The following is a 230686-nucleotide window of genomic DNA, read 5'->3' as shown; positions in this document are numbered from 1 at the left end:
TCTGGAGAGCCGGTACTTCACTCACCCAAAATGCCAGCCAAACTGAAACGACTTCAGACACTGATTACGAAACCGAAAACTACCTCGTTTCTTTTTTCGGCAGGTTGAATTACACGTTTAAAGAGCGTTACCTCGCCACATTTACAGTGAGGCAGGACGGATCATCGAGGTTTTCGCCCGATACCCGCTGGGGGCTTTTCCCATCGGTTGCACTGGCCTGGCAAATTGCCGAAGAGTCGTTTCTTGCTGATTCAGAAACAGTTTCCGACCTCAAACTGCGTCTCGGTTACGGTGTGACAGGTCAGCAAAACATTTCAGATAATGATTATCCGTACATGCCACGTTATACTTACAGTGGTAATCAGGCACGCTATCAGTTTGGCGACCAGTTTTACACTACAATCAGACCCGAAGGTTACGATGCAAACATCAAATGGGAAGAAACAACTACCTACAATATTGGTTTGGATTACGGATTTTTAAACAACCGTATTTCCGGTGGCATTGATGCTTATTACCGGGTTACTGACGATTTGATTAACTTCATTCCGGTTCCCGCAGGTACAAACCTCACCAACCAGATTTTGACCAACGTTGGTGATTTGGAAAACAGGGGGATTGAATTCAGCATCAACGCCATTCCTGTTTCGAAAGAAAATTTTAGCTGGGATATTGGATTTAATGTTTCGTATAACGAAAATGAAATTACCAAATTAACCGCTTATGACGATCCTACATATATTGGTGTTGAAGTGGGAGGAATTTCCGGTGCGGTTGGAAACAATATCCAGATTCACAGTGTGGGTTACCCGGCCAATTCATTTTTTGTTTACGAACAGGTTTACGATCAGGCAGGATCGCCAATTGAAGGTTTATACGTTGACCGGAACGGTGACGGCGTAATTACCAACGATGACAAATACCGCTACAAAAAACCAGCTCCCGATGCTTTTTACGGTTTTTCTTCAAAAATAAATTACAAAAACTGGGATTTTGCATTTAACGGACGAGGCAACATTGGTAACTATGTGTACAACAATGTATGGTCGGGGCAGGCCACATTTAATAATCTTTACAACTCAGCCGGTTATTTAAATAACCTCAACGAAAGTGTTTTCGATTCAGGGTTTGAAAATCCAAAATACTGGTCCGACTATTATATTCGCAATGCTTCTTTTGTTCGACTCGATAACATCAGCCTGGGATATACATTTTCAAATTTTTACCAGGAACGGATGAATATCAGGCTATACGGTACAGTGCAAAATGTATTGGTTATTACCGACTACGAAGGACTCGATCCGGAAGTTGGAAACGGGATTGACAACAACATTTATCCCCGCCCGCGTACATATATGATGGGGGTAAGCATCAATTTTTAACCAGTAAATAAAAAGTAAGATGAAAAATAAAATTAAAATAACAGGCATCTTTGTAATTGCAGTTCTTTTTGCATTTACATCATGCATCAACGATTTAGATACGGTGCCACTCGACAAAGATGTGGTGACATCGGAAAATGTGTATGCCAATCCTGATAACTATAAAAATGTACTGGCAAAATTGTATGCCGGTCTCGCACTGAGTGGACAGGAAGGGCCTGCAGGTGCCAACGATTTGAGCGGCCTCGATGAAGGGTTTGGCCAGTACCTGCGTGCCTACTGGTATGCCCAGGAATTGACAACCGACGAAGCAGTAGTTGCCTGGAACGACGGTAACCTGCGCGATTACCAGGAAATGGATTGGGGCTCGAATAACGAATTCATTGCCAACATGTACTACAGGGTATTTTACCAAATATCGCTCACCAATGAATTTATTCGTGAAACTACTCCGGCTAAACTCGACGAGCGGGGAATCGATGGGACCATCCGTTCCGAAATTGAACTTTACAGATACGAAGCCCGCTTTTTAAGGGCCCTCAGCTACTGGCACGCCATCGACATGTTTGCCAATGTGCCTTTTGTTACCGAAGCAGATATTGTAGGATCATTTTTTCCGGAGCAAACCAACCGGAACGACCTGTTTGCCTATGTTGAACAGGAGTTGCTCGATATTGAACCAAATTTAACGGCTCCCGGAGAAGTTGAATACGGCCGGGCCGATCAGGCAGCCGTCTGGACCCTGCTGGCCAAATTGTACCTGAATGCAGAGGTTTATATCAGTCAACCTAAATATACGGAATGTTTAACCTACTGTAATAAAATTCTGAATGCCGGTTACTCACTTGAACCCGAGTACCAGCATCTTTTTATGGCCGATAACCACAGATCCAATGAAATTATTTTCCCTATTACCCAGGATGGAAACAATACCAAAACTTATGGAGGTGTTACTTTCATTATAAGGGCTGCTGTTAGTGACCATATGGATCCAGATAAATTCGGCATTGACGGGGGGTGGGCCGGCACCCGCGTGACCAAAGAATTCGTGGGCAAATTCCTAGACCTTGAAACGTTGAAAAATGCCCGGATTCCTTATAAAAGTGCAGTGGAGTACCCGGTGATTTATGTACCCGGCGGATACCAGGCAGCCAGTGGTTACAGCGAAGGCGACTGGGCCCCGGATGCTGCTCCTAACCTGGCATCTGTAAACTCCGACAATAATTACGAGGGATATATCTGGTTTGCTGATGCGAATTCAGAATATAAATTTACCGAAGGACCTAACTGGGATGTGAATTGGGGTGATGACAATGCTGATGGAACACTGGAAGCCAACGGTGCCAATCTGGTAGCTCCCGAAACCGGAATGTACAAAATTAATGTCAATCTGAATGACATGTTGTACACTTCGGTAAAAACGGACTGGGGACTGATTGGTGATGCCACTGCCGGTGGATGGGACAACAGCACTCCGATGGAATTCGATGCCGAAAGAAAAGTGTGGACCGTTGTTGCTGAACTCGGTTCAGGAGCTTTTAAATTCAGGGCCAATGATGGCTGGGACATTAACCTGGGGGATAACGATACCGATGGAATTCTGGATTACGGTGGAGCTGACATCCCGGTTGACGAACCAGGAAAATATAAAATTGAACTTTACCTGGGTACGCCGGATTATACTTATACTATGGAACAATTCAGTTCCGACAGTCGCGGTATGTTTCATACCGATGGGCAGACACTTGAGATTGAAGATATGTTTGAGTTTACAAACGGCTATGCTGTTACTAAATGGAAAAACATTACTTCTGACGGAAATATCGGGTCGGACATTGAATATGTGGATACCGACTTCCCGCTCTTCCGCCTGGCCGATGTGTACCTGATGTATGCAGAAGCAGTTCTGCGCGGTGGAACAGGTGGCGACGAGGCAACTGCGCTCGGCTACATTAACATGCTGCGCGAAAGAGCTTATGGCGATGAAAACGGAAATATTGCTTCCGGCGATCTGACACTCGATTTTATTATCGATGAGCGCGCACGCGAATTGTACTGGGAAGGCCAGCGCCGTACCGACCTCATTCGTTTTGGCCTGTTTAGCGGAGGCGATTACCTGTGGTCGTGGAAAGGTGCCGTGAAAGAGGGACGTTCTATCGATGCCAAATTCGATATTTTCCCGATTCCGGCAGCAGATGTAATTGCCAATACAAACCTGACCCAGAATCCGGGGTATTAAAAAACTGAGAAAATTTAAAAAATATAAACAGATGAAAAAATTTCAAAATATATTTCTGATTCTTCTTTCCTTTTCGCTGCTGTTTGCCTGCGAAGAGATGGAAAGAGACCCGGTAATAAATCCGGGCGATTCGCCTGCTTTGAATGAACCGGCTTCAGGAACTCAGGTAGTATTTCAGAAAGTGAATGCAACCGAAGAGTCGGTCACTTTCTCCTGGACTGAAGCTGATTTTGGTTTTCCAAGTGCTACAATGTACAACCTGCAAGTTGATGTGGCCGGTAACAATTTTGCCAGCGCAATGGAACTGGCATCCACATCCGATTATTCGGTGAGCATTACGCATGCCACTTTGAATGAAAAACTGATGACACATGGTTTGTCAGGAGATGAACCTACCGAAATTGAATTCCGGGTAGAAGCTACTGTTAGCCCTGAATACTCACTGTATTCGGAACCCGTGAATATGACGGTTACCCTTTATTCTGCTTCGTTCCCGCCCATTTACATGATTGGCGCCAGCGTTGGCGGATGGGATCCGGCCAAAGCGGTTGAAGTGGTCTCAACCGGTGAACCCTTCGAGTACATCACTATCTGGAATTTTGACGCGACCAACGGATTAAATTTCAGGTTCTTCAGCAATCCTGCATGGGATGCATCCATTGGCGGATACGATGTATTCACCACTTATCCTGAAGATTTGCTCGAGCCGGCAACCGGCGACGATGATCCGAACTTCAATTTTGTGGGAGAAAATGGCTGGTACGAAATTTTTGTAAATACCGAAACCGGAACCATTGAGATGACAGCAACAGACGAACCCGGAATGTACCTTACCGGTGACGCCACACATGGCTGGGGCTGGGATGAGCCTGTAACTGCCTTGCAATATGTAAGCTACAAAATCTGGGAAGGCGACGTTAACTTTACCCAGGACGGAGCTTTCAGGTTGTTTGGCCAGAAAGACTGGGGGCCAGCCAGCTACGGTTACGATGTGGTGGTAAATTACGACATCGATTACATTGATGTGGCTGAAGGACATGACGATCCAAACTGGTTTTTTCTGAAACCTTCGGGGACTTACCACGTAGTTGTAAATCTAAGAACGAATACAATAGAAATTAGTGAACTGTAAAAGCTGGTTTTACAGTATCATTAAATCAGGGAAAGGTTAGTTTAGTTAACAAATTAAGAGTCATCGGATTCGCTTTCCGGTGGCTCTTTTTTCTGAAAAATATGGCAGCAGTAAACATTTTCGCTGCTAATGAATTTTTAAACCGAAGGCAGGTTTCGATTAACATTGAAAATTAATTTTACATACATGAATCAACTAAAATATTTCTTTCTGACATTGATGCTGGCAATTCCTTTGTTTGTTGAAGCCCAGGTTACTACGGAACCCGAACTTCCGGTGGCCTCGCAAAGTGTGACCATCACTTTCAACTCTGCCGAAGAATCGCGATTGGGATACTATACCGGTGATTTGTATGCACATACCGGGGTTTTTATTGAGGACAGCACCGGCTGGCAGCACGTTATTGGCGATTGGGGTGTGAACGCAGAACAACCACAACTCACACACCTTGGTAGTGGTATTTACGAACTTGAAATAACACCCAACATTAACTCATTTTATTCTGTGAAAGAAGGTGAAAAAGTACTTCGGATGGCCTTTGTTTTTCGTAAAGAAAATCCCACTCAGCACAGCGATCAAACTGATGATTTGTTTGTGAATGTGTATGAAGAAGGCCTTGTGGTTAATATCTCGCAACCCACAGATGGGCGGATTTTGCCCCTGGAACAGCCCGTAACTGTTTCTGCCAGTTCATCGCAGGAAGCTGATTTGACATTATTTCTAAATCAAACTTTGCTCGCCGAAAATACCGGAACTCAAATTTCTGCCAATTATACTTTTGTTGAAAGCGGAAATTACTGGCTCATTGCCGAAGCGGTTGCTGATGAGGAAACAGACCGCGATTCTGTTTCAGTTTATATTCGTGAAGTAACGGTTGCCGAATCCAAACCCGCTGCGTACCGGAAAGGAATTAACTATCCGGATGACACATCGGCTGCGCTTGTTTTGTGGGCACCCCAAAAAGAGTTTGTTTTCGTTTTGGGCGATTTTAATAACTGGCAACCCGCCAGCGAGTTTCAAATGAAAAAAGACGGTAACTTTTTCTGGCTCGAAATCCCGAACCTCGAAGCCGGAAAAGAATACGCCTTTCAGTATTTAATTGACGGCGAAATACGAATTGCTGATCCGTACACCGAAAAAATTCTCGATCCGTGGAACGACCAATACATTGAATCAGAAACTTATCCTGATTTGATGGCTTATCCCGAAGGAAAAACCGAGGGAATTGCTTCGGTTCTTCAACCCGGACAGGAAGAATTCAATTGGCAGGTGATCGATTTTCAGCCGCCAGCAAAAGAGAAAATGGTGATTTACGAATTGCTGATTCGTGATTTCACCGAAGAACACAGTTACAAAGCCGTGCGCGAAAAATTGGATTACTTAGAAGATTTGAATATTAACGTGCTGGAGTTGATGCCCGTAAACGAATTTGAAGGCAATGAAAGTTGGGGGTACAATCCATCGTTTTATTTTGCCCCCGATAAATATTACGGCCCCAAAAACGAGCTGAAAAAACTGATTGACGAATGCCACCAGCGCGGCATTGCCGTGGTAATTGACATGGTGCTGAACCACAGCTACGGGCAAAGTCCGTTTGTGCAAATGTACATGGATAACTGGACCATCACACCCGATAATCCGTGGTACAACGAGATGTCGAATTTTGATAATCCAAATTTAAGGTGGGGTTACGATTTCAATCATGAATCGGAAGCGACAAAAGAGCTGGTGGACAGCGTGAACAGCTTTTGGATGAACGAATACAAAATTGACGGATTTCGTTTCGACTTCACCAAAGGTTTTTCCAATACTCCTTACAGCGAATCAAGCTGGGGAAGCGAGTACGATGCGGCGCGCATTGCAAATTTGAAACGCATGACCGATGAAATTAAAAGCCGCAAAGAGGATGCAATAGTTATTTTTGAACACCTGGCGTATAATTCGGAAGAGAAAGAACTGGCCGATCACGGAATTTTGATGTGGGGAAATATGCATGGGCGATATCTTCAGGCGGCCCGTGGGAATGTGTTGGAATCCGATTTGAGTGAAGCCATTTATTCTGAACGAAACTGGAACGGGCCTAATTTGGTTTCTTATCCCGAAAGCCACGACGAACAGCGGATCATGTATCAAATCAAACTTGATGGTTTTTCCAGTGGTGATTACAACATCAAAAACCAGCAAACGGCGCTCGACCGCATCGAGCTCAATGCACTGTTTCACCTGCTGTTACCCGGGCCAAAAATGATTTGGCAGTTTGGTGAACGTGGTTACGACCTTTCAATAAACCGATGCGAGGATGGCATTGGAAACGATTGCCGGTTAGATCCGAAACCTCCCTACTGGCACTATCTGAACAATTCCAATCGCACCGACTTGTTTCGGGTAATGGCAAAACTCAACCACCTGAAACAAACCTATCCTGTTTTTTCTTCTACCGATTTTCAGCACGATTTGAGCGGCACTGTTAAATCGTATGTTTATGCTGATGAAAACAACTACGTGCTTGCAGTCGGTAATTTTGGAATCGAAGAGGAAGAAACCGAAATCACTTTTCCAACCACAGGAAAATGGCACCGGTTTTTTACCAAAGATTCAGTTCAGATAGAAAATACAATACAGTTGCTCACACTGGCTCCCGGAGAATACAGGTTATATTCAACCCAAAAACTTGCGCAACCTGATATTTCCACTGAAAACGCAGCTAAAAAATTCCAGAAAGAAAACATAAGCATCTATCCGAATCCAGCTGAGGATGTGGTAACTGTTTCTTCTGAAAAACCCATTTTTAAAATTGAAATTTACTCGGTTTCCGGAAAGCTGATGAAACAAATGAATAAACCCGGATCGCAGCTTAAGGTTTCAATCGGTGATTACACATCCGGAATTTATTTTGTTCACATTTTTCAGGGGAAAAACCGGATTACGAAAAAGTTGGTAGTAAAATAATGTAGGGTTGTCCCAATGCATTCATGGATACAACTAATAATACAATTACAAGATTACAGATTTTCATTTTAATTGATTTTTAGTTTTTTAAATATGGTCTTTAACAATTTCAACAACTTTGATTTCTTTTTTATTAGGAGGCTTTTTAATGACGGCGTGATATTTTGCACCCGAAGCCACGGTAGCATCGTTTTTTGAAAAGTTAATGTGTGCACCTGCCCGGTGATTATTCAGGGAATATTGCAGGGCATCAAAAACGAAAATACTTTTCAGCAAATAAAAGAATCATTACTGGCTTTGCCGGTTTTAGTAGTCGATCAAACAGAAGCTGCAATTGGGGCTGCGCAAAAAAGGAATTACAATCCGGAAATCGAACGATTGCCTCATTGCATTTTACGCTTTGAAAAACGGGGCAGAAGTTGTTCACCGCGATCGCGACTTCGATCTTATTTTCAAAAACCTGAAAATGTCGGACGTCAAGTCACAGCCTCACTCGGAGTGTGATTGCATTACTCACCCCGATTTCGACTTTGTCGAAATCACCCCTCTCTGCGCGCAGAGAGGGGCAGGGGAGAGTCTAAAAACCGTATAATGTTTTTTCATCGTGTTCGCGATTTCGATCTTTCATATCCCGATTTACTTTTCATTAAAACCCACGCTCCCCTGAAAAATTTCTATATTTGCATGTTTTTTTAAATCAGTACCGGAAACAACATTATTTATGGCAAACAGGTTTCAGGAATACAAGCAGTTAGATCTGTCGCAAATCAATAAAGACGTTTTAAAACGCTGGGAAGAAGACGATACTTTTCACAAAAGTATCACCACCCGCGAAGGACGACCGACCTTTGTTTTTTACGAAGGCCCGCCTTCGGCCAACGGGATGCCCGGCATTCACCATGTGATGGCCCGCGCCATCAAAGATATTTTCTGTCGCTACAAAACCATGAAAGGTTTCCGCGTGCACCGCAAAGCGGGCTGGGACACCCACGGTTTGCCGGTGGAGCTGAGCGTGGAAAAATCGCTTGAAATCACCAAAGACGATATTGGTAAAAAAATTACGGTGGAAGACTACAACGCCGCCTGCCGCAAAGAGGTGATGCGTTACACCCGCGAGTGGGAAGAACTCACCCGCATCATGGGCTACTGGGTGAACATGGACGATCCTTATATTACTTACGATAACAGGTACATTGAAACCGTGTGGTGGCTGCTGAAACAGATTTACAACAAAGGATTGATTTACAAAGGCTACACCATTCAGCCCTACTCGCCTGCTGCCGGAACGGGTTTGAGCTCGCATGAGTTGAACCAGCCGGGGTGCTACCGCGATGTGAAAGACACCACGGCAGTGGCGCAGTTTAAAGCCATTCGCAACGAAAAATCGGAATTTTTGTACGAAGGCACCGATTCGGATGTTTTCTTTTTGGCCTGGACCACCACACCGTGGACATTACCATCGAACACCGCACTGGCGGTGGGGCCCAATATCAGGTACGTAAAAGTAAGAACATTCAACCCGTACACCGGAATGCCCGGTAGGATTATTCTGGCCAAAGATCTGCTTCACGTCTATTTCGATGAGGAAATGGAAGGAAAAGGTTTTGACGAATACCAGCCTGGCGATAAAAAGATCCCGTACGAAATTCTTTCCGAATATGCCGGGACCGAGCTGGCCGGCGTGCAGTACGAACAACTGATTGAGTGGGTAAAACCCAAAGGGAAAGCATTTGAAGTAATTACCGGCGATTTTGTAACCATCGAAGACGGAACCGGCATTGTGCACATTTCGCCGACCTTCGGTGCCGACGATGACCGCGTGGCCAAACAGCACGGAATTTCGCCACTGGTGGTGGAAGACAAAGACGGCAAAATGCAGGCACTGGTCGATAAAAAAGGCCGGTTCTTCCCGACCCAGAATTTGTCGGAAGCGTTTGTAAAAGAATATGTAAATACCGAAAAATACCACGACTTTGCCGGCCGTCCGGTAAAAAATGCCTACGACGATAAACTCGACGAGGACGCACCCACGGTCGATATCGATATTTCGGTGATGCTGAAACGCGAAAACAAAGCCTTCCGGATTGAAAAGCACGTGCACAATTATCCGCACTGCTGGCGCACCGACAAGCCGGTGTTGTATTACCCGCTCGATTCATGGTTCATTAAAACCACGGCGGTAAAAGAACGAATGGTGGAACTGAACAACACCATCAACTGGAAGCCGCAATCAACCGGAACGGGTCGTTTTGGCAACTGGCTGGAAAACCTGGTGGACTGGAACCTGAGCCGCTCGCGTTTCTGGGGAACGCCGCTACCTATCTGGCGAACCGAAGACGGTTCAGAAGAAATCTGCATCGGCTCCACAGAAGAGTTGACTAAAGAAATTGAAAAAGCAATTGAAGCCGGTTTCATGGAGGTAAATCCGTACGAAGGATTCAAGCCCGGCGACAATTCAAAAGATAATTACGACATCATCGACCTGCACAAACCCTACATCGACAAAGTGGTGCTGGTTTCGCCATCCGGACAGAAAATGTTCCGCGAGCCGGATTTGATAGATGTATGGTTTGATTCAGGATCGATGCCCTTTTCACAAAATCACTATCCATTCCAAAACAAGGATAAATATGATCCGGCCTCCGGCAAAGGGGTGTTCCCGGCTGACTTCATTGCGGAAGGAGTTGACCAAACCCGTGGATGGTTTTTTACACTGCACGCCATCGCAACCATGGTGAGTGATTCTGTCGCTTTCAAAAATATTATCTCAAACGGACTGGTGCTCGATAAGAAAGGAAACAAAATGTCGAAACGCCTGGGCAACGCCGTCGATCCGTTCAATGCCATTGAAACGCATGGCTCCGACCCGTTGCGCTGGTACATGATTACCAATGCACAGCCGTGGGATAATTTGAAATTTGACATTGCCGGTGTGGAAGAAGTGAAACGTAAATTCTTCGGAACACTTTACAACACCTACAACTTTTTTGCGCTGTACGCCAATGTGGATGGTTTTAATTATTCAGATGAGGAAATTCCGCTGAACGAGCGCCCCGAGCTGGATCGCTGGATTATTTCGTTGCTGAATTCGCTGGTTAAAGAAGTGGGAGAGAGCTACGAAAATTACGAACCTACCCGCGCCGGCCGTGCTATTTCAGATTTTGTAACCGAAAACCTGAGTAACTGGTTTGTGCGCCTGAGCCGGAAACGTTACTGGGGTGGTGAATATTCAAAAGATAAAATTTCGGCTTATCAGACGCTCTATTCGTGCCTGGAAGCAGTGGCGAAACTGATGGCACCCATCGCACCGTTTTATGCCGACATGCTTTATTTCGACTTGAATAAAGTAACTCAAAAAGAGGCTGACCAGAGTGTGCACCTGGCTGATTTTCCGTCATTCGATGAAAAACTTATCGATAAAGACCTGGAAGAAAAAATGGCGATTGCACAGAAAGCTTCTTCCATGATCCTGGCACTTCGCCGCAAGGAAAAACTTAAAGTGCGGCAGCCGCTGGCAAAAATAATGGTGCCGGTGCTCAATCCGCGTTTCAAGGAACAGTTTGAAGCGGTGAAAGATATCATCCTGACGGAGGTTAACGTGAAAGAGGTGGAATTCCTCGCAGATACGACGGGTGTTATTAAAAAGAAAATAAAACCCAATTTCAAAACACTCGGTCCGAAATACGGGAAGCAAATGAAGCAGATTGCCGGAGCAATTGCCAAATTTTCGCAGGAAGATATTTCAAATCTGGAACAAACCGAACAAGCTGAAATTCGGGCAGGAGATAATAAGATTGTATTGTCGAAGGAAGATGTTGAAATTCAGACGGAAGACATTCCGGGATGGACCGTTGCTACCGTAGGCCAGATGACTATTGCGCTCGATATTCATATCACTGAAGAGCTGAAACAGGAAGGAATTGCCCGCGAATTTATCAATAAAATTCAGAACTTGAGGAAAGACAGCGGATTTGAGGTAACCGACCGAATTAATATCACCATCTTAAAACATAGTGAAATAGATGATGCAGTTTTAAAGCATAAAGACTATATTTGCGCGCAAACGCTGGCAAACGATCTTCAACTGGTTGATAAGCTGGATGATGATTCGGCCAGTGAAGTGGAAATTGATAAGGGAGTAGATACAAAAATAATTGTTGAAAAACTGAATAATTGATATGTTGTAAGGCCTAATTTGAATTGCAAAAATTTATTATTTTAGGGCAATTTTGAAGGAACCTGGCAGTTTGAGAATGGTAAGAGGTTTATAAGTTGAAATTGCTGAAGGTTTCGGGATTTAAAAATAATTTAAACCCTTTTATTATGGGAGAAAAGACCAGATATTCGGATGAAGAGTTAATGGAATTTAAACAAATCATACTTAGCAAGCTGGAAAAAGCGCAGGAAGATTATGAAATGTACCGTAATTCCATTACTCATGGCGACGGGAACGATACACAGGACACATCGCCAACGTTTAAAGTTCTTGAAGAAGGTGCGGCAACCCTCTCGAAAGAGGAGGCCGGTAAACTGGCTCAGCGTCAGTTGAAATTTATTCAACACCTTCAGGCTGCTTTGGTGCGCATCGAAAACAAAACCTATGGAATTTGCCGCGAAACAGGCAAGCTCATCTCCAAAGAAAGGTTGCGCGCCGTTCCGCATGCTACCCTGAGCATTGAAGCCAAAAATGGTATGGGATAGTTGGTTGACAAAAAGATGTTTTACATCCCGGATTTTTCAATAAGCGGAAAACATCCGGGTTGTTTTTTATCAGGAATAATGAAGAATAGACATATAAAACTGCTCGGGATAATATTTTTTATACTACTGGCCGACCAGGTGCTTAAGATTTGGGTGAAGACCAGTTTTTCACTGGGCGACGAAATTGTTGTTTTTAAAAATTGGTTCATTCTCCATTTTGTGGAAAATAACGGAATGGCCTTCGGTTTTGAGTTTGCCGGCGAATACGGGAAAATGATCCTCAGTATTTTCCGTATCGTGGCCGTAATTGCCATTGGCTGGTACCTGTTTAAACTGGCGAAAAACAAAGCAATCCCGTTTGGTTTTTTGGCAAGCATAGCCCTGATTTTTTCCGGGGCAATCGGCAATATTATAGACAGCTTGTTCTACGGGATGATTTTTAACCACAGCTACGGGCAGATTGCCGACATTTTTCCGGATGGTGGCGGCTACTCCAGCTTTTTGCATGGCAGGGTAGTCGATATGTTCTATTTCCCAATTCTGCAGTTTCAAATCCCGGAATGGTTCCCGGTTAGAGGGGGCACTGATTTCATATTCTTCCGCCCGGTTTTTAATATTGCCGATTCATCAATTACTGTGGGCATTTTTTCTATCTTGCTTTTTTACCGCAAACAGTTCAATAATGAAACCGAAGAGGAAAATGAGGCGGAAACTGAAGAATTAACTGATTCAGAATCTGCGAACCGTTCGGAAAGTGATATTGATACTTCCGACGGAACAAACTAACCTGAAATCATTAATCGGTGAGTCAAACGATTAAATTTCACAATTTTCCTTCATTTTATTTTACCTTTGTAACTCCTGATTAGTAAAGGTTATGGAACATCAATTGGTTATTTACAATACATTAACACGTAAGAAAGAAGTTTTTAAACCGCTGGTTGAAGGGAAGGTGGGATTATATGTTTGCGGGCCAACAGTTTACAGCGATTCGCACCTCGGCCACGCCCGTCCTTTTATTACTTTCGATTTGCTCTACAGGTATTTGATACACCTGGGGTACAGCGTTAGGTATGTCCGGAATATTACTGATGTGGGCCATCTCGAAAATGAAGCAGATGAATCGGGAGAGGATAAGATCTCGAAGAAGGCCCGGATCGAACAACTGGAACCAATGGAAGTGGTACAAAAGTACATGAACTCTTTTCATGAAAATATGAAGGAGTTAAATGTATTGCCCCCCAGCATCGAACCACGTGCTTCCGGGCATATCATTGAACAGGAGGAAATGGTAAATTCCATCATGGAAAACGGATTTGCCTACGAAGTGAACGGATCGGTTTATTTCGATGTGGAGAGGTACAACAAAAAATACAATTACGGAAAATTATCGGGCCGTAATCTCGACGACATAAAAACCAACACCCGCAAGTTGGAAGGCCAGGATGAAAAACGGAACCCGTTTGATTTTGCCCTTTGGAAAAAAGCAACGCCGGGACACATCATGCGCTGGCCGTCGAAATGGAGTGACGGTTTTCCGGGCTGGCACCTCGAGTGTTCAGTAATGAGTACCAAATATTTAGGTGAAATTTTTGATATTCACGGCGGCGGAATGGATTTGACTTTTCCGCACCACGAATGCGAAATTGCACAATCCACTGCCAGCATTGGAAAAGAGTCGGTACGCTACTGGATGCACAACAACATGATTACCATCAACGGCCAGAAAATGGCGCGTTCGCTGGGGAATTTTATAACGCTTCAGGAATTATTTTCGGGCAGCCACGAAATGCTCGAAAAGGCGTATTCGCCCATGACCATCCGGTTTTTTATTTTGCAGGCCCACTACCGCAGCACCATCGATTTTTCGAATGAAGCTTTGCAGGCCTCCGAAAAAGGGCTGGAACGATTGATGGCTGCCGTAAATTCGCTGGAATTGATTACCACTTCACCTGAAACGACCGTGGATGTTGTCGGCCTGAAAGAAAAATGCTATGCAGCCCTCAACGACGATTTGAACAGCCCAATTGCCATAGCGCATCTTTTCGATGGTGTCAGGATGATCAATTCGCTGAAAACAGGAAGCGAAAAAATTTCAGCCACCGATTTGGATGACCTGAAGTCATTTTTCAAAACTATGGTGTTCGATATTTTAGGATTGAAAGATGAAGAAGCTGCCGGTTCCGGGGATGATGAAATTTTAAAAGGCGCTATTGAATTGTTGCTGAACATCAGGCTGGAAGCCAAGCAAAACAAAGACTGGGGAACCGCTGATAAAATCCGCAACGAACTGAATGCGCTGGGTATTGAAATAAAAGACTCCAAAGAGGGATTTGAATGGAAACTAAGCCCCTCCTAACCTCCCCAAGGGGGAGGGATAGAGAAGGCCAGCGCAAGGAGAAGCCATGAATGTTGGTTAAGTAATAGATTAAATTGATAACAAAACATATATAAATATTAACGAATTTAATCCCCCTTTGGGGGAGATAGGGGGCTACATGTTTTCAGGAATAGTAGAAGAATTTGGAACGGTTGTAAAAATTGAAAAAGAGCAGGAAAATGTGCATTTTACGCTCACCTGTTCGTTTGCCGATGAGTTGAAAGTGGACCAGAGCCTGTCGCACAACGGCGTGTGTTTAACTGTGGTGGAAGTGAATAAGGCAGAAAAAACCTACAAAGTAACTGCCATTAAGGAAACGTTATTGAAGTCGAACCTCGGCTTGCTGGAAGAAGGTTCGAGAGTGAACCTCGAGCGCAGCATGGTGATGAACGGCCGCCTTGACGGGCACATCGTCCAGGGGCATGTCGATCAAACAGCTAAATGCACAAAAGTGGAAGAAGCCGACGGAAGCTGGTACTACACTTTTGAGTACGATTTTGATATTGAAAAAGCAAAGCAAGGCTACATGACTGTTGAAAAAGGTTCGGTTTCGGTAAATGGCGTGAGTCTCACAGTGGTCAATTCTAAAGATAATTCATTCCAGGTGGCCATCATTCCGTTTACTCAGGAAGTCACCAATTTTCATACGTTTAAAGAGGGTACCGTAGTGAACCTCGAATTCGATATCATCGGGAAATACCTGAGCAAGCTGAATACTTACAACCAGTAAGTTAAGGATTGCATAAATGACGCAAAAATGACGCAGGCCTGGCGTGTGGGCATAAAGAGACGGAAGTTACTTTTGTTTCCAACTTTTAAAAAAGCATAAAAATGAAGAATCAAGAGTTGGCAAAAAAAGTAAAAGAGTTAAGAACCCGGAAAGGCATGTCACAAGAAATGCTGGCAGAAAATGCAGGATTAAGTTTAAGAACAATTCAACGTATTGAAAATGGAGAAACTGAGCCACGCGGAGATTCACTTAAACGGCTTGCTTCAGCATTAGGAATTACTCCTGATGAAATAGTTGATTGGGCTCCCGAAGAGAATAATGGTTTTCTCGCAGCATTAAATATTTCCGTTCTGACATTCATTGTATTTCCGTTGCTTGGGTTGCTGGTTCCTCTTATTTTATGGATTTCAAAAAAGGATAAAATCAAAGGACTCAACGACGTGGCCAAAAAAATCATTAATTTTCAAATAACCTGGAATATTCTGTTTTTTGTTGGCTACGGTGTAATTATCTTAAGTGCGTTTATCAGGTTCAATGCCTCTCACGTAGTTGATGCAGGGATTATCCAGTCAGGAGTTTTCACTAAACTTATATGGATAGTGGTTTTATATGTGTACAACATTATTCTTGTTATCATAAATGCATTCAGGATCAATAACTATAAGAAGATTGTTGCATTTCCCGCAATTCGGTTTATCAGATAAAGGATGCCAGAGCACTAATTCCTACACAAAATGTTTAACTCTTCAATCTGTTTTCTAAAACAATTTTAGGTAAAACGTGTTTTGTTCAGTACAGATTTTATAGTTTTAACAAAACGTATTTTGAATGAACAAAACAGCACTCATTACCGGTGCGTCCAAACGAGTGGGGAAAGCAATTGCTGAACACCTTGCCGAAAAAGGATGGGGTGTGGTAATTCATTTTAATTCTTCAGAAAAACCTGCACAAGAATTGAAAGATGAGCTGGACCGAAATTTTCCGGGACAGGATTTTCAAACCATTCATGCCAACCTGGCCAACGATTCACAGGTTGAAAAGCTGATTCCGAAAATTATTGAGAAATCTGGCAAATTTGAGTTGTTGATAAATAATGCCTCGGTTTTTAATCCGGGATACATTTCGAAAACGAATCCTGAACTTTTTAATAGTCAGTTAAATGTGAACCTAAAAGCACCGTTTCTGTTAATCCGCGATTTTGCAAAACACTGCCAAACAGGAAATATCATCAATTTTGTGGATACCCGCATTACGACAAATAAATCGAATTTTGCAGCCTATTCGCTTTCAAAAAAAGGATTGTGGGAACTGACAAAAATGGCCGCACTGGAGCTCGCACCCGAAATCAGGGTGAATGCCATTGCACCGGGAGTTACACTGCCTCCGGAAGATAAGGATGAGTCGTACCTGGAAAATCTGGCTCAAAACATCCCCATGAAAAAGCCTGGAGGACTGGTTCCGATTCTGAAAAGTGTAGATTATATCCTTGAAAATGAACACCTCACCGGCCAGCTGTTATTTGCCGACGGTGGTGAAAATCTTGGGAAGAACGATTAAATCAAAAATAAATGGCCCGAATTAAAGTCAAAGACCTTTTACTACGAACTTACATCGGATTCAATCCTGATGAGTTGGTAAACAAGCAGGATGTGATTATCAATTTTGAAATTGAAACTGAAATCTCGAAAAAGGCGATGGAAGCCGATGAGCCGGTTGATATTCTTGATTATAAAACCATTACAAAAAGGGTGATTAAGTTGGTTCAGGAAGGGCGTTTTAAGCTGCTCGAAGTGCTCACTCAAAAAATTCTCGACCTCATAATGGAAGATGAAAAAGTGAAATGGGCGAGGGTGGAGGTAGATAAACCGCACGCGTTGCGTTTTGCAAAGTCGGTTTCACTATCGATGGAAAGTAGTCGGTAAGTCATGGTCTCACTCAAAGTGAGGCTATGACTATAAAATAAACAAAATGGATTTAACTGCTGGATATTATTACCATGTATTCAACCGTGGGAATAATTCAAACAAAATATTCTTCACCCGGGACAATTATTTATTTTTTTTGCGGAAAATGAATGAACTCATTTCTCCTTATGCGTCTTTTCTGTCCTGGTGTTTAATGCCAAATCATTTTCATTGGGTAATTTATATTCGCAGGGAAAGTCATACCCTCACTCAAAGTGAGGGTATGACTAAGCAAAGAACGATAAATCAGTCTATCGGAATTCTTTTAAGATCATATACAAGGGCAATTCAAAAACAACAAAACTTATCAGGTTCACTTTTTCAGAAGCATACAAAATCTAAAGCACTCATTGATGAGATTGAAATTGAGCCTTCCTATTGGGACAGTGCATTTGGAACAATTATTAATATACCAGAAGGAAAAAACTATCTTGAAACTTGTATCGAGTACGTGCATCAGAATCCTGTCTATTCCGGATTGGTGAATAACGCTGATGAATGGGAATTTTCTTCATTCAGGGATTATATTGGCTTGAGAAAAGGGAAGCTAATTGATTATGATTTACTAAGAAAGGAGAATATTATTTTTCATGCGCAGGAGAAAAGTCATACCCTCACTCAGAGTGAGGGCATGACAACCAACACCTCAATAATCAGCATCGGCTCCAACATCGATGCCGAAATCAACATTTCCAAAATGCTCGAAATTTTGGGGAATGAGGTGGAAATTATAAAGGTTTCGTCGATGCTAAAAACAAAACCCATAGGTATTGAAAATCAACCTGATTTCACTAACGGGGTCGTAAAAATCAGCACCTCACGAAGTAAAAAAGATTTAAAATCTCTTTTAAAAGCGATTGAAAATCAGTTGGGACGCAATAGGAAAGGGCCAAAATTCGGGCCGCGAACAATGGATCTCGATATTGTAGTGTGGAATGGCAAAATTGTGGATGAAGATTATTACACCCGCGATTTTCTCCGTCAATCAATTGATGAAATCGGGGGCTACTGATTTTCTTTAAATAATTTGTTTAATCCTGCCAGGCCATGAATTTCTTCCAAATCTTCAACCACCACATCAGCACCGTTTTTGCGGAGATCTTCCGTATTGTCTTTGCGGGCAATTCCCAGGGTGAGGCCAAAATTCCCTTTTGCCCCGGCCTGAACACCGGAAACTGCATCTTCCACAACAATTGAATTTTCGGGTGTGCTTCCCAGTATTTCGCAGGCTTTGGTAAAAATATCGGGTTCCGGTTTTCCGTTTAACCCAAGCTCTGCAGAAACAACACCATCAACTCGGGCACCAAAATATTTTTCCAAATCTACAGCTTGCAGCACCGCTTTGCAGTTTTTGCTCGATGATGCTACGCCCAGCTTAATTCCTGCCCGGAAAAGTTCTTCAATCAACTCAGCTGTTGAGGGATAAGTATCAGCACCTTCATTTTTCAGCACTTCCATGAACGCTTTATTTTTTTGGTTTCCCATTCCGCAAACTGTTTCTTTCCCAGGGGCATCCCCCGGGCTTCCCCACGGAATATCAATGTTTCGGGATTGGAGAAAGGAGGCTACTCCGTCGTAGCGTGGCTTTCCGTCAACATATTCCAGGTAATCTTTTTGTGTAAATTCTTTGAATGGTTCGCCGTGCTTTTTTTCTCTTTCTTTCAGGTATCCGTCGAACATTTTTTTCCATGCTGCGGAATGTGTTTTTGCTGTTTTGGTAATAACCCCGTCCAGGTCAAAAACTACTGAATCAAATTCCGGTTTCATTTGCTGACTCTTTTATTTTTGGCAGAATAAATATACAATTCACATTGGGCAGTTACTAATAAAATCTAAAGTTTATTGAAGCGTTCCAAAATCAATCCTGGTTAAGCTGGTCTTGAAAATGCCGTATAAATTGCTGATAATCCATTGGGTATTTTTCACCAAGTGTTTCACGGTATTTTGTGCAGAATGACTCGAAATGAAATTTAGCAAGATTGCTGTTTTTGCTCTGCTGAAAGGTCCAGATTTGCAAGTAAATGGCTTCTTCGTTCAGTTCGTCGTATTCCAGAATTCTCCGGGCAATGGCATCAATCAGCTCGGGTTTGTTCTCTTTTTTGTAAACAGCTGCCAGTTTTAACAGGTTGTCAATTACCTGGTTACCTGTAAACCCACGTATTTCATCGACCCAGGGCCAGTTGGTGCCTTTCAGAAAACGACCTTTTTTCACCAGCATAAAAAATGTTTCAAGTTGTTGCTTATCCATTCCTCCTGTGGTTTGGCAAAGTTTGAACGCTTTTTCATAGTTGCAGAAGAAAGGCTCAGTTATTTCCAAAATTAAAAATCCGTTGGATGAAATAATTTTGGCTCCGTCCATTTTTGCCAGTATTTTTCGAAGTTTGTTCAACGTAACTGCCCGGTTATTGGTGACTTTCTTTGCCGACAGGCTTTGCCACAGTTGCTCATTAATTTCAGAAACAGAAGCACCGCTTTGGTTTTTCAATGTGCCAAAAAGTATGAACAGAAACAGCTCTTTTATTTTTGAAGTAAACAGCCGGGTGATATCGTTGCCATCTTTATCAATTGCCTTGAAACTGCCAAAAAGGTTAATCTGGTTGGCATCGTTTTTATCCGGAAGTTTTATGGATGAATGCAGATTGTTGGTTCTTGACTTTCTGAAAATCAGCAAAAAAATGATAACCAGCAAGAATAGCCCGGCGAATATAAAAATGAAAAGCTGCTTATCTGACTTAAGAAAAACTGGTTGTGAATTTTCATCCTGAATTAAAATTAACTCGTCGAGCGCCAGCCGGCTGATTTCTTCTGAACCAAGCGGCCTGTCCCAAAAGTATAAATTATCGATGTAGCCGCGCAGGCTGGCACCCTGCGAAAGCGCGCTGCCAAGGTGGATATCACCCGTGCCTGAAAAAGGCGGATGCCCGGTGGAGCTGCCAATATTTCTTCCGTTCAGAAAAATGGCCTGCTCGCCGGTTTCAATAATGTAGCGCCATGCCAGATGGTACCAAATATTAGGTTTTAGTTTAACATCAGCACTAAAATCGTTGGCCCACAGCCCGAAGTATGGATTTCCGGATCGTAAGATCAGGTGCAGTCCACGCCTGTATTCACTTTCGTAATTTCCCAGAATGGCATTGTCGCCGTAGTCCAGGATCTCATTAAATTTCACATAGCAACCAACAGTAAAACTGCTGTTACGCAACCCGTAATTTTCAGGGGATCCTAAGTTCACGCTTGAACTTTCAGGAAGTTTGAGCACGGTTCCGCGTTCAATATCCTGTGAGAAAGTATAGTTGTCGCCAGTGAAAGTGGTTCCCGGGTTTATGGTATCGCTGATTGCACCATCAAAACGAAAACCGCTTACCAGTCCATCGCCAAGCTGAAGTGGAGTTGCTGTTATGGTATAATTTTCTGGAATTTCCATTTCGCTGGTTACAATAATATTCTGGGGTGACATTTCGTACCCGGGGGCAAAAGGTGAAATTGAAATTTCTTCACCTCCTCTGAACGGGAAACTGAAGCGCCCACCGGTAACAGCAACATCGGGGCTGCGCCAGTACAATTTGTCCATAATTTTTCCTGCTACCTGAACTGTACCGGTTACCCAAACGAAAGATTCTAATTGCGAAATGATGAAGTCGAAGTTAAAAATGTCTTTACCCACAAAAATAAAATTGGGGCGTTTCCCGAATTTTGTCCAGTTTTCGAGCAGAAAGTTGATATAATCAGGCACCAGGTTACGGCTTAAACTACTTGGGGGAGTTTGTGTAGGCAGATCCTGGAGTTCGTCAACCATAAACAGTTCGTGGTTTATTTCGTTGTTCCGGATATCGTAGGAACTGGAACCGATGAAATTTCCGGCTGAAATTTTTAAGGCATAATTTTCAGTATTGTGAAGTATCTGGCTTTGGTTTTCAATTTTACCGGTAACGAAGAAGAGTACGCGACGATTGGCCTGGATTAAATATTCGATTGAAGGCCAGGCTTCGCCACGCGGCAGATGAAAAATATAATCTGCTACCGCCGACTGCTGAATAATTGAATCGAGTAACTGGGGATCCCCGTCATAACGGAGGAACACCGGAATCAGTTTTGAGGAGTCATTGGTTGCCATTGAGTAAATCTGATCCAGAATAATGTCAAACTTTTGGGTGCTGTCGCGGATAATAACTTCATTATTGTTTTTGGTTAAACCAACTTCAATTCCGGTTTGGTTATTGGAGTGAATAAAATTCCAAAATTGTTGGTTGTTTACATTCGAACCATTTATTTCGGCAATAAGAAAAGAGGTCTCGGTAAATTCCCTTGCATTAGCTTTTGGGCTTATTGATAAAAAGCTGATAGCAAGCACCCAGAGCAGGTATTTAATTCTGAAATGCATCAAGTGATTTATTCATTATTAATTTTCAAACCTACTTAATTTTTTTGTTATTTTTATTAATAAAGATGATTTTTTGTACAATTATTTAAAATAATGATAATATCTGAATATTATTTATAGTGCATTAAATCAATATTTTATATTAATTGTTAATGCAGAATTAATCAGTTATTAATAGGTTTTTGGGTACTTGGTTAAGCATATACTAAGTACAGCCGGTTATACTTGTATTTTAGATTATAGCTGCAATGGAAAACAATCGAATTTCGCGACGGGGATTTTTGGGTAAATCGGCGCTTTTGGGAGCGGCAGGTTTTGCCGGATTAAGTGCAGTTAGCTCTTGCAGTAACTCTAATAAAGTTGACTACCAATTTCCACCACTCCATGAAAAAGCACCTGACGGGAAACCTTTGCGTGCCGGTTTAATTGGATGTGGGAACAGGGGAACCGGTGCTGCACTCAATTTTCTTTCGGCCGGAAACGGTTTAGAGCTTGTTTCTTTGGCAGATATTTTTGAGGATAAATTACTGGAGTGCCGGAATAAACTACAAAAGCAACATATTCAGCTATCTGATAATAATTGTTTTAGTGGATTTGATGCATTCAAAAAATTGCTCGAAGTTGATTTGGATGTGGTAATTCTTGCTACGCCACCACACTTCAGGCCACTTCATTTTGAAGCAGCCATCGAAGCCGGGAAACATGTCTTTATGGAAAAACCTGCTGCTGTTGATTCGTTTGGTGTCCACCAGGTGATTGCAACTTCAGAAAAAGCAGTTGAAAAAGGATTAACAGTAATCACCGGCACACAGCGCAGGCATCAACGCGATTACCTGGAGACCTACCGAAAAGTGGCCGCTGGCGCAATAGGCGAAATTACTTCAGCAAAGGCATGGTGGCTGAGACCGCACAGCTGGTTTCGAACACGGCATGAAAACTGGAGCGACATGGAATATATGATCCGTAACTGGAATAATTTTTGCTGGTTGAGCGGCGACCATTTTCTCGATACGCATATTCATAATATTGATGTGGTGAATTGGTTTTTGGGGCGCCACCCCGAGAGTGCAATGGGATTTGGAGGACGCGTTCGTCGGATGACCGGCGATCAATATGACTTTTTCAGTGTTGATTTCGATTTTGGAAACGGAGTGTCGTCTCACAGCATGTCGCGTGAAATTGATGGATGCACCAATTCACTTGGCGAGCAGGTTACAGGCACCGAAGGATATACGAATTGCAAAAACACGATATATTATCCGGATGGTACAATTAAATGGCAGTACCAATATTCTGAAAACAATGGTGGAACATCAACCGGAGTTGTTAAAGTTTCGCCTTATGTACAGGAACACATTCATCTGGTAACAGCTATCAGAATGAATGAACCCATTGTTGAATCCCGGCGAATGGCTGAATCTACCCTGACAGCAATTATGGGGCGCACCGCTGCTTATACCGGGCAAAAAATTACATGGGAAGAAATGATCCAATCAAACGAACGATTGGGGCCTGATAATTATGAACTGGGACCGGTGGAAATGGATTTTCCTGTACCTGTGCCCGGAGAAAAAATTAAAATTTAAAAGCGCAAGTTATGATATCTGTCGTTATCCCATTATTGAACGAAGAACAACTTGTTGAGCGGCTGCTCGATGAAGTTTTTCACTCACTGGAGCAAACAAATGAGAATTTTGAAGTCGTTTGTGTTAATGATGGAAGTACAGATTCAACTTTGCAAAAGCTTATTGAAATCAGGGGAAATAGAGAGGAATTGAAAATAATCTCACTCTCACGGAATTTTGGTTTACAGGCGGCATTAACAGCTGGTTTGGAATATGCCCGGGGCGACAACACCATAATTATGGATGGCGATTTTCAGGATCCGCCCGAACTGATTCCGGTGCTATTCAATAAAATGAAAACTACCGGTGCCGATATTGTTACTGCGGTGCGTGAATCGCGCAGCGAAAAATACTCACGGAAAATTTACATCAATATTTTTCACCGGATTTTTGATAAAATTTCAGATGAACAGCAGGTTGCAAAAACAGGTAACTTTTGTATTTTGAATAAAAAAGCGCACCAGGCAATTCTTCAGTTTACCGAGCGCAACCGCTACCTGCCCGGGATACGTAATTTTATAGGTTTTAAACATGAATTTGTGTTATACGATCGGCCCGATCGGCTGGTGGGTGAAGCCAAAATGAGCCGAAAAAAATTGTTTTCGCTGGCCGCCGATGCCATTTATTCTTTCTCAAAATGGCCCATTAGAGCCTGTTTGTATCTCGGAATTTTAGGCGTGTTCTTTTTCCTGGTTGCCATTATTTATACGCTTGGCTCAAAATTTTTAGGTTTTGCACCCATTGGCTGGTCATCCATGTTTCTGACCATTAGTTTTTTTGGTTCGGTGCAGCTCACTTTTTTGGGTTTAATCGGCGAATACGTTTACCGCATTTTTAAAGAAGTGCAGGGACGTCCACATTATTTTGTTCAGGAGGTTTATGAATAAAGCTTTCCACATATTATCGGCACAAAATGGCTTTGCAGCTATTCTCGTTTTAGCAGCAATCCTGTTGGGGTTTATGGCTCCCAAAGCTGCCGTAAATGTGGACGAACAGCTCCATTACCCACACGCCAAAAAAGTAGTTAACTGGTATTTTACCTTAGGGGAAGACCGATCCTGTCTTGACACCCCAAAATCGAATCTCAAATATTACGGGCAGTCGGTTGATAATTTAACGGCATTAATTAACCGGGTATTTTCCATCGAGAATGAATTTCTGCTCAGGCATTATGCCGGTGCATTCTTCTTCTGGTTATTGCTATTGTTTTCAGGTATGATTGCCAGAAAAGTAACAGGCTCATATCAGGTTGCTACCATAACTGTACTCACATTACTACTGATGCCCCGGCTTTTTGGTCAGGCGTTTGGAAACCTGAAGGACATTCCTTTTGCTACAGGATACACGGCCGGTGTATTTATGATAATTAAGTTTTTAAAAGAGATGCCACGCCCCCGCTGGAGAACTGCTGTTTTTCTTGGTCTGGCCATCGCCTTTACCGTTTCGGTGCGGGCAGGTGGTTTTATCCTGTTTGGATACCTGGCGCTGTGCATTTTCACCTTTTTATTTTGGAAGCCTTTTTACCTAAATAGTGTTTCAACTAAACCCGTTTTTGTTAGGCTTACGGGCCAGGTAACAGTAATTCTTTTTATTGGCTATTTTGCCGGATTGCTGTTTTGGCCCTTTGCCTTGCAAAACGTTTTTTCTCATCCGCTGGAGAGCCTGAACCTGATGGAACATTACAGTGTGAACATCCGGCAGATTTTTGAGGGCGAACTTACCTGGAGTGCACAATTGCCCTGGTACTATGTACCCAAATGGCTACTCATTTCTACTCCTGAATTTATAATGGTCGGGTTGCTGTTTTCTTTATTTTTTGTCGTCCGTGAATTTATTGATAGAAAATATAGTTGTGAAAATTGCTTATATACAATTTTTATACTTTTTGTTTTTGTCTTCCCTGTAGTTTACGTTATTGCAATTGGTTCAAACCTGTACAGCGGAATAAGGCAAATGTTGTTTGTTCTGCCATTTGTAGGAATACTGGCAGCTATCGGAATCTGGAAGTTTGTTAAATGGTTGGCCGGCAACAATAAAAAATTATTTTTTCCTTCAATTACAATTTTAATTGCTTTGGCTTTTTTACCAGTTAAACACCAGGCGGCTACTTTCCCGGCCGGTTATGTGTATTTCAACTCAATATCGGGCGGCAACAAAAAAGCCTGGAGCAATTATGAATACGATTACTATTTTCATGGCATAAAACAACCGGCAGACTATTTGATTAATTTGGCCGGCAACGATGATATTAAGGTGGTAATGAATTGTAACCTGACGAACTATTTCAGCACATACCCTAACATCGAAGTTGGTTATTCGCGATATCTGGAGCGGAGTTCAACAGATTGGGATTATGCCATTTTCGGCATCAATTATATTCATCCGCACCTGTTGAAAAACTACAAATGGCAAACAACTGAAGTTATAAAAACGTTTTATCACAAGGGAAATCCTTTGGCTGTGGTATTGAAGCGTGTGGACAAGAATGATTTTTATGGAATTGAAGCGGTTGAAAAAGGTAATTTTACTGAAGGACAGGAATTAATAAAATCTTCATTGCAAAATAATCTGAATAATGTGTGGTTATATGTACAACTTGCAAAGGCGAACTTGCTGGCTGGTAATGCCAGTGAGTTTAAAAAATACCTTAATGAAGGCAAAACAATTCACCCTTTTTATGAACCGCTTTTTATGCTGGAAGCCCAATATTATTATAATGAAGGGCAGTATGTGAAATCGATGAATATTTTAAAAGAATTGGTTGAAATAAATCCTTTGTATCCGAATGCACAGGCATTGAAAAATGATATTGAAAACAAGAAATTACATTGAAAAGTTTAACTGAAATTATTTGAGACAATGGAAAAAATTAAAAAAGTTATTGCATCGCTAACTGGAATTTTGTTAAGCATCCCCTACAGGCTGATGGCACAGGATGAAGGCAGCTACATTGAAAATTTGGGAGTACAGGATAGTTCATACATGGAAGAGGGGAATCCAATTCCCGCCGGTTCTGCGGCTGAGCAAGCTTCCGGTTCCGGCAACACGGTAATTATTATTGTTGTTGCTGCTGTTTTAGTAATTGCAGCGGTTGTGTTTTTTATTCTCCGGAAGAAGAAAAAGTAATGTGGGTTGGCAAAAAATTGGCATAAAAAAAAGGCAGCTTCAATAAGCTGCCTCAAAGCCATGAAAACAATTAAACAATGTTCAGAAAACAGAAAACTAGAAACAATTAAATAGTCATAATATCTTTTTCTTTAGCTTCCACTAAAGCATCTACTTTCTTTCCGTGGTCATCGGTCATTTGTTGAACCTCCTCTTCGGCATCTTTCTCCATATCTTCCGACAAGCCGTCTTTCAGCATTTTTTTCAGTTGTTCTTTGGCATCCTTACGGGCTGTGCGGATACTTACTTTTGCCGTTTCACCTTCCTGGCTAACTTGTTTTACAAGTTGTTTCCTTCTTTCTTCAGTGAGTGCCGGAATGTTTATCCTGATAATTTCGCCGTTATTGTCCGGGTTAAAACCAAGATTGGCCGCCAAAATAGCTTTTTCAATGACCGGAATTAAATTTTTCTCCCAGGGTTGAATAGCAACTGTTCGTGCATCGGGTGTGCTCACATTTGATACTTGATTGAGTGGAGTCATTGTTCCGTAGTATTCAACCATGATTCCATCAAGCATCGAAGGTGTAGCTTTTCCTGCCCTTATGTGCACCAATTCCTTCTCCAGATGCGTAATTGCAGCATCCATTCTTTCTTTACTTTCTTCTAAAACAAAATTTACTTCTTCTTGCATTGGTCAAGCACTGATTTTCCAACCGTGGATTGTTAGCAAATATAGAAAAAAATAAAAGAACCGAAAATTTTTTGAATTTTTTTTATTCTTTAAAATCAAGTTAAATGTCACTTGTACACAATTGTACCAATTGGTTCCCCGCTGATTACCTTTTTAAGGTTTCCTTTTTTATCCATATTGAATACCAAAACCGGCAGGTTGTTTTCCCTGCATAAAGCAGTGGCAGTGAGGTCCATTACTTGGAGGTTTTTGGCATAAACTTCATCAAAACTAATTTTTTCAAAACGGGTTGCATTTGCATCTTTTTCCGGATCGGCTGAATAGACCCCGTCAACACGGGTGCCTTTACACATGATTTCAGCCTCTGTTTCAACTGCACGCAAAGCACTGGCTGTATCGGTTGTGAAATAGGGGTTTCCGGTCCCGCCAGCAATAATTGTAACCTCTCCTTTTTCGAGTGATTCAATGGCCTTTTCTTTGGTGTAGTATTCGCCAACCGGTTCCATTTTGATGGATGTAAAAACACGTGCTTTAACTCCAACACCTTTCAGTGCAGAGCTAAGTGCCAGGCTGTTAATAACAGTAGCCAGCATGCCCATCTGGTCGCCTTTTACCCTGTCGAATCCCTTGGCGGAGCCGCTCAATCCGCGGAAAATATTGCCGCCCCCAATTACAATTCCGGTTTGCACACCCATTTTCGTTATCTCTGAAATTTGTTCAGCGTATTCATTCAGGCGTGTTTCATCGATGCCGTATTTTTGGCTTCCCATCAGCGATTCGCCGCTTAGTTTCAACAGGATTCTTTTGTATTTAGTCATTCAATTGATTGTTTTAGTTACAAATTTATTTATAAATTGAGCATTAAAAAATATTGGTGACTAATTTTTATACATAAGTTATATGCCAGCTTGAAAGAAGAACAGAATACATAAATTTTCCGCAATCAAAAAAGAAAAACCAAAATATGAGCCTGTTTCAAAAATCAGTTGAAAAAAAATATTTAAACGACCTCGGTTCGACTTTAATCGACAAAAAATACACTGACTTTCAAGATTTTTTTGGCAGTCCCGAAATTCAGGAAAACATACGAAATTCAAAAGAAGAGCAATACCAGGGAGAATTTCTAATCGATTTATTTGTAAATATTTTAGGTTACACTAAAAACCCGACACCAAACTTTAACCTAATAACGGAATTAAAAAACATAACGAATAGCAAAAAAGCCGATGGCGCAATCCTGAAAGAAACAATTAAACAAGGGGCTGCAGCCCCTTGTCATGAAGCCATTGCGATAATAGAACTAAAAGGAACCGACACTACGGATTTAGATAAAATTGAAACGCAGGCGTTCGGGTATAAAAATCACCACCCGAAATGCAAATATGTAATTACTTCGAATTTTGAGAAACTCCGTTTTTACATTCAAAATGCGGTTGACCATGTTGATTTTGATTTGTTCAACCTGACACATGAACAGTTTTCGTTAATGTGGCTTTGTCTGACAAAAGACAATTTGTTAAACGATTTACCTTTAAAAATAAAAGAATCATCCGTTTTACAGGAAGAAAATATTACGAAAAAATTGTACGCCGATTATTCAAAATTCAGGGAAGCGATTTACAACAACCTTGTAAAAAACAATCCTGAAACCGATAAACTTCTTCTTTTCAAAAAAACGCAAAAACTGTTGGACCGTTTTCTGTTTATCTTTTTTGCCGAGGACAGATTGTTGCTTCCACCCAATTCAATCAGCGAAATTGTAAAACAGTGGGCTGACTTAAAAGAAAAATACGACGAATATTTCCCGTTGTACTCCCGTTTTAAAAAGTATTTTGGGTACATGAACACCGGTTACAATGGGAAGAGATATGACATTTACGCCTACAATGGCGGACTTTTTAAGCCCGACGAAGTTCTGGACAACATTACGATTGACGATGATATTTTGTACGAACACACGCTGAGGTTGAGCAATTACGACTTTGAAACGGATGTGGATGTAAATATTCTCGGGCACATTTTTGAACACTCGCTGGGCGAAATTGAAAATATACAGGCAACAATAGCAGAGCAGCCTGCAACCCAGGAGCACTCTGGCAGCAATCTACTACCAAAAGGGGAGCATGCAACCCCGGAGCCTGCTCCGGGGCGGTTGCAGGCAATCACTCATGGAATAGGGGAGCATGCTCCCCATGTGTCAAAACGCAAAAAAGACGGTATTTTTTATACACCTAAATATATTACCAAATACATTGTTGAAAATACGGTTGGAAAACTTTGCGAAGAAAAGCGGGTTGAACTCGGAATTGTTGACGAAGAATATGCAAAAGGAAGGAAAAACCGGAAAAAGGAAATTGTACGCACGCTCGATAAAAAACTGGAAGAATACCGAAACTGGCTTTTAACGTTAACGATTCTTGACCCGGCTTGTGGTTCAGGGGCGTTTTTAAACCAGGCGCTGGAATTTCTGATAAACGAACACCGGAAAATTGATGAGTTGCGCGGACAACTTTTGGGCGGGGCAATTATTTTCTCCGACATTACAACAGATATTTTAGAGAAAAACATTTACGGCGTTGACCTGAACGAAGAATCGGTTGAAATTGCCAAACTCTCGCTCTGGTTGCGAACCGCACAAAAAGGACGAAAACTAAACACACTTAGCAACAACATAAAGTGTGGAAACTCGCTGATTGACGACCCTGAAGTTGCCAAAGCAACACGGGGTTATAACCCCGTGTTTAACTGGTACAAGGAGTTCCCGAATATTTTTTACAAGAAAAAGAAAAAAGCATGGCATGTTACCACCGCCACTCATAATTCGCGTTACTCGCAACGCATGTTTGATAATCATGTAAAAAAAGGTGAGGCGGTTTGGCTATCGGAGAAAGAAGAAATAATTGTTACAGAAACTATTTCGGAAATTGTTGAAAAAGATAGGCTAAATATTGTTGCATATAACATTTGTGGCGACCATGCTCATATAATAATTTCATGCACAGAAGAAGAGCTTCCTAAAATAGTGCAGAAAATAAAAGCAATGTCGGCACGTGCCTGTAATATAGCCATGGGGCGTACTACTCCAATGGCAGGACAAAGGGAGCATGCTCCCCGAAGAGATTCAGAAGCAGATGCCAGAACGCGGGAGCCTGCTCCCGCGCACCTGGCAGTAAACACAGAAGAAAATGGGGAGCAGGCTCCCCGTGGAAAAACACAATTTCACCTGTGGGCCGAAAAGTTCGATGCCAGGGAAGTTACCAGCAACGAGCAATTGGATAACACCATTGCCTACATCAGGAATAACCGCAATAAACACAAACTGCCGGAAAACAAAATCTTGCAAAAAATTATTGCAGAAATGACCTGCACCCGCCGGCACGCTTTCCGAACCGAGTACGATGGTGGTTTTGATGTAGTAATTGGAAATCCGCCGTATGTACATCTCGAAAAAATAAAAGAAACATCAATCGCACTTAAAAATGCAGGTTACGAAACCTACCACAGTCAGGGCGACATTTATTGTGTGTTTGTTGAAAAAGGAATTAACCTGTTAAAATTAAACGGATTAATTTCGTATATAATGCCAAATAAATGGTTGCAGGCGGGTTATGGCAAACCATTGCGCGAGTATTTCCTGAAATACAAGATGTTTGAGCTGATTGATTTTGGCGATATTCAAATTTTCGAAGGTGCAACAACATACCCCTGCATTTTTACTGCTCAAAAATCAGCTCCACAGAAAGAAATATCGGTTTCAGTTTTAAAAGAATCCAGTTCTTTCGATTTTAAAACTAACGTACTGGAAACAGCAGAGATTTTTCAAACAGATTCGTTTAGTGGTGAAACTTGGGTAATCTCATCGCAGAATGAACAGGCTTTTTTGGAGAAATTGAAAACTAAATTTACCAAACTTTCTGATTTTGTTGGTGGTCAATCGTACCGAGGAGTTTTAACCGGGTTAACCGAAGCTTTTCTAATTGACGAACAGACAAAACAGGAAATTGTAACAAAAGACCCGAAGGCCACAGAAATAATAAAACCATTTTTACAAGGAAGAAATTTAAGCAAATACAATACGATAATCCCTAACAGTTATTTAATTCTTTTTGAAAAAGGAAATACCAACAAAAAAATAAAGAATGATTTCGAAGCTGAAAATTGGCTGCCGATAAACTATCCTTCAGTTTACGAATGGTTAAAACCTTTTGAAGAACGAGCAAAAAAACGGGGAGATAAAGGCGATTACTGGTGGGAATTACGAGCCTGTGATTATTACCAAAAGTTTTCCAAACCCAAAATAATGTACCAAAAATTTCAGGTGAAACCCTGTTTCATTTATGATGAGCAGGGCTTGTATTGTAATGATTCAATGTGGATTATTCCCACTGAAAATAAAGCACTACTTGGAGTTTTAAACTCAAAAATGGGCTGGTGGCTGATTACAAAATATTGTACGCAAATCCAGAACGGTTGTCAATTAATTTGGAAATACTTTGGTCAAATTCCGGTTCCCGAGCTAAACTCTCCCGAATTAACAGCTTTGGTCGAAAAAATGCTTTCGCTTACAAAAAATCAACAAACGCTAACTTCAAAATTCATTAAATATTTAAAATCTCAGTTTGCCATAGAAAAACTAAGCCGCAAATTAGAGAACTGGCAGGAACTTGATTTCTCCAATTTCATAAAAGAACTAAACAAAGCGATTAAAAAAACAGGCGGAGAAAAACTTTCCAAATCGGATGAAATGGAATGGATGGAATTGTTCGCGAATAAAAGAGCCGAAGCCCAAACCAACAAATCCGAAATTGAAAAAACCGACCGTGAAATTGACCAAATGGTTTATGAGTTGTATGGTTTGACGGAGGAGGAAATTAAGATTGTGGAAAACTCGTAAATCTTGAAATGAATTACAAAAAGAGCAAAATAGGAAGAAATGATATTTGTCCATGCGGTAGTGGATTAAAATACAAAAAGTGCTGCATGAATAAAGCGGAGAATTCCAAGATTGAAGATAAAGAGTTTTCTATTCCTGAAATTCTTTCACTTCTTAAAACTGCTCTTCAAAACTTAAACATAGTAGATAAGGAAGTATCAAATGTTGCAGTAAAAAAAGTTGATTTATTGAATAATAAAACTTTAGAATGTCAATTTTACGCAAATTCGAATAATTCAATTGATGTAAAAATTGAAGCTGGTGCTGTCATGGGAGCAATACATGGATTCTTCAAAGACGATTCTTTTAAAAATATGCAACTTAACTATTATGCTATTCGTGCTTTTGACAAACAAGACTCAGAATTAATGTATGTTATTTCTTCAAAAGAGGTAGCTGCTTTAATTGGACAAGGCGATTCTATGAATTGGATGAAAAGTTCAATCTTTCAGGAAAACACAACGGATTACAGATTAAGTGTGGCAAAGAAACAAATTTCTGAAATTGAAAATGCTCTAAGAAAAGTAATCGTTGATAGATTATCAAAAAAACATGGAAAAGACTGGTTTATTAGCTGTGTTGGGAAAAAACTTAGAGAAAGCGTAATTAGTACTTATTATAATCAATTTGGCATTGAGACTGAGGAAGGTGATGTTTTAATTAATTACACTTTTGTTTTACAATTAAAAAAAATCATCTGTACTAACTGGAAAGACTTTTCTGACTTATTTCCCAATAAAATTAGATTTGAAGAATTAATATTAGAACTTAATTCAATTCGAAGAGAAGAAGCACATAATAGAGATATATCGACTGTAAATTTAGAACAGCTAAAAGAAATATACGAATTCATTCTAATTGTTATTTCTGAAAAATATCAAGACATCCTGCCTCATTTTCTAATTGATAATTGGAAGATTCAAATAAAAGAAATCATGTTAAGCAATAAGCTTGAAATGGTTTTCTCTGATGATGAAATTCAATCTGAAACAAACAATGGACTAAAGCTTGCAAAAACAGTATTGAATCTACAAAAGCTTATTAATCACATAACGGACAAAGAATTAAAATTGAAGAGTGTTGTCGTTCCAGTACAAAAACGGACTACGCATAATGAGATGATTGGAGTTTTCGAAAAATATCGTTTTTTGCATGAAGAGTTACTCGAATCTGGAAAAACAGGAGTTTTGATTCAAGTACAAGAGAAACAAAAAGAAATTAAAAAATACAAAAAGACGATGGATGAGTTTGTGAAAAAATTTCTTTTATATGAATCATAAAATAATTATTCGAGAATTAGAAAAGTAAAGTGATGAATAACTCAGAAATACTTCTCTATCAAACCGAGGACGGACAAACTAAAATTGATGTTCGGTTGGAGGATGAAACAGTTTGGCTTTCGCAAACACAAATGGGCGAACTTTTTCAGAAAGAACGCTCGGTTATTACCAAACACATAAATAATGTTTTTAAAGAGGGCGAACTGGAAGAAGAAAAGGTATGTGCAAATTTTGCACACACCACTCAACACGGCGCTATCAAAGGGAAAACTCAAATCCAAAACTTGAAGCTTTACAACCTCGATGTAATTATTTCGGTAGGTTACCGGGTAAAAAGCCATCAGGGAACAAAATTCCGTCAGTGGGCAACCGCACGTTTAAAAGAATACATTGTGAAGGGTTTTACCATGAACGATGATTTGCTTAAACAAGCAGGTGGTGGAAATTATTTCGATGAATTACTGGCACGTATCCGGGATATTCGCTCGTCGGAAAAAGTATTTTGGAGAAAAGTACTTGACATTTATGCAACCAGCATCGACTACGACCCATCGTTGGAAATGTCTGTTTTATTTTTCAAAACAGTACAAAATAAAATGCACTGGGCAGCACACGGACACACCGCTGCCGAGATTATTTATAAACGTGTAGATTCGGGAAAGCCTCATTTGGGATTGAGCAATTTTAAAGGGAAAAAACCTACAAAAGAGGAAACAGCAATTGCCAAAAATTACCTCACCGAAAAGGAACTTGATATTTTGAACCGAATTGTAACTGCATACCTCGAACTTGCGGAAATCCAAGCACTCAACCAGGAACCCATGTATATGAAAGACTGGATTGATCAGCTTGAATCATTCCTGAAAATGACAAGGAAAGAAATACTAAACCACTCCGGGAAAATCAGTCATGAGCAGGCATTACAAAAAGCTCATGCAGAATATGAAAAATATAAAGAGTTAACTAAAAATGAGTTGTCGGAAGTCGAAAAGCATTTTTTGGAACAAATAACAGACACGACCAAAAAATTGAAAAACAAAAAGTGACCGTTCAATGTTAATGTTTTTCATGTAATTTCAATCCCTTTGTCTTTACAGATTTTTGCCCCCAGCTCGCTGAGTTTGAATTTTTGAATTTTACCACTTGCGGTCATCGGAAATTCATCCACAAAAAATACGTATTTTGGTGTTTTAAACCTTGCAATCTGTCCGCGGCAAAAATCGAAAATATCTTCTTCTGAAAGCGACTGGCCTTCTTTAACTTTAATAAATGCTGCCACTTCTTCACCATATTTAGGACTGGGAATTCCGGCCACTTCCACTGTTTCAATTTGTGGCATATTGTAAAGAAAGTTCTCAATTTCGCGCGGGTAAATGTTCTCTCCCCCGCGAATAATCATGTCTTTTATGCGTCCGGTAATCCGGAAAAAGCCGTCTTTGGTTTTTACGGCCAGGTCGCCCGAATGCAGCCAGCCTTCGCTGTCGATTGCTTTTTTTGTGGCTTCTTCGTTTTTATAATAGCCTTTCATAACATTATAACCCCGGCAACAAATTTCGCCCTGTTCTTCAATGCCGCACTCTTCGCCGGTTTCAGGATTTTCAATTTTTACTTCCACATTGGGATATTCGAAACCAACGGTAGTGGAGCGTACTTCAGGCGAGTTGTGCGTGCGGGTTGCGGTCATTCCCGGAGATGATTCGGTTTGCCCGTAAACGATAATCACATCTTTCATGTTCATTTTTGTCATCACCTGCTTCATGGTTTCGATGGGGCAGGGGGCACCGGCCATTATTCCGGTACGCAACGAACTTAAATCGAACATGTCGAACATCGGGTGGTTGAGTTCGGCAATAAACATGGTTGGCACACCATACAAGGCAGTGCATTTTTCTTTTTGAACTGAAGCGAGCACCATAACCGGATCAAAATCTTCGGTGAAAACCATGGTGGCTCCGTGGGTGATTATTGCAGAGAGTCCCAAAACACTGCCAAAGCAGTGAAACATGGGCACACATACCAGCAAACGCTCGCTTGAAGTAAATTTTTGGCACTGCCCGGTGGCATAACCGTTATTTATAATATTGTGGTGCGAAAGCATTACTCCCTTTGGAAAGCCGGTGGTGCCCGATGTATATTGCATATTAATAACATCGTGGCAGTTAAGCGACTCTTTTATGGTTTCCAGGTCGAGGTCGTCAACATGATTACCGAGCAGAATCAATTCATTTGTATTGAACATTCCGCGGTGTTTTTGCTGGCCGATAAATACCACATTTTTAAGTTCGGGAAACCGGGAGCTTTTTATTTCGCCACGGGGCTGATTTTTGAGTTCGGGGACCAGTTGAAAAATCATTTCCACGTAATCGCTGTCGCGGAAACCGTCAACCAGAAATAACGTGTTAATGTCGGCATCTTTCAGCAAATACTCCAGTTCCGATAACTTGTAATTGGTGTTGATGGTAACCAGCACAGCACCAATTTTAGCGGTTGCAAACATCACGGTTGTCCAGTCGGGAATGTTTTTGGCCCAGATGCCAACTTTGTCGCCCGGTCTCACGCCAATGTACAACAGCCCTTTGGCCATCGCATCAACACGATCGTTGAACTGTTTGTAGGTAAACCGTAAGTCCCTGTCGGGGTACACAATAAATTCCTTATCGGGAGTCTCAAATGCCCATTTTTCCAGAATTTCGCCGAGCGTATAATCAAGTAGTTGCATGGATTTTCGTTCAGAATAGTTGATAAAATTGAAAATTAAACCGGTGTGTAAACTACTGCCAGAATTTTTGCCGGTTGTTTTCCGGCTGCGTGTACATTGTGTGCAACAACCGAATCGAGGTAAATGGTGTCTCCTTTGTTAATTCGGTACAATTCTTTCCCGTAATTAATTTCGATGCTTCCTTCCAGCACATAAATAAATTCTTCGCCCTCGTGGGTCGATAATTTATAATCCGATTCTTTCGAGGGTTCAATTTCAACAATAAACGGCTCCATGTGCCTGCCGGCTTTGTCCTGAGCCAGCGAGAAAAAGTTCAGGTGCTCGCGTGTCGATTCGTCTTTTGTTGAAAAGCTGTGGCTTTTTTTCTCTTCGCCGGCTTTCACGATCACGGGGCCCACCTGGTCCTGATCATCGAGGAAAGTGCCGATTCGAACTCCCAAAGCTCTCGATATTTTAATGAGGTGACCCAGTGAAGGGAATGCTGCTTTTTCCTCGATTTCTTCAAGTTGAGTTATATCGAGATTGGCGTTTAATGCCAGATCTTCTCTTGAAATTTGTCTGAATTCGCGGAACTGCTTTATTTTTTCACCAAGATTTTTTTTCATCGCCATCTGATTTTTTTAAACAAAAGTAAGAGTTTGAACAGGAATGTAAAAATAAAATCTGTTTTCGGATAAAATTCAAATAAATTGTAAAATCTTTTTCAATAAAGATTTCAGATTGAAAAAGCGGACAAAAAAAGGTGCCCTGAGTGAGGCACCTTTCCAGTTTGTTATAACCATTTTACGTAGTTAAAGTCTTGTTTATGCGGTAATCCTTCGTTTTTAGGATATAACCTGAGGCCGTAGTTGAACGACCCCGGATGCACCGGATGAAAGTTGAGTTTAAAACAGCATACCGAACCGTTGCATTCTTCCACCTCAAAGTTAAATGTTTCTACAATGCGAGGTGGGTCTTCTGTGCCATTTTCGGTAATAATCATTTCAAGCCCCACTTCGTTGCTCAAGAGTCCTTTTAAGTCGATTTCAACCCTAAAGGGGTATTCCTGACCCACTTTCATATTCTCTTTGATACCGTTGCTGGTGTCAGAAGACTTAATTTCAATTGAGTCCCAAACAGTGCTTACTTTTTGTTTCCATGCAGCCATCTCTTTTGCCCATTTGAAATTTTCATTGTTAATGCTGGTTGCGCGCGTGAGCTGAGGTTTATAGTACCTGTCGTGATAATCTTGCATCATCCTTCCGGTAGTAAATTTCGGAGCAACCTGTGCGATGGTGTTTTTAATGTAGTCGATCCATTCCACTGGGATGTCCTCTTCGTTGCGGTCGTAAAAAATGCGGGTGATTTCGTCTTCAAAAATGCCATAAATGGTTTGTGCATCGAGTTCATCCTGAAAATCCTGTACATCGTAAGCCCGTTCGGCAGGCAATGCCCAGCCTGCATTTTCCTGGTAGCCTTCAACCCACCATCCGTCGAGCACCGAGAAATGGAGTGTTCCGTTCATTACTCCTTTTTGGCCGCTGGTGCCGGAAGCCTCCAGCGGGCGGGTTGGCGTATTCAGCCAAACATCGACACCCTGTAGCAGCATTTTTGCCAGGTTGATGTCGTAATTCTGAACAAAAAGGATTTTCCCCCTGAACTCGGGGCGTTTTGAAATTTCAACAATGTGTTTGATCAATTCCTGGCCCGCTTTGTCAGCCGGGTGTGCTTTCCCCGCAAAAATGAATTGCACCGGTTTTTCAGGATTATTTACAATTTTTGATAAACGTTCCAGGTTTCTGAACAGCAGGTACCCTCTTTTATAAGTGGCAAACCTGCGCGCAAAACCAATGGTAAGCGCATTTGGATCGAGTTTGTCCAGTACTTCGGTGACGAGTTGCGGATTTTCGTTGCGTTTAATCCAGCTGTCAGAAAAACGCTCTTTAATGTAATTGATTAACCTTGTGCGGAGGGTTTTTCTGATTTCCCATATTTTTTCATCGGGCACGCGGTAAATTTTATCCCAAACATCAAAATCGAGTTGGGTTTGAGGAAATTCAGGACCAAAATATTCTTTATGAATGTTTTTCCATTCCTGTGCTGTCCATGTAGAATAATGCACTCCGTTGGTGACGTACCCAATTTCGAGTTCTTCTTCCAGGAATCCCGGGTACAGTGGTTTTAAAACGGTTTTGCTAACATCGCCATGCAGCTTGCTCACACCGTTTATTCCCTGTGATAGATTACAGGCCAGGTAACTCATGTTGAAATGATCTTCTTCCGGGGTTGCTTTTCCCAGGAGGGTAAATTCTTCCCAGCTGAGTCCGGTTTTATTGTAGTACCCCTCCATGTAATATTTAAACAAATCGTCGTGGAAGGAGTCGTGCCCGGCCGGAACGGGAGTGTGCGTTGTAAATATGGTCGATGCGCGTACCACTTCTTTGGCTTCGGAAAAATTTAACTTGTATTTTTCGATGATACTGGAAACACGTTCGAGCCCAATAAATGCGGCATGGCCTTCGTTGCAATGGTAAATTTCAGAATTGTAGCCCAGTGCATTCAGGGCTTTGATTCCACCAATTCCGAGAAGCATTTCCTGTTTCAGCCTGTTTTCGTTATTGCCGCCATACAAATGGTGGGTTACCGAGCGGTCCCCTTCCTGGTTTTCAGGAAGGTCGGCGTCGAGCAGTAAAAGTTTTACCGAGCCGATATTTACCTGCCATATTTTTGCAAATAGTTGGCGACCGGGATAATCGATACTTATTTTAACAAATTCGTTATTTTCATTCAGAACGGGGTTTACCGGTATTTTGGAGAAGTTTTGGAATTCGTAATTTGCCATTTGTTCCCCATGCAGGTTAAGGGCCTGTTTAAAATATCCGTAGCGGTAGAGCAGTCCAACGCCTACCATGTTAACTTTCATGTCGCTGGCCTCTTTCAGGTAGTCGCCGGCCAGCATGCCCAGCCCGCCGGAGTAAATTTTTAGTGAATCGTGCAAGCCGTATTCCATGCTGAAATAGGCAATTTGCGGGCTTCCCAAATTTTTTCGTTCTTCAAGGTATTGCCTAAAATCGCCGTAAACTTTATCCATTCTGGAAATAAAGCCTGAGTCCTTTTCAAGTTCCTTGAATCGCTTGTAGCTCACCTGGTCGAGTAGCACAACCGGGTTGTGGTCGCACGCCTCCCAGGTTTCGTTATCGATGAAGCTGAACAGCTCCCTTGCTTCGGTATTCCAAACCCACCAAAGGTTTTTGGATATTTCGCGAAGCGGAGACAATTTTTCGGGGAGGTGTGATTTTACTATTATTTTTTTCCAAACCGGTGTGTTATTTTGTTGGTTTGGATACGAGTTTGCTTTTTCTGTCTTCATGTCTAAAATCTGTTTTTTGTTTTCCTTATCGGGGTGCAAAAATACACTTTTATTTTGTTGTAAAAGGGGTCTGAAAATTAATTTGGAATGAGTGATAATATGTTCATTTTCAATATTGTTAAATTACTTCTTTTTTTTTGTTGTTTTTTTTCTTGTACGTGGTTTCTGCAGGCGTGTGAGTTGTTTTTCCAGCTTGGTTATTTTTTCATCTTTTTCGTTAATAATTTTATGCAAGGCTGCAATTTCCTGCTCCTGTTCATTTTTGGGGAACATAGAATTTAGCCTGATCTGGAAGTCGCTAAGTACATTCATGTAATTTAAAAATGCTTCGTAGGGTGATTCAAACGGATTGAAATAACTGTGAACTTCGCCACTGGAGAATAATTTGGTTGACATGTAATAAAAATGGTCGCTTACCTGCAGGTAGTTCCAGTCTTTACGCAATTCTTCATCGGTACATCGCCCCATTCGCGGGCTCATTTCGTATAACTTTTCAAAAGCCTCTTTTTGCATTTCGTTTCCCAGCCAGGCAGTGAGGTCGCGTTCTTCGTCGGCCCACGAAATAGGGTGGGGTACGCTGATTACTGATACAGGCTGAACTTCGGCCAACACTTCGGCGGGTGTTGCAAATTTTAATTCCGGGTGTTTGACTATTCCCCTTGCCAGATGTTCGAAAAAATTGAATATGCCGCTCTCTTTGGGCTGCCGGCCTCCCAGCGATTCGTAGTTCAAGAACAGGTTAACAACCTCCTCTTTTCGGTTTAGCTGAGTAAGCCAGCCAATAAATTTTTCTGCAGTGAGCGGATATTCTGACCAGTTGCTGTTTGAAAAGCGAAAAGAGATATCGTCGCTGAGTTTGTAGTTGCGCATGAACACTTTCAGGCGCGGATTGGCAGCATTCACGTACAGGAAGTTGGGGCTTTTCCAGCCCAGCACATGGCGCGCGCCTTCGGTAAGCATGGCTTTGTAACCCATTTTTGCCACACAATCTCCAATTTCGTCGGAATAGATCATTTCGGTATTCCTGAAAACTTTGGGTTTTTGCCCGAACAGTTCGAAAATTTTCTGTTCGTGCTGTTTTACCTCCTGCTCAAAAATAGTTTTGTCTTTTAATGCCGAAAGCGAATGGGAATAGGTTTCCGATAAAAACTCCACGCAGCCTGTTTTTGCCAGTTGCTGAAAAGATTCAATAACTTCTGGGGCATAAAGCTGAAACTGGTCAAGTGCAGTGCCGGTAACCGAAAAAGCCACTTTAAATTTACCTTCCAGCTCGCCGGCCAGCTTTAACAGAAGCTCATTGGCCGGCAGATAACTGGTTTCGGCCACCTTCCGGAGGATGGTTTCGTTGGCATAATCGTCGTAATAATAATGGTCATTGCCAATATCAAAAAACCGGTACCTCCGGTACCTGAAGGGTTGATGAACCTGGAAAAACAGTGCTATTGACTTCATACTTTAACATTTGATTTAATTAACACATCTCTGTAGATTTTACTTACTTGCTGTGCCGAATTATCCCATTTCATTTTGCCGGCTTCTATTTTGCCGGCTTTTTTCAGATGTTTCGACATGGAAGGATATTTCAATAGTCCGTAAATTGAATCGGCCATGGCGTAGGTGTCCCAGAAATCAATTTTAATGGCATGGTCCAGGATTTCGGACACACCCGACTGATTTGAAATGATTACCGGAACGCCGGCCTGCATGGCTTCGAGTGGCACAATGCCAAATGGCTCAGAAACAGATGGCATCACGCAAACATCGGATAAACGAAACATTTCAGCAACAGCATCTTCTTTTAAAAAGCCGGTGAAATGAAATTTATCGGCAATTCCAAGTTCAGCTACGCGTTTAATCATGGTTGTCATTTTATCGCCGCTGCCTGCCATTACAAAACGCACATTCTCCATTTTTTTGAGCACCAGGTAGGCCGCTTCAACAAAATATTCCGGGCCTTTTTGCATGGTGATGCGCCCCAGGAAAGTCACAATTTTTTCATTTTCGTTTTTCCTGAAATTCAAGTTGTGTTTCCTCGGAGAGGAGTCAACCGCATTGTAAACTATTTCAATTTTTTCGGGTGGAATATAATATTTTTCGATAATGGTATTGCGTGTTAAATTGCTTACGGCTATAATTTTGTCCGCCATTTCCATGCCTTCGCGCTCAATGGAATAAACCACGGGGTTTATGTTTCCACCGCTGCGGTCGAACTCGGTGGCATGTACGTGAATTATCAGTGGCTTGCCTGTTTTGTTTTTGGCTGCTATGCCTGCCGGATAGGTGAGCCAGTCGTGTGAGTGAATGACATCAAAAGTGTTTTCGGTGGCGATTAGTTCTGCCACGAGCGCGTAATTTTTAATTTCTTCAATTAATCCATCACCATACTTCCCGCTGAAGTTTATCTTGAAACCATTATCGGTTTGTATAAATCTTGTTTTTGCCGGAAACCGTTTTTTCTTGAGCTCCCAGAAATCTTCTTCACTCAGGTAGGGAACAATATCAGATTTAATTTCAATGGTTTCCATTTTTTTCTGTGTGCCTTCAAATTCAATTTGTGTTTTTGAAACAGGCACAGTATTGGCACCTTTCAGCTTGATTATTGACTGGTCTTCGTCGCCAAACATTTTGGGAACCACAAAAAGCACATCAATATTTTTCAGGCCTGCCAGGCCTTTGGTCAGTCCGTAACAGGCTGTTCCCAACCCTCCTGAAATATGTGGCGGAAATTCCCACCCAAACATTAATACTTTCATTACCCCAACAGTTTATACTTTATAGTTCTGCACCAAATCAATAGCGTAATACACCCCTGCCACGTTCCATGCCTGCGAAATGGCTCCTTTGGCATTGTGTGGCGGGTTTCCGTCATACATTTCCGAAAGGGTTCCAATGCAGTGTTCTGTCATTTCTTCTTCAAAAAACTCCATGAACTGTTTCACAAATGGCAAGCCTCCCGCCTGGTGGATGTTCAGGTACGCTTCAACAAAAAACGGCATTAACCACGGCCAAACTGCTCCCTGGTGGATTGCAGCTTCGCGTTCCCCGGGGTTTCCTGAGACCGTTCCTTTGTATCTTAAATTATCGGGCGACAAGCTGCGCAACCCTCTTTTAGTCAGCAATTTCTTTTTGGCAACACTTAGCACCAGCTTTTTTTGTTCCTTTGATAATGGCGAAAAAGGCATTGCCGCTGCAATTACCATATTTGGGCGAATGGCCCAATCAGTGCTTTTATTACGTGCAACGTCGGCAAGGTGATTATGTTCTTTGTTCCAGAATGTTTTTAGAAAAGCAGCTCCAATCTTTTCGGGCATCTTTTCCCATTGTTTAGTGAACTCATTGTCGCCTGCTTTTTTTGCGAGTTCAAGTGCAAAGCATACGGCGTTGTACCACAATGCATTTGTTTCTACTGTTAACCCGTCGCGCTGAACTACAGGCACGCCATGTACGTAAGAATTCATCCATGTCAGTGCTGTGTTTTCTTTTTCGGCGTAAATCAAACCGTCTGGAGTGATGGATAAAAACAGCGGAGTGGAGGTGTTGTAATTTTCCAGAATTTCTTTGATGGCCGGGCCGTATTTATCCCATATTGCGGTTAACCTTTTATGGTTTTTTGCATATTGCTGAATGGCCCAGATAAACCACAATGACAAATCAGCAGCGTTATAAGTGTGTGTGTTTTCGTAAATGAAATCGGGGAACAGGCCGTTATTCAGGTAGTTGGTGTAAGTGTCCAGCACTTCTTCGTACAGCTGGTTGTTGTTTTGTGCCAGTGCCAACCCGGGGAGCGAAATAAAAGTTTGCCGTGTAATGCTGTTGTACCAGGGGAAACCTGCAATTATATCGGTTTCATTTTTTTTATGAAGCACAAATTGTTCGCTGGCATTCCTCAGTGAGGAGATGAAAGTGTACCGGCGGGTCCGTTTGTTCAGCTCTTTGGTAAACCGCTGCTTTAACGAAACCGGGTTTGCGACTTCGGTGCTTGCTGAAAAAACAACCGATTCACCCTGTTCCAGCTGCAGTTCGAAATATCCGGGGGCAAACAAATCTTCCAGGTACTCGTAGCCCCGGTGCAGTTCTTTCAGGTATTCCACATCGTAATACCAGTCGGGCACCGGAACAAATTCTGCCTCATGGCTGAACTGCATGAACAGTTCGGGGTAGCCGTCGTACATTTTTGTGCCAATGCCGTTTGTTACGTTTTTATACCGCGTATCCACAAACATATTGGCTTTGCTCAACGCGTGAATATTGCGATATGCCAAAAACGGCCTGAACCGGAAAGTGGTTTGTTCCGGTGCTTTTTCGAGGGTGTACCGGATGAGGATTTGTTCTTTTTTTTCTACCAGGATCCGCTCCACGATAAGGACTGTATTGCCAATGCGGTAGCTTATTTTTGGAATATGATCGAACTCGATGTGGCGAATATATTTGTGGCCTTTGGGCTCGTAAACGCCGCCTTTGTAGCGGTGAATCCCCAGGTTGAACTCTTCTTTTTCCTGTATCAGGCTCACGTCGAGCGAGGAGAGTAAAACATGTTTTTCTCCGCCGAAGTTTTCAATGGGACAAACAAGCAACCCGTGGTATTTTCGTGTGTTGCACCCGTTTAGTGTAGTACTGATGTACGAACCTGCGCGGTTTGATCTCAGAATTTCCCTGTTTAGTGAATACTCGAGGTTTATTAACTGTTCCTTGTCAAATTTCAGGTAGCTCATAATTCAATAAATTGATAATAATGAATAACGCAATTTGCGTAAGGTTTAGCCGGTTTCAGCGTTACGCGAAGTTAATCGGTTTGAATTATAAATATTTCAGTTTTGCTTCAATATCCTTTACCTGGTCTGCAAAAAAATGCTTTTCATTGGTCAGCTTAATATACGGATATTTATCCTGAAGTTCGTCGGTTTTATTTAAACATTGTTTCAAAAACCGTAGGTGTTCATTAGTAAACTTATTAAACGGTTTATGGTTCATGGCATTCGCAATTTTTTGTACCTCTCCCGAAATATTTTGGCTTTCCAAATCGATTAAACTGTGTTGGAATTTTTCCCAAATATGTTTTACGGCCACCTCTGAAAGGTGAATCATGTCTTCGGCATAAAACCGGTAATCGCGCAGTTCGTCCATTACTATTTCGTAGGAAGGAAAATAGCCGCATCCCTCACCGTCAAATTCTTTTGTCAGCTGGTCGATGGCAAGCAGCAGTGTGGCTTTGCTTCGTTGATTTTCAACGGCACCATCTTTCCAGTGGCGAATGGGGCTTACCGTGAAAATGAATTTTATGCCGGGATTAATTTTTCGGATGCTGTTGATTAAGGGAATAAATTGCTGTGTAATTGTATCAGCTGCCAGGCGGAACCTTTTGAATTTGGCTGCCGGAATTTTATGGCAGTTCGAAACGGTTTGTCCTGTTTGAATATACTCATAAACCCAGGCGGTGCCAAAAGTAACAAAAAGGAATTCCGCTTTTTCGAGATATTCAGCAGAAGTTTCAATGCGGGTGTTTATGTTTTCGAGTGCAACATTCGCATCGGACGAAGAAAACCGGCTGTGATGATAAAAGCTGTGCCACAATCCGTTGTGTTGAAATAAATCTTCGTGCGTGAATTTTTTCTTTTGCAAAAGCAGCTCCAGTGCGTTGGCCACTGAGAGCGGGTTGTACAATATTCCAAACGGATTAATATCCACATCGTATTTCAGTGCGGCCATTTTTCCGCCAATATTTTCAGTAAAACAGGACCCCATAAAAAGATTGCGTTTGCGGTAGCCTGTCTGCCATTCGAAATCTGGTATTTCAACTTCTGTCTGAAACTTTAATGCCATACTTACTTCACTTTTGGAAAGTCGATTTTTTTGAATACCAAAGCTGTTCGGGCAGGCAGGTAGAGCCGCAAATAGTGCTGGCTTGTGTTGCCTCCGCTCGGAATTGTATAATAAGGTATATCCTCATCAACAAGGTCATTCCCGCCAAACCGTCCCGAGTCAGTATTGAGTTCAACTTTGTACTTTCCGGGGCCTAACGGAATTCCGTAATCGGTAAACGACTGCGTGGGATTGAAATTGAAAACAAAAAGGAACAGGCCGCGGTGATATGCCAAAACTTTATCGGGTTTGTTTTCCATAACAAAATCAACCGGCGGAATGCTGAGCAGCTTGTGTTGGCTCATGAATTGAATCATCTCCTTGTCAAAATCGTAAAGCCAGTGGTATTTCAGTTCCGGGTCTTCGGAAATGCTCCACAGCCTGCGGCAATGTTTAAACGACCAGCCGTTTCCTTCGCGTGGGAAGTCAATCCACTCGGGGTGGCCAAATTCGTTTCCCATAAAATTGAGGTAGGCACCTCCGGCGGTTGTGGCTGTTATGAGCCGAATCATTTTGTGCAGTGCAATTCCACGGTCAACAATCAGGTTGGGCTGGTCTTTCCGCATGCTGTAATACATCTCTTTATCGATGAGTCGGAAAATTATGGTTTTGTCGCCCACCAGTGCCTGGTCATGCGATTCAGCGTAGCTCACCACTTTTTCATCCATCCGTTTTGACGTGAGGTTGTAGAAAATATCGCCTACTTCCCAATCGTCGTCCGATTTTTCCTTAATAATTTTTATCCAGAAATCGGGTACGCCCATGGCCATGCGGTAATCGAATCCTATTCCGCCATGCGATTGAGGCACGGCAAGTCCGGGCAAACCGCTCATGTCTTCGGCAATTGAAATGGAATGGGGTTTAATTTTTTTGATGAGTTTATTGGCCAGGGTTAAATAAGTGGTGGCTTCAAAATCGAGGTTGGGACTGTAATAATCGTCGTAGCCTGAAAAAGCCTTACCCAGTCCGTGGTCGAAATAGAGCATGCTGGTCACCCCGTCGAACCGGAAGCCATCGAACTGAAATTCCTCGAGCCAGTATTTCAGGTTGGAAAGTAAAAAATGAATGACCTCGTTTTTGCCGTAATTGAAACAGTAGGAATCCCAGGCCGGGTGTTCTCCTTTAGCACCCTCATGAAAAAACTGGTATTGGGTGCCGTCGTATTTTCCGAGTCCTTCGATTTCGTTTTTCACGGCGTGCGAGTGAACAATGTCAATAATTACAGCCATGCCCATTCCGTGCGCTTCGTCAACCAGTTGTTTTAGTTCCTCGGGTGTTCCAAATCGCGATGAGGGTGCAAAAAATCCGGATACGTGATATCCGAAACTGCCGTAATACGGGTGTTCCGGGATGGCCATCAGCTGAATGGTGTTGTATCCGTTGGCTTTTATCCGGGGCAGCATGTGTTCCCTGAATTCATTATAGGTATGCACGCGTTCTTCCTCTCCGGCCATGCCAATGTGGGCTTCGTAAATTAAGGGCGGTTCATTGGTGCCTGAAAATGAATTGTTTTTCCACTGGTAAGGTTTTTCAGGATTCCAAACCATGGCGTTAAATATTTTGGTCTCTTCATCCTGAACCACATAATTGGCCCAGGCCGGCACTCGTTTCCCGAAATCAACTGCCCAGTGCAGCGAAAGCGCGTACAAATCGCCATGCCGGAGTGCATCTTCATTGAGCCGGAGTTCCCACACACCGTTTTCGAGCAGCTTAAAGGCATATTCCTTTTTTTCTTCCCAGTTATTAAAATTGCCAACCAGGTAAATGTGCGTTGCATTGGGCGCCCATTCTCTGATTACCCAGCCGCCGGGAGTTTTGTGCAGACCAAAAAAGAGGTGGCCGCTGGCAAATTCATACAAGTTTGAGTTGTCTGCAACTTCTTTCTCTTTTGCCTTTGCAGCATTAATACGGTTATTTATAGCACCGGAATAGGGCTCCAGCCATTTGTCATCTTTTATAAGTTGTGGTAATTTTTGTGTCATATTGTTTTTTCATAAAGATAAGAATCACCGGAGAATGTTGACGCAATTTGGATGAAAAAATAGTGAATGATATAAATTCCCGAAAATCAGGTAAATCTTAAAAATATTTAAAATCACACAGGCGTTCCATAAAAAAAATTAAATTGTTTCTGTCCTGATTTCTTTGGTTTCTATCCTGATTTATTTAGATTTGACAGATTTTTACAATTAATAATTTGCTTATTTAAATTTTCAAATAGATTAATTGTTTAATTAATTTAAAAAGTTTAACGGATTGATAATGAACAAAAGGTCGAACTGTGTTGGTTTTGTTTGTGGCCAAAACAAAATAACAAAAGTTCAAAATTAGTTGCTGTTTTTGTTTATTTTAAAAGGTACGTATTAAGAAAAAAAAGAGAAAGTGAGTAACCAAATTGATGTGTGTATATTTAAAGTATGCATGTGAAATTTTTTTGGATTTTAATTAATAACTAAAAAGGATTATTTATGAAATTATTATTTATGAAGTATTTTTTAGAATGAATTGGGAAGCTCAATTCATTCAAGTTGAAATTTCCAAACCACTTATTATTAGTCAAATTATATAACCAAATTTTTTTCTATGAAATTGAAATTTATTGGAACTGCATTTTTGTTATTCCTGTATTGTGTGGTTTTCGCACAAACAAAAACAATTTCGGGAATTGTTGAAGATGAAGACGGACTTCCTCTTCCCGGGGTTTCGATTGCAATTAAAGGCACTACAACCGGAACGGTAACCGATGGCAATGGCGAATATTCGCTTGGAGCTGCGGTTGGAGACACCCTGTTCTTTTCTTTTATTGGGAAAACACCCGTTGAAAGAGTAGTGGGGGAGGGTAATGTTATTAACGTAGCGCTTTATGCAGACGAAACAGAGCTCGAAGAAGTACAGGTTGTGGCATTTGGTGTTCAAAAGAAAGAGAGTGTAATTTCTTCAATTGAAACCGTGAGACCAGGCGACTTGAAACAGTCTTCATCCAACCTTACTACTGCACTTGCCGGAAAAATTCCGGGTATTATTTCCTACCAGACAACCGGTGAACCCGGTGCCGATAATGCCCAGTTCTTTATCCGCGGGGTTACTACTTTCGGGTACAAAACCAACCCATTGATTTTGATTGATGGTTTCGAGGCTTCTTCAACTGATTTAGCACGCCTGGAGCCCGACAACATCGAAAGCTTCTCGATTTTAAAAGATGCCTCGGCAACTGTTTTATATGGTGCACGTGGTGCAAATGGTATTATTATAGTTGAAACAAAACAAGGGCGCGAAGGGCCAACAAAGATTAATGTAAGGCTCGAAACGCACATGGCAACACCAACTAAAATGAATGACCTGCTTGACGGGGTTGACTATATGCGCCTTTACAACGAAGCCCGCGTTTCGCGTAACCCACTGCTCGGTACCTACTACAGCGAACAGAAAATTCAGTCCACTGCCGATGGTACGAATCCGATGATATATCCCAATATTGATTGGTACAATGAACTGTTTAATCAATCGACCTGGAATAAAAAAGCCAACTTCAATGTTTCCGGTGGTGGTAGAGTGGCAACTTATTTTGTTGCCGGTACCATGGAAAACGAAACCGGGTTATTGAAAGTGGATCCGCAAAATAATTTTAATAACAACATTGACATTAACCGCGTTCAGATAAGAAACAATGTTGTATTTAAATTGACCCCGACTTCAACACTGGATGTGAAGTTACAGGGGCGCTTCGAAAGATATACCGGCCCACACGCCGGAGCTTCCGATATTTTCCACATGGTAATGAATTCCAACCCAGTTGACTTTCCGGCAGTTTACGAACCGGATGAAAAACATGCTTTTGCCGATCATATTTTGTTCGGGAATACCTTTGTAACCGGGTCATTGAAACAAAACCCCTATGCCGAAATGGTTCGCGGGTACGAAGACCGGAACGAAAGTTCTATTACCGCCAATGCCACTTATTCGCAGGAGCTGGATTTTATAACCGAAGGGCTTAGTTTTCAGGGAAGAGCTTCAATGAATACCTGGAGCCTTTATTCCAGCCGACGTTCTTATAATCCGTATTATTACGATTTGGAAACGTACAACCAAATTACCGGAGAATATACACTGTATGCGCTTAATCCTGAAAGCGGCCAGTCTTATTTGGGTGATGTGGATCCCGGACGCGATGCAAGCGCCCATTACTATTACGAAGGTCGTTTAAACTGGGCCCGCGAGTTCAACAAGCATAGTCTGAGCCTGATGACCGTAGCTATGTGGGAAGAATATCTGCTTACCGGCGGTAACAGTCTTTCTATTTACGAAACCCTGCCCGAAAGGAATATGGGTAACTCGGGACGTTTTGCCTACGATTACGATACACGTTATTTCTTTGAATTTACTTACGGATACAATGGTTCGGAAAAATTTGCCGGTGAGAAACGTTTTGGATTCTTTCCTTCATTTGGTGCCGGTTATTTAATTTCGAACGAAGCTTTCTGGCAACCGCTGGAGCGGGTTTTTAATACCGTGAAGTTTAAAGCTACCTACGGTAAGGTTGGTAACGATGCAATTGCAGAGAGACAAGACCGGTTTTTTTACCTCTCAGATATTTCAAAAGGAGATGGTGGTTACCGCTGGGGATCGACATTCATGAATGATTACGGTGGTTACACTATTTCGAGATATGCCAACCCTGATATTACCTGGGAGATTTCAACCAAATTAAACTTAGGTATTGAACTTGGGTTCCTCGATGATGCATTGCAGGTACAGGCCGATTATTTCAGGGACAACAGGAGCCAGATTTATCTGCAAAGGCAAAACTTTCCGGCCACAGCCGGTCTGGAAGCTTCTGTGAGCGGAAACGTAGGTGAAGTACTCTCCCATGGTTTTGAGGGGTCAATTGATTATCAGTATGCATCTACCGAAAACTGGTGGCTTACCGGAAGGGCCAATTTCACTTATGCAACCAACGAGTATGTGAAGCTCGACGAAAAAGATTACGCCGATGAATACCTGAAACGCAAAGGACATTCCATAAATCAATGGTGGGGCTTAATTGCCGAGCGCCTTTTTGTGGATGAAGCTGAAATTGCAAATTCTCCGAAACAGGACTTTGGCACCTATCAGGCCGGCGACATCAAATATAAAGATGTGAACGGCGATGGCGTTGTAAACTCAAACGACCAGGTACCATTAGGGTTACCAACGGTTCCTGAGATACAATATGGTTTTGGTTTGTCGGGAGGTTGGAAAAATTTTGATGCTTCCTTCTTCTTCCAGGGTAATGCACGTGTTTCTTTATTTATTAATCCGGGTGTGGGTGATATTAATAACCCCGGGATTGCCCCTTTTGCCAACCGGAGAAACGCGCTGACGATTATTGCTGACGACTACTGGACAGAAACCGATCCAGATGTCCACGCATTCTGGCCGCGTTTGTCAGCCGAACCGTTAAACAACAATACTCAAACATCTACATGGTGGCTGCGAAACGGTGCATTCCTTCGTTTAAAAACAGTTGAATTTGGTTATAATCTTCCTGATGGTACTTTCAGCAGTATAGGGTTGCAAAACAGCCGGATTTACTTTAGCGGAGAAAATTTATTTGTAGCAAGCCCATTTGACCTTTGGGACCCGGAGATGGGACGTAACGGATTAGGATATCCACCAAACAAGAGGTTTAATTTTGGGGTTCAGTTATCATTTTAATACCTAAAAATAGTACAAGATGAAAATATTGAGAAAATTATTTATACTGATTTTTATTCTTGCATTAATGCCTTCGTGTAACGAATACCTGGATGTTGTTCCAGACAATACCGTTACACTGGAAGACTTATATAAATCGCAGGAAGAAGCATGGGATGCACTGGCAAAAGTATATAGTTATATGCCGCGTATCGATAAAACACACGAATCAATCTGGACCTGCGGCGATGAGTTTCTGGGCCGCTTGGACCTTAATGAAGATTCATGGAACCTCAGAGGAATACGAATTATGCGCGGGCTACAATCTCCTACCGATCCGTTAATTGGGTCATGGTCGGGTACGAGTGCCGGTTCGCCTTTATATACAGGTATAAGGCAGGCAAACGTTTTTCTGTCTCTTATTGACCAGGTGCCGGATATGACCGATGATGAAAAGAACGAATGGGCAGCACAGGCTAAATTCCTGAAGGCTTATTACAGCTTTTTGCTGGTAAAACAATACGGCCCCATTGTTATTTCAGAAGAACTGATTACTCCTGATGCCTCAGAAGAACAGCTGTTTCTGAAGCGCTCGACAGTGGAAGAAAGTTTTGATTACATTATTGGAGTTATGGATGAAGCCATTCCGGATTTGGCGGAAAGAAAAACGGGAACACTTTTAGGCCAGGTTGATCAGGTTATTGCCAAATCAATAAAAGCCAGGGTAATGCTTTTCAGGGCCAGCCCGTTTTTTAACGGTAACCAGGAGTATTTTGGCGATTTTTACAACGAAGATGGTGAACCGTTTTTCCCGTTAACCTACGATAAAGAAAAGTGGAAAGATGCCATCGATGCCATCGACGTGGCTATCGATGCCTGCCAGGCCAACGGTATTGAGTTATATACCTATGACGATCAGGTTTACACCTTCGACCGTGAAGTGTATGCTGAAAATCCGGAAAATGTGCAGCGGATTTACGATTTGAGGTTTGCCGTTACCGACCCCTGGAATAACGAACTTATTTGGGGTTTTTCAGACCTCGACTACTACAACCAGGGCGAACTGGCCCATTCCACCAATATGCGTTTGCCCGAAGGATACGGTGGCGGTATTACCAACACTCCATCGTACTCATGGCAATGGATGGCTTCTACCTACCGTATGGCCGAGCGTTATTACACCGAAAACGGTGTGCCCATTGAAGAAGACATTACTTTTGATGCGGATAACAAATGGGAACTTATGCAAACGCCGGGAGCCGATGAACCTGAATACAGGGAACTGGCCGGAATTATGCAGCCCGGTGCCGAAACCATTAAATTATACATGAACAGGGAACCCCGTTTTTATGCCAACCTGGCTATTACCGGCGGTTACTGGAGGGGCCACAGTGTGCGCATCAATACCATGATGTATGCCGGCGAAGATGGTGGCTTTAATTCATCACAACACAGTACCGACTATTTTGAAACCGGTATTGGCATCAAAAAACTGGTCCACATGGAATCGAAATCAGGTCACTGGGCCCGTACGATTAAATACCCGTACCCGATTATTCGCCTGGCCGATTTGTATTTGATGAAAGCCGAAGCATTGAATGAATATCTCGATGCACCTAACCAGGAAGTTTACGATGCCATAAACAGGGTTCGCGAAAGAGCCGGCGTACCAAATGTGGAAACAGTTTGGGCCGATGCAGGTATTGTACGCACGGTTAACAAGCATAGAACAAAAGAAGGCATGCGCGATATTATTTTACGCGAGCGCGGCATCGAACTGGCTTTTGAAGGCAGTCGGTTTTTTGATATGATACGCCATAAAAGAGCAGTTCAGGAATTTTCAACTCCTATTTGGGGATGGGATTACAGAGGAACTACTGGTGCTGATTTCTTTAACCTCGAGGTGAAGCAATCCAGAAGATTTACAATTACTGATCACCTGTGGCCAATCGACCTGAATGAGATCAATACCAATTCAAACCTGGTTCAAAATCCGGGCTGGTAGTTGTTTAATTTTAAATTTTAAAACGATAAATAGAATCGTATGAAAACAACAATAAATTATTTGTTCATATTTGCAGCACTCCTGCTATTTGCAACTTCCTGCGAGGAAAAAAACGGTGCTGAATCCGATGATACTGTTCCACCGGCACCTCCTTCAAATATTACTTACGAACCATTATACGGTGGTGCCAGGTTCTTTTTCGATGTGCCTGATGATGAAGATGTATTAAGTGTTGAGGCAAGATATACCAATGCCGACGGCAATTCATTCACTTTCTCATCATCTTATTTTGTTGATTCGCTCGACGTGTATGGCTTTGGAGACACCATAGCATACACTGTTGATTTGTATGCCCGCGACAGGGCCGGTAATATTTCTGATTTAGTCTCTGTTGAAGTAACACCTCTGGAATCGGCTATTACTCGGGTGGTGGAGTCGCTCGAATTGAAACCCGGCTTTAGCTCCTTTTTTGTGGACTGGGAAAACGAACTCGAGCAAAGTATCAACGTGTATATTGACTTTACCTACACCCAAAACGGTGAAGAGCGATCACTGACTTCGGTATTTTCTTCCAACCTGGAAGAAGACCGTCGGTTTGTGGAAGACCTAGATTTGGGACCCGATGATCCTGTAAATGTGAAAATCCGGGTTTCAGATATTTATGGTAACATGTCAGAGCCAGTTGATATGGGAACCATCAACTTACTTGAGGATATGGAACTTCCGAAAGAAGAATGGTTTTTACCGGCTGCCAACGATTCGGTAGGTGGCGTGCCTCAGGCTTTCGGAAATGAGAACGAAGGACGGTTGCGTTATGTTATCGATGGTAATATTGACGAAGGTGAAAACCTCAACTTTATGCATACCGGCGGCCGCGGGCGGACTGGCGATTCCGATGACGGAAACATGCCCTGGAATGTGATCATCGACCTTGGTGCCCATTACGAACTGAGCCGGATTGTTACCGTGCAAAGGCATACCAATTTCTGTGGTGAGCTTTGCCGCGGGCAATACTATCAGTCCGAGAACGTAGGTATTTACGAAATGTATATTTGGGACGACGATACCGAAGAATGGGTATATGTTTCTGAAAACAAAATCGAGGTTCCGGAAGGGTTGAGCGAACTCGAATTTGTGAAAAGAGGACGCAAAGGAGATATGGCTTACATGTATCCGGATGAGCCTCAATATACCAAGCCTACACGCTGGTTCAGGTACAGGGCCATGAAAAGTTTCAACGGCAATTATACCCTGGATAATGCAAACTGCTTGTCGGAAATAACGCTCTATGGCAGAAAAGCAAATTAAATTCTTTTAAGTAAACAGAGATTTAAAGCTATAACTTTATGAGAAATATATTATTATTTACAATAATGGTTGTCACCACTTTCATGTGGTCATGCGATAGCATGTACGACAAACAGGAACAGTTTGAAGGGGAAGTTGTATATCCGGCTAAATACGATACAGTTATCGGACATATCGGTTTCGAACGGGTAGAAATTGACCTGCTTAAAGCCGGACGTATCCCCAGCGAAGAAATCAATCTTGGAAAAGCCCAAAAAACCCGCATTGAATACGATGACCAGGTGATTACAATCGACTCACTGGTTTCTTACGTAAACATTACCGGGCTTACCCAATCGAAACTTTACCGTTTCCGAATTTTTACAATTGACCAGTACGGAAATGAATCGGTGCCGCAGGAAATAGCACTGATTCCTTATACAAACACCGATCTGAATTCGCTTGCTGTAGCTCCGCCCAGGATTATGGCATCGCCTTCGGCAGCCGTTGTTGACTGGCCAAGTGGTATCTCTTCGGTATTGATGGATTACTACGGACTGAACTTTGAATACACCGACAAAGACGGTGAAGTACAATCCGGTGAAAGAGGTGAAGACTCAAGGTTTTTTATTGGAAACGTTGAAGCCGGAGAACCGGTACAGCTGGATATGGAATATAAAATTGTTCCGAAAGTAAACCGCGAACCCATTTTGGATACGCTACTTTTCGAAGACCAGCTCACCATTAACATGCCAACTACCTCTTCTACTTTTGCCCCGGCTGAAAGGGAAATTCTGGAGGCAAATGGGGCCACTACTTTCTCTGCCGACGGGCTGGCCGAATTTGAACACCTGGTTTATCCGGTACATGCGAATTCGCTTCAGGATATCTTTTATTTCCCGAACCTGAAAAGCCTTGATTTGACCGGTGGCGATCTATTTACAACATTACCGGTAACCGTTTATAACGGAGGTGTAACCGATGAAGTTGGAGGTGGTGAATATGCACCGTTCGTACGTAAAGCGGGTGATATTGCTTCAGGTAATGTGCAGGCCCTGAAAGACTTGCTTGAATCTGGAATACTTGAGAAGGTTTACTATCGCCCCCACTCAATGGGACTGGATGATTTGCTCATGCCTTATGTGGAAAGCGGTGTAGTGGAATTGGTCGAAGGACCCGAGAGTGTGTTGATGGACAACCAGTTCCATCTCGACGGACTTGTGCAGGACGGCAACTGGAATATGGACGTAACCTATCCGGCAGATGACGCACCGGAAGGCGAAGGCATTGAAAATGTGTATAAGGTGGTAAGCCGGGCAACAAGTTCATCCTTTGTTCTTGCTCTTCCGCAAGGATTCCAGTTTAATGCTGAAGAGTACAGGTACTTAAAAATGGATGTATATGCTCCACCAAAGAGTGCATTTGAAGGTATTTATGAACCATTCCAGTGCTTCTGGCCCCGGATTATGAATAACCTGTGGTCGTTTGGCCAGTTTAGTAGTTTTGGTCAGGAATATTGGGATATGGGACATATCTGTATGGATGATGCTGATCTTCAGCAATGGACCGAAGTTACTTTCGATATGCAGGAAGCCGTTGGAAGGCACAACAGGGTATTTGTACTGAACATTGGTACTGAACCATGGATTGACTTCGACAGTGATGAAATTGTTTATTATCTGGCCAATATCAGATTTGAAAAGGAGTAAATTTTAAGTTCGACAAATAAATTAAAAAAGTCCGTCCTGTAAAGGATGGGCTTTTTTTTTGGTTCTATTTGTCCTTCTTCTTGAAAATACTTTTTATCGATTTCCACAAGCCTTTCTTCTCTTCTTTTTTCTGTTCGGGATTCCGGGTTTCGTTCAGTTTTTCTTCTTTCGATTTTCCGGCAAAAAGCCTGTCGAGCAAGCCATCGCGGCGTTCCATTTCAAGCATTTCCCTGTAGGGTGGAATGTCTAAATCGGCCAGCAATTGGTTATCAAGGTTGGGGAATTGGGTATTTTTAAGGTTTTGGTAGCGCGAACTGCCGTATAGTTTATGATAAAACTTACCCACTATGGGTAGTGCCATGTAGGAGCCCTGCCCGTAAGTAATGGTGCGGAAATGAATTCCTGGTTCTTCTCCGCCAACCCAGCACCCTGTAACCAAATGCGGGGTTAAGCCCACAAACCATCCGTCGGAGTGGTTTTGTGTGGTGCCGGTTTTTCCTGCAAAATCGCCGGGGACTTTGTAAACTGTCCTGATTTTTGTGCCGGTCCCCTCATTTACAGCTGATTCCATCATGTGGGTAACTAACCGGCAGTTCACCGGATTTAACTCGGTTAGCTTGCCGGCAGGGCGCTTAAACTCTTCAAGCAATTTGTCTTTACTGTTCGAAATGGAAACAAGGTAATAAGGTTCAACCTGCATGCCGCGGTTCAAAATTGTAGCGTATGCCAACAGTAAATTTTTCAGGCTGATTGATGCCACACCCAAAGCCAGCGACGGAACCTTTGGCAGGTCTGATTTTATGCCCAGGTCGCGGACAGTTTCAATTACGTTGTTAATCCCGGCCTGCATTAACACATCTACTGCAATAGTGTTAACCGATTCAGAAAGCGCCCCTTCCATGGTGTAAAAACCGGTGTATTCGCCGTGGGAATTAGATGGCGACCAGTTATCGTAGTCTTCGTAAATTTTTTTCTCGTTGGGAATATACTCAAACGGGCTGACACCATTTTCGAGAGCGGCGAGGTAAACAAAAGGTTTAAAAGTTGAACCTGTCTGTCTTTCAGAAATGACATGATCGTATTGAAAGAATCGAAAATCGATTCCTCCCACCCAGGCTTTTAAAGCGCCCGAGGAAGGTTCGAGGGCCAGAAAACCGGCATTGAGGAAGCGCAGGTAATGTTTTATGGAATCGAGTGGTGTGGTTTCAACTTCCTGCAATCCATCCCATGTAAACAGGCGGGTGTTAATTTTTTGGTTGAAGGCAGCATCAATTTTTTCGTCGGAATAACCGGCTGCAACCAAACTTTTATACCGGTCCGAACGCCGGATGGCCCGTTCAAGAATTTGCGGATTGCCACGCCAGGGATCTGCATTTTTCCAGTGGTTATCGAACACATTTTGCAGGTTTTGCATGTATTCGGTTACCGATTGCCGGGCAAAATACTGGTAATCGTAGTTGATGGTTGTTTGTATCTTCAAACCGTCAGTATAAAGATTATACGGTTTCCCGTTTTCTTTCACATTATTGGCGCACCATTCCAGCAGTTCAGGTTTCAGCATTTCAATAAAATAGGGTGCCGGTCCTTCGTTATACGAAATCCGCCTGTAGTTAATTTCCAGGGGGAGTGTCATTAATGAGTCACCGGCAGCTTCCGAAAGGTATTCGTTTTTCACCATTTGGGCGATAACCACGTTGCGCCGCTGTTTCGATTTTTCGGGGTTAATACGCGGATTGTACCTGTTATTTGCCTTCAACATTCCAACCAGAACGGCTGCTTCATCAACTGTCAATTTGCCCGGGAGTTTATTGAAATACCGTTCGGCCGCCACTTCAATTCCAAAAATGTTTTCGCCAAAAGGAACAGTGTTTAAATAAAGCGTTAAAATTTCTTCCTTACTGTAAATGCGTTCCAGCCGGTAAGCAATAATGGCCTCGCGCAGTTTGTTTACCGGCAAGGAGAGTATTCCTACATCGTTGCGGGGGAACAGGTTTTTGGCTACCTGCTGGCTTAGTGTGCTTCCTCCTCCCGAACTTCGGTCTTGCAGTAAAATGGTTTTTACCAGCACCCGCATCAGCGCAATTTCATCAATCCCGCGGTGTTCGTAAAATCGTGCATCTTCAGTTGCAATTAGTGCGTTTATTACATTGGGCGAAATTTCATCGAAGCTTACATTGCTGCGGTTTTCAACATAGTAACGGCCAAGCAGTTTGCCCTCTTCTGAAAAAACTTCAGAGGCTTGCGGATTTATAATTTCGTTGAGCTGGCGTGTGGAAGGCACGTGCCCGGTAAAGCCAAAATAAACCAGCAGAAAAAAGAGAAAGAAAAGGATGAGCCCTACCGCTGCTGTTTTCAGGGTAACCATGAAAATGCGCCTTCCGGTGCTTTTCTTCTGTTTTTTTCTTCTTTTTTTCGCCGGAGTTTTTTTTACAACCGATTTATTTTTTGTTTTCTGTGTTGCCATGTTTTTTGAATAAAAGGCAAAATTATACATTATAACGGATAAATGGAACCGATGTTTTATGTTGTTGCTTTTTGAAAGGTAAATGGGGTGTTGGTTTTCAGTGATTTGCTTTTTTTATAAATTTGCTGGCCAAATAAAAAAGTGATGGAAATAAAAGGTTTTACTACACGGGCGCTGAATATTCCCTTTGCAAAAGCTGATCCGCACAACAGCCTGCAAATGCCGCTTTACGAATCGGTGGCTTTTGAGTTCGATTCGGCAGAACAAATTGAAGCCAGCTTTAAAGGAGAATATGCTGCCCACGTTTATTCGCGTTCATCGAACCCAACGGTGGAATATTTTGAGCAAAAACTGAAATCACTTACCAAAAGCCATGGAGTGCTGGCCGTGAGCTCGGGCATGGCAGCTGTTTCTAATACAATTATGGCTGTTGCCAACGCTGGTGAGAATATAATTTCGGGGCATCAATTGTTTGGTCACACTTATGCACTTTTAAGCCAATCGCTGCCCGGATTTGGTGTGGAAACCCGTTTTTCGGATTTAAAAAAGAAAGAGAAAATTGAAAAACTGATTGATGAAAACACCCGTGCCATCTATTTTGAAACAGTAACCAATCCGCAACTGGAAATTGCCGATATTGAAATGCTTGCCGAAATTGCCCGGAAACACGACCTGCTTTTAATTGCCGACAGTACTTTAACTCCGCCCAATACTTTCAATGCATCAAAATGGGGAGTAAACATCGAGGTTGTTTCCACCACAAAATACATTTCGGGCGGGGCCACTGCTTTTGGCGGGGCCATAATTGATCATGGCAATTTTAACTGGAATGAAAATCCCAACTTTTCAGCTTATACTGAAAAATTCGGGGACAATGCGTTTATCGCAAAACTTCGCAAAAATATTTACCGGAACACGGGTGGCAGTATGGCTCCGCAAACCGCCCGGTTTATGATTAATGGGCTCGATATTCTGGAACTTCGTGTTGAAAAATGCTACCGGAATTGCCTGGCGCTGGGTGCTTTTTTTCAGTCGCATCCCAAAGTGAAAGCGGTGGAGTATCCCGGGTTAAAATGTTCGAAAAAATTTGCACTGGCCAAAAAATACTTCAGTGGAGTTCCGGGTACTATTATGACTTTCGACCTGGAATCGAAAGAGGCCTGTTTTTCATTTATGAACAGGTTGGAAATCATCCGGCGGGCCACCAACCTGAACGACAACAAAACGCTGGTAATTCATCCGCACTCCACAATTTATGCTGAATTTTCGGAAACTGAACGCAGCGGGGCAGGCATTCGCGATACCATGCTGCGCCTTTCGGTGGGCATTGAAAATGTAGAGGATTTAATCACTGAAATTGAGCGGGCGCTGAACTGGTGAATTCAATTATCACTTGTTATTTTTCCACGCCACTTTTTGTTCCGGTTGGTTTGCCTTTCCCAGAATTTCCCTGTACAAATCCGGTCTTCTGGCTTTGACGTAACGGCTACCACCGGCCTTTTCCAGTTTCCAGGGAGTAATTGTTGTCGTAACCACCTCGTTGCCCAGTTCCCGGCACTCGGCAATTACATCACCAAAAGGATCGATAATCATGGAACATCCGTTTTTCAACTGGTCGTCGTCCATCCCAATGGGGTTGGCAAAAACGGCATAAATGGCATTGTCGTAAGCTCTTGCCGGTAGCCATTTCATCAACCATTCGCGTCCTTTCATGCCGTCAAATTCCAGCCGCAGCGAAGTGGGATCGTTTTCGCGGTTTTCCCAAAGCCTGGGGTCGCAAAATCCTGCGCCGGGTCGTGGCGACGGGGTGCACATGGTAACGTGGGGCATGAAAATAATATCGGCACCCAGCAGTTTGGTTGCCCGCACATTTTCAACAATGTTGTTGTCGTAGCAAATCAATATTCCGCATTTCCAGCCCATGAGATTAAAAACGGTGTATCCATTTCCGGGTGTGATGTGTGGATTAATAAACGGGTGGAGCTTGTGGTGATTGGCCACCAGTCCGTTTTTATCGACACACACGTAGGCTTTAAAAATATTGTCGTTTTCATCTTTCTCAAAAAGACCGGCAAGAATGGCCATGTCGTATTTTTGGGCAATCCGGGTAAGCTCAGCAATACTTTCGCCTTCCGGAACCGGTTCGGCCAAATCGAGCATTTGCTTTTTTGAAAGACGCTGCGCAAAAGTATAGCCGGTAATGGAACACTCGTGAAAGGCAATAACCTTCGAGCCTTCGGCTGCTGCTTTTTCGGTAAGCGATTCAATTACTGAAAGGTTATACTTTTTATCTCCGCTCTTATTTTCGAACTGGGCAGTGGAAATTTTCAGTTTGTCCATTTTGAATAGTTTGCATTTTGAGGGACTAATTTACATATTTTATTCAGCCCGGAGAGCCTGAACATATCAAATCCTACTTCTGTTCTTCAACAACAAACTGAGCTTTGCCCAGGCAAATTTCACCTTCTTCATTAATTCCTTCCACAAAAATTTTGTAAGTACCGGATTGATCCGAGGAAGAGAAAACGTATTCAACGGAATCATTTTTCAGTGATATTTCGGGCTCCCAAAACAATGTTGTCCGGTAGTCAGGTGTTTCCCAATTTTTATTTTCAGGCGTGTATTTTGGGACGTAAAATTTTTTTGCAGGAGCATATCCGGAAATGCTTTTTTCAATCATTCCTTTTACGGCACGTGCTGGAATATCTTTATCGCCGCGCCGTGTATAAATGGCAATTACCCCGTTTGAGCCCTCGGTGCCGAAAGTGGCCAGGTTTTGCGACGATTTCAGTATCTCCACTTTATCGATATCTCCCATGGGAATCGATTTCACTGTTTCAATTACGTGTTGATCCGGCTGCTCTTCCTCGTTGCTTCCCGGGCCAGTTCTGGCAGTGTTATTTCCTGTTAGCAAAGGAACACCGTCAATCAGAAACAGCGGGGTGGAATTTCCGTCGAAATTGCTGGTTCCTCTGATGCTAACCTGTTCGCTGTTAATATCGAGCCCGGGAACTTTTCCTGAAAGAAAATCCAGGATATTGCCCGACGATGCCTCATTTTGGGGAACCTGCACCACATGATCGGCATTTTCGTAGATCCGGAAATGGCTGTCGTTTTCCACCGGCGAACGAACCGGCTCAGAGGTGTGTAAACGTTCAGCTTTTGCCCGTTGTTTCGCATCAAACCTGTTCCATTCCTGAACGGCGGTGTATTTAATTCGATGCAAATCTGCAGGTACATCGGGGAACCCGGCTGCCTGCATCAAATCACTTTTTTGTGGTGTAATTTTTTTCAAAACCGGGTTCAGCATTATCGCTGTATTTTGACGTCCTTTTTCATTTTTTGCCTGAACGAGCACTTTTGCAGTGTCGTTAAAAACCAGTCCGGGGAATGTGAATTCTCCCGTTTTGCCGGTTGTATCAGTAAGGAAAGCCATTTCTGCATCTTTTTCAATAACAAGTGAAATTTCGCCTTCGTCGATAGGTTGGCCGGTAATCACATCTGTGGCCACGCCTTTCAGATCGATTCCCGCAGTTTGTTTAAACTCCAGCGGTTTGTTCATGGGAGGCACGTTGTTCCAGAAATAACTGCTCCATCCGCTGGTGAGCATCAGCAGCCTGAGTTTTGATTCGGAGGGCAAGCCGGCATCGGTAAAATAATCAGCTGACGGGCCTGCGAAACCATTTAATTCGGAATCGATTAAGAGCGATGATAAAATGTGCTGTGAAACGCCGCTTTCGGGGAACGCATTTTCATGAACCACGGTCAATGATAAATGGCCTTCTTTTTGGGCCGATGAAGAATTCTTCCCGGAAATATTCAGCTTTATTTCGCTTCTTTGTGCGTATGAAACCGAATCAGTTGTTACTTCCAATTCATTCATTTTGAAGTTTTTTGAGAAAAGCAATCTTTCTGAAACCGGTTTGAGATTGCTGTTTAACAATACCAGCCGGTTTATGCCACCTTTCAGCATTTTGCTGTCGAATTTAAGGACCTGGTCTTCAGTTTCAATTTTCACGGGGCGGTAAAAAAGTACTTCGCCCCTGTGCATATTGGCAATGTAAAATGTTTCGCCATTAAATTTACCGGAGTTTTCTTTGGTGTTGATAATGAGTTTGTTGCTGGTGTGGTTAATTAGCTGAATTTTTGTTCCTTCTGTTGAAACCAGGGAATCGAAACTGAAGCGAAAGGAAGGAAACCCATTGATTGTGGCGTGGTATGATTTTCCCCGCTCAGGTGTAAGGAAGAAAATTCCCATGCCCCGGTAGTCGGTTTTGAAATCAGTAACTGTTTCGCCTGTCTGGTCGATAACCGCACCGCTCGCATCAATTCCATATCCGTTTTTGTCAGTTATTTTAAAAGCAACCAGGTTGGAAGTGTTTTCGAGCAGAACGCCTCCTTCGGGCAGAAATGAAGCATCGGCCGCCATTTCGCGCGAGGCGGCTGAGCGTTCAATTCTGTCGATTGCCCTCAACGAGCCGGCCGGGTGTGCAATTTTTAACGGTTTTTGAAAAAAGGAAGCTTCGCCAAAATTGAGCAGGTAATTGGTAAAAGCCTGTAAAATGTAGCCTCCCTCTTTCAGCGTATCGGGGAGTGTGATGCCTGAATGTGACTGGCCGTTTAAACTTAACAAAATTGTTTCGGAAACGATGGCACCGCTTTCGTGCACAAGGTTGATGTAGATGTTTTCGGCTCCGGGGATGAGCTTTCCTGAGCGGCTGTCAGTCAGATAACTTTTAAACCGAATGGTTTCGCCGGTAAAATAAAATTCCCTGTCGGTGTGCAGGTAAATTTTTTCAACCGGTACTTTTTCGCTTGAGTCCACCCAGGTTTCAATACTCTGAGCCATTGTGCCTGTCAGGCTGCCCAGCACGAATAGTACAAACAGTGCAATTTTTGTTTTCATGAAAAAATTATTCAGCGTGAACCAAAGCTATTTACGTTTCTTGTTTCTTTAAGTTTAAGACAAATCAACTGGTTTTTTCCCTGAATTGCAGTGAGTAAAAGTTTAAAGCCGGTTTTTCCAGGTGGCTCACTCATCCGTATTTGTTTGAATAAATTCAAGATTTCTTTTCAGGCCTTTAAAACCTGTACGTTTAACTGCTGATTTTTTAAAGAGTTGATTAAACTGCGGTTTTTCCATTTTGTACCACTCTTCGCGGGTGAGTTCAAGTAGTTTTGGGGCGGGTTTCAGGTGTGGTTCGTCGTGTGGTTCGGGTTTCAGGTTCCAGGGGCAAACATCCTGGCAAATGTCGCAACCGAAAACCCGGTTTTCAAACTGTCCTTTCAGATTTTCGTCAAGGTCGCCTCTCAGTTCAATGGTTTGGTACGAAATGCATTTCCGGGCATCAATTACGCGATTGTCCACAATGGCGTTAGTGGGACAGGCATCGATACAGCGCGTGCAGTTTCCGCAATGGTCACTGACAATTTTGGGCTGGTCAAACGGGAGTTCGATGTCGAGAATGAGTTCACCGATAAAAAAGAAGCTGCCGTGTTCCACCGAAATCAGGTTGCTGTTTTTGCCTACCCATCCGAGGCCGGCCCGGCGTGCCCAGGCGCGCTCCAGCACCGGTGCCGAGTCCACAAACGGCCGTCCGTTGCAGGGGCCAAATTCATTGTTTATAAATTGCAGCAAACTTTTCAGCTTGTCTTTCATTACAAAATGGTAATCGGTGCCGTAAGCGTATTTTGAAATCACCGGGGCATCGGGGTCTTCCTGTGTTTTGTGGGTGTGGTAATTTTGAAGGACAATCAGGATGGATTTGGCATTCTCGAAAAGTAGTCGAGGGTTGAGGCGTTTTTCTTTGTTGCGTTCCATGTAGCCCATTTTGCCATTCATGTCGGCATCGAGCCAGTTCTGAAAATGCTCTTTTTCTTCAGTGAGCTCAGTAGCCGGGAGGATGACACAATCGAGAAATCCGAGCTCTTTAGCTTTCGATTTTATTTTTTCTGATATGTTATTTTGGTTTTGCATCTTCTTCCCATCCCTTTATCCCTAAGGGTTACGCAGTTCCCTTAGGGTATTTTTGTTGTTTTCTTTATTTTACTGTTCATCCAGATTTTTAATGAAATATTTTATCATATCTGGTTATTCAATTTTTTTTAAACCCTAAGGGAGTTTCGCAACCCTTAGGGTTTGCAACTAACGTAAATTAAACTTTTCCCTGTAAATATCATCCGCATTGCTTTTATGGTAAAAAATAAAATTTTCCCGGTTTTCAAACCATGATATTACCTCGTCCCGCTCAATCTTTGTAACTCCTTTTCCGATTATTGATTTGTATGAGCTGAATTTCCAGTTTTCCGGAGATGCACTGAAACCATGTTTCACGGGGTTGATATGAATATAAACAACAGCCATTTGTCGGTACTCTTCAGAATTAATAAGATTTCGATCAACCGACTGGCAAAATAAACCTCCCCTTGTTCCTCTTTTGTAGTTAATTTTTTTTGAATAGGTGTTTTGGGTATTTCCCCACTGGTGAGCGATATAATCGTTTTCATTTTTAAACTTTTCCGGGATTGTAATTTTTTTTATCCGAACCAGAAAGTGGAAATGATTAGGCATCAGTGAATAGGCATAAATGCCAGCAATTGGGAGTATATATTTTTCGATTAACTGGAGGAAAGTATTATAATCGGATTCTGAAGAAAATAAATTATCTTTTCCACGCGCATGGTTGAAAACATGATACCATCCTTCCTGTTCAAATGGTTCGCGCGGTGTTGACATTGTTTATTATTGTTTGAATTAGCTGCAATTAATTGCGAAACCCTAAGGGAGCTTCGCGACCCTTAGGGGTTTTTAAAAGAACCCCAATTCCAACCGGGCTTCCTCGCTCATCATCGACTTGTCCCACGGCGGATCGAAAGTTAAATCTACATTTACATCTTCGATTCCTTCAACGGCACGAACGGCTTGGGTAACATCGTCCATTAAAATATCCACCACCGGGCACCCGGGCGCGGTAAGTGTCATCACAATCTGGGCATGGTTGTTTTCATCCACATCCACGTTGTAAATCAGCCCTAAATCATAAATATTTACGGGTATCTCGGGGTCATAAACTTCTTTCAGGTTCTCTATTATCTGATCTATTCTTTTATCCATTTTGGGTTCCTCCTTCTTTTTCCATCCTGTCATAAGCAACAGCGTACAACCGGATTTGTTTTACCATGGCCAGCAGCCCGTTAGAGCGGGTGGGCGACAGGTGTTGCTTCAGTCCAAGATCGTCGATAAAATGTAATTCGTTCTCAATAATTTCTTTGGGTTTCCGGCCCGAAACAACTCGTAAAAGCAGCGCCACCAAACCTTTAACTATAACGGCATCGCTTTCGCCCCTGAAATAGATTTTCCCGTCCTTTTTTTCGGCCACGAGCCAAACCCGCGACTGGCAGCCTTTTATCAGGTTTTGGTCATTTTTTTCTTCCGGGGGAAGGTCCGCCAGTTCGTTCCCCAGTTCGATGAGGTACGAATATTTATCCATCCAGTCTTCGTAAACCGAAAATTCTTCAATTATGTCTTGTTGAACTTTTTCAATTGTCATATTTCAAATAAAAATGTGAAATTAAGGATACAAATGTCGGAAATTTTTATCTCCATACAAATTTATGCCGCATTTTGCCGGAATTGTTACCGATGTTTTAATTTATTCAGGGTCAGGGTTGTTTTGATATTTTTCGTGCGCGCATGCTAATGTAAAACAACTGAAAACTGTGGTAAATCATAATGGGCAGCAAAAAAATTCCTGCACCGGTGATACCGTTGAACAACACACTGGAAAACACCGAACCGTGCATCAGCGATTTTTTTGTTCCGGCAAATTGAAGTGTTATTCGATCTTCGCGTTGAAAATGCATTTTTCCTGCCAGCCATCCTGTGAAATTCAAAACAATAAAAAAAAGCAGGATAACTGCTGCGAAAAGTCCGCCAAGCGTCAGCCAGCTCACGGATGAAAATATTCCCGACATAAATGATCGGCTGAACGATTCGTAAACAATGAGCAGGATGATAATTTTATCGAATGTCGCCAGTTTGGACAGGTGACGGTTTACCCAGTGTACAAAATACGGATGCAATAACAGTCCGGCAACCACGGGAACTATAATTTGTGTGATGAGTTGAAGTAGTACATGTGAAAAGTCAAACCCGGTTGACTGGCTTGTTAGAAAAAGTCCCATCCAGAATGGGGTCATTACAATGCCAATAATGCCTGAAAGGCTCGCATTGAAAATGGCACCGGGAATGTTACCGCCCGCGATGGAAACCATTACCACCGAGGACGAAACTGTGGATGGAAGAGCTGCCAGAAAAAACATACCCATCCAGAAAATTTCAAGGTTGGTTGCTCTAAGCAGTGGATAAAATGGTAAAACAAGCAGCGGGAAAAGCAGGAATGTGGTGAGCTGGATGGCCACATGCATTTTCCAGTTGCTCATGCCGGTTTTCAGCCTGGCCGGGTCGAGTTTAAGGCCGTAAAAAAAGAAAATAAGTACTACCCCAATGTCGATGACCAACCCGAGATGAACCGGTTGAAGATTCATGCCAATGCCGGGTTTCAACCAGGCTGCCAAAATCATCATGAACAATCCGGAAATAAACCAGTCGGGTAAGCCCGCCTGAATGATTCTGTCGGGCAGGTACTTCTTCATTTTAAGCAAACATTTGCACCACTTTTTTCAGGGCATGTAAAAATTGGTCTATCTCTTCTTTGGTGTTGTACAGACCAAATGAAGCCCGCACAGTTCCGGGGATATTGTAATGCTGCATCACCGGGTCGGCACAGTGGTGACCGGTGCGAACAGCAATTCCCATTTTGTCGAGCATTGTTCCGAGGTCAAAAGAATGAACTCCTTCTATATTAAAGGAAATAACGCTTGATTTTTCGGGCGCTTCGCCGTAAATTGTCATCCCCTCAATTTCTTTTAGTCCGGCAGTGGCATATTCAAGTAATTCGTGCTCCCATTCCCAAATGTTTACAAGTCCGATATCCTGAAGCATATCGATGGAAGCCCCAAAAGCGATGACACTTGTTATGTTGGGCGTTCCGGCTTCAAACTTGAAAGGAATTTCGCTGAATGTTGTTTTGTCGAAAGAAACTTCAGCTATCATTTCGCCACCTCCCTGGTAGGGAGGCATTTCGGTGAGCCATTTTCGTTTTCCGTAAAGGACGCCCACTCCGTTGGGACCGTACATTTTATGGGCCGAAAAAGCATAGAAATCGGCATCGAGTTCCTGCACGTCCACCGGGATGTGCTGCACTGCCTGCGCTCCGTCGATAAAAACCGGAATGTTTTTGCTGTGGGCGGTTTCAATAATTTGTTTCACCGGGTTGATGGTGCCCAAAACATTGGAAACATGTGTTACAGCCACCAGTTTTGTTTTGGATGATATTAAATTCTGAAGGGCACCCGATTGCAATATGCCGGAATCGGAGAAAGGCAGTTTAACAATTTTGGCGCCTTTGTTTATAGCCTGTATTTGCCAGGGCACAATGTTGGAGTGATGCTCCATTTCAGAAACAATTATTTCGTCTCCTGATTTAATAAACTGTTCGCAAAACGATGCGGCCACCAGGTTGACACTTTCGGTGGTGCCTTTTGTGAAAATGATTTCTTCCCTTGCTCCGGCATTGATGAATTTTTGCACTTTGTCGCGTGTCTCCTCAAAATCGGCAGTGGATTTGTCGGCCATGTAGTGTGCTGCCCGGTGAATGTTTCCGTAATAATCGTTATGAAGCTTTTCCTGAGCCATTAACACTTTAACCGTTTTTTGGGTGGTAGCTGCATTATCCAGATATACCAGCGGTTTGTTGTAAACCTGCTGTTTTAAAACCGGGAAATAGCTCCTTATTTTGTTGATGTCGTAGTTCATCGTATAAAAATTTAACTGGGTTTAAAGGTAGAAAAACCATCTTTAAAAAAAGAAACCCGCAATTTCCGATGTGGTATAAAGGAAGCTGCGGGCTATTATTTTTTGCGCGGTGCAGTACTTCAGCACTCGCAGTTATAGGCGCATTCGTGGCAGCGTGCCACTTCACCTTTCAGTCGTTTGTCCACCAGCTCGTCAATACGGTCGCGCAGTGGCTCTACTTTTATTTGCTGAATGACTTCGTGCGCAAACGCGTTCATCATCATTAGTCGTGCTTTTTTATCGTCAATTCCGCGGGCCCTTAAATAGAACAGCGCTTCCTCGTCGATTTGTCCCACTGTGGCACCGTGGCTGCATTTTACATCATCGGCATCGATAATGAGCTGTGGCTTGGTTTGCATGGTGGCACTGTCGGTAAGCAACAAATTGTTGTTTCGCTGAAATGCGTTGGTTTTTTGTGCATCGCGAACAACGTGGATGCGACCGGCAAATGCTCCGGTGGATTCATCGTCGAGCACATTTTTATACACCTGGTTGCTCATGCAGTTCGGTTTGGCGTGGATAACCTGCGTGAAATTATCGACATGCTGCTTGCGATCGATAAAGGCCATTCCAAACAAATTGGCTTCTGCATTTTCACCATTAAGAATAAATTTCAGGTTGTTTCTGATCAATCCACCGTGAAGCGAAGAATTTAGCGTTGTTGCTGTTGAGTCTTTTTCCTGGTGAATGAAAACCGAATTTAAACTTGTGGTTTTGTTGTGCTGGTTTTGCAGAGAGTAGTATTCCAAGTGCGCATTGGCCCCCAAAAAGATTTCAGTCACTGAGTTGCTCAGGTATGAATTCAAATTCAGGGTGTGATCACACATAATCATTTTCACATCGGCGCCTTCTTCAATATAAACAAAGTTGCGCTGTGTTGAAAAGGCATCTTTGTCGGCCTGCAGGAAATTAATCAGCTGAATGGGCTTCTCTATTTTAGTGTTTTTGGGCACATATAAAAAATAGCCGTCTTTGGCGAATGTTGTGTTTAGAGCAACCAAAGGGTCTTCTTCGGTATTTGCCAGCTGGGCATATTTTTCGAGCAGCTCCGGCTTCTCAATGGCAATTTTTTCAAGGCTTTCAAGAATTACACCTTCGGGCAGCTGCCCCACCGAACGGTTTTCTTCGTAATACCAGCCGTTAAAAATAAATGCCAGGTGGGTATCCAACTGTGGGACATCGCACCGGAAAGCCTGGTTCAAATCCAATTCAGTTTTTTCCCGCTGATGGATGAATTTATAATCGGGCGAAAACTGTGGCTGCAGGTTGGTGTATTTGTAATTTTCGTTCTTACGAGTGGGGATGCCCTGCATTACAAAATCCTGAAAAGCTTTGTTCCTTTTGCTGTTCAGAATATCCGAAGAACCTTCAGTCAGAAGATCTTTTACATCGTTGTAGTGCCCTGTATATTTTAGTGATAAATCTGCTTTTTCTACCAATACACTCATGTTACACTCCGTTTTCTTGTTTAATCCAGTCGTAGCCTTTTTCTTCCAGCTCCAGTGCCAGTTCTTTCCCCGATGATTTTACAATTTTACCATTGTACAATACGTGCACATGGTCGGGAACGATGTACTCGAGCAGACGCTGATAGTGGGTAACCACAATAGTTGCATTTTCAGGAGTGCGCAGTGCATTTACTCCGTGAGCAACGGTTTTCAGCGCATCGATGTCGAGACCGGAATCGGTTTCATCCAAAATACCCAGTTTGGGCTGGAGCAGCGCCATCTGAAAAATTTCATTCTTTTTTTTCTCTCCACCCGAGAATCCTTCATTAACAGAACGGTTGGTCAGGTGCGCGTTCATGTCGAGCAATTGTTCTTTTTGGCGCATCATTTTCAGGAATTCCCCTGCTGTAAATTCTTTTTCTCCGCGGAATTTGCGGTGTTCGTTCACTGCAGTTTTCAGAAAATTAACCATCGGTACGCCGGGAATTTCCACCGGGTACTGGAAGCTGAGGAAAATTCCTTTTTTGGCACGATCTTCAGGCTCCAGCTCAAGTAAATCTTCCCCTTCGTAAATGATTTCACCTGATGTAACTTCAAATTCTTCTTTTCCTGCCAGCACATTTGCCAGCGTGCTTTTCCCTGAACCGTTGGGTCCCATTATGGCATGAATTTCGCCGGGTTTCACTTCAAGGTTGATTCCTTTCAGGATTTCTTTTCCTTCTACGGAAACATATAAATCTTTAATTGTTAGCATAATATAAGACAGCCCTCTACGGCTCCCCCAAGGGGGAGAGAAAAGAGCGTTTTTTTAATTGTTATTCTTTATTTTATTCATTCTCGATTTTTTCTTTTTCTTATCTCCTCTCCGCCAATTGGCGGAATGTTGGGAGGGGCACTATCCCACGCTGCCTTCGAGGCTGATTTCAAGTAGTTTTTGTGCTTCAACAGCAAACTCCATCGGCAGCTTGTTGAGTACCTCTTTGGCGTATCCGTTCACAATCATGCCGATTGCTTTTTCGGTATCGATTCCCCGCTGGTTGCAGTAGAAAATCTGGTCCTCGCCAATTTTTGAGGTAGTTGCCTCGTGTTCCACAATCGATGATTTGTTTCCCACTTCGATGTAGGGGAAAGTATGTGCGCCGCAGGTATCGTTCAGCAGCAACGAGTCGCACTGTGAGAAATTTCGCGAATTTTTTGCACCGGGCAAAACTTTCACCAAACCACGGTAGGAATTGTCGCTTTCACCTGCCGAAATCCCTTTTGAAATAATGGTGCTTTTGGTGTTTTTGCCAATGTGTATCATTTTCGAGCCGGTGTCGGCCTGCTGGTGGTTGTTAGTAACAGCTACCGAGTTGAATTCGCCAATGGAATTATCGCCAATCAGAATGCAGCTGGGGTATTTCCAGGTTACTGCCGATCCGGTTTCCACTTGTGTCCAGCTGATTTTGGACGATTCGCCGCGGCAAATTCCTCGTTTGGTTACAAAATTGTAAACCCCGCCCTTTCCGTTTTTGTCGCCAGGGAACCAGTTTTGTACCGTAGAATATTTCACTTCTGCGCGGTCAAGCGCAATAATTTCAACTACTGCGGCGTGCAACTGGTTTTCGTCGCGTTGCGGAGCGGTGCAGCCTTCGAGGTAACTCACGTAGCTGTCGTCGTCGGCTACAATAAGTGTCCGTTCAAACTGGCCGGTGTTGGCAGAATTAATCCGGAAGTAGGTCGATAATTCCATCGGGCATTTCACGCCTTTGGGAATATAGCAGAACGACCCATCGCTGAAAACTGCTGAATTCAGCGCTGCAAAAAAGTTGTCGTTCACCGGTACTGATTGACCGATGTATTTGCGCACCAAATCAGGATGCTCCTGCAATGCTTCGCTGAACGAACAAAATATAATGCCTTGTTCTGCGAGCGTTTCTTTAAAAGTAGTTTTTACTGAAACGCTGTCCATTACAGCATCTACGGCTACTCCCGCCAAATGTTTTTGTTCTTCGAGCGGAATTCCCAGCTTGTTGAATGTTTCGAGCAATTCCGGATCAACCTCATCCAGGCTTTCATACTGCGGTTTTTTCTTCGGAGCCGCATAGTAGCTGATATTCTGGAAATCGATGGGAGGTACTTTCAGGTAGGCCCAATCGGGCATTTTCATTTTCTTCCATTTCCTGAATGCCTCCAACCGGAATTCAAGCATGAAATCGGGCTCGTTTTTCTTCTCCCAAATTGTACGGACTACATTCTCATTCAAACCTTTATCTATGATATCGGTTTCAATATCGGAGAAAAATCCGTATTTATACTCACTCTGCGTTACTTCAGATAATATTTTGTCCTGGTCTGTCATATTTAATTCACTTTTTTGAATTAACAATCCTTTATCCAGACTGTTTACCAAATACAATTGCAAAGATATAAAAGTATAGGTATTTTTGTGGTTTGGATTGATTATTCCATACCAATTTGTCTTTAATTAACAATGAGTAAAGAAAAAGAACATACACGGATTTCGGAACTGGGAGAATTTGGTTTGATAGACAGGCTGACCAAAAATATTCAGTTAAAAAATGAGAGTACCTTAAAAGGCGTTGGCGACGATGCCGCAGTTTTAAATTATGGCGATAAGTGTGTGGTGTTTTCCACCGACCTGCTTACCGAAGGCATACATTTTAACCTGATGTATGTTCCACTGAAACACCTCGGTTACAAATCGGTGGTGGTGAATCTTTCCGATATTTTTGCAATGAATGCACAACCCCGGCAAATTACCGTGAACATTGCTTTGTCGAATAAATTTTCGGTGGAAGCTGTGGAAGAATTGTACTCGGGCATTCATCTGGCCTGCGAAAAATACGGAATTGATTTGGTAGGAGGAGACACTACCAGCTCGCTCACTGGTTTAACTATTAGCGTGAGTGTACTGGGCGAAGCAGCCAAAGATGACCTGGTTTACCGGAGCGGGGCAAAAGAGGGCGATATCCTTTGTGTTTCCGGCGATTTGGGAGGTGCCTACATGGGGCTTCAACTGCTCGAGCGCGAAAATGAAGTGTTCAAGGTAAACGATAATATGCAGCCTCAGCTCGAAGGGTACGATTACATTTTGGAGCGGCAGCTGAAACCCGAAACTCGTCCCGATGTTATTGCGGCTTTCAAAAAAATTGGCATCAAACCCACATCGATGATTGATATTTCAGACGGGCTTTCTTCCGAAATCATGCACTTGTGCAACGGATCAAAAGTGGGGTGCAGGTTGGATGAATCAAAAGTACCAATGGACAACCAAACCAAAAAAATGGCGGAAGAGCTGAACATCAATCCGTTGGTTTCGGCGCTGAATGGTGGCGAAGATTATGAACTGCTTTTTACGGTTTCGCCGGAAGATTACGAAAAACTGAAAAACGATCCCGATTTTACCGCGATAGGTGAGATGGTGAATGAATCGGCAGGAGCACACCTTATTGCAGCAGGTGGCTCTGAAATTCCTTTGCAGGCGCAGGGCTGGAACCATCAGAAATAAAATATTTAAATCAGAAAAAATGAATAGAAGAGCAATTTTACTTTTTGTAGTGTTATTTACAATCCCAGTTTTATCCATATCGGCCACTAATTTGGCAGAAGAGGAAAATTATATTGAAAAAGATTCCCTTACCCGCGATGGATTCACATTAATTTTCATCAATAAAGATTCTGATTTCAGTGATGCAATTTCTGAAAAATTGAAAGAAACTTTTTTTGAAGTTTACCCGGAACTTGTAAACCGGTTCAATCAGGAAGCAGCACCTAAAGTTGTTTTTGTTATTGAACCAAAATACGAGGGTGTGGCAGCCACCTCCGGCGGCAGGGTGGTATTTAGCCCGGCATGGTATGAAAAAAATCCTGACGATATTGATGTAGTAACCCACGAAGTGATGCACATTGTGCAGGATTACGGTAGGACTAACGGCCCGTGGTGGTTGACCGAAGGCATTGCCGATTATGTACGTTACAGGTATGGGGTAGGCAATGAGGTTGCAGGCTGGAAATTACCCGATGTAAATCCGGACCAAAATTATACCAACTCTTACCGGATAACAGCGCGGTTTCTTGCATGGTTAGAAGAAAAAAAAGATGAAAAGATTGTTGACAAGCTGGACAAGGTGATGCGGGAACACAAGTACCGGGATGAAGTTTGGGTAGAATTAACCGGGAAATCGGTGGATGAATTGTGGAAAGAGTACATTACAAATCCGGTACTTTTGTAAGTTAAGGGTCAATTGAATTGTATTGTTTTTCCGGAAACAAAAATGGCAATGTATTTACATTGCCATTCAATTTTTAAATATTTCAAGTCGAAATTAATCCGGGTAATAGCCCCTGATAATTCCACGTTTTGAGTCTTTTACAAAAAGCAACACTTCATCGCGCTCCTGGGTGGCGGGCATTTCGGTTTCAATAATATCGATGGCTTGTGCAGTGTTCAGTCCTTTTTGGTAAATGTACCGGTAAATCTCCTGAACTTCCCTGATTTTTTCGTTGGTGAAATTCCGGCGCCGCAGCCCGATAGAGTTGATTCCAACATACGAAAGTGGCTCGCGGCTGGCTTTAATAAACGGGGGCACATCTTTACGGACAAGTGAACCACCGCCAATCATCACATGCGAGCCTACTCGGCAAAACTGGTGAACACCGGTCATCCCCGAAATAATTGCCCAGTCGTCAACTACTACTTCGCCGGCAAGCTGGGTGTTGTTGCCAAGAATGACATGATTTCCCAGGGTGCAATCGTGTGCTATGTGCACGTAGGCCATCAATAAATTATTGTCGCCCAGTGCGGTTTTTCCCTTCGATGCCGTTCCGCGGTTGATGGTTACATATTCGCGGATAACGTTATTGTCGCCAATTTCAACGGTTGTATATTCCCCTTTAAATTTCATATCCTGTGGAACTGCTCCAATAACAGCTCCCGGAAAGATATTGCAGTTTTTTCCGATTCGGGTTCCCGATAAAATAGTTACGCTGGAGCCAATATGTGTGCCTTCTCCTATTACCACATCTTTGTCAATAGATACAAAAGGTTCTATTACTACATTTTCAGCAACTTTTGCTTCAGGATGTACGTAAGCCAGTGGTTGTTTCATATTTTTTCTAATTCTATTATTCTTCAGTTTGCTTTACTATTTGTGCCATGAATTCGCCTTCGGCAACAATTTTATCGCCCACATAGGTAACACCTTTCATAATTGCAATGCCTCTGCGAATTGGCGAAATTAAATTTATTTTAAAGATCAGGGTGTCTCCCGGCACAACTTTTTTCCGGAACTTAACATTGTCAATCCGGATAAAATAGGTTGAATATTTCCCTTCAAGTCCGCATAATACCAGCAATCCACCGGTTTGTGCCATTGCTTCAATAAGTAAAACTCCGGGCATTACAGGTTCGTTGGGGAAATGTCCCTGAAAAAAGTGTTCGTTGGCAGTTACGCTTTTCACCCCTACTACCTCTTTTTCGGTAATCGATAAAACTTTATCTACCATTAAAAGTGGGTACCTGTGGGGTAGGTATGTTTTTATTTGATTTACATCGAGCAACGGCTTTGCATTTGGATCGTATTCAGGAGGGCCTGCCTGTACCTGTCTCCAGGTATCTTTCAGTGCCTGTGCAAAAAGTGTATTGGGGCGATGCCCGGGTTTTGAGGCGATTATCCGACCTTTTATGTGTTTGCCGCAAAGGGCCAGGTCGCCAATTACATCGAGCAGTTTATGCCGTGCGCATTCGTTATCGAAATGCAGGTCGAGGTTGTTTAAAATGCCCTGTGGTTTTACTTCTACCCTGTCGTGGTGGAACAAATCGGCAAGGCGATCCAGTTCTTCTTGCGTAACTTCTTTGTCGATAATAACTATCGCATTGTTTAATTCGCCTCCTTTAATAAGGTTATTGTTGAGCAAAAATTCAAGCTCGTGCAAAAATACAAATGTGCGGCAGTTGGCTATTTCTTCTTTAAATTTACTTATCGATTCGAGGGTTGCATATTGGTTGTTCAGCACTCTCGATTTAAACGATATCATTACATTAATATGATAGTCGTCGTCGGGTAGTGCAATAATTTCAGCCCCTGATTTTTCATCGAATATTTCAATTTTTTCTTTTATCTCGAAATATTCTCGTTCTGCATCTTGCTCAACGATTCCGGCATTTTCAATGGCTTCGACAAAATATTTCGAACTCCCGTCCATAATGGGAGCTTCTTCGTTGTTGACTTCTATCAGCACGTTGTCGAGGTCCATTCCAATGAGTGCTGCCAGTGCATGTTCGATTGTTCCAATCCGGGCACCGTCTTTTTCAAGCAGGGTGCCTCTCGAAGTGTCCACCACCAAATCAACGTCGGCATCTATTATCGTTTGTTCTTCAAGGTCAACTCTTTTAAATTTAAATCCGTGGTTTTCGGGGGCCGGCAAAAAGTTCATGACTACATCAACTCCCGTATGCAGGCCTTTTCCTTCAATTTTAAATGAATTTGCTAATGTTTTTTGCTTTACAACCATATGCTTATGTTATTTCTTCGAATCAGTAGAGGTGCTGTTTTGAAGTGATTTTACATCTTTCCGAAGTTGAATAACTTCATCTCTGAGTTTGGGCAGGTTTTTGAAAACAATGGCTGTACGGACCGCATCTTTTATATTGTGAGCCGGTGTAAGAAGAACTGTTTCGTTATCTTTTATTGAATTGGAAACACCTGATTGTGCACCAATGTTTACATTGTCGCCAATTTCTAAATGTCCTGCCAGGCCAACCTGTCCTCCAAATTTGCAATTTTTACCCACTTTGGTTGTGCCGGCCAGTCCTGTTTGCGCTGCAATAACTGTGTTTTCGCCAATTTCGCAATTGTGCGCTACCTGTACCAGGTTGTCAATTTTTACTCCTTTACGTATAATAGTTGACTCAAAAGTTCCGCAGTCGATAGTAGTATTGGCACCAATATCCACATTATCTTCGAGAATAACATTTCCGATTTGCGGAATTTTTTTGTAGGTGCCGTCGGGTTGCGGGGCGAAGCCAAAACCATCGGAGCCGATAACCGCCCCGGCATGGACAATGCAATTGTTGCCTATTACACAGTCGTCGTAAACTTTGGCTCCGGCATAAAAAATGCAATTGTCGCCAATGGTCACATTGTTGCCAATATGCACCTGCGGAAACAGTTTTACATTATTGCCGATTTTAACGTTTTTACCCACGTACCCAAACGCCCCGAGGTAAAAATTATCGCCGGTGGCAGCCGTTTCATCAATAAAACTGGGCTGTTCTATCCCTTTTCTGGTGTCTTTTTTGGTGAGCTGGTACAGATCGAGTAAAGAGGAAAATGCCTGGTAGGCATCATCAACTTTTATAAGTGTGGCAATAACTTCTGATTTTGGTTCGAAGCTTTTATTCACCAGCACAATTGAAGCATTTGTATTGTAAACGTAACTTTCGTATTTAGCATTGGCAAAAAAAGAAAGTGTGCCAGGTTTACCATCTTCAATTTTCGATACATTTGTAACAACAACATTGCCGTCACCAACAACTTCTCCTTTCAGAAATGCAGCAATGTCTGTAGCTTTAAATTCCATTCAACTTTTTTTAAGCGGTGCAAATATAGTTTTAAACTAATTAATGTCCAATTCTTTTGGATAACAGGCGAAAAATTTCCGCACGGTTTTGGTAAAAGCTGCCAGGTTAATATCCGACGCTTTTTCCATATCTTTTACTTTTCCGTTTTTGAAAAGTATTTTAATATTCTCAGTATTTCGGTTGTAGGCATTGTTTGTAATTTCCCCTGTCATCAGGAAATATTTGGCCAGTTCCGGGTCGCCGGTTATTTCATCGGTAATGTGTTGTAGCATTTTTTCTTTCCATTTTTTTGAGACGGGTTTCTTTTTCAATTTCACTTTGAATAATCTTCTTTGTATAAGACTTTTAGACAGCGAGGAAAGAACAGGATCACTATGAAACTGCCACTCCTTTACCGACGAAATGATGTCGTTATCATCGAGCTGGGCAAACCATTCCAAAACGGTCTTTCCTTCAACATTCAGGTTGTCCCAAAAGTTTTGAGAAGTAAAATTGTTTTTCAGGAAGACCTCGAGAGTAGGAGTTGCAAACAGCTGGTGCCCTGCCGAAAACAAATCTTTTGCCCTTTTTAAAATACCTATGAGCAGAAATTCGGCCGAAACAACCGTTTTATGAAGGTACACCTGCCAGTACATGAGGCGCCGTGCAATCAGGAATTTTTCGATGGAGTAAATTCCTTTTAAATCGACTGCCAGTTGGTCGTCCCAAACGTTAAGCATTTTAATGATCCGGTCAATTCCAACCACTCCCTCTGCAACGCCTGTAAAAAAGCTGTCGCGGCTCAGGTAATCCAGCCGGTCCATGTCGAGTTGTCCTGTTACCAGCTGGTGCAAAAATTTCTTTTTGTACTTGTTCTGAAAAATCTCGATGGCCAGGGTCAGGCGGCCGTTAAACTGCCGGTTCATTTCATTCATTAAAAGCAACGACAACTCTTCGTGGGCGACTTCAACCAGTGAGTTTTCGAGCACATGCGAAAACGGAGCGTGGCCAATGTCGTGCAACAAAATGGCAATGGTAACCGCATCGGCTTCTTCCTCCGTAATTTCATGGCCTTTCAGCCTCAAAACCGATATGGCCTGACCCATTAAATGGCTTGCACCCAGCACATGTTCAAAACGCGAATGATTGGCGCCGGGGTAAACCATAAATGAAAACCCCAGTTGCTTGATCCTTCGCAGCCGCTGCATGTAAGGGTGTTCCAGTATATCAAAAATCAATTCCGATTGTAAAGTAATGAAACCGAAAACCGGGTCGTTAATGATTTTTTTCTTATTGATATTGTTTTGATCCACAATTGTTTTTTTGAAAGGGCAAAACTACAAAACTTTAATTAATTCGTTATAAGGCATTTATCATCTTTGTGAATTTTTTGCTATTTGGGCTTTTTATTGATGAAACCGCTATTTTGGCTGCGGAAAATAGTAAAACATTTTTTATTCTTTAAAATCAGTGGTTTATAAACTTTCTTTTTTTGTGTTTTAATGAAGAAATTACTATTTTTGCGGAGATTTTTGGAAAAGCCTGAAATAGGGGACCGCCGGTTCCCTATTTTGTTACTGGTTATTAATGGTAGATAAAAAGAAAATAACAGCGTTTGTAAAGGAGCAACTGGATGAAAACATGTTCCTGGTAGAGGTGAATGTGAATGCTTCGAATGTGATAAAAGTTTTTATCGATAGTTTCGAAGGGTTAACAATCGACCAGTGCGTGCAAATTAGCCGCGGACTCGAACAAAAGCTTGATCGCGATAAAGAAGACTTTGAGCTGCAGGTTTCTTCACCCGGCCTTTCAGAACCCTTCAGGGTAAAAGAACAATACCTGAAAAATGTGGGCCACAATGTTGAAATTGTAACTGCCGAAGGCATCAAACTCGAAGGCGAGTTGCTGGATGCAGGCGACGAAGAAATTGTATTGAAAACGGCCAAACGCGAACGGGTAGAAGGGCATAAAAAAAAGCAGTTGATAGTAAAAGAACATCAGTTAAAATATGGCGAAATAAAAAGCGCAAAAGTTGTTGTTTCATTTAAAAAAGCGAATTAAAGATGGAAAATATTAATCTGATAGATACTTTTGCCGAATTCAAAGAATTGAAGAACATCGACCGGGTAACCATGATGAGTGTACTCGAAGATGTTTTTCGCAGTGTGCTGATTAGGCAGTATGGTACCGATGAAAATTTTGATGTAATTATCAATATTGATAAAGGTGACTTTGAAATTTGGAGAAACCGCGAAGTGGTTGAAGATGGCGAGCTGGAAGATCCAAACCTGCAAATCACATTGACCGATGCCCAAAAAATTGACACTGACTACGAGGTGGGCGAAGAGGTAACCGATGAGGTGAAGTTAATTGACTTTGGCCGCCGGGCCATTTTAACCCTGCGGCAGAACCTGGCCAGTAAAATTCTGGAACTTGAAAAAGATCACATTTACGGAAAATATAAAGACAAAATCGGCGACATTGTTACCGGCGAGGTTTACCAGGTGTGGAAAAAAGAAATCCTGATTCTTGACGACGAAGGCAATGAATTGATCCTGCCCAAGTCAGAACAGATTCCATCCGATTATTTCCGCAAAGGAGATACCGTCAGGGCAATTGTATATAAGGTTGAATTGCGAAACAACAACCCGCTTATTATTTTGTCGCGCACTGCACCGGTTTTCCTCGAGCGTTTGTTTGAATTGGAAATACCCGAAATTTTTGATGGCCTCATTACCATTAAAAATATTGTAAGAGTGCCGGGCGAGCGAGCCAAAGTTGCCGTAGAATCGTACGACGAGCGGGTTGACCCGGTTGGGGCCTGTGTGGGAATGAAAGGTTCACGCATACACGGCATTGTGCGCGAGTTGCGTAACGAAAACATTGATGTAATCAACTATTCTGCCAACACGCAGCTCTACATTAAACGGTCACTGAATCCGGCAAAAATTCTCGATATTAAAATAAACGAGGAAGATAAAAGAGCTGAAGTGTACCTGAAACCCGACGAAGTATCACTTGCTATCGGGAAAGGTGGACTAAACATCAGGCTGGCAAGCCAGCTTACTGGTTACGAAATTGATGTGTTCCGCGAAACAGAAGAGGATGACGAAGATGTGAACCTCGATGAATTTACCGATGAAATTGAAGATTGGGTTATTGACGCATTGAAAGCCATTGGTTGTGACACAGCTAAAAATGTACTCAATATTTCGCGCAGCGATTTAATTAAACGCACCGACCTCGAGGAAGAGACCATCGACAATGTGCTGAATATCCTCAAGTCGGAATTTGAGTAATTTTTAAAAAATAAGCTAAATTTAAAACTACTGTAAAAGCTTTTGTTTAAACTTGCAGAGTACTTTAGCTATAGGGATACGAAAAGAAAATAAAAAATTTATATGACAGCAGGCAAGACAATAAGGCTTAGTAAACTTGCAAGAGAATTCAATGTGGGGATTCACACTATTGTGGAATTTCTGCACAAAAAAGGGTTTGATTATGATACAAATCCTAATACTAAAGTTTCTGCAGAAGCGGTCGAACTTCTTGAAAAAGAATATAAGATTGATTTAAACCTGAAAAAAGAATCAGAAAAAATAATTCTTAAAAGTCATCGTCCGAAGCAGGAAGTTATTTCTATTGACAACGAAGAAGAAGAGCTCGAAGAAGAAGAGGAAGAAGAGGAGATTGAAGAAGAGGAGGTTGAAGAAAAAGCTGAAGAAAAAACCCCTGAAAAACCAGGTGAGCCTGAACCCTCAAAAGCTGAAAAGGAAGAAGAGGAAGAAGCCCCTGTTGAAAAACCGGCTCACGAGGATAAAATAAAGGTTGTAGGAAAAATTGATTTGGAGGCTTCAAAAAAAGCAGCTAAGAAAAAAGCTGAAAAAGAAGCAACCGAATCGAAGAAAGAGAAAAAAGCTGAATCGAAAGAGAAACCTAAAACCGAAGAAAAAACGGAGCCACCAAAAGAGGAACAGCCAGAAGAAATTAAAGCTGAAAAAGAACAACCTCAGCCTGAAATACCTGAAGAAAAGGTTGAGAAGGAAGAGGAAAAAGAGGAGAAAAAAACACATGTTGACGACGTTAAAGTTGTTGGCCGCATAAATCTCGAAGCCTTAAATCAGAAAACAAGGCCTTCGAAAAAATCGAAAAAAGAGAGGGAAAAAGAAAGGGAAGAAAGAAGGCGCCAGAAAGAGGCCGCCCGTGGAAAAGCCCGCGAACAGAAAAAAGAAACTACGGATAAGGAACAGGAAAAAGACGAAACTATAAAGGCACAGAGGAACAAACTGAATGGGCCTACTGTAGTTGGTAAAATCGATCTTCCTGAAAAGAAAGCGAAAAAACATAAAGATTCTTCTGAAGGTTCTTCACGGAAGAAACGCCGCAAAAGGATTAAAGATCCAGGGAAAATACGGTTTGAAGATAAGCCGCAGGAAGGAAGAAAAAGAACCACTCAGAAACTCACCAAGCAAGGCGCCAAAAAGAAAAAACCACAACTTAAAAAAGAGGTTGACGAGGAAGAAGTACAAAAGCAAATTAAAAACACGCTGGCCCGCTTAACTTCAAAAGGCAAATCAAAAGGTTCAAAACACCGCCGCGATAAAAGGGCTGCCGTAAGTGAAAAGAAACAGGCCGACCTGGAAAAATCAAACCAGGAAAAGAAAATATTGAAAGCTACCGAATTTGTGTCGGTGAGCGAACTGGCCAACATGATGGATGTAAATGTAAATGAAGTTATTTCCACATGTATGAGCCTGGGCTTGTTTGTTTCCATAAATCAGCGGCTCGACGCAGAAACCCTTACAGTGGTAGCCGATGAGTTTGGATATAAAGTTGAATTTGTAAGCGCTGATATACAGGAATCGATTGATGATGCCGATGAAGAAGATTCAGAAGAAAATCTTGTTCCGCGTTCGCCCATTGTTACTGTAATGGGGCACGTTGACCACGGTAAAACTTCGCTGCTCGACTATATTAGGAGTACCAACGTAATTGCCGGTGAAGCCGGTGGAATTACTCAACATATTGGTGCTTACCATGTAACACTCGACGAAGGGAAAGACATTACGTTTCTGGATACTCCAGGCCACGAGGCTTTTACGGCAATGCGTGCCCGTGGTGCACAGGTAACTGATATTGCAATTATTATTGTTGCTGCTGACGATAACGTGATGCCGCAAACAGTTGAAGCTATCAACCACGCATCAGCAGCTGGCGTGCCAATTGTATTTGCTATTAATAAAATCGACAAACCAGGCGCCAATCCCGAAAGGATTAAGGAAGAGCTGGCCAATATGAACTACCTTGTTGAAGAATGGGGTGGTAAATACCAGTCGCACGATATTTCGGCCAAGCAGGGCAAGGGAATTGAAGATTTACTGGAGAAAGTACTGCTGGAAGCCGAAATGCTTGAATTGAACGCAAATCCGAAGAAAAGAGCAGCCGGTACCATTATTGAATCTTCACTTGACCGCGGACGCGGTTATGTGGCTACCGTACTGGTTCAGTCGGGCACCCTGAAATCAGGCGATATTGTGCTGGCGGGGCAATATTTTGGGCATATAAAAGCTATGTTTAATGAGCGTAACCAAAAGATTGAAGAGGCCGGGCCGGCCCAACCGGCAATTATTCTGGGACTCGACGGAGCACCGCAGGCAGGCGATAATTTCCATGTGATGGAAAATGAACGCGATGCCCGGGGCATTGCCAATAAACGCGAACAACTTGCACGCGAACAGGGGCTGCGCTCACAGAAACATATTACGCTCGACGAGATTGGCCGCAGAATTGCCATTGGTAATTTCCAGGAATTGAACCTGATTATTAAAGGTGACGTGGACGGTTCAGTTGAAGCACTTTCCGATTCACTGATTAAACTTTCTACCGAAGAGATTCAGGTAAACGTGAAACACAAAGCTGTTGGCCAGATTTCAGAATCTGACATTTTGCTGGCAGCAGCTTCCGAAGCCATTGTAATTGGTTTCCAGGTAAGGCCGTCGCTTAGTGCACGCAAACTTGCAGAGCGCGAACAAATCGATATTCGTTTGTACTCTATTATTTACGATGCAATTAACGAAATCAGGACCGCTATGGAGGGCATGCTTTCGCCCGATATAAAAGAGGAAATTACCGGAACAGCCGAAGTAATGGAAGTATTCAAAATTACAAAAGTTGGTTCTGTAGCCGGCTGTATTGTCCGCGACGGCAAAATAAACCGCAATTCAAAAGTAAGAGTTATTCGCGATGGTATTGTCATTTATACCGGGAACCTTGGTTCGCTGAAACGCTTTAAAGATGATGCGAAAGAAGTGAAGAACGGTTACGAATGTGGATTGAACGTTGAAAATTTCAACGATATTAAAGTGGGCGACCATGTGGAAGCCTTCCAGGAAGTTGAAGTGGCCAAGCATTTGTAATTTTCCAAAGAGCAAATTTTTCAGGAATAATTAATTTTTGATATAGTAAAAAGCCGGTATATTCAGGCTTTTTTTATTTTGGCCCGATGAAAATCGGTTTTATTAACATTAAATGTCTCATTTCTCATCACAATTTGGCAATAATCAGCGTTTTCAAATTTGTACCTTTGAATTTGCTCCGGTAGATTATTATTTTTAAAATATTGCTTAGAATGAAGAAAGGTTTATTAATTGTCGTAATTGTTATTCTGGCCATAGCTGCAGGATTCCTGTATTTTTCGAGAGAAGAAATAATTTTTCCGAAAGACACCACGCTGTATAAAGCCGTGCCGGTTACTTCACCTTTTTTCCTGGAATTTAATTCGCTTAAAGCTGTCCCCTTCGGGAATCCGGCAATTGACGAACTTATAGAAGCAGAAATCTGGACCCGTTTTTTTCAGCTCACTCAAAACCTCGACACGCTCATTCAAAACAGCGACAATTTCCCCGCTAATCTGCGAAACACATCTTTTGTACTCTCATTTCCTTTTGCCGGAAGGAATGATTTAGTGCCCTTGATTATTACCGGGGCAGAAGGCAATAACCGCAAAAAAGCACTCGAAAATCTCATTCATCATTTATATCCTTCAGGAAAATTTTCTTATTCAGAAAAAAAATACGGGAAACATACCATTACTGAAATAGGCAGTGCAATTAATAATGAGCCCCTATTCTATTCGTTTGCAGGCGATGTTTTTTTGATTGGCTCAAAGTCAATTTCAGTTGAACAATCAATAAGACAACTGGTTACCGATGGGATTCTTAACAACCAGTATTTCCGGGCGGTAAATAAATCTGCCGGCTCGCAGGCCGATGTGGCTTTGTATATTAATCATCAGTATTTTACTGATTATGCAGGCCAGCTCCTTAATGGAGAAACCAAAACAGAGGTAGATGAATTTGGGGAAACTCAACGTAAAAACATACGCCGCCAGTTGGAATCGTTTAAAAGTTTTGCGGAGTGGACTGAATTTGATTTTCAATTCAATGACGATCACATATTACTAAATGGCACCGCAGCAGCCGATGATTCTCTGGGGCATTTCCTTTCGGTTTTCAACGGCCAGCAAACAGTGCGGTTTCAGGCCGAAAACGCGCTACCTCAAAATACTTCTTTTTTCTGCAGTTATGCGTTTTCTGATAAAGATGAGTTTTTCAAACGCCTCGACAATTATTTCAGCCATACCGATTTTTATTACACCCGCGAAGAGCGCATGAAACGATTCGACCGCGGAACCCGCTCAAATTTTAAAAATGAATTGCAGGGCATGGTCAAAAACGAAATAATTGTAGCCACTACCACAATCCCGGTTGATCCGGAAAATAAAACGGTTTATTTTATGCTTCAAACTGAAAATCAACCAGCAGCAGAAGAGCGGCTGAATAAATTACTCTCCAATTACGCAACGCGTAACAATATTGAGCCGGCTGAAATGGGAATGCAATATGCAGTGAATGAAGAAATTAGCTATCCTGTTTACCGGTTTCCGTATCCGTCGTTTCCGGGTATTTGGCTGGGGAGCCCGTTTGGAATTGCCAAAGCAAACTACGTTGCATTCTATGGTGATTTTATGGTTTTTAGCAATACTGAGCGTGGACTGGGGGAGTATTTGCGTAGTATGGAACTGGGGGCCGGATTAACAAAAAATACTACTTTTCAGCGGGTTAAGCAAAAAAACGCAAGCCGGGCAAATATTAATGTGTATGCGGATTTAAACCGAGCCTTTGGCTTTGGAAACGAATTACTTTCCGGTAAAATGGTGGAGATCCTGGAAGAAAAGAGCGAAAGCCTGCGGAAATTTGGATTTGTAAGCTGGCAGATAAAACAGGATAAAGAGTTGTTTGCCAATTCAGTAGTTATTGATTACAACCCCAATGCAAGAGACCAGGCGCAAACGGTATGGCAAAGTACAATTGGGCAAAACATCAGTTTAAAACCCCGGTTGGTTACCAACCACAACAACGTGGCCAATCGCGAAATAGTTTTTCAGGACAAACAAAACAATTTGTTCCAGTTAACCGGCGAAGGAAGGATCCGATGGAGCATTCCGCTTTCGGAGCCTGTTTTGGGCGAAATTCACCAGGTCGATTATTACGAAAACGGGAAGCTGCAATACCTTTTCAATACAAAAGAAAAATTGTACCTAATTGACCGGGAAGGAAACAACGTGGCGCATTTTCCGGTTGAATTTGAATCGCCGGCCACCAATGGGGTAAATGTGTTCGATTACCACAACAACCGCGACTACCGCTATTTTATCGCCCACGAAGACAGAAAAGTGGTAGCCTACGATAAGTCTGGAAGTGCTTTATCAGGCTGGGTTTTTGAAACCACTGAGAGCACAGTAACAACACCAGTTCAGCATTTCAGAATCGATAACCGGGACTACATTGTTTTTAAAGATGAAACGAAAGTGTACATCCAGAACCGCCGCGGCGAAACGCGGGTTGAAACTTCAGCCTGGTTTGAAAACTCGAAAAACCCACTTTTTCTGGATTTAAACGGAACACCCAAAATTGTTACTACCGATGTTACCGGGCAGGTGCATTACATCTATTTTAGCGGGGAGCACGAAGAAAAGAAAACGGACAGTTTTGGCAAAGAGCACTTTTTTATTGTGGATGATTTGGATGGAAACACTGTTCCTGATTTTGTTTTTGTTGATGACAACCAGCTGGTTGTGATGGATGAAAACGGTAAAAAACAGTTTTCAGAAAAATTTGATAATCCGTTAACTTATCCTCCTAATATTTACACGTTTGGCCCTGAACTTAAAAAAGTGGGTGTTGTGGAAGCCACTGCCAATAGAATTCATCTTTTTAATCCGGAAGGAAAACAGCACGAAGGATTTCCGCTCCAGGGAAATACCGAGTTTAGCATTGGCAAACTATCGGATAACGACACCGGACTGAGCCTGATTGTGGGGAGCGAAGGTGGAAAATTGTACAATTATTCGCTGAACTGAAAAACTACAGCTCCAGTATCATATCAATCAGGCTGTCATCGTGTTCCAGCCCCATTTTTTTGCGCAACCGGTAGCGGTGGTTTTCAACTCTGCGCACACAAAATATTTTAATCTTATTGTTTCGGAATGATTTGTCCGTAATGCAATTTTTGTATAATTTTGCATTATTGATAAGTGACTATGCAGTTGTTTTTGCATTGTCGATAACGCAATTTTTTATAATATCTGGTACTATGGATACGCTTCGCGAAATTTCGGATTTTAAAATAAGAAATATATCCAGCCATTTCGAACGTTTTTTACTTCAAAAAATTGACTGGAATAACCGACTGACAGGAATTAGTGGAGCGCGTGGAGCTGGTAAAACTACGCTGCTGCTGCAATACCTGAAGAAGACCCATGGCTTTAGTACCGATACCATATATTTGGAACTGGATCATATCTATTTTGCGGAGAATTCACTATACGATTTTGCAGTTCAGTTTGAGAGGGAAGGAGGAGAATTGCTTTTACTCGATGAAGTACATAAATATAAAAACTGGTCGCACGATCTGAAATTGATATACGATAACCTTCCCCGACTGAGAGTTGTATTTACAAGTTCCTCTGCATTGGAGGTTTATAAAGGCTCGCATGATCTGAGTCGCAGATTGGTTCTATATCAGTTGCCTGGGCTCTCGTTGCGTGAGTTTGTCCTTCTGAAATATAACGCCCCGCTACCTCTGTTAACCCTTGAAGACATTATTTCCAATGCCAGGGGGATTACATTAAATATTCCTCCGGAGATAAAACCTTTAAAATATTTTAAGGAATATATACATAGTGGGTATTATCCTTTTGTTATTGAAAGTGAAACCCACTACCATGAAAAGTTGTTAAATGTTTTAAATATTGTTTTGGAAAGCGACTTACCTATCATTTTTAATATCGATTTTAATTCTGTAGTGAATTTGAAAAAACTAATCGCTGTACTTTCCAGGCTTGTTCCATACAAACCGAACATCAAACGGCTCTCCGAACAAATTGGTGTTACCAGGGAAACCCTGCTCAGGTATTTGTTTTATCTCGAGAAAGCGCAAATTGTTAATTGCTTGAGAAAAGACAGTCACGGTATTAATTTTTTGAATAAGCCCGAAAAGCTTTACCTTCAAAACACCAACCTTGCTTTTGCATTAGGCAGAGATTCAATAAACGAGGGAAATACCAGGGAAACATTTTTTCTTAATCAATTGAAGGTTGGAAATAGTGTTGAATATCCATCAAAAGGAGATTTCATGGTAAATAATAAATTCATTTTTGAAGTAGGGGGCAGAGGAAAGTCACAAAAACAACTGAAAGATTTGTCCAATGCATTTATTGTAAAAGACAACATTGAAATTGGATCCGGAAATACAATTCCTTTATGGTTGTTCGGATTGCTTTATTAACTAAAATTTTACAGCTCCAGTATCAAATCAATCAGGCTGTCATCGTGTTCCAGCCCCATTTTTTTGCGCAACCGGTAGCGGTGGTTTTCAACTCCCCGCACCGAGATGCCTAAAAGCGGGGCAATTTCTTTTGAAGTCAGGTTCATACGCAGAAAAGCGCAAAGTCGTAAATCTTTGGAAGTTAATTCAGGGAATTTTTCCTTTATTTTATGCAGGAATTGTTCGTGTGCCCGTTCAAAGTTAGTTTCAAAAAGATGCCAGTCTTCGTGACTTGAAATATTATCGTCTATTTTTTTTATGAGATGCAAATAGTATTTGTCGGGATACCGCGTTCCCAGTTGTTCTTTCTGGTTGGTCACCGACTGTTTCAGTTTTAACAGGAACTCGTTTTTTTTCACAATTGCCATTGTGGAGTTGGCCAGCTCTTTGCTTTTGTGTTCCACCTCGTTGCGGAGTTTTTCGTTGCGGAGTTTTATCAATTCCTGTTCTCTTTTTTCAAGTCGGCGGCGTTCTTTTTTGCGTGTCCGCCTGACTCCCCAAACCTGTAGCCCGAGCACCAGGAATATGAATGCCAAAATATAACCCGCTCCTGCGTAGTTGCTTAAATACCAGGGAGGAAGAATATTAATATTTATGCTGTGCTGCATACTTTCATTTCCCCACGCATCAACAGCCTTAACCAGCAGTTGGTATTCGCCGGCAGGCAGCCTGTCGAAACTAAAAACCGGAACTTCTTTTTTCTCCGACCATGTTTGGTCAATTCCTTTTAAAAATGCCTGAAATTGAATTGGCCGGTGCGTAAAATGCGGGAAAGCATATTTTACTTGTATGTTGTTAAATTTGAATTTAACTTCCAGGTTCGATTTGATGCTTTTCGTTTGTTGTACTCCCTGGTTATCAGTCAGTTTGATTTTCCGTAGTTGCGGAGCATAATTTTCTATTTCAGTCAGCGAATCGGTTTGGGAAAAATCGAACCAGGCAATGCTGTTCTCGAAACAAATGATTGCTTTAGTGGCTGTGAGTGGTACTATGTTTTCAAAACCATCAATCATCTCGTGCGGGGCAAAAACCTGGTTGGGAATAGATTTTATCAATTCTGCTTCATTTTCACGGATTAGAAACAGCCCGATTTTTTCTTTGGTAATAAACCAGTAATGGTGATTGGGAGCCGGGACAATCCGGTGCGCCGCTGTAAATTCTCCGAGTTTTTCATTCAATAAGTGGTAGGGAACGATGGAGTCATTTAAATCATTATAGGTGAAAAGTTGTTCTTCGGTAGTGAATACAATGCGGTTTTCAACTTTAAAAACATGGATGGAATGGTCTTTTTCAAAAGCTGAATTCTTTCCGTAATATTGAATACTTACAGCACTGTCGCGCGAACTATTTAACTGAAGCTTGTAAACTCCGCGGTGCATGTGGCTGGCCCACAAATTCCCGCGATGATCGAATTCTATGTACCGGATAAGATCATAAAAACCGTTGATTGTGCCCTTTTGCCGGTATTCAGAATTAACTTTGTCAAAAATTACCAGGTTCGAATAAGTTGATTGAATTAACCTGCCTGGTTTTAAGGGATCTTCGGTTATTGAAAAACCACCCGCCTGGCTGGATATCAGGTTGATTTCGTTGTTTTTAATGCCCAGCACCCCTTGATTAAAACCTACAAATAACTGGTTGTCCATTTCGCTGATATCCCAAACCTGCCCGCTCGTTTCAGGAGCAAGGGTATAATCGGCACTGGCGTTCTGTCGTTTTTTGTGAAATAATCCCCGGTTGGTTCCCAGGTAAATTTTGTCTTCAAAAACAGCTACATCGTAAATACTGCCAATTCCCGGAATGGGGTCATATTTAATGCCACTGCCCGTTTTGTAAGAAATAAAATCAATCCCGCTGTCCAGCGCAAACCAGTCATTTCCATATATATCGTTAGCAATATCCAGAATGGTATTGTTCTGAAATCCGTTGGAGGTATTATAGCTTGAAATTTGTTGCCCGTTTTCATCGAAAACAACAATTCCGTCAATAATAGTTCCGATAATCAAATGTCCGTTTTTGTTGATATGTGCCCGGTTCACCTCATTTCTTTTGAAATAATCACTCCACTGCTGATTCCATTCCTTCAGTTGTAGTCCATCCCACATGAAAATTCCATCCGATGAAGTGCCGATAAGGATTTGATCGTTTGGGTAGGGAATTATAAACCGGATAATTGCGTTTTCAAGTTGAGGATCAGTAATAAACGGTTCCGTTTTTTCGTCTGAAATGGTGTAAATCCCCTTGTCTCTCACCCCAATCAGAATTTTATCCTCCACGCGGTTCATTGATGTTACAAAACCGGGTAGCTCAACGGATGTAATTTTATTGTTTTTATACTTTAATATTTTGGTGAATGAATGAAAATAAACAGTATCATTTAAAAAGCAGATATTCCAGAATTCGTCATTTTTGCCAAGCAATTCATCCGCCAGCAGGTTAAGTGAGTTATAATTCAGTTTTCCATTCCGGTCTGCTTTCCAAAATCCAATTTCGCGATAGCCGCCTGTAAAAATTGTGCTGTCGTTGAAAACACTTACTGAGCGGAGAATGGTTTGGTTTGGCAAACGGTAAAGCTCCCAGCTGGTACCGTCAAATTCGAGCAACCCGGCATGGTTGGCAAAATACATAAACCCGTTGGGGCTGGCATCAACCGACCAGTTTTGGTTGGCTGCCCGGTACTCTTTTTTGCTGAAATTTTTAATGTGCCACTCCTGCGGGCGGGCCAAAAGAGATGAGCTCCATATAAAAACGGATAACCATAAGAAACAAAATATGTAAAGCCATTTTTGCATGGTTAAATACAATCTTTACTAAAAGTTGCAGTTCAATTCATTAGCCTGGCACTCATCATTGTATCAAAAGTAATGAGTTTTTCTGTCTTTTCTGAAATATACCGCACTTTTTAGCTTGAAACCTCTTGGTTGTTTGATACGTAATCTTAAAAGAGTTGGGTTTTTAAAATGCTGGTTTCCAATGAATAAAATGAATCCTGACAAGGGGGTATGAGTTAGTTGTGAGGTGCCCAAATTGCTTCATCACGCAAAGTGAAATAGTAGTGAGGCAGTTTTTTTTCCGTTGGTGTGAACATCCCATAAATTGTACTCAGGATTTCAACTGATAAAAATTAAAATATGAGCTATGAAAAAATTATCATTTCTTTTCTTACTGATTTTTTCGGTTACATCGTTAATGGCACAACAAACTGTTGTTGTAACAGGCAAGGTAACCGATGAAAGCGACCTGGGGCTACCCGGGGTAACAATACTTGAAAAGGGGACTCAAAACGGAACAATTACCAATTTCGACGGTGACTATTCCATTGAGGTTCCGCCAGATGCAACGCTTTCCTTTAGTTTCGTGGGTTTTATTACCAAAGAGGTTAGTGTTGATGGTTCAACAACCATCGACGTTGAGCTGAAGGAAGATATTATTGGATTGGAAGAAGTTGTGGTAGTGGGCTACGGAGAACTAAAGGTGAAAGACCTCACCTCTTCCATTTCCACAATTGAATCGGCAGAGTTGGTAAAAACTCCATCAGGGCAGGCCATGCAGGGATTGCAGGGCAAGGTTGCCGGAGTGCAGGTGGTAAGTGCCGGTTCGCCGGGAGCGGAACCCACCGTGCGTATTCGTGGAGTCGGTTCGTTTCCTACAAGCAGCAACTCATCACCATTGTATGTAGTGGATGGAATGTATTTCGACAATATCGATTTCCTGAACCCTTCGGATATTGAAACACTCTCGGTATTGAAAGATGCATCCGCATCGGCAATTTATGGTGTAAGAGCTGCAAACGGAGTAGTTCTTATCACTACAAAAGATGGCTCGCTCAATACTGAAACTACTATTACCTACGAAGGTTACATTGGAATGCAGGTGCCGCAAAATGTGTTGCAAATGGCCAACTCGGAGCAATTTGTAAATTACATCAATCAGGTAGGCGATCCGGCCGACATCAGCTTCATCCAGAATGCCATGCAGCGCTACGGAAGAAGCCGGATTAACCCCAATGTACCCAATGTAAATACCGACTGGTATGCTGAAATAATGAAACCTTATGCACAACAGCAAAACCATTCGCTGTCGATTTTGGGAGGAACCGAAAAAACTTCTTATTCAATTGGCATTAGTTATTTTGACCAGGAAGGGCTGCTTGAAACTGAAAATTCATTCACCCGGTTAAACCTGAGAACAAAAATTGACCATCAGGCCAATAACTGGCTTAAGGCTGGAGTTAATTTTAATGTGAGCAACGGTACCAGGTATATTGCAAACGATGCCGCCTGGTTTAGTGCATACCACGCAGTTCCTATTCTTCCGGTTTACGACGATCAGAATTACGAACAGCTGGTGAATAACGAAACCCCAAATCCGAGCCGGTATTCCAGTGCACAACTCATTGGTTACCGCGGTTCGCAGAATCCCTTTCTCAGCCTCGATTTTAATGAAGACAGGCAGGATATAAGAAAAGCGCTTTCCGGGATTTATACTGAAGTAGATATATTGCAGGATAAGCTGAAATTTAAAACCAATTACAACGTTTCTCTAACGTTTATTAAAGGGCGGAATGTGGGAATACCATATTATATAACAAATTCTACAAACAGGCCGCTTTCTACAATCTCATCTTCCCGTACAACTATTGTAAATCAGTTTTTGGACAATACACTTACATACACCGATAGTTTTGGCGACCATAATTTAACGGCCATGGCCGGTACTTCCTACCGCGATGAATGGTACGATTACTTAAGCGGTTATGCAGAAGACATCCCACTGAATGAAAATTCCTGGTACATTGGCCAGTCCCGGGCTCAGTGATCCAAAACAGCTGACGATAACGCAGAAAGACTTTATGGGGTTTCCTATTTCGGAAGGGTTTCCTATAATTTTAAAAACAGGTACATTGCTTATGTTACCCTCCGCCAGGAAGGTACATCAAAATACCAGGAAAAATGGGGCACTTTTCCGGCGTTTGGTTTAGGCTGGGTGGTTTCTGAAGAAGATTTTTTTCAGGGTGTTGATTTAATTGAGTACCTGAAGCTGCGCGGTGGCTGGGGACAATTAGGAAACGATAAAATTGCCCGGCAGGACGGTGCTAACACAACCAATCCGGTTTATCTGGCTATCGACGATACTCAGGTGAATGGTTCGGTTACTACCAGCACTTTCGGCTACCTGGGTTGGGAAACTGTAACAGGTACCAATGTTGGGTTAACCGCTGAAATGTTCGATGGTCGTTTAAGTATTGAATCGGACTACTACGTTCGCGATACTGAAAATGCTGCCATTCCGGTAAGCCTTAAACTTCAGGCAGGTAGTGTGTTAAGAAATGTGGGAACCATCCGTAACCAGGGGCTTGAAATGGTGTTGAACTGGAAAGGGAAAATTTCCAGTGATTTTTCCTACACCATCGGCGCCAATTTTTCAACTTTAAAAAATGAGGTGCTCGACCTTTACGGGCAATCCTATATCAACGGAGGTTCAGCGGAGTTCCGCCAAAGATCACAGGTGGGCGAACCGCTAATGTCATTCTATGGCTACGAGGTAGAAGGAATTTACCAGAATCAGTCCGAAATTGATAATGATCCCATTGCCTCTGCAAACGGCCTTGTTCCCGGCGATTTCAAATTCAGGGATCAGGATAGCAACGATGAACTGAACGATGACGATAAAGTATTTCTGGGTTCATACATTCCTACCTTCAACTACGGAGGTTCTTTGGGGCTGACCTACAAAAACATCGATTTTTCCATGAACATTATGGGGCAGGCCGGGAACAAAATCCTGAACCGCAAGCGTGGAGAAATTATCTGGACCAACGATACAAACATCGATGCCGACCTGGCCGATGGTTTGTGGAATGGCGAAGGCACTTCCAATAAATACCCTTCAGCTTCCGGGCTGCGCAGGGGCTGGAACCAGAATTTCAGCGACTACCTTTTGGAAGACGGCGCTTTTTTCAGAATTCAGAATGTGCAGTTAGGTTATAACCTGAAAGGAGCAGAACTGATTGGTGAGGGCATGCCGGATGCAAGAATCTATTTTACAGCCGAAAGGCCGCTGACGCTGTTTAAATATAACGGCTTTAACCCGGAAGTACCGAACGGAATCGACCGTCAGTTTTATCCCGTACCCGCAGTTTATACGTTAGGGCTTAATCTTAAATTCTAAAATTGATAAAGATGAAAGTAAAAAATAGTTTCAAATATAGTGTGCCTGTAATTATTGCAGCGCTTTTAATGGCAATGGTTTTCGGATGTACCGAAAAGCTGGATGCACCCTTTGAAGATGAAACATTTACAAGTGATGTCGATTATTCAAATGGTGAAAATATGGTCCTTCCTTTACTCGGGGCTTATCATGGATTATATACCCGCGGCTGGGAAGAGCCTTTAACCCTAGGAATCCGCGGTGATGATGTAAATGCCGCCGGCGATCAGGTTCCCATGCAGGAACAGGATGAATTTAAATATTTCCCCAGCCAGTGGAACTTAAATGCATTGTGGCAGGGGCATTACAACGACATTGTGAATGTGTTTACAGCAATGGATGAAATTGAAAAGTACAGGCCGGCTGCAAATAACGATGCACTGGCAGATCAATATCTGGCCGAATGCAGGGTAATCCGATCTTATTTGTACCTGAACCTGGCCCGCGCTTTTGGAGGTTGTATTGTAATTGATGAACTGGACAATATCCAGAATACTCCGTTGAGTAACAAAGCGGAAGTAATGCAATACATTGTGGAAGAAATGGACGAAGTCATTCCCAACCTGCCGGGTGTAAACCCAAACAAACGTCCTGATATACCTGGAGGAATTACCAGTTACACTGCTTATGCGCTTCAGGCGCTGGCTTATCAGGAGTTGGAAGATTACCAGGGAGTGGCCGACGCAACCTCTGAAATCATCAGTTCCGGTGAATATCAACTGGCAGATGATTTTTACCACCTCTTTAAAAAAGCCGGGAAACTGGATGACGAAATCATCCTGGAATTTCAGTTTTCTGACTTTGACCAGGGTGAAGGCGATCGTTTCGGACATAATTTTTCTCCTTTCGGAATTGGCGGCTGGACACCCAAAGTTGAAGGGGCCGGAGCCGGTTGGGGATTTTACGAGCCAACCATGAAATACATTAAATTTATGCTCGACCGCGGTGAAACCGTACGCCTTGAGACTTCTGTAGTGTTTACTCCCGATGGAATTACCGAAGTTCAAAATGAATACGGCGAAATCCCGGAATGGATTACCAATACAAATCGCGAAGGCGACGTGTTTAACAACAATGCCCGCCTTAATTTTGCCAGCGGTAAATTTATTCAGCCTTCCACTGAGCTGATTCCTGGAAGAACTGGTTTTGGCAGCAATAAAAATCTCATCGTTATCCGCTATTCAGAAATCCTGCTGATGTATTCCGAAGCATTAACAAGAGGTGCCTCGGGCAACTCATCCTTGTCGGCGGACGATGCCGTTAACCTTGTTCGGGCCAGAGCAGGGTTGACTGATTTGACCGATGTGTCAACACAGGATGTGCTGGACGAAAAACTGGCTGAGCTGGGAACCGAATGGGGCATTCGGTATTACGATATGGTAAGAACTGAAAACACTGCTGAATTGAGCCATGCTGGCAAAACATTTACAATGGACAAAGCTTATTTCCCATTTCCTGCAGATCAGATTGCTGAATTACCACAACTGGAAGAAGGAATTGACTAAAAAAGATAAGATATGAAAACCTTAAATAAAATTATAGTTTTTGCACTGGCACTTATTGTTTTAGGTGCGTGCGATCAGAATTATATCGATGATTTATCGAAAGTAGAAGTGGGATCCGATGAAACTGCGCCCGCAGTGACAATCAATTCACCGGCCGATGGGTATCAGATAAAAGTGCCTGAAGCAGTTGCTCCTGTTACCATCAGTTTTGAAGCAACCGACGATATTGAACTAAGCACAGTTTCAGTAAAAATAAACGGCACTGAAATTCAGAGTTATACTGATTTTAAAGATTACCGTCGCCTGGTGGATGAACTGGTTTACGACAATGTAACCAACGGAGCCCATGTGCTGGAAATTACCGCCACCGACCTGGATGGTAAAAGCACCACCGCTTCAATTAATTTCGAAAAAGTTTCACCCTACACTCCAAAATATGCAGGTGAAACATTTTACATGCCATTCGATGGCGACTACATGGAGCTGATAAGTTTTCAGACAGCTGCGGAAGTGGGCAATCCCGGTTTCGCCGGAGAAGGCGTTTTGGGTGGAAATGCTTATCAGGGAGCAACCGATTCCTACATTACGTTCCCGTTTGAAGATTTGAAGAGTGATGAATTTAGTGCCACGTTCTGGTATAAAGTCGATCCTTCACCCGATCGTGCCGGAATTTTAAGTATAGGCGCGGAGCCTGAAAACCGCCAGCAAGGTTTCCGTTTGTTCCGCGAGGGCGGTGCTGAAAGTCAGCAGTTAAAACTGAACGTGGGAACCGGAAGCGGCGAAAGCTGGAACGACGGCGGAGTCCTCGATGCAACAGCTGGCGAATGGGTGCATGTGACTATTACTATTACGCCAACTGAAAATGTGATGTATTTTGACGGGGTGCCTGTGAGAACATCTGCTATGGAAGCTCCGGTTGACTGGACTGGCTGCGATGATATTACCATTGGCGCAGGAGGGGAAACATTCAGCTACTGGAACCACCTTTCTGATTTAAGTTTTATTGATGAATTGCGTTTCTACAACCGTGCGCTTTCAGGTTCCGAAATTCAGCAGATCATTTTTGACGATATGCCTTACGAACCCAAATACGATGGGGAAGTTTTCTATATGCCGTTTGAAGGAAGCAACAAAGACCTGGTTTCCGACACCGAAGCCACCGAAGTCGGTTCACCCGGTTTTGCTGAAGGAAAAGTTGGTCAGGCCTATGCAGGAGCAGAAGAATCATACCTCACTTTCCCAACCGATGATTTTCTTGGTGACGAATTCAGTGCGGTTTTCTGGATGAAAATTAATGCAGAGCCAAACCGGGCAGGAATTCTTGCTGCAGGGCCGGAGGACACTGATCATGCGGAATATCCGGAAAAACAAAACGACCGTACCAAAGGATTCCGGTTCTTCCGCGAAGATGCGGCCGGAAACCAAAGGTTTAAGCTGAATGTTGGCACCGGCGATGGTGAATCCTGGTTCGACGGCGGCGAAAATGCCGACGTTGATCCGTCAACCGGGGAATGGGTGCATTTTGCATTCTCCATTGCAGCCGATCATAGCACTGTTTATATTGACGGAGAAGTGGTGAGCGAAGGTGATTTTGGTGGAATTGACTGGACCGGTTGCGATATTCTTTCCATCGGTTCGGGCGCTCCGCGATTTTCCGAATGGGGCCACTTGTCAGATTTAAGCCTGATGGACGAACTCCGATTGTTTAATAAAGCACTCTCGCAAACAGAGATACAGGCCATTATTGATGCAGAGAATTAAGATTCTTTGCGAAAAATGGTCGGGGTAGTTTAGTTAGTTAGTTTTATGAAGTAGGTTGAAAGGCTGCCTGGCAAGTTACGGGCAGCCTTTCTTTTAAAGTTGAAATGATGAAAAATTTTATACTGATTGGTCTGCTGCTGGTCGTGGCAGCTTGTTCCAATTCAAAACAAAATAAAAGCGAAGAAGAAATAAAAAGCGCAGTTTCTTTAACTGATGAGCAACTGCTCGACTCGGTGCAGTACCACTATTTTCAATATTTCTGGGATGGCGCGGAACCCAACTCCGGAATGGCCCGCGAACGGTTTCATGAAGACGATGTTTATCCGCAAAACGATAAGCATATTGTAACTACCGGAGGAACAGGATTTGGCCTCATGGCCATTCTGGTGGGCATTGAACGCGGTTTTATTACCCGGCAGCAGGGCTTCGAACGCTTTCAGCAAATTGTGGATTTCCTGGAAAAGGCCGACCGCTTCCATGGGGTTTGGCCGCACTGGCTCAATGGCGAAACCGGAAAAGTGAAACCTTTTTCCCAAAACGACGATGGCGGCGACCTCGTGGAAACTTCATTCCTCGTTCAGGGACTTCTCGTAGTAAAAGAATATTTTAAAAGCGGAAATGACGAAGAACAGCAACTGGCAGCCAAAATCGACCGGCTTTGGCGCGAAGTGGAATGGGACTGGTACACCCAGGGCGAAAATGTGTTGTACTGGCACTGGTCGCCCAACGTGGGTTGGGAAATGAACCACAAAATCACAGGTTACAACGAATGCTTGATTACCTATATTCTGGCCGCCGCCTCGCCAACGCATCCCGTTAAGCCCGAAGTTTACCACGAAGGCTGGGCGCAAAACGGCGATATTTCTGTGGAAAACACCACATGGGGCCATACGCTGCGGTTAAAGCACCATGCCGACCCCGAAAAAGGCGGGCCGTTGTTCTGGGCGCACTATTCCTACCTCGGGCTCGATCCACGCGGCCTGACCGACCAATATGCTGACTACTGGGAACTCAACGTTTCCCACACCATGATTAACCGACAGCATTGCATCGAAAATCCGAACAATTACGAAGGTTATGGCGAAAACTGCTGGGGACTTACCGCAAGTTATTCGGTACCGGGAGCAGCCCGCTACTTTAATGGCCAAACCGATGAAAAACCTGAAACAGGCAATTCGGGCCAAACAGGTTACGCCGGGCACCGTCCGTCATTCGATTTGGGTGTGATTTCGCCCACAGCGGCACTCTCATCATTTCCCTATGCACCCGAAGAAGTGATGCCGGTTATTCGCCATTTTTACGAAGATCTAAGTGATAAAATCTTGGGTGAATACGGTTTTTACGACGCCTTCAGCGAAGAATATGAATGGTATCCGCAACGTTATCTGGCCATCGACCAGGGGCCGGTTCCGGTGATGATTGAAAACCACCGTTCCGGATTACTGTGGAATTTATTTATGCAGAATGAAGACGTGCAGCAGGGATTGAAAAAACTGGACTTTAGCAGTCCGCATTTTGAATAATCATGTTAAGGTCGCTGTTTTTAACCGGAATTTTAGTTTTTGCGCTTGTCTCGGTCTGGGCGCAGGAAGCATTCTTTTTCACCGAAGGAACAGATGAAACGTTTTATGACCAGGGCATTGTCAACGTGGAAAGCATGGGCGAGAGCAGTTTCGAACATACTAACCCACCGGGGTTGCCGCAATACAACGATAAAATTCCCTGTTCAACAAATGCCTGGAAAGGAAACACTTCCCTGAAATTCAATTATACTTCAGCCGAAAACGGAAACTGGAGAGCCACTGTTTATCGGAATGATTGGTCAACGGTTGATATTACCGGGCTGGATACGCTTTCGTTTTATATTTACGCTGAAGAGACGCTTCCAAAATCTGCTTTGCCGCTGATTGGGCTCACAGCAACAAACAATGATTTTACAGGCGACCTCTTCTCTAATTTTTATGCATTAGCTGATTTTAACGAGGATATTTCTGCAGATCAGTGGGCAAGGGTTGTCTTCCCATTAAACAAAATTACAGATGACAGCGATAACAACCTTCTCAACTTTTCTTCTGTAAAAGGCGTGGTGTTTCGCCAGTCGGAAACCAACGGAACATCGCGGCTGATTTTGGTCGATGAAATTTCAGCATTCAAAAGCCTTTCTGAAATTCCTGCCGTGGAGAATTTTGTAGCAACCGGTTACGACAGTCACGCCGAACTCAACTGGGAATTTCCCATGGAAGATTTGACCTATCGGATTTATGCTTCATTCGACCGCGGAGCGAATTTTGAACTTCGCGCTGAAACGTCCGAAAATTATTACCTCGATTTTGTTCCTGAACAGGCACGAAACAGCGAAGTGATTTACCGGGTGGTTTCCGCATTTCAGGGAAACGAATCGGAACCGGCAGAAGCATCTGCCCAAATCCGCGATTTTTCGGACGACGAGTTGATGGATATGGTGCAACGCTCCTCCTTCCGTTATTTTTGGGAAGGTGCCCACCAGGCCACCGGAATGGCATTGGAACGCTCCAACGGGAATGGCCGCACTGCTGCTTCGGGTGCCACCGGAATGGGATTGATGGCAATGATTGTCGCTTACGAACGCGAATACAAACCACAGGAAGAAATCAAAGACCGGATTCTGAAAATTCTGGAATTTCTGGAAAATTGCGAGCGTCACCACGGTGCGTGGTCGCACTGGTACAATGCCGATACCTCCGAAACGCAGCCGTTTATGGAAGACGATGATGGAGGCGACATTGTGGAAACGTCGTTTGTGGCGCAGGGGCTGATCGCCCTGAAAAATTATTTTGCCGGAACCGATGCCAAATCGGTGCAGATCCGTGAAACAGCCGACCGGCTTTGGCGCGGCATCGACTGGGACTGGTACCGCAACGGACAAAATGTGCTGTTCTGGCACTGGTCGCCCAACTTCAACTTCCAGAAAAACATGAAAGTAACCGGCTGGAATGAGTGCCTGGTAACCTATGTAATGGCCGCTTCATCGCCAACGCACGGCATTTCCAAAGTGGTTTACGACCAGGGTTGGGCGGGCAACGGCGCCATGGTGAATCCGCGTACATTTTACGGCCACGAAATCCGGTTGTCACCCGATTGGGGCGGCCCGTTGTTCTGGATTCACTATTCACATCTCGGCATTAATCCACACGGGTTATCCGACAAATATGCCGACTACTGGCAGGAACATGTGAACACGGCAAAAATTCATCATGCCTATGCGGTGGAAAATCCGGAGGGACACACCAATTACAGCGACAAAAACTGGGGGCTCACAGCCAGCGACGATCCTGATGGTTACACAGCCCACCAGCCGGTACACAACGACAACGGGACCATCAGCCCGACCGCGGCGCTGGCCAGCATGCCCTACACACCCGAAGAATCGATGAAAGCACTCAAATATTTTTACCGTGAACGGGGTCAGGATTTGTTTGGGAAATTCGGCCCCTACGATGCGTTTAACGACAACCTCGGTTGGGTGCAAAAAGCGTACATCGGCATCGATCAGGGACCGATTGTGGTGATGCTGGAAAACCACCGTACCGGTTTGCTGTGGAATACAGTGATGAAAGATGCCGATTTGCAGGCGGGCCTCGACAAACTGGGGTTTGAATATGAAGTTTCAACAGAAGCGAAAGAAATTCAGGAAAATGTCCAATTTAAAGTTTATCCAAATCCTGCAGAAGGCTATTTCTATGTCAACCTGAATTCATCTTTTCAGAACAAAACAATTACAGTAAAAATAACAGGTCTCGACGGGAAGTCTGTATTTACAGAAGAATTTATCTGGCCTGTCACGAATTTTAAAATAGATTGTTCGGGTATTGATTCCGGATTTTATGTAGTTGAATTGTCCGGCGGAGATTCATTCTTCAAAACGAAACTGCTGATTCAAAACTAAATAGATGATGAAACGAATACTTGCTGCACTTTTAATAATCATAAGTTTTTCTGCTTACACGCAGGAGCCAATTCCGCAAACCTACTGCAATCCGCTCGATATCGATTACACTTACATGGTTTACAATTCAAGCCGGAATATTTCCTACCGCTCAGGGGCCGATCCGGCAGTCATTGAATTCCGGGGCGAATATTACATGTTTGTCACCCGCTCGTTTGGATACTGGCATTCAACCGATTTGGTCAACTGGCAGTTTATCAAACCGGCGCAGTGGTTTTTTGAAGGAAGCAATGCGCCAACAGCTTTTAATTACAAAGATTCGGTGATTTACTTTGCCGGCGATCCGGCCGGGTATGGGAGCATTCTTTACACCGACGATCCCAAAAGCGGAAAATGGACACCCACCGCTTCCATCACCAACAATATTCAGGATTCGGAACTATTCATCGACGACGATGGCAGAACCTGGTTGTACTGGGGGTCGTCGAATGTACACCCCATTCGTGTGAAGGAATTAAATAAAGACGATCGATTCCTGGAAACCGGGGTGCAAAAAGAACTAATAAATCTGGTGGAAGAAGAGCATGGCTGGGAGCGTTTTGGCGAAAACAATTTTCATCCCACGCTAAAAGAGGGTTACATGGAAGGCGCGTCGATGACGAAACACGATGGGAAATACTATTTGCAGTATGCCGCGCCCGGTACACAATTCAATGTTTATGGCGATGGAGTTTATATTGGGGAAACACCGCTCGGCCCGTTTACCTACATGAAAAACAACCCGATGAGTTTTAAGCCGGGAGGTTTTACCAACGGCGCCGGCCACGGGGTAACCGTAAAACAAACCAACGGGCAGTACTGGCATTTTGCCACCATGGCCCTGGCCTCCAATTCGCACTGGGAGCGCCGCTTGTGCATGTTCCCAACTTATTTTGATGATGAAGGCCTGATGCACTCCGATACGCATTACGGCGATTATCCGCGGTTTGCACCCAGCCATCCCACAAAAGCCGGACAACATAACGGCTGGATGCTGCTTTCCTACAAAGGAAAAACCACGGTTTCCTCCTCGCAAATGCAGATTCGGAAAAGTACATCTACCGATGATGATTACGATATTACGGAAATGCCACTGGAAAAAAACAGCGAAGGCAAAATTACTTCGGAGGTGCTGACCGATGAAAGTCCAAAATCCTACTGGGTGGCAGAAGCCAATGACCATAAGCAGTGGGTGGAAATTGAAATGTTGAACCCGGGAAAGATTTATGCCGTCCAACTCAATTACCATGATCACGAAACAGGCATTTACACCCGCACAGATGGGTTGCGCCACCGGTTTACCATAGAAGTTTCAGAAGATGGCGGAACATGGGAAACGGTGGTTGACAGAAGCAACAGCTGGAAAGACTCGCCAAACGCCTACATTGTGCTCAACCAGCCGGTTGAAGCGAAATTTGTACGATACAAAAATATTGAAGTTCCGGGCCCAAATCTGGCCATGTCCGAAATCAGGGTGTTCGGATTGGGGGCCGGTGAAAAACCAGCCCAGGTGAAAGGATTCAATGTTAATCGTGAATCCGACCGGCGAAATGCCACTTTTTCATGGAACCCAGTAAAAAGTGCGCAGGGCTACAATATCCGGTGGGGAATTGCTCCCGACAAATTGTACCATTCGTGGCTTGTTTACGATGACAACGAATTGCTAATGCGCAACCTGGATAAAAACACAACTTATTATTTCACCATTGAGGCGTTTAATGAAAACGGCATATCAGAAAAAACGGAAATTATAGAAATTGAATGAATGAATAAGTTATTTTAATCCAACGGCAAATAAGAAAATCATTTTCACCCCTTGGGGCGGGGTAAAAAAAATGATTTTCTGCATGTTGAAAAATAGGTTTAAAAAGACTTTTGAAATTAAATAAAAATCAGATAACTATGAAGAAATTATTGTTTTTGGCAGCCGCTGTTGCATTGTTTATTTCGTGCGGTCAGCAGGAGCAAAAATCGGAAATGGACACATTTATCGGTGACCTGATGAGTGAAATGACCATCGAAGAAAAAATCGGGCAACTGAACCTGATAACACCCGGAGGTGGAATTCCTACCGGCTCGGTGGTGAGTACCGATGTGGAAGAGAAAATTAAAACCGGCAGGGTTGGCGGAATTTTCGGAATTTATGGTCCCGAAAAACTGCGGCAGGCACAGAAAATGGCCGTCGAAGAAAGCCGGTTGGGAATTCCGATGATTTTTGGTGCCGACGTGATTCACGGGTACAAAACCACATTTCCAATTCCTCTCGGGCTTTCAGCAACCTGGGACATGGAGTTAATCGAAAAATCAGCTCAGGTAGCCGCAAAGGAAGCCACTGCCGACGGTATTTTCTGGAATTTCTCACCAATGGTCGATATTGCGCGCGATCCGCGTTGGGGGCGCGTGGCCGAAGGTGCCGGGGAAGATCCATACCTCGGTTCACGCGTGGCCGAAGCTATGGTCCGCGGATATCAGCAGGATGATTTGACCAGGGAAAATACCATGATGGCCACCGTGAAACACATGGCATTGTACGGTGCTTCCGAAGCCGGACGCGATTACAACACTGTGGATATGAGCCGGATGCGGATGTTTAACGAATATTTGCCACCCTACAAGGCGGGAGTCGAAGCAGGGGCAGGTTGTGTCATGTCGTCGTTTAACGATGTGGACGGCGTACCAGCCTCCGGAAATAAATGGCTGCTGACAGATCTTCTGCGCGAAAAATGGGGATTCGACGGATTTGTGGTTTCCGACTATACTTCCATAAACGAAATGATTGCCCACGGACTGGGCGATTTGCAGGCCGTTTCGGCACTGGCACTCAAAGCCGGGCTCGACATGGACATGGTGGGCGAAGGTTTTTTAACCACGCTGGAAAAATCGCTCGAAGAAGGAAAAGTGACGGAAGCGGATATTGACCTGGCCTGCCGTCGCATTTTGGAAGCGAAATATAAACTGGGATTGTTTGACGATCCTTATCTTTATTTTGACGATGCCCGTCCGGATCGCGATATTCTTACAGATGAAAACCGACAGTTTGCCCGAAAAGCTGCGGCTGAGTCATTTGTTTTGCTGAAAAATGCCCGCCTGCCGGGGCAGGAGAACCAGACACTTCCGCTTGAAAAATCGGGTACTGTTGCACTGGTGGGGCCGCTGGCCGACAGCCAAAACAACATGCTGGGAACCTGGGCGCCAACCGGGGAACACAGTCTGGCGGTAAAAGTTATCGATGGTTTTAAAAATGTGGTAGGAGAAGAGGTTGAAATATTATATGCCAAAGGTGCCAATATTGTTGACGAACCGGAATATGCTGAAAAAATCAATGTTTTCGGTCCGAAAGTGGAAATTGACGAACGATCGCCGGAAGAAATGATTCGCGAGGCGCTAACTGTTTCAGCAAGAGCGGATGTGATTGTTGCTGTGGTTGGCGAAGCCAGCGAGATGAGCGGGGAATCGGGTAACCGGACAAACCTGGATGTGCCTGAAAATCAGAAAAAGCTCATCCGTGCCCTGGCCGAAACCGGGAAGCCGCTGGTGCTGGTGACAATGAGCGGCCGCCCGTTAACGCTGGAGGAAGAAAATGAACTGGCGGATGCCATTCTGCAGGTTTGGCACCCGGGTGTGGAAGCCGGAAATGCCATTGCTGGTGTGCTGTTCGGAGAAACCATTCCTTCCGGAAAACTGACAGCCACCTTCCCGCGAAATGTGGGGCAGGTGCCCATTTATTACGCGCACCGTTTTACCGGTCGTCCGCAGGAAAGCGATGAATTTCAGAAATTCAAAACCAATTACCTCGATGTCGAAAATTCGCCGCTGTTTCCGTTTGGCTACGGGTTGAGTTACACGCAGTTTGAATACGGAAACGTGACCCTCAGCAACAGTGAGATTGCGTTGGATGACGAACTTGAAATTTCGGTTGATGTGACCAACACAGGCGATTTTGATGGCGAGGAGATTGTGCAGTTGTATGTGCGCGATGTGGTGGCCACAGTTACCCGTCCGGTAAAAGAGTTAAAGGGCTTCAAAAAGGTATTTTTTGCAAAAGGTGAAACCAAAACGGTAACGTTTACACTGAAAGCTGAAGACCTCGGCTTTTATCATCCTGATATGAGTTTTTATGCAGAACCGGGAGATTTCATTGCATTTGTGGGCGGAAATTCCAATACCGAAAACAGTGTGGAGTTTGTCCTTACCGAATAAGGGAACTATTATGGTACTGTCATTTCGACGACGCAGGAGGAGAAAACTGCTGAATTAGAAGAGATTTCTTCTTCCGGGTCCTCGGGATTGAAATGACAGCAGAATTAAACTTACGATAAATTATGAATAGGATGAAAACGACCGCAATATTATCCAAAATTGTACTACTGACAACCTTTTTGGGGTTGCTTTCCTGCAGCTCAGAAAAGCAGGAACCCAATCGTCCCAACATTATTTTTATCATGAGCGACGACCACGCGTACCAGGCCATCAGCGCGTACGATGATAAACTGATTGCCACTCCCAATATCGACCGGATTGCCGATGAGGGAATTTTGTTTACCAACGCCAGTGTCACCAATTCCATCTGCGCCCCGTCGCGGGCCACTATTCTCACCGGAAAACATGCGCACATTCACGGTAAAATCGACAACATCCATCCGTTCGACACCACCAATGTGACGTTTCCGCAACTGTTTCAGGATGCCGGATATCAAACCGCCATGTTCGGCAAACTGCACTTCGGAAACAATCCGAAAGGCGTGGATGAATTTATGATTCTGCCGGGGCAGGGCGATTATTACAACCCCGATTTTATTACGGCAGATGGCGATACCAGCATCGTGGGATATGTGACCGATGTCATTACCGATTTAACACTGGGATGGCTTCAGAATAAACGCGATGAGGAAAAACCGTTTCTGCTGTTTTATCTCCATAAAGCGCCGCATCGCGAGTGGTTGCCGGCACCGCGTCATTTTAAGGAATTTACCCAAAAAACGTTTCCCGAGCCGCCAACATTGTTCGACGATTATTCGGGCCGCGGAACGGCCGCCAAAGAAGCTGAGATGAGTATTTTGAAGCACATGACCATTTCGGCCGACAATAAAATTTATCCTGACGTGGCGGATGATCTGGGAATCCATGAAAAATCGGACTGGGGGAAACGGGTTTTTAACCAGAAATACGGTCGGTTTACCGATGAGCAGAAAGCTGCGTGGGATGAAGTTTACGGTCCCATAAACGAGGAGTTTGCCGAAATGTACCCGGAGATGGACAGCACCGATCTGATGAAGTGGAAGTACCAGCGCTACATGCAGGATTACCTCGGCTGCATTGCATCGGTGGATGAAAATGTGGGGCGCGTGCTGGATTATCTCGAAGAGAGCGGGCTGAGCGAAAATACGATTGTGGTTTATACTTCCGACCAGGGGTTTTACCTCGGTGAACACGGCTGGTTCGATAAACGGTTTATTTACGACGAATCGTTTAAAACGCCTCTGCTTGTGAAATGGCCCCGAAAAATTGCTTCGGGAACAGTTTCCGATGAGATGGTGCAAAACCTCGATTTTGCACAGACATTCCTCGATGCGGCCGGAATCGAAGCACCGGACGATATGCAGGGTGAAAGCCTGATGCCGCTGCTTACCGGGAATACCGATGAGTGGACACGCGACGCTGTGTATTATCATTACTACGAATACCCGGGATTCCACATGGTAAAACGCCACTACGGAATGGTGACCAGGGAGTACAAACTGGCGCACTTTTATTACGATATCGATGAGTGGGAACTCTACGACCGGCACGCCGATCCGCTGGAGCTGAACAATGTGTACGACGATCCGGAATACGCAGATGTGGTAAAAGAACTCAAAATGCAGTTGGAAGACATTCGCAAAAAATACAAAGATTCCGATTCGCTTGACCAGCAATTTATCCGGATGTACGAAGAACGGGGGATTACAAATCCGGTGAATTAACTAACCTGATTATCACCTGTGATTTTAGATCATTTTAAGAAAGGCCGATCTTTATATATTCTGTTTTACAATAAAAGGTAACCCTTCGTTTTTATTGTTTTATAACATGTTTTTTGTTCTCTCTCTCTCTCTCTCTCTGGCTTTCAGTGGTTTTTGTGTTTTTTAACATATTTTATTTTACATCTGGCCTCGCTATTTTAGTTGTCGTAAACTCCCGGTTCCTCGTTAACCGGCCAAAAATAAGACATAATGGAAGTACCTCAATTAATTTCTGATTTTACTACCCACATATTTTTCCGTCGGGCATAAACTAAAACTTAAACGAAACTAAATTATTTTAATAAACTGACAACCAGCTAAATGAACAACCAGCTATTTTGCATATTGAATTCACGTTTAAATATTGTCAATTAAATTTTAACTAAAATGAAAAAATTTGGAATAATAGTGCTGTGTCTTTTTATGGCACAAATGGCAAATTGCCAATGGATTGAATTTGGGAAAAAACAAGGTGATCAGAATGAAATTATTACATTTCTGAAACAAGATAAAACAGATATTCGAAAGAATGCCGATGGGACACCATTTTTTAAAACGGCCTACAAATTTGAAGTAAAAACAGGCGGTAAGGAATTAAAAATTAAACTGAAGGACCAACTTTACATTGACCCCGAGAATCCGGAAATGGTACCCAGCCTTTATGTTGATGATGAAATGAATAGGGTGTATATTTTTATTTGGGAAAAAGATGAAGAATTCATGCATTATGGTATGAACGGATATATTTATGAGTATAACATCAAATCAAAAAAAGTTGACAAGAAGATTCTTTTTGAGAAAGCCAATTTCGGTTGGTTTCCTTATTTTACAAAAGGGGATGATGGCCAACTCTTCCTGCGTCATTTTTCTTATGCAGGAAGAGTGGACATGATAAGTTTTAAAAATAAAAACGGTAAATGGATAACACGTCCTTTACAAAATATTACCCCGGAAGAGGCAAAAGAACGGTATCTAAAACAGATTTAGGTTAAGCAATTGAACCATTGCCGGAATTTTTTCTGGATGTTTGCCAGGTTATTGTTTCTAAAGGGATAAATTTAAGTAGTACAAAAACAAAAAATGGCACAGTCGGCTGATGAAACGTTGATAATTCGCTGCTTTAACTAAAACTATTCAAAAAATGAAAAACAGAATCTTTTGGGGATTAATGTGTTCCCTTTTTTTAATTACTTTACTTTCAGCTAAGTTACCCGCAAAAAAACAAAGTATTTATGGCCGGTGGCAAATGGTTTCCGGAAAAACAAACGGCCTGCCGAATCCTCAGATGGCAACGGATCGTGACTGGAAGTTCAATAAAGACAACACTTTTAAAGGGGAGGTTTACGTTAATGATATGCCACGTCCGTTTAACCAGGGCGTTTTTATGCTGCCAAACGATACTACGTTGGTAACAATCCACGCAGACAATTCCGGGAAGCTATCGAATTTGGCGTACACCTATAACTATCGTATCAAAAATGATACACTTCATTTATATGGGTTTTACACAACAAATGTAAAAGACAAACCAGGGTTACTGCAGTTAATGCATATCGATGAAAAATGGGTGAAGGTTAAATAGAAAAGAAAAAACCGAAACCCTTACCCCGGTAGATTTAGGGGACAACTATTTGATAAATAAATGAATCTTTTTTACAGGAGATTACCGTGGTATATTGAACTATTGTTACTGACAATAGGGATTTTAGGCATAAATATTTCCGTTGTTCATATTGGTTATATAAATATTTGGACAATATTTTTGTGTCAATTAATTAACTTAACTGGTTTTGCGGGGATATTATGGCTGGCAAGGAATCATTTAATCCGGCAAAACCAAGACAAAAAAGACTGTTGGTTTTGTTTTCTTAGAAGAAAATTAAAACCTGAGGATATCCTTTGGATTATTCTGATTGTTGTCCTGTCCAAAATTACTACTTCTCTGGTTTCGGAAATTGACTTTCTTACATATTTTGATTTTAAAATATTTAAAAGATTTTCAATAGTACATATTTCTGAGAAGGAACAAATAATTTCCACTGTTATTTTTGGACTGGTTTTAACACTTGGAGTATTTGCTGAAGAATTTTATTTCAGGGGATATCTTTTTGAGCTTCAGTACAAAACTTTCAAGAAATATACCTGGATGATAAATGGGGTTTCCTGGAGTTTTTTTCACCTTTTTTCGCCAACAAATTTTATCGTCATTTTACCACAATGCCTAATCTATTCCTACGTATATCAAAAAAGACGAAATATCTGGATTACCATAATTGCACATTTAATAAGCAATTACCTTGTTTTGTTTTCAAGGGTGAGATATATGATATAAGGCATTGTTAGTCTTTGAATTTAAATTAAAGTCAAAGCCTGAGTTTTGTCCATCCTTAATTTCAAATCAATACAACATCCGCGCCTTAATTGTATGCGGCACTTTTTTGAGTTCCCGCAGGATGGTTTTGCTCATGTCGCTTTCGGTGTCCACAATTACATAGCCGATATCCGCATCGGTTTGCAGGTACTGCGAGGCAATGTTGATGCCTTTGTTGGTGAACACATCGTTGATGTCTTTCAGCAAGCCCGGCACATTTTTATGAATGTGCAGGAAGCGCTGTTTTTCGCGGTTGGGCAGCAGTGATATTTGCGGGAAGTTTACCGCACCGATGGTGGAACCGTTGTCGCTGTAACGGATGAGTTTTTCAACCACTTCCTTCCCGATATTTTCCTGGGCTTCCGAGGTGCTTCCGCCAATGTGGGGCGTGAGAATAACATTGTCAAACTCCTGGAGTTCTGAATGAAATTTCTCGTTGTTCGAAGCCGGCTCTTTCGGGAAAACATCGGCGGCTGCACCAGCCAGGTGGCCGCTTTTAAGCGCTTCTGTCAACGCCGTGTAATCCACAACCGTTCCGCGCGAAGCATTAATCAGCAGCGCACCTTTCTTCATTTTTGAAAGCTGATCTTTGGAAATCATTTTGCGCGTGTTTTCTGTGTCAGGAACGTGCAGCGTAACCACATCCGAAATTTTCAGCAGATCGTCGAGCGAATGGCAGGGATGCGCTTTTCCCAGGCAAAGTTTCTTCTCGATATCGTAAAAATAAACATTCATCCCCAGCGACTCGGCCAGGATGGAAACCTGCGAACCAATGTGTCCGTAACCGATAATCCCAATGTTTTTATCCCGGACTTCATACGAATTTTTGGCCGATTTCAGCCATTCGCCCCGGTGGGCTGCTGCGTTTTTTGAAGGTACGCCGCGCATCAGCAAAATGGTTTCGGCAAGCACCAGTTCGGCTACCGAGCGGGTGTTGGAAAACGGAGCGTTAAAAACCGGGATGCCTTTTTGTTTGGCAGCGGTCAAATCCACCTGATTGGTGCCAATGCTGAAACAACCCACGGCAAAAAGTTTACGGGCTTTTTTCAGTACCTTTTCAGTGAGCTGCGTCCTGGAGCGGATACCAATTACATGCACATCTTTTATTTTTTCTTCTAACTCTGCTTCATCGAGCGCCGTTTTCAGGTATTCCACATTGGTGTAACCAGCCGCATTCAGGCTTTCAACCGATGAAGGGTGGATGCCTTCGAGCAGTAAAATTTTAATGAATTTTTTGTCGAGCGAAAATTTTTTTGCCATGGTTTTCGGTTTTTTTCAAAAATACAATTGATGTTGAATTAATTGCGTGATTAACTGGATTTTTTTATGATTGGTTTTGTTAAATTGCACATGCATAAAAAACCGTCGGTGTCGCTCAAAGCGACGCCGACGATGAACGGAATTGTTGATTTCAAAATTAAACTATTTTAACCATGCAATTTGAAGATGGACACATTTATCACATTTATAATCAGGGCAACAATCGCCAGAAAATTTTCTTCGACCGCGAAAATTACCTGTACTTCTTACGGAAAATGAGGATTTACCTGTTGCCTTATGTCGATATTTTTGCGTGGTGTCTTTACCCTGTCAAATAATTTTAAATTTTACAAATGGAACAATACTATTACATTTATGTGCTGCACAGTAAAAAAGATGGAAAAAACTATACAGGCTACACAAAAAATTTAAAATTAAGATTGCATGAGCACAACTCAGGACAAGTGGAATCAACAAGGAACAGGCTTCCTATGATTTTAATCTATTTTGAGGGATGCTTGAATCAGCAGGATGCAACCAAAAGAGAAAAATATTTGAAGACTCACTATGGTAAGATGTATTTAAAAAACAGGTTGAAACAATGGTATAAAGAAAGCAATCTTATTTGACAGGGTGAATGCCCAATCATTTTCATTTTATGGTGTTGGGAAACAAGATTACCGTCGGTGTCGCTCGAAGCGACGCCGACGGTGGTGAACTGATGCGAACCTTGAACGATTCAATTGGTATTATGTTACGTTCCTATACAAACGCAATAAATAAAAAATACAACAGAAGTGGAAAACTTATCCGCGAGAAAACAAAAGCCGAATGCATCACCTGCTCAGATGGAATTACTCCATCATTTTACAATACAAGTTCAGGCACGCAAATAAACATTACGAATCCCGAAAAGCAGTATCCCGAAATGTGCTTTCACTATATCCATCAAAATCCGGTAAAAGCGGGTTTGGTGCAGAAAGCAACTGACTGGGAGTTTTCTTCAGCGCGTGATTATGCCGGTTTTAGAAACGGGAAGTTGGTGAATAAGGAAGTGCCCCGGCAGTATATCATTAATATTAAAGGTGATTAAAACTCATCCGATGACTCCAAGTCATTGGATGAGAGGCTCAAAAAAGCGAGGGCTTCGCTTGTGGCGAAACCCTCGCTCGTTGTTGGCTGACCGTCGGTGTCGCTCAAAGCGACACCGACGGTAGTTTCAATAGGTTTTATACCGTTCTTTCAATATTCCAGACAAAAGCGCGAACTCCGACTTCCTTATTAATTTCGTCGAGTCTTTTCACTGCTTCCAGTAAAATGTCCACTTTTTCATCGGGAATCATTGTAATTGCGGCTGAGTTCATTTCCGGCCAGGTATGAGTGCCCATTCGGGGCTCGCCGGTTTCGCTTCCCTGGCCCATTACGTCTTTCCACCAGGTGTAACCTCTGATTTCCAATTTTTCGAGCATGTATTCCACGCGCTCGGTGTTGGCCTGGTTGAATATTATCATTACTGCTTTCATTTTTAATAACTAATTTTTTGGTTCCAGTCCATTCATGAAACGGAATTGTTTTTTAACTGTGTCTTTCTTGTTTCTTTCGCCGTGGTGAGCGAGTAAGCCGTACATCACCGGTACAATAACCATAGTTACCAGCGTTGAAAATAGCAGGCCACCGATTACTGTAATTCCCATCGGACGCCATATTTCGGCTCCTTCGCCTGTGCTGAGTGCCAACGGCAGCATTCCCAGAATGGTGGTGGCAGCGGTCATAAGTACCGGGCGCAACCTTGATTTGCCGGAGATGGCAATAGCTTCGTAAAGTTCAATTCCCCGGTCGCGCATCAGGTTGGTAAAATCGATGAGCACAATGCCGTTCTTCACCACAATCCCAATCAGCAATACTGCGCCAAGTGCAGCCACCAAACTTAATGTTGTGTTGGTGATAAAGAGCGCCAGAATTACTCCGGTAAAGGCAAATGGTATGGAGAACATAATTACGAAAGGCATAGCAAATGACTCAAACTGCGAGGCCATAACAATGAATACAAGTATTAAACTGATAACCATCAGCAGCCCGAGATCCATGAACGATTCCTGTTGATCTTCGTAAGCCCCGCCAACATTGATTAAAACTTCCTGTGGGATTTCAATATCTTCAATCTCACTGTTAATCCGGTTGGCCAGTTCACCCAGCGCAATACGGTCGGGTTTGGCCGAGACGGTTACGATCCGTTCGCGGCGTTTGTGTTCAATGTTTGGCGGCGACCAGTACTCTTTCACCTCTCCCAGCTCTTTGAGCCGGACCCTTGTTCCTGCCGGAGTTACCATCGAAAGTTCTTCTATTTCGGTGGTTGAGTTTCTGAACTCTTCTTTCAATCGCACGCGGATATCGTACTCCTCGCCTTCTTCTTTATATTGAGAGGCAACCATTCCACTGATTCTGTTGCGGATATTGGTTGAAACCTGCGCTGTGGTAAGTCCGTGGAGAGCCAGCTTGTCGCGATCGAGTACAAACTGTAGTTCCGGTTTGTCGTTTTTGCGGCTTACCTGAACGTCGATGGCTCCGGGTACATTTTCCATTTTCATGCGAAATTCTTCCGCCAGCTCATTGGTCACGTCAAAATCGTACCCGTAAATTTCAACATCAACAGTATTGGAAGTGCCGCCAAGACCCTGCCCGGCTGTTTCTACCGAAAAGTTTACTACTTCGGGGAGAGCTGCAATTTCCTGGCGAAGGCCATCTGCAACTTCCCAAACCGAACGTTCGCGGTCTTCGATGTCAGAAAGGCGCATCATAAAGTTAATCATGTTTGAACCGGTTGTGGTAAACAGCGAGAACATGCCGCCTTCGTCGTCAGAGCCTGAGGATGCTGCCATGATTTCCACTTCCGGAAATTTCTCCTGAATTACATCTTCGAGGTAACGGGTGGTTTTAATGGTTTCTTCCACACGGGTACCGGTTTGCAGTTCTACTTCGGCTGTAATACGGCTTTCATCGGTTTCCGGCATAAAATCGGTGCTGATGAACTGCAGTAAAAATATTGAACCTACAAAAATGATTAACGCTGCGAGCAAGGTGAAAACTTTGTGCCGCAGTACCCAGCGAAGTGTCCTTTCATAAAAATTATCGAGAGCTCCCAAGCCTCTTTCAATAGTGCGTTCGTAACTTAAAGCCGGAGCTTTTTTCTTGCGTTCGCGCAATTTCAGGAATTTTGATGACAACATGGGAGTGAGCGAAATTGCAGCCAGCGTGGAGGTTACAACGGTAATGGTTACAATCCAACCGAGCTGATTGAAGATAACCCCTGTCATGCCGCCCACAAGTGTAAGCGGGAAGAAAACGGCTACCACAACAAGTGTAGTAATAATTACCGCGAGCCAAACTTCGTTGGTGGCATAAATGGCAGCTTCGCGCGGAGTTGCTCCGCGTTCCACGTGGCGGGTAATGTTTTCGAGCACTACAATGGCATCGTCAACCACCATACCAATGGCAATGGACAATGATGTGAGCGAGATAACATTGATTGAGCTTCCGGTAATAAAAAGGAAAAGGAAGGCTACAATCAGCGAGATAGGGATGGTGAGCACAATAATGAAGGTTGCCCGCCACCGGCCTAAAAAGAACAGCACTACCAGCATCACAAAGAGCAGGGCCCACATAAGAGTTTGCGACAGGTTGTTGATGGACCCTTCAATAAATTCGGAGGTGTCCATTATTAGGTTTATTTTCACATCGGGCGGAAGTTCCTTCTGCAGGTCAACCATATTTGCTCTTACCTCACGTGCCACTTTCATTGTATTGGCTCCCGATTGTTTCATCACAAAAAGGCGCAGACCTGTTTCCCCGTTGATTTTTTCATCGAGCGAAAGGTCTTTAATTGAATCACGTACCGTTGCCACATCGCGCACATAAACCGGTTTGCCGGCCAGGTTGCCAACTACCAGGTCCTTGATGCGCGAACTGGTATTGAATTCGCCCTGGATTCTCAACTGGTAGTCGAGTTTACCCATTTTTACGTTTCCCGAGGGCAGGTTCATGTTTTCGGAAGCAATGGTGTTGCCAATTTGCTCGATGGTAAGATTGTGTGCCTCCAGCTTGTATGGATCCGCTTCCACATAAATAACCCTGTTTGGAGCGCCCATTATACCAATTGAACCAATTCCTTCAATACGGTTCAATGGGTTGATAATTTTCTCATCCAGTATTTTTTCCAGGCCCGGGTAACTTTCATCGGCCGTTACTGCATAAAATACAATGGGCATCATACTGGTGTTGAATTTGAAAATTTGCGGTCGTTCTGTTTCCTCTGGTAAAACATCAATGACAAGGTCAACTGCATCGCGAATGTCGTTGGTGGCCTCGTCGAGATTGGAGCCCCATTCAAATTCAAGATTAATTACCGAAAGGTTATCAGATGATGTGGAAGTAATTTCTTTCAGGTTATCAACCGAGTTGAGGGCATCCTCAATGGTTTTGGTCACATTCGTTTCTATGTCGCTGGCATTGGCTCCCGGGTAGGTAGTCATTACCGAAATGAATGGCGGATCCATTTCGGGATACAAATCCACAGGGATCTGTACCAGCGAATAGATTCCCATTACCACAACGGCTGTGAAGATCATTAATGTGGTAATCGGTTTGTTTACAGCACTTTTATATATACTCATATTATTTTTTTTTAGATGATGAGGTTCTTCCAGTTTTTAGTTTTTAACCTCAACGGCCACTCCATCGAGTAATCGGGACTGGCCGGTTATGATAACATTGTCGCCCATTTCCAGTTCGTCGGATATCACCTCAATGTTGTCATCGAAACGGTCACCTATTGTTACAGAAATCCGGTGAGCCTTGCCATCTTTTTCCACATAGAGGTACCGGTTATTTGATCCCTGCATTTTCAGTACTGCCATTGATGGCAAAAGCAGTGCTTCTTCTTTATCGAGTTCAAATTCGATGCGGGCAAACATTCCCGGGCGCAGCAACCCTTCACGGTTATTTATAACCATTTCTACATTGAAAGTCCGGTTGGCAGGGTCGATGGTTGGATGGACACGTTCGATACGACCTGTAAAATCTGTATCCGGATAAATATCAACCTTGATATTTGTTTCCATCCCTTTTTCTATTTGGGGGAAATGTTTTTCTGAAACCGGGACGATGGCTTTTAAACGGTTGATTTGAACAATGGAAAGTACCGCGGCTTTCCCGGTCGTTGTGGTGGGTGTACCGGAATACATTTCGCCGGGTTCGAAATAACGGCCTGATACTACTCCGTTAAAAGGTGCCAGCAACTGCGTATTTTCTTTCAGAAATTCTACGTTTGATTTGGCCACTTCGTATTGAGTTTTTACCTGGTCGTATTGTTGTTGCGCAACACTTCCGTACTGTTTCAATGTATCGAGGCGATTGAAATCAGCTTTCAGGTTTTGTAGTTGTACTTCGGCCTGATGCAACTGGGTTTTATCCATTTGTACCAGCGGAGTACCTTTGGTTACCCTGTCGCTAACCTCAACAAAAATATCCTCGATGCGACCGGGTTGGGCCGGTACCAGGTGCACTTCTTCGTAAGCTTTTAATGTTGCCGGGTAGTCAACCGAGCGGGCAATAGTTTGAGGTTGCAGTTTTATAACTTCAACCGGTTCTTTTTGCTGCTCATTGCCGGCAGCTGAAGTCTCTTCCTGCGTGCCTTGCGAGCACGAAGCAAGCACGGCAACTGCCAGGGTGAATAAAATTGTTAAAATACGATTCTGTTTCATCTGATTATTCTTTAATTGTTAATTACTTCTCCGGTGAGTGTATTGAGTGCATTTTGTGCCTGCAGTACTTCCAGCATCGAGTTCAGGTATTCGGTTTCGGCCTGCAGGTAGTTGTTGTCGGCAGTGGTAAGTTCAATTCCTGAAATCATACCCTGCTCATATTTTCGTTTTATGTTTTCGTAAACCCTTCTTGCAACTTCCACATTTTTTTGTTGTGTTTCATGACTTTCGTATGCGCTGCGCAGGTTAAACTGAAGTTGTTTGTACTGGATAGAAAGCTGGTCTTCGAGCAGGGCTTTGTTGTTTCTCGTGGTTTCCAGATCAATTTTTGCCTGCCGTACTTTGGAGCGCCTTTCGCCACTTGCAAAAATGGGAATGTCCATTTGCAGGCCAACCATGTGTTTTGGCGACATGTCGAATGCCGGTTTCAGTATTTTTTCAGTGTAATTGTAATAACCTGAAAGTGTGGGCAAATAATTGGCTTTCTGCATTTTTATCTGCTTTTCGGTCATCTCTTCCTGAACGTCCATTAATTGATAGTCAATGTTTTCAGCCACGTCGAATGAAGTTTCCATTAGCAGTTCGGCTGTGTTTTTTTCATCCATTACTTCAGCAAGCGTTTCGGTGAGCTCCAGTTCGGTTTCTGCTGTAACTCCCAGCTGTACCCTCAGCAGGTTTTTGGCCATTTCGTATTGGCGTTCGGCCGATTTCAGCGCATTGTCGAGCGAATTTACCTGAACCGACAGCTGATCGAGCTCCAGCTCCTCAATCATTCCCACTTTTACCATGGGTTCGGTTTTGCGGTAAATTTCGCGCAGGTTGGCAATATTGGTTTCCAGTATTTTTAACGATTCTTCTGAAAGCAAAACAAGGTAGTAACCTTCAATGACTTGGCTCACGATGTCCTGTTTTGTTTTCGACTGGTTTTTTTCAGCGAGTTTTTCGGCAAGTTTTGCCGTTTGTATTCCCACAATGTAGCCGCCGTTAAAAAGCAGCTGGTTTACATTCAGGTTAAAATTACTGGTGGGCTTAATCGGAATTGTCGATGGTGGTGCGTTCTCGTCGAACTGAATGCTGATTTCGGCCCCCAAAGCATTAGAGTAATCGGCCGAGGCATTTATGTGTGGCAGCCCGGCCGAAATGGCTTCCCATAATTGTTGCTGCGACTGGTCAACTGCCAGCCCCGAATTTTTTATGGTGAGGTTGTAGTTGAGGGCATGCTCTTTGGCGGCTTCCAGGTCGAGCGTCAGCTTCTCCTGGGCGGAGGTTGTGCCCCACATCAACAACACTAAAATTACGGTTACAATCTGTTTTCTTCTCATGGTAAATTGTTTTATCTGTAATGTTAATTTATTCAAGTATTTTATCGATGAGGTCAATTCCTTTTTGGGTTGAAATGCCCCGCATAAAGTTAATAGTGAGGTTTTGGAATACGTCAGTGTAATTGAATTCATCGCGTGGAAAAATTTCTTCATTGGCCAGCAGGTTTATCTGCTCATGGAAAAGTTTTGAAACAATCTGGATGTTAATATCTTCTCTGAACAGCCCTTCTTTGATTCCTTTCTTTAGCAATTCAGTTGTCAGCATGAAGCCTTCTTTTTCATTTTCTTCCTTAAGTTTTTTCCAGGTGCTGTTGTAAAATTTTTCCATATCCCGAAAAAACACCGGATTAATGGCGTTCATGGATTTAATTCCTTCCTGCATAAAAGAGAATATGGTTTCAATTACATTGGTTGATGTAGTAACTATTTCCTGATTTTTTGCATTGTGTTTTTGTTTTATACTTTTAAGACATTCGTGTACTAATTCGTTTTTGTCCTTAAATATTTCGTAAACAGTGCGTTTTGACATGCCCAGCCCGGTGGCAATTCCATCCATTGTAACATTTCGTATGCCATACTGGAAATATTGGTGTGTGGCTTCCTCTATAATTTTTTCCTGTAATTCCATTCATTTTGAATTTGGCACAAATTTAGGGGAAAACTTAAAAAACGCTGAAAGTTTTCTACAAAAAGGGTGATTTTATCGGTGAAAGCAGAAATACATAACATGAAATTAACTAACAAGTGTAAGGGTGGTAACAAAAATGCTCCAGATGCTGATTCCATTAATGAAAAGCATTTCAGTTACTCCGTTAACTCCGGTTTTAATTACGGAAAAAGCGGTAAGCAAAACGGTTCCGCCAATAATTGCCAATCCGGTTACTCCAAGAAACCATAGCTCAGGTAAAATGGCCGTTTGAAATAAAACAACAAGTGTTGGCAACGAAAGAAACACAATAACAGCCAGTAAGTTATGAATAATGCGTTGCAGGTTGGTTTTCAGGTTTTCCCGTTTAAACGGGTAAATATTGTGGGGAACAAATGCCAGCAGGGCCAAAACCGCAAAGCTGTAGTCGATTTGCTGCATGAAACGCTCATATTCACCTAAATCGTAAAAAAGAGAAAGCAGCCAAAAGAAGAGATAATTTAAAATAGCTGTACCAAATAAAAGGCGCTTATACGCGCGAACATATTTTTTACCGTAAAGATTTTTGTTGCTTAAAAAGCTGAGTGTGTATTTTTTTAAATCGAAATTAATGTGTTGAATACTGCGCTTTACAGCATAAGGTAAAACTCCTGCATAGGTGAAGCCTACCAGCAAAATCCCAAGTTTTATGAGCATTGTTTCAGGCACTGTTTTTTAAAAAGAAAGATATTTGTTTTACAGCAATTGCGAAAAATAAAAATAATGTAATTTTAGGTTAATGTAGCAGTAACGGGGGAAGATTGTAGCAAAGTTCTCATTAAAAGGTATTTTATCATGAAACAAAAAGTGGCACTTGCACTTGGGAGTGGCGGGGCGCGTGGCCTGGCACATATTGGAGTTATTGAAGAACTGGAAAATCAGGGTTTTGAAATTACCTCAATAAGTGGTTGTTCGATGGGCGCACTAATTGCCGGTTTTTACGCCATGAACAAACTCAATGTGTATGCCGACTGGATTTGCACCCTCAAAAAAAAGGACGTTTATAGTTTGATGGACATTACTCTGAGCCAGAGCGGTTTGCTGAAAGGTGACCGTGTTTTCAATAAAATGAAGGAACTGATTCCGGATATGCTCATCGAAGAGATGCAAATTCCGTATTCAGCCGTTGCAACAGATGTTATCAGCCGGAAAGAGGAGGTGTTCATTAGCGGTAGTTTTTACACAGCCGCACGGGCCTCCATTGCAATCCCGGCAATTATTACACCTTATTCTACCGGCGACAGAATATATGTGGACGGCGGCGTGCTGGATCCGGTGCCGGTAGGCCATGTGAAACGTACTGATGGTGATATTCTTGTGGCCGTTAATTTATACGACGATAAACAAAACACCGCCGAACATGAGGATGAGAACAGGAAAGTTTTATCGGGCGAGAAGAAAGTCAGCGAGCACAGGTGGATAAATGTGAACAGTAGTATTGAATACCTGCAGCAGAAAATTCAGGAGCTCATCCCAAAATCGGATAACCAAAACCAGGGCTATCTCACGCTTTTGCAACTCACCTCTTCCATGATGCTCACCCGCATTTCAAATTTAGTGCTGGAGCTGAACAAACCTGACATTGTCATCAATATTCCGGCCAACTCGGCCAAAACATTTGAGTTTCATAAAGCATCAAAACTGATAAAAACAGGCAGAGAAGTTGCAAATCGTCAGATTCGTGAATTTTTATTTCAGCAAAAAAAATAACAGGTGAATTTTAAATCAACTGTTTGTTTTGGAGTTTTTTAAGCTGCTGGAGCTGTCGGCTAACTCACCCATAAAATAATCCATCATTTTACACAGCGAATGTTTTGTGATTTCGTTATTTTCTGAAATCATAATTTTATCCAGGTTTTCATGCGCAAACTGCAGGTTAATTCCGGTATATTTTCCGGTGAACGACATTCCAACCGCAATCATCCTTTCCAGTGAATTCATGCTCGTTTTTTGCAAGTTTTTGTCCAGGATAATTTTCATGGGCAGGTTCCTGTTTATGCACTCAGCAATGGTTTCGTTTTTCACACCTTTTTTTGCAGTTAAATTAATTATCTGTGGCAAGTCGTTTATCTTCAGTAGATTCATCAATGCTTCAACTACTTTGTCAATTGCAATGAGGTTTTGCGTGCCATCGGGGTCCACCTTTATCCGCAGGGTGTTGTTGGGATGCAAGCTGGAAATATTATAGAGGCGTTTGGCCAAATCGAAAATGCCATAATTAGTTTTGGTCACACCGGTTTTATTGTTTCCAACAACCTGCGACAACCTCACCACATGCCCGTTTAACCGGCCGGATTCAATGTGTTCCATCATCACATTTTCGGCAACCCGTTTCGATTGTTCGTAATAATTTCTGAAGTGTGATTTCTCTTCCTCCGGGTAGAATTTTTCTTCAAATACACCTGAAAATTTGCCACAGGAATAAGCGGTACTCATGTAAATAAACCGCGAATCAGGCTTTGCATATTTTTGAAAAAACTGAACTGAATTTTTCAGTCCGTCCACATTTGTTTCAAAGATTGTATTCTTGTCCTTTGCGCTGAATTTCAGGCTGGCAGCAAAATGGAAAAATTGAATATTGCCATCAAAAATAGTATCAATCTGCTCCTGGGTAAGCGAATAATTTTCATCAAACAGTGAATAGCTATAAACTTTTAATTTGGAGAAATCCACTCCTTTCTTTTCGCTGATTTCTTCCAGAACTTGTTGCATTCGTTGCTGTGCTGAAAGATTTTCTCCATTTCGCACCAGGGCAATTACCTCAAAGTTTTGTTCCAAAAGTTCCCGGATAAAATGCGAGGCAACAAATCCGTTGGCTCCATTGATGACTATTTTTTGCATTTGCTGTTTTTTGTTGACGATTTCGTGTCAAAAATATAAATTCAACTCTTAAAGAAAAATTATCTGTTCGGTAACCACCATAAATCAACACTTCGCATTTCACCCCCCAATTTCATCACTTCAGTGAATCTTTTCAAAAATTATCTTTGTGTAGCCCCTAACTTTAGGCTGATTTTTCAGAAATCAAGCGAAAATTCAGTTTAAAGATTAACACAAAATAAGCTATGAAACGTTTAAGAAACAACACATTTCTTCTATTTTGCCTTGTTTTGCTGGCCGGTTGTGCCGGCAACAACAACGGGCAAACCGAAATTATCCGCAAAATAAAAATTGAACCGGTTCAACAGTCCGATTCCCTCGTGGTCAGGACGTATTCGGGAATGGTGAATGAGGCCAACCAGGTGAATCTGGCGTTCCGCGTGGCAGGCCCCATTCAGAAAATTTTGGTGAAGGAGGGCGATTATGTGCGTACCGGGCAGGTGGTTGCCCAAATGGACACCCGCGATTACGAAGTGCAACTGGCAGCCGCTCTGGCGCAGTATGAACAGGTAAAAGCCGAAGCTGACCGCGTGATTGAACTGCACAACCGTGAAAGTGTTGCCGGAAACGACTACGACAAAGCAGTGTCTGGTTTAAAAAGGGTGGAAGCGCAACTCAAAAACGCTAAGGACCAGTTGAACGACACCAAACTCACCGCGCCGGTTTCGGGCTACATTCAGCAAGTGAATTTCCTGGAAAACGAACTGGTGGATGCCGGCATGCCCGTGGCTTCACTGATTGACGTGGGGCACTACCAGGTGGAAGTGGAAATCCCGGTTGCACTGTATGTTGATCGGGAAAACATCACCTCCTTTTCGGGCCTGCAACCAGCAGTTACTGCCGGTGAATTTCCGCTTCAGTTGCTGAGCTACAGCCGAAAAGCCAACAACAATCAATTGTACAAAGTGCAACTGCGCCTCAATCCGGCCAGTCAGCCCAAACTGGCGCCGGGTATGGACATTCAGGTGAACATCGTTCGGAAAAATCCTGCCGGTGCGCAGTCGTGTGTTCCTTTGAATGCTTTATTTAACGATGGAGGTAAAACGTACGTTTGGGTTTACCAGGCAAACGGCAGGGTGCAAAAACGTGAAGTAGTTACCGGACAGCTTACCGGCGACGGCAGAATCCGAATTTCCGGCGGACTTAATGTGAACGAGCAGGTAGTTGTTGCCGGAGTGAACCAGTTAAATGAAAACGAACAGGTAAAACCGCTGGAACCAGTTGCTGAAACCAATGTGGGAGGGCTGTTGTAATGAACATCACTGAAATGACTTTCCGCAGAAAGGCCATCATCTGGTTTATCCTGTTTTGTATGGTGGCCGGCGGCATCCTGGCTTTTCGCTCCATCAGCAAGCTGGAAGACCCGGAGCTGGTGGTCATGCAGTCGCAGATTGTAACGGTTTACCCCGGCGCTTCGGCACACGAGGTGGAAATGCAGGTGACCAATATTATTGAAGAAGAATTGAATACGCTGGGCGATGTGGAAACCATCCGTTCGAAATCGATGCCTAATATTTCCATCGTGTCGGTGATGCTGGAGCTTACCGTTCCGCAGGATGAAATTGAGCAACGCTGGGATTTCCTCCGCCGCCGAATGAATGAAGTGGTGGCCAAACTGCCGGCAGGTGTGCAACCGCCGATGGTTTACGACGATTTTGGCGATGTATATGGCATGTTTTACGCCATGACCGGCGACGGCTATTCCTATAAGGAAATGAGTAAAATGGCACGTTTTATCCGGCGTGAATTGCTTGCGGTTGATGGCGTTGCCCGCGTGGAAACTTACGGCGTGCAGGAACCGGTTACCGAAATTGTTTTCACGCCCTCGAAGATGGGTGAGCTCGGCGTCTATCCTTTCCAGGTACTGTCCGCGCTGAGTGGCGAAAATTCGATGGTCTATCCCGGCGCACTGCAAACCGGCAACAAGCTGCTCCCGGTTTCGGTAAACGGGAAAATAGCAAGTGCCGATGATGTGGCCAACGTGATGTTAAAAGGCCTCGACGGCAGCCTGTTTAAACTTTCGGATATTGCCGAAGTAAACGAAGTTTATCCTGACCCGCCACGCAATACCATGCACCTGAACAACAAAGAAGCCATTGCCATTTCGCTTTCCATGGAATCGGGCGAAAACATTGTGGAGGTGGGCCGGCGCGTGGAAAAAAGGCTGGCCGAACTGCAAAAAAACATTCCGGTGGGCTACGAATTTGAAAAGGTGTTTTTCCAGCCCGACCTGGTGAACAATGCCATCAACGGATTCATGAAAAACCTGATTGCCTCAGTGCTGATTGTTATTGTGGTGCTGATGGTTTCCATGGGGTTACGCAGCGGTTTGATTATTGGTACCGGACTGGTGCTCACTATTCTGGCCACATTCCCCATTTTGCTGGCAGCGGGCGGAACCTTGCAGCGCATTTCACTGGGAGCTTTTATTGTGGCCATGGGAATGCTGGTTGACAATGCCATTGTGGTTATCGACGGAATTCTGGTAGATTTAAAAAAAGGGGTGAAATGGAAGAAAGCGCTCATCCACCCGGCCACGCGAACGGCCTGGCCGTTGTTTGGCGCCACGTTCATTGCTGTGGCTGCATTCCTGCCGGTTTTCCTGTCGCAGGATGCCGCCGGAACGTACGCCCGCGACCTGTTTGTAGTGCTTTGCATTTCGCTGTTTATAAGCTGGGCACTGGCTATGACCCAGGTTCCGCTATTTGCTGAAAAGTTATTGAAAAGAAGAAAGAAGAAAGATAACGAAGAACTGTATCACAGCTGGGGATACCGGAAATTCAGAAATATACTGGGCTTGCTGCTCCACTACAAATCCGTTACATTGATTGTTGCTGTTTTGCTGCTGGCGCTGGCAGGGCTTAATTTCAACAACATCAAAAAAACCTTTTTCCCCGATTTTAATTATAACCAGGTTTACATTGAATACCGGCTCCCGGGAGGTGCCGGCCCGCAAAAAGTGCAGGACGATTTGCATGAGATTACCGATTATCTGCTCTCACTCGACGAGGTAAAACAGGTGGTTTCCAGCCATGGGCAAACGCCCACACGTTACTGCCTGGTGCGGCCCATGGGCGAAGCAGCCGACAACTATGGCGAGCTGATTGTGGATTTCGAAGACTACGAAACCATGATGCGGATGAAATCGGTACTGAGCGATTATCTGCACAACAACTATCCAGACGCCCGCTCCCGCATCAAAAAATACAATCTCTCCATTAAAGCATCGCACACGGTGGAGGTGGAATTTACCGGTCCCGACCCGGAAGTGCTGCGCGATTTAAGTAGCCAGGCCCAGGAAATTTTCAGAAACAATCCGTATGCAGATCCATATACCATTGAGGATGACTGGGAACCGATGGGGCAGGCGCTGACAGCAAATTATGCGCAACAATCGGCACGAAGAGCCGGAACTACCCGCTCCGATGTGAGTAATGCCATTTTATCTGCCACCGAAGGATTGCCTATTGGCGAATATTTCGAAGGGCAGACCCGCGTGGGTATTGTTATGAAACTGCGCAACAACGATGGTTCACGCATTGAAAACCTGGAGGATATTCCGGTGTGGAGCATGATGCCCAACCTTTCGGGGGTGGATGAAAGCACGGTGCAGGAGTTGATGACCGGAATAAAATCGGTGGATGAACTGACTGGCGAATTGGTTCGTCCTGTTCCGTTGAGTGCCGTAACACAGGGCGTTGACCTCGACTGGAGGGAGCAGGTGGTTCGCCGGGTAAACGGCCAGCGGGCTATCCAGGTTCAGTGCGAACCACTGGAAGACTATAGTCCGGCACTGGTGCGCAAAACCATGCTGGAAGACATTAAAAACATCCCGCTTCCCGATGGGTATAAAGCAGTTTGGGTAGGCGAACATGAACTGCAGGGCGATGCGCTGCACAACATTTTCAGGTACCTTCCCATTTCCATTATGCTCATCATCCTCACGCTTATTTTACTTTTCAATGATTTCAGAAAACCCCTGATTGTACTGAGCTGTATTCCCATGGCATTTATCGGGATTGTACCCGGAATGATTCTGGCCGGACAACCGTTTACCTTTATGGCTATTATCGGTTCTTTTGGTTTGATGGGGATGATTGTAAAAAATGCCATTGTGCTGCTCGATGAAGCTGAAACGCTCATTGCCGCGGGAGCTGAAAAATACCACGCCCTTATCGATGCCACCATTTCGCGTACCCGCCCGGTGCTGCTGGCATCGTTTACCACTATTCTGGGAATGATTCCGCTGTTGGGCGACCCCATGTACGCCAGTATGGCAGTGGCTATTATCAGCGGGTTGCTGGTGGGAACACTCATCACTCTGGTTTTTGTGCCCATTTTGTATGCGGCATTTTATGGTGTAAAACGAATTAAAGAACCTGAAACAACAGAATTACCATCATGAAGACAATTAAATATATAACACTTATTATTTTTCTCATTTCCTGGTTGCCTGGAACAAGCCAGGAACAAATGACTTTGCAGCAGGCCCGGGAAATGGCGCTTCGGAAAAATGAGAATCTGAAAGTTGCCGCAAAACAAATAGAGAAAGCTGAAGCACAAAAAGCTGCTGCCCGCACATTGCGCTTGCCCTCGCTTTCGGCAACCGGCATGGGCATCTATCAGAATAAAGATTTTGAGATGGAGCTGACTTTGCCTACTCAAAAACCCAATCCGATGACCGGCGAACTGGAACCCAATATCATGACAAATCCTGAAACGGGCGAACCGGTGATTGGACCCGACGGTAACCCGGTTTTTAACATGTATGCCTGGCTGCCGCTGAATGTGAGTCTGAGTGGGGCTTACCTGGCAGGTGTTGCATTGGAGCAACCCGTTTTTACCGGAGGGAAAATAAGCGCCGGCAACAAAATGGCCGATATCGGCATTGAAATGGCCGACGAAAACAAAACACTTCAGCAGATGAACACTATCGCTGAAGCCGACAATGCCTACTGGACCTACATTTCGGTAACCCAAAAGGTGAAACTGGCGCAACAGGCGGTGGACATGCTGGAAGAGCTGGTGGAAAAAGCCCGGGATGCGCACGAAGTGGGCATGTCGAGCCGGAATGATTTGCTGAAAGCGCAGGTGGAATACAACAATGCAAAACTCAATCTGCAAAAAGCCAAAAACGGCCTCGAACTCAGCCGCATGGATTTGTGCCGCGTAACTGGACTGCCGTTTGGTACAGCAATTACTGCGGTTGATACAACCGTTTCGGTAAACCGACCGCTGGATTTGGCAGCAGAAAATGAAACGGTGAACCAACGTCCGGAGTACCAGTTGTTGCAAATGAACATCGATCTGCAGGAACAACAAATTAAGATGACAAAAGCCGATTTTTTGCCCACCGCCGGAATTCAGGCGGGGTACAATCATATCGGTGGAATTGATTTTGGCGGAACCGATTTTTCAAACACCAGTCTGAATGTGCTGGCTTCGGTGAAGATTCCCATTTTTCACTGGGGAGAGGGAGTGAAAAAAATCAATGCTGCCAAAATTGACAAGGAAATCCAGGAACTTGAACTGGAAAAGAACAAACAATTGCTGCAACTGGAAACCGAGCAGGCCCGGCTGAACCTGCAACTGGCCTGGGAGCGCATTCAGCTAAATGAAACCGCACTGGAACAAGCTGAAGAAAACCTGCGGGTAACCCGCGATAATTACGAGGTGGGAATGGAAACCATCACTGAATTTCTGATTGCGCAAACCCAGTGGCAGGAGGCTTTCAGTGAGCTTATCGATTCCAAAGCTGATATCAAAATGAAAGAAACTGCCTGGCTGAAAGCCACGGGAAATTTGGCTATTTCACCAGCTGACTCGAAGTCAGCTGGTGAATAAAGCAGCGTACAAAACTATTGAGCAGGTGATCCGCCGGCTGGCAGACACCAGCTCAACAAAAAAACAGTAATTTTGGACAAAAGCAGAAATAAAAATATGAAGCACAGCGAACTCCACTTTTTAAGCCGGCTTTCGGCTTACACCTGGCAAAGTGTGCTCATCAGGCTGATGCTGGTGAGTGGTGTGGGATTACTGTTCTTTTTTCTGTCCGTTAAAATTGCAGGCAACACTTCCATTCAGGTTACCACGCTGGAATATTTTCAGGTGGTGCTCATTTTTAATATTATAAGCGAAATGAACGTACTCGTTGACCATCTTGCTGAGCGGTTCCTGCCCATTCCCGAAAAATTCACCTCGCGTGTGGTGTTGCATTTTTTTGTCAGTCTGCTGCTCGCTGTTGCCGTGGTTTTTTATTTCTCAAAAATTATAAAAGAGACCTATTTTTTCTCGCATCCCATCGTTCAACTGATGATGCTTTTGGGCCTGATTTTCATTTTTATCCTTATCCTGGTTTCGGTAACGCTCCGCATCATCGAAAAGTGGATTTATTCTGTACGGCAACTGGAGGAGCTGAAAAGCATGAAACTGAAAAGCGACTACAATTCTTTGCAAGCCCAGTTAAATCCGCATTTTTTGTTCAATAATTTGAGTGTGCTGAAATCGATGATTACGTTCGACCCGGATTCTGCCGTTCATTTCACCCAGAATTTTACTGATGTTTATCGCTACGTGCTGCAAAGTAAGGACAAAGAAACGGTGAAATTGTCGGAGGAACTGGAATTTCTTGAAGCCTATTCATCCCTTCATAAAGAACGGATGGGCGAGGCATTTGATGTAATTACCGAGGTGAGCGAAACGGCTCTGAAAAAAGAGATCCCGCCGCTGGCCCTGCAACTGCTGGTTGAAAATGCGGTGAAACACAACATTGCGGTTAAAGAAGAACCGCTTGTTATTCGAATAAAATCGAATGTTGAAACGCTCAGTGTCAGCAATAACGTGAATTTGAAGGAATCTGTCTTTTCCGAAAAAACCGGCCTGGAAAACCTGAAAAAACGTTATGCCCTGCTCACCGACCAACCGGTGAAAGTGATTTCGTGCGATAAAAAATTTGAAGTGGAAATTCCTTTGCTATGAATCAAGCCATTAAAATAATTCTGATTGAAGATGAACCCTACAACCTCCGGCTGTTACAAGAGATGATAAAAATGCTGCGACCCGGCTGGGAAGTGGTGAATACTTTTGAAAGTGTTAAAAGCAGTGTGGACTGGCTACGCAAAAAACCGCATCCCGACCTGTTTTTCATGGACATCCAATTGGCCGACGGGCTCTGTTTTTCCATTTTCGACCAGGTGGAAATAAAAAGCATGGTGATTTTTACCACTGCCTACGACAATTACGCCATCCGCGCTTTTAAAGTGAACAGCATAGATTACCTGCTGAAACCGTTTAAAGAGAAGGATTTACAAGCCGCCATTGAAAAATTTGAGAATTTCAAAAAACTAACCGGCGAAGACAATATGAATCCGAACTATTCAGAAATTTTGGAAGCCATTCGGAGCGGAGAAAAAAAATACCGCAAACGGTTTCTGGTTTCCAAAGGAGCTGCTTTTTACAAACTCCCGGTAGAAGATATTGCGTACTTTTTCAGCGAAAACCGCATTACCACCTCCGTTACTTTCAACCGGCAAAACCATGTTGTTGATTTTTCGCTGGAAGCCCTGGAGGAACAGCTCGACCCCGAAACTTTTTTTCGCGTGAACCGGCAACTGATTGTCAATATTCAGGCTATCGAAAAAATTGAAAACTATTTTGGCGGAAAACTCAAAGTGCGCCTGAATCCGCCATTTACCGCGGAAGTTGTGGTGAGCCGCATGAAAGCCATGAATTTCAAGGATTGGGTAGGTCGGTGAATCTTTTTCAGCATAATCCAGTTAATTTTTTTCATAAAAAACATCCAACCCCAAAAGTTCTAAAATAATCAGAACTTTTATTTATCTTTGTAATTAAAAAATGCAGTGTTAGGTTTTGAGAGTCATCAATAAACATATTTTAGCGAAACTGGTTCGTAAAAACCGTGGCAATAAAAAATTGATGAATGCCGTACTTCAATTGATTGATGATATTGAGAACGCCCAGTGGCAAACACCTCATGATTTAATTGCAAACAGGCCAGATGCCGACCACGTTTTTGGCGGCGAATTTTATTTTTTTGAAATTGAAATTCACAGAACGCTGATTTTAATTGAGTTTGAAGAGAACGGCGAAGCAACAATTGTTTGGGCGGGGAGTCACGACGACTATGAACGCACTTTCAAAAATAACCGACGGATAAAAAAAAATGGCTGAAAGCAAACAGTTGGATTTAATCAACAAAACGGAAAGCGATGAAAGATATAATGAACATCAAAGAGATTGACAATATTGCACGGTTGGAAAACGAATATGATTTACAAAAAGCATCACTGCTTGAGCGCAAGCTTCGGCTGATGGCTGATGAAAATCCGGAATTAAAAGCCATACGAAAGAAACTACGCAGTTTAATTAAAGACTACGAAGACAGGAACTGGTATGATTTTGAAAAAGTTACTGATCCACAAATTGAATCGTCTGATAAAGCTGAAGAAATCGTTCAAAATGAAGAAGCTTTCATCAGAAGAAGAAAAGCTGCTATTCGAAAAAAGCTTAAAGAATTCGATATGACACAACAGGAACTCGGTGTTTTACTGGGTCATCCTAAATCTTATATGAGTGAGCTGATTAATGGTGTTTCTCATTTTACACTGAAAGATTTAATTATCATCCACCGAATTTTTGGAATCAGCTTAAAAACATTGATTACAACCTATTTACAATCGGGAACCAGAGAAAAAGTGAGGGAGTCTATCAACAAACTGAATAAGCCAAAATTAAAATTGAGAAAAAATGAAATGGCCTGATATCATTTTCTAAACACATAAATCATCGAACTGCATCTTTTCTTATTCACCAAACTGTTCAGCCACGAAATTTTTCCGTGCATCAAACCTTTGAACAAGGCAAGTTTTGATTTTTTGTATTTTTCGCTGAGGAGCGAAACATAAAAAGAATCGAATGGCATGCTGTGTACAGATTGGAGCCGGAACCCGTGTTTTTCACCAAAAAGTTTCATCTGCTGCGGGCCGAAATGCCAAAGATGGCGGGGCACATCCCAGGCAGCCCAGAATTCTTTGTAATGGCGGGCATCGTATGATGTGTGGTTCGGAACGGCGATTATCAATTTCCCATTAGGTTTTAAGAGGCTGGAAAAAGTCTGCATATTTTCATTCAGCCGGTGAATGTGTTCCAGCACGTGCCAAAGCGTAATGGCATCAAAACTTTCGTTTTCAAACTGAAAAAGCTGCTCCGGCTCATTAATCTCCAGTCCGAATTCTTTTTGTGCAAAAGCCCGTGCATCGCTACTTTTCTCGGTTCCGGAAACCTGCCAGTCGTGGGTTTTCATCTCATTCAGGAAAAAACCGGTGCCGGTTCCCACATCCAAAATGTGACCGGCTTTCAGTCCGGTTACTTTTTCAACCAGCCGGCTTTTGCGGCCGAGCATGTAGTTGCGCACCTGGTGATAAACGGAATTTACAAGGCCTTTTGAGGTGTTGGAATGGGAGATGTATTCTTCGCTCTGGTAATATTTTCCTATTGATTTTTCATCCCCGGCATTGACTGTAAATTTAAATTCGCAGCCTGAACATTCCCGGATTTCAAACTGCTCACCTGACACAAAAAAATCGGTGCAGGTGATAAACGATTTAAATTGATTACTGCCGCAAACCGGGCATTGCTGAATGTTATAAACTGCCATTTCGAAAATTTTGGCGAAAGGTAAATAATATTTTCCCGCTGAAAGCGCAGATAAGCGCTGATTCTTCAGCAATTCTATCTGCGATAATCAGCGGCAACAAAAAATAATGAAGGGATCTATTTGATCTTGAAACGTGCCGTAATCTGATACGAAATGGTGATGTTTTGCACCTCCTCCACACTTTCGTACGCCCTGTCGGCAGCCATCATACTTTTGACCATGTAGGGGCGGACAGAACCGTCATTCAGTTCGGTGATGGAAAGTACTTCGCCCAGTTCCTCACCCAGACTTTCAACCAGATAGGCCGCTTTTTTACGCGCATTTTTCAAGGCATCGGTTTTTACCTGTCTTCGGAACTTTTCGATTTCAGAGTGGCTCATTTGCCCCACATTCAGCGAGCGGATTCCTTTGGCATCCACCAGCGAGGTGAGTTGGTTTACTTTCGAAAAATCGGTAATTTTTACTTCAAGGTTTTTGCTGAATAGAAACTCTTTACCCTGCTGCCGCCAGTAGTTGCCCATTCCGCGTACCCTGATATCTTCTTTTTCAATTCCGGCTTTGCGCAGGCTTTTAATCAGGTCGTCTTCAATTTTGGCAAGTGGTACTTTGGTTTTGTAATCTTCAGGTTCTTTATTTTTCTGAAATTCTTCCTCAAAATATTCCTGAATTGTAATCGAGAGCACCATTTCATCGGGCTGCACTTCCATTTCGGCACTGCCGCGTACTTCAATAAAACGATTTTCTTCGGTGTTCTGTGCTGAAACCGAGAAGGCAAAAAACAGAATAGTGATTAAAAGTAAATTTTTCATGACAATATGATTTAAAACAGAAACAGCTGTCAAAAACAATACCAGTTTTCTGACAGCTGCTGAGAATTTATAGTCCCCGCACCTGATTTGTGGCGGGCTAATGATTTCTTAGATAATTAACATGGCATCGCCATACGTACCAAAACGGTAATTTTCTTTCATGGCTACGTCGTAGGCTTCCATCACAAAGTCGTAACCTCCAAAAGCGGCCACCATCATCAGGAGGGTGGAGTAGGGCAGGTGGAAATTGGTAATCATGCTGTTGGCTACGCTGAACTCATAAGGAGGGAAGATAAATTTATTTGTCCATCCTTCGAAAGGTTTCAGGAAACCTTGTGTTGAAACTGAACTTTCGAGTGTGCGCATTACCGTGGTTCCTACAGCGCAAACATTTTTGCGGTTTTCTTTTGCATGGTTTACTGTCTCGCAGGCTTCTTCTTTAATCCAGATTTGTTCCGAATCCATTTTATGTTTGGTAAGGTCTTCCACATCAACACTGCGGAAATTACCAAGCCCAACGTGAAGCGTTACAAATGCAAATTCGGCTCCTTTAATTTCGAGGCGTTTTAACAACTCGCGGCTGAAATGCAGACCCGCAGTAGGTGCAGCCACAGCTCCCTCGTGTTTGGCAAAAATAGTTTGGTACCGCTCTTTGTCTTCCGGCACTACCGGGCGGTTTATGAATTTGGGAAGCGGTGTTTCACCCAGGCTGTACAATGTTTGTTTAAATTCATCATAGGGCCCGTCGAACAGGAAACGCAGTGTGCGACCACGCGAAGTAGTGTTGTCGATTACTTCTGCCACGAGGGCGTCGTTTTCGCCAAAATAAAGTTTATTGCCAATTCTTATTTTGCGTGCCGGGTCAACCAGTACATCCCACAACCTCATTTCACGATTAAGTTCACGTAGCAGGAAAACCTCGATTTCGGCTCCGGTTTTTTCTTTATTGCCGTATAAACGTGCCGGAAATACTTTAGTGTCGTTAAAAACAAAAACGTCTTTGTCGTCAAAATAGTCGAGAATATCTTTGAAACTTTTGTGTTCAATAGTGCGTTTTGCCCTGTTTAACACCATTAACCTCGATTCATCTCTGTTATAGGCGGGGTGTAATGCAATTTTTTTCTCATCTAAGTTGTACTTGAATTTCGATAACTTCATGGGCAACTATTTTTATATTTCTTTGATTTATAATTTATTAACTTTCAAATTTTTTGTTCAGGCAAGGTTTTCCTGGTTTTAAGGAGTCACCTTATACGCAGTAACTTTTAATTTGTTACAAATGAATTAATGTTTTTCAGGAAATAATCAATGTTTAGTGCATCTTCTACTTTAAAATCACCAATTTTTGTCCTTCTTAATTCTGTTAAATAAGCTCCACATTTTAACTCTTCTCCAATGTCTCTTGCAAGGGCCCGTATATAAGTTCCTTTGCTGCACTTTATCCTGATTGTGGCAAACGGCAAATTAAATGATTCTGTAACAATTTCAGTTATAACAATTTTCCGGGGTTGAAGTTTTAGCTCTTCGCCGTTCCTTGCATAGTTAAAAGCCCTTTTCCCTTTTACTTTTATTGCGGAATAAATGGGGGGAATTTGTTCGGTCTCTCCGCTGAATTTCTGCAACGTATCTTCAAATTGACTGCGTGTAATATTTTCATAGCTTTTCGAGCTGTCTTCTTCGGTTTCTTTGTCGAATGAGGGAGTGGTTGCTCCCAGTTTAATTGTGGCCAGGTATTCTTTTTCTTTGTCCTGAAAAGATTCGATTTGCTTGGTAGCTTTGCCGGTGCAAAGTATCATTAATCCGGTGGCCAAAGGATCGAGCGTGCCTGCATGGCCGACTTTCATTTTTTTGATTCCCATTTCCCGGCACAGGGAATTGCGCACCCGTTGAACAAGGTCGAAAGAGGTCCATTTAAGGTCTTTGTCGAACAGCAAAACTTCGCCGCCCAAAAAATCGTACGTTTTTTTTAGGTGAGTCATGCGCAATGCGTTAACTTACAGTGTTTTGTGAAAATCCCTGAAATCAGGCTGCAAAGATAGCAATTAGCCCGATAATTAAGCAATAAATGGCGAAATAAATGAGTTTCCCTTTTTTTACGACTTTAATCATTAGCGAACAGGCCAGCAGACCGGAAATAAAGGCAGCCAAAAATCCAATAATCAGGGGGCCTGCCCCGGTAGCCAGTCCTTGTGATAAATCGCCATCTGCAATATCCAGCACAGCAGAGCCCAGGATTGGAACTAATACCATCAGGAAAGAAAACCGGGCCACTTCATCTTTTTTTGTTCCCAGTAACAAGCCGGTGGCAATGGTAGCGCCACTGCGCGAAATTCCCGGCATCACGGCCATTGCCTGTGCAATGCCAATAATAAACGATTTGCCCCAGGTAATCTGTTTTTCATGCTTTTTTGCGTAATGAGCGAAAGTGAGCAGGCTTGCAGTTACAAGCAGCATACTGCCTACCAACACCAGGTTTCCGGTAAAAAGCTGTTCAATTTGTTCGGCAAAAAAAAGGCCCAGTATAAGTACAGGAATTGACGAGAAAAGCAGTTTGGAAATGTACTTGGTCGATTCGTTCCACTCAAAGGCAAACAGGTCGGTGAGTAAATTCCAGATATCTTTCCGGAAAACTACCAGCGTACTCAAAACCGTTGCTACATGCACTACCACAGCAAAAAACAGGTGGCTTTCGGCATGAATGCCTAAAACGGCATGTCCGATTTCGAGATGTCCGCTTGAGCTAACAGGTAAAAATTCAGTGAGACCTTGTAGTAAGCCCAGGATTAGGGCCTGGATTTCATTCATCCTCAGAAAATATTAGTCGTTGTCTTTCGGTTTTTTCAGAATGGCGTAAATTTCGAAGATAAAACCGAACAGCAAAAGGAGTGGTGCCAGTGTAATTCTTCGGAAGCTGAATATTTCGGGATTGAAAACTTCAGGATCGTCGCTGCCGCCTCCTGTCATTAAAATAAAACCAACCACTATTACTGCGAAACCGATGGCCATAAGTTTGTAGTTTTCTTTGCCCAGAGCGAAACCGGTTTCTTTTATGTTATCTTTTTTTGCTATTTTTTTCTTCATAACAGGCGTAAAGATAATTAATAAAATTATTCATCAGGTTTCTACTCCGAAAATTTGTTTTGGGTACTGTTTGGGTTAAATATTATTTTGAGGTGCTATGAGTTTTGGCTAATTTTATTCCACGCAAAATTCGCAAAATAAAAGAATCGCTAAAATCGCAAAGAAAAAACAAATGACTGAGAATGACATTACTCAGTTGCTCACTTATCTGAAATTATCAGAAATAAAACCGGGACAACTAATAAATTTCAACTCTAAAACTTTGAAGGATAACATTCATCGGGTGGTCAATAATCTTTAAACTTCGCGTTTTTTGCGCAAATAATTTTGCGTGTCTTTGCGTGGACGATTTTACCAGTACTCAAAATAATATATAGCCATTGTTTGGCAGAGTTCTCCAAAAAGCAGTTTTGCCGCCACTAATTTTTGCAGTGGCACGAAAAGCTGACCTCAACTTCCGGGAAATAACCGGCAATGATTTTATTCCAGGTTTTTGTTCGTATTATTCTACCCTCAAACCTTCATGTATAAGTTATAGAGTTGGGTAATCGATTTTGGTTCGCCAATAATGGTCAGTACGTCGTTTTTGAGCAAACGAGTATTCCCGTTGGGAGCGAACGTGGTGCCGTTGCGTTCAACAAGTGCAACCAGCACATCCGAAGGATATTTTATTTCCTTGAGTTGTTTGCCAATCATATCTTCCTGTTCGGTGCCGGGCAACAACTGGAGCGTGATATAGCGTTCGTTATGCAGCAGGTATTCTTTAATTTTCCGTTGGCTTTTAAATGCAAGCATTTCAGATACAAAGTTATCCCGCTCAATAACATCAACAAGTCTGGACAACATGCGGAGTTGCTGCCGTGGTTCTTTCGACGGATTGACCAGGAAAAAGAATATCCGGATGGTATCTTCTGAGGTTATGCCATTTTTTGAAACCGGTTTAACTATGCCTTCATCAGAAATAACAATGTGCAGCGACGGGTGGTCGATTCCCTTCTTTTTGGCGAAAAGAATGGATATTTCAGGGATTATGAGAGCAGGTTCTATGCTGGAAGCCTGGAGGAATTCACTGACCAGTTCAGATTTTGTCACATGCATTTCTGCCGAAAAAATTCCGGAAACATAGTTGAGCAGGTGATCGAAGTCGGTTTTGTTTTCCGAAAAAGTAATGCGTGACCTGATGATAGTTTCGTCGAAAGGATCGCCTTTTCGCAGGCCTTTTTCTTTTATAATGCTCATGAACTCATTTTCAATTCCGGCATACTGGTATTTCCCAAGCAGGGCAAACCAGTGGAAAATGGCTCCCTCGCGTTGTACCCGAACGCGGGCGTAATATTTATACCATAAAACGCCGGCCAAAATAATGGCCGATGTGAAAAGAATAGCCATCCAGCCCATATAAACAACAAGTACCAGCGAAATTACCATTCCGGCAATTTGCATGTAGGGGTAAAATGGGGTTTTGTAGCCAGGATCGTACGATTCAATATTGCTTTTTCTGAAAACAATTACTGAAAAGTTGATAAAGAAAAATATAAGCAGCTGAAAAGTACTGGCCAGTTTGGCAATGCCCTCTTCTGACAAAACAAGGATAAACAGCAAGATGAAAACAGTGGTAAGTAAAATGGCATGCACCGGAGTGCCCGTTTTTCCAACTTTTGAAAACATGGGCGGGAAAAGTTTATCGCGGCCCATGGCATAAGGGTAGCGCGAAGAGGAGAGCAGCCCGGCATTTCCGGTTGATGCAAAAGCTGCCATGGCGGCTCCGGCCATGAGGTAAGCGGCTGTGTTGCCAGGCATCCAGGTAAAGAGTTTCTTTACTGCTGTGGCGGCCGGTGCCAAATCGTTGGCAAAATCGTCGGGCGGAATAACCGATACCATTATAAATACCCCCAGAAAATATACGAGACCTGTTACCAGCAACGAGAGTATCATGCCAAGCGGGATGTTGCGCTCGGGGTTTTTTATTTCTTCGGCCACACTGGCAATTTTTGTTAACCCCAGGTACGAAACAAAAACAAATCCGGCAGTTACAATGAGGCCTTCGAAACCATTGGTGAAAAACGGCCGAAAGTGGTCGTTGGAACGCGGAATATCAATTTTGTCGGACAGAAAAACATTGTACAGCCCGTCGATGATAAATGTTCCCAGCACTACCATCAGGAAGGTAACGAAAAATTTTTGGAGTCCGGTTGATTTTTTAGCTCCGAAGAGGTTCAGTGCCATAAAAAACAGGGTGGCCATAATGGCAATGGTTTTTATGGGCACATCCCAGAAAATGGCAGCGTATGCACCAATACCAATTATGGCAAACGCCGATTTCAACATCAGGGCAAAGTAAGTTCCCAATCCGCCAATGGTTCCAATTAACGGCCCCAGGCTGCGATCGAGAAAAAAATAGGCACCACCCGAACGTGGCAGTGCAGTGGAAATTTCGGCAATGCTGAACATAGCAGGTAGAATTAGCAATCCGGAAACCAGATAAGCTAAAAAGACCGAGGGACCTGTGTATTGTGACGCGAGACCGGGTAAAAGAAAAAATCCGGAGCTGAACATCGCCCCGGTGCTGATGGAAAATACATCGTAAAGTCCCAGCTCTTTTTTTAGTTTGCTTTTTGCCATATACCGATAACAGCTAAAATCCCATTTCGTTTATATCAGAATACTCAGAAATGGATTTATAAATATACATTTTTTAAATTTTGGTGTTCAGTACTTGCGGTTTTTTAATTCGCTGATTATTTTTTCCACAATATCTTCCAGTTGTTTCAGTTCGTGTCCTTTTTTCAGCTTTACTTTTTTATTAAAACCTTTTTCATACACCTCTTTCAGTTTCCAGGTAAGATGGTCGATGGGGCGAAGCAGATAGAGCGGTAAGAAAATTAACAGCGCGCACAACAAGGCGAGCCCAGTAATTCCCACATTTTTCTGAAGAGACAAAACCCGTTCTGCATGTTCTCTGATGTCGTCGTTTTTTTCTTCAAGAGATTCCGCATTCATTTGGTAAATATCAAGAATTTCTTCGCGTACTTCCCTGAAAAGTCGATTGTATTCATTCCAGAAAAAGGGTTGTTCCCTGGCCACAAGGTAATGCCGGTAGGCATCGAATGATTCCCTAAGGTCATTGGTAAGCTGCAGTTCTCCGGGTTCGGTAATATTGTCAACTTGCAGGTCAAGCGGTTCTTCAAAGGCTTCCAGTTTTTCAATTATCCGTAGCGTTTGGCCTGCTACCGAATCTTCGCTCAGGCCTTGTGCAACAATCACATTTATATCATTTAGCAGCCTGAGCATGTGGAATGTATGTTTTAGTGAAGCATAATTGCTCGTTAATAATGAATCAGATTTTTTTACGATACTCTGATTGGTGCCCATGTTCACCATCATTATGCTGTATGAAATCAGAAAAATTATTCCGATCCCAATCATCAGCTTGGTTTTAATTTTTCTCATGGTTGCAATTTTTATTGTAATATACCATTTATTCTTTATTCCTTATTCACCAAAACGATAGCCAATTCCCGATTCGGTAATTAAAAGTGAAGGTTTTGATGGATTGTCTTCGATTTTTTTTCGCAACTGGGCCACAAACACCCGCAAATACTGGGTTTGCTCTATGTACTTGTATCCCCAAACCTCTTTAAGAATATACTGGTGGGTGAGTACCCGTCCCCTGTTTTTGGCCAGCAAAAGCAGCAACGAAAACTCCGTGGCGGTCAGTTTTAACATTTCATTGTTTTTCCGCACCACGTGGCTGGTGCAGTCGATGGTTAACGAACCGAAGGTAATCACTGCAGAATCGGCCATTTCGTTTTCCGACCTTAGCGCTGCCCGGATGCGTGCCAGCAGCTCTCCGGTTCTGAATGGTTTGGTCAGGTAATCGTTGGCTCCGTTATCCAAAGCTTTTATGATATCTTCTTCCGAATCGCGTACCGAAAGAATGATGACCGGTTTCTGATACCATTCCCGCAGTTTTTTCAAAATTTTCTGGCCGTCGGTATCGGGTAACCCCAAATCGAGTATAATTAGCGAAGGTCGGTGTGTGGCAGCATCAATCAAACCATCCCTGCCGTTTATCGACTGAATGACTTTATAACCACTTGCCGAAAGCGTGATTTCAAGCAACCGGCGGATTTGTTTTTCGTCGTCAATAATCAGTATGGTATCTTCTTCATTCATTGCCAGTCTCCTGTAAATTTTTAATGTCGGGTTCTTCTGTCGGAATCCTGATGGAAAACTTAGCGCCGCCCTCATCGCGGTTTTCAATGGAGATTGTTCCGCTATGCGCTTCAACAAAACCTTTGGCAATGGATAATCCCAGGCCCAGGCCTCCGGTTTTATTCTCGTTCACCCTGAAAAATTTCTTAAAAACCAGGCTGATCTCTTTTTCGGAAAATCCAGGTCCGTTGTCGCTCACTTCAATTAGCATGGTTTGGCTGGAGTAGCTGATGGAAAGCAGGATGTCGGATGCCGGTGGTGCATATTGAGTTGAATTAATCAGCAGGTTGTACAACACCTGTTCCATCAGGCCAAAATCAATTTTCACCAGCGGCATTTCTTCGGGCACATCAATTTTGAGGGTGAATGATTTAAGTTCATTTTTCAAATCATCGGCAACTTTGTTAACGAGGTCGTTCATATCGTACCAGTCGAGCCGTGCCGAGATGTGTCCGCTTTCGAGCCGTGAAATATTCAGCAGGTTTTCAATTAACCGGTTCAACCGGAGCGAAGCCGTGAAAATTTCGTTGCTAAGTGCCGACTGCATTACGGAAGAGTTGGATGAATTCAGCATGGAATCGGATGCGCCCATGATGGTTGCTACCGGAATTCGGAGTTCGTGCGAAATGGAGTTGAACAGCGTTTTATACAGCCGGTCCGATTCGTCTAAAAATCTTACCCGCTGGGCCATTTCCCCGAGGAACTCGCGTTCCAGCGCATTGGAAATTTGTACAAGAAAGGTGTCCCAGTACGATTGCTGGTCGGTTGTAAATTCATTTTCAAGCTTTACGATTACCACACCCGGGCTGACCCGGTTTCCTTGCAACGGGTAGATGGTGAAATCAATTCCCATCGGATGAGGCGAGAGCGCGCCGGCTTTTCTTGCATTCTTAAAAGCCCATTTGGCTGCATTGTATTCTTCAGGTGTCAGTTGTTTTTCTTTTTGCAAGCGGCCTGAATTTCTCAGGGTGTTTTCACCATCTTGTAAAATAAATAATGAATCGATATGAAAATGGTTTCTGATTTCATTAATGGCCACCTTCAATACCTCGTTTATTCCACTGGCTTTCGAAAGTTCTTTGGTTAACTGAAACAGTGCATTGGTGCGCTTTTCGCGGTCGCGTACCAGTTTTTCCTGTTTGCGTACGCGTGTGGTTAACACACCGTTTACCAGTGCAATTATAAAAAAGAGGCCAAAAATTAAAATGTCTTCAGTTTTTTCAATATGAAACGTGTAGTGAGGCGGAATGAAAAAGAAATTCCAGAAAATAGCACTCAGCGTGGAAGCCAGCAAAACGGGGCCGGTCCCCATAAAAGTGGCCAAAATGGAGACTACAAAAAGCAGGATAAACGAAACCACATGGTAGTTTTGCGTATTGGCCAGCGGGGCACACAGCAATGCTGTTCCTCCGGTAATTAACGCCGCCAGGAGGAAGTGGTTAATTTTTTGCTTTTTGTTCCTGTTTAGTTCCATTCTTTTTCTGACTGAGGACACTAAATTTTATCAAATGTAATTATAGCAACCGTTAAATTATTATTCTTTCCAAAAATTCGGGGTAAATAGAATGAGTACGGTATAAATTTCCAATCGCCCTAAAATCATCAAAAAAGTCATCGTTAATTTTGCAATTCCTGTTAAATGGGCAAAATTGGCTGCTGGCCCCACCGTTCCAATTCCCGGCCCGATACCCGCCATGGCGGTTGCGGCAGAACTTGCTGCAGTTGCCCCGTCAAGTCCGGTTAAGGCCAGCACGGCGGACCCAATTGCAAAAACAGCAAGGTAGGTGAATAAAAAGGACTGAATGTTTTGATTGGTTGATTCTTTAATCACATTTCCATTCAGCTTCAAAGGGATAACCGCACGGGGATAGGCAGATTCCCGGAAAAATCGCCGGATGTTTTTAAAGAACAACAGGTGCCGTGCCATTTTTATGCCACCGGCGGTTGAGCCTGTACTCCCGCCCAGGAACATGGCAAAAAAGATGATTAACCAGGCAAACTGTGGCCAAAGCAGATAATCGGCTGTGGCATATCCGGTGCAGGTTACAATGGAAATAACCTGAAAAAACGATTCGCGGAATGATTCTTCAATCGGTTTGCCGGCTTTAAAAAACAGCGATAGTGTAATGATAAAACCTAAACCAAACACTACCAGCAGGAAAAACCGGATCTCTTCGTTCGCTTTAATTTTTTTGAATTCCCGTTTTACCAAATAATAGTGGATAACGAAATTCATTCCTCCCAGGAGCATAAATAGCATCACCACATACTGAATGTAGGGACTGTAGCCTCCAATGCTGGTGTTTTTGGGTGAAAAACCTCCTGTGGCTACTGTGCCAAAGGCATGGCAAACACTTTCGAACAGGTTCATTCCGCCAGCCAGCAAAAAAACCGTTTCTGCAGCGGTCAGGGTTACATAAATGTACAGTAGCCGCTGTCCCACTGATTTTATTTTTGGCTGGATTTTATCCTGGAAAGAAGATTCAAGCGTAAACAAGTGGTAGCCTCCTTCCTGGAGTGAAGGCATAACAACTATAAACAACACCACAATACCAATTCCGCCAATCCAGTGAGTTAAACTGCGCCAGAACAAAATGGATTTTGGCAGCGATTCAATATTGGTTAAAATAGACGATCCGGTGGTGGTAAACCCGGAAGCTGACTCAAAAAATGCATTGATAAATGAAGGGATGGCCCCAGAAATAATGAAGGGCAGGCTGCCTGTCAGGCTAATATAAAACCAGGCAACAGTTACGGATAAAAATGCTTCTTTGCGGGTGATCACTTCATTTTTACCCAGGTTTCTGCTGAGAAAATACATAATCAACCCAACCGCAATAGAAAACAGGGAGGTGATTACAAACGGCCCGGCGTTCTCATTGAACAGAAATGCTATTCCCACAGTGATAAGCAATGCACCTGAAACAATGAAAGAAATCCGGCTTGCTACTTTTGCTATCAGTTTGATATTTAAGACCTGGGCCATTTATTGTCTTTTCAATTTTACCTAAAGCAAATTTGAAACAGATTTCATAAACACTACATAAAATATTGGCCGGCGGGTATAAAGATTTTATAAAGATTATGAGGGAGAAGTACACTGCATTGCTCGATACACATTTTTTGTACATTTGCTATTCAGCCGATTTAAAACCAGTTTATAGGAGCGAAAAATGGATTCCAACGAAAGACGACAACAGGTGGAAGACCTTCCCATTTACAAAAAGGGGGAAGAGATTTATCAAATGACCCGGAAAATCTGCGATTTATTTCCAGAAGATAACGAACACCTGCAATTTATTAAAGGGCAAATACTTTCGGATGCCGGAATGCTCACGGCAAAAGTTGCTGGCGCCGAGGGCGGTGATTTGTATGACCTACGAATGGAAGCGGCGGCAATTATCCGCAAAGCCGCCCGCGACCTGATGGTTTCCAACCATTCGCTGGAAATGTTCGGATTTGAGGAAGTGGAATATTTCGACATTGTGCGGGATTTGATTGAAGAGTACCGCCTGCTGTTTATTGACTGGGTGGCTGGTTTCGACCAGTGGAATTACATTATCGACCGCTGGGGGCTGTTTAACCCGCCCGGAGTTGGCCCGTTCGACAAAGATCCCGACGACGATATTCCGTTTAATCCCGATGACTTTTTCGGTGAAGATGATTAATTTTTAAAATGAGAAAAAATAATGATAATCGCCACACGTAGATACAATAGTGTGTTTTTTAAATTATTTGCCCAATTGTTTTCATCGGGAGGAACATTTTTTCACTATCCGGAAGCTGCTCAAAACCATATTTTTTATAAAATGCAACAGCTTTTTCATTAATTGGATCAACCACCACAGCCATTGCTCCAATGCTTTTGTTCGACAATTTATAACTCCTGAACAGTGCATCCAAAAGGAGGTGTTCTCCAAGTCCGGCTCCTTTTACCCTGATATCTCTTGCAAGCCGACCTAATAAAATAACCGGAGCATTGTAGTTTTTAGGTACCCGTTTTAAGTATTTATCGGGGATTAATTCCCGGCCAAGACTTTCACTTGTTAATGTGTAATAACCTATTACATTATAATCATTGTCAACTGCAACAAAACAGATTACAAGCCTTTTTCGAATATCCTGACTAACCTGTTTCCTGATATATTCAGTCAAGGTATCTTCTTCACAAGTGAAGTCTTTTCTGTTGTGCTTTTTTTTTAAAAGTTGAATTTTCACAATAAATCCGCCTGAGATTTATATTTTTCAGCTGCTTCAATTAATTTCGAATTTGGCTTGCTATCTCCAAACACAGTTTTAAAAAAAATATTCCTGTCTCTTTCACTTGCAATTACCGTGTCATTTTTAGCAACAATTTCTTCAGCTTCCTTTTTAACAACGCGGACAATAAAACTGCTAAAAGATTTATCTCCACTTAATTTTTGAGCTTTTTGAAAAATTCGTTTATCATGGGGAGATATTCTTATTTCAATTCTTTCATCTTTATTTAGTTGTGCTTGCATAATAACTTTTTTTACAAATGTACGGCAATTTGTCGTACAATCCAAGTTTTTCTAAGTACACCACAACAGGATAATGAAATGAAGCCAGTTTAAGAAATTTTTTTTGACTGAATTAAACAGGGTGGATAATCAATGGGAATTATTTGTTTCAGTTCACTGTCCATTCATGCAGTCCTGTAGAATATTCCTCCTGCAACTGTACTTCCAGCTTCATGGCCGAGGTGGTAACCGGCGAAAAAACAACCCGGTTCAATTCATCTTCCATGAGCGGATAAGGCGTTTCGGCATCCACTTCCACCCATTTTTGTCCGCGTTTGTAGTAGAGTTTGTACCACTCGGGCAGGCCGCAACCGCCATTTGGGATATCTTTCAGCCAGTACAACCCGCATTCCGAAATGGTTGCCGGTGCTTTAAAATTGTAAATTACCCAGTGGGTTTCGTTTGTTGCCGGCCACCAGTGGTAAAGCGTGTGGCTTTTGTCGGCCGAATGTTCTGGCAGAAGCTGGTCGTTAATCCCGCGCAGCGCATTGGTTGCCAACGAGGCTTCAACATCACTTTCGGAGGCGATGGAAGGCAATGGCTTGGGAAGGGCCGATTTTTCGGATGTGGGAATCCAGACGGCCATTTGTCCTTTTCCGCGGTGCGCCCAGGCATAATAAGGAATGGCTTTGAATTCACGTGGGTAAGTTTCAGTTTCTCCTTCACTGCTTACTGTTTTTGTGCCCAGTGCATCACCCAAAATTATATTTACTCCACCCAGTTTTTCCGGTTGAAAGGCATACGAAAGTTCTGCGTTTTCCTGCAAAACCAGGCTTAAAATATCCGGGTCATCATAATCGGCCCATTCGGTACAATAAACCAGCGGCCCCAGCTGAAGTGCCATTTTTTCCCAATCGTCTTCAATATTCGGGTGGGCTATTATTTTCCTGATTTCATACGGAAATTCGATTTCAATTTTGTCGCCTGCTTCCCAGTTTTTTGCAATTTCAGCATACCCGTTTTTTGTTTCAGGCGAAACTATTTCGCCATTCACCTTAAAAACGGTGGATGAGGATGGTTGATTCATAAATGAGTACAAATCGCCCGGGACAGGATTTTTGGAAGCCCAGCCCGGAATGCGGATCAGTAAATTTGCTTTGGTGTTATTTTCGGGCTCAACCGCAATTGTCACCTCTCCGTTCCAGGGCATGTTACTTTCCTGCGAAATTTTTAGTTGCCCGTTTTGCGTTTCAAACGTTGTGGAGCCGGGAACAAAAAGGTTAACATACAGGTCGCTTCCGTTTTGGGCGTAAATGTAGTTGGGCATCGACGGGATAAATCGCGAAATATTCGACGGGCAGCAGGCGCATCCGAACCATTCGCTGCGTTCGTGCTGGCCCCTCGATTCCAGCGGGTTGGGGTAAAAGAAATGGTCGCCGCTGAGCGAAACGCCCGACAACACATTGTTGTACAGCGACCGCTCCAACACGTCGATGTATTTGGCATCGCCGGTCATCAGAAACATGCGGTGGTTCCAGAATACGTTGGCAATTGCCGCGCAGGTTTCGCAGTAAGCACGTCCGTTGGGCAGTTCATACTCTCCGCCAAAACCTTCGTGGCCACCCTCGGCACCAATTCCGCCGGTGATGTACAGCTTTTTATACACCACATCTTCCCAGATACTGTTGATGGCATCAATGTACTGTTGGTCGCCGGTGAGTGCCGCCACATCGGCCATGCCGGTCCACATGTAAGCCCCGCGCACCGAGTGGCCAACTGCTTCGGTTTGTTCCACCACCGGCAGGTGCGACTGGTTGTAGGTGGTTTTTTCACCGATCCCTTTTCCGCGGATGTCGAGAAAAAATTTGGCTAGGTCGAGGTACCTTTTTTCGCCGGTAACGCGGTAGAGTTTCACCAGCCCGATTTCAATCTCCTGGTGGCCGGGGAAGTTTTCAATTTTGCCGTACCCAAACTCCCTATCGACCAAATCGGCGCTTTTTATGGCAATATCCAAAATTTTTTGTTTGCCGGTTGCCTGGTAGTATGCCGTTGCTGCCTCATAAAAATGGCCCAGGTTGTAAAGTTCGTGGCTCAAATCATCCACCTTTTCCCAGCGTTCTTTTCCAATCCAGTCGTGGCCGTTTTCGCCCATAATTGTGCGGTTGGTAAACAGGTAACCATCGTCTTCCTGTGCATCGTAAATCAGGTCAATCAGCGAGTCGATGGTGCTTTCCAGTTTTTCATCAGGGAACATTTGCAGCGAGTAAGCAGCGCCTTCAATAATTTTAAAAACGTCGGAATCATCAAAAGGGTAGGGCGAACAAAACTCCCCTTTCATATGGCCGCCGGCAATGGCAAAATTGTCTATGCGGCCGGTTTCATCGCTTTTTAGAATGGCAATGGGAATGGTTACATCGTGGTTGGTTTTTATGCGTTGCGACCAGAAATTATCCTCCACATTCACTTCGGTAAATGGGACAGGAGAAATGGGGTACTCCTTATTTTGTTGGTTTGAACAGGCGTAAAAAAGAATAAAGACAGCTATGAACAGAAACAGTTGGCGCATGATTTAATTTTATAGATTGAAAAACAAATTTAATTATTTCTTTTTAGGTAATATCAGTTTGATTATCTCATAATAAATTTTGTATCTTTATATAAAGACATGTGATGAGGAAAAGAATATACGTTGACACTTCAGTTATTGGCGGATGCTTTGACAAAGAATTCAAAATTTGGTCGAATCAATTGTTTGATGAATTTATAAAAGGAGAAAAGGTTGCTGTGATATCTGACACAACTTTAAGAGAACTTGAGCTTGCTCCTGATAATGTTAAAAGCAAAATTGAAGAAGTCCCAGAAAGTAATATTGAGTACTTGTTAACAGAAATTGAAGCAGAAACATTGGCTGAATTATATATTAATGAAAGAGCCATTACCAGAAGATTTTATGAAGACGCTTTACATATTGCGAATGCAACATTACAAAATGTACATGTTTTGGCAAGTTGGAATTTCAAACATATTGTAAATCTTGACAGAATAAAGAAGTATAATGGTGTAAATTTGAAACATGGATATACTCTTCTGGAAATACGAACACCAAGAGAAATTTTAAAACCTGAAGAAAATGAAGAATAATGAAAAGGATTTTGATGCAGTAAAAATGATGAGAGATATCAGATGTCAGTTACATGAAGAATACGAAAGGAATCCTAAAAAGCGAAAAGCTGATTTGGAAAGAATCAGGAAAAAGTATATGAGAACAACCATTAGCAGGTGACCCATTATAATATTTTTAACAAATTTACGCGGTTATTCTTTCAATCCTGCCACTGCATGGTATGCATTTTTGGGGTTTCTTTCGCGGTCGAACAGCAGCGGATAATTTGTGCGGCCACGTACCGGAAAATTATTTTTCCACGATTGGGCGTCGGTTGTTCCCCAAAAAGTAACCCTGTCGATTTTATCGCGGTGTTTCAGAAATAGTTTGAACAAATCCTCGTACCGCTTTGTGAGTTTATCGTCAATTTTGGGTGGTAAACCTTCGGTGTACGGATTAAGTTCTTCAGAATAATCTGCCCTGTTGGAAATTTCGGCCGAGCTCGACCATCTACTGGGGAGCACGTCCACATCGAGTTCTGTGATATGCACCCGTAACCCTGTTGAAGCAAAGGCTTCAATGCTGGCTTCTATTTCAGTAATGTCAGGTGAGTCCAGGCTGAAATGTCCCTGCATTCCTATGCCATGAATGGGTACCCCTTTTTTCTGAAAATCTTTTACCATTTTCACTACAAAATCACGACGTTTGGGATTAACCATTCCATAATCGTTATAGAGCAGATGACAATCGGGGTCGGCTTCATGGGCCAAATGAAAAGCTTTGTCCATAAATTCAGGGCCTGCGATTTCGAACCAGGGACTTTTACGCCAGCCATCCTCAGGCGTTACCGATTCATTTACCACATCCCAAGCATTTATTTTTCCTTTGTATCGGTCAACCAGTGTTGAGATGTGGTTTTCCATCCGTTTGAGTAATATGTTTTTACTTACGGCGTTCCCGCTCTCATCCTGGAAAATTGTGTGGGGCACCTGGCTGTGCCACACCAAAACATGACCCACTATTTGCATGTTGTTTTCCAAACCGAATTCCACAAACCGGTCGCCAATATCGAACCGCCACTCGTTTTCAGCGGGGTGTACCCGCGACCATTTGAGTGCATTTTCGGGGGTAATAGAATTGAATTCGTGTTTAACAAGGTCAAGCAGTTCGGTGTCGTTTTGTGAAAATGTCCAGCCACTAACAGCTGTTCCAATTGTGAAATCGTTTTCGTACAGTTTGCCCAATCCTGTGTTTTCTGCTGCTTTGTGCCATGCTGCAGCTTTTAAGGTTGCCAGGCCACCCAGGGCTAATGATGTAGTTCCGATAAAACGTCTTCTTTTCATTTTTAGTTCGGTTTCAATTTTTACTCTGCCATTATAAAATTGCTACAAGTTATTAATTTATACTAATTCAAATATGCTTGATTTGATTAAATCAAAAAGAAAAACCCGCTGGAAACGCGATTGAAAGTTGTGGTTCAGTATTTTATTGGGCAGGTTATAACTTTTAACACCCCGTAACCGGTCGGTGGTAATCAGCAGCCAGTAGTAATTCAGGCGTTGTTTCTGGTAGAGCATCAGTTTTTTATCTTTTTTCTGAATCGCTTCCCTGATGTCGGCCACTACATTTTTCGATACGCCGAGGTTATTTGAGCGTTCCCAAAAAGAATTATTCAGGGCAGGGTGATTGACAATCAGTGTGGACTCAATTCCCCGGGGGAGTGAACTGGAATCCAGTGTTTCCCTGAAAAATGAGGCTGGCTTTTTATTTTCAACCGATTGCCGGATGATATTTGCCAGCTGAACTGCCAAAATGAGTTTTCGCTCATCTTCGATGGTTTCATTTCCGGAGAACAGAAATTTTACAAACAGCCGAAAGGGTGAATTACTTTCAAAAATTTGCCGTGCGGTTTCAATAATATCTTCTTTTAATTTTTGCTGTGAAAGTTCCTGCTTATCCGGCGTTTGGGCATTTAGTGGGTTCAGCCGGGTAAGTTCAATTCCCAGGTTATTGCGGCTTTTCAGTGTCACAATAAAATCCGGCGACTCCGTCGGCATCATTTTCCCTTTTGGAAACCCGGGATAACATTCCCGGAAATAATGCATCAGTAAAATTTCCAACTGTTTTTTATCCGGCTGCATCAAATTAAATTTTCCGAAAAATAGACATAAAAAGTACTAATTTTGAAGAATTCATTTATTAAAAGTTCATAAAAAAAGCTACCCGAAACCGGATAGCTTTTAAAATATTGTTCAGGATGAAATTAACCGTCGAGCGAATAACGTTCGAAAGCAGTAACTTTCAAGTCCTTGTCGTTTTGAACCAGGTAATCTTTAACGGTAATTTTACCGTCTTTAATAAACGCCTGGTTAATTAGAGTAACTTCTTTAAACCATTTGTTAAGAGACCCTTGTGCAATTTTGTCGAGCATTGCTTCGGGTTTTCCTTCCTGGCGGTATTTTTCTTTGGCAATTTCAAGCTCTTTATCGATAGCTTCCTGCGGAATAGTGTCTTTGTCGATTGCAATTGGCGACATGGCAGCTGCCTGCATAGCCACATCTTTAGCAACTTGTGTTTCAACACCATCTTTATTGAACCCTACCAAAGTAGCCAGTTTATTCCCCGGGTGGATATAAGCCACAACAGTTTCAGCTTCTATTTTTGCGTAGAAAGAAAGCTCGAGTTTTTCACCAATTACCCCAGTTTGCTCAGTCACTTGTTTTTCAATGGTTCTGCCATCCAGTTCAAGTTGTTTGAGCGCTTCCAGGTTTTCAGGTTTTTGTGCAAGTGCCACGTCCAGGATACTTTCGGCAAATGCCACAAAATTTTCATTTTTGGCTACGAAGTCGGTTTCGCAATTCAGGACTACCATCGCCCCCAGTTTTTTATCTTCTGTTGCTTTTGCAAGAGCAACACCTTCAGAGGCTTCCCTGTCAGCACGTTTGCTGGCAATTAATTTTCCTTTTTCGCGAATGATTTCGAGTGCTCTGTCAAAATTACCATCGGCATCTTTCAGGGCGTTTTTGCAATCCATCATCCCTGCACCTGTTAATTTGCGTAACTTGACAACGTCGCTTGTTGTGAAAGACATAAAGCTAAATTTTAAATCGATTTATTATTGAGTAATCTTACAAACTAATTAATTCTTTTCTTCTTCTGCTCTGGCCTTTTTCGGCTTTTCTTTCCTCACCTTTTTTTTCTTTTTGAGTGTAGGTTCATCTTCGTCTTTGCCTTTTTCGGCTTTTCTTTCTTCGAGGCCTTCTTTAACTGCATCAGTCATTGCACCCACAATCAGTTTAATGGATTGTGAAGCATCGTCGTTTGCCGGAATAACAAAGTCGATATCATCCGGATTAGAATTGGTGTCAACAATAGCAAATACCGGAATACCCAGGCGTTGTGCTTCGCGGACGGCAATTTTCTCCTTCATTACGTCAACAATGAAGAGTGCTGCGGGCAGGCGGGTCAGGTCGGCAATACTACCCAGCATTTTTTCGAGCTTGGCACGCTGCCTTGTAATTTGCAGTTTTTCTCTTTTTGAGAGGTTGTCCCAACTTGAATCTTTCATCATCTTATCGATGGAAATCATTCTTTTTACCGCTTTGCGGATAGTAGGGAAATTGGTGAGCATACCACCGGGCCAGCGTTCGGTAACGTAGGGCATGCCCACGCTTTTTACCTGTTCGGCTACCAGCTCTTTTGCCTGTTTTTTGGTGGCTACAAACAAAATTTTACGGCCTGATTTGGCTATTTGTTTAAGCGCTGCTGCAGCTTCATCAATTTTTACTACTGTTTTTTGAAGATCGATAATGTGAATCCCGTTTTTTTCCATGAAAATGTAAGGTTCCATGTTCGGGTTCCACTTCCTTTTCAGGTGGCCAAAATGGGCACCTGCATCTAATAATTCCTGAAATGATACTTTTGGCATCTGTTTACTTTTTTTATGACTCTAAAAGCAACAGTTGAGTAGTCCCGAGTCCTCGGGAATCTCAACCATTTTAGATCCATATAATTTGACAATAAAAATATTAACGTTTTGAGAACTGGAATTTTTTCCTTGCTCCCGGTTGACCTGGTTTTTTGCGTTCAATTTCGCGCGGGTCTCTGGTAAGCAATCCAGCCGATTTCAAATCTTTTCTTAATTCGGGGTCAATTTTTATCAGCGCACGTGATATAGCCAGGCGCAATGCTTCGGCCTGTCCTTTAATGCCACCGCCGTCTAAATTAACTTTAATGTCGTATTTTTCTGCTGCTTCAGCAATGTTTAGCGGCTGCTTCACAATATATTGAAGGGTAGTGGTAGGGAAATATTCGCTTAGCTCGCGCTTGTTAATGGTGATGTTCCCTTTACCGTCATTTAAATATATGCGTGCAACTGCCGATTTTCTACGCCCTATTGTGTTAACTACTTCCATTTTTATTAATTATTCGTACTTAAATCAACAACTTTTGGTTTCTGAGCCTGGTATTTATGTTCCGGTCCTACAACTACATGCAGGTTGCGAAACAACTGACTTCCCAGCTTATTTTTGGGTAACATTCCTTTTACCGCTTTTTCAACAAGCCTTTCCGGATACTTTGCTAAAATATCTTTTGGAGACTGTTTACGCTGGCCGCCAGGGTAACCTGTGTGACGGAGATAAACTTTATCAGTCAGTTTTTTACCGGTGAGCTGAACTTTTTCAGCATTTATCACAATTACATTATCACCACAATCAACGTGCGGTGTAAATTCGGGCTTGTTTTTGCCCCGGAGGATTTTTGCTACCTCGCTGGCCAAACGGCCCAAAACTACATTTTCAGCATCAATAACCACCCACTCTTTGTTGACGGTTGCCTTGTTTGCCGAAACAGTCTTATAACTTAATGTATCCACTTGTACTAAATTTATTTATTCAACATTCAGGATTTTCTATGGTTTCCCAGATTTGCCATGCATCATTGACAAGCTGTTACTTCAAGAAAATCAATATTTTACACTGCCTACAAGTACGGACAATAATCGGGACTGCAAAAGTATTTTCTTTTTTTGTAAATCCAAAATATAATACCTTTTTTTTCTTCCTGTTAATTAATTGTTTAGACTTTTGTGAATTGTTGTATTTTTTCGAATTTTGGAGGGTATATTTGAAACAATTTATTTTGAAATTCGCCATAAAAAAAATTTTATCCAGTTTAAATATGGGGAATGAATTCAAATACCTTATTTAATTTTAATTTCAACAAGATGACAAAACCAGAATTGAACCGCAGGAATTTTATCACAAAAACTGCGTGGGGCACATTAGGTGCTGCCGGAATTTTAACTTCCTGTTCAGGACCATCAACAAAAAAAGAGGAAGTTCAATTACCTGAACTGCTCGAGCAGGCACCGGATGGAGAGGTGATTAGAGCCGGATTAATTGGTTGCGGTGGCCGTGGAACCGGCGCTGCCCTTAATTTCTTGGATGCAGGTCCAAATCTTCAAATCACTGCACTTGGCGACGTTTTTCAGGATAAAATTGACAACTGCCGGTCAAAATTAAAAGCAGAACGCAACGTGGAAATTGCCGACGAAAATTGCTTTATCGGGTTCGATAGTTATGAAAAAGTGATTGACTCGGGTGTTGATGTAGTATTGCTTTGCACGCCGCCACATTTCAGGGCCGAACACGTGGAAGCTGCCGTAAATGCGCGCAAACACATTTTTATGGAGAAACCCATTGCGGTTGATCCTGTGGGCGCCCGCTCCGTAATGGCTTCTGCCAAAAAGGCGGAAGCTGCCGGTTTGAGTATGGTTAGCGGAACAATACGCCGGGTTCAGAAAGATTACATGGAAACGCAACGCCGCGTGGTCAACGGTGAAATTGGTGAAATAACCGGTGCCAATATAATCCGTAACGGCGGAGCGCTTTGGTACCGTACACGCCAGCCCGAATGGACCGAAATGGAATATATGCTTCGAAATTGGGTGAATTTCTGCTGGTTATCGGGCGATCATATCACCGAGCAATTTATTCATGAGGTGGATGTAATGAACTGGTACATTGGGCAAAATCCGCTCCGTGCAGTGGGCTGGGGTGGCCGCCAGCGCAGGATTACCGGAGACCAATACGACTTTTTTAGTGTTGAATACGAATATGAAAACGGGTTGCGTACACACTGTGCCGCCCGACAGATAAACGGCTGCACCAACAAAAAAGTGCAACAGATTAACGGCACAAAAGGATATGCTGATGCCGCCGGGAAAATTTATGATTTAAAAGGAAACGTGGTTTGGGAATATCCCTACCCGGAAGAAGGTGACACTGATTCGGAATGGAAAGTGACCAATCCTTATGTACAGGAGCACATTAATTTGGTAACAGCTATCCGCACCGGAAATCGATTAAGTGATGCCGAAGCGCAGGTAAATTCTACGTTGATTACAATTATGGGCCGGATTTCTGCCTACACAGGCAAGGATGTTTCCTGGGAGGAAATAATGAATTCAGATTTATACCTGGGGCCGAAAACCTATGCTTTTGGGCCGGTTTCTGAAGTAAAAGAAGAAATTCCGCTTGCAGGAGTTTCAAATGCATGAGGATAAACTGTAGTTAAAATTATTGCCGAAGGTGTCCCTTCGGGAAAAGTCAAAAAAGATGAAACAATTTGTAATTATATTTTCAGTATTAGTCCTGTTTTCGTTTAAACTAAGCGCACAGGATTTGGTGGCAACTTTTGGCAAAGAAATCCAGTGGCAAAGTGTTGTTGGCGTTGAGAATGAGGAAGTAAATTCCATCAAATGGTTTCAGGTGAATACCGAACCGGAAACCTGGCGGGTGGAAGATGATATTTTGGTTTGCAGCGGATTGCCAATTGGCGTTATCCGGAGCGAAAAAGAGTACGAAAATTTTATGATGCACATCGAATGGCGGCACATGGAAGCCGGCGGAAATTCGGGTACTTTTGTGTGGAGTAAAGCTGAACCTGGTGAAAACCGGTTACCCGACGGGGTGGAAGTACAAATGCTGGAACTCGACTGGGTGAACCAAAATGCCCGAAACGGGGAAAAGCCACCCATTGCCTATGTGCACGGCGAATTGTTCGGTGTTGGCGGCGTGGAAATTGTGCCCGATAATCCGCGCGGTGTGCGCAGCAAATCAATCGAAAACCGCTGCAAAGGGAAAGGCGAGTGGAATACCTACGACGTGGTATGCGTGGATGGTACGGTCAAACTATCGGTAAATGGTAAGTTTGTGAACGGTATCAGCAAAGCATCCCAAAAGAAAGGTTACATCTGCCTGGAAGCTGAAGGGGCTGAAATACATTTCAGAAATATAAAGATTGTGGAGCTGCCGTAATCTATTCAGAATTTGAGCTGGTGGCTTTAAGTCCACCTGCTCAATAACCCTGACTATTCATCTGAACCAAAGTCAGCAGGTGAATTACCATTCAATCGGCTCGGGGTGAACAGTGGAAACAAAACCGAATTTGTCAAAAATAACATTTTCCACTTTCGTGCAGATTTCATGGGCTTCGTCAAGAGGCATGTCGGGCGGAAGTTTTATATGGCAGCTTAGCTCGGTGTGGTTTCCATAATTGTGAAGGTGGATGTGATGCAGATGAAGTGGTTCCTCAAAAGCTTTTTGGGTGGTTTCGCGAATGGAAAGTAACATCTCATCCGAAGGCCTTTCCCCAAGCAGTGAAGTAATTTCTTTCGACAAAATTTTATAGCTGACATAACCTATCATCATTGCCACTATAAAACTTAGCACGGCATCGGTCCACCAAAAATAATTACCCACCGCGATCCCCACAAGGATAACTACTGACGAAAATGCGTCGGAACGGTGGTGCCAGCCGTCAGCTTTTAAAATGGATGAGTTCGTTTTTTTAGCTGCCCAGAATGCATACTGGGCCATACCTTCTTTTGCCAAAATTGAAACGATGGTTGCCACCCATGCAAAAATCCCAAATACAGTTTGTTCGCCTTTACTGAATTTATCAACGGCACTCACTGCAAAATCGAACGCCACAATGGCCAGTAAAACTCCAATTATTACTGCGGCAACGTGTTCGGCCCGGCCATGTCCAAACGGATGGTCGTCGTCGGCAGGTTTGCGCGAAATTTTTCCCCCAACTAAAACAATTACTGATGAAACAGAGTCGCTTAAAGTGTGCCAGGCATCGGCAATCAGCGCCAGCGATCCGGTTACAATTCCGGCCCAGTATTTCAACCCGAAAAGAAAAAGATTTCCGAAAATGGAGAGCCATCCTTCACGGTTGATATATTTTTTACTGTCTGGCATAATTCTTTGCTAAAGATGCAAATGTAATAATTCTATGAATTATTGTTTTGTAACAACTTTGAAAGTTCAGGTTTATAGCTTCTTCCAACCGGAAGTTTCTTTTTGTTGATTTCCACAAATCCGGGTCCCACCGATTCAATTTTTGAAATGGAAACGATATAGCTGCGGTGAATTTGCAAAAAACTGCCGGCAGGTAAAGATTCTGCCAGGTGGCTGAGTCTTTCTTTCGTTACAATCTTTTTATCCTGGGTGAAGGCCATCACATAATCGCCCAGACTTTCGAAGTACAAAATATCATCGAGGTTTACTTTATAATGTTTTTTATCGGCTTTCAGAAATAAATAGTCAGAAGTGGAATTTGAATTTTCTTGTTGGAATTTAACCTGATTCGGCTGATGCGATTCCATTTCCATGAATTTGTTAATGGCTTGGGTAAACCGTTCAAACGAAATGGGTTTAAGCAGGTAATCCACCACGTTCAGTTCAAATCCTTCAATGGCATATTCGCGGTAAGCTGTGGTAAGGATTATTCTGGGAGGGTGGGAGAGCGAACGGATAAAATCGATGCCGGTAATTTGCGGCATTTGAATATCGCAAAACAACAGGTCGATTTTTTCATTCGATAAAACCGGCATGGCCTCAATGGCGTTGTTGCATTCGGCCACAATTTTAAAATCAGGAAAAGCCGCCAGGTGTTTTTTTATCACCCGGATGGCAATGGGCTCATCGTCTATAATCAGGCAGTTGTACATGTTTACTATTCCAGTTGCAGCGTTAAATTTACGGAAAATGTTTCCTCTGTTTTGTCAATTTTCAGCATATATTTTTCAGGGTAAATCAAATCGAGGCGCTTTCGAACATTTTTTAACCCGACACCTTTGCTGTGCTCAGCGTCTTTATTTATTGCCGGATTTTTCGAATTCTCAATTTTGAAAATGAGGGTGGTTTCAACAATGTTAGTTTTAATATTGACAAAAGCAAAACCCGGGAAATGACTCACTCCATGTTTAAACGCATTTTCAACGAATGGCAGGAGAATTAGTGGCGCAATTTTCAGGTTACCGGTTTCTTGCGGGAAATTTGTGTTCAGTTTCAGCTTCCCGGAATACCTGATTTTTTCAATTTCAATGTAGTTTTTCAGGTTGGCCAGCTCTTCACCAAGTGACACCAACTTCTCATCACAACGGTATAAAATGTAATCCAGTATTTCTGAAAGTTGCAGCACCAGTTTGGGCGCGTCGTCCGATTTTTCAATTGTTAATCCATAGAGATTGTTGAGGGTATTGAATAAAAAATGTGGATGCACCTGCGCTTTCAATAATTTTAATTCAGCTTCTTTTAATTTCAATTCGGTAGTAAGTTGATTTTTTTCGAGTTGATTTTTTTCCTGCTGCATGAAAAAAGAACGTTTCAACTGTTTTACGGCAATGGCAAAAAACACAACAAAGTGCAGTGTAATCACCTGCCATTCAGGGTGAATAACCGAAGGGTCGATATACGCTTTTTGTGTTATAGCATAAATTAATGCAAAAAACACAATTAAAAACGAGAGCCAGGTGGAAACAAGCAATGTGTAAAAACTGAACAGGAAAAAACGTGCGTATCGTTTTCTCCACAAGTATTTGGGCACCAACACATAATTAAAAAAATAGGTAACTCCCACAGCCACTGGCATCAAGCCAGCAGAAAGAATCAGCGAAACTTCGCGCGATTCACTATTCCGGCTAAAAAGAAGGTAATAAAACACAACCACTATCAGCCAGAAAAAAAGGTGTGATAAAACACGCACCAGGCGCGAGTGATACATTACTATGTTGGTAATGAAAGTCAATGGTTGAAATTTAAATTGGAAAATTAAGAATGATTTGGATAAAAGAAAAATTCCGTTGTTTAATTGCAGGAATTCATCGCCGAACTCCATAAAAATGATACAGAACGTATATTTTTATTCAAATATGCTGTTCGAAAACGAAAATTTACAGTTGAACGATTAAATAATGCGCTGAAATAAATTTGGTTGTAGCTTGCAGACATAAATTTTAAAACAAATTATCATGAACGTAATGGAATTTTACCGCGCCGGTGGTCCTTATATGAACCTCATTTCATTAATGGCCATTTTAACTTTAGTGATTACCATTTGGAAATCAGTAGATATTTTTTCGAAAAAGGCACACAACTTTAAACTCCTCGATTTGATATTACTTGGAGGATCGGTTGCACTTGCTTTGGGACTACTTTCGCAAATTGTTGGAATTGTGCAGGCACTAAATGCAATTATTGAAGCAGCCGATGTTTCACCTGAAATTGTTATGGGAGGCGCTAAAGTAAGCTTTTTTGCACCCATTTGGGGATTCATCGTTTTTATCTTTTCGATGATTTTCTACTTCGTGCTCAAAGAAATTATAAAAGCCAAAATAGAATAGATTCTGATTCCCGGAAACCAAAGTAAAAAAATTGTTATGAAAAAAAGAGATGTATTATTCTTACTGGTCTTTTCTGTGGAACTGGTCCGGGTCTCAACTGCCTGTACCATATTTACTGCCTCCTCGAATAATGTAGTTTTAACTGCAAATAACGAGGATATGTGTACTACCAACACGGTCATTCATATTCTACCTCCTTCCGATGAAAAATATGGTTGCATTTTTTGGGGTTTTAAAGGAGACCACAATTACCAGGGAGGAATGAATGAGCATGGCTTATTTTTTGACGGTGCCGGCACTCCGCCAGTAGTAATGACAGGCTGGGATTTACCCGAATTTGATGGGCGCTACATTTTCGAAACTGTGTTGAAAAAATGCAAGACTGTTACAGAGGTCATTGAACTCGTAAAGAAATATTCACAACCCTACCTGAAGTTTAGTCACATTCTTGTTGCAGATGCAAATGGCGACGCTGTCATTTTTGAGTGGGGCAACAACCAAATGAATTACATCAGAAAAGGGGAAAACGATTTTCTGATTGCAACGAATTTCAATCTTACCGAAACACCTGATCCTGAAAAGGAATGCAATCGGTATGCGAAAGCCAAAAAAATGCTCTCGGAAAACGGTCCCTCTATTTCTCTTTTCGAAAAAATATTGTCGGTTACGCATGCCGAAGGGAATTTCCCAACGGTTTATTCTAATCTTTGCGATTTGAAAAACCGTAAAATGTATCTGTATAACTTTCATAATTACATGTTCAGAAAAGAATTTGATTTGGCAAAGGAATTTGAAAAGGGTGAAAAAGAATACATGATTCGCTCATTTTTCCCTGAAACCAATTCAGAATTACTATTCAGATACATGAACGATTGCATCGACAATTTCGAAGATTTGCCTGTTCATGAAATATCATTTAAAGTGAATGCCAATAAGCCATTTGAAAACAATAAGATTATTATAAAAGGAAGTGCAAAAGAACTCGGAGATTGGGATGATTCGGGAGTTGAAATGGAAGAACAATCTGAGAATACATTTCAAAAATCAGTTATGATTAAAGAAGGAAAGTTATTTGGATTTGCTGTTACAACCCAAAAAGAACAATACACTCCGGTTGATGACCGGAATCAGAAAACGGGTGAAGGAGTAATTGAAGTAAAATCAGATACAACGATTTTTGTGAATGTATACGATTGGAAGAAGAATGAATGAGTTTATTTTGTCAGGCAGTATAAAAGGTCAATTCTAATATGAGTTGGCCTTTTATTTTATTTTATCCGAGACTTTCTGAATCAGCTTGTTAATAAAAGGGATATTATTCAGCCTCGAAAAAAGGCTTCCTTTTCCCAAATGCAGCAAAATGTTGCGTACATAAATAAAAAGCCCCAAACTGTGTGCTGCAAAAAGTACCGGGTCGAGGCGGTAAATGGCGTAAGTGAAAATCATAAGCGAACCAATGGTGCTGATAACCCAAAATCCGAGCGGCAAGAAGGAATTTTTTCGCCTTTCAGAATAAATCCACTGGTAAATAAAACGAAAGGTAAAAATGACTTGTCCGGCAGAACCCCAAATCATAAGCAAAAGCGGGACATTTTCGTTTTTCAGAATGGAACTGAAGTTATGGGTGCTGCTAAACATCAGCCAGCCAATGTAGCTTAGCGGAATTACAATTGCCAGAATGCGTGTAGCGGGGTGCATCAGTTTCCATGCTTTTTTGAGCTGGAGGTTGCGGATGTAAATCATGTAAACGATAATTTGACCCAGCACAATGGCAAAGTCATTCCGCAAAATCCCGTAGGTTAACATCAATATGGAAGCTGCCAGGCTGATTTGCCAGTAAACCACCGGTGAAATTACTTCTCCTTCTTTTTCAGATAAAAACCACTGGGCAATATTCCGGGCAAAAAAAAGGATTTGAGATAAAAAGCCGATTGCGTAAATTAGAATGTCGCTCATCTGTTATTTTTCGGGGTGCAAATATAGCAATTATAAGTGCGAAAGCCGTTTCGGAGCAAGGGCTAATTTTTTAGCTTATTCAATGTTTCGTGCGCTGCGTTTTGCTGCGCTTCTTTTTTTGAGGTTCCTGTTCCCTTGCCAAAAACTTTATTGTTAACTTTTGCCACGGCCACAAAAAGCGCGGGTTTTGATTTATTTTTCGCTTCCTCTTCAGTGGTTTCAAATACAACTTCTTTTTTGTTTTTCTGGCACCACTCAATCAGCTGGCTTTTAAAATTGGAATCTTTCTGTTCAATTTCATTAAGGTTGACAAATTGCGAAAGAATTTTTTTTGTGACAAAGTATTTGGCATCCAGGTATCCTTTGTCGAGGTAAATTGCACCTATTAATGCTTCCAGGGCATCGCCGTAAATGTGGCTTTTGTCAATGTTTTGGGTTGTGTTAGAGTTGATGTAAATGTTCAGCCCCATATCGAAAGTGAGCCGGGTTAAAAAAGAACGGTTTACCAGTTTCGATCGGGTTTTGGTTAAAAAACCTTCGTCTTGCTGCGGAAACCGGTTGTATAAAAAATCGGCAATAACAGCCCCTAAAATGGCATCTCCCAAAAACTCGAGCCTTTCGTTATTCACCATGTTGCCCTGCGAATCGAAAACCGATGCCGACTTATGAATAAATGCAAGGTCGTAAAGTTTCAGGTTGGCCGGGTAAAATCCAAGTAGTTCTTTTAAAAACAAATAAAACTCTTTTCGAGGAGACGAAAAGAGCTTTATTCGTTGTGCTATTCTTCTAACCACAGATTTTTAAAATTTTTTAAAAACCATTGTTGCGTTGTGCCCTCCAAAACCGAAGGTATTACTTATAACCACATTTATTTCCCTCTCTTTGGCAACATTAAATGTAAAATCAAGGTTGTTGTCAATTTCAGGGTCGTCGGTAAAGTGATTAATTGTAGGCGGAACCAGGTTGTCTCTAATGGCCAGGATGCTGGCAATTCCTTCAACTGCTCCGGCTGCGCCCAGTAAGTGGCCTGTCATCGACTTTGTAGAACTGATACTTAATTTGTACGCATGTTCTCCAAAAGTTTTAATAATAGCTTTAGGTTCTGCAATGTCACCCAGCGGAGTTGATGTTCCGTGTACATTGATGTAATCCACATTTTCGGGATTCATTTCCGCATCTTCAAGAGCCCATTTCATAACCAGGTTGGCACCGCGGCCTTCAGGATCGGGAGCTGTCATGTGGTATCCGTCGGCCGACATTCCTCCGCCTGCCACTTCGGCATAAATTTTTGCTCCCCTGCGTTTGGCGCTTTCATATTCTTCAAAAATGAAAGCGCCCGCACCTTCACCCATAACAAAACCGTCTCTGTCCAAATCAAACGGGCGGGAAGCGGTTTTGGGGTCGTCGTTTCGGGTAGAGATTGCCCGCATGGAGTTAAATCCGGCAACACCCGCTTCGTTGATTGCGGCTTCTGAGCCTCCGGTAATCATTACTTTTGCTTTACCGAGCCGAATCATGTTGAAGGCTTCAATCATGGCATGGGTTGCCGATGCACAAGCGGTTACTGTGGTGAAGTTCGGCCCTCTGAATTGGTATTTGATGGAAATTAATCCACCTGCAATGTTGGCAATCATTTTTGGAATAAAAAAAGGCGAAAAACGTGGGTTGTCCACGTTGTAATTCCGGGCTTCTTCAAAAAATGTCTGGAGTCCTCCAATTCCTGCACCCCAAATTACACCGGCACGGTCGTGGTCAACTTTTTCCAAATCGAGCCCCGATGATTCCATTGCCTGCTTAGCCGCAGCAAGTGCATACTGTGTGTACAGGTCGTACTTGCGTGCTTCTTTGCGATCCAGGTATAAGTTCGGATCAAAATTTTTTATTTCGCAGGCAAACCGGGTTTTTTGTTTCGATGCGTCGAAATTGGAAATTTCATCGGCTCCGCTAACACCTTTTTTCAGGTTTTCCCAAAACTCATCGACTGAATTGCCTAATGGGTTTATGGTGCCTACTCCGGTAATTACTACCCTTTTAAATTCCATAAATGAATTTTCTCTCGATTACTTGGTTGCTTCTTCGATGTGCTTAATGGCTTCCCCTACGGTTGAAATTTTTTCAGCCTGGTCGTCCGGTATTGCAAGATCAAATTCCTTTTCAAATTCCATAATCAGCTCAACAGTGTCGAGTGAATCTGCACCAAGGTCGTTAGTGAAAGATGCTTCGTTGGTTACTTCACTTTCGTCAACCCCTAATTTATCTACAATAATTGCTTTTACTTTTGCTGCAACGTCAGACATAATTCTAAATTTTGGTTAATACTAAATTTGACTTTTTAAATAATTCGCTGCAAAGTAATACATTTACGGTTTATATTTCAAAGAAAAAATATAAAAAAGATGTTATAATGTTTGAATGATAAAGTTGCAATATCCTAAATTTGAACGAATTATTCAAATGTTCCAGTGTAAAAAATGAATATAAAATGAATGTTAAGAAGATAGCCATATTCGCTTCGGGGTCGGGCACAAATGCCGAAAATATTATTGTTTATTTTTCTGAAAATGAATTGATTGAAGTTGATTCGTTGTGGAGTAACAAGCCTGGTTCAGGCGCACTTGAGCGTGCTGAAAAATATGGTGTTGAAACCTTGGTTTTTAACCGGCAACAGCTTTACGAAAGCGAAGAAACAGTTCAAAATTTAAAAGAAAGAGGCATCGATTTAATTGTTTTGGCCGGTTTTTTATGGTTGATTCCCCGGAATTTAATCGATAATTTTAAAATCGTAAACATCCATCCGGCGTTACTGCCTGAGTATGGGGGCAAAGGAATGTACGGCATGAATGTTCACCGGGCAGTTGTGGAAAACAAAGATCCTGAATCAGGGATTACAATTCATTGGGTTAATACGGTTTACGACGACGGGAAAATTATTTTTCAGGCCAGGTGCCCGGTGTTGCCTGACGATACGCCTGAAGACGTGGCGCAGAAAGTTCATGAACTTGAATACAAATATTACCCTTCAGTTATCGAAGATATTCTGAAAAAAGAGGATTGATTTTTTGATTGCATTTTCAAAGCTTAATAAAAATTACAATTCGGGGGCTCCTGTTAAATATTGTTAATGGTGTTTCATCCAGCCTTTTATTAAATTTATCTTTGCGGCATGAGCAAAAAGATGTTAGTTACATTAATTGTCTTAATGGCAATGGTGCTATCAGGGTTAATTGTAATACAAACCAACCTGATTAAGACAGCATCTGAGATTCGGGAGGAGCAATTCGACCGGATGGTAACGAATGCGCTCAAGGGAGTGGTGGATCAGCTTGAACTCGATGAGCAACGCCTGGCACGCGAAAGTGCCCGCACAGGCCAGCTTCCGGGTTTCGACAAATCGCCCGGTAATTACAATATTTTTCCACGGAGAGGCTCTGGCCAAATGTCTGGGAGTTTCCGGTTTCGTTATTCTGAGCAGGGGATTTTCGGAGGTTTCCAAGAGGAATTGCAGATTGTAATTACTGATTCAACGCAGACTTCTTCCGGTTCAATTTCGCCTGATGATGAGAATGAAACTACTTTCATGGACAGGTTGCATGAATTTAATCTTGACCTCGAGCGAAGACGGGAACGCTTCCTTCAGGACATTAATTGGTATAACTATAAAATTATTTTAGAAGGAAGGTCGCTTGAAGAGCGGATAGATTCAACCGTTTTGAAGCAACTCATCGAGAATTCATTCAATGAAGCCGGAATTGAACTCGATTATAAATTTGCAGTTCGTTCATCAAGTCAGGGGCAGGACCGGTTTCTTTTGGGCAGTGCCGATTATAACCCCAAGCGAAAAGAAGAGTACCACAGCCTGCTTTTTCCTTACGACTACGACGGTAAACAACCCAATTACCTATATGTATATTTTCCGGAACGCTCAGGTTATTTGTTGAGGGCAACCGGGCTAACCATTATCCCAACCATAATTTTAACCGGACTGCTCATTGCGATATTTGCTTATGCCATCATGGTGATTTTCAGGCAGAAAAAGTTGTCGATGATTAAAAACGACTTTATCAATAACATGACACACGAACTGAAAACGCCGATTTCTACCATATCGCTGGCCAGTCAAATGCTTGAAGATGGGAGTGTTGCCAATACACCCAATACCATAGAACATATTTCAAGGGTTATCAGTAAAGAAAGCAAAAGGTTAAGTTTTCAGGTTGAAAAAGTATTGCAAATGGCCGTATTTAACGAGGGCAGGCTAAAGCTGAAGTTCAAAGAGTTTGATATTAATGCCACCATAAAGAATGTGGTTAATAATTTTGAGCTCAGGGTGAAAAATAAAAACGGCACCCTCAAATCGGAACTAAATGCCGAAAATGCAATGATTAAAGGTGATGAAGTCCACCTTACCAACGTGGTATTTAATTTGCTCGACAATGCTGTGAAATACAGCAACGGCACCCCTGAAATAATGGTTGCAACCGAAAGCAAAAATGAACATGTAACGATTAGTATTCGCGATAATGGAATTGGAATATCGAAAGAACACCACGCCCAGATATTCGACAGATTTTACCGCGTGCCCACCGGAAATGTGCACGATGTTAAAGGTTTCGGCCTGGGATTAAGCTACGTGAAAAAGATTGTGGATTTGCACAATGGTAAAATTAAAGTGGATAGTGCTGTGAATAAAGGCACGAAATTTAGTATATTGTTACCTAAAATAAATAAATAACCATGGAACAAAAGACAAAATTACTTTTGGCAGAAGACGATGAAAATCTCGGGTTACTCCTGAAAGAATACCTGGTTGCCAAAGGTTTCGAAACTGACCTCTATCCCGATGGCGAAGCCGCTTACAAAGGATTCATGAAAGAACATTATGATATTTGCATTTTAGACATCATGATGCCCAAAAAAGATGGTTTTTCGCTTGCTAAAGATATCCGGATTGTAAATGCTGATATTCCAATTATATTCCTGACAGCCAAAAACCTGAAGGACGATGTAATTGAAGGTTTTAAAATGGGCGCCGACGATTATATTACAAAGCCTTTCAGTATGGAAGAGCTGATTTTCAGGGTTGAAGCCATCTTGAGAAGAACCGCACAGGAATCGCAGTCTTCTTCGCAACCGGTTTTTACGTTGGGGAAATATACTTTCGATACGCGCAAACAAATTTTAACCGACAACGAAAAAACGGTTAAACTCACCACCAAAGAATCAGATTTGCTCAAGCTGCTGTGCCAGAATGCCAATAAAGTTTTGGAACGCAATTATGCGTTGAAATCAATTTGGATTGACGACAATTATTTTAATGCACGAAGCATGGATGTTTACATTACAAAGTTGCGTAAACATTTAAAAGATGAGCCTTCGGTAGAAATAATAAACGTACACGGGAAAGGCTATAAGTTAATTTTGTAACGGGAACCGGACTTTTTAAGCCCGGTACTTCCATTCACCTGGAGAGGGGTGAGATTCAACTTCGTTAATCCATTTTCAGCACGGCTAAAAATGCATTTTGCGGAACTTCTACATTCCCTACCTGCTTCATGCGTTTTTTGCCTTTTTTCTGCTTTTCAAGCAGCTTGCGTTTTCGGGTAATGTCGCCGCCGTAGCATTTTGCCGTAACGTCTTTCCGCATCGCCTTCACTGTTTCACGTGCAATAATTTTCGACCCCACAGCTGCCTGAATCGCAATGTCGAATTGCTGGCGGGGGATCAATTCTTTTAGTTTCTCACACATCCGGCGGCCAAACGGGTAGGCATTATCAAAATGAATCAAAGTTGAAAGGGCATCCACCATTTCGCCGTTTAAAAGAATATCGAGCCTCACCAGTTTGGCTTCTTTATAGCCGCTAACGTAGTAATCGAGTGAAGCGTATCCCCTTGAAATGCTTTTAAGTTTGTCGTAAAAATCAAAAACGATTTCACCGAGTGGCAGATTGAAAATTAACTCGGCGCGTTCGGATGTCAGGTAGTTTTGATTCACGAGTTCGCCTCTTTTGTCGAGGCAAAGGTTCATAATAGGGCCAATATAATCGGCAGCGGTAATAATACTTGCCCTGATAAAAGGTTCTTCAATATTGTCGAGTGAAGTGGAGGGAGGCATTCCTGACGGGTTGTAAACTTTTAGCGTTGACCCGTCGGTCAGGTGCGCCATGTACGAAACGTTAGGAACTGTGGTAATCACGTTCATGTCAAATTCCCGTTCCAGCCGTTCCTGTATGATTTCCATGTGCAGCAGTCCCAAAAATCCACAACGGAAACCAAACCCGAGTGCTGCCGATGCTTCGGGCTCAAAAGTCAGCGACGCATCGTTCAATTGCAGTTTATCCATTGCGGCACGCAAGTCTTCGTAGTCATCGGCATCAACAGGATAAATACCTGCATAAACCATCGGTTTTACTTCCTCGTAACCAGAAACTGCTTTGGGACAAGGATTTTCCACATGGGTTATGGTGTCCCCCACTTTAACTTCTTTGGCGGTTTTTATTCCTGAAATGATATAACCCACATCGCCGGCTGAAAGCATATCCCGGGGGTTTAAGCCCAGTTTGAGCACGCCAATTTCATCGGCATTGTATTCTTTGTCAGTGTTTACAAATTTTACCAAATCTTTTGTCCGCAGCTGCCCGTTAATAATTTTGAAATAGGCAATTACTCCGCGGAACGAATTATATACTGAATCGAAAATGAGTGCCTGCAAAGGAGCGTTGGGGTCACCTTTTGGAGGCGGAACTTTTTCAATAATCCTTTCAAGAATGGTCTCGGCCCCCATTCCGGTTTTTCCACTGGCGTGGATAATATCTTCGCGTTTGCAGCCAATCAGGTCGATTATCTGGTCTTCCACCACCTCGGGTATTGCATTCGGAAGGTCCATTTTATTTAAAACCGGAATAATTTCAAGGTCGTGTTCAATGGCCAGATAAAGGTTTGAGATGGTTTGTGCCTGGATGCCTTGTGTGGCATCGATAATCAGGAGTGCGCCTTCGCAGGCTTTAATCGATCGGGATACTTCGTATGAAAAGTCAACATGCCCGGGGGTGTCAATGAGGTTCAGTTTATATTCTTCTCCGTTGTAAACATGGTCCATTTGTATGGCATGACTTTTAATGGTAATGCCTCTTTCCTGCTCCAGCTCCATGTTGTCGAGCACCTGGTCGCGCATTTCCCTGTCGCCAATTGTTTTGGTGCGAACCAGCATCCTGTCGGCAAGGGTACTCTTCCCATGGTCGATGTGAGCAATAATGCAAAAATTCCGTATCCTGTTCATGTAATCTGTTTTCATATAATCTGTGCCCATTTTTATGCTTGCGCAAAGATATTCAATTTTTGAAATATTAAATTGAAATCTAATCTTTTGGGGCAGGGTTTTTATTGAATTAACCTTAGAATTTCCTGTACTATTTCCCGGGCAGTTTTGTAGCCTTCGGGCCATTCGCTCTCCCTTGGTCCGGCAATATTTAAAATTTCAATTTTATTAGTGCGAAGCCATGCCTTAACTTCAGAAAATAATGACGAATTGATTTGATTTGTGGGGTGAATCACCAAAACAGGTTTTTGTCTTTCAATAGCAGTTTGGTAGGTGAATTGGGTGCCACCTGAAAGATTTTCAGGTGAAATGATAATTGTGCCGTCGGAATCTATCACATTTTTTATTGTTCTGAAACTGTATTCTGCCTCGTTGGTTTCTGTAAGCGGGTACTCCCTGTTTATAACGCCATCTTCCGCCAGTCGTCCTTTAGGGCACCAACCGCCGGACGGAAATTTTCGTTCCATGCATACATCCAACGCAGCGCGATCGACTCCTGTCTGTCCACCTGAGATTATTTTTTTTGGCATATTATTTGTAAGTTATTTAGTAGCTATGAAAACAGTTAAAATGAAATTTTTAATCCACATATAAAACACCATTACAGTCAGAACGCAATTTGCTGTTTTTTCATAAGTTTGGTTTAGTTAGGTTTAGTTTTGATCCCGGGGCAGAGGCCCCGGGATTTTCTTTTGTACTAACACGCGAAAGGCACATTGTTCGTATTTTTTTGTGATTTATTGCATCATAAAACTGAAAACACTGCCCGAATTTACTATTTTCGGGAAATTAACAGCTAAAATTATTCAACGATAAAAACCAGCTAGAATGAAAAAATTATTTATACCAATCCTATTGTTGTTTTTTGCAATTCAACTAAACGCACAGAAGTATCAGCCCACCTGGGAATCAATTGACAGTCGGCCAGTGCCGCAGTGGTTCGAAGATGTGAAATTTGGCATTTTTATCCACTGGGGAGTTTATGCTGTTCCGGCCTGGGCTCCTGCCGATGCCGATATTGGCATTTATGCCAAATATTCGGAATGGTATTGGTGGCGGAAAAATGAAGACAGTGAAGCTGGTAAATTTTTCCGCGATTACCACAACCAAATGTATGGAGAGGATTTCAAATACCAGGATTTTGCGCCCATGTGGAAAGCGCAACATTTCGATCCCGGCCATTGGGCGGATGTGTTTAAAAAAGCTGGTGCCAAATACGTGGTGCTCACCTCGAAACACCACGAAGGATTTACCCTGTGGCCCAGTGAGCAAAGCTGGAACTGGAATAGTGTGGATATTGGTCCACACCGCGATTTGTGTGGCGATCTGACCACAGCCGTGAAAGATGCCGGCCTGCACATGGGATTTTACTATTCGCTTTATGAATGGTACAATCCGTTGTATCACAACAATCTCGAAAAATATGTGGACGATCATATGATTCCACAGATGAAAGATTTGGTTAACCGCTATGAACCCGATATTTTTTGGACCGACGGTGAATGGGACCATCCCAGTGAAAAATGGAAAAGCACTGAGTTTTTGGCCTGGCTGTATAATGAGTCGCCGGTAAAAGAAACGGTTTGTGTAAACGACCGCTGGGGAGAAGAAACCCGTGGCGTACACGGCGGATATTTCACCACTGAATATGATTTGGTACACGACCGCGAAGGTGTGGGCGAAGCGGAACGTCCGTGGGAAGAATGTAGGGGAATTGGAACTTCTTTCGGGTACAACCAGGTTGAAGACCTCGACAACTACATGACTTCGGATGCGCTTGTGGACCTGCTTATTGCAAAAGTGGCCGGCGGCGGCAACCTGCTGCTCGATATTGGTCCCACTGCCGACGGACGAATTCCGGTGATCCAGCAGCAACGTTTGCTTGATATGGGTGCCTGGCTAGATGTGAACGGCGAAGCCATTTACAAAACCCGCAAATGGGAAGGTGCTGGTAACAACGATGCAGAAAATGTTTATTTCACCAAAAAAGGAAATGATTTGTATGTTCTCTGCACCAAATTTCCTGAAAAACCGTTTACCGTAAACGGAATTAAAAATGCAGGAAAAGTTTCCATGCTGGGTTTCGATGGGAAAGTCGATTTAAAAAAGTCGGGAAATACAGTCACCATTACTCCACCGGCTTTAACGCCTGTAACAAATCCCAGTCCGTATGCATGGGTATTTAAAATTGAAAATTCATTATAAAAATTTAGTAACATGAATAAAACTCAAGAATTTTTAAAGAAACACAAATTGCATTCATCGGAAATTGACATTAAATCGATTACCGATGATTTTATTTCCGAAATGAAAAACGGTTTGGAAGGAAAAGCAGGATCGCTGCAAATGATTCCAACCTATTTGGGAGCGGAGGGAAAAATTAAACCCAACGAGCCGGTTGTAGCCATCGATGCGGGAGGTACCAATTTCAGGGCGGTGAAGATGACATTCGACAACAACCTGAATCTGGTTACTGAAAACCTGCAGCAACGTAAAATGCCTGCCATCGATGAGGAGTTGTCGAACAAGGAATTTTTTGCCACGCTGGCTGCTTATCTTACCAGTTATAAGGATGTTTCAGAAAAAATTGGATTTTGTTTTTCCTATGCAGTTGAGATGTTTCCCAACAAAGACGGGAAACTGCTGGAATGGAGCAAGGAGGTAAAAGCTCCCGAAGTGATTGGTCAGATGGTAGGCGAAAACCTGCTTGAGGCAATGGGCACACCAGAAAAAAAGATCCTTTTGATGAACGACACGGTTTCCACGCTTTTGGCCGGTCAGGCTGCTACAGCGGGGCGTAAGTTCGATACCTACATTGGTTTTATCCTGGGTACGGGAACCAACGCATGTTACATCGAGAAAAACAAAAATATTTCAAAAACGGCTGATCTCGCCCCGAAAGGGAATATGATTATTAACATCGAATCGGGGAATTTTAGTATGATGCCGCGCACCGACATCGATATTGCATTTGATGACACTACAAAACAGCCCGGACGTTACACATTCGAAAAAATGATTTCCGGCGGCTATTTTGGCGGACTCTGCACCACTGCGTTGAAAATGGCTGCTGCCGAAGATGTTTTCAGTTCCGAAACCAGGGTTAAAATGAAAAACATGGATGAACTGACTTCTGTGGAAGTTAACAATTTCGTTTGTGGAATCGATTTGCCAGCAAATACGCTTACAACAGTTCTTTTAAGCAAGGAGGACAAAGAGGCTGCTGTTGAAATTATCAACGCATTGATAACACGTGCTGCAAAACTAACAGCTGCAAGTCTGGCTGCGGTTATCCTGAAAACCGGCAAGGGAAAATCGGCCGATAAACCCGTGCTCATGACCATTGAAGGAACTACGTTCTACAAAATGAACAACTTCCAGGTAATGTTTGAAGCCTTTTTACAGGGATTCTTCTCGGGCGAAAACCGCCGTTTTTATGAGATTGTGGAAGTACCCAATTCGAGCCTCATTGGAGCCGGAATTGCCGCAATTGTAAATTAAACTGAATTTTAATCCTGGTGGTGTTAACAGCACCGCCAGGGTTTTTCCTGCAATTGCTATTTGAAAAACTTTTCAATCACCGAAAACAAATCCTGTTTCATAAGTGGTTTGGCCAGATAATCGTTGCATCCGGCGGCCAGGGCTTTTTCTTTATCGCTTGCCAGTGCATAAGCCGTTTGGGCAATAATTATGGAGTTTTTATTCAGTTCTTTAATTTTAATTGTTGCCGTGTAACCATCCATTACCGGCATTTTAACATCCATTAGCACCAGGTCGATGTGGCCGTTCGATTGGTACTGTTCCACGGCCTCTTTGCCATTTTGTGCAAAAAGAATTTTTTTGCACTTTCCTTTTAAAAGTTTTGAGAGATAAATACGTGCAATTTCATCGTCATCAGTTACTAAGACAGTAAGCTGACTGAGGATTTCGTTTGAGCTTTTCCCTTTTTGTTTTTTTCCGGCTGCAAGTGCTGAATTTAACCGCTCATTACTCCTCGATTCCCGGGTTTCCTCCATCAGGTTCTGTTCCAGTTTTTTTTCTTTTGATACATCGAAGAAAATAATTTGAAACAGTGTATCATCTCTGTCGATACCTGAAAATGGTTTGGCAAAAAGCCGTATGAATATGGAACCATCCTTTTTCTCTAATTTCAGGTCACAATCGATATCAATTTTACCCAACTGAATTTCTTCCATGAAATTGTTGAAAATAGTATGGTATCCATCGTCAAACAGCTGGAGAAAATCCATTCCAAGCAATGTGTTTCTTTCTTTTCCGAGCAAGCGGCTGGTTGTGTTATTCACTTCTTTAATCCGGTAACCGGTATCGATGATAATGTTCCCAACCGGGGCCTCACGAAAAAAGCCTGCAAAATATTCTTTTTCATGATAAAGTTTTTCAACTTCCTGCTGAAGTTCTGATTTCAATTTTGGGGATCCGGCTTGCAATGAATTTAAATTCTCAATAATCGCTTTCAGGTTATTATCGTAATCTTTCATAGTTGAACAGGTAACAGTACAACACGAATATATTCATTTTTAACAAAAAAAAGAAGCCACTTTATTTTAAAGGAAATTTTTAAAGACGGGAAAATAATGAAAAAGAAAAGGGCAGCTCAACAGCTACCCTTCTTATTTTAACCCCCAAACACACAAGCAATACAGAACGTATTGCACTTCAAATATAGTGATATCTTTTTTAGTACCAAACCTGAGAGGTGTTTTTTTGAAAAAAATCAGCAATTGCAACTAATGAAATAATGAATCAGGGATGCCAGCGCAGCTCCTGTAACCGGTCCCAGTGCCGGAATCCAGGAATATGCCCAGTCGGTATTATCTTTTTTGTTCCTTACAGGAAGTAGCCAGTGAACAATCCGCGGTCCCAAATCTCGGGCAGGATTAATGGCGTAACCGGTCGTTCCTCCCAAACTCAATCCTATAGCGAAAACCACCAGTGCAACAGGGAGAGCTCCCAGCGAACCAAGCCCAACTTTGGTACTCCCAAAACTTTCATACTCGAGTTGGGGCATGGTTATTAGCAACACGGCCAGCACCAGGATAAAAGTTCCAACTACTTCCGAGAAAAAGTTACTGGTGTAGTTTCTGATGGCCGGTGCCGTGCAAAAGCAGGATTTTTTTACCCCTGGTGTTTCCGTGGTGTCAAAATGGTTTTTAAAGAAAATGTAAACGGTTAAGGCACCCAGCATTGCACCCAGCATTTGAGCCAAAATGAATGGTGCTACTTTGGCCCATTCAAACAAACCGCTGAAAGCCAGCCCCAGTGTAACGGCGGGGTTGATGTGTGCCCCGCTTAAATCGGCAGTTGACAGAACGGCTACGAAAACAGCCATTCCCCATCCGGCAGTAATAACTATCCAACCTGCTCCATGACTGTGTGTTTTATCGAGGTTTACGTTGGCCACTACGCCATTTCCCAGGACAATTAAAATGAATGTGCCCAGAAGTTCTCCAAAAAGTTCAATCATCATTTGTTTTCGTTTTTGTCTTCAAAGAAGTAGTTTTTAGCTATATTTTTGAAATCTTCAACTTGTTGCTGCTGCCATTTTTTATCTTTTCCCAGTTCCTGCGCCATTAATTCAGCAACATCGGGAGCAAGCTTAACACTCTCGCGGGCATCGAGGAAAAGTGCCCGGGTGCGGCGAGCCAAAAAGTCTTCCACGGTGCGTGCCCACTCTGTTCGTACAGCCCATGCCACCTGCGCTTTTCGGATTTTCAGTTTTTCGCTCAACCAGCCATCCCACGCTTTATCTTCTTCGCCAATGGAAAGCACTTTTTCTTTGTCAATTCCATAGGGTGACATCGGGTCGGTGTAGGGATCGATGTCCATGCGAAACCCGTGAATGGGCAGGTGTTTGGTCACGCATTCCCTTTCGGGTAGCCCTGCCAGCATGATTGCTTTTTCAATGGTGTCTTCGGCCATTTTCCGGTAGGTGGTCCATTTGCCGCCAATTATAGTGATTAAGCCTGAAACGGATATTAAAACCTTGTGCCCGCGCGAAATTTCCTTGGTTGCTTTCCCTTCTCCTTCGGGTTTTGCCAGCGGACGCAACCCGGCAAAAACACTCAGCACATCTTCCCGTGTTGGTTTTTTCATGAGGTACTGGCCGGCAGTTTCGAGCACAAAATCAATTTCCGAATTCAGTGCAACCGGCTCGAGCGAATAATTATCGATGAGCGTATCGGTGGTTCCCACCACAATATGATTATGCCACGGAACGGCAAACATTACCCGGCCGTCGGAAGTATGTGGAACCATAATGGCAAAATCACCGGGCAGGAAACTTTTGTCGAGTATCAGGTGAATGCCCTGGCTGGGGGTAATCATTTGCGGTTTTTCCGGTTCGTCCATGTGGATAATTTCATCGGCAAAAACTCCTGTGGCGTTGATCACCACTTTCGATTTAATATTGAATTTTTCACCGGTTTCTTCATCAACTGCTTCAACGCCGTTTATTAGCTCACCATCCTTAAGTAGATTGGTTACTTTGCAGTAGTTGAGCAGTGTGGCACCGAAGTCACTGGCTGTCATAGCCAGGCTAATGGCCATGCGCGAATCGTCGAACTGTCCATCCTGATAAATCACTCCACCGGTAAGTCCTTCTGCCGAAATGGTTGGCAATGCTTCCAGGGTTTCTGCCCGCGAGAGGTGTTTCGATGGCCCGAGCCCAAGTTTGCCGGCCATGAGGTCATAAACTTTCAGACCAACGGTGTAAAACGGCCCGCCCCACCATTCATAATTGGGGATAACAAACGACTGGTTGGTAACCAGGTGCGGGGCATTTTTAAACATGAGGCCGCGTTCTTTCAGCGCCTCAAACACCAGCGAAACATCACCTTGTTGCAGGTAGCGCACTCCGCCATGCACCAGCTTGGTGCTGCGGCTCGAGGTTCCTTTTGAAAAATCAACCTGTTCGAGCAACAATGTTTTGTAACCGCGTGAAGCTGCATCTACGGCGCACCCCAGACCGGTTGCCCCACCGCCGATTACTAAGATGTCCCACTCGTTCTTTTTTATTTGTTTCAGCAATAAATCTCTTTCCATACCCTTCATTATTAATCAATATAATTATTATGACTGAATTTTCTTTAATGTGATTCGTACCAGCCTTTGCTACGTTCCACAGCTTTTTTCCAGTTTAGGGTAACCTGCCTGAATTTTTCCGGATCTTCCTGCGGCACAAAAGTGCGGTCGATTTGCCACTGTTTTTTTATTTCTTCCAGGTTTTTCCAGAAACCCGTGGCCAGGCCAGCGAGATACGCGGCTCCCAAAGCGGTTGTCTCAATAGTTTTTGGGCGTGCCACTTTATTGCCAATCGCTTCTGCCTGAATTTGCATTAGAAGATTATTTACCGCTGCTCCGCCGTCCACGCGCAGTTCATGCAGTTCAATTCCGGAGTCGTCCACCATGGTTTCCATTACTTCCATCGACTGAAAAGCGATGGCATCCAGCGCGGCGCGAGCAATATGTGCTTTATTGGTTCCGCGGCTTAATCCAATGATTGTGCCTGTGGCGTATTGATCCCAGTGTGGGGTGCCAAGTCCCACAAAACCGGGCACAAATGAAACGCCGTCGCTGTCATCTACCTGGCTGGCTAATTCTTCAATCTCTGCCGATGACTGAATAATGCCTAACTCATCGCGCAGCCACTGAACTACTGCGCCGGCAACAAAAATGCTTCCCTCAAGCGCATATGTGGTTTTGCCGTTTACCTGCCAGGCAATGGTTGTAAGAAGTTTATGTTTCGACACAATGGGTTTGCTGCCTGTGTTCATTACCACAAAACAGCCGGTTCCGTAAGTGTTTTTTACCATTCCTTCATCAACGCACATTTGTCCGAAAAGCGCTGCCTGCTGGTCGCCGGCAATACCGGCAATGGGAATTTCTTCGTCAAAAAAATCCTTGCTCGTGGTTCCGTAAATTTCGCTGCTCGATTTTACATCGGGAAGCATGCTTTCCGGAACTCCCAGGATTTCCAGCAGTTCTTTGTCCCACTTCAAAGTGTGGATGTTGAAAAGAAGGGTGCGGCTGGCATTGGTGACATCTGTAATGTGCAGTTTCCCTTTTGTCAGTTTCCAAATGAGCCAGGTGTCAACGGTGCCGAATGCCAGTTTGCCGACTTCTGCCATTTCGCGTGCGCCTTCCACATTATCGAGAATCCATTTTATTTTGGTGCCTGAAAAATAGGCATCGATAACCAAACCGGTTTTTTCAGCAAACGTTTTTTCCAGCCCGCGATTTTTTAAATTATCGCAAATGCCGGCGGTGCGGCGGTCTTGCCAAACGATTGCATTGTAAATCGGTTCACCGGTTTCGCGGTTCCAAATCAGGGTGGTTTCGCGCTGGTTGGTTATGCCAATTCCTGAAATTTCAGCAGGCGAAACCTTTTGCTTTTTCAGGACATCGCGGGCAACTTTCAACTGGCTTTCCCAAATGTCGGACGGCCGGTGTTCCACCCATCCGGGGCGCGGATAAATTTGTTCGAATTCCTGCTGGGAGGTATCGGTAATTTCTCCCAGGTGGTTAAAAAGAATTCCCCTGTTGCTTGTTGTGCCCGAGTCGAGTGCGAGAATAAATTTTTGCATAAAAAATCTTTTTTTTACGGTTTAAACCACCGTGCTTTATAAACATGAATATCAGGAAAAGAAAGATTGGCAGTAGGATTATGAAAATTTACATGATAAGTCCACCAACTTTCCTCTGGTACAGTAAATACAAATTGGCCAAGATTATTTTGACTAATACTTTTAATATTTTCAGCATCGGGAAAATTGTCTATTTTGCTAAATTTTTCATTTTCTATATTAAAAATCCACGCACCTGTATGTTCAGTAATAAACAAATTATTTCCATCAGGTGTCATTTGTAAATCATGTCCACTAATTCCCGGGATTTCCCACTCTTCAAATAATTCAAGTTTAAAATTCTCTATAATTTTATATTCTCGCAGAACATCATATCCCAGAGCAAATAACGAATTTCTTTTGTCATCCCATTCAACTCCATGGGCAGAATAAAGGCTATCAGAAAATAATAATTTTTCAGGATTATTGATATCAAAAACCATTAGTCTGTTTCCTCTCTCGGCTGTGGAGGCTGCTGCTACAATTTTATCGTCAGGTAAAAGTTCTATGGAATGGGCGTTAGGAACTTCAGTATAAAAAAGAACTTTTTTGTCTTTTTTGTTCAGGATTGCAATTGCTCCGGATGAAGATGAGATCAATATTTCTTTACCACCTTTAATTGCTTTGCAATCATCTATCGAGTTAAACTTTTTCATTCTATAGTCTGATGGTAAATCAGTGGCATTATGGGCATCCCAATTCCATACAACTGAAGGTGTTGTGTTATTTTGATTTGAAAAATCTACAACTAACACCTTGCTGTCTCCACAGACCAAAACTAAGTTTTCAGGTTCGGTTGTTTCTTTACTACTTAAATTACTACAGGATGACAAATTAAGTAGTAGCAGTATGCCTGTTGATATAATTGCTACACTTAAAACACTTTGATAATTGAATTGCATGATATCCTATTCTCAAATTTCAATAAAAAAATAAGTACTGTAAATCTTGGTTATTTTCCCAAATGTCGGACGGCCGGTGTTCCACCCATTCGGGGTGCGGATAAATTTGTTCGAATTCCTGCTGGGCGGTATCGGTAATTTCTCCCCGGTGGTTAAAAAGAATTCCCCTGTTGCTTGTTGTGCCCGAGTTGAGTGCACGCATGTATTTTTGCATGGTTCAGATTTTATTAATGATTTAGGGGGATGAATTTACAATAAATCCTTTGAATTTAAAGAATATTTAACAATACACTTTCATAAAAATAGCAAGCCTAACCAAAATTGGCGGTATTTTAAAATGAGCTTAAATAACCAAAGCCTGCTGTAAAATTGTTACTATTTTTGTCGCTTAATTTTTTTTTGTATGAATATCAAAACAAGCACTGCAGGGATAATTGGAAGCGGGAGCTGGGCAACGGCCATTGCCAAAATGTTGTTGGAGAATGTGGGGCAAATCAATTGGTTTTTTCGGAAAACGGAAACCATAGAAAGTTTTAAAGAGCTGGGTTACAATCCGCGCTACCTGCAAAGTGTGGAATTTGAAACGGAGCGGATAAATTTTTACAATGATGTGGATGAGATTGTGCATGATTCAGACATTATTGTTTTGGCCGTTCCTTCGGCTTTTTTGCCGGAGATATTGAGCGGATTGAAATCAGACCTCAGTACAAAATATTTTTTATCGGGCATAAAAGGAATTGTAACTCATGAAAACCTCCTCGTAGTTGAATACCTGAATAAGTATTTCAATGTGCCTTATGAAAATGTTGGAGTAATTGCCGGCCCCAGCCATGCCGAAGAGGTGGCGCTGGAAAAACTTTCATATCTCACTGTGGCAAATATCGACGAACCGAAAGCAGCCAGGTTTGCCCGGCTGATTGAAAGCAGCTATATTTTTACTTCCACTTCCGATGATATTTGGGGAACTGAATATACATCGGTGATGAAAAATATCATTGCCATTGGTGCCGGTATTGCCCACGGACTTCGGTACGGAGATAATTTCCAGGCAGTGTTGGTTTCCAATGCAATCAGGGAAATGAAACGGTTTGTGGATGCAGTTCACCCCATTACCCGCGATATCAAAGATTCCGCTTATCTTGGCGATTTGTTAGTCACGGTTTATTCCCAGTTCAGCCGTAATCGGTTACTGGGGACACTCATTGGCAGAGGTTATTCTGTTCGAAATGCATTTCTCGATATGAATATGGTGGCCGAAGGGTATTATGCATCAAAATCCATTCACGAAATTAATCAAAATTACAACGTTGACATGCCTGTTTGCGAGATGGTCCACTCGATACTTTATGAAAACCAACAGGCAAAAAAAGCAATGATTCGTTTAACTGAAAAATTAAGTTGAAATTTTTTTCGCAAAAAATACTTTACGCTAAGTGCTTCAAAAAGCGTTTTGTTTGATTTTTTTAATCGTTGTTATTCATTGTTTTACGATGGTGCGATTTGATTGTCCAACTGGGAACCGGGGAAGCTTTTATATTCACTTTTGATGAAACAGGAGGGTGAATGGAACTGGCGAAACTTAAATTCACCCGTCTTTTTAAGTACACGGATGTTTTAAAAGCTGCCCGGTTGTAGCTTTTCTCTTATACTTTTGAGGTTCGGCTCATGAGTTTTGTAATTCATTTTTTAAACGTTTTGAGTTATTTTTAGTGAAAAGGTAGTGAAGATAAGCTTTTGAAAATTAGTTATTTGGTTTTTTGAATAATACACGAAAAACCGGAATGAGTATGATTTTGCTGTCGAAAATTAAAAAAATGTAATTTTTTTATTGTTTTTACTTACAGTTTGAAACTCCTCCCTGAATTATTTTATTTTTGTATAAAAAGTTTCCCTCTCTACAATTCATGAACCTCCCCAATCAATAATAGTACAAGCAAGTACGAGATAGGTGAGTTTGACAGCAACAGACTAAAATAAATATATATGAATTACAAAAATCCAAATCAATTAACTGAGGATTTTATGGCTTATGTTGAGGCCAAAAATCCAGGAGAAAAAGAATTTCAACAAGCGGTATTGGAAGTGGTTGAAACACTTTCAGGGTTCCTAATTAAAAATCCGAGGTATATTCAAGCCAAAATTCTGGAACGCATGGTTGAACCCGAGCGGGTAATTATGTTCCGGGTGCCCTGGACCGACGATAAAGGCAATGTTCATATAAACCGTGGCTACCGTGTGGAAATGAACAGTGCCATTGGGCCGTATAAAGGCGGGTTGCGTTTTCACCCTACTGTTAACCTGAATATTTTTAAATTTCTTGCCTTTGAGCAGGTGCTGAAAAACAGCCTTACTTCGTTGCCAATGGGTGGTGGAAAAGGTGGTTCCGATTTCGATCCCAAAGGAAAATCGGACAATGAAGTGATGCGTTTTTGTCAGAGCTTCATGACTGAGTTGTCGCGGCACATTGGCCCCTACACCGATATTCCTGCCGGCGACATTGGTGTTGGCGGCCGCGAAGTTGGTTTCCTGTTCGGGCAGTACAAACGCCTGCGAAATGAATTTACCGGCGTGTTAACCGGCAAAGGTGTTGGCTGGGGAGGTTCTTTAATCCGCCCTGAAGCTACTGGTTACGGTACTGTTTACTTTGCACAGGAAATGCTGAAAACAAGAGATGACAGCATGGAAGGAAAAACTGTTACCATTTCAGGCTCGGGGAATGTGGCCCAGTTTGCCGTTGAAAAAGTACTTGACCTTGGCGGAAAGCCCGTGAGCCTTTCTGATTCCAGCGGAACAATTTATGACCCCGATGGTATTGACCGCGAAAAACTGGAATATGTAAAATTGCTGAAGAATGGATACAGGGGCAGAATAAGTGAATATGCGGAGAAATATGATGTGGAGTACTACGAGAACAAACGACCGTGGCACATTAAGTGCGATGTGGCACTGCCTTGTGCAACCCAGAACGAAATTAGCGGCGAAGAGGCTGATACCTTGCTGAAAAACGGTTGTTTTGTGGTAGCCGAAGGTGCAAATATGCCTTCAACATACGAAGCTGAACATAAATTTTTAAATGCCCAAATTTTATATGCTCCCGGAAAAGCTGCCAATGCAGGTGGGGTTGCCGTTTCAGGCCTTGAGATGACGCAAAACAGCATGCGTCTTAGCTGGACCCGCGAAGAAGTAGATGAAAAATTGAAGACAATTATGAAAGACATCCACTCGATGTGTGCAAAACATGGAAAAGAAAAGGATGGAAATGTGAATTATGTGAAGGGAGCCAATATTGCCGGTTTCGTTAAAGTGGCCAATGCAATGATTAGCCAGGGACTGGTGTAATATTTTTTTAGAAATAATGCTCTTGAACAGGTTTCAGGGCATAATTTTTGCTTGACAGCGGGCTGAAAATTGTTACTTTTTAAAATGTTAATTTGTGAAGTACCTGATTCTGCCCGTTGTTTTTTTTATCTCAATTTTTAAAGTTTCGGCCCAAACGGTTAGTGTGTTAAATGCCCGCACAAACGAACCGGTTGAGGGGGTGTTGGTTGTTGCTGAAAGTAACTACACAACGCAAACGGATGAAATGGGGGGAGTAAATCTCGGGTTAATCCAGCAGGAAGAAACCATCCTTTTTCAGCACGCCTCTTTTTTGAATTTCAGCGCAACAAAGGCCCAGATTGTCGAAAACGGAAATGTTGTAATTCTTGTTGAAGACCCTGTCAGGCTCGATGAAGTAGTGATTTCTGTCAACCGCTGGGAGCAGTCGAAAACCGAAGTGCCGCATAAAATTGAAACCCTGAATGCAGAAGATGTTCTGCAGATTAGTCCGCAAACCACAGCCGACCTGCTGGGCACCAAAAACGGAGTTTTTATCCAGAAAAGCCAGATGGGCGGCGGAAGCCCTATGATTCGAGGGTTTGCAGCCAATCGTGTACTGCTGGTGGTTGACGGCATCAGAATGAACAATGCCATATTCAGAAGCGGTAACCTGCATAATGTGATTTCGCTCGATGCCAATTCGCTGGAAAGTACTGAGATTATTTTTGGCCCCGGCTCGGTAATTTACGGCAGCGATGCCCTGGGAGGTGTTATGAGTTTCAGTACCTTAAAACCACGGCTTTCTACTAAAAAAAATGCTGAAATTAACGGAAAAACGTTTATGCGGTATTCAAGTGCCAATTTTGAAAAAACAATACACGGCACCTTTAATTTTGGTTCCCAAAAATGGGCAGCACTGGTCAGTTCAACTTTTACTGATTTCAACGATTTACGGATGGGCTCCAACGGGCCAACTGAGTATTTGCGGAAAGAGTTTGTTGCACCGGGCAAATTCGGTGGTTCTGATGAAATTATTCCGAATGAAAATGAGTTATTGCAGAAGTTTACCGGTTACAGCCAGTTTAACCTGCTTTCGAAATTCAGGTACCGGCCCGGCGATGAACTGGATGTTACGTTTAGTGCCTTGCATTCGCAAACATCAGATATTCCCCGCTACGACAGGCTGATTGCCTACCGGAATGATAAACTCAGGTATGGCAACTGGTATTACGGGCCGCAAAAATGGACGCTGGCTTCGGGGAGTATAAAGTATCAAAAAAATCATCTTTTGTTTGATAAAGCGAATTTGCTGGCGGGTTATCAGAATTATGAAGAAAGCCGCCACGACAGGAGCCTCAACGGTGAAAACCTGAGGCACCGCACGGAAAACTTAGACGTGTTCTCGCTTAATTTGGATTTGGGAAAATCGATTGACACGAGAAATGAAATTTTTTACGGGGCCGAAGCTTTTTTTAACAAAGTGAGATCCTCAGGCTTTTCTGAGAATTTAACTGACACAGTTTCTGAAGAAATTGCGCCCCGCTACCCCGATAATTCAACCTATAACAGTTTTGCCGCTTATGCTTCTTATAAATTGAAGTTTAGCGACAAATTGATTTTGCAGGCGGGGGCAAGATTTACGCAAACCTTGCTCAGTGGCGATTTTGATGCCGGTTTTTATGACTTCCCGTTTTCTGAATTCAATATGAAAAATTCAGCGTTGAATGGCAATGTGGGGGTGGTGTGGCATCCAACAACCGACTGGCAGGTAAATCTGAATGTGTCCACCGGTTTCCGATCGCCTAATATCGATGATGTGGCAAAGGTTTTCGATTCTGAACCCGGAAATGTGATTGTTCCCAACCCTGGACTGGAACCGGAATACGCCAGAAATTTCGAGTTGGGAATTGTTCGCAGTTATGCCGGGAAAGCCCGTTTCGAAATTACCGGTTTTTATACGCAGCTGAAAAATGCCATGGTACGGCGCGATTTTTTACTTAACGGGCAGGATTCAATACTGTACGACGGAACTTTGAGCAACGTGGAAGCGCTCGTCAATGCCGAATCGGCGCAAATTATGGGAGGGAGCTTTTCTTTCCGCTATCTTTTTACTCCGTTTTTCAGAACCCGCCACAATATAACAGTTGTTAAAGGCGAAGATGCTGACGGATTCCCGCTTCGTCATGTTCCGCCTGCTTTTGGGAGTTCTCACCTGGTTTTTGAAAAACAAAAATGGTTTGTCGATTTATACCTCGATTACAGCGGTGCATTCACTTTTAATCAACTGGCGCCGTCAGAGCAGGATAAACCGCATCTCTACACTGAGGATGAAAACGGCAATCCGTGGTCTCCGCCCTGGTGGACGCTCAATATCAAATCAAGCTATCAGGTCAGCGATTATTTTTCAATAAATGGCGGAATTGAAAATATTTTTGATAAACGATACCGTACGTACTCATCAGGAATTGTGGCCCCGGGAATTAATTTTAAACTGTCGGCAATGTTAAAATTTTAGATTGAGGTGTGCGGCGAAAGTTGATTTCAGTTTTTTGAACAGGAAATAATAAATTTAGCAATTCATCGTTTTTGTGCAAAGGAAGGTAAGATTATCAGTCCACTTTATCAGAAGCAATTCGGTATTACCTTCCGTTACAGAGGGGCGCTCAGCGTCCCTCTTTTGGTTTAATAAATTTTCATTTTACCCTTGTCCCGTCACCGTCTTTTTGGGCAAAGTACCTTTTGAATGAAATCCCGGAAATTTAATTCAGTGGTCTTCTTCAAATAAAAAAGAACGTTTTGCCGTTTACTAAAAAAACATTGCATTTTGAAAATTGATAATAAAACAGATAATGCATTTGGCCGGACGGCTGTTTTTGTGGGTGGGGTATTTCTGCTGGCTGCTGTAAGTTTTATTTATTTTGAAGCCTACCTGGCTGGGGTTGTTGTGCAAATAATTTCCTTATTTGTGATATTCTCCTACTCGGGGGTTGAAATTGATACTGACAATAATAGTGTGAGACAATACAATAAATTATTCGGGCTTTTTAAAATTGGCCGCTGGAAATCGTTGACCGCATATAAGGGAGTGGCATTGATTCCAATTGTAAAGTCGGAATCGATAGCTAGCTGGTCGAACCGCACAAACACACTCCGCTCGCGCGATTATCGGATTTTTCTGGTGAACAAGGCACGGAAACCTGCTTTTGCCATTAAATGTTGCAAAAATATGGATGAGGCAAGAGACAGCCTCGATGAATTTTCAATTTGGCTAAAATTGCCGGTTTATTCAGCAAGAAGGTGAATCCTTTTATATTTCCAAAATTTATAATTTGAAAAGCAGATAGCTATAAAGCAGAAGAGAATGAAGCAAACCATCATAATCATATTTTTGATGCTGAGTATAGTCGCAGCCGAGGGGCAGTCGAAAAAACGCGGCCGGGTAAAACGAAAATACCGGAATGTGGAACAGGCAAACGAACAGTTGCCGCAAGTGATTTTTCGCGGGCTGGTGCGCGACATCGATAAAAATCCGGTTGAAGGAGCCAGTGTGGAAATTGAAGGAATAAGCCGCCTGGTTCATACCAATGAGTTTGGGGAATTTATGCTTTCGTATCTGCCAACGGGACGGTTGCGCCTGATAATTACATGTCTGGGGTATCGCAATAAAATTGTCGATTATGTGGTACAGGCCGGTTTCAACGACCATTATTTTACCCTCGAGCGTGAACCGGCTTCGCTTCCAACAGAAATCGCAACCACACAAAACCGCGAACAGCAGGTTTCAGATATTCCGGCTGCCGTTTCAGTTGCAACCCGGTCGCAGGCAGCTGATTTAGGCATTATCGATTTTTCGGAACTGGCTGTTTGGGAACCTGCTTTTCAATTTGAAAATTTGGGAGCCGGCAAAGCCGGCTTTCCCATTCATGGGGCAAATGGCAACTCCGGTTTCCCGGGACTGTCGCCGTCGGTTGCTGTCTTTTCGGATCAGGTTCCGGTAAGCCAGCCCGGTGGATTTTCTTCTGAATTGTTTGACATGGAAAGGGTGGAGGTTTTGAAAGGCCCGCAGAATGTGCTGTTCGGGCGAAATGCACTGAATGGGGCTGTTCATTTTATCAGCAAAAAACCGAAGGATGAATTGGGTGGTTATGTTTCGGTTGGCGTAGGGAACTATTCAAACAAGGAAGTTCAGGCTGCTGTAAATTATCCTCTTATCGAAGATATGTTGTTTGTGCGGGCTGGCGGCATTTTTCGCGATCGAAATGGATACGTGGAAAATTCATCTGGCGGAATGCTCAACGGCAAAAATGTGTTGGGCGGAAGATTTTCAGTTCGGTTTAATCCGGCCTGGAACCATGTAATTGACTTGCAGCTGAACTATCAGAAAAGCGATGAACCGGGCACTGCGTTTATGAATAAGTGGATGCCAAACGAAGACGGAGAGAGCGGGTTGTTTAATTATCGTGCCTCGTTAAACAGGGGAGAAGAATTGGGCTCGGAAGCAGAACGGATGGATGCCACATTAACCTATCGCTTTTTAAGGGATGAACACAATTACTGGACTTCCGTAACTTCATTCCGAAAAAATAATACAGCCGCGAGTTGGGATGCCGACGGGACTTCTTTCCCTGCTCTTGAAATGGATAAAGAAACAAACACAGAACTTTTCTACCAGGAGGTTCGATACAATTTTTCACTCCGGAGCCGGTCAAATGGTTCCTTCGGGTTAAACTATTTTCAGGAAAAAGGGAATATTTCCCAAACTCTTTTTTCGAACGATGAATTGATATATGATCTTTCATCCGCCTCCGCCAATTTTTTTACGCCGGAACAAAGCCGCTTTCCGGATTATCAGCAATCCACCGATTCAGTTCCCGTTGCAGATTTGCCATTCTCCGAGAACCACAGCGAAGCACATTTCGATCAACGAAAAACTCAATCCGCACAGGCATTTCTGCATTATACCTACCAGTGGAGACGCAGTCTGTTTTTTACCCTCGGGGCCAGTGCTGTTTACGACCGGCTTCAGTTAAATCCCGAATCGGAGTTTCTGGATGGCGAAACCTCGTCGATTGGTAAATTTTCGGGGGCAGCGCCCAATTTACTTTACAAACCGGTTTTGGAGCAAGAGCTGAAAAAAAACAGCTTATCGTTTACCGGCCAGGCAGGCATCACCTACCGGCGGAATGAAAATTTTAACTTTTACCTGAATGCAGCCCGCGGAAGAAAACCACAGATTCTCCAGTTTACGTGGGATGGGAACCCGCTGATTACCAGTGCTGAAATTGTGTACAGCGGAGAAGCCGGCTGGAAAACCATCATCAAAAAACGGGTTTTCTGGGAGGTGAACGGTTTTTACCGGCGACATCTTGATGTGCAAACCCTGCAGTGGGGCGGCGAACCAGGAACCGCGCTGCTGGCGGCCAACGAAAAAGCAACTTCGTACGGCGCTGAAACAGGGCTGAAAGTGGCTGTCATTCCGGGGCTGGATGTGTTCGGAAACTATGCCTGGATGCAGTCGGCGTTCGATTCCACCGGAGTGGACGGAGAAGATTTTCGCTATGCCGATAACAGTTTTGCACGTGCACCCGAGCACAGTTTTTTGGCCGGATTTTCAGGAAAGTTGAATGTTGCCCGCACCATGCGGATTTTTGTTAGGCCATGGTATGCATGGCAATCGCATTTTTGGTTTACTGAATCCAATACTTCCGGGCTGGAACAACCTGCTTACGGAATACTGAATGTCAATTTTGGAATTGAAATAGCCGACCCCGATTTGGTGTTGAGTGTTTACGGAACCAACCTGCTGGAAGAAAAATATAGTGCAAGCGCCGGCCACTGGGGCGGACAGTTCGGAATGCCCACTTTTGCTCCAGGGCCGCCGCGGGTTTTAGGGGCAAAACTAACGTGGAAGTTTTAGAAATTAAACTCCTCCAGTCCAATCAGATTCTTTATAATCAGATGAATATTCAATATTTTTCACCCCCGCCCTATTAAGTATTTCTTTTAATTGGTTCAACTGTATGTCTGAAACTCCCACAGCAATCAGTACTCTCGCATAATATTTTCCGTCTTCTTTTTTTACAAATTTCATTGCTTCTGAACTTAATTCTTCAAGAGTTACTTCTCTATCCCAAAGTATTATTCTATCCTTATAAAATTCAACCACAAATTTGGGTGGAGGCGGTGGGGGATTTTTAATATCTTTCGGTTTGTCATAAGCAAACCAAACCGGTACTGCACTATTGACAGCATCTTGTTTTGCTTCATCCAGTTCAAAATAGTAGTTTCCAAAAAATATTTGGGCTTTTTCATTACGTACTTCAAGGTATGCTTCTCCAATTGCTTTCAGCGTCGAATTTATCATTTCTTCTGATGAAGCAATATCGTGTTTGTACATTACCATTCCATTTGACACTTTAACTTTCCCAATGAATGGAATTTCTTTTTCGGTGTAATCCGGTCCTTTTCCACCGTCGGGATTTATGCCGTATAGGTAGTTTTTTACCAACTGTTTAATGTCTTCTTTCTTTTTGTGTTGATTTTCAATTAAAAATTCATTATCCCGATTCATGAGAATTACCAAAACATTGTTTGGTTTTTTTGGTGAATCAGCAGAATTTGTTTCTGGCTGAAATATTCCTTCGCCAATGTTTTGCATCGTCCATTTTTGCAACCAAACTTCTTTCGTGTTTTCATGTAATTGTACAGGAATAAATTCCTCTGGTTGTGAAATTAATTCCGGCCTTGCAAATGCCTGTAAAAGCAAAAGCAGGATGGGGACAAATAATAAAAGTTTTATTTGTGTCCATGATTTTTTATTCTTTTTCATCATTTTAATGCGTTTTAAAATTGGTTTTTGATAAAAATTGTTGGCCAGGGCAAAACGTCTTTCGCCCACCGCCTTTTGTAAAACCAGCAACTGGTATTGTTGCGCATCGATGCCATTGTTCAGAACGGCCTGGTCGGCCTGGTACTCGTGGATCAGTTTTAAATCGCGCCGCAACAACCACATCAGCGGGTTGAAAAAATGCAGCAGCGTAAAAACCTCACAAACCGCCAAATCAATCGCATGCAATTGTTTGATGTGGGCCTGTTCGTGAGCCACAATGCTATTTTTTTTTTCGCGTAAATCTTTTTCGGAAAGCACTACGTGATTCAAAAAAGTAAAGGGTTGAATCATCTCTTTTACCACTGCCAAAACGATGTATTTCAGTTTTTGCTTTTCCGCTTTTTGTATGAGTTGCAGAACCTTTCCAACCGACAAAAACAGCCGGATGATTAAAATGAGGATTACTCCGCCATAAATCAACAACCAGTAATTTATTTCCGTTTTTATTGATTCTGAAACAGAAGTTGTTGCAACAGAATTTTCCGATGAGAAAGTCATCGGAGCCGTAACAAAATCGCGGATGGTTTCAATTTGTTTTGCGGGAACTTCTGTTTGAAAAAACTGAACATTCAGTAGCGGAATGACTGCCGAAAACAGAAGAATCCCCAATAGTAAGAACCGGTTTAAAACCAGCGTTTTGTCGTTTTGCATGAACGCCTTAAACAGCAGATATAACAGCGACAAACTGATGGTGGATTTTATGAGGTATTCAAAAAACGGGTTCATTTCGGGTCGGATTTTGTGTTTTCAATTTCGTCAATCAGCTTTTTCAATTCTTCCAGCGAAATGTTTTCCTCTTCCACCAAAAGCGAAACCACATTTTTGTACGAATTATCGAAGTACTTTTTCACCACGTTCCCAAGTGTTTTCTTTTTGTACTCCTCCTTTGACAAAGCGGCAAAATAGCGGTGTGTATTTCCAAACTGTTCGTGGTCGATGAAGCCTTTTTCTTCCAACCCCCGAACAATGGTGGAAAGTGTGTTGTAATGCAATTTCTGGTCGGAAAACTCTTTTTTCAGTTCTTTCACGAACATTGGGCCCTTCTTCCAAAAGACATTCATGATTTCCTCCTCTTTTTGTGTCAGCTTTTTCATTTTGTTGAATAATAAATTATCACGTCATGCTGAATTTATTTCAGCATCTGATTTAGAGATCCTGAAACAAGTTCAGGATGACTATTGTAAAAACAACAAAACAAATGTAACTACATTTTTTAGTTTTGCAACTATGTTTTATAGTTATTTTACTAATAATTTTAGTTTGAAAAATATTTTCAGCGATTATGGTTATTTAAAATACTGATTCATTGGAATGTAGTTTAATATTTGGTTGCTGAGGATTTATATTCTTTTTACCAAGATTTTTAATTTTGGGGTGGAATTCACCTGCTATTTAGAGAGAAGTAAATTTCTTCATAAGCTTCAACTATATCAGAAGCAGCCAGAAATTTTTTCATTATTTCGCTGTAATGCGGTGTTGAATCATTCACTTTATCAATTAAAGATTCAACAACTAAATTTGCTTTTATATATTCTTCATGTGTTATCATATCAATCCTTTTTATAAGTTTTTAAATTTACTTTATTTAATCCCCAACCGAACATTCACGCCCAGAAAATTCTCCTCGGGATTGATTAAAAACGAACCCAGCATCAAAACGGCATCGTACCACATGTGTGCGGCCACCGCTGGTCCAATGTTGTAGCCCCTTTTTTGAACGTCTCTTCCCAGGAAGAAACCCAAAACAGTGGCTTGCCCAACCTGCAGCAGGGTGGATTTAAAGTCAGGATTTTCGGCAAACGCAAGGTTAGTGAAATGCAGCGCGCCAAATGCAACACTCGAAAAGATGAGTCCTTTGGTTTGCCCGTATTTGTAGTCGAGGATGGGCATCATGTAGTTACGGACAACGTATTCTTCGCCCACTCCCGCCGCCCAGCTCATGGCCAGCGAAGTGGTTCCGAAGGCTGCCAGAGCATTGTTTCGTGGGATGTAGCGGTTCAGGAAATACATTTGTTCCACCTCGGAAAGTGTGTGCTTTTCAAAATGTTTTTCCAGTCCCAAAAATACACTCGCCAAAAGTACCATTCCGCCCGTGATGGGGGTGGCAATGTTTTCCAGTTTGAATGGCGCCAGGTACAAATCCTTTTCCGAAATATCATGGTAGCGAAAACCCGGGTTGTGGTATTTTATCACTTCAAGCTGATTTTTGAAATTGGTCAGTTTTTCGGTTTGGAAAGCCTGTAGCCCCAGAAAAAGCGGATAGTTGTAATACGGACTGTTACTATTGGTTTTCAAGGTTGAACCGTGTTTTATTCCCAGGTAAACACCGCCAATCTCCAATGCAGCAAAAGCAGTTCCTTTCAGGTAATTTTTCTGATAATAATAGGATGCGCCGGGAACATAAAGTGTCCAGCGCGGCAAAACTTCCGGTTTTTTGGTTCGGATGGTGTCGGGTGTTTGGGCAAACAGATTGGCGGCAATCAAAATTAAGAGGAAAATAAAACCTGAACTTTTCATTTCAATTTTTCTTTTAAAAGTATTTAAAAATTACCAATCGGGGATCGTGCCATGGGCATCTCTTCACGGGAAATAACCGGTACCATAAAAAAAGCCCGGTTTTGCCGGGCTTTTTTTATTTCTCAAATTTCTATCAGCTCTCAACTTATTTGTTCCAAACCGGCAATCGTCCGGGGGTCCACGGAGCATTCAATTTGTTCAGTTCGGCTTCCATGGCCGGAATGTCCTGGTCTACAATTCGTTTTAGCGCATTCAGTACCGGTGGAAATTCTTCTTCCAGAATTTCGAATCCTTCAATCTGGGTGGTGGTTAATCCGCTGGTAGAGCTGGCTGTTGCGCGGGTAACGTGTCCTAAACGGTCGTACAGCGGAACCTGTGCCGGCGGTACTTCTTCGCCACTGGCTTTGGCCGGAACGCCGTTCATTTTGAAGTTCAGTTTTTCCAGTTCTTTCCCAAGTTCGCGGGCTTTGTCCATGAGTTGCTGGCTGGCTTCGGGTGTGGAATAAATCGCTTCCTTGAAGTGTTCTACTTTCGAAATCAGCTCGTCGATGAGGCGGTTGCTGCCCACCATGGCAATGGCCAGTTTGCTTGCCTTTTCGTTGAATTCCACATTTTCGCTGTAATCTACAGCAGGCAATGTAGCGAGGTTCAGTTTTTTTACACTGAAATCAACAGGACCTGCCAGGTTGGTGATTTCGCCTTCGTGCCAGAGTTTCATATCCACCGAATAGTTACCGGGCAGAACTAGAATTCCGTTGCCACGGTTTCCTCCCGATGCGGGATTAAAACCGTTGTTCACCCGCACTGCCGTAGGCATGGAATAGCGCAAATCCCAGTTGATTCGGTTCATCCCTTTTGAAGGTGATTTCGTGAGTTGGCGCACCACATTGCCGCCTTCATCGTAAACTGTGAAAATCAGGTGCGATGGTTCCGCTTTTTCTTCCAGTTGCAACTCACGCCAGGTGGGGTGCGGAATAGGTTCACCTTTTTCAAACAGCTCTTTTTCTTTTTCCTTGCGCAGTTGTTCCTGTGTTTTCGGTACTTCTTTTATGTAGTAGGTAAATGTTGCTCCAAATGATGGATTGGGTGCTTTGAAGTAAGTGTCGCCCTGGTTGCTTTTGTTGCTGGTTTGAATGAACATCTGCGCATCTTTTATATTGAAAAGAAGAGCATCATTTTCCACCATTTCGTGGTTGAGTTGGCGCAACGGACTGTAATCATCGAGAATGTAAAATCCACGTCCGAAAGTAGCCAGCACCAGGTCGTTTTCGCGTTCCTGAATGGCAATGTCGTAAACGGCAATTGTTGGTATTCCCGATTTTAGTTGCACCCAGTTTTCGCCGTTATCGATGGTGAAGAAAGCGCCGAATTCAGTTCCCACAAAAAAGAGTTCAGGACGAACATGATCCTGAATGATGGTGTGGACTGTGCCATTGTCGGGCAGATTGCCACTGATGTTTTCCCAGCTTTGTCCTTTGTCAGTGCTTTTGAAAACGTACGGTTTAAAATCGTCGCGTTTCAGGTTGTTGAATGTGGCGTACACCACATTTTCATCGAAACGGTCGGGCCAGATGTCGCTTACGTAAGTGTATTCCGGCACACCCGGAAATGATTTCACCTGTGTCCAGCTTTCACCCCCGTTTTCGGTTACTGATATTACACCGTCGTCGGTTCCGGCATAAAGCAGCCCCTCTTTTACAGGCGATTCAGCCAGCGAAACGATGGTGCCCCATTGCGAGGTGGACACATCTTTCACCACCGCATCGGCTGGCCAGTATTTTCCCATCACCGGAAAGCTGTTGCGGTCAACCTGCGCAGTCAAGTCGTCGCTGATAACTTCCCAGGTGTCTCCGCGATCGTCGCTGCGGAATACTTTGTTTGCAGCGTGGTACAAACGGGTTCCTTTGTGTGGACTGACGAACATGGGTGCATTCCAGTTCCATTTGTAAGTCAGCTCGCCTTTGCGTTCGCGGGGTTTGATGTTTACGGTTTGGCCGCTTTTTTTATCGTAGCGGTAGAGGTTCCCGTACTGGTATTCGGTGTAAACAATGTCGGGATTATTGGGGTCGGTGGCAATAAAAAAACCGTCGCCGCCCATGGTCACATACCATTCATCGTTTACCACACCATCTCGGGTAAGGTTGCGCGACGGGCCGCCCATGGTGTTGTTGTCCTGAGTGCCACCATAAATATTGTAAAAGGGTTCTTCGTTATCCACATGCACACGATAAAACTGGGTCACGGGCAGGTTTTCTTTAAAATCGAAAGTGGCACCGGCATCCCATGTTTCATAAATGCCGCCATCGCCACCAATTATCAGGTGGTCAGTGTCCGCCGGATCTATCCACAGCGCATGGTCGTCAACATGGCGGTTTCTCAGGTTCAGTCGAGTCCAGGATTTGCCACCATCGGTGGTAAAATGAGTGTATGTTTCAACAGAATACACTTTGTCAACATCCTCCGGATCGCAAAAAATTTCGTTGTAGTACTGGCCGCTGGAGTGATGGTCGCTCATTTTCTCCCAGCTTTCGCCGTTGTCGGTCGAGCGGAAAAACCCACCTTTATCTTCGGCTGCCTCCACAATTAAATAAACGTAGTTGGGGTTTACGGGCGAAACGTCGATGCCCATTCCGCCGATATGAACTGAAGGCAATCCTTTCATGATTTTCCGCCAGGTTTCGCCGTTGTCGGTCGATTTATACACGGCCGATTCTGGTCCGCCGCCAATTTTGGTAAAGTGAGTTCTGCGGCGCTGTTCAGATGTGGCATACAAAATATCGGGATTGGCCGGATCAATTACCACATTGTTTATACCGGTATTTTCGCTTATTTCCAGAACTTTGTTCCAGGCTTCGCCGCCGTCGGTCGATTTGTACAGACCGCGGTCGCCGCCCGGTCCCCAGGCCGAACCTTCGGCTGCTGCAAAAACCACATCGGAATTGCGCGGGTCAATTACAATGCCTCCAATCTGGCGGCTTTCTTTCAATCCCATGTTTTTGAATGATTTTCCTCCGTCCAACGATTTGTAAACGCCATCGCCGTAACTCAGCGCGCGTTGGTGATTGTTTTCGCCGGTTCCAACCCAAATTATGTTGTGGTTGTTCGGATCCATTTTTACCACGCCAATGGAATAAGCGCCGTAATTGTCAAAAATGGGATTCCACGTGGTGCCGTTGTTGGTAGTTTTCCAAACGTTTCCGCTGGCAACTGCCACGTAATATTCTTTTGGATTATCCGGATTAACCGCAAAATCAGATATTCGTCCGCTGGCCCATGCCGGGCCGATGCTGCGGAATTTAAGTCCGCTGACAAGGCTGCTGGTAATAATGGTGTCGCCTTTTTCATTTTTTGAGCTTTCGTTTTTCTTTGCCAGTGTAACTGAAGCGGCAAATAGCAGAAAGGAAAGAAGTAATGTAATTTTTCTCATAAACAGGATATTAAAACAGATTTTATTTTATTGAAAACATTGGTTCTTAAACAGTAAAAAATACATGGTTCATGAATTGTTCAACAGGATAAATATCACAATTAATTATTAGTTCACTAATCTGATTAATCCATTTTTTATAAATCAATCATCCGAAATCTGACGAAATAATTGATATTAAATTATTTATCAGTCTTGTTCTAATGTTGGAAATCGAAAAATAATTAAATTTTTAAGATTTCCCAGCTACATACGAATAGCTTTAAAAAAATAATATTCCAATTGCAATAAATTCAGACATTGTTGTCTTTTGTTCTTTTTGTTTTGTGTAGCTATTCCCTTTAAAATGCACTTTTCTTCTTTAGAATCAATATATATTGTGGTTAAATGTCGTAAAACATATTGAGTTATTAAATTGAAAATCATAAATTTATGGAGTCGCGTTGATAGGCATGTTCTGCTGTATGAATTTTCGTATTTGTATATGTACATATTTGGATAATTTTGTTGCTGAAAATGATATTTTCGAAATATTTTTTTAGTAAACAGTTTAAAATAATGAGATGAAACGAACGATTGCTGTTGTTATACTAATTTTTATAGGTGTTGTGGTTTTAATAAATATTTTCAACACCGAAAATGAATATTACAACCTGAAACTGGAGGAGCTAAAGCAGGAGTATGCGATAAAACCGATTTCATCGATCGACCACAGCAAGCTACCGGAGCTGCAGCGGGAATTCGCCACACCACAGGATGTTACGGAAGCCTGCATTAGCTGCCATACCGAAAGGCACAAAGAGATAATGAGTTCTGCTCACTGGAACTGGGAACGTGTTTCTTATGTGGAAGGGCGCGGAATTACCTCAGCGGGAAAGAAAAATGTACTGAATAATTTCTGTTTGGGAGCCCAGTCAAACGAGCTTGCGTGTGCAAAATGTCACATTGGTTTTGGGATGACCAACGATCATTTTGACTTTGAGAATGCCCGGAATGTGGACTGCATGGTTTGTCACGATAACAGCGATGAGTACAAAAAAGGTTCATCCACAGCAGGATATCCCGACCGCACGGTTAACCTCACCAAAGTTGCCCAGGGAGTGGGGACTCCAGGCAAAATAAATTGCGGAAGTTGTCACTTTTTCAGTGGTGGTGGGAATAATGTTAAACATGGCGATTTGGAAGTGGCACAGTTGTCAACCAGCCGGGAAGTGGATGTGCACATGGCGGCTAATGGAATGGATATGTCGTGTGTGGCCTGTCATACAGCAGAAAACCATCAGATTAAAGGTCGGTTGTATTCGGTTTCATCTACCAATACCAACCGTGCTACCTGCGAGCAGTGTCATACATCAACGCCGCATTTCGACGATATTTTGAACCGGCACAATGCAAAGGTTTCCTGCCAGGCGTGCCACATTCCTGTTTATGCAAAAGAAAATCCAACCAAAATGTCGTGGAAATGGTCCGATGCCGGGAATCTCAGAGATGGCGAACCATACAAAGAATTTAACAGTGACAGCACCATTGAATACCAGTCGATAAAAGGAACTTTTGTTTGGGCCAAAAATGTGAAACCCGATTACAGGTGGTTTAACGGAACGGCTGACCATTACATTCTGGGAGACACCATTGAATCGGTCCCGGTGCAAATGAATACACTTTTTGGGTCGCACGACGATCCTGAATCAAAAATTTATCCGGTGAAAATTCACACCGGCGATCAAATATATGACACCAAATACAACACCCTCATTCAGCCTAAAGTGTTTGCTGAAAGCAAAGGCGACAGTGCTTACTGGAAAGATTTCGACTGGCAGGCTGCAGCAGCAGCGGGGATGAAACGGGTTGGCCTGCCCTTCAGCGGGGAGTACGATTTTGTGGAAACAGAAATGTACTGGCCTGTTAATCATATGGTTTCGCCCAAAGAACAAGCTGTTGGCTGTGCCGAATGCCACACACGTTCCGATGAAGGAAGGCTGGCCACACTGTCAGGTTTTTACCTTCCCGGACGTGATCATAATAAACCTCTCGACGGACTGGGAGTGCTTCTTTTCTTCGGCGCACTGGGCGGTGTTCTCATTCATGCGGCCATTCGTGTCATTATGTCTATCCGCCAAAAGAAATATGAAATGAATATTATTGATTACGACGATAACAATTCAACTCAAAAATAAATAGTTGATTATGAAACGAGCATGAATTTTCATTCTTCAAGTTCACAAACCTGCCTACCGGCAGGCAGGCAAGAAGAATTAAAATTAATTGAGAGTTACATCGAATACAAATGAAATAAACAATATTAATGAGATGAAAAGTGTATATGTTTACAAAGGCTTTGAGCGCTTCTGGCACTGGACACAGGCAACACTGATAATTTTCCTGGCGCTCACCGGGTTTGAAGTTCACGGAACATTCCATATCCTGGGATTTGAGCACGCTGCCCGTTTTCACAGGGTGGGCTCCTGGATGCTTATCGGATTGGTGGTATTTGCCATTTTCTGGCATTTTGTAACCGGCGAGTGGCGGCAATATATTCCAACAACCAAAAAACTGGCCGAACAAATACGTTTTTACACCATCGGCATGTTTAAAGGTGAAAAACATCCCACAAAAAAAACAGAAGTTATCAAGCTCAATCCTTTGCAACGTTTGGTTTACCTGGGGTTTAAACTGGTGCTGGTTCCGTTAACCGTTATTTCAGGCATTCTTTACATGTTTCATAAAACCATCGACCGGAACGATATAGTTGTGGTCAGTGATTTTTCGCTCGAGAGTATTGCTTTCTGGCACACACTCGGTGCTATTTTGCTCATGGTATTTCTTGTGGTGCATGTTTATATGACAACCACCGGACATACTCCAACTTCAAACATACGGGCAATGATAACCGGTTACGAAGATTTGGAAGAAGATGAGGAAACCGCGAAAAAGGAGTGAGTTATTCAAGATTTTGTTGATGAAGTAATTTGAGAATATTTAAAAATCAGTTCCATGAAACAAAAAAATATAAACAAAGCAAAGCCTTACATGAATCCCTATCTGGCAGGTTTCCTGCTGGGAATTGTGTTGCTGGCAACTATTTATATTACCGGGCGCGGACTGGGAGCCAGCGGCGCTGTTAAAAGTGTTGTGGTGGCTTCGGTTGAAGGCATTGCCCCGCAACATGCCGAAAACACTGCCTACTACCAAAATTACGCAGAGCAAAACCCACAAGGGCCGTGGAAAGATTTCCTGGTTTTTGAAATTGTAGGTGTGCTGGTAGGTGCATTTTTTTCCGGGGTTATGGCCAACCGGGTTGGATTAAAACTGGAAAAAGGGCCACGGGTTACCAACGCTACTCGGATTATAACAGCTATTATTGGTGGTGCATTGTTTGGTTTCGGTTCGCAACTTGGCCGGGGCTGTACCAGTGGCTCGGCACTGAGCGGGATGGCCGTTCTCTCGCTCGGAGGTATTCTAACTATGCTGGCCATTTTTGGCGGGGCATATGCGTTGGCATTCTTTTTTAGAAAACTTTGGTTAAAATAGAAAATTATGGGACCATTAGTACCTTATATTGTTAGCGAAGAATTGAGCCTTGTGATTGCTTTTTTCCTGGGCATCGGTTTTGGGTTTGCACTTGAACAGGCCGGATTTTCTTCCACAAAAAAACTGGTTGGCTTATTTTACGGCAACGATTTTACCGTGTTGCGGGTGTTTTTTACTGCAGGCGTTACCGCAATGGCAGGCGTGCTCCTGCTGGGGCACTACGGATTGCTCGACCTCAGCATCATTTATGTAAATCCTACCTTTGTTAATTCAGCTATTATTGGCGGAGTTATTATGGGGGCAGGTTTTATAATCGGAGGGTTTTGCCCGGGAACCAGTGTGGCCGCCATGGCAATTGGCAAACTCGATGCACTGGCTTTTATCGGGGGGGCAATCCTCGGCATTTTTGCATTTACTGAGAGCTTTCCGTTGCTCGAAGAAACATACCGGGCCAATAACCTGGGGCAAATTCGGATTTCAGAATTTTTTGGAATGTCAAATATAGCATTTGGGTTTATTCTGGCCGCAATAGCTGTTGGCGCTTTTGTGGCTACCTGGTTTATTGAAAACAAGGTGAACAAAAGGAAATCAAACATAGGCAAAACCTTAAGGAACAAATATGCCCTGGCAGCTGCAGGTCTTTTTGTCGTCCTGGCAATTGTGGCTTTTTTGCCTTCCAAACAAGATATTGTAAATAGGCGCATTGCGGAGGCCAAACGTCAGCAAACCTGCGTATTTAAAGAAATGTCGGCAGATAAACTGGCTCATGAAATTGTAAACAAATATTATGAGTATAATATTATTGATGTGCGTTCGCCTGAAGAGTTTGAAAAATTTCACCTGCCACTTGCCATAAATATTCCGTTTGAAAATATTATGGACAGGCAATACGAACCGCTCTTTAAGCAGCGGCTCAAGAGCAATGTGTTTTATGCCGACAGCGATACGCTCGTGCGGATGGCCTGCCTGAAGGCCAAATACATTGGTAATTCTGAGAATTATGTTTTACGCGAAAGCGCTGAAGAGTTCCATGAAATGTTTTTCGAGCTTGAACCACCTTCGGCAGATGCTGTAAAAGCAGAGCTTGAAGAGTACGCTTTCAGGAGCATGGCTGCCGGCAAAATGGAAGATTTGGTAGATGCGCTTAAAAACATTGGAGCCCCTGTAAAACGCGAAACAGTTACCATACAGGGAGGGTGTTAACCAAAAGTATTTTGAATGATTAACCCGGGATTCTCCCGGGTTTTTTGTGCCATCCATTTTTATAATTTTCCAGCAAGTTTATCGCCCTGGAAAAGTTTGTCCCCATTTCATTTTATTTTAGCAGAAGGTGATTAATTTTGTGTCTCAATAAATTTTGAAAATTATGTCAAAAATTCTTGTTATCGACGACGAACGCAGTATTCGTAATACGTTGAAAGATATTCTCGAGTACGAAAAATACGAAGTGGATTTGGCAGAGGATGGCAAAAAAGCACTGGAAATAGTAAAAAATGCCGAATACGACATTGTGCTTTGCGACATTAAAATGCCCGGCCTCGATGGCATAGAAGTTTTGGAGCAACTTCAGAAAATGACACCCGATACACCTGTGGTAATGATTTCAGGACACGGAAATATTGATACCGCAGTTGAATCGATAAAAAAAGGAGCCTATGATTTTATTGAAAAACCGCTGGACCTCAATCGTTTGCTGATTACTATCCGCAATGCCATGGATAAATCGACCCTGGTAAATGAAACCAAAATTCTGAAAAAGAAAGTCAGCAAAAAATTTGAAATAATTGGCGAATCACCGGCCATCAAAAAAGTGATTGAAATGGCCGACCGCGTGGCACCTACCGACGCGCGGGTTTTAATTACCGGCGCCAACGGAACCGGGAAAGAGCTGGTGGCCCGGCGTATTCACGACCAGAGCAGTCGGTCCTCGGGGCCGTTTGTGGAAGTGAATTGTGCAGCTATCCCCTCGGAGTTAATTGAAAGTGAATTGTTTGGGCACGAAAAAGGCGCTTTTACTTCGGCAGTGAAACAGCGCAAAGGAAAATTTGAGCAGGCAACTGGTGGCACGCTGTTTCTCGACGAAATTGGCGACATGAGCCTCTCCGCCCAGGCCAAAGTTTTACGGGCATTGCAGGAGAGCGTGATTTCGCGGGTTGGCGGCGACAAGCACATTAAGGTTGATGTGCGCGTTGTGGCAGCTACCAACAAAAATATTTCAGAAGAAATTGACGCAAATCGGTTTCGCGAAGATTTGTACCACCGGCTGAGTGTTATTTTGATTCATGTGCCGGGTTTGAACGAACGACTGGAAGATATCCCGCTTTTGGCTGGTTATTTCATCAACCAGATTTGCAACGAATATGGAATGCCCGAAAAAGCGATAACTGATGATGCTATAAAAGAGCTTCAGAAAATTAACTGGACAGGTAACATCAGGGAATTTCGCAATGTAATTGAGCGGCTGATTATTTTGTGCGACAAACAAATCACCGGCGACGATGTTGTCCGGTTTGCCATGCCCATAAAATAAACGTTTAACATCTTTTATTTAGGATTTTCCCATTCGCTGTTTTCCTTGTCCTGGATGTAGGTTTCAATATGGCGATCGTATTTCACCTGGTAAATATCTTTTATGGTAACAATAATGCCTGTTTCCAACACCCCGCCAAAATCTTTGTTAAGTGCCGTTCCAAAAGTTTTCATCGAGGGTGAAATATTCATATAGGCATTAATAAGCGGCGGCACGTTTTCGCCGTATGATCTTACTGTCTGCACAAGAATTTTGTAGTCCTCACTGTAGTTCTTGCCGGTAAATACCGCTTTCATCTCCTCCTCATTGTAGTCAAATTCCACCGGTTCTTTCGGATATACCAAATTCTCTTTGTCGCGGAAATATTTTTTAAAGAAATACTGAATCAGGTTCCGCGCTTTGTTATGAAAGTGCTGATACATGGTGACTTTCCCGAAGAAATACTCAATTTCCGGATGATCGACTGTGAGTGCACCCAAACCGTCCCACAAGTTGTCAAGCGCAAAAAGTGCTTTTGCCCCGGCTTTGCTCGATTGGTAACTGGGCTGAACAAATGAACGCCCCAGTTCAAGCATGTGCGGCAAATATTCTTCAGTAAATTTTTTCGATAAATGAAAAAGGTGCGCAGTGGCCATCATTGCTTCCCCGTCTTCGTTTTTTGGGGTTTCAGAACAGTTCATGTACCGGTATCCGCCCAGGATTTCGCGGGCTTCGGGATCCCAAACAATTAGTTGGTTGTAAGGAAAATCGGCAATGTCGTAATCGTCGATATCGGTTTCTTTACCGGTGCCGCCACCTGCATCGCGAAAAGTAATTTCGCGCAACCTGCCTATTTCATGCATAATAGCCGGCGAATTTTTATGGGTTACCACGTAAATTTCATTACCGCCCTTGTTGGTTTTACGCAACATTTTTTCCGGGGTGAGTTCGGCAATAATTTGATCTTTTGGTAGTGGCGCTACTATATCTTTCATTCGTAATCTTTTTTTTCAAAACTGAATGCAAAATTAACAAATAACAATTAGAATGTTAAAGCTGTCCTGTTTTAATTTGCATCGCTTGTCATTACTGTAATTGATATACTTTTTCTTTCACAATTGTTGCCCATTCCCGGTGGGTTTTGGATCGATCGAACGAGTTGTATGGAATGGGTTTTCCAAAGTAAATGTGGACATCGGAGTTGCGGTGTCGCATGGTTTCGTCGGGCAGAAAAAACATCTCAAGGTTCCATTTAATTCTGAAAAATTTACGCAGTTTGGCCAGCCGGTAAAACCGGTTCGAATTTCGCCCGCCAATAAAAACAGGAATTACATCGCGCTTATATTGAATTGCTTTCGAGATAAAATGTTTTTTCCATTCCAGGTCAACAATTTTCCCTTTTATTTTTCGTGATGCCAGCCCCGATGGGAAAATCAGAATCTGGGCATCAGACTCGTAGGTCTCTCCCAATAGCTTTGCTACATCGCGACTGTGCCCGCCATGTTTGTTTACCGGAACGAACATTGATTTTAGCTGAGGGATATTCATCAAAATATCGTTGGATAAAAACCTCGGTTTTCCCAGTCTTTTATCCACCGTTTTCATCAGCAACATACCGTCAAATCCTCCAAGCGGATGGTTGCTGGCAAAAATAAACCGCCCCGACTCGGGAATATTTTCCACCCCGTATAAATGTTCTTTTACATTGAATTCTTTAACTACCTGGTCAACAAAATCAATGCCTCTCAGGTGGCCATATCTTTTAAGTAAATCGTTTAGAAAGTCGATGTGCATTATGCGCCTGATGTACCGGTAAACAAAACCGGGAATAATTTTGGCCAGCCCGGGACTTTTGGAGGCAATGACCTCCTTCATGTCAATAGGCTTAAAAGTTTCCGGTATTTTTTCATTCCCCATGTCGTGGCTGTTGCATTTAAATCAGGTTGCTAATTTAATTGAATTGGAAGAAAAGACAAGGTTTTATACGTATCCTTCATTTTTTCAGTTTGGCCTGTCTCTGGTTTTTTACCTGAATATAATGAATCCGGCGAGTTATCAACGGGTGTTTGTAAATATTCTTGTTAGAAATAAATGGCTGATTTAATGAGCTTTGTGTTAATGGTTCTCTGTTTTTGTATTTGTTTTCAACAGTTGATTAACAGCTTTTCAACAAAATAGCGGGTGTAACAGGTTAGTGTAAAGTGGAATAATGTGGAAGAAAATGGAATATTATGGAAGAAATTTTTACTTTTACACTACGAAAATCTATTTTCTGAAAAATGACAGAATTTACAGGGACATATCATGCAACCATCGACGATAAAGGCCGTTTTGTTTTGCCTTCGGCTTTTAAAAAAGAGATGGGTGAAATGGCCCTGGAGCCACTCGTTATTGAGCGGAATTTGTTTAAAAACTGCCTCGACATTTACCCCGAAGCGTTTTGGAAAAACAGGGTGGAAGCGTTTAAAAGTACACTCGATCCTTTCGACGAAGAAGATGATGCATTTCTGCAGTTTTTTTACGAGAACTTTATCAAAGTGGGAATGGCTGCCAATGGACGTATAAATGTGCCCGGCGAATATCTCGGTTACGGGAAATTGACAAAGAGCGTGAGGCTAATCGGAATGGGCCGTTCTATCCGGATGTGGGATTCAGCAGAATATGAAGCCGGCCGAATGGATAAATCCACATTTGCCAAACGATTTCAGGAAAAAAGAAAGAAAAAACAGGAAGGGCAATGACAAATGAATATCACATACCGGTTTTGCCCGGGGAATCTGTTGAAGGATTAAACCTTTTTCCCGGAGCTGTTGTGGTGGATGCTACCTACGGTGGCGGAGGCCATTCCCGGCTCATCCTGAATGAACTGGGGGACGGGAGGCTATTTGCCTTCGACCAGGATGAGGAAACTGCCGGCAATGTGATACACGATGACCGGCTTTTTTTTATCCGGCATAATTTCAGGTACCTGAAAAATTTCCTGCGCTACCACGGTGTTGAAAGTGTGGATGCAGTTTTTGCCGACCTGGGCGTTTCATCACACGATTTTGATGAAGCCGACCGTGGTTTTTCGTTTCGTTTCGACGATAAGCTCGATATGCGGATGAACCGCAACGCAACCACAGATGCTGCCGGTGTGGTTAACAATTACACTGAAGAGCAGCTGATTTTTGTTTTCAGAATGTATGGCGAAATTAAAAATGCCAAAAGACTGGCTGCGGAAATAACCAGCGAACGAAGTAATGAACCATTAAAAACAACCGGTCAACTAAAAGAAGTGGCATTGCGTTGTGCCCCAAGAGCGATTCAAAATAAATATCTGGCGCAGGTTTTTCAGGCTTTGCGTATTGAAGTGAACGACGAAATGGATGCACTGAAAGAATTTTTGCAGGCATCGCTCGAAGTGCTTAAGCCGGGCGGCAGATTAGCTGTAATTACTTACCACAGCCTGGAAGATCGTCTGTGTAAAAATTTTATGAAAGCAGGCAATTTTGAGGGTAAAATTGAAAAAGATTTTTACGGGAACCAGATTACTCCTTTTCGATTGGTAAACAGAAAAGTGATAATCCCCGGCACCGAAGAGGTGGAGAAAAACCCGCGCTCGCGAAGTGCAAAATTGAGGATAGCAGAAAAAATTTGATATGGCAGAAAAAAGTAAAAATAGTAAAAAGAAAGGCGGAATGAAACCATTCCTCGGGGGGACAATCCTCACCGATGAACGGGTAACCCGTCAGTTACCGTTTTTGTTCCTTCTTGCCTTTTTTGCCCTGGTGTTAATTACCAACCGCAACTGGTCGGAACGCACCATCAGGCAAATTGAAGTATTGCAGGACACGCTCGAAGAGTTGCGGTCCGAGTCGATTACGCTTTCGGCCAAACTGATGGATGCCAGCAGGCCGTCGGAAGTGGTGGAGAAAGTTACGGAGTCGGGAATTGGATTGGAGGAGCCTACCCGGCCTCCCCGGAAAATTAAAGTTCAAAAGAAGTAATAGGTGGATATCAGAAAGTCAATAGTATCGCGTATAGCCATTATTTATTTCGTACTGCTGTTGTTTGGAATAGCGGTAATTTTAAAAATGGTTTCTGTTCAGCAAATTAAAAATGAACGGTGGGCGCAAATTGCCAAAAATCTGGAAGAAAACACGCTCCGCGTGCAACCCAATCGCGGGAATATTTGTGCCGACGATGGCAGTGTTTTGGCCACCTCGGTTCCCGGTTATTTTGTCAGAATTGACCTGGCTGCCGAAGGGGTGAAACGGGTGTTTAACAATCAAAGCGACTCGCTGGCTCATGCACTTTCTGCCTTTTTTAAAGATGCATCGAAAAATGAATATGCAAGAAGGCTGAATGCAGCTTTCCGGAAAGGCGATCGCGGATATATGCTCACTCCCCGGAAGGTGGACTATCATGAGCTTCAGCAAATCAAGAAATTTCCCATTTTGCGTCGCGGTCGTTTTGGCGGGGGAATGATTATCGAACAGGAAAACAAAAGGTTAAACCCGCTGGGATCGCTCGCACTCCGCACCATTGGCGATTTGAACAAAGGAGCCTACGGCGGCGTGCACGGCAATATTGGTTACACCGGTCTCGAGGGGGCTTACGAACAATATTTGAAAGGCGAAGAAGGCATCAGCTACAAAGAAAACCTTTCGGGACGCTGGGTTACCCGGACTGAAATTGAACCCCGCGATGGGATGGATCTGATAACTACCATCAATATTAAATTGCAGGATATTACCGAAAGTGCGCTTTACAGGCAGTTGAAAAAAATGAATGCCGATTGGGGAACAGCCATTTTAATGGATGTTGAAACCGGCGAAATTAAAGCCATTTCGAACCTCGGAAGAGAAAACGGTGACTATTTTGAAAATTATAATTATGCTATGGGGCATGCCGGAAACTACGAGCCCGGCTCCACATTCAAACTGGTTTCTTTGGTGGCTGCAATGGAGGATGGATTAATCGATACCAGCGATGTGTTTGATACCGGTAGCGGCGTTTGGAAATACAAAGGCCAAACTATTTACGACAGTGATTACCGCTATGGCGGGCACGGGGAAATGACCGTCAAACAAATATTTGAGAAGTCTTCCAACGTAGGTGTCGCAAAAATAATCACATCGTGTTATGAAAATAATCCTGAAGATTATGTGGACCGGATTTACAACTTTGGATTGAATAAGCCTCTCGGGATGGAGATAAAAGGGGAAGGCCAGCCATTTTTTAAGTATCCGGGCGACTCCGACTGGTGGGGCACCACACTGGCGTGGATGTCGTATGGTTACGAATCTAAAATGACCCCGTTGCAGGTACTCACATTTTACAATGCCGTAGCTAACGACGGGCGAATGGTAAAACCCCGGCTGGTTAAAGAAATCAGGAAGAGCGGGATGCAGGTCAAGCAATTTAAAACCGAAGTGCTGAATCCGATGATTACAACTAAGGAAACCCTTGGAAAAGCTCAAAAACTGCTCGAGGGAGTTTGCGAAAACGGCACCGGACGTTCGCTGCAGAACCCGTGGTTTAAAATAGCCGGCAAAACCGGTACTGCGCAGGTGGCAACAAGCCAGGGAGGTTACGAAAAAGGAATGTACCTCGCTTCTTTTGCAGGCTATTTCCCGGCTGATGATCCAAAATATTCATTGATAGTGACAGTGAATAACCCGAGGGGCGGAACTTATTACGGTGGCTCAGTTGCCGGGCCTGTGTTTAAAGAAATTGCCGAAAAAGTGTATGCGGCGCGTATCCTGTTCGATGACGCACCCGAAGAGAAAACGTTACCATCCGAACCGCAATTGCCCGAAATTAAAAACGGGAATCCTGAAAATATTTTTCGGCTGGCAGAAGAATTAAGCATTAAAAATCTGGAAGGTAATCCTGCATCAGAGCTTGTGAAAGTGAAAAGAGTTGACGACCGGATTATTCTGGATGAAAATGAAACTTCAGTTGGTGCTGTGCCCGATGTGAAAGGGATGGGGGCCAGCGAAGCCATTTTTTTACTGGAAAATGCCGGGTTGCAGGTGCGCCTGAAAGGAATGGGGAAAGTTGTTCGGCAATCGCTGACACCAGGTGCAAAGGCTAACCGTGGCGATATTGTTTATATAACACTGGGATGAAAATGAATTTAAGAAAATTACTGGAACATATTGATTTTTTGGAGGTACACGGAAAAACCGACCGTGAAATTGATAGTGTTGAATTCGATTCACGTAAAATTAAAAAAGATTCGGCGTTTGTAGCCCAGCGCGGACTGCATGCCGACGGGCACCGGTTTATTCCCGCCGCACTTGAAAATGGCGCTGCAGTAATTTTTTGTGAAGAATTGCCGAAAGAATTACCTGCCGGTGTTACGTTTGTTTCAGTAAAAAATTCCGGTTTGGTTTTGGGAAAGCTGGCCGCAGCTTTTTATGGTTTTCCTTCAAAAAAAATGAAAGTTGTGGGTGTTACCGGAACAAACGGCAAAACCAGCATTGTTACTTTGCTCTACCGGCTTTTTAAACAGCTGGGGCATAATTCCGGTTTGATTTCCACTATTTCCTACATGATAGACGATAAGGAAGACACTGCCACGCATACAACACCCGATGCGTTGCGCATTCAGCAGCTAATGGCGCAAATGGTTGAAGCCGGCTGCGAATATTGCTTTATGGAAGTAAGTTCGCACGCGGTGCAGCAACAGCGTATTGAAGGAATTGAATTTGCCGGCGGCGTGTTTACCAATATCACCCACGATCATCTGGATTACCATAAAACTTTTGCGGCTTACATTAAAGCCAAAAAGCAGTTTTTCGATAATCTCACTGAATCGGCGTTTGCACTTACCAACATCGACGATAAAAACGGGCGGGTGATGGTGCAAAATACAAAGGCCAAAGTAATTACCTACTCCAACCGGGCACTGGCCGATTATCACTGCAAAGTGATTGAAACCCATTTTAACGGAATGATGCTCAACCTAACCGGCCGCGAAGTGTGGACACGATTTGTGGGGAAATTCAATGCATCCAACCTGCTGGCTGTTTTTGCGGTTGCCGTAAATCTGAACCAGGATGAGGATGAAGTACTGACACACCTCAGCAACCTCGAGCCGGTAAAAGGGCGTTTTGAAACTGTTCGCAGCAACGATGGAAAAATGGGGATAGTGGATTATGCCCACACACCCGATGCATTGAAGAATGTTTTGACGGCCATCTCGGGAATTCGTTCGGGAAACGAGCAGGTAATTACCGTGATTGGTGCAGGTGGCGACCGCGACAAAACAAAGCGCCCCGAAATGACACAGGAAGCCATTGCCGGAAGCGACAAGGTAATCCTGACTTCCGATAACCCGCGCACTGAAAATCCCGCGCAAATTATCCGCGATATGGAAACGGGAATTGGGGCGGCCGACAATAACAAAGTGATCTCTATTGAAAACCGGAGGGAAGCAATAAAAACAGCAACGCTGATAGCACAGCCCGGTGATATAATTCTGGTAGCCGGGAAAGGCCACGAAAGTTACCAGGAAGTTAACGGTGTGCGGCACCATTTTGATGATGTGGAGGAGTTGAAAAATTGTTTTGGTATAAGCGAATAAAGGCAAAAAGCTATGCTCTATTATTTATATGAATTACTGGCTGAACACGATATTCCCGGGTTGGGGATGTTTCCATACCTCTCCTTTCGGTCAGGGGCAGCCATTATTTTATCACTGGTGATTACACTTGCCTTTGGTAAAAAAATGATTCGCCTGTTGCAGCGCAAGCAAATTGGCGAAGAGGTACGCGATCTTGGTCTCGAAGGACAGCTGCAAAAGAAAGGGACTCCCACAATGGGCGGGTTGATAATTCTTGCAGCCATAATTATCCCCACATTGCTTTTTGCCCGGCTGGATAATATTTACATCCTGCTGATGCTCATAACTACTGCTTTTCTCGGCCTCATTGGCTTTATCGACGACTACATAAAAGTATTCCTGAAAAATAAAGAAGGGCTGGCCGGGAAATTTAAAATTCTGGGGCAGGTGAGCCTGGGGCTTTTTGTGGCTGCCACTCTTTTCCTGAGCGATGAAGTTAAAGTTCGCCAACATGTACAGAGCGACAGTGGCACGGATTTAACACAGGTCATTACAGATCCGGTTACGGGCGAGCGCTCTACAAAATTTGTAACCGAAGATGTGAAATCAACCAAAACAACCATTCCGTTTTTCAAAAGAAATGAGTTTGATTACCAGTGGCTTGTGGCATTTGCGGGCAACGCGAGTTCATGGCTGAAATGGGTCATTTACGCAGTGGCCATTATTTTAATAATCACTGCCGTTTCCAATGCCGCCAATCTTACTGACGGCATCGACGGGCTGGCAGCCGGCACATCGGCGATCAGTGGCGTTACACTTGGTGTGCTGGCTTATGTGAGTGGTAATATCATTTATGCCGATTACCTGAATATCATGTACATACCAAGTATTGGCGAGTTAACCGTATTTATTGCAGCTTTCATTGGGGCAACAATTGGGTTCTTGTGGTATAATTCGTTTCCTGCGCAAGTGTTCATGGGCGATACAGGCAGTTTGGCGCTCGGTGGAATTCTGGCTGTTTTTTCAGTTATCATCCGCAAGGAAATTTTAATCCCGCTGCTTTGTGGAATTTTTCTCATAGAAAATCTGTCGGTTGTGATTCAAGTGTCGTGGTTTAAATATACCAAAAAGAAATATGGCGAAGGACGCCGGGTGTTATTGATGAGCCCTATTCATCACCATTACCAGAAAAAAGGAATACCGGAATCGAAAATAACAACGCGCTTCTGGATTGTAGGAATCCTGTTGGCGGTTTTAACAATTGTAACATTAAAAATCAGGTAAGTTGAAAACCAAAATTGTCATACTCGGAGCTGGTGAAAGCGGGGTGGGTTCAGCCATTCTCGCACAAAAGAAGGGGTATGCCGTTTTTGTTTCCGACCTGGGGAAAATTAAAGAGAAATATAAAAACGTTCTTTCACAGAAAAAAATTGATTTTGAAGAAAGCAGGCACTCCGAGTCAAAGATTTTGGAGGCGGAAACAGTAGTGAAAAGTCCCGGGATACCGGAAACGGCCCCACTCATTCAAAAATTGAAAAGCAGACAGATTCCGGTAATTTCTGAAATTGAGTTTGCCGGAAGGTTTACGAATGCCAAAACCATTTGTATTACCGGCAGCAATGGAAAAACAACAACAACACTGCTTACCTATCACATTCTCAAAAATGCGGGGTTAAATGTGGGGCTGGCCGGAAACGTGGGGCAAAGTTTTGCCTGGCAGGTAGCTGAAAAACAGCATGATATTTATGTGATTGAGCTCAGCAGTTTTCAGCTCGACGGAATGTTCGATTTTAGGGCCGATGTGGCTGTTTTGCTGAATATTACTCCCGACCATCTCGACCGGTACGGAAACTCGATGCAAAACTACACCGATTCCAAATTCAGGATTATTCAAAATCAACGCGCTAACGATTATTTCATTTTTTGTGCGGATGATGAAATCATTCAAAAAGAAATAAAAAAACGAGAGATAAAACCTGTTGCGGTTCCTTTTGGAGTTTCAGACCCAAAGTCGCCGGGAGCAGGCATTGCAAACAATAAGATGATTATTAATATTAACCAAAAACAATTCAGTATGTCTATTCTGGATTTATCATTACAGGGGAAACACAATACTTACAATTCCATGGCAGCAGGTATTGCCAGCATGGTTTTGGAAATCCGCAACGACCAGCTCAGGGAAAGCCTCTCCGATTTTAAGGGAGTGGAACACCGCCTGGAGCACTTTTTAAAAGTGCACGGAATTGAGTTTGTAAATGATTCCAAGGCCACCAATGTGAATTCCACCTGGTACGCGCTGGAAAGTATCCGGCAACCCATTGTATGGATTGCGGGAGGAATCGACAAAGGCAACGATTACAGTATGTTGCACGCGCTGGTAAAAGAAAAAGTAAAAGCCATTGTTTGTCTGGGAAAAGACAACTCAAAATTGCATGCGGCTTTTGACGGCATTGCAAAAAATGTGGTGGATGCAGCGAGTATGGAAGAAGCTGTTAAGGCAGCCTACTACCTTGCCCGCAATGGCGACACCGTTTTGTTGTCGCCCGCCTGTGCCAGTTTCGATTTGTTTGAAAACTATGAAGACCGTGGCGAACAGTTTAAAAACGAAGTAAGAAATTTGTAAAAAAGTATGGTTGCACAATCGAAAATATTCAAGGGCGATCGTGTTATCTGGGTTTTGCTTTTGCTGTTGTCGCTGTTGTCGCTGTTAATCGTTTACAGCTCCACTGGTGCATTGGCTTACCGCCAGGCTGGGGGGAATACGTTGTATTTTCTGGTGCGGCAGCTGTTTTTTATTGGGGCCGGGTTAGGGCTAATGCTGGTAATGGTCAATTTCCTGTCGGTTAAAATATATTCCATCGTCGCCAATCTGCTGATTTACCTGAGCATTGGACTTCTGCTTACCACAGTTGTGCTTAATTTTGCAGGAATGCTCGAAGGCAGTGGCCGTACTCTCGATTTGGGATTCATCTCTTTTCAACCGGCTGAACTGGCGAAAATTGCTTTGATAATGTACACCGCAAAAGTGCTGGCCAAAAATCAGAAAACCAAAGGTGATCTTAAAAAAGCATTTCTGAAAATAATAATTCACTCTGTACTTGTTTGCGGAATGATTTTCGTATCCGATTTTTCAACCGCAGCCTTGCTTTTTGCTGCCATTTTTGCCATGATGTTTGTGGGACGTATTCCTTTTAAATATTTGTTTTTGGTTATAGGAACCGGAATTGTGTTGGTGGTGGGAATTTATTTCCTGGCCGATCAGTTCCCCGGTGCCCCGGCAAGGGTACATACTGTAAAAGGGCGTATCGACAGGTTTGTTTTTGGAGACCCCGATGCAGAAAAAGGAATTACACAGGCCGATTACGCCAAACTCGCCATTTATGAGGGCGGGCTGTTGGGAAAAGGACCGGGACATTCGGATGTGAGTAATTACATGGCGGCAGCTTATAACGATTTTATTTTTGCCATTATTGTTGAAGAGTACGGATTGATTGTCAGTACAATAGTGATGTTTCTGTACCTCGTTTTCTTTTTCAGGAGTGTGGTTATTGTGCGACGGGCTACCCGGACCTTCCCTGCATTCTTGGTAACTGGATTATCATTGGTGCTGGTTTTCCAGGCCATGATAAACATCGGGGTCTCAACAGGCGTGCTGCCGGTTACCGGGCAACCGTTGCCGTGGGTGAGCCTCGGTGGCACATCGTTGCTATTTACCTCGGTGGCTTTCGGGTGTATATTAAGTGTGAGTTACCAGAATCAGGTAAATCGCAAAATTGAAAAGCCTGCTGTGCAGGTAAATGTACCCGACGAGGATTATGAAATGGGACAAGAAAAAAAGAATGAAGATTGAACGCGTAATAATAAGTGGTGGTGGTACCGGCGGGCACATTTTCCCTGCCCTGGCCATTGCAGGCGAAATCGGCAACCGTTTTCCGGATGCTGAAATTTTGTTTGTGGGCGCTTTAGGCCGCATGGAAATGGAACGCGTGCCTGCTGCAGGATATAAAATCATCGGTCTGCCGGTAATGGGGTTTCCCCGCAAACCGGGATTGAAGATGCTGAAATTTGTGACCAGTCTGTTGAAAAGCAACCGCCTGGCCAAAAAAATTATAAACGAATTTAACCCACAAATTGCAATCGGGGTGGGCGGTTTTGCCAGTGGCCCGCTTTTGAGGGCTGCTGCAAAAAAGCAAATTCTCACACTCATTCAGGAACAAAATTCCTATGCCGGAATAACCAACCGGCTGCTGGGCAAAAAAGCCGGGGCAATTTGTGTGGCATACGATAAAATGGAACGCTATTTTCCGGCAGAACAAATTGTGTTTACAGGCAATCCGGTGCGTGAAAACCTGCTTAAGAAAATTGATGATCGGAAAGAGGCACTTTCTTTTTTCGGATTGAAGGAAGAAGATAAAGTGGTTTTGGTTATCGGAGGCAGCCTCGGGGCACGTTCCATAAATAATGCCATGCTGAAAAATGTGGAAGTCATGGCCAAATCAGGGGTGCAGTTCATCTGGCAAACCGGTTCCATCTACTATTGCGAAATCACGGAAAAGATGAAAGATGCCACACCGGATAATTTGCACATTCATGAATTTCTTTCAAGAATGGATTTGGCGTATGCCGCTTCCGGAGTGGTTATTTCGAGGGCAGGGGCCGGAACTATTTCGGAGCTTTGCCTGGTGGGCAAACCATCCATATTGGTGCCATCGCCCAACGTGGCAGAAGATCATCAAACCAAAAATGCAATGGCATTGGCCGAAAAAAATGCGGCCATAATGATTCCTGATCATAAAATTGACGAACAATTGCTGCCCGAAGCCATCCGGTTGATTAACAACCCAGAGGAGTGCAGCCGGCTGTCGTTAGAAATAAAAAAACTGGCAAAACCCGATGCAACCCGTCATATTGTTGATGAAGCAGAAAAACTATTGAAACGATGAGCTACCTTCAAGACATAAAGAATGTGTATTTCCTCGGTATCGGGGGGATTGGGATGAGTGCCCTGGCCCGGTATTTTAAATTTACCGGGCGGAATGTGGCGGGCTACGACCGCACACAAACCGCGCTTACCGATGCTCTTCAGCAAGAGGGAATTGATGTGCATTACGATGATGATATCCGGAATATTCCCTCCAGATGGAATCCGGGTGAAACACTCGCTGTTTTTACTCCCGCACTTCCCGACGAACACAGCGAACTCTCATGGTTCAGGGGAAAACCGATTGGTTTGCTGAAACGTGCCAAAGTACTGGGTTTGATTTGTAACGAGAAGAACGGAATTGCAGTAGCCGGCACCCACGGGAAAACAACCGTGAGCACAATGACGGCCAACATTCTTGACAAAACAAAAGCAGGATGCGGTGCATTTTTGGGCGGAATTTCCAAAAATTTCGGAAGTAATTTATTGCTGCCCAATGAGGATTCGCCATGGATTGTTGCCGAAGCCGACGAATTTGACCGCTCGTTTTTGCACCTTCAGCCATTGCTGGCCCTGGTCACGTCACTCGACGCCGACCACCTCGATATTTACGGGGAAAAGGAAAAAATTGTAGAGTCGTTTGAAAAGTTCATTTCACAGATAAAACTGGGCGGGAAATTATTACTGAAAAAAGGAGTTGAGCTGAATACGCAAAAAACATCAGCCCGGGTGTTTTCTTATGCATTAAAAGAAAATGCGGATTTCAGTGCGGTGAATTTAAAATTGAGCAGCGAAGGTGGTTTTTACCAGTTCGATTTGAAAACTCCGGAAGGGATAATTGCCAACTGCAGGCTCAATTATCCCGGATTGATAAATGTGGAAAACGCTGTGGCAGCTGCAGCACTGGCCTTTTTGGCAGGTGTTTCGGCCGACGAAATTAAAAGCGGGCTGGAAGATTACCAGGGAGTGTTGCGTCGTTTCGATGTGCGTTACAAAAGCGACAGCCAGATTTACATCGATGACTACGCGCACCATCCGGCTGAGCTAAAAGCGGTTATTTCTTCGGTAAAAGCATTGTACCCCAGCCGGAAAATCACCGGCATTTTTCAGCCGCACCTTTACTCACGCACCCGCGATTTTTCAGCTGAGTTTGCAGCCAGTCTTGATTTGCTGGACGAAACAATCCTGGTTTCCATTTACCCGGCCCGCGAAGAACCAATAGAAGGGGTGAGTTCAGCGATAATTTTTGAAAAGATGAAGAATGAAAATAAAATTATGGCAGAGAAGGAAGATGTGGCTCAACTTCTTGCCGAAAGAGAAACCGATGTGGTGCTTACAATGGGGGCCGGAAATATTGACGGAATCGGGCCACAAATAATTGAAGTGCTTAAAAATAAACAGAATGTTGCGTAAGTTATTAAAACTGACAGGTTCCCTTGTGCTAATCGCCTTTTTGGTGGTTACATTGTCCTTTTCTGCAAGAGAAACAAAGGACGTAACCTGTGGCAATATTGAAATTGAATTACAGGAAAATGAGCTCATAAAAATAAGTAAAGACGAAATTACCCGGTTGGTCAGGTCGGCCGATGACCAGCTTGTTGGCAAGAACCTGCAGCTTATAAATGCCGATTCCCTCGAAAGAGCGGTGGAAAAACATCAGGCCATTCAAAAGGCTGAAATTTATAAGGTAATCACGAAAGACAGCGTGGGTTATCGTGGTACATTAGGTGTTAAAATTAAGCACAGGGAACCAGTAGTACGGATTATGTCATCAGAAGGAAGGTATTATCTCGACCGCAATGGCGAGGTAATTCCTACTTCGGCCAATTATACGGCCAATGTTTTGGTTGCCACCGGGTATTTTTCTGAACAGTTTGCCAAAACGCAGCTGCTCCCGTTTGTGTTGTTCATCGAAGAAAATCCCTTTTGGAAGGCGCAGGTGGAACAGGTGCATGTGGAGCAAAACGGCGATGTTTTGCTGACTCCACTCGTTGGAGACCACATAATTGAAATGGGCTCGCTTGAAGATTATCCGCAGAAGCTGCGCAATATGAAAGCTTTTTATCAGCAGATAATGGCCGGGAACAATTGGAATATGTACCAAAAATTAAGTGTAAAATACAAAAATCAGGTAATCGCAAAAAAAAGATAATATGGCTTCAAAAATCAATTATTCGGTTGTTGTTGATATCGGCACATCAAAAATGACTGCTCTTGCCGGACAAAAAGACAGCGAAGGGAGGATGGAAATTCTGGGCGCTTCAAGCTTTCCTTCAAAAGGCATAAAACGCGGGGTGGTCTTTAATATCGAAGAAGCCACCATTTCGTTGAGATATCTGTTAAACGATTTGCTTGACCAGGTGGGGGGCAAAATCAAAACGGTTGACATTGCCTATGCCGGGCAACCCATGAAAATATACGAACACAAAGGAACCCGCCTGACTTCGGGCGACGGAGTGGTGACTGAAAACGATGTAAATGAATTATTCAATGAAGCCGGAAAATTAAAGGTGGAAAAGGATTTTAAACTTCTTCATGTTATACCGCAGTCGTTTGTTATTGATAATGAGCCGGTGGAACTTAGTCCCGTGGGGATTACCGGACAGAAAATTGAAGCTACTTACAAATTAATAGCCGTACCCGAAATTCACATTACCAATTTTGAGCGGGTGCTCGATAAAGTTGGAGTTGAACTGGGGGAAGTTGTGTTATCGCCAATGGCAACAAGCGAAGCCGTTTTAACAGAAGACGAAAAAGAACTGGGCACTATTTTGCTCGATATGGGTGCCGGAACCACCAAGCTGGCTGTTTTTAACGAGGGAACAATGATTCACACCGCAGTTATTCCATTTGCCGGAGATGTGGTGACCAACGATATTAAAGAAGGTTGTTCAATTCTCCCGAAATGGGCAGAGCAACTGAAAACTCAGTACGGACAGGCACTTGGCGATTTTGCCGACGAACAGAAAGTGGTTACTATTCCCGGTCACAGCGGATGGGAACCTAAAGAGATTTCATTTAAAAGCCTGGCTTTTATTATTCAGGCACGCATGGAAGAGATTATCGACAGTGCTTTCTACCAGGTTGAAAAATCGGGTATTGCCGAACAACTGGGCTCCGGAATTGTCCTTGCGGGCGGAACTGCCTCGCTGAATAACCTGATCTCGCTGGTTAAATTCCGCACCGGAATGGATACCAGGTTGGCTTTCTCCGTTGTTCGTGCCTCTTCAAAAGCTGAAATTATTGAAAAGCCTGATTTCTATACCGCACTGGGCCTCATGAAAATGACGCTCGAAAAAGTTGATCCGCTGCCAAAGGAGAAAAAGCGAAAACCAAAAAGGAAGAAGAAAGATTCCGGCATTTCTCCCTGGCTGAAAAACGTAGTGCAAGGTGTACTCGATTATGTTGATGACGATGATGATGTTGCATTGAATTAAAAATTAATGATATGACCGAATTAGTAAATTTTCAATTTCCGCGGACTTCATCCACCTCCATTATTAAAGTTATTGGAGTGGGTGGAGGTGGCTGCAACGCGGTCAGTCATATGTTCCAGGAAGGAATTGCCGGTGTCGATTTCATTATTTGTAATACCGACGGCCAGGCAATGGAAAACAGCCCTGTGCCAGTAAAAATTCAACTCGGTGTTACTTTAACCGAAGGCCGCGGTGCCGGCAATCAGCCGCAAATGGGCGAGGAAGCAGCACGCGAAAATTACGAAGACCTGAAAAATGTACTGAAAGAGAACACCAAAATGTTGTTCATTACCGCAGGTATGGGAGGTGGCACGGGTACAGGTGCAGCCCCGGTAATTGCCCAGTTGGCCAGCGAACTCGACATCCTCACCATTGCTGTGGTTACTGTTCCCTCGCCCGCAGAAGGCAAAAAACGTTTCGGCCAAGCCATGGAGGGTATTGAAAAATTGGGTGAATATGTTGACAGCATGCTTGTGGTAAGCAACCAGCGTCTGCACAATATTTTTGGCGATTTACCTGCCCGGCAGGCCTTTAAAATGGCCGATAACATTGTGGCTACAGCAGTAAAAGGAGTCGCCGAAATTATTACCCTGCATGGAAATGTGAACATTGATTATACCGATGTTTATACCGTAATGCACAACAGCAACGTGTTCATTATGGGCACAGGTGTTTCTTCGGGCGAAGGCCGTGCCATGAAGGCTGTAAACGAAGCGCTTGAATCGCCGCTGCTCGACAGCAACGATATTTACGGAACACAAAATATTCTGCTCAACATTATTTCGGGCAAAGATGAAATTACCATCGGCGAAATAGGTGAAATAATTGAAGTGTTGCAGGAAAAAGCCGGCCAGGATGCGGATATCATTTGGGGCAACGGCTACGATGAATCGCTGGAGGAAGAAATCAGTGTAACCATTTTGGCAACCGGATTTGTAACCAACCCGAACCAGTTGCTGCAACCTAAAAAAGAGCCTGAAAAATATAATCTGGAAGAGGAAAATAATGAATCCCTGGAGAGGGAAGAAGAACCCGTTGAGGTGGAAGCAGGGGCAGATTTCAGGGAAACCCTGAGCGAAGCTGGAACGAAAGAGAATGAAGGGAAAATGGGTGTTAGGGAAGAAAAGAAAAAAACGCCCAAAACATTAACTGACAGGTCTATATTTTCAACCAAACGAAATAAACGAAAAAAGAAAAAACAGAAAGCCAATGAACCGGTTGCACAGAGCAATATTGACAATTGGTTTTATAAGAATTTTGGATTGGGAAAATTGTTCGAAGACGACGACCAGTCGATGGATGAATAGTTTCAGTTTAACCTTAAAAAGACAGTAAAATGACAGAAAATATGGCAAATTTCACATTACCGACAAATCCAGGCGCTGAAATCAAAGTAATTGGCGTTGGCGGTGGCGGCGGAAATGCCTTAAATCATATGTTTAAGCAGGGAATCAGAGATGTTGATTTTGTGATATGCAACACCGATGCGCAGGCTCTCGATGCCAGTCCGGTGCCCACCAAAGTGCAACTGGGATCATCGCTTACCGAAGGCCGTGGTGCAGGTAACAAACCCGAAGTGGGCAAGCAGGCTGCCATCGAAAACATCGAAGACGTAAAACAGGCGCTTTCAGAAAATACAAAAATGGTTTTTGTAACTGCCGGAATGGGGGGCGGAACAGGCACAGGCGGGGCTCCCGTAATTGCCGAAGCGTGCAGTGCCGAAGGGTATCTCACCGTTGGCATTGTAACCATTCCTTTCCGGAACGAAGGGAAACGGCGCATAAAACAGGCCATTGATGGAATTGCTGAACTGGAAGGTCATGTGGATGCTTTGCTGGTGATTAACAATGAACGCATTCGTGAAATGTTTGGCGATTTTGGTATTTCGGAAGCTTTTTCGAAAGCCGACAATATTCTGGCCACAGCAGCCAAAGGAATTGCAGAAATTATTACTGTTCCGGGGTATATCAATGTTGATTTTGCCGATGTGGAAACCGTGATGCGCAAAAGCGGTTTGGCCATTATGGGAACAGGAGTGGCAAGCGGCGATGAGCGGGCAACCGAGGCCGTTGAATTAGCTTTGAGTTCGCCGCTGCTGAATAATAACGACATTCGCGGTGCAAGAAATATTCTGCTCAACATCACATCCGGCACTAAAGAAGTTACCATGGACGAAGTGGGGCAGATTACCGATTACCTGCAAAATATGGCCGGGTTTGATGCCGACCTGATTTGGGGAAACGGAAAAGATGAAACTTTGGGTGACGATATTTCGGTTACTTTAATCGCCACAGGTTTTGGGAACAGTTCAATTCCCGAAATTACAGGCGAGCGAAAAGTTGAAAAAGAACCCCATCATCTTAATGAGGTGGATAATAAGGGAGAAAATTTCACAGAAAAGAAAAAGCCGGGCAAAACGACTTTCACTTTATCCGATCAGCAAACATTAAGTTTTAGCGGAAAGGATGATTCGCCAGACGGGTCTGCTGAAGATGACCTGGAATTTGAGGTGCTTTATCCGAAAACCAATAAAGCCCGCAAAAATATTGAAAACGCCAAAATGGATTTTTCTTCGGCATCGGATGAAGATTTGGATGAACTCGAAAATATTCCGGCATACAAACGCCGGCAAATGCGCATGAATGATCCGAAGTACAAAAAAAAATTGTCGAATTATTCGGTAAACAACGAAAATAAACTAACCGATAAAAATTCGTACCTTCACGGACAGGTTGATTAACACAGAAAAACAAAAAATTATGTCACTTTTCGATCAGATTAATAACGACATGAAAGAGGCCATGAAGGCCCGTGATAAAGTTAAACTGGAAGCACTTCGAAACATTAAAAAAGTAATGCTCGAAGCCCGGGCAGCCAAGGGCGCCGGTTCGGAATTAAGCGAGGAAGAATCGCTGAAAATAATTTCGAAGCTGGCCAAGCAGGGTGCCGATTCTGCCGAAATTTACAAACAGCAGAATCGTGAAGATTTGGCAGAGCAGGAAATGGCGCAGGTAAAAGTTTTTGAAAACTACCTGCCGGCAAAAATGAGCGACGAAGAATTGACAGCGGCAGTAAAAGGAATTATCGAAAAAACCGGCGCTTCCTCCATGAAAGATATGGGGAAGGTGATGGGATTAGCTTCCAAAGAGCTGGCGGGAAAAGCTGACGGCAAAGAAATTGCCGCCAAGGTGAAGATGTTGCTACAATAAACTAACCGTCATCATCGTCTTCTTCTGAAATCTGATCGGCTACGTGGTCAAGGTCGGCATATTTGTCTTCGTAATCCTGTTTCACATTGTCTTTCAGAAAACCATCATCGTCGAAGTCGTCGTCTTCGTCCACAATTTGAACCGCTTCATTTTCAGTCATCCGGAGCATGTAATATCTGTCTTCGGTTTCAAAAGGAAGTGCGGTGACTTTCACCCCGTTTTTATCGAAAAAATGAATGAGGTTTTCGGCAAATCCATCCGCGTAAACAAATTTAATTTGTTCCTGTAAATCTTTGTCGAGTTTATTGTAATCTTTGATAACTCTTGGTTTGTTAGGTGTCATAATCGTTTGTGCTATTTAGTTAATAATCAGAAATCAGAAAACGTTAAATGCATTTTTGTTTATCGATTTTAACCAATCGTGAAGTTGTTAAAATCGTTGTAAATCATACCAACAAATAAATGTGTTAGATTTGATATATACAATAGTTCGGTGATTTTTTTTAACGTTTTTTTTGCCTGCGGATTCTCCCGTAAATACAATCCTTGTCTTTGCACCACTCGCACTGGTAACCTATTTGTTTACAGTTGGTTCCAATGCCGGTTATTCCGCTGACTGATTTGATGGGATGCATTAGTGAGGAGGGGGATAGCTGAATTCCGCAAAAACCGGCAGGCAGAAGCGAGAAGAGCTTTTGCTGTTCGGCCACGCTCCAGCTGCAATACCCCGGCGAAAAGGCATCGGTAATTCCCATGCCGGATTCGCGAACCAGTGCCGCAATTTTTTCCTGGATTTTTTCTACTGTTTTATCGGCAATTTGAGAGCCAATCACATCCAGCACATAGGCCAGTAGTTCATTTCCTGATTCAGTTTGTTTTTTAGTGAAAATTGAAATCTCTTGTCCGGCAGTGCAGGCAAAAAGTGCAGCTGAAGTAACATTTTTCAGCCGTGACACAATAATTTTTCCGGGATTGAAATACTGATTTTTTATACGAATGGTTTTCTTTTCGCGATCCACTTCAACCTGTTCAAAAATTATAAATCCGCCTTTGATTGCACAAAGCGATGGAGCTTCATTTAAGCCTTCTTTAATTAATTCCGGAAAGGGGTCGGGTGATTTCCCCGGGGCAAAACCCAACAGTTTTTCTATTTCTCCGGGTTGTATTTGAAGTTCTTCAATAGAGAAAGTGTAGTTTTTTATAACGGATGACATTTCTGGTTCGATTAATTAACCGGATTGCAAAGTAGTAAAAAAAGAAGTTGAATTGGGGAATTGAACTTGAAATTCGTGGTGCGGGAATTGGAGAAGAGATTCAAAAAAAAGAGGAAATACACAGGTAAATCCTCTTTTAAAACAGTGCAGTTTGTTTTTATTATTTTTCGGTAATTTCAATTTTGTCAATCACGTCGCCCGGGCGAATTTTGTCAATAACCTCGAGTCCTTCGGTTACTTTACCAAAACAGGTGTGATGTCCGTCTAAGTGTTTGGTGTTTTCGCGGTTGTGGCAAATAAAAAACTGTGAGCCGCCGGTGTCTTTTCCTGCATGTGCCATGGAAAGTACGCCGCGGTCGTGGTATTGGTTGCCGCCATCGGTTTCACATTTAATGGTGTATCCCGGGCCGCCTGCACCTGTTCCGTCGGGGCATCCGCCCTGGATTACAAATTCCGGAATTACCCTGTGAAAAGTAAGCCCGTCGTAAAATCCTGATTCGGAAAGTTTCACGAAATTTTCTACTGTTCCGGGTGCATCGTCATCGTAAAAATCCACTTTCATTACACCTTTGGCAGTATGTATTGTTGCTTTTGTCATTTAGAATTGTTTTAATATTCGGGCGCAAATGTAAGAAAATAAACTGATTTCTGAATTTGCTGTTGTTTCATCGGGAGCTAATTAATATCTTTAGAAACAAATATACAAGCCACTTTAGCTCAGTTGGAAGAGCAGCTCATTCGTAATGAGCAGGTCGCGGGTTCGAGTCCCGTGAGTGGCTCGAAGAGACGCGCCGGGACGAGAAGTTTATCCGGCTCCTGACGGAAGTCTCGTGAGTGGCTCGGGTTTTCACTTAATCAATGTTTTAAGCATAAAAAAGGGATCAGCATATTGCCAACCCCTTTGTTCTTAAAATTTTTTAAAGCAGAAATTAAAAGTCATTCAGAACACTATCCAGTTTTGTATTAATTTCTTTGAGGTCTTCCTCAAAGCTGGCCCTGAAATCATCCCATTCTTCTTCTGAGGTATTTTCAATTTCATTTAACCGTTCGTTCACTTCAATACGTTTTTCCTGGATCTCATCCAGCATCTCTTTTTGTTGGTCTGTAAGTCCTTCACCTTTTTCTTCAATCTGTGCATTCAGCTCGCGAACTTTATCATTAATGGCTGAAAATTCCTCGCTGACCATACTCTTCAGGTCATTTTGCATTTCCATGAATTTTGCACTGATTTTTTCCTGTGTGCTGGTTTCTTCATCTTTTTGATTTTGCTGCCCGGAGTTGCACGCTGAAAATGTAAAAGCACTTATGCTAATAAATACTGCTGCTAAAATTTTGGTAATCTTTGACATCATAATCATTTTTTTTGTTTTTGTAATTTACAATTATTACGGTTTTGATTTTTGATTGTTATACTATTTTCCAAAAAATATGAAAAATGCAGTAAGAAATAAAAACAGGGAGGATAGATCCCGTAAGATTTAATGGTTTTTAACATTAACCATGATGCCAGTTAAAAGATGGAATAAATTTTTTATGCAAATGCTTCGATATTCACCAACTCTCCTTCCATCGAAAAATCGGAGGAGCCAGTGATTTTTACATCGGCAAACTGCCCGGTTAAATTTTTGTCGTCCGATGGAAAACGTACAATGAGCTTGCCTTCGGTGAGCGATGTCAGATAACCTTCTTTTCGGTCGGCACCCCGCACCAGCACACGCACCTTTTTACTTTCGAGTTGCCGGTTGTAAACCCGGTTGTGTTTTCGCAGTTCTTCAGTAAGAATATGCAACCGCCGTTTTTTCTCCTCCAGAGGCACATCGTCGTCCCAGCGGTGACTGGTGGCTCCCGGTCGAGGAGAGTAAATTGCTGTATAAGACATGTTGAATTTGAACTCTTCCATGGCAAGCCGTGTATTTTCAAACTGCTCTTCCGTCTCGCCGGTGAATCCAACAATGATATCGGTAAACAACGTTGCTTCAGGAATCAAGCGACGGATGGAATGCACAATTTCGCGGTATTTTTTCATGTTGTGCTTGCGGTTCATTTTAATGAGCACTTTATCGTCGCCACTTTGCATGGGCAGGTGGATTTGTTTGGCCAGCACCGGATAGTGGGCAATCACTTCAATCACTTCGTCGGTCATGTCGCGCGGATGTGGAGAAGTAAAATAAACCCAGAATTCTTTTTTTATGCGGTTCCCGAGTTCTCCAACCTGCCTGAGCAATTCGGGGAAAGTAATTTCTTCTCCTCTTTTATCCAGGCCATAGGAGTTGACATTCTGCCCGAGTAGTGTAATGGATTTGTAACCCTGCGAGACCAGCAGTGCTACTTCGGCAAGTATGTCTTTGGAGGGGCGTGAAACTTCCCTTCCGCGGGTGTAAGGTACAGCACAAAAAGTACAGAATTTGTCGCAGCCGTTTTGAATGGGAATGAAGGCCTCAAAACCCGATTGGTACGAAGGTTTTACATCCCAAAACTGTTCGATGTTTTCGTTGTGCGGGTCAATTCCGGTTTTCAGGTGAATGGAAGTTGTTACTCCGTAACGGCTAATCATTTCAGGCAGTTGCGGCAGATCTTTCATCTGAAAAGTAATGTCGAAAAGTTTCAGGAATTTTTCATGGTCGTTGGGCAAAATACATCCCGAAATAAATGTGATGAGGTTTTTATGGTTTTTCCACTTGTTCCATTTGTGGATACGCGAATACACTTTGTCAATTGCTTTTTGCCGCACTGAGCAAGCCAGAATTCCAATCAGGCCGGCTTCTTCCTCGTTGTCGGTCCAGGTGTAACCGGCTTTGTCAAGTACAGAGATTACCCGCTCGCTGTCCGACAGATTCATCTGGCATCCTAATGTTATTAAATGGTACTTCATAATATCTTCTAAAAATAAACTTCAGTATAAATATTTTGAACTTCAATTCCTTTTTCGGTGAGAATATCAAAGGCCTCCTGGATCATTTCACTGTTTCCACACAAGAAACACTGGGTATCGCTTTCCAGTTTTTGGGTGGCAAGGAATTGCGTCACCCTGCCCATAAAGTTGCCGGTTTTATCGCCTGTGGTGCAAAGTGTAATGTTTTGTTTATTGAAATCGTGGTGTTCATAAGCCTCCTCCCCAAATCTTACGCCGTGAACCAGATGGTAGTCAAGGGAGGGATAAGTTTTCACGAAACTGTGAAACGGGCTGATTCCGGTTCCTGTGGCCACAAACAGGAATTTTTGCGAGGGAAACATTTTGGGATTGAACCGGAAAAATCCAAACGGGCCATCCACTTCCAGTTGATCGCCGGGTTGCATTTTTTTTAGTCGGGGTGTCACTTTTCCCTCGGTTACTTCACGTACCAACACTTCCAGAAAATTGTCTTTCGCGCCGCTGTAAACCGTGTATTCGCGTTGCTCAATGGTGCCCGGGCGACGCAAAATTACAAATTGCCCGGTATGGAATGGCAATTCCTTGCGCTCCAATTGTAACACGAAAGTGGAATCAGTGAGCTGCCTTACTGCTGTTATTTGATGTAGCTTCAATTTTTCTGTTTTTTGTTTTCTGAATTCAGTGGACAAAAATACAAAAATATCTTTTATTGAAGTCGCTGAGATTTTTTATCATTACCGGCAAGAACTTTAATCCTTAACATTTTTTATCTTTGAAGTTGATATACTTAAATAAAAACATATACCTGAAATGAAACAATTAACATACAGAATTCTTCTAAATCCTGAACCTGAAGGCGGATATACTGTAACAGTTCCGGCCCTGCCCGGTTGTGTTACCTGGGGCGAAGATATAGATCATGCTATTGAAATGGCAAAGGAGGCCATTGAAGTATACATTGAAAGCATGGTGGCCAGTAATGAAAAAGTACCTGATGAATCGAAAACATTGGAATACGCATTAACCCTTAATGCAGCGGTATGAGTACCATCCCGTCATTAACACCTAAAAAATTGACAGGAATTCTTTCAAAAAAAGGATTCAATTTAGATCGTGTTAAGGGGAGTCATCAGGTATGGATAAACCAAAAAGATGGAAAACGCGTAATTGTTCCGATGCATAAAAAAGATTTACCGATTGGAACGCTTCATGCTATACTTAGACAAGCAGGAATTGATAAAAGTGAAATATAATACTCATCAATAGGTGGAAAATAAAAAGGGGACCGTTTCCGGCTCCCCTCACTATTCATCTATTCAAAAAAAATTATTGTTCTACGGGATTGCTACTTCCATCTTCGGGCTTCCCGCTTTCGTTTTCCATCTTCTTAAAGCGACTCCCCAAAATCTTCCTTGAATTTAGCCATCAGTTTTTCTGGCCAGTCGCCTTTTGCTTTCAGGCGGCCCATAAAAAAGCGCAGCAGCGGCGGTTCCTCCACCCACTCAAGTCCACCAACAAGCTCGCGGTTTTCGTAGAGCCATTTCACGCGGTCGATGACAAACTTAGTTTGCGAGAGTGTAAAAACCCGTCGAGGGAAAGCCAGGCGGAGCAGTTCCACATCTGCCGGAATGTCGTCGCCGTTTTCGTCGCGTACACTGGAGATGGTTCCCCTTTCCATTCCTCTGATTCCTGAAATAATAAAAAGTGCCGTTGCCAGCGCCCCTGCCGGATAATCGGTTTGCGGAACGTGGGGCAAAAATCCCATCGCATCGATGTGGCAGCCCAGTGCTCCCGGCGGTGTTATTACCGGAACCCCGGCAGCGTCGAGTTCGTTCACGGCGTAGGCAATAAACGAAGGCGACTGGCTGATTACGGTTTCGTCGCACGTTTCATTGAGCCCAACAGCCATGGCCTCAATTTCGCGCACTGACATGCCGCCGTAAGTGAGGAATCCTTCGTAAAGTACCAGTAAATCGCGCATTTTCATGTACAGATCTTTGCTGTTGGTAACAATTCCACCACCACGTGTAGAACTCACTTTCCGGCTCGAGAAATATACCAAATCTGCATAACTGCACATTTCCAGCAAAATGTCTTTTATTTCGGCGTTTTTAAATTCTTCTTCGCGTTGTTTAATAAACCAGGCATTTTCGCCAATCAGGCTGGCATCGAGCACCATCATGGTTTCGTTTTCTTCGCAAATCTTTTTCACATCACGCATGTTCTGCATGGAAAAAGGCTGGCCCCCAATCAGGTTTGTAGAGGCTTCCATGCGAACAAATGCCACTTTTTCTTTTCCGTAGGTACTGAAAACATCTTTCAGTTTATCAATGTCGATATTTCCTTTGAATGGTTTATCGCTTTTTATTTGCAGCGCATCGTCGGCATAAATTTCAAGCACCTTGCCACCGTTCAGTTCCATGTGTTCTTTTGTGGTGGTAAAATGGTAGTTCATGGGAATTACTTCGCCTTTTTTTATGAATGCCTGCGATACAATATTTTCTGCGGCGCGTCCCTGGTGTGCCGGCAAAACGTAGTGCTTTCCAAACACTTCGCGCAATGCCTTTTCCATGCGGTAAAAACTTTGCGAACCGGCATAAGCATCGTCGGCCTGTAACATCGACGAAATCTGGTTGTCGCTCATGGCGTTGGTGCCCGAGTCGGTAAGCATATCCAGAAAAACATCTTTGGTACTCAGTAAAAATGTGTTGAACCCGGCCTCTTCCATGGCAGCTTTTCTTTCTTCTATTGGTTTCAGAAAGAGTTTTTGCACCATTCTAACTTTGTGAAGTTCAACAGGAATTTGCTCGCCACTATAAAATTTAATGACGTTGTTTTGATTTGTCATTTTTCTATGGTTTATTGTTTCGAATTTTAAAAAAATCAAAAGTAATTTCTTCGATTTAAAAACTGGTATATTTTCTGCAGATGTTTTGCTGTCTGCTCGTATTTATATTCAATCAAAATAATAAGGTGAAACTGATTTCTTAAAAGTTATATAACCTGTTTAATTCCTGAAAAATATTTTTGCTTAGGTAAATTAATAATCTCAAACCGTTTAAAATACGAATACAAAAAAATATTTTTCACAAGTGCGCTTATTTTAATGCATCTGCTGCGTTGCGAAACCTTTGAAATAGAAAACTATGTCTGCAGGTTCCGACGCCTTGCACCTGCATCAAACTAAACGCATGAATTAAACAGGATAAATCAGGGGCAAGCCGGAACGCAGAAAAGTATTTTGAAATGGGGGTTTTATAAAAAGCGTAGCGTTAAATACCCAATAGCCGGGAGATGCCACTTAATAATTCAAACGCTGGTGAACCGGCAAAACACGATTTGCAATTTGTGTACATCCACAAACAATCAATTAAATCGGTGAGCATGTGGAAAAGCAATCCGATACCTATTATATTGAATGGTTTTCTGAAAAAAAGCAGGAGACCGTAAACTCCCATTGCATAATAGGTGTGCAAAATATGAAAATTGATGCTGCAACGGTTGGCCTCAAAAATGGGAGTGGCCAGCAGGTGGTCTAAATCAACCAGCATGGTGGCCAGTAAGATTAAATAGACTTTTTTCCACTCTTTTCTGAAAAATACAAAAGCAATAAGGAGAGGAAAAACGAGGTGCAAAAAGTAATGAACAAATTGTTGCATCAGCTCAGTTGGTTTTAGATTTTTTTTGCATGCTGCCCAATTAAATGTATATCAGCTCCAATATTTTCTCCAGCCAGCGGGCATCCACTTCGTTGAATGCACCTTTCAGGTTGCTGTCCACGTCCAGCACGCCAATTATTTCCCCTTGGCGGTTTTTCAGCGGAACCACAATTTCGGAATTGGAGCGCGAGTCGCAGGCAATGTGCCCCGGAAACTGGTGCACGTCTTCCACCACAACGGTTTCTTTTTTGTTAAAAGCGGCCCAGCAAACGCCTTTGTTTTTTTCAAGGATTTGGCAGGCCACCGGCCCCTGGTACATGTTCACGGTCATTTGGCCGTTTTCCATAACATAGAAACCTGTCCAGAAAAAAGTGTCCATTTTGTGGTGCAAAACCGCAATAATGGTGGCCATCCGGGCAGTGGGACTTTTGCTCTTCCGGGCAAGCTCGCTTAGTTGTTTGTATAATCGGGAATATCTGCCTTCTTTTTTGTTTTTATCCATTTGAATTTACCTGCTGATTTCTATCTGCGAAAGAACAAAAAATGTGTAATTTAGTTGAATAAAATTTGAAAAATATGCAACGCCTTGTTACTGATCCAAATGAAAAACTGTGGGGAATGCTGACCCACCTGCTGGCATTTTCAACATTTGTGGGAATTCCACTGGGCAATGTGGTTGGCCCGCTAATTATTTACCTGATCAAAAAAGATGAGTATGAGTTTGTTGCCGAACAGGGAAAAGAAGTGCTAAATTTTCAGATTACCTGGTCCATCATTTTTATTGTTTCGGCCATTTTAATAATTGTTGGAATTGGGTTAATAATGTTGATTGGATTTGGAATTGCCTGGCTGGTTTTGGTGATTTTAGGTAGTGTGGCAGCCAATAACGGGGAAAGCTACAAATACCCGCTGACGATTAAGTTTTTGAATTAAAGGTAAATCTTGTTTCTAACAATCCTCTCTTTTTCGGTAAAGGGTTGATTATTATTCTGTATCGGCTCATTCTTTTTGTAGGTTGGATTTTACTTCTTCCCAGCTTTTCCCTTCTTTAGGATTTTTGATTGCATACTGATATCTTGCTTCTAATTCTTTTACCATATCGTCCGATAACTCTGGTTCATCTTCGTGAATTTATATAAAAGAATAATCTTCCGACAATTCTTTTAGCATATTTATAATGCTTTTGGCTTTGGGATTATTTGTGTCAATCTAAACAGTGTAACTCATAGTATTTCAATTTATTTGCCGGTAAAAGCAATGCCTTACAAATATAAATATTTTTTAAGATGTGTATTTGTCTTCGATCATACATTTAGCTTCCTCATTTATATTCATTATTTTTGCACACCTTAAATGAAAATGGAATAAAAATGGCACAAAAACCTTCTATCCCGAAAGGAACGCGTGATTTTTCGCCGGCCGAAATGGTGCGTCGCAACTATATTTTCGACACGATAAAAGATGTATTTCGGTTGTATGGATTCCAGCCGATTGAAACCCCGGCCATGGAAAATCTTTCTACTTTGATGGGAAAATATGGCGAAGAAGGCGATAAGCTGCTGTTTAAAATTCTGAATTCCGGCGATTTTGTGTCAAAAGTTTCCGATGATGTTTACAATGAAAAGGACTCGGTAAAACTCACCTCGCAGATTTCAGAAAAAGGATTGCGTTACGATTTAACCGTGCCGTTTGCCCGTTTTGTTGTGCAACATCAAAATGAAATTACCTTTCCTTTTAAGCGTTACCAGATTCAGCCGGTATGGCGTGCCGACCGCCCGCAAAAAGGGCGTTACCGCGAGTTTTACCAGTGCGATGTGGATGTGATTGGAAGCACCAGCCTGCTGAATGAAGCTGAACTAATTCAAATCATCGACAAAGTTTTTAAGCGCCTGAAAATTGAAACCATTGTCAAAATCAATAACCGGAAAATTTTGGCCGGAATTGCCGAAACTATCGGAGAGAAGGAACGAATTACAGATATCACAGTCGCCATCGATAAGCTGGAGAAAATCGGGCTGGAAAAAGTGAACGAAGAACTTTCTGCGAAAGGAGTTTCGGATGAGGCCATTCAGAAGTTGCAACCCATTTTGGATTTGGAAGGTGATACTGCTTCAAAACTCGGCCAGCTCGAAGAAATTATTTCTACTTCCGGAGTCGGAGTTCAGGGGATTGAGGAGATGAAAACGTTGTTTTCTTACCTCGAAAAAATGAACCTCGCCACAAATTTTGAACTCGATTTAACATTGGCCCGCGGGCTGAATTATTATACCGGAGCTATAATTGAAGTGAAAGCAAAAGATGTGGAAATGGGTAGTATTTGCGGCGGTGGCCGTTACGACGATTTAACCGGTATTTTTGGACTGAAAGATGTTTCGGGAGTGGGGGTTTCCTTTGGCGCCGAACGTATTTACGATGTGCTGACTCAACTCGATCTCTTTCCTCCGGAATCTACTGAGACCACCAAAGTGCTGTTTGTCAATTTTGGCGAAAAAGAAGAAGCCTATTGTTTGCCGATGCTTTCCAAATTAAGAGCCAGCGGAATAAATGCAGAAATTTACCCCGACAGTGCCAAAATGAAAAAACAGATGAATTACGCCAATAAAAAGGATATTCCGTTTGTGGTACTAGCCGGCGAATCGGAAATGGCAGCTCAAAAGTTTACCCTGAAAAACATGGAAAGCGGCGAGCAAACTCTGGTTACGTCTGAAGACCTGATAAAAATCCTTTCATAGCGAAACCACAAATCCGAAATTGCTTCAAAATTCGAAGCAATGAATCATAAAATATTTCAAATTACTCCCCAAAATATAACTTACAGCGATATTCAGCATATCCTTGAAAACAATATACTGTTGCAGCTTTCAGAAGAATCTATGCGACTGATTGAGAAAAGCAAAAAGTACCTCGACCAAAAACTGGAGGAGTCGGAAAAGCCTTTGTATGGAATCAGTACCGGTTTTGGTGCACTTTGCGACATCGAAATTTCGAAAGCAGAACTGAGCAAGCTGCAGGAAAACCTGATTCTCTCCCACGCCTGCAATGTGGGGCCTGAAGTTCCTTCGGATGTGGTGAAACTGATGCTTTTGCTGAAAGCGCATGCGCTGGCAAAAGGAAACTCGGCGGTACAGCTAAAAACGGTTGAGCGGATTATCGATTTGTTCAATCACAATATTTTACCGGTAGTTTGCGAGCAGGGTTCGCTGGGCGCGAGTGGCGATTTGGCCCCGCTGGCCATGCTTTTCCTGCCGCTGCTCGGCATGGGAGAAGTTTATTATAAAGGGAAAAAGACCGAAGCCAAAAAAGTACTCGGCCAACTGGGTTGGAAACCTATTAAACTGGAAGCAAAAGAAGGACTGGCGCTTTTAAACGGCACACAATTTATGGCAGCGCACGGTGTGTATTCATTACTGAAAACCTTCCGGATTATAGATCAGGCAGATATGATTGGTGCACTTTCACTTGATGCATTCGACGGTTTGATTGAACCTTTTTCGGAAAATATTCAAAAAATTCGTCCGCACAAAGGACAGGCAAAAACGGCTGCCAATTTCAGATTCATTTTGAAGGATAGTGAAATGCAGGCCCGGAACAAAAAACACATCCAGGATCCGTATTCGTTTCGCTGCATGCCGCAGGTGCACGGCGCAGTGCGCGATGCCCTGAATTATGTGGCGGGAGTATTCGAAACCGAAATGAATTCGGTGACTGACAATCCGACGGTTTTTCCGGATGAGGATGAAATTATTTCCGGCGGCAATTTTCATGGCGAACCACTGGCACTGGCGCTCGATTTTCTGGCAATGGCAATGAGCGAACTTGGAAGTATTTCCGAGCGGCGCACTTACCGGCTGATTTCCGGGGAACGCGGATTGCCCGAATTTTTGGTGGCCAACCCCGGATTGAACAGCGGTTTTATGATTCCGCAATATGCTGCCGCTTCCATTGTCAGTCAGAACAAACAACTTTCAACGCCGGCATCGGTCGATTCCATTCCTTCATCCAACGAGCAGGAGGACCACGTGAGCATGGGGGCCAATGCGGCCACAAAAGGACTGAAAGTGGTGCTGAATACAGAAAAAATTCTGGCAGTGGAGTTGTACAATGCTGCCCAGGCAATGGATTTCAGGCGACCGGTAAAAACTTCGCCCTTCCTCGAAAAATTCCTAAAAGAATACCGCAAAACCGTTGCGTTTGTCAACCACGATGTTGTAATGTACGAAGGGATGAATAAATCGGTGGAGTTTTTGAACAGGACAAAATTCAATAAATTAGACAGTACAAATTAATCAGTTTTTGTCCAGTTTTCAATTTGTATGTTTTGAATTCTTTTAAAATGAGATTCATTATTTGTAACTAAAACCATATTATTAACCACAGCAGACACACCTATAAGTAAGTCAAAATCATCAATTGGTTTTCCTTGTTTTCTTAAACGGGCTTTTTCTTTTGCATACAAGTCTAATGAAGGTTTGCTGAAAAACAATATTAACAATTGATTGTCAATAAATTACATACAAAAAAGTCACACAATTTAGCTTCAAAGTGCAAACAAAATATTAACTTCAAGGGAAAAAGTTTGCACATCATGGTTAAATATCAATCTGTCCGGCAGTTAAAAATCG

General features: G+C 42.9%; 186 protein-coding genes and 1 tRNA gene (1 of these 187 cut by a window edge). 98 read left to right on the top strand and 89 right to left on the bottom strand.

The genetic code is table 11. The features are described from left to right. The 13 genes from BUC07_RS00945 to folK all read left to right on the top strand — a co-directional run. A protein-coding gene (locus BUC07_RS00945; protein WP_073164169.1) for a SusC/RagA family TonB-linked outer membrane protein crosses the window boundary here: on the top strand, window positions 1-1382 show its 3' end. It extends 1582 nt beyond the left edge of the window; 1382 of the gene's 2964 nt are visible here — the last part of the coding sequence; its start codon lies beyond the left edge, outside the window; its stop codon occupies window positions 1380-1382. A 19-nt stretch (window positions 1383-1401) separates the two neighbouring features. Beyond that, window positions 1402-3621 (top strand): RagB/SusD family nutrient uptake outer membrane protein, encoded by a 2220-nt coding sequence (locus tag BUC07_RS00940; RefSeq protein ID WP_073164166.1) that lies wholly within the window; start codon window positions 1402-1404, stop codon window positions 3619-3621. Window positions 3622-3652: 31 nt separating this feature from the next. Continuing rightward, window positions 3653-4753: a SusE domain-containing protein gene (locus BUC07_RS00935; protein ID WP_073164163.1), complete on the top strand. Its 1101-nt coding sequence runs from the start codon at window positions 3653-3655 to the stop codon at window positions 4751-4753. Between the two features lie 186 nt (window positions 4754-4939). After that, window positions 4940-7702 (top strand): alpha-amylase family glycosyl hydrolase, encoded by a 2763-nt coding sequence (locus tag BUC07_RS00930; RefSeq protein WP_073164373.1) that lies wholly within the window; start codon window positions 4940-4942, stop codon window positions 7700-7702. Window positions 7703-8423: 721 nt separating this feature from the next. Continuing rightward, window positions 8424-11879: an isoleucine--tRNA ligase gene (ileS, locus tag BUC07_RS00915; protein WP_073164155.1), complete on the top strand. Its 3456-nt coding sequence runs from the start codon at window positions 8424-8426 to the stop codon at window positions 11877-11879. A 146-nt stretch (window positions 11880-12025) separates the two neighbouring features. After that, window positions 12026-12403: a TraR/DksA family transcriptional regulator gene (locus BUC07_RS00910; protein WP_073164370.1), complete on the top strand. Its 378-nt coding sequence runs from the start codon at window positions 12026-12028 to the stop codon at window positions 12401-12403. A gap of 78 nt (window positions 12404-12481) precedes the next feature. Continuing rightward, complete coding sequence (locus BUC07_RS00905) at window positions 12482-13189, top strand: lipoprotein signal peptidase (protein WP_083578034.1); 708 nt, start codon at window positions 12482-12484, stop codon at window positions 13187-13189. Window positions 13190-13280: 91 nt separating this feature from the next. Continuing rightward, window positions 13281-14762: a cysteine--tRNA ligase gene (gene cysS / locus BUC07_RS00900; RefSeq protein WP_073164150.1), complete on the top strand. Its 1482-nt coding sequence runs from the start codon at window positions 13281-13283 to the stop codon at window positions 14760-14762. A gap of 139 nt (window positions 14763-14901) precedes the next feature. Beyond that, window positions 14902-15513, top strand: a complete 612-nt coding sequence (locus BUC07_RS00895) for a riboflavin synthase (RefSeq protein ID WP_073164146.1) — start codon at window positions 14902-14904, stop codon at window positions 15511-15513. A 101-nt stretch (window positions 15514-15614) separates the two neighbouring features. After that, window positions 15615-16217: a helix-turn-helix domain-containing protein gene (locus tag BUC07_RS00890; RefSeq protein WP_073164143.1), complete on the top strand. Its 603-nt coding sequence runs from the start codon at window positions 15615-15617 to the stop codon at window positions 16215-16217. Between the two features lie 124 nt (window positions 16218-16341). Beyond that, window positions 16342-17070, top strand: coding sequence for an SDR family NAD(P)-dependent oxidoreductase (locus BUC07_RS00885; RefSeq protein WP_073164140.1), 729 nt, complete (start codon window positions 16342-16344; stop codon window positions 17068-17070). Window positions 17071-17081: 11 nt separating this feature from the next. Continuing rightward, on the top strand, window positions 17082-17435 hold the full coding sequence (locus BUC07_RS00880; RefSeq protein WP_073164138.1) for a dihydroneopterin aldolase: 354 nt from the start codon (window positions 17082-17084) through the stop codon (window positions 17433-17435). Window positions 17436-17700: 265 nt separating this feature from the next. Continuing rightward, window positions 17701-18489: a 2-amino-4-hydroxy-6-hydroxymethyldihydropteridine diphosphokinase gene (gene folK, locus BUC07_RS21215; protein WP_245792594.1), complete on the top strand. Its 789-nt coding sequence runs from the start codon at window positions 17701-17703 to the stop codon at window positions 18487-18489. Here the strand turns inward: folK and BUC07_RS00870 are convergent. Then, on the bottom strand, window positions 18483-19244 hold the full coding sequence (locus tag BUC07_RS00870) for an HAD family hydrolase (RefSeq protein WP_073164135.1): 762 nt from the start codon (window positions 19242-19244) through the stop codon (window positions 18483-18485). The two genes, folK and BUC07_RS00870, sit on opposite strands and share 7 nt — an antisense overlap. A 91-nt stretch (window positions 19245-19335) precedes the next feature. Continuing rightward, complete coding sequence (locus BUC07_RS00865; RefSeq protein ID WP_073164132.1) at window positions 19336-21858, bottom strand: LamG domain-containing protein; 2523 nt, start codon at window positions 21856-21858, stop codon at window positions 19336-19338. A gap of 248 nt (window positions 21859-22106) precedes the next feature. Between BUC07_RS00865 and BUC07_RS00860 the strand changes: the two genes are divergently transcribed. Genes BUC07_RS00860 through BUC07_RS00845 form a run of 4 tightly spaced genes read left to right on the top strand, consistent with a single transcriptional unit; the run spans window position 22107 to window position 26609 of the window. Continuing rightward, the gene (locus BUC07_RS00860) at window positions 22107-23444 is read left to right on the top strand and encodes a Gfo/Idh/MocA family oxidoreductase (RefSeq protein WP_073164129.1); all 1338 of its coding nucleotides are present in this window, start codon (window positions 22107-22109) and stop codon (window positions 23442-23444) included. Between the two features lie 11 nt (window positions 23445-23455). Continuing rightward, complete coding sequence (locus tag BUC07_RS00855; RefSeq protein WP_073164126.1) at window positions 23456-24370, top strand: glycosyltransferase family 2 protein; 915 nt, start codon at window positions 23456-23458, stop codon at window positions 24368-24370. Then, on the top strand, window positions 24363-26315 hold the full coding sequence (locus tag BUC07_RS00850) for a dolichyl-phosphate-mannose--protein mannosyltransferase (RefSeq protein WP_073164123.1): 1953 nt from the start codon (window positions 24363-24365) through the stop codon (window positions 26313-26315). The genes BUC07_RS00855 and BUC07_RS00850 overlap by 8 nt, the downstream gene beginning before the upstream one ends. Before the next feature lie 27 nt (window positions 26316-26342). Then, window positions 26343-26609 carry an LPXTG cell wall anchor domain-containing protein gene (locus BUC07_RS00845; protein ID WP_073164120.1) on the top strand — a complete coding sequence of 89 codons (267 nt, stop codon included), beginning with the start codon at window positions 26343-26345 and terminating at the stop codon, window positions 26607-26609. Window positions 26610-26715: 106 nt separating this feature from the next. On the opposite strand, the gene frr is transcribed toward BUC07_RS00845, so the two are convergent. Together frr and pyrH are read right to left on the bottom strand one after the other, a co-directional pair. Next, the gene (gene frr / locus BUC07_RS00840; RefSeq protein ID WP_073164117.1) at window positions 26716-27279 is read right to left on the bottom strand and encodes a ribosome recycling factor; all 564 of its coding nucleotides are present in this window, start codon (window positions 27277-27279) and stop codon (window positions 26716-26718) included. A gap of 107 nt (window positions 27280-27386) precedes the next feature. Further along, window positions 27387-28097, bottom strand: a complete 711-nt coding sequence (gene pyrH, locus BUC07_RS00835) for a UMP kinase (protein ID WP_073164113.1) — start codon at window positions 28095-28097, stop codon at window positions 27387-27389. 146 nt (window positions 28098-28243) lie between these two features. On the opposite strand from pyrH, the gene BUC07_RS00830 reads away from it, so the two are divergent. The 3 genes from BUC07_RS00830 to BUC07_RS00820 are packed head-to-tail and all read left to right on the top strand — an operon-like array spanning window position 28244 to window position 34538. Continuing rightward, the gene (locus BUC07_RS00830) at window positions 28244-32173 is read left to right on the top strand and encodes an Eco57I restriction-modification methylase domain-containing protein (RefSeq protein WP_073164110.1); all 3930 of its coding nucleotides are present in this window, start codon (window positions 28244-28246) and stop codon (window positions 32171-32173) included. A gap of 8 nt (window positions 32174-32181) precedes the next feature. Continuing rightward, window positions 32182-33492, top strand: coding sequence for an SEC-C metal-binding domain-containing protein (locus tag BUC07_RS20820; protein ID WP_175552437.1), 1311 nt, complete (start codon window positions 32182-32184; stop codon window positions 33490-33492). Between the two features lie 32 nt (window positions 33493-33524). Then, window positions 33525-34538 carry a virulence RhuM family protein gene (locus tag BUC07_RS00820; protein WP_073164107.1) on the top strand — a complete coding sequence of 338 codons (1014 nt, stop codon included), beginning with the start codon at window positions 33525-33527 and terminating at the stop codon, window positions 34536-34538. Window positions 34539-34558: 20 nt separating this feature from the next. On the opposite strand, the gene BUC07_RS00815 is transcribed toward BUC07_RS00820, so the two are convergent. The 8 genes from BUC07_RS00815 to BUC07_RS00780 all read right to left on the bottom strand — a co-directional run bounded on the left by BUC07_RS00815 (window position 34559) and on the right by BUC07_RS00780 (window position 47401). Further along, on the bottom strand, window positions 34559-36211 hold the full coding sequence (locus tag BUC07_RS00815; RefSeq protein WP_073164105.1) for an AMP-binding protein: 1653 nt from the start codon (window positions 36209-36211) through the stop codon (window positions 34559-34561). Between the two features lie 35 nt (window positions 36212-36246). Next, window positions 36247-36816: a helix-turn-helix domain-containing protein gene (locus BUC07_RS00810; RefSeq protein ID WP_217652612.1), complete on the bottom strand. Its 570-nt coding sequence runs from the start codon at window positions 36814-36816 to the stop codon at window positions 36247-36249. Window positions 36817-36983: 167 nt separating this feature from the next. Beyond that, complete coding sequence (gene glgP / locus BUC07_RS00805; protein WP_139279428.1) at window positions 36984-39560, bottom strand: alpha-glucan family phosphorylase; 2577 nt, start codon at window positions 39558-39560, stop codon at window positions 36984-36986. 123 nt (window positions 39561-39683) lie between these two features. Further along, window positions 39684-41012 carry a glycoside hydrolase family 57 protein gene (locus BUC07_RS00800; RefSeq protein WP_073164096.1) on the bottom strand — a complete coding sequence of 443 codons (1329 nt, stop codon included), beginning with the start codon at window positions 41010-41012 and terminating at the stop codon, window positions 39684-39686. After that, window positions 41009-42313 carry a glycosyltransferase family 4 protein gene (locus tag BUC07_RS00795; RefSeq protein WP_073164094.1) on the bottom strand — a complete coding sequence of 435 codons (1305 nt, stop codon included), beginning with the start codon at window positions 42311-42313 and terminating at the stop codon, window positions 41009-41011. Before BUC07_RS00795 ends, BUC07_RS00800 begins: the two co-directional genes overlap by 4 nt. Window positions 42314-42325: 12 nt before the next feature. Next, window positions 42326-44272 carry an amylo-alpha-1,6-glucosidase gene (locus BUC07_RS00790; protein ID WP_073164091.1) on the bottom strand — a complete coding sequence of 649 codons (1947 nt, stop codon included), beginning with the start codon at window positions 44270-44272 and terminating at the stop codon, window positions 42326-42328. An 85-nt stretch (window positions 44273-44357) separates the two neighbouring features. After that, a complete protein-coding gene (locus tag BUC07_RS00785) occupies window positions 44358-45380 on the bottom strand; it encodes a GSCFA domain-containing protein (RefSeq protein WP_073164089.1) in 1023 nt (340 codons plus the stop codon). A 2-nt stretch (window positions 45381-45382) separates the two neighbouring features. After that, window positions 45383-47401, bottom strand: a complete 2019-nt coding sequence (locus BUC07_RS00780) for an alpha amylase C-terminal domain-containing protein (RefSeq protein WP_073164086.1) — start codon at window positions 47399-47401, stop codon at window positions 45383-45385. Window positions 47402-48002: 601 nt separating this feature from the next. On the opposite strand from BUC07_RS00780, the gene BUC07_RS00775 reads away from it, so the two are divergent. From BUC07_RS00775 to BUC07_RS00760, 4 genes are read left to right on the top strand one after another with little or no spacing between them, the layout of a single operon-like run. Beyond that, complete coding sequence (locus BUC07_RS00775; protein ID WP_073164083.1) at window positions 48003-51113, top strand: SusC/RagA family TonB-linked outer membrane protein; 3111 nt, start codon at window positions 48003-48005, stop codon at window positions 51111-51113. 19 nt (window positions 51114-51132) lie between these two features. Then, window positions 51133-53097, top strand: a complete 1965-nt coding sequence (locus tag BUC07_RS00770) for a RagB/SusD family nutrient uptake outer membrane protein (protein ID WP_073164080.1) — start codon at window positions 51133-51135, stop codon at window positions 53095-53097. A 39-nt stretch (window positions 53098-53136) separates the two neighbouring features. Further along, window positions 53137-54405, top strand: coding sequence for a DUF4959 domain-containing protein (locus BUC07_RS00765; RefSeq protein WP_073164077.1), 1269 nt, complete (start codon window positions 53137-53139; stop codon window positions 54403-54405). A gap of 38 nt (window positions 54406-54443) precedes the next feature. Beyond that, window positions 54444-56093 (top strand): DUF4998 domain-containing protein, encoded by a 1650-nt coding sequence (locus BUC07_RS00760; protein ID WP_217652611.1) that lies wholly within the window; start codon window positions 54444-54446, stop codon window positions 56091-56093. Between the two features lie 64 nt (window positions 56094-56157). On the opposite strand, the gene BUC07_RS00755 is transcribed toward BUC07_RS00760, so the two are convergent. Continuing rightward, window positions 56158-58557, bottom strand: a complete 2400-nt coding sequence (locus BUC07_RS00755; RefSeq protein WP_073164365.1) for a transglycosylase domain-containing protein — start codon at window positions 58555-58557, stop codon at window positions 56158-56160. A gap of 144 nt (window positions 58558-58701) precedes the next feature. Here BUC07_RS00755 and BUC07_RS00750 point away from each other — a divergent pair, with 144 nt between their 5' ends. Then, on the top strand, window positions 58702-59937 hold the full coding sequence (locus BUC07_RS00750; protein WP_073164072.1) for an aminotransferase class I/II-fold pyridoxal phosphate-dependent enzyme: 1236 nt from the start codon (window positions 58702-58704) through the stop codon (window positions 59935-59937). A 9-nt stretch (window positions 59938-59946) separates the two neighbouring features. On the opposite strand, the gene BUC07_RS00745 is transcribed toward BUC07_RS00750, so the two are convergent. The 11 genes from BUC07_RS00745 to sufB form a co-directional block, all read right to left on the bottom strand. Then, window positions 59947-60897 (bottom strand): nitrilase family protein, encoded by a 951-nt coding sequence (locus BUC07_RS00745; RefSeq protein ID WP_073164069.1) that lies wholly within the window; start codon window positions 60895-60897, stop codon window positions 59947-59949. A gap of 73 nt (window positions 60898-60970) precedes the next feature. After that, a complete protein-coding gene (locus BUC07_RS00740; RefSeq protein WP_073164066.1) occupies window positions 60971-63463 on the bottom strand; it encodes a TonB-dependent receptor plug domain-containing protein in 2493 nt (830 codons plus the stop codon). A gap of 126 nt (window positions 63464-63589) precedes the next feature. Continuing rightward, complete coding sequence (gene queG, locus BUC07_RS00735; RefSeq protein ID WP_073164063.1) at window positions 63590-64534, bottom strand: tRNA epoxyqueuosine(34) reductase QueG; 945 nt, start codon at window positions 64532-64534, stop codon at window positions 63590-63592. A 168-nt stretch (window positions 64535-64702) separates the two neighbouring features. Then, complete coding sequence (locus BUC07_RS00730) at window positions 64703-65293, bottom strand: hypothetical protein (RefSeq protein ID WP_073164060.1); 591 nt, start codon at window positions 65291-65293, stop codon at window positions 64703-64705. A gap of 72 nt (window positions 65294-65365) precedes the next feature. Continuing rightward, window positions 65366-65671 carry an SUF system Fe-S cluster assembly protein gene (locus BUC07_RS00725; protein ID WP_073164057.1) on the bottom strand — a complete coding sequence of 102 codons (306 nt, stop codon included), beginning with the start codon at window positions 65669-65671 and terminating at the stop codon, window positions 65366-65368. Beyond that, window positions 65664-66107: a SufE family protein gene (locus BUC07_RS00720; RefSeq protein ID WP_073164054.1), complete on the bottom strand. Its 444-nt coding sequence runs from the start codon at window positions 66105-66107 to the stop codon at window positions 65664-65666. Before BUC07_RS00720 ends, BUC07_RS00725 begins: the two co-directional genes overlap by 8 nt. Before the next feature lie 112 nt (window positions 66108-66219). Continuing rightward, entirely contained in the window at window positions 66220-67212 is a 993-nt protein-coding gene (locus BUC07_RS00715) for a bile acid:sodium symporter family protein (protein ID WP_073164051.1), read from the bottom strand. Window position 67213: 1 nt separating this feature from the next. Next, complete coding sequence (locus BUC07_RS00710; protein ID WP_073164048.1) at window positions 67214-68434, bottom strand: aminotransferase class V-fold PLP-dependent enzyme; 1221 nt, start codon at window positions 68432-68434, stop codon at window positions 67214-67216. A gap of 119 nt (window positions 68435-68553) precedes the next feature. Then, window positions 68554-69921: a Fe-S cluster assembly protein SufD gene (gene sufD, locus BUC07_RS00705; protein WP_073164045.1), complete on the bottom strand. Its 1368-nt coding sequence runs from the start codon at window positions 69919-69921 to the stop codon at window positions 68554-68556. A gap of 1 nt (window position 69922) precedes the next feature. Next, window positions 69923-70675, bottom strand: coding sequence for a Fe-S cluster assembly ATPase SufC (gene sufC / locus BUC07_RS00700; protein WP_073164042.1), 753 nt, complete (start codon window positions 70673-70675; stop codon window positions 69923-69925). 141 nt (window positions 70676-70816) lie between these two features. Further along, window positions 70817-72262, bottom strand: a complete 1446-nt coding sequence (sufB, locus tag BUC07_RS00695; RefSeq protein WP_073164362.1) for a Fe-S cluster assembly protein SufB — start codon at window positions 72260-72262, stop codon at window positions 70817-70819. 132 nt (window positions 72263-72394) lie between these two features. On the opposite strand from sufB, the gene thiL reads away from it, so the two are divergent. Together thiL and BUC07_RS00685 are read left to right on the top strand one after the other, a co-directional pair. Then, window positions 72395-73432 carry a thiamine-phosphate kinase gene (thiL, locus tag BUC07_RS00690; protein WP_073164039.1) on the top strand — a complete coding sequence of 346 codons (1038 nt, stop codon included), beginning with the start codon at window positions 72395-72397 and terminating at the stop codon, window positions 73430-73432. A 19-nt stretch (window positions 73433-73451) separates the two neighbouring features. Beyond that, window positions 73452-74156 (top strand): basic secretory protein-like protein, encoded by a 705-nt coding sequence (locus tag BUC07_RS00685; protein WP_073164036.1) that lies wholly within the window; start codon window positions 73452-73454, stop codon window positions 74154-74156. 93 nt (window positions 74157-74249) lie between these two features. Here BUC07_RS00685 and lpxA read toward each other — a convergent pair whose 3' ends face one another. From lpxA to BUC07_RS00665, 4 genes are read right to left on the bottom strand one after another with little or no spacing between them, the layout of a single operon-like run. Continuing rightward, window positions 74250-75032 (bottom strand): acyl-ACP--UDP-N-acetylglucosamine O-acyltransferase, encoded by a 783-nt coding sequence (lpxA, locus tag BUC07_RS00680; protein ID WP_073164033.1) that lies wholly within the window; start codon window positions 75030-75032, stop codon window positions 74250-74252. 16 nt (window positions 75033-75048) lie between these two features. Beyond that, window positions 75049-76437 (bottom strand): bifunctional UDP-3-O-[3-hydroxymyristoyl] N-acetylglucosamine deacetylase/3-hydroxyacyl-ACP dehydratase, encoded by a 1389-nt coding sequence (locus tag BUC07_RS00675; protein ID WP_073164030.1) that lies wholly within the window; start codon window positions 76435-76437, stop codon window positions 75049-75051. A 9-nt stretch (window positions 76438-76446) separates the two neighbouring features. Next, a complete protein-coding gene (gene lpxD, locus BUC07_RS00670) occupies window positions 76447-77505 on the bottom strand; it encodes a UDP-3-O-(3-hydroxymyristoyl)glucosamine N-acyltransferase (protein WP_073164026.1) in 1059 nt (352 codons plus the stop codon). A 36-nt stretch (window positions 77506-77541) separates the two neighbouring features. Next, on the bottom strand, window positions 77542-78798 hold the full coding sequence (locus tag BUC07_RS00665) for an HD domain-containing protein (RefSeq protein WP_245792592.1): 1257 nt from the start codon (window positions 78796-78798) through the stop codon (window positions 77542-77544). A gap of 274 nt (window positions 78799-79072) precedes the next feature. Between BUC07_RS00665 and rimP the strand changes: the two genes are divergently transcribed. From rimP to BUC07_RS00640, 5 genes are all read left to right on the top strand, one after another. Further along, window positions 79073-79546, top strand: coding sequence for a ribosome assembly cofactor RimP (rimP, locus tag BUC07_RS00660; protein ID WP_073164023.1), 474 nt, complete (start codon window positions 79073-79075; stop codon window positions 79544-79546). Between the two features lie 2 nt (window positions 79547-79548). Next, on the top strand, window positions 79549-80784 hold the full coding sequence (gene nusA, locus BUC07_RS00655) for a transcription termination factor NusA (protein WP_073164020.1): 1236 nt from the start codon (window positions 79549-79551) through the stop codon (window positions 80782-80784). 102 nt (window positions 80785-80886) lie between these two features. Further along, window positions 80887-83901 (top strand): translation initiation factor IF-2, encoded by a 3015-nt coding sequence (infB, locus tag BUC07_RS00650; RefSeq protein WP_073164017.1) that lies wholly within the window; start codon window positions 80887-80889, stop codon window positions 83899-83901. A 212-nt stretch (window positions 83902-84113) separates the two neighbouring features. Further along, complete coding sequence (locus BUC07_RS00645) at window positions 84114-86906, top strand: hypothetical protein (RefSeq protein WP_073164014.1); 2793 nt, start codon at window positions 84114-84116, stop codon at window positions 86904-86906. Between the two features lie 233 nt (window positions 86907-87139). After that, window positions 87140-88333, top strand: a complete 1194-nt coding sequence (locus BUC07_RS00640) for an ATP-binding protein (RefSeq protein WP_073164012.1) — start codon at window positions 87140-87142, stop codon at window positions 88331-88333. Between the two features lie 8 nt (window positions 88334-88341). On the opposite strand, the gene BUC07_RS00635 is transcribed toward BUC07_RS00640, so the two are convergent. Further along, a complete protein-coding gene (locus BUC07_RS00635; protein ID WP_073164009.1) occupies window positions 88342-91164 on the bottom strand; it encodes a triple tyrosine motif-containing protein in 2823 nt (940 codons plus the stop codon). A 346-nt stretch (window positions 91165-91510) separates the two neighbouring features. Here BUC07_RS00635 and BUC07_RS21210 point away from each other — a divergent pair, with 346 nt between their 5' ends. The 12 genes from BUC07_RS21210 (at window position 91511) to BUC07_RS21555 (ending at window position 110146) form a co-directional block, all read left to right on the top strand. Then, window positions 91511-93190 (top strand): SusC/RagA family TonB-linked outer membrane protein, encoded by a 1680-nt coding sequence (locus BUC07_RS21210; RefSeq protein WP_245792590.1) that lies wholly within the window; start codon window positions 91511-91513, stop codon window positions 93188-93190. Between the two features lie 168 nt (window positions 93191-93358). Further along, complete coding sequence (locus BUC07_RS21205; RefSeq protein WP_245792588.1) at window positions 93359-94543, top strand: SusC/RagA family TonB-linked outer membrane protein; 1185 nt, start codon at window positions 93359-93361, stop codon at window positions 94541-94543. Window positions 94544-94554: 11 nt separating this feature from the next. After that, window positions 94555-96087, top strand: coding sequence for a RagB/SusD family nutrient uptake outer membrane protein (locus BUC07_RS00625; RefSeq protein WP_073164006.1), 1533 nt, complete (start codon window positions 94555-94557; stop codon window positions 96085-96087). A gap of 12 nt (window positions 96088-96099) precedes the next feature. Next, complete coding sequence (locus BUC07_RS00620) at window positions 96100-97848, top strand: LamG-like jellyroll fold domain-containing protein (RefSeq protein WP_073164003.1); 1749 nt, start codon at window positions 96100-96102, stop codon at window positions 97846-97848. Window positions 97849-97955: 107 nt separating this feature from the next. Then, window positions 97956-99371 carry a glucoamylase family protein gene (locus BUC07_RS00615; protein WP_245792586.1) on the top strand — a complete coding sequence of 472 codons (1416 nt, stop codon included), beginning with the start codon at window positions 97956-97958 and terminating at the stop codon, window positions 99369-99371. 2 nt (window positions 99372-99373) lie between these two features. After that, on the top strand, window positions 99374-101773 hold the full coding sequence (locus BUC07_RS00610) for a glucoamylase family protein (protein WP_073163998.1): 2400 nt from the start codon (window positions 99374-99376) through the stop codon (window positions 101771-101773). A 4-nt stretch (window positions 101774-101777) separates the two neighbouring features. Next, complete coding sequence (locus BUC07_RS00605; protein ID WP_245792584.1) at window positions 101778-103577, top strand: family 43 glycosylhydrolase; 1800 nt, start codon at window positions 101778-101780, stop codon at window positions 103575-103577. 137 nt (window positions 103578-103714) lie between these two features. After that, window positions 103715-106012 (top strand): beta-glucosidase BglX, encoded by a 2298-nt coding sequence (gene bglX, locus BUC07_RS00600; protein ID WP_073163995.1) that lies wholly within the window; start codon window positions 103715-103717, stop codon window positions 106010-106012. A 131-nt stretch (window positions 106013-106143) separates the two neighbouring features. Further along, complete coding sequence (locus BUC07_RS00595; RefSeq protein ID WP_073164353.1) at window positions 106144-107775, top strand: sulfatase family protein; 1632 nt, start codon at window positions 106144-106146, stop codon at window positions 107773-107775. A 426-nt stretch (window positions 107776-108201) separates the two neighbouring features. Further along, entirely contained in the window at window positions 108202-108801 is a 600-nt protein-coding gene (locus BUC07_RS00590; RefSeq protein WP_073163992.1) for a hypothetical protein, read from the top strand. A 154-nt stretch (window positions 108802-108955) separates the two neighbouring features. Further along, the gene (locus BUC07_RS00585) at window positions 108956-109396 is read left to right on the top strand and encodes a hypothetical protein (protein ID WP_073163989.1); all 441 of its coding nucleotides are present in this window, start codon (window positions 108956-108958) and stop codon (window positions 109394-109396) included. Between the two features lie 60 nt (window positions 109397-109456). Continuing rightward, window positions 109457-110146, top strand: coding sequence for a CPBP family intramembrane glutamic endopeptidase (locus BUC07_RS21555; protein WP_073163986.1), 690 nt, complete (start codon window positions 109457-109459; stop codon window positions 110144-110146). A 66-nt stretch (window positions 110147-110212) separates the two neighbouring features. On the opposite strand, the gene serA is transcribed toward BUC07_RS21555, so the two are convergent. Next, a complete protein-coding gene (gene serA / locus BUC07_RS00575; RefSeq protein WP_073163984.1) occupies window positions 110213-111445 on the bottom strand; it encodes a phosphoglycerate dehydrogenase in 1233 nt (410 codons plus the stop codon). Between the two features lie 353 nt (window positions 111446-111798). Between serA and BUC07_RS00570 the strand changes: the two genes are divergently transcribed. Together BUC07_RS00570 and BUC07_RS00565 are read left to right on the top strand one after the other, a co-directional pair. Further along, a complete protein-coding gene (locus tag BUC07_RS00570) occupies window positions 111799-112074 on the top strand; it encodes a GIY-YIG nuclease family protein (protein WP_073163982.1) in 276 nt (91 codons plus the stop codon). 8 nt (window positions 112075-112082) lie between these two features. Continuing rightward, the gene (locus BUC07_RS00565; RefSeq protein ID WP_139279427.1) at window positions 112083-112538 is read left to right on the top strand and encodes a hypothetical protein; all 456 of its coding nucleotides are present in this window, start codon (window positions 112083-112085) and stop codon (window positions 112536-112538) included. 136 nt (window positions 112539-112674) lie between these two features. Here BUC07_RS00565 and BUC07_RS00560 read toward each other — a convergent pair whose 3' ends face one another. From BUC07_RS00560 to BUC07_RS00535, 6 genes are all read right to left on the bottom strand, one after another. Then, window positions 112675-112968, bottom strand: coding sequence for a PG0541 family transporter-associated protein (locus BUC07_RS00560; RefSeq protein WP_073163976.1), 294 nt, complete (start codon window positions 112966-112968; stop codon window positions 112675-112677). A gap of 9 nt (window positions 112969-112977) precedes the next feature. Then, complete coding sequence (locus tag BUC07_RS00555) at window positions 112978-116115, bottom strand: efflux RND transporter permease subunit (protein ID WP_073163973.1); 3138 nt, start codon at window positions 116113-116115, stop codon at window positions 112978-112980. Between the two features lie 36 nt (window positions 116116-116151). Beyond that, on the bottom strand, window positions 116152-117204 hold the full coding sequence (locus BUC07_RS00550; RefSeq protein WP_073163971.1) for an efflux RND transporter periplasmic adaptor subunit: 1053 nt from the start codon (window positions 117202-117204) through the stop codon (window positions 116152-116154). Window positions 117205-117215: 11 nt separating this feature from the next. Continuing rightward, entirely contained in the window at window positions 117216-118526 is a 1311-nt protein-coding gene (locus BUC07_RS00545; protein WP_175552436.1) for a TolC family protein, read from the bottom strand. A gap of 28 nt (window positions 118527-118554) precedes the next feature. Continuing rightward, window positions 118555-119154 (bottom strand): TetR/AcrR family transcriptional regulator, encoded by a 600-nt coding sequence (locus BUC07_RS00540; protein ID WP_073163965.1) that lies wholly within the window; start codon window positions 119152-119154, stop codon window positions 118555-118557. 105 nt (window positions 119155-119259) lie between these two features. Further along, on the bottom strand, window positions 119260-119868 hold the full coding sequence (locus BUC07_RS00535; RefSeq protein ID WP_073163962.1) for a hypothetical protein: 609 nt from the start codon (window positions 119866-119868) through the stop codon (window positions 119260-119262). Between the two features lie 138 nt (window positions 119869-120006). Here BUC07_RS00535 and BUC07_RS00530 point away from each other — a divergent pair, with 138 nt between their 5' ends. Beyond that, a complete protein-coding gene (locus tag BUC07_RS00530) occupies window positions 120007-120921 on the top strand; it encodes a patatin-like phospholipase family protein (protein WP_073163959.1) in 915 nt (304 codons plus the stop codon). 15 nt (window positions 120922-120936) lie between these two features. Here BUC07_RS00530 and BUC07_RS00525 read toward each other — a convergent pair whose 3' ends face one another. Beyond that, window positions 120937-122052, bottom strand: coding sequence for an SDR family oxidoreductase (locus tag BUC07_RS00525; RefSeq protein ID WP_073163956.1), 1116 nt, complete (start codon window positions 122050-122052; stop codon window positions 120937-120939). A 224-nt stretch (window positions 122053-122276) separates the two neighbouring features. On the opposite strand from BUC07_RS00525, the gene BUC07_RS00520 reads away from it, so the two are divergent. The 7 genes from BUC07_RS00520 (at window position 122277) to BUC07_RS00490 (ending at window position 130871) form a co-directional block, all read left to right on the top strand. Then, complete coding sequence (locus BUC07_RS00520) at window positions 122277-123344, top strand: efflux RND transporter periplasmic adaptor subunit (RefSeq protein ID WP_073163953.1); 1068 nt, start codon at window positions 122277-122279, stop codon at window positions 123342-123344. Window positions 123345-123358: 14 nt separating this feature from the next. Further along, complete coding sequence (locus BUC07_RS00515) at window positions 123359-126496, top strand: efflux RND transporter permease subunit (protein WP_175552435.1); 3138 nt, start codon at window positions 123359-123361, stop codon at window positions 126494-126496. Beyond that, entirely contained in the window at window positions 126493-127935 is a 1443-nt protein-coding gene (locus BUC07_RS00510) for a TolC family protein (RefSeq protein ID WP_073163948.1), read from the top strand. Before BUC07_RS00515 ends, BUC07_RS00510 begins: the two co-directional genes overlap by 4 nt. Window positions 127936-128031: 96 nt before the next feature. Next, a complete protein-coding gene (locus BUC07_RS00505; RefSeq protein ID WP_073163945.1) occupies window positions 128032-129069 on the top strand; it encodes a sensor histidine kinase in 1038 nt (345 codons plus the stop codon). After that, window positions 129066-129845: a LytR/AlgR family response regulator transcription factor gene (locus tag BUC07_RS00500; RefSeq protein ID WP_073163943.1), complete on the top strand. Its 780-nt coding sequence runs from the start codon at window positions 129066-129068 to the stop codon at window positions 129843-129845. Before BUC07_RS00505 ends, BUC07_RS00500 begins: the two co-directional genes overlap by 4 nt. Window positions 129846-130026: 181 nt before the next feature. Then, window positions 130027-130281, top strand: a complete 255-nt coding sequence (locus tag BUC07_RS00495) for a type II toxin-antitoxin system HigB family toxin (protein ID WP_245792582.1) — start codon at window positions 130027-130029, stop codon at window positions 130279-130281. 38 nt (window positions 130282-130319) lie between these two features. Continuing rightward, window positions 130320-130871, top strand: coding sequence for a helix-turn-helix domain-containing protein (locus BUC07_RS00490; RefSeq protein WP_073163940.1), 552 nt, complete (start codon window positions 130320-130322; stop codon window positions 130869-130871). 2 nt (window positions 130872-130873) lie between these two features. On the opposite strand, the gene BUC07_RS00485 is transcribed toward BUC07_RS00490, so the two are convergent. The 6 genes from BUC07_RS00485 to BUC07_RS00460 all read right to left on the bottom strand — a co-directional run bounded on the left by BUC07_RS00485 (window position 130874) and on the right by BUC07_RS00460 (window position 135657). Further along, on the bottom strand, window positions 130874-131767 hold the full coding sequence (locus BUC07_RS00485; RefSeq protein WP_073164350.1) for a class I SAM-dependent methyltransferase: 894 nt from the start codon (window positions 131765-131767) through the stop codon (window positions 130874-130876). A gap of 116 nt (window positions 131768-131883) precedes the next feature. Further along, window positions 131884-132576, bottom strand: coding sequence for an SIMPL domain-containing protein (locus BUC07_RS00480; protein ID WP_073163937.1), 693 nt, complete (start codon window positions 132574-132576; stop codon window positions 131884-131886). Window positions 132577-132684: 108 nt separating this feature from the next. Next, entirely contained in the window at window positions 132685-133734 is a 1050-nt protein-coding gene (gene queA, locus BUC07_RS00475) for a tRNA preQ1(34) S-adenosylmethionine ribosyltransferase-isomerase QueA (RefSeq protein WP_073163934.1), read from the bottom strand. Between the two features lie 107 nt (window positions 133735-133841). Continuing rightward, window positions 133842-134555, bottom strand: coding sequence for a tRNA pseudouridine(55) synthase TruB (gene truB / locus BUC07_RS00470; RefSeq protein WP_073163931.1), 714 nt, complete (start codon window positions 134553-134555; stop codon window positions 133842-133844). Window positions 134556-134598: 43 nt separating this feature from the next. Beyond that, the gene (locus tag BUC07_RS00465; protein WP_073163928.1) at window positions 134599-135381 is read right to left on the bottom strand and encodes an undecaprenyl-diphosphate phosphatase; all 783 of its coding nucleotides are present in this window, start codon (window positions 135379-135381) and stop codon (window positions 134599-134601) included. 12 nt (window positions 135382-135393) lie between these two features. Next, complete coding sequence (locus BUC07_RS00460; RefSeq protein WP_073163925.1) at window positions 135394-135657, bottom strand: DUF3098 domain-containing protein; 264 nt, start codon at window positions 135655-135657, stop codon at window positions 135394-135396. A gap of 145 nt (window positions 135658-135802) precedes the next feature. Here BUC07_RS00460 and BUC07_RS00455 point away from each other — a divergent pair, with 145 nt between their 5' ends. Beyond that, entirely contained in the window at window positions 135803-135958 is a 156-nt protein-coding gene (locus BUC07_RS00455; RefSeq protein ID WP_317039633.1) for a GxxExxY protein, read from the top strand. 212 nt (window positions 135959-136170) lie between these two features. Here the strand turns inward: BUC07_RS00455 and BUC07_RS00450 are convergent, their stop codons facing one another. The 5 genes from BUC07_RS00450 to BUC07_RS00430 all read right to left on the bottom strand — a co-directional run bounded on the left by BUC07_RS00450 (window position 136171) and on the right by BUC07_RS00430 (window position 142858). After that, on the bottom strand, window positions 136171-138279 hold the full coding sequence (locus tag BUC07_RS00450; protein ID WP_073163922.1) for an amino acid permease: 2109 nt from the start codon (window positions 138277-138279) through the stop codon (window positions 136171-136173). An 87-nt stretch (window positions 138280-138366) separates the two neighbouring features. After that, window positions 138367-139107: a hypothetical protein gene (locus BUC07_RS00445; RefSeq protein WP_073163919.1), complete on the bottom strand. Its 741-nt coding sequence runs from the start codon at window positions 139105-139107 to the stop codon at window positions 138367-138369. Between the two features lie 42 nt (window positions 139108-139149). Then, a complete protein-coding gene (locus tag BUC07_RS00440) occupies window positions 139150-139833 on the bottom strand; it encodes a response regulator (RefSeq protein WP_073163916.1) in 684 nt (227 codons plus the stop codon). After that, window positions 139826-141346 (bottom strand): ATP-binding protein, encoded by a 1521-nt coding sequence (locus tag BUC07_RS00435; RefSeq protein WP_073163913.1) that lies wholly within the window; start codon window positions 141344-141346, stop codon window positions 139826-139828. The genes BUC07_RS00440 and BUC07_RS00435 overlap by 8 nt, the downstream gene beginning before the upstream one ends. Window positions 141347-141406: 60 nt before the next feature. Then, window positions 141407-142858 carry a TrkH family potassium uptake protein gene (locus BUC07_RS00430; protein WP_073163910.1) on the bottom strand — a complete coding sequence of 484 codons (1452 nt, stop codon included), beginning with the start codon at window positions 142856-142858 and terminating at the stop codon, window positions 141407-141409. Window positions 142859-143045: 187 nt separating this feature from the next. On the opposite strand from BUC07_RS00430, the gene BUC07_RS00425 reads away from it, so the two are divergent. Then, window positions 143046-143540 (top strand): hypothetical protein, encoded by a 495-nt coding sequence (locus BUC07_RS00425; RefSeq protein ID WP_073163908.1) that lies wholly within the window; start codon window positions 143046-143048, stop codon window positions 143538-143540. A gap of 58 nt (window positions 143541-143598) precedes the next feature. Here the strand turns inward: BUC07_RS00425 and BUC07_RS00420 are convergent, their stop codons facing one another. The 3 genes from BUC07_RS00420 to BUC07_RS00410 all read right to left on the bottom strand — a co-directional run bounded on the left by BUC07_RS00420 (window position 143599) and on the right by BUC07_RS00410 (window position 146919). Beyond that, on the bottom strand, window positions 143599-144027 hold the full coding sequence (locus BUC07_RS00420; RefSeq protein ID WP_245792581.1) for a GNAT family protein: 429 nt from the start codon (window positions 144025-144027) through the stop codon (window positions 143599-143601). Between the two features lie 59 nt (window positions 144028-144086). Then, window positions 144087-144374, bottom strand: a complete 288-nt coding sequence (locus tag BUC07_RS00415) for a type II toxin-antitoxin system TacA family antitoxin (RefSeq protein WP_073163901.1) — start codon at window positions 144372-144374, stop codon at window positions 144087-144089. A 148-nt stretch (window positions 144375-144522) separates the two neighbouring features. Next, window positions 144523-146919 carry a glycoside hydrolase family 127 protein gene (locus BUC07_RS00410; protein WP_073163898.1) on the bottom strand — a complete coding sequence of 799 codons (2397 nt, stop codon included), beginning with the start codon at window positions 146917-146919 and terminating at the stop codon, window positions 144523-144525. Between the two features lie 104 nt (window positions 146920-147023). On the opposite strand from BUC07_RS00410, the gene BUC07_RS00405 reads away from it, so the two are divergent. Then, complete coding sequence (locus BUC07_RS00405; protein WP_073163895.1) at window positions 147024-147494, top strand: PIN domain-containing protein; 471 nt, start codon at window positions 147024-147026, stop codon at window positions 147492-147494. Continuing rightward, window positions 147484-147636, top strand: a complete 153-nt coding sequence (locus BUC07_RS20815; protein WP_175552434.1) for a hypothetical protein — start codon at window positions 147484-147486, stop codon at window positions 147634-147636. Before BUC07_RS00405 ends, BUC07_RS20815 begins: the two co-directional genes overlap by 11 nt. A 32-nt stretch (window positions 147637-147668) precedes the next feature. On the opposite strand, the gene BUC07_RS00400 is transcribed toward BUC07_RS20815, so the two are convergent. The 6 genes from BUC07_RS00400 to rplM all read right to left on the bottom strand — a co-directional run bounded on the left by BUC07_RS00400 (window position 147669) and on the right by rplM (window position 152332). Continuing rightward, complete coding sequence (locus BUC07_RS00400) at window positions 147669-148799, bottom strand: endo-1,4-beta-xylanase (RefSeq protein WP_073163893.1); 1131 nt, start codon at window positions 148797-148799, stop codon at window positions 147669-147671. Between the two features lie 57 nt (window positions 148800-148856). Then, complete coding sequence (locus tag BUC07_RS00395) at window positions 148857-149597, bottom strand: hypothetical protein (protein WP_073163890.1); 741 nt, start codon at window positions 149595-149597, stop codon at window positions 148857-148859. Between the two features lie 122 nt (window positions 149598-149719). Then, entirely contained in the window at window positions 149720-150547 is an 828-nt protein-coding gene (tsf, locus tag BUC07_RS00390) for a translation elongation factor Ts (protein WP_073163888.1), read from the bottom strand. Between the two features lie 48 nt (window positions 150548-150595). After that, complete coding sequence (gene rpsB / locus BUC07_RS00385) at window positions 150596-151384, bottom strand: 30S ribosomal protein S2 (protein WP_073163885.1); 789 nt, start codon at window positions 151382-151384, stop codon at window positions 150596-150598. A gap of 100 nt (window positions 151385-151484) precedes the next feature. Further along, window positions 151485-151871, bottom strand: coding sequence for a 30S ribosomal protein S9 (gene rpsI / locus BUC07_RS00380; RefSeq protein WP_073163882.1), 387 nt, complete (start codon window positions 151869-151871; stop codon window positions 151485-151487). A gap of 5 nt (window positions 151872-151876) precedes the next feature. After that, window positions 151877-152332, bottom strand: coding sequence for a 50S ribosomal protein L13 (gene rplM / locus BUC07_RS00375; protein WP_073163879.1), 456 nt, complete (start codon window positions 152330-152332; stop codon window positions 151877-151879). A 351-nt stretch (window positions 152333-152683) separates the two neighbouring features. Here rplM and BUC07_RS00370 point away from each other — a divergent pair, with 351 nt between their 5' ends. Next, window positions 152684-154018 (top strand): Gfo/Idh/MocA family protein, encoded by a 1335-nt coding sequence (locus BUC07_RS00370; RefSeq protein ID WP_073164347.1) that lies wholly within the window; start codon window positions 152684-152686, stop codon window positions 154016-154018. 58 nt (window positions 154019-154076) lie between these two features. Further along, entirely contained in the window at window positions 154077-154778 is a 702-nt protein-coding gene (locus tag BUC07_RS00365) for a 3-keto-disaccharide hydrolase (protein ID WP_073163876.1), read from the top strand. 84 nt (window positions 154779-154862) lie between these two features. On the opposite strand, the gene BUC07_RS00360 is transcribed toward BUC07_RS00365, so the two are convergent. The 3 genes from BUC07_RS00360 to BUC07_RS00350 are packed head-to-tail and all read right to left on the bottom strand — an operon-like array spanning window position 154863 to window position 157557. Continuing rightward, window positions 154863-155726: a cation diffusion facilitator family transporter gene (locus BUC07_RS00360; protein ID WP_073163873.1), complete on the bottom strand. Its 864-nt coding sequence runs from the start codon at window positions 155724-155726 to the stop codon at window positions 154863-154865. A 32-nt stretch (window positions 155727-155758) separates the two neighbouring features. Then, window positions 155759-156478 (bottom strand): LytR/AlgR family response regulator transcription factor, encoded by a 720-nt coding sequence (locus BUC07_RS00355; protein ID WP_073163870.1) that lies wholly within the window; start codon window positions 156476-156478, stop codon window positions 155759-155761. 5 nt (window positions 156479-156483) lie between these two features. Continuing rightward, the gene (locus BUC07_RS00350) at window positions 156484-157557 is read right to left on the bottom strand and encodes a sensor histidine kinase (RefSeq protein WP_175552433.1); all 1074 of its coding nucleotides are present in this window, start codon (window positions 157555-157557) and stop codon (window positions 156484-156486) included. A gap of 223 nt (window positions 157558-157780) precedes the next feature. Here BUC07_RS00350 and BUC07_RS00345 point away from each other — a divergent pair, with 223 nt between their 5' ends. Both BUC07_RS00345 and BUC07_RS00340 read left to right on the top strand, forming a co-directional pair. Beyond that, a complete protein-coding gene (locus tag BUC07_RS00345; protein WP_073163867.1) occupies window positions 157781-158152 on the top strand; it encodes a MotA/TolQ/ExbB proton channel family protein in 372 nt (123 codons plus the stop codon). A 36-nt stretch (window positions 158153-158188) separates the two neighbouring features. Then, window positions 158189-159364: a carcinine hydrolase/isopenicillin-N N-acyltransferase family protein gene (locus BUC07_RS00340; protein WP_139279426.1), complete on the top strand. Its 1176-nt coding sequence runs from the start codon at window positions 158189-158191 to the stop codon at window positions 159362-159364. Between the two features lie 51 nt (window positions 159365-159415). Here BUC07_RS00340 and BUC07_RS00335 read toward each other — a convergent pair whose 3' ends face one another. From BUC07_RS00335 to BUC07_RS00320, 4 genes are all read right to left on the bottom strand, one after another. Then, the gene (locus tag BUC07_RS00335) at window positions 159416-160108 is read right to left on the bottom strand and encodes a lipid-A-disaccharide synthase N-terminal domain-containing protein (protein WP_073163862.1); all 693 of its coding nucleotides are present in this window, start codon (window positions 160106-160108) and stop codon (window positions 159416-159418) included. A 62-nt stretch (window positions 160109-160170) separates the two neighbouring features. After that, window positions 160171-160902 carry a ribonuclease III gene (rnc, locus tag BUC07_RS00330; protein WP_073163859.1) on the bottom strand — a complete coding sequence of 244 codons (732 nt, stop codon included), beginning with the start codon at window positions 160900-160902 and terminating at the stop codon, window positions 160171-160173. Between the two features lie 6 nt (window positions 160903-160908). Continuing rightward, the gene (fabF, locus tag BUC07_RS00325) at window positions 160909-162150 is read right to left on the bottom strand and encodes a beta-ketoacyl-ACP synthase II (protein WP_073163856.1); all 1242 of its coding nucleotides are present in this window, start codon (window positions 162148-162150) and stop codon (window positions 160909-160911) included. A gap of 18 nt (window positions 162151-162168) precedes the next feature. Further along, complete coding sequence (locus BUC07_RS00320) at window positions 162169-162405, bottom strand: acyl carrier protein (RefSeq protein WP_073163854.1); 237 nt, start codon at window positions 162403-162405, stop codon at window positions 162169-162171. A 185-nt stretch (window positions 162406-162590) separates the two neighbouring features. Here BUC07_RS00320 and purN point away from each other — a divergent pair, with 185 nt between their 5' ends. From purN to rprY, 3 genes are all read left to right on the top strand, one after another. Continuing rightward, window positions 162591-163163 carry a phosphoribosylglycinamide formyltransferase gene (gene purN, locus BUC07_RS00315; RefSeq protein WP_073164342.1) on the top strand — a complete coding sequence of 191 codons (573 nt, stop codon included), beginning with the start codon at window positions 162591-162593 and terminating at the stop codon, window positions 163161-163163. Between the two features lie 108 nt (window positions 163164-163271). Then, on the top strand, window positions 163272-164840 hold the full coding sequence (locus BUC07_RS00310) for a sensor histidine kinase (protein WP_073163851.1): 1569 nt from the start codon (window positions 163272-163274) through the stop codon (window positions 164838-164840). Between the two features lie 2 nt (window positions 164841-164842). Then, window positions 164843-165532, top strand: coding sequence for a response regulator transcription factor RprY (gene rprY / locus BUC07_RS00305; RefSeq protein ID WP_073163848.1), 690 nt, complete (start codon window positions 164843-164845; stop codon window positions 165530-165532). A 64-nt stretch (window positions 165533-165596) separates the two neighbouring features. Here rprY and lepA read toward each other — a convergent pair whose 3' ends face one another. Then, on the bottom strand, window positions 165597-167384 hold the full coding sequence (lepA, locus tag BUC07_RS00300; protein ID WP_073164340.1) for a translation elongation factor 4: 1788 nt from the start codon (window positions 167382-167384) through the stop codon (window positions 165597-165599). 101 nt (window positions 167385-167485) lie between these two features. Further along, complete coding sequence (locus tag BUC07_RS00295; protein ID WP_073163846.1) at window positions 167486-167953, bottom strand: putative molybdenum carrier protein; 468 nt, start codon at window positions 167951-167953, stop codon at window positions 167486-167488. Window positions 167954-168251: 298 nt separating this feature from the next. Here BUC07_RS00295 and BUC07_RS00290 point away from each other — a divergent pair, with 298 nt between their 5' ends. After that, the gene (locus tag BUC07_RS00290) at window positions 168252-169628 is read left to right on the top strand and encodes an alpha-L-fucosidase (RefSeq protein ID WP_073163843.1); all 1377 of its coding nucleotides are present in this window, start codon (window positions 168252-168254) and stop codon (window positions 169626-169628) included. Window positions 169629-169640: 12 nt separating this feature from the next. Further along, complete coding sequence (locus BUC07_RS00285; RefSeq protein WP_073163841.1) at window positions 169641-170924, top strand: hexokinase family protein; 1284 nt, start codon at window positions 169641-169643, stop codon at window positions 170922-170924. A 56-nt stretch (window positions 170925-170980) separates the two neighbouring features. Here BUC07_RS00285 and BUC07_RS20485 read toward each other — a convergent pair whose 3' ends face one another. From BUC07_RS20485 to BUC07_RS00250, 6 genes are all read right to left on the bottom strand, one after another. Further along, window positions 170981-171922 carry a response regulator gene (locus BUC07_RS20485; protein WP_083578019.1) on the bottom strand — a complete coding sequence of 314 codons (942 nt, stop codon included), beginning with the start codon at window positions 171920-171922 and terminating at the stop codon, window positions 170981-170983. Window positions 171923-172158: 236 nt separating this feature from the next. Further along, on the bottom strand, window positions 172159-172911 hold the full coding sequence (locus BUC07_RS00270; RefSeq protein ID WP_245792580.1) for an MIP/aquaporin family protein: 753 nt from the start codon (window positions 172909-172911) through the stop codon (window positions 172159-172161). After that, on the bottom strand, window positions 172908-174485 hold the full coding sequence (locus BUC07_RS00265; RefSeq protein ID WP_073163835.1) for a glycerol-3-phosphate dehydrogenase/oxidase: 1578 nt from the start codon (window positions 174483-174485) through the stop codon (window positions 172908-172910). The genes BUC07_RS00270 and BUC07_RS00265 overlap by 4 nt, the downstream gene beginning before the upstream one ends. 44 nt (window positions 174486-174529) lie before the next feature. Then, entirely contained in the window at window positions 174530-176026 is a 1497-nt protein-coding gene (glpK, locus tag BUC07_RS00260; protein WP_073163832.1) for a glycerol kinase GlpK, read from the bottom strand. 14 nt (window positions 176027-176040) lie between these two features. Then, the gene (locus tag BUC07_RS00255) at window positions 176041-176967 is read right to left on the bottom strand and encodes a DUF6528 family protein (protein ID WP_073163829.1); all 927 of its coding nucleotides are present in this window, start codon (window positions 176965-176967) and stop codon (window positions 176041-176043) included. Window positions 176968-176986: 19 nt separating this feature from the next. Continuing rightward, window positions 176987-177181 (bottom strand): FGGY family carbohydrate kinase, encoded by a 195-nt coding sequence (locus BUC07_RS00250; RefSeq protein WP_073163826.1) that lies wholly within the window; start codon window positions 177179-177181, stop codon window positions 176987-176989. 189 nt (window positions 177182-177370) lie between these two features. On the opposite strand from BUC07_RS00250, the gene BUC07_RS00245 reads away from it, so the two are divergent. The 5 genes from BUC07_RS00245 (at window position 177371) to BUC07_RS00225 (ending at window position 186202) form a co-directional block, all read left to right on the top strand. Continuing rightward, the gene (locus BUC07_RS00245; protein WP_073163823.1) at window positions 177371-178369 is read left to right on the top strand and encodes an NAD(P)H-dependent glycerol-3-phosphate dehydrogenase; all 999 of its coding nucleotides are present in this window, start codon (window positions 177371-177373) and stop codon (window positions 178367-178369) included. A 581-nt stretch (window positions 178370-178950) separates the two neighbouring features. Continuing rightward, complete coding sequence (gdhA, locus tag BUC07_RS00240; protein WP_073163821.1) at window positions 178951-180306, top strand: NADP-specific glutamate dehydrogenase; 1356 nt, start codon at window positions 178951-178953, stop codon at window positions 180304-180306. A gap of 94 nt (window positions 180307-180400) precedes the next feature. Next, the gene (locus BUC07_RS00235) at window positions 180401-182800 is read left to right on the top strand and encodes a TonB-dependent receptor plug domain-containing protein (RefSeq protein ID WP_083578018.1); all 2400 of its coding nucleotides are present in this window, start codon (window positions 180401-180403) and stop codon (window positions 182798-182800) included. A gap of 309 nt (window positions 182801-183109) precedes the next feature. Further along, the gene (locus BUC07_RS00230) at window positions 183110-183586 is read left to right on the top strand and encodes a hypothetical protein (RefSeq protein WP_073163818.1); all 477 of its coding nucleotides are present in this window, start codon (window positions 183110-183112) and stop codon (window positions 183584-183586) included. 60 nt (window positions 183587-183646) lie between these two features. Further along, the gene (locus BUC07_RS00225) at window positions 183647-186202 is read left to right on the top strand and encodes a TonB-dependent receptor (protein ID WP_073163815.1); all 2556 of its coding nucleotides are present in this window, start codon (window positions 183647-183649) and stop codon (window positions 186200-186202) included. Between the two features lie 3 nt (window positions 186203-186205). Here BUC07_RS00225 and BUC07_RS00220 read toward each other — a convergent pair whose 3' ends face one another. The 5 genes from BUC07_RS00220 to BUC07_RS00200 all read right to left on the bottom strand — a co-directional run bounded on the left by BUC07_RS00220 (window position 186206) and on the right by BUC07_RS00200 (window position 193118). Then, window positions 186206-187900, bottom strand: coding sequence for a M56 family metallopeptidase (locus BUC07_RS00220; RefSeq protein WP_073163812.1), 1695 nt, complete (start codon window positions 187898-187900; stop codon window positions 186206-186208). Continuing rightward, window positions 187897-188268, bottom strand: coding sequence for a BlaI/MecI/CopY family transcriptional regulator (locus BUC07_RS00215; RefSeq protein WP_073163810.1), 372 nt, complete (start codon window positions 188266-188268; stop codon window positions 187897-187899). Before BUC07_RS00215 ends, BUC07_RS00220 begins: the two co-directional genes overlap by 4 nt. A gap of 287 nt (window positions 188269-188555) precedes the next feature. Then, on the bottom strand, window positions 188556-188723 hold the full coding sequence (locus tag BUC07_RS20810) for a hypothetical protein (RefSeq protein WP_175552432.1): 168 nt from the start codon (window positions 188721-188723) through the stop codon (window positions 188556-188558). A gap of 32 nt (window positions 188724-188755) precedes the next feature. Beyond that, window positions 188756-189691 carry a CPBP family intramembrane glutamic endopeptidase gene (locus tag BUC07_RS00205; protein WP_073163805.1) on the bottom strand — a complete coding sequence of 312 codons (936 nt, stop codon included), beginning with the start codon at window positions 189689-189691 and terminating at the stop codon, window positions 188756-188758. A gap of 145 nt (window positions 189692-189836) precedes the next feature. After that, window positions 189837-193118, bottom strand: a complete 3282-nt coding sequence (locus BUC07_RS00200; protein ID WP_073163802.1) for a VPS10 domain-containing protein — start codon at window positions 193116-193118, stop codon at window positions 189837-189839. 563 nt (window positions 193119-193681) lie between these two features. On the opposite strand from BUC07_RS00200, the gene BUC07_RS00195 reads away from it, so the two are divergent. The 5 genes from BUC07_RS00195 (at window position 193682) to BUC07_RS00175 (ending at window position 199179) form a co-directional block, all read left to right on the top strand. Next, on the top strand, window positions 193682-195295 hold the full coding sequence (locus BUC07_RS00195) for a tetrathionate reductase family octaheme c-type cytochrome (RefSeq protein ID WP_073163799.1): 1614 nt from the start codon (window positions 193682-193684) through the stop codon (window positions 195293-195295). Window positions 195296-195428: 133 nt separating this feature from the next. Next, a complete protein-coding gene (locus BUC07_RS00190; RefSeq protein WP_073163797.1) occupies window positions 195429-196058 on the top strand; it encodes a cytochrome b/b6 domain-containing protein in 630 nt (209 codons plus the stop codon). A 54-nt stretch (window positions 196059-196112) separates the two neighbouring features. Further along, entirely contained in the window at window positions 196113-196649 is a 537-nt protein-coding gene (locus BUC07_RS00185; protein ID WP_073163794.1) for a YeeE/YedE thiosulfate transporter family protein, read from the top strand. Between the two features lie 6 nt (window positions 196650-196655). Beyond that, the gene (locus BUC07_RS00180; RefSeq protein WP_073163791.1) at window positions 196656-197852 is read left to right on the top strand and encodes a YeeE/YedE thiosulfate transporter family protein; all 1197 of its coding nucleotides are present in this window, start codon (window positions 196656-196658) and stop codon (window positions 197850-197852) included. A gap of 163 nt (window positions 197853-198015) precedes the next feature. Then, a complete protein-coding gene (locus tag BUC07_RS00175) occupies window positions 198016-199179 on the top strand; it encodes a sigma-54-dependent transcriptional regulator (RefSeq protein WP_073163788.1) in 1164 nt (387 codons plus the stop codon). Window positions 199180-199193: 14 nt separating this feature from the next. On the opposite strand, the gene BUC07_RS00170 is transcribed toward BUC07_RS00175, so the two are convergent. Both BUC07_RS00170 and BUC07_RS00165 read right to left on the bottom strand, forming a co-directional pair. Continuing rightward, on the bottom strand, window positions 199194-200153 hold the full coding sequence (locus BUC07_RS00170) for a glycine N(alpha)-acyltransferase GlsB (protein ID WP_073163785.1): 960 nt from the start codon (window positions 200151-200153) through the stop codon (window positions 199194-199196). 91 nt (window positions 200154-200244) lie between these two features. Beyond that, window positions 200245-201075, bottom strand: coding sequence for a lyso-glycine lipid O-acyltransferase GlsA (locus BUC07_RS00165; protein ID WP_073163782.1), 831 nt, complete (start codon window positions 201073-201075; stop codon window positions 200245-200247). Between the two features lie 362 nt (window positions 201076-201437). On the opposite strand from BUC07_RS00165, the gene BUC07_RS00155 reads away from it, so the two are divergent. The 15 genes from BUC07_RS00155 to BUC07_RS00085 are packed head-to-tail and all read left to right on the top strand — an operon-like array spanning window position 201438 to window position 218319. Continuing rightward, window positions 201438-201899 carry a division/cell wall cluster transcriptional repressor MraZ gene (locus BUC07_RS00155; protein ID WP_073163778.1) on the top strand — a complete coding sequence of 154 codons (462 nt, stop codon included), beginning with the start codon at window positions 201438-201440 and terminating at the stop codon, window positions 201897-201899. Continuing rightward, window positions 201896-202798: a 16S rRNA (cytosine(1402)-N(4))-methyltransferase RsmH gene (gene rsmH, locus BUC07_RS00150; RefSeq protein WP_073163775.1), complete on the top strand. Its 903-nt coding sequence runs from the start codon at window positions 201896-201898 to the stop codon at window positions 202796-202798. The genes BUC07_RS00155 and rsmH overlap by 4 nt, the downstream gene beginning before the upstream one ends. A 1-nt stretch (window position 202799) precedes the next feature. Then, window positions 202800-203147 (top strand): FtsL-like putative cell division protein, encoded by a 348-nt coding sequence (locus BUC07_RS00145; protein WP_073163772.1) that lies wholly within the window; start codon window positions 202800-202802, stop codon window positions 203145-203147. 3 nt (window positions 203148-203150) lie between these two features. Continuing rightward, window positions 203151-205274, top strand: a complete 2124-nt coding sequence (locus tag BUC07_RS00140; protein WP_073163770.1) for a penicillin-binding protein — start codon at window positions 203151-203153, stop codon at window positions 205272-205274. A 2-nt stretch (window positions 205275-205276) separates the two neighbouring features. Next, window positions 205277-206734, top strand: coding sequence for a UDP-N-acetylmuramoyl-L-alanyl-D-glutamate--2,6-diaminopimelate ligase (locus BUC07_RS00135; protein WP_073164332.1), 1458 nt, complete (start codon window positions 205277-205279; stop codon window positions 206732-206734). 12 nt (window positions 206735-206746) lie between these two features. After that, entirely contained in the window at window positions 206747-207997 is a 1251-nt protein-coding gene (gene mraY / locus BUC07_RS00130; RefSeq protein WP_073163767.1) for a phospho-N-acetylmuramoyl-pentapeptide-transferase, read from the top strand. Window position 207998: 1 nt separating this feature from the next. Continuing rightward, on the top strand, window positions 207999-209336 hold the full coding sequence (gene murD / locus BUC07_RS00125; protein ID WP_073163764.1) for a UDP-N-acetylmuramoyl-L-alanine--D-glutamate ligase: 1338 nt from the start codon (window positions 207999-208001) through the stop codon (window positions 209334-209336). Between the two features lie 6 nt (window positions 209337-209342). Then, window positions 209343-210563, top strand: a complete 1221-nt coding sequence (locus tag BUC07_RS00120) for an FtsW/RodA/SpoVE family cell cycle protein (RefSeq protein WP_073163761.1) — start codon at window positions 209343-209345, stop codon at window positions 210561-210563. Continuing rightward, entirely contained in the window at window positions 210553-211656 is a 1104-nt protein-coding gene (gene murG, locus BUC07_RS00115; protein ID WP_073164329.1) for an undecaprenyldiphospho-muramoylpentapeptide beta-N-acetylglucosaminyltransferase, read from the top strand. Before BUC07_RS00120 ends, murG begins: the two co-directional genes overlap by 11 nt. After that, window positions 211653-213047: a UDP-N-acetylmuramate--L-alanine ligase gene (gene murC / locus BUC07_RS00110; protein ID WP_073163759.1), complete on the top strand. Its 1395-nt coding sequence runs from the start codon at window positions 211653-211655 to the stop codon at window positions 213045-213047. The genes murG and murC overlap by 4 nt, the downstream gene beginning before the upstream one ends. Next, complete coding sequence (locus BUC07_RS00105; protein ID WP_073163756.1) at window positions 213037-213786, top strand: cell division protein FtsQ/DivIB; 750 nt, start codon at window positions 213037-213039, stop codon at window positions 213784-213786. Before murC ends, BUC07_RS00105 begins: the two co-directional genes overlap by 11 nt. A gap of 1 nt (window position 213787) precedes the next feature. Beyond that, on the top strand, window positions 213788-215071 hold the full coding sequence (gene ftsA, locus BUC07_RS00100) for a cell division protein FtsA (protein WP_073163753.1): 1284 nt from the start codon (window positions 213788-213790) through the stop codon (window positions 215069-215071). An 11-nt stretch (window positions 215072-215082) separates the two neighbouring features. Next, complete coding sequence (gene ftsZ, locus BUC07_RS00095; protein WP_073163750.1) at window positions 215083-216417, top strand: cell division protein FtsZ; 1335 nt, start codon at window positions 215083-215085, stop codon at window positions 216415-216417. A gap of 29 nt (window positions 216418-216446) precedes the next feature. Further along, window positions 216447-217850, top strand: a complete 1404-nt coding sequence (ftsZ, locus tag BUC07_RS00090; RefSeq protein ID WP_073163748.1) for a cell division protein FtsZ — start codon at window positions 216447-216449, stop codon at window positions 217848-217850. Between the two features lie 19 nt (window positions 217851-217869). After that, window positions 217870-218319: a GatB/YqeY domain-containing protein gene (locus BUC07_RS00085; RefSeq protein WP_073164326.1), complete on the top strand. Its 450-nt coding sequence runs from the start codon at window positions 217870-217872 to the stop codon at window positions 218317-218319. Window position 218320: 1 nt separating this feature from the next. Here the strand turns inward: BUC07_RS00085 and BUC07_RS00080 are convergent, their stop codons facing one another. The 3 genes from BUC07_RS00080 to BUC07_RS00070 form a co-directional block, all read right to left on the bottom strand. After that, window positions 218321-218662 carry a hypothetical protein gene (locus BUC07_RS00080; protein WP_073163745.1) on the bottom strand — a complete coding sequence of 114 codons (342 nt, stop codon included), beginning with the start codon at window positions 218660-218662 and terminating at the stop codon, window positions 218321-218323. A 160-nt stretch (window positions 218663-218822) separates the two neighbouring features. Next, a complete protein-coding gene (locus BUC07_RS00075; RefSeq protein WP_073163741.1) occupies window positions 218823-219533 on the bottom strand; it encodes a vitamin B12 dependent-methionine synthase activation domain-containing protein in 711 nt (236 codons plus the stop codon). A gap of 160 nt (window positions 219534-219693) precedes the next feature. Beyond that, window positions 219694-220131 carry a peptidylprolyl isomerase gene (locus tag BUC07_RS00070; protein ID WP_073163738.1) on the bottom strand — a complete coding sequence of 146 codons (438 nt, stop codon included), beginning with the start codon at window positions 220129-220131 and terminating at the stop codon, window positions 219694-219696. 108 nt (window positions 220132-220239) lie between these two features. Here BUC07_RS00070 and BUC07_RS00065 point away from each other — a divergent pair. Further along, window positions 220240-220312, top strand: a tRNA-Thr gene (locus BUC07_RS00065). 150 nt (window positions 220313-220462) lie between these two features. On the opposite strand, the gene BUC07_RS00060 is transcribed toward BUC07_RS00065, so the two are convergent. The 3 genes from BUC07_RS00060 to BUC07_RS00050 form a co-directional block, all read right to left on the bottom strand. Then, on the bottom strand, window positions 220463-220885 hold the full coding sequence (locus tag BUC07_RS00060) for a sll1863 family stress response protein (protein ID WP_139279425.1): 423 nt from the start codon (window positions 220883-220885) through the stop codon (window positions 220463-220465). A 179-nt stretch (window positions 220886-221064) separates the two neighbouring features. Further along, complete coding sequence (gene miaB, locus BUC07_RS00055; RefSeq protein ID WP_073163732.1) at window positions 221065-222405, bottom strand: tRNA (N6-isopentenyl adenosine(37)-C2)-methylthiotransferase MiaB; 1341 nt, start codon at window positions 222403-222405, stop codon at window positions 221065-221067. Between the two features lie 8 nt (window positions 222406-222413). After that, the gene (locus tag BUC07_RS00050) at window positions 222414-223058 is read right to left on the bottom strand and encodes a ferredoxin--NADP reductase (protein WP_073164322.1); all 645 of its coding nucleotides are present in this window, start codon (window positions 223056-223058) and stop codon (window positions 222414-222416) included. A 157-nt stretch (window positions 223059-223215) separates the two neighbouring features. On the opposite strand from BUC07_RS00050, the gene BUC07_RS00045 reads away from it, so the two are divergent. Continuing rightward, complete coding sequence (locus tag BUC07_RS00045; RefSeq protein WP_073163730.1) at window positions 223216-223449, top strand: type II toxin-antitoxin system HicB family antitoxin; 234 nt, start codon at window positions 223216-223218, stop codon at window positions 223447-223449. Further along, complete coding sequence (locus tag BUC07_RS00040) at window positions 223446-223658, top strand: type II toxin-antitoxin system HicA family toxin (RefSeq protein WP_073163727.1); 213 nt, start codon at window positions 223446-223448, stop codon at window positions 223656-223658. Before BUC07_RS00045 ends, BUC07_RS00040 begins: the two co-directional genes overlap by 4 nt. A gap of 134 nt (window positions 223659-223792) precedes the next feature. Here the strand turns inward: BUC07_RS00040 and BUC07_RS00035 are convergent, their stop codons facing one another. The 3 genes from BUC07_RS00035 to BUC07_RS00025 all read right to left on the bottom strand — a co-directional run bounded on the left by BUC07_RS00035 (window position 223793) and on the right by BUC07_RS00025 (window position 226566). Next, complete coding sequence (locus BUC07_RS00035) at window positions 223793-225253, bottom strand: tryptophanase (protein ID WP_073163724.1); 1461 nt, start codon at window positions 225251-225253, stop codon at window positions 223793-223795. Between the two features lie 424 nt (window positions 225254-225677). Further along, window positions 225678-226064, bottom strand: a complete 387-nt coding sequence (locus BUC07_RS00030) for a DUF6122 family protein (protein ID WP_175552431.1) — start codon at window positions 226062-226064, stop codon at window positions 225678-225680. A 40-nt stretch (window positions 226065-226104) separates the two neighbouring features. Then, entirely contained in the window at window positions 226105-226566 is a 462-nt protein-coding gene (locus BUC07_RS00025) for a GAF domain-containing protein (RefSeq protein WP_073163718.1), read from the bottom strand. A gap of 74 nt (window positions 226567-226640) precedes the next feature. On the opposite strand from BUC07_RS00025, the gene BUC07_RS00020 reads away from it, so the two are divergent. From BUC07_RS00020 to hutH, 3 genes are all read left to right on the top strand, one after another. Continuing rightward, window positions 226641-226997, top strand: a complete 357-nt coding sequence (locus BUC07_RS00020) for a DUF4870 domain-containing protein (protein ID WP_073163715.1) — start codon at window positions 226641-226643, stop codon at window positions 226995-226997. Window positions 226998-227434: 437 nt separating this feature from the next. Further along, window positions 227435-228796 (top strand): histidine--tRNA ligase, encoded by a 1362-nt coding sequence (hisS, locus tag BUC07_RS00015; protein ID WP_073163712.1) that lies wholly within the window; start codon window positions 227435-227437, stop codon window positions 228794-228796. A gap of 39 nt (window positions 228797-228835) precedes the next feature. Beyond that, complete coding sequence (hutH, locus tag BUC07_RS00010; RefSeq protein ID WP_073163708.1) at window positions 228836-230350, top strand: histidine ammonia-lyase; 1515 nt, start codon at window positions 228836-228838, stop codon at window positions 230348-230350. On the opposite strand, the gene BUC07_RS00005 is transcribed toward hutH, so the two are convergent. Beyond that, window positions 230347-230520, bottom strand: a complete 174-nt coding sequence (locus tag BUC07_RS00005; RefSeq protein WP_139279424.1) for a PIN domain-containing protein — start codon at window positions 230518-230520, stop codon at window positions 230347-230349. The genes hutH and BUC07_RS00005 overlap by 4 nt on opposite strands. Window positions 230521-230686: the final 166 nt, after the last annotated feature.

The sequence above is a fragment of the Tangfeifania diversioriginum genome (genome assembly GCF_900141875.1).
In the GTDB taxonomy this organism is placed as follows: domain Bacteria; phylum Bacteroidota; class Bacteroidia; order Bacteroidales; family Prolixibacteraceae; genus Tangfeifania; species Tangfeifania diversioriginum.
This window is presented reverse-complemented; position numbering and strand designations above follow the sequence as displayed.

Coding starts and splice junctions, on each gene's coding strand:
- BUC07_RS00940 (WP_073164166.1), top strand. CDS start 1,402: ATGAAAAATAAAATTAAAATAACAGGCATCTTTGTAATTGCAGTTCTT.
- BUC07_RS00935 (WP_073164163.1), top strand. CDS start 3,653: ATGAAAAAATTTCAAAATATATTTCTGATTCTTCTTTCCTTTTCGCTG.
- BUC07_RS00930 (WP_073164373.1), top strand. CDS start 4,940: ATGAATCAACTAAAATATTTCTTTCTGACATTGATGCTGGCAATTCCT.
- ileS (WP_073164155.1), top strand. CDS start 8,424: ATGGCAAACAGGTTTCAGGAATACAAGCAGTTAGATCTGTCGCAAATC.
- BUC07_RS00910 (WP_073164370.1), top strand. CDS start 12,026: ATGGGAGAAAAGACCAGATATTCGGATGAAGAGTTAATGGAATTTAAA.
- BUC07_RS00905 (WP_083578034.1), top strand. CDS start 12,482: ATGAAGAATAGACATATAAAACTGCTCGGGATAATATTTTTTATACTA.
- cysS (WP_073164150.1), top strand. CDS start 13,281: ATGGAACATCAATTGGTTATTTACAATACATTAACACGTAAGAAAGAA.
- BUC07_RS00895 (WP_073164146.1), top strand. CDS start 14,902: ATGTTTTCAGGAATAGTAGAAGAATTTGGAACGGTTGTAAAAATTGAA.
- BUC07_RS00890 (WP_073164143.1), top strand. CDS start 15,615: ATGAAGAATCAAGAGTTGGCAAAAAAAGTAAAAGAGTTAAGAACCCGG.
- BUC07_RS00885 (WP_073164140.1), top strand. CDS start 16,342: ATGAACAAAACAGCACTCATTACCGGTGCGTCCAAACGAGTGGGGAAA.
- BUC07_RS00880 (WP_073164138.1), top strand. CDS start 17,082: ATGGCCCGAATTAAAGTCAAAGACCTTTTACTACGAACTTACATCGGA.
- folK (WP_245792594.1), top strand. CDS start 17,701: ATGACTAAGCAAAGAACGATAAATCAGTCTATCGGAATTCTTTTAAGA.
- BUC07_RS00870 (WP_073164135.1), bottom strand. CDS start 19,244: ATGAAACCGGAATTTGATTCAGTAGTTTTTGACCTGGACGGGGTTATT.
- BUC07_RS00865 (WP_073164132.1), bottom strand. CDS start 21,858: ATGCATTTCAGAATTAAATACCTGCTCTGGGTGCTTGCTATCAGCTTT.
- BUC07_RS00860 (WP_073164129.1), top strand. CDS start 22,107: ATGGAAAACAATCGAATTTCGCGACGGGGATTTTTGGGTAAATCGGCG.
- BUC07_RS00855 (WP_073164126.1), top strand. CDS start 23,456: ATGATATCTGTCGTTATCCCATTATTGAACGAAGAACAACTTGTTGAG.
- BUC07_RS00850 (WP_073164123.1), top strand. CDS start 24,363: ATGAATAAAGCTTTCCACATATTATCGGCACAAAATGGCTTTGCAGCT.
- BUC07_RS00845 (WP_073164120.1), top strand. CDS start 26,343: ATGGAAAAAATTAAAAAAGTTATTGCATCGCTAACTGGAATTTTGTTA.
- frr (WP_073164117.1), bottom strand. CDS start 27,279: ATGCAAGAAGAAGTAAATTTTGTTTTAGAAGAAAGTAAAGAAAGAATG.
- pyrH (WP_073164113.1), bottom strand. CDS start 28,097: ATGACTAAATACAAAAGAATCCTGTTGAAACTAAGCGGCGAATCGCTG.
- BUC07_RS00830 (WP_073164110.1), top strand. CDS start 28,244: ATGAGCCTGTTTCAAAAATCAGTTGAAAAAAAATATTTAAACGACCTC.
- BUC07_RS20820 (WP_175552437.1), top strand. CDS start 32,182: ATGAATTACAAAAAGAGCAAAATAGGAAGAAATGATATTTGTCCATGC.
- BUC07_RS00820 (WP_073164107.1), top strand. CDS start 33,525: ATGAATAACTCAGAAATACTTCTCTATCAAACCGAGGACGGACAAACT.
- BUC07_RS00815 (WP_073164105.1), bottom strand. CDS start 36,211: ATGCAACTACTTGATTATACGCTCGGCGAAATTCTGGAAAAATGGGCA.
- BUC07_RS00810 (WP_217652612.1), bottom strand. CDS start 36,816: ATGAAAAAAAATCTTGGTGAAAAAATAAAGCAGTTCCGCGAATTCAGA.
- glgP (WP_139279428.1), bottom strand. CDS start 39,560: ATGAAGACAGAAAAAGCAAACTCGTATCCAAACCAACAAAATAACACA.
- BUC07_RS00800 (WP_073164096.1), bottom strand. CDS start 41,012: ATGAAGTCAATAGCACTGTTTTTCCAGGTTCATCAACCCTTCAGGTAC.
- BUC07_RS00795 (WP_073164094.1), bottom strand. CDS start 42,313: ATGAAAGTATTAATGTTTGGGTGGGAATTTCCGCCACATATTTCAGGA.
- BUC07_RS00790 (WP_073164091.1), bottom strand. CDS start 44,272: ATGAGCTACCTGAAATTTGACAAGGAACAGTTAATAAACCTCGAGTAT.
- BUC07_RS00785 (WP_073164089.1), bottom strand. CDS start 45,380: ATGGCATTAAAGTTTCAGACAGAAGTTGAAATACCAGATTTCGAATGG.
- BUC07_RS00780 (WP_073164086.1), bottom strand. CDS start 47,401: ATGACACAAAAATTACCACAACTTATAAAAGATGACAAATGGCTGGAG.
- BUC07_RS00775 (WP_073164083.1), top strand. CDS start 48,003: ATGAAATTGAAATTTATTGGAACTGCATTTTTGTTATTCCTGTATTGT.
- BUC07_RS00770 (WP_073164080.1), top strand. CDS start 51,133: ATGAAAATATTGAGAAAATTATTTATACTGATTTTTATTCTTGCATTA.
- BUC07_RS00765 (WP_073164077.1), top strand. CDS start 53,137: ATGAAAACAACAATAAATTATTTGTTCATATTTGCAGCACTCCTGCTA.
- BUC07_RS00760 (WP_217652611.1), top strand. CDS start 54,444: ATGAGAAATATATTATTATTTACAATAATGGTTGTCACCACTTTCATG.
- BUC07_RS00755 (WP_073164365.1), bottom strand. CDS start 58,557: ATGGCAACACAGAAAACAAAAAATAAATCGGTTGTAAAAAAAACTCCG.
- BUC07_RS00750 (WP_073164072.1), top strand. CDS start 58,702: ATGGAAATAAAAGGTTTTACTACACGGGCGCTGAATATTCCCTTTGCA.
- BUC07_RS00745 (WP_073164069.1), bottom strand. CDS start 60,897: ATGGACAAACTGAAAATTTCCACTGCCCAGTTCGAAAATAAGAGCGGA.
- BUC07_RS00740 (WP_073164066.1), bottom strand. CDS start 63,463: ATGAAAACAAAAATTGCACTGTTTGTACTATTCGTGCTGGGCAGCCTG.
- queG (WP_073164063.1), bottom strand. CDS start 64,534: ATGCAAAACCAAAATAACATATCAGAAAAAATAAAATCGAAAGCTAAA.
- BUC07_RS00730 (WP_073164060.1), bottom strand. CDS start 65,293: ATGTCAACACCGCGCGAACCATTTGAACAGGAAGGATGGTATCATGTT.
- BUC07_RS00725 (WP_073164057.1), bottom strand. CDS start 65,671: ATGGATAAAAGAATAGATCAGATAATAGAGAACCTGAAAGAAGTTTAT.
- BUC07_RS00720 (WP_073164054.1), bottom strand. CDS start 66,107: ATGACAATTGAAAAAGTTCAACAAGACATAATTGAAGAATTTTCGGTT.
- BUC07_RS00715 (WP_073164051.1), bottom strand. CDS start 67,212: ATGAAGAAGTACCTGCCCGACAGAATCATTCAGGCGGGCTTACCCGAC.
- BUC07_RS00710 (WP_073164048.1), bottom strand. CDS start 68,434: ATGAACTACGACATCAACAAAATAAGGAGCTATTTCCCGGTTTTAAAA.
- sufD (WP_073164045.1), bottom strand. CDS start 69,921: ATGAGTGTATTGGTAGAAAAAGCAGATTTATCACTAAAATATACAGGG.
- sufC (WP_073164042.1), bottom strand. CDS start 70,675: ATGCTAACAATTAAAGATTTATATGTTTCCGTAGAAGGAAAAGAAATC.
- sufB (WP_073164362.1), bottom strand. CDS start 72,262: ATGACAGACCAGGACAAAATATTATCTGAAGTAACGCAGAGTGAGTAT.
- thiL (WP_073164039.1), top strand. CDS start 72,395: ATGAGTAAAGAAAAAGAACATACACGGATTTCGGAACTGGGAGAATTT.
- BUC07_RS00685 (WP_073164036.1), top strand. CDS start 73,452: ATGAATAGAAGAGCAATTTTACTTTTTGTAGTGTTATTTACAATCCCA.
- lpxA (WP_073164033.1), bottom strand. CDS start 75,032: ATGAAACAACCACTGGCTTACGTACATCCTGAAGCAAAAGTTGCTGAA.
- BUC07_RS00675 (WP_073164030.1), bottom strand. CDS start 76,437: ATGGTTGTAAAGCAAAAAACATTAGCAAATTCATTTAAAATTGAAGGA.
- lpxD (WP_073164026.1), bottom strand. CDS start 77,505: ATGGAATTTAAAGCTACAGACATTGCTGCATTTCTGAAAGGAGAAGTT.
- rimP (WP_073164023.1), top strand. CDS start 79,073: ATGGTAGATAAAAAGAAAATAACAGCGTTTGTAAAGGAGCAACTGGAT.
- nusA (WP_073164020.1), top strand. CDS start 79,549: ATGGAAAATATTAATCTGATAGATACTTTTGCCGAATTCAAAGAATTG.
- infB (WP_073164017.1), top strand. CDS start 80,887: ATGACAGCAGGCAAGACAATAAGGCTTAGTAAACTTGCAAGAGAATTC.
- BUC07_RS00645 (WP_073164014.1), top strand. CDS start 84,114: ATGAAGAAAGGTTTATTAATTGTCGTAATTGTTATTCTGGCCATAGCT.
- BUC07_RS00640 (WP_073164012.1), top strand. CDS start 87,140: ATGGATACGCTTCGCGAAATTTCGGATTTTAAAATAAGAAATATATCC.
- BUC07_RS00635 (WP_073164009.1), bottom strand. CDS start 91,164: ATGCAAAAATGGCTTTACATATTTTGTTTCTTATGGTTATCCGTTTTT.
- BUC07_RS21210 (WP_245792590.1), top strand. CDS start 91,511: ATGAAAAAATTATCATTTCTTTTCTTACTGATTTTTTCGGTTACATCG.
- BUC07_RS00625 (WP_073164006.1), top strand. CDS start 94,555: ATGAAAGTAAAAAATAGTTTCAAATATAGTGTGCCTGTAATTATTGCA.
- BUC07_RS00620 (WP_073164003.1), top strand. CDS start 96,100: ATGAAAACCTTAAATAAAATTATAGTTTTTGCACTGGCACTTATTGTT.
- BUC07_RS00615 (WP_245792586.1), top strand. CDS start 97,956: ATGAAAAATTTTATACTGATTGGTCTGCTGCTGGTCGTGGCAGCTTGT.
- BUC07_RS00610 (WP_073163998.1), top strand. CDS start 99,374: ATGTTAAGGTCGCTGTTTTTAACCGGAATTTTAGTTTTTGCGCTTGTC.
- BUC07_RS00605 (WP_245792584.1), top strand. CDS start 101,778: ATGATGAAACGAATACTTGCTGCACTTTTAATAATCATAAGTTTTTCT.
- bglX (WP_073163995.1), top strand. CDS start 103,715: ATGAAGAAATTATTGTTTTTGGCAGCCGCTGTTGCATTGTTTATTTCG.
- BUC07_RS00595 (WP_073164353.1), top strand. CDS start 106,144: ATGAAAACGACCGCAATATTATCCAAAATTGTACTACTGACAACCTTT.
- BUC07_RS00590 (WP_073163992.1), top strand. CDS start 108,202: ATGAAAAAATTTGGAATAATAGTGCTGTGTCTTTTTATGGCACAAATG.
- BUC07_RS00585 (WP_073163989.1), top strand. CDS start 108,956: ATGAAAAACAGAATCTTTTGGGGATTAATGTGTTCCCTTTTTTTAATT.
- BUC07_RS21555 (WP_073163986.1), top strand. CDS start 109,457: ATGAATCTTTTTTACAGGAGATTACCGTGGTATATTGAACTATTGTTA.
- serA (WP_073163984.1), bottom strand. CDS start 111,445: ATGGCAAAAAAATTTTCGCTCGACAAAAAATTCATTAAAATTTTACTG.
- BUC07_RS00570 (WP_073163982.1), top strand. CDS start 111,799: ATGGAACAATACTATTACATTTATGTGCTGCACAGTAAAAAAGATGGA.
- BUC07_RS00565 (WP_139279427.1), top strand. CDS start 112,083: ATGCCCAATCATTTTCATTTTATGGTGTTGGGAAACAAGATTACCGTC.
- BUC07_RS00560 (WP_073163976.1), bottom strand. CDS start 112,968: ATGAAAGCAGTAATGATAATATTCAACCAGGCCAACACCGAGCGCGTG.
- BUC07_RS00555 (WP_073163973.1), bottom strand. CDS start 116,115: ATGAGTATATATAAAAGTGCTGTAAACAAACCGATTACCACATTAATG.
- BUC07_RS00550 (WP_073163971.1), bottom strand. CDS start 117,204: ATGAAACAGAATCGTATTTTAACAATTTTATTCACCCTGGCAGTTGCC.
- BUC07_RS00545 (WP_175552436.1), bottom strand. CDS start 118,526: ATGAGAAGAAAACAGATTGTAACCGTAATTTTAGTGTTGTTGATGTGG.
- BUC07_RS00540 (WP_073163965.1), bottom strand. CDS start 119,154: ATGGAATTACAGGAAAAAATTATAGAGGAAGCCACACACCAATATTTC.
- BUC07_RS00535 (WP_073163962.1), bottom strand. CDS start 119,868: ATGCTCATAAAACTTGGGATTTTGCTGGTAGGCTTCACCTATGCAGGA.
- BUC07_RS00530 (WP_073163959.1), top strand. CDS start 120,007: ATGAAACAAAAAGTGGCACTTGCACTTGGGAGTGGCGGGGCGCGTGGC.
- BUC07_RS00525 (WP_073163956.1), bottom strand. CDS start 122,052: ATGCAAAAAATAGTCATCAATGGAGCCAACGGATTTGTTGCCTCGCAT.
- BUC07_RS00520 (WP_073163953.1), top strand. CDS start 122,277: ATGAAACGTTTAAGAAACAACACATTTCTTCTATTTTGCCTTGTTTTG.
- BUC07_RS00515 (WP_175552435.1), top strand. CDS start 123,359: ATGACTTTCCGCAGAAAGGCCATCATCTGGTTTATCCTGTTTTGTATG.
- BUC07_RS00510 (WP_073163948.1), top strand. CDS start 126,493: ATGAAGACAATTAAATATATAACACTTATTATTTTTCTCATTTCCTGG.
- BUC07_RS00505 (WP_073163945.1), top strand. CDS start 128,032: ATGAAGCACAGCGAACTCCACTTTTTAAGCCGGCTTTCGGCTTACACC.
- BUC07_RS00500 (WP_073163943.1), top strand. CDS start 129,066: ATGAATCAAGCCATTAAAATAATTCTGATTGAAGATGAACCCTACAAC.
- BUC07_RS00495 (WP_245792582.1), top strand. CDS start 130,027: ATGAATGCCGTACTTCAATTGATTGATGATATTGAGAACGCCCAGTGG.
- BUC07_RS00490 (WP_073163940.1), top strand. CDS start 130,320: ATGAAAGATATAATGAACATCAAAGAGATTGACAATATTGCACGGTTG.
- BUC07_RS00485 (WP_073164350.1), bottom strand. CDS start 131,767: ATGGCAGTTTATAACATTCAGCAATGCCCGGTTTGCGGCAGTAATCAA.
- BUC07_RS00480 (WP_073163937.1), bottom strand. CDS start 132,576: ATGAAAAATTTACTTTTAATCACTATTCTGTTTTTTGCCTTCTCGGTT.
- queA (WP_073163934.1), bottom strand. CDS start 133,734: ATGAAGTTATCGAAATTCAAGTACAACTTAGATGAGAAAAAAATTGCA.
- truB (WP_073163931.1), bottom strand. CDS start 134,555: ATGACTCACCTAAAAAAAACGTACGATTTTTTGGGCGGCGAAGTTTTG.
- BUC07_RS00465 (WP_073163928.1), bottom strand. CDS start 135,381: ATGAATGAAATCCAGGCCCTAATCCTGGGCTTACTACAAGGTCTCACT.
- BUC07_RS00460 (WP_073163925.1), bottom strand. CDS start 135,657: ATGAAGAAAAAAATAGCAAAAAAAGATAACATAAAAGAAACCGGTTTC.
- BUC07_RS00450 (WP_073163922.1), bottom strand. CDS start 138,279: ATGGCAAAAAGCAAACTAAAAAAAGAGCTGGGACTTTACGATGTATTT.
- BUC07_RS00445 (WP_073163919.1), bottom strand. CDS start 139,107: ATGAGAAAAATTAAAACCAAGCTGATGATTGGGATCGGAATAATTTTT.
- BUC07_RS00440 (WP_073163916.1), bottom strand. CDS start 139,833: ATGAATGAAGAAGATACCATACTGATTATTGACGACGAAAAACAAATC.
- BUC07_RS00435 (WP_073163913.1), bottom strand. CDS start 141,346: ATGGAACTAAACAGGAACAAAAAGCAAAAAATTAACCACTTCCTCCTG.
- BUC07_RS00430 (WP_073163910.1), bottom strand. CDS start 142,858: ATGGCCCAGGTCTTAAATATCAAACTGATAGCAAAAGTAGCAAGCCGG.
- BUC07_RS00425 (WP_073163908.1), top strand. CDS start 143,046: ATGGATTCCAACGAAAGACGACAACAGGTGGAAGACCTTCCCATTTAC.
- BUC07_RS00415 (WP_073163901.1), bottom strand. CDS start 144,374: ATGCAAGCACAACTAAATAAAGATGAAAGAATTGAAATAAGAATATCT.
- BUC07_RS00410 (WP_073163898.1), bottom strand. CDS start 146,919: ATGCGCCAACTGTTTCTGTTCATAGCTGTCTTTATTCTTTTTTACGCC.
- BUC07_RS00405 (WP_073163895.1), top strand. CDS start 147,024: ATGAGGAAAAGAATATACGTTGACACTTCAGTTATTGGCGGATGCTTT.
- BUC07_RS20815 (WP_175552434.1), top strand. CDS start 147,484: ATGAAGAATAATGAAAAGGATTTTGATGCAGTAAAAATGATGAGAGAT.
- BUC07_RS00400 (WP_073163893.1), bottom strand. CDS start 148,799: ATGAAAAGAAGACGTTTTATCGGAACTACATCATTAGCCCTGGGTGGC.
- BUC07_RS00395 (WP_073163890.1), bottom strand. CDS start 149,597: ATGCAGCCGGATAAAAAACAGTTGGAAATTTTACTGATGCATTATTTC.
- tsf (WP_073163888.1), bottom strand. CDS start 150,547: ATGTCTTTCACAACAAGCGACGTTGTCAAGTTACGCAAATTAACAGGT.
- rpsB (WP_073163885.1), bottom strand. CDS start 151,384: ATGCCAAAAGTATCATTTCAGGAATTATTAGATGCAGGTGCCCATTTT.
- rpsI (WP_073163882.1), bottom strand. CDS start 151,871: ATGGAAGTAGTTAACACAATAGGGCGTAGAAAATCGGCAGTTGCACGC.
- BUC07_RS00370 (WP_073164347.1), top strand. CDS start 152,684: ATGACAAAACCAGAATTGAACCGCAGGAATTTTATCACAAAAACTGCG.
- BUC07_RS00365 (WP_073163876.1), top strand. CDS start 154,077: ATGAAACAATTTGTAATTATATTTTCAGTATTAGTCCTGTTTTCGTTT.
- BUC07_RS00360 (WP_073163873.1), bottom strand. CDS start 155,726: ATGCCAGACAGTAAAAAATATATCAACCGTGAAGGATGGCTCTCCATT.
- BUC07_RS00355 (WP_073163870.1), bottom strand. CDS start 156,478: ATGTACAACTGCCTGATTATAGACGATGAGCCCATTGCCATCCGGGTG.
- BUC07_RS00345 (WP_073163867.1), top strand. CDS start 157,781: ATGAACGTAATGGAATTTTACCGCGCCGGTGGTCCTTATATGAACCTC.
- BUC07_RS00340 (WP_139279426.1), top strand. CDS start 158,189: ATGAAAAAAAGAGATGTATTATTCTTACTGGTCTTTTCTGTGGAACTG.
- BUC07_RS00335 (WP_073163862.1), bottom strand. CDS start 160,108: ATGAGCGACATTCTAATTTACGCAATCGGCTTTTTATCTCAAATCCTT.
- fabF (WP_073163856.1), bottom strand. CDS start 162,150: ATGGAATTTAAAAGGGTAGTAATTACCGGAGTAGGCACCATAAACCCA.
- BUC07_RS00320 (WP_073163854.1), bottom strand. CDS start 162,405: ATGTCTGACGTTGCAGCAAAAGTAAAAGCAATTATTGTAGATAAATTA.
- purN (WP_073164342.1), top strand. CDS start 162,591: ATGAATGTTAAGAAGATAGCCATATTCGCTTCGGGGTCGGGCACAAAT.
- BUC07_RS00310 (WP_073163851.1), top strand. CDS start 163,272: ATGAGCAAAAAGATGTTAGTTACATTAATTGTCTTAATGGCAATGGTG.
- rprY (WP_073163848.1), top strand. CDS start 164,843: ATGGAACAAAAGACAAAATTACTTTTGGCAGAAGACGATGAAAATCTC.
- lepA (WP_073164340.1), bottom strand. CDS start 167,384: ATGAACAGGATACGGAATTTTTGCATTATTGCTCACATCGACCATGGG.
- BUC07_RS00295 (WP_073163846.1), bottom strand. CDS start 167,953: ATGCCAAAAAAAATAATCTCAGGTGGACAGACAGGAGTCGATCGCGCT.
- BUC07_RS00290 (WP_073163843.1), top strand. CDS start 168,252: ATGAAAAAATTATTTATACCAATCCTATTGTTGTTTTTTGCAATTCAA.
- BUC07_RS00285 (WP_073163841.1), top strand. CDS start 169,641: ATGAATAAAACTCAAGAATTTTTAAAGAAACACAAATTGCATTCATCG.
- BUC07_RS20485 (WP_083578019.1), bottom strand. CDS start 171,922: ATGAAAGATTACGATAATAACCTGAAAGCGATTATTGAGAATTTAAAT.
- BUC07_RS00270 (WP_245792580.1), bottom strand. CDS start 172,911: ATGATGATTGAACTTTTTGGAGAACTTCTGGGCACATTCATTTTAATT.
- BUC07_RS00265 (WP_073163835.1), bottom strand. CDS start 174,485: ATGGAAAGAGATTTATTGCTGAAACAAATAAAAAAGAACGAGTGGGAC.
- glpK (WP_073163832.1), bottom strand. CDS start 176,026: ATGCAAAAATTTATTCTCGCACTCGACTCGGGCACAACAAGCAACAGG.
- BUC07_RS00255 (WP_073163829.1), bottom strand. CDS start 176,967: ATGCAATTCAATTATCAAAGTGTTTTAAGTGTAGCAATTATATCAACA.
- BUC07_RS00250 (WP_073163826.1), bottom strand. CDS start 177,181: ATGCAAAAATACATGCGTGCACTCAACTCGGGCACAACAAGCAACAGG.
- BUC07_RS00245 (WP_073163823.1), top strand. CDS start 177,371: ATGAATATCAAAACAAGCACTGCAGGGATAATTGGAAGCGGGAGCTGG.
- gdhA (WP_073163821.1), top strand. CDS start 178,951: ATGAATTACAAAAATCCAAATCAATTAACTGAGGATTTTATGGCTTAT.
- BUC07_RS00225 (WP_073163815.1), top strand. CDS start 183,647: ATGAAGCAAACCATCATAATCATATTTTTGATGCTGAGTATAGTCGCA.
- BUC07_RS00220 (WP_073163812.1), bottom strand. CDS start 187,900: ATGAACCCGTTTTTTGAATACCTCATAAAATCCACCATCAGTTTGTCG.
- BUC07_RS00215 (WP_073163810.1), bottom strand. CDS start 188,268: ATGAAAAAGCTGACACAAAAAGAGGAGGAAATCATGAATGTCTTTTGG.
- BUC07_RS20810 (WP_175552432.1), bottom strand. CDS start 188,723: ATGATAACACATGAAGAATATATAAAAGCAAATTTAGTTGTTGAATCT.
- BUC07_RS00205 (WP_073163805.1), bottom strand. CDS start 189,691: ATGAAAAGTTCAGGTTTTATTTTCCTCTTAATTTTGATTGCCGCCAAT.
- BUC07_RS00200 (WP_073163802.1), bottom strand. CDS start 193,118: ATGAGAAAAATTACATTACTTCTTTCCTTTCTGCTATTTGCCGCTTCA.
- BUC07_RS00195 (WP_073163799.1), top strand. CDS start 193,682: ATGAAACGAACGATTGCTGTTGTTATACTAATTTTTATAGGTGTTGTG.
- BUC07_RS00190 (WP_073163797.1), top strand. CDS start 195,429: ATGAAAAGTGTATATGTTTACAAAGGCTTTGAGCGCTTCTGGCACTGG.
- BUC07_RS00185 (WP_073163794.1), top strand. CDS start 196,113: ATGAAACAAAAAAATATAAACAAAGCAAAGCCTTACATGAATCCCTAT.
- BUC07_RS00180 (WP_073163791.1), top strand. CDS start 196,656: ATGGGACCATTAGTACCTTATATTGTTAGCGAAGAATTGAGCCTTGTG.
- BUC07_RS00175 (WP_073163788.1), top strand. CDS start 198,016: ATGTCAAAAATTCTTGTTATCGACGACGAACGCAGTATTCGTAATACG.
- BUC07_RS00170 (WP_073163785.1), bottom strand. CDS start 200,153: ATGAAAGATATAGTAGCGCCACTACCAAAAGATCAAATTATTGCCGAA.
- BUC07_RS00165 (WP_073163782.1), bottom strand. CDS start 201,075: ATGGGGAATGAAAAAATACCGGAAACTTTTAAGCCTATTGACATGAAG.
- BUC07_RS00155 (WP_073163778.1), top strand. CDS start 201,438: ATGACAGAATTTACAGGGACATATCATGCAACCATCGACGATAAAGGC.
- rsmH (WP_073163775.1), top strand. CDS start 201,896: ATGACAAATGAATATCACATACCGGTTTTGCCCGGGGAATCTGTTGAA.
- BUC07_RS00145 (WP_073163772.1), top strand. CDS start 202,800: ATGGCAGAAAAAAGTAAAAATAGTAAAAAGAAAGGCGGAATGAAACCA.
- BUC07_RS00135 (WP_073164332.1), top strand. CDS start 205,277: ATGAATTTAAGAAAATTACTGGAACATATTGATTTTTTGGAGGTACAC.
- mraY (WP_073163767.1), top strand. CDS start 206,747: ATGCTCTATTATTTATATGAATTACTGGCTGAACACGATATTCCCGGG.
- BUC07_RS00120 (WP_073163761.1), top strand. CDS start 209,343: ATGGTTGCACAATCGAAAATATTCAAGGGCGATCGTGTTATCTGGGTT.
- murG (WP_073164329.1), top strand. CDS start 210,553: ATGAAGATTGAACGCGTAATAATAAGTGGTGGTGGTACCGGCGGGCAC.
- murC (WP_073163759.1), top strand. CDS start 211,653: ATGAGCTACCTTCAAGACATAAAGAATGTGTATTTCCTCGGTATCGGG.
- BUC07_RS00105 (WP_073163756.1), top strand. CDS start 213,037: ATGTTGCGTAAGTTATTAAAACTGACAGGTTCCCTTGTGCTAATCGCC.
- ftsA (WP_073163753.1), top strand. CDS start 213,788: ATGGCTTCAAAAATCAATTATTCGGTTGTTGTTGATATCGGCACATCA.
- ftsZ (WP_073163750.1), top strand. CDS start 215,083: ATGACCGAATTAGTAAATTTTCAATTTCCGCGGACTTCATCCACCTCC.
- ftsZ (WP_073163748.1), top strand. CDS start 216,447: ATGACAGAAAATATGGCAAATTTCACATTACCGACAAATCCAGGCGCT.
- BUC07_RS00085 (WP_073164326.1), top strand. CDS start 217,870: ATGTCACTTTTCGATCAGATTAATAACGACATGAAAGAGGCCATGAAG.
- BUC07_RS00080 (WP_073163745.1), bottom strand. CDS start 218,662: ATGACACCTAACAAACCAAGAGTTATCAAAGATTACAATAAACTCGAC.
- BUC07_RS00075 (WP_073163741.1), bottom strand. CDS start 219,533: ATGTCATCCGTTATAAAAAACTACACTTTCTCTATTGAAGAACTTCAA.
- BUC07_RS00070 (WP_073163738.1), bottom strand. CDS start 220,131: ATGACAAAAGCAACAATACATACTGCCAAAGGTGTAATGAAAGTGGAT.
- BUC07_RS00060 (WP_139279425.1), bottom strand. CDS start 220,885: ATGATGTCAAAGATTACCAAAATTTTAGCAGCAGTATTTATTAGCATA.
- miaB (WP_073163732.1), bottom strand. CDS start 222,405: ATGAAGTACCATTTAATAACATTAGGATGCCAGATGAATCTGTCGGAC.
- BUC07_RS00045 (WP_073163730.1), top strand. CDS start 223,216: ATGAAACAATTAACATACAGAATTCTTCTAAATCCTGAACCTGAAGGC.
- BUC07_RS00040 (WP_073163727.1), top strand. CDS start 223,446: ATGAGTACCATCCCGTCATTAACACCTAAAAAATTGACAGGAATTCTT.
- BUC07_RS00035 (WP_073163724.1), bottom strand. CDS start 225,253: ATGACAAATCAAAACAACGTCATTAAATTTTATAGTGGCGAGCAAATT.
- BUC07_RS00030 (WP_175552431.1), bottom strand. CDS start 226,064: ATGCAACAATTTGTTCATTACTTTTTGCACCTCGTTTTTCCTCTCCTT.
- BUC07_RS00025 (WP_073163718.1), bottom strand. CDS start 226,566: ATGGATAAAAACAAAAAAGAAGGCAGATATTCCCGATTATACAAACAA.
- BUC07_RS00020 (WP_073163715.1), top strand. CDS start 226,641: ATGCAACGCCTTGTTACTGATCCAAATGAAAAACTGTGGGGAATGCTG.
- hisS (WP_073163712.1), top strand. CDS start 227,435: ATGGCACAAAAACCTTCTATCCCGAAAGGAACGCGTGATTTTTCGCCG.
- hutH (WP_073163708.1), top strand. CDS start 228,836: ATGAATCATAAAATATTTCAAATTACTCCCCAAAATATAACTTACAGC.